At 71.7% G+C, this 227,768-nt stretch carries 218 protein-coding genes, 2 pseudogenes and 1 riboswitch (2 of these 221 running past the window's edge); of the genes and pseudogenes, 153 read left to right on the top strand and 67 right to left on the bottom strand.

All coding sequences use genetic code 11. The features are described 5' to 3' along the window. The 3 genes in view from ACSP50_RS32610 to ACSP50_RS42715 are tightly spaced (each overlapping or abutting the next) and all read left to right on the top strand, a layout consistent with a single transcriptional unit that may run on beyond the window. Nucleotides 1-726, top strand: partial view of a selenium-binding protein SBP56-related protein gene (locus ACSP50_RS32610; RefSeq protein ID WP_014693582.1) — the 3' portion only. 681 nt of this gene lie to the left of the window's left edge; 726 of the gene's 1,407 nt are visible here — the last part of the coding sequence; its start codon lies beyond the left edge, outside the window; it ends in the stop codon at nt 724-726. Continuing rightward, nucleotides 723-1,376, top strand: a complete 654-nt coding sequence (locus ACSP50_RS32605) for a hypothetical protein (protein ID WP_014693581.1) — start codon at nt 723-725, stop codon at nt 1,374-1,376. Before ACSP50_RS32610 ends, ACSP50_RS32605 begins: the two co-directional genes overlap by 4 nt. After that, nucleotides 1,376-1,579, top strand: coding sequence for a hypothetical protein (locus ACSP50_RS42715; protein WP_155123699.1), 204 nt, complete (start codon nt 1,376-1,378; stop codon nt 1,577-1,579). Before ACSP50_RS32605 ends, ACSP50_RS42715 begins: the two co-directional genes overlap by 1 nt. A gap of 25 nt (nt 1,580-1,604) precedes the next feature. Here the strand turns inward: ACSP50_RS42715 and ACSP50_RS32600 are convergent, their stop codons facing one another. Then, nucleotides 1,605-2,558, bottom strand: a complete 954-nt coding sequence (locus ACSP50_RS32600) for a DMT family transporter (RefSeq protein WP_014693579.1) — start codon at nt 2,556-2,558, stop codon at nt 1,605-1,607. 562 nt (nt 2,559-3,120) lie between these two features. Then, the gene (locus ACSP50_RS32595) at nt 3,121-3,726 is read right to left on the bottom strand and encodes a hypothetical protein (protein ID WP_085945664.1); all 606 of its coding nucleotides are present in this window, start codon (nt 3,724-3,726) and stop codon (nt 3,121-3,123) included. Between the two features lie 384 nt (nt 3,727-4,110). Here ACSP50_RS32595 and ACSP50_RS32590 point away from each other — a divergent pair, with 384 nt between their 5' ends. Further along, nucleotides 4,111-4,857: an alpha/beta hydrolase family protein gene (locus tag ACSP50_RS32590; RefSeq protein ID WP_043512629.1), complete on the top strand. Its 747-nt coding sequence runs from the start codon at nt 4,111-4,113 to the stop codon at nt 4,855-4,857. A gap of 45 nt (nt 4,858-4,902) precedes the next feature. Here the strand turns inward: ACSP50_RS32590 and ACSP50_RS32585 are convergent, their stop codons facing one another. Then, nucleotides 4,903-5,808, bottom strand: coding sequence for a proteasome assembly chaperone family protein (locus ACSP50_RS32585; protein WP_014693576.1), 906 nt, complete (start codon nt 5,806-5,808; stop codon nt 4,903-4,905). Between the two features lie 246 nt (nt 5,809-6,054). On the opposite strand from ACSP50_RS32585, the gene ACSP50_RS32580 reads away from it, so the two are divergent. The 4 genes from ACSP50_RS32580 to ACSP50_RS32565 are packed head-to-tail and all read left to right on the top strand — an operon-like array spanning nt 6,055 to nt 9,404. Further along, on the top strand, nt 6,055-6,648 hold the full coding sequence (locus tag ACSP50_RS32580; RefSeq protein WP_043512626.1) for a fibronectin type III domain-containing protein: 594 nt from the start codon (nt 6,055-6,057) through the stop codon (nt 6,646-6,648). Nucleotides 6,649-6,664: 16 nt separating this feature from the next. Next, nucleotides 6,665-8,239 carry a Na+/H+ antiporter gene (locus ACSP50_RS32575; protein WP_014693574.1) on the top strand — a complete coding sequence of 525 codons (1,575 nt, stop codon included), beginning with the start codon at nt 6,665-6,667 and terminating at the stop codon, nt 8,237-8,239. Beyond that, entirely contained in the window at nt 8,236-8,499 is a 264-nt protein-coding gene (locus ACSP50_RS32570; protein WP_014693573.1) for a UBP-type zinc finger domain-containing protein, read from the top strand. The genes ACSP50_RS32575 and ACSP50_RS32570 overlap by 4 nt, the downstream gene beginning before the upstream one ends. Next, complete coding sequence (locus ACSP50_RS32565) at nt 8,496-9,404, top strand: ketopantoate reductase family protein (protein ID WP_014693572.1); 909 nt, start codon at nt 8,496-8,498, stop codon at nt 9,402-9,404. Before ACSP50_RS32570 ends, ACSP50_RS32565 begins: the two co-directional genes overlap by 4 nt. 2 nt (nt 9,405-9,406) lie before the next feature. Here the strand turns inward: ACSP50_RS32565 and ACSP50_RS32560 are convergent, their stop codons facing one another. Continuing rightward, nucleotides 9,407-10,654, bottom strand: a complete 1,248-nt coding sequence (locus ACSP50_RS32560) for a glycosyltransferase family 4 protein (protein ID WP_014693571.1) — start codon at nt 10,652-10,654, stop codon at nt 9,407-9,409. Then, nucleotides 10,651-12,426, bottom strand: a complete 1,776-nt coding sequence (locus tag ACSP50_RS32555) for a glycogen debranching enzyme N-terminal domain-containing protein (RefSeq protein ID WP_043512623.1) — start codon at nt 12,424-12,426, stop codon at nt 10,651-10,653. The genes ACSP50_RS32560 and ACSP50_RS32555 overlap by 4 nt, the downstream gene beginning before the upstream one ends. A 210-nt stretch (nt 12,427-12,636) precedes the next feature. Here ACSP50_RS32555 and glgX point away from each other — a divergent pair, with 210 nt between their 5' ends. From glgX to ACSP50_RS44365, 8 genes are all read left to right on the top strand, one after another. After that, on the top strand, nt 12,637-14,748 hold the full coding sequence (gene glgX / locus ACSP50_RS32550; protein WP_014693569.1) for a glycogen debranching protein GlgX: 2,112 nt from the start codon (nt 12,637-12,639) through the stop codon (nt 14,746-14,748). Next, the gene (gene treY / locus ACSP50_RS32545; RefSeq protein WP_014693568.1) at nt 14,748-17,015 is read left to right on the top strand and encodes a malto-oligosyltrehalose synthase; all 2,268 of its coding nucleotides are present in this window, start codon (nt 14,748-14,750) and stop codon (nt 17,013-17,015) included. The genes glgX and treY overlap by 1 nt, the downstream gene beginning before the upstream one ends. After that, nucleotides 17,012-18,745, top strand: coding sequence for a malto-oligosyltrehalose trehalohydrolase (treZ, locus tag ACSP50_RS32540; RefSeq protein WP_014693567.1), 1,734 nt, complete (start codon nt 17,012-17,014; stop codon nt 18,743-18,745). The genes treY and treZ overlap by 4 nt, the downstream gene beginning before the upstream one ends. 136 nt (nt 18,746-18,881) lie before the next feature. After that, complete coding sequence (gene yidD, locus ACSP50_RS32535; protein WP_063714098.1) at nt 18,882-19,307, top strand: membrane protein insertion efficiency factor YidD; 426 nt, start codon at nt 18,882-18,884, stop codon at nt 19,305-19,307. Between the two features lie 275 nt (nt 19,308-19,582). Next, nucleotides 19,583-20,740: a transporter substrate-binding domain-containing protein gene (locus ACSP50_RS32530; protein ID WP_014693565.1), complete on the top strand. Its 1,158-nt coding sequence runs from the start codon at nt 19,583-19,585 to the stop codon at nt 20,738-20,740. Beyond that, on the top strand, nt 20,737-21,762 hold the full coding sequence (locus tag ACSP50_RS32525; RefSeq protein WP_014693564.1) for a hypothetical protein: 1,026 nt from the start codon (nt 20,737-20,739) through the stop codon (nt 21,760-21,762). The genes ACSP50_RS32530 and ACSP50_RS32525 overlap by 4 nt, the downstream gene beginning before the upstream one ends. 81 nt (nt 21,763-21,843) lie before the next feature. Next, nucleotides 21,844-22,566 carry a PP2C family serine/threonine-protein phosphatase gene (locus ACSP50_RS32520; RefSeq protein ID WP_014693563.1) on the top strand — a complete coding sequence of 241 codons (723 nt, stop codon included), beginning with the start codon at nt 21,844-21,846 and terminating at the stop codon, nt 22,564-22,566. Between the two features lie 187 nt (nt 22,567-22,753). After that, nucleotides 22,754-25,612 carry a bifunctional diguanylate cyclase/phosphodiesterase gene (locus ACSP50_RS44365; protein ID WP_304412700.1) on the top strand — a complete coding sequence of 953 codons (2,859 nt, stop codon included), beginning with the start codon at nt 22,754-22,756 and terminating at the stop codon, nt 25,610-25,612. A gap of 413 nt (nt 25,613-26,025) precedes the next feature. Here the strand turns inward: ACSP50_RS44365 and ACSP50_RS32510 are convergent, their stop codons facing one another. Continuing rightward, a complete protein-coding gene (locus ACSP50_RS32510; protein ID WP_014693561.1) occupies nt 26,026-26,799 on the bottom strand; it encodes a methyltransferase domain-containing protein in 774 nt (257 codons plus the stop codon). A gap of 229 nt (nt 26,800-27,028) precedes the next feature. Between ACSP50_RS32510 and ACSP50_RS44715 the strand changes: the two genes are divergently transcribed. After that, nucleotides 27,029-27,160, top strand: a complete 132-nt coding sequence (locus ACSP50_RS44715; RefSeq protein WP_255344713.1) for a hypothetical protein — start codon at nt 27,029-27,031, stop codon at nt 27,158-27,160. A gap of 82 nt (nt 27,161-27,242) precedes the next feature. Here ACSP50_RS44715 and hrpB read toward each other — a convergent pair whose 3' ends face one another. Next, the gene (gene hrpB, locus ACSP50_RS32505; protein WP_043515981.1) at nt 27,243-29,828 is read right to left on the bottom strand and encodes an ATP-dependent helicase HrpB; all 2,586 of its coding nucleotides are present in this window, start codon (nt 29,826-29,828) and stop codon (nt 27,243-27,245) included. A 235-nt stretch (nt 29,829-30,063) separates the two neighbouring features. Here hrpB and uraH point away from each other — a divergent pair, with 235 nt between their 5' ends. Both uraH and aceB read left to right on the top strand, forming a co-directional pair. Beyond that, nucleotides 30,064-30,426: a hydroxyisourate hydrolase gene (uraH, locus tag ACSP50_RS32500; RefSeq protein ID WP_014693559.1), complete on the top strand. Its 363-nt coding sequence runs from the start codon at nt 30,064-30,066 to the stop codon at nt 30,424-30,426. Between the two features lie 211 nt (nt 30,427-30,637). Further along, the gene (aceB, locus tag ACSP50_RS32495) at nt 30,638-32,173 is read left to right on the top strand and encodes a malate synthase A (protein ID WP_014693558.1); all 1,536 of its coding nucleotides are present in this window, start codon (nt 30,638-30,640) and stop codon (nt 32,171-32,173) included. Between the two features lie 332 nt (nt 32,174-32,505). Here aceB and ACSP50_RS44360 read toward each other — a convergent pair whose 3' ends face one another. Then, a complete protein-coding gene (locus ACSP50_RS44360) occupies nt 32,506-33,207 on the bottom strand; it encodes a glutaredoxin domain-containing protein (RefSeq protein ID WP_014693557.1) in 702 nt (233 codons plus the stop codon). Between the two features lie 16 nt (nt 33,208-33,223). Here ACSP50_RS44360 and ACSP50_RS32485 point away from each other — a divergent pair, with 16 nt between their 5' ends. Together ACSP50_RS32485 and ACSP50_RS32480 are read left to right on the top strand one after the other, a co-directional pair. Continuing rightward, on the top strand, nt 33,224-34,381 hold the full coding sequence (locus ACSP50_RS32485; RefSeq protein ID WP_014693556.1) for a phosphotransferase: 1,158 nt from the start codon (nt 33,224-33,226) through the stop codon (nt 34,379-34,381). A 29-nt stretch (nt 34,382-34,410) separates the two neighbouring features. Then, nucleotides 34,411-35,538: a protein-L-isoaspartate O-methyltransferase gene (locus ACSP50_RS32480; RefSeq protein ID WP_014693555.1), complete on the top strand. Its 1,128-nt coding sequence runs from the start codon at nt 34,411-34,413 to the stop codon at nt 35,536-35,538. A 163-nt stretch (nt 35,539-35,701) separates the two neighbouring features. Here ACSP50_RS32480 and ACSP50_RS32475 read toward each other — a convergent pair whose 3' ends face one another. The 3 genes from ACSP50_RS32475 to ACSP50_RS32465 all read right to left on the bottom strand — a co-directional run bounded on the left by ACSP50_RS32475 (nt 35,702) and on the right by ACSP50_RS32465 (nt 39,295). After that, a complete protein-coding gene (locus tag ACSP50_RS32475; RefSeq protein ID WP_043515973.1) occupies nt 35,702-36,361 on the bottom strand; it encodes a response regulator transcription factor in 660 nt (219 codons plus the stop codon). Continuing rightward, the gene (locus ACSP50_RS32470; RefSeq protein ID WP_231956766.1) at nt 36,358-37,632 is read right to left on the bottom strand and encodes a sensor histidine kinase; all 1,275 of its coding nucleotides are present in this window, start codon (nt 37,630-37,632) and stop codon (nt 36,358-36,360) included. Before ACSP50_RS32470 ends, ACSP50_RS32475 begins: the two co-directional genes overlap by 4 nt. Before the next feature lie 76 nt (nt 37,633-37,708). Then, complete coding sequence (locus ACSP50_RS32465) at nt 37,709-39,295, bottom strand: phospholipase D-like domain-containing protein (RefSeq protein WP_014693553.1); 1,587 nt, start codon at nt 39,293-39,295, stop codon at nt 37,709-37,711. Nucleotides 39,296-39,406: 111 nt separating this feature from the next. On the opposite strand from ACSP50_RS32465, the gene ACSP50_RS44710 reads away from it, so the two are divergent. Further along, nucleotides 39,407-39,532: a hypothetical protein gene (locus ACSP50_RS44710; RefSeq protein WP_014693552.1), complete on the top strand. Its 126-nt coding sequence runs from the start codon at nt 39,407-39,409 to the stop codon at nt 39,530-39,532. 7 nt (nt 39,533-39,539) lie between these two features. Here the strand turns inward: ACSP50_RS44710 and ACSP50_RS32460 are convergent, their stop codons facing one another. After that, nucleotides 39,540-40,739 (bottom strand): aminopeptidase, encoded by a 1,200-nt coding sequence (locus ACSP50_RS32460; RefSeq protein ID WP_014693551.1) that lies wholly within the window; start codon nt 40,737-40,739, stop codon nt 39,540-39,542. A gap of 72 nt (nt 40,740-40,811) precedes the next feature. Between ACSP50_RS32460 and ACSP50_RS32455 the strand changes: the two genes are divergently transcribed. The 3 genes and pseudogenes from ACSP50_RS32455 (at nt 40,812) to ACSP50_RS45245 (ending at nt 41,673) form a co-directional block, all read left to right on the top strand. Then, a complete protein-coding gene (locus tag ACSP50_RS32455) occupies nt 40,812-41,048 on the top strand; it encodes a hypothetical protein (protein ID WP_014693550.1) in 237 nt (78 codons plus the stop codon). A 1-nt stretch (nt 41,049) separates the two neighbouring features. Next, nucleotides 41,050-41,190, top strand: a pseudogene (locus ACSP50_RS45250) (Clp protease N-terminal domain-containing protein); the annotation flags it as partial. Between the two features lie 354 nt (nt 41,191-41,544). Beyond that, complete coding sequence (locus tag ACSP50_RS45245; protein ID WP_369793971.1) at nt 41,545-41,673, top strand: Clp protease N-terminal domain-containing protein; 129 nt, start codon at nt 41,545-41,547, stop codon at nt 41,671-41,673. Nucleotides 41,674-41,812: 139 nt separating this feature from the next. On the opposite strand, the gene ACSP50_RS32445 is transcribed toward ACSP50_RS45245, so the two are convergent. Continuing rightward, a complete protein-coding gene (locus ACSP50_RS32445) occupies nt 41,813-42,763 on the bottom strand; it encodes a pirin family protein (protein ID WP_014693548.1) in 951 nt (316 codons plus the stop codon). Between the two features lie 107 nt (nt 42,764-42,870). Further along, nucleotides 42,871-43,815: an inositol monophosphatase family protein gene (locus ACSP50_RS32440; protein ID WP_231956765.1), complete on the bottom strand. Its 945-nt coding sequence runs from the start codon at nt 43,813-43,815 to the stop codon at nt 42,871-42,873. Between ACSP50_RS32440 and ACSP50_RS32435 the strand changes: the two genes are divergently transcribed. From ACSP50_RS32435 to ACSP50_RS42700, 3 genes are all read left to right on the top strand, one after another. After that, nucleotides 43,807-43,959, top strand: coding sequence for a hypothetical protein (locus ACSP50_RS32435; RefSeq protein WP_231956764.1), 153 nt, complete (start codon nt 43,807-43,809; stop codon nt 43,957-43,959). The two genes, ACSP50_RS32440 and ACSP50_RS32435, sit on opposite strands and share 9 nt — an antisense overlap. A gap of 15 nt (nt 43,960-43,974) precedes the next feature. Continuing rightward, a complete protein-coding gene (locus ACSP50_RS32430) occupies nt 43,975-44,841 on the top strand; it encodes a phosphotransferase (RefSeq protein WP_014693544.1) in 867 nt (288 codons plus the stop codon). A 237-nt stretch (nt 44,842-45,078) separates the two neighbouring features. Then, a complete protein-coding gene (locus tag ACSP50_RS42700; protein ID WP_014693543.1) occupies nt 45,079-45,234 on the top strand; it encodes a hypothetical protein in 156 nt (51 codons plus the stop codon). A 48-nt stretch (nt 45,235-45,282) separates the two neighbouring features. Here ACSP50_RS42700 and ACSP50_RS32425 read toward each other — a convergent pair whose 3' ends face one another. The 4 genes from ACSP50_RS32425 to ACSP50_RS32410 all read right to left on the bottom strand — a co-directional run bounded on the left by ACSP50_RS32425 (nt 45,283) and on the right by ACSP50_RS32410 (nt 50,580). Continuing rightward, a complete protein-coding gene (locus ACSP50_RS32425; protein WP_014693542.1) occupies nt 45,283-46,458 on the bottom strand; it encodes an RCC1 domain-containing protein in 1,176 nt (391 codons plus the stop codon). 89 nt (nt 46,459-46,547) lie between these two features. Continuing rightward, entirely contained in the window at nt 46,548-46,997 is a 450-nt protein-coding gene (locus ACSP50_RS32420; protein ID WP_014693541.1) for a MarR family winged helix-turn-helix transcriptional regulator, read from the bottom strand. A gap of 485 nt (nt 46,998-47,482) precedes the next feature. Beyond that, nucleotides 47,483-48,208 (bottom strand): VOC family protein, encoded by a 726-nt coding sequence (locus ACSP50_RS32415; RefSeq protein ID WP_231956763.1) that lies wholly within the window; start codon nt 48,206-48,208, stop codon nt 47,483-47,485. A gap of 248 nt (nt 48,209-48,456) precedes the next feature. Beyond that, nucleotides 48,457-50,580: a SpoIIE family protein phosphatase gene (locus ACSP50_RS32410; protein WP_014693539.1), complete on the bottom strand. Its 2,124-nt coding sequence runs from the start codon at nt 50,578-50,580 to the stop codon at nt 48,457-48,459. Between the two features lie 154 nt (nt 50,581-50,734). Here ACSP50_RS32410 and ACSP50_RS32405 point away from each other — a divergent pair, with 154 nt between their 5' ends. After that, nucleotides 50,735-51,361 carry a cellulose binding domain-containing protein gene (locus ACSP50_RS32405; RefSeq protein WP_043512618.1) on the top strand — a complete coding sequence of 209 codons (627 nt, stop codon included), beginning with the start codon at nt 50,735-50,737 and terminating at the stop codon, nt 51,359-51,361. Between the two features lie 218 nt (nt 51,362-51,579). Here the strand turns inward: ACSP50_RS32405 and ACSP50_RS32400 are convergent, their stop codons facing one another. Next, nucleotides 51,580-51,936 (bottom strand): DUF6401 family natural product biosynthesis protein, encoded by a 357-nt coding sequence (locus tag ACSP50_RS32400; RefSeq protein ID WP_014693537.1) that lies wholly within the window; start codon nt 51,934-51,936, stop codon nt 51,580-51,582. 196 nt (nt 51,937-52,132) lie between these two features. On the opposite strand from ACSP50_RS32400, the gene ACSP50_RS32395 reads away from it, so the two are divergent. Beyond that, nucleotides 52,133-52,630, top strand: coding sequence for a hypothetical protein (locus tag ACSP50_RS32395; RefSeq protein ID WP_014693536.1), 498 nt, complete (start codon nt 52,133-52,135; stop codon nt 52,628-52,630). A gap of 67 nt (nt 52,631-52,697) precedes the next feature. On the opposite strand, the gene ACSP50_RS32390 is transcribed toward ACSP50_RS32395, so the two are convergent. After that, nucleotides 52,698-52,907, bottom strand: a complete 210-nt coding sequence (locus ACSP50_RS32390) for a hypothetical protein (protein ID WP_043512615.1) — start codon at nt 52,905-52,907, stop codon at nt 52,698-52,700. A gap of 202 nt (nt 52,908-53,109) precedes the next feature. Here ACSP50_RS32390 and ACSP50_RS32385 point away from each other — a divergent pair, with 202 nt between their 5' ends. After that, nucleotides 53,110-53,733 (top strand): hypothetical protein, encoded by a 624-nt coding sequence (locus ACSP50_RS32385; protein ID WP_014693534.1) that lies wholly within the window; start codon nt 53,110-53,112, stop codon nt 53,731-53,733. Between the two features lie 42 nt (nt 53,734-53,775). On the opposite strand, the gene ACSP50_RS32380 is transcribed toward ACSP50_RS32385, so the two are convergent. The 3 genes from ACSP50_RS32380 to ACSP50_RS32370 all read right to left on the bottom strand — a co-directional run bounded on the left by ACSP50_RS32380 (nt 53,776) and on the right by ACSP50_RS32370 (nt 54,981). Then, nucleotides 53,776-53,958: a hypothetical protein gene (locus ACSP50_RS32380; protein ID WP_014693533.1), complete on the bottom strand. Its 183-nt coding sequence runs from the start codon at nt 53,956-53,958 to the stop codon at nt 53,776-53,778. 163 nt (nt 53,959-54,121) lie between these two features. Continuing rightward, on the bottom strand, nt 54,122-54,586 hold the full coding sequence (locus ACSP50_RS32375; protein ID WP_014693532.1) for an SRPBCC family protein: 465 nt from the start codon (nt 54,584-54,586) through the stop codon (nt 54,122-54,124). Continuing rightward, nucleotides 54,583-54,981: a DUF2795 domain-containing protein gene (locus tag ACSP50_RS32370; protein ID WP_014693531.1), complete on the bottom strand. Its 399-nt coding sequence runs from the start codon at nt 54,979-54,981 to the stop codon at nt 54,583-54,585. The genes ACSP50_RS32375 and ACSP50_RS32370 overlap by 4 nt, the downstream gene beginning before the upstream one ends. Before the next feature lie 51 nt (nt 54,982-55,032). On the opposite strand from ACSP50_RS32370, the gene ACSP50_RS32365 reads away from it, so the two are divergent. Beyond that, entirely contained in the window at nt 55,033-56,622 is a 1,590-nt protein-coding gene (locus tag ACSP50_RS32365) for an NAD(P)/FAD-dependent oxidoreductase (protein ID WP_043512612.1), read from the top strand. Here the strand turns inward: ACSP50_RS32365 and ACSP50_RS32360 are convergent. After that, nucleotides 56,613-57,041 (bottom strand): SRPBCC family protein, encoded by a 429-nt coding sequence (locus ACSP50_RS32360; RefSeq protein WP_369793884.1) that lies wholly within the window; start codon nt 57,039-57,041, stop codon nt 56,613-56,615. The two genes, ACSP50_RS32365 and ACSP50_RS32360, sit on opposite strands and share 10 nt — an antisense overlap. A 137-nt stretch (nt 57,042-57,178) precedes the next feature. On the opposite strand from ACSP50_RS32360, the gene ACSP50_RS32355 reads away from it, so the two are divergent. The 5 genes from ACSP50_RS32355 to ACSP50_RS32335 all read left to right on the top strand — a co-directional run bounded on the left by ACSP50_RS32355 (nt 57,179) and on the right by ACSP50_RS32335 (nt 62,001). Further along, nucleotides 57,179-58,369, top strand: coding sequence for a glycosyltransferase (locus ACSP50_RS32355; RefSeq protein ID WP_014693528.1), 1,191 nt, complete (start codon nt 57,179-57,181; stop codon nt 58,367-58,369). Between the two features lie 88 nt (nt 58,370-58,457). Next, the gene (locus ACSP50_RS32350; protein ID WP_043515960.1) at nt 58,458-59,360 is read left to right on the top strand and encodes an ABC transporter ATP-binding protein; all 903 of its coding nucleotides are present in this window, start codon (nt 58,458-58,460) and stop codon (nt 59,358-59,360) included. 2 nt (nt 59,361-59,362) lie between these two features. Then, nucleotides 59,363-60,103, top strand: coding sequence for an ABC transporter permease (locus ACSP50_RS32345; protein ID WP_014693526.1), 741 nt, complete (start codon nt 59,363-59,365; stop codon nt 60,101-60,103). A 36-nt stretch (nt 60,104-60,139) separates the two neighbouring features. Next, complete coding sequence (locus ACSP50_RS32340) at nt 60,140-61,372, top strand: sensor histidine kinase (protein WP_014693525.1); 1,233 nt, start codon at nt 60,140-60,142, stop codon at nt 61,370-61,372. Continuing rightward, nucleotides 61,369-62,001: a response regulator transcription factor gene (locus ACSP50_RS32335; RefSeq protein ID WP_014693524.1), complete on the top strand. Its 633-nt coding sequence runs from the start codon at nt 61,369-61,371 to the stop codon at nt 61,999-62,001. The genes ACSP50_RS32340 and ACSP50_RS32335 overlap by 4 nt, the downstream gene beginning before the upstream one ends. On the opposite strand, the gene ACSP50_RS32330 is transcribed toward ACSP50_RS32335, so the two are convergent. Then, on the bottom strand, nt 61,998-63,107 hold the full coding sequence (locus tag ACSP50_RS32330; protein WP_014693523.1) for an FAD-dependent monooxygenase: 1,110 nt from the start codon (nt 63,105-63,107) through the stop codon (nt 61,998-62,000). The genes ACSP50_RS32335 and ACSP50_RS32330 overlap by 4 nt on opposite strands. A 35-nt stretch (nt 63,108-63,142) precedes the next feature. Here ACSP50_RS32330 and ACSP50_RS32325 point away from each other — a divergent pair, with 35 nt between their 5' ends. Beyond that, nucleotides 63,143-63,979, top strand: a complete 837-nt coding sequence (locus ACSP50_RS32325; protein ID WP_014693522.1) for a helix-turn-helix transcriptional regulator — start codon at nt 63,143-63,145, stop codon at nt 63,977-63,979. Next, nucleotides 63,972-64,373 (top strand): VOC family protein, encoded by a 402-nt coding sequence (locus ACSP50_RS32320; RefSeq protein WP_043512607.1) that lies wholly within the window; start codon nt 63,972-63,974, stop codon nt 64,371-64,373. Before ACSP50_RS32325 ends, ACSP50_RS32320 begins: the two co-directional genes overlap by 8 nt. A 22-nt stretch (nt 64,374-64,395) precedes the next feature. Here the strand turns inward: ACSP50_RS32320 and ACSP50_RS32315 are convergent, their stop codons facing one another. Beyond that, nucleotides 64,396-64,899 carry a hypothetical protein gene (locus ACSP50_RS32315; RefSeq protein WP_014693520.1) on the bottom strand — a complete coding sequence of 168 codons (504 nt, stop codon included), beginning with the start codon at nt 64,897-64,899 and terminating at the stop codon, nt 64,396-64,398. A gap of 107 nt (nt 64,900-65,006) precedes the next feature. Between ACSP50_RS32315 and ACSP50_RS32310 the strand changes: the two genes are divergently transcribed. Both ACSP50_RS32310 and ACSP50_RS32305 read left to right on the top strand, forming a co-directional pair. Further along, nucleotides 65,007-65,720 (top strand): MBL fold metallo-hydrolase, encoded by a 714-nt coding sequence (locus ACSP50_RS32310; protein ID WP_014693519.1) that lies wholly within the window; start codon nt 65,007-65,009, stop codon nt 65,718-65,720. 16 nt (nt 65,721-65,736) lie between these two features. Further along, nucleotides 65,737-65,982 (top strand): hypothetical protein, encoded by a 246-nt coding sequence (locus tag ACSP50_RS32305; protein ID WP_014693518.1) that lies wholly within the window; start codon nt 65,737-65,739, stop codon nt 65,980-65,982. 142 nt (nt 65,983-66,124) lie between these two features. Here the strand turns inward: ACSP50_RS32305 and ACSP50_RS32300 are convergent, their stop codons facing one another. Both ACSP50_RS32300 and ACSP50_RS44705 read right to left on the bottom strand, forming a co-directional pair. Continuing rightward, nucleotides 66,125-67,789, bottom strand: a complete 1,665-nt coding sequence (locus tag ACSP50_RS32300) for an ATP-dependent DNA helicase RecQ (protein ID WP_014693517.1) — start codon at nt 67,787-67,789, stop codon at nt 66,125-66,127. An 18-nt stretch (nt 67,790-67,807) separates the two neighbouring features. Then, nucleotides 67,808-67,936 carry a hypothetical protein gene (locus ACSP50_RS44705; protein WP_014693516.1) on the bottom strand — a complete coding sequence of 43 codons (129 nt, stop codon included), beginning with the start codon at nt 67,934-67,936 and terminating at the stop codon, nt 67,808-67,810. 144 nt (nt 67,937-68,080) lie between these two features. Here ACSP50_RS44705 and ACSP50_RS32295 point away from each other — a divergent pair, with 144 nt between their 5' ends. After that, nucleotides 68,081-69,610: a glycoside hydrolase family 3 protein gene (locus ACSP50_RS32295; RefSeq protein ID WP_014693515.1), complete on the top strand. Its 1,530-nt coding sequence runs from the start codon at nt 68,081-68,083 to the stop codon at nt 69,608-69,610. Nucleotides 69,611-69,619: 9 nt separating this feature from the next. Here the strand turns inward: ACSP50_RS32295 and ACSP50_RS32290 are convergent, their stop codons facing one another. Then, on the bottom strand, nt 69,620-69,907 hold the full coding sequence (locus ACSP50_RS32290; RefSeq protein ID WP_014693514.1) for a GNAT family N-acetyltransferase: 288 nt from the start codon (nt 69,905-69,907) through the stop codon (nt 69,620-69,622). A gap of 81 nt (nt 69,908-69,988) precedes the next feature. Between ACSP50_RS32290 and ACSP50_RS32285 the strand changes: the two genes are divergently transcribed. The 6 genes from ACSP50_RS32285 to ACSP50_RS32260 all read left to right on the top strand — a co-directional run bounded on the left by ACSP50_RS32285 (nt 69,989) and on the right by ACSP50_RS32260 (nt 73,723). After that, the gene (locus ACSP50_RS32285) at nt 69,989-70,813 is read left to right on the top strand and encodes a DUF1206 domain-containing protein (protein ID WP_014693513.1); all 825 of its coding nucleotides are present in this window, start codon (nt 69,989-69,991) and stop codon (nt 70,811-70,813) included. Between the two features lie 101 nt (nt 70,814-70,914). Beyond that, the gene (locus ACSP50_RS32280) at nt 70,915-72,084 is read left to right on the top strand and encodes a mechanosensitive ion channel family protein (protein WP_014693512.1); all 1,170 of its coding nucleotides are present in this window, start codon (nt 70,915-70,917) and stop codon (nt 72,082-72,084) included. A 59-nt stretch (nt 72,085-72,143) separates the two neighbouring features. After that, entirely contained in the window at nt 72,144-72,575 is a 432-nt protein-coding gene (locus ACSP50_RS32275) for a phage holin family protein (protein WP_014693511.1), read from the top strand. Then, nucleotides 72,572-72,883: a DUF3618 domain-containing protein gene (locus ACSP50_RS32270; protein ID WP_014693510.1), complete on the top strand. Its 312-nt coding sequence runs from the start codon at nt 72,572-72,574 to the stop codon at nt 72,881-72,883. The genes ACSP50_RS32275 and ACSP50_RS32270 overlap by 4 nt, the downstream gene beginning before the upstream one ends. Continuing rightward, nucleotides 72,883-73,155 (top strand): DUF4235 domain-containing protein, encoded by a 273-nt coding sequence (locus ACSP50_RS32265; protein ID WP_014693509.1) that lies wholly within the window; start codon nt 72,883-72,885, stop codon nt 73,153-73,155. Before ACSP50_RS32270 ends, ACSP50_RS32265 begins: the two co-directional genes overlap by 1 nt. Before the next feature lie 364 nt (nt 73,156-73,519). Then, nucleotides 73,520-73,723 carry a cold-shock protein gene (locus ACSP50_RS32260; protein ID WP_011905669.1) on the top strand — a complete coding sequence of 68 codons (204 nt, stop codon included), beginning with the start codon at nt 73,520-73,522 and terminating at the stop codon, nt 73,721-73,723. A 133-nt stretch (nt 73,724-73,856) separates the two neighbouring features. Here ACSP50_RS32260 and ACSP50_RS32255 read toward each other — a convergent pair whose 3' ends face one another. Further along, nucleotides 73,857-74,105 (bottom strand): hypothetical protein, encoded by a 249-nt coding sequence (locus ACSP50_RS32255; RefSeq protein WP_014693508.1) that lies wholly within the window; start codon nt 74,103-74,105, stop codon nt 73,857-73,859. Further along, nucleotides 74,099-75,076, bottom strand: a complete 978-nt coding sequence (locus tag ACSP50_RS32250) for an aldo/keto reductase (RefSeq protein ID WP_043512599.1) — start codon at nt 75,074-75,076, stop codon at nt 74,099-74,101. Before ACSP50_RS32250 ends, ACSP50_RS32255 begins: the two co-directional genes overlap by 7 nt. Before the next feature lie 68 nt (nt 75,077-75,144). On the opposite strand from ACSP50_RS32250, the gene ACSP50_RS32245 reads away from it, so the two are divergent. Continuing rightward, nucleotides 75,145-75,888, top strand: a complete 744-nt coding sequence (locus tag ACSP50_RS32245; protein WP_014693506.1) for a trans-aconitate 2-methyltransferase — start codon at nt 75,145-75,147, stop codon at nt 75,886-75,888. A 9-nt stretch (nt 75,889-75,897) separates the two neighbouring features. Next, a complete protein-coding gene (locus ACSP50_RS32240; protein WP_014693505.1) occupies nt 75,898-76,923 on the top strand; it encodes an adenosine deaminase in 1,026 nt (341 codons plus the stop codon). A gap of 165 nt (nt 76,924-77,088) precedes the next feature. Here ACSP50_RS32240 and ACSP50_RS43220 read toward each other — a convergent pair whose 3' ends face one another. The 4 genes from ACSP50_RS43220 to ACSP50_RS32225 all read right to left on the bottom strand — a co-directional run bounded on the left by ACSP50_RS43220 (nt 77,089) and on the right by ACSP50_RS32225 (nt 81,753). Further along, nucleotides 77,089-77,229 carry a hypothetical protein gene (locus tag ACSP50_RS43220; RefSeq protein ID WP_014693504.1) on the bottom strand — a complete coding sequence of 47 codons (141 nt, stop codon included), beginning with the start codon at nt 77,227-77,229 and terminating at the stop codon, nt 77,089-77,091. 19 nt (nt 77,230-77,248) lie between these two features. Continuing rightward, nucleotides 77,249-79,366 (bottom strand): RICIN domain-containing protein, encoded by a 2,118-nt coding sequence (locus ACSP50_RS32235; protein ID WP_014693503.1) that lies wholly within the window; start codon nt 79,364-79,366, stop codon nt 77,249-77,251. Nucleotides 79,367-79,666: 300 nt separating this feature from the next. After that, complete coding sequence (locus ACSP50_RS32230; RefSeq protein WP_080128262.1) at nt 79,667-81,061, bottom strand: HAMP domain-containing sensor histidine kinase; 1,395 nt, start codon at nt 81,059-81,061, stop codon at nt 79,667-79,669. 2 nt (nt 81,062-81,063) lie between these two features. Continuing rightward, nucleotides 81,064-81,753, bottom strand: coding sequence for a response regulator transcription factor (locus ACSP50_RS32225; protein WP_043512594.1), 690 nt, complete (start codon nt 81,751-81,753; stop codon nt 81,064-81,066). A gap of 96 nt (nt 81,754-81,849) precedes the next feature. On the opposite strand from ACSP50_RS32225, the gene ACSP50_RS32220 reads away from it, so the two are divergent. The 3 genes from ACSP50_RS32220 to ACSP50_RS32210 all read left to right on the top strand — a co-directional run bounded on the left by ACSP50_RS32220 (nt 81,850) and on the right by ACSP50_RS32210 (nt 85,440). Beyond that, nucleotides 81,850-82,761 carry an ADP-ribosylglycohydrolase family protein gene (locus ACSP50_RS32220; RefSeq protein ID WP_014693500.1) on the top strand — a complete coding sequence of 304 codons (912 nt, stop codon included), beginning with the start codon at nt 81,850-81,852 and terminating at the stop codon, nt 82,759-82,761. A 56-nt stretch (nt 82,762-82,817) separates the two neighbouring features. Beyond that, nucleotides 82,818-84,791: a threonine--tRNA ligase gene (gene thrS / locus ACSP50_RS32215; RefSeq protein WP_014693499.1), complete on the top strand. Its 1,974-nt coding sequence runs from the start codon at nt 82,818-82,820 to the stop codon at nt 84,789-84,791. A 139-nt stretch (nt 84,792-84,930) separates the two neighbouring features. Beyond that, nucleotides 84,931-85,440 carry an HIT domain-containing protein gene (locus tag ACSP50_RS32210; protein ID WP_014693498.1) on the top strand — a complete coding sequence of 170 codons (510 nt, stop codon included), beginning with the start codon at nt 84,931-84,933 and terminating at the stop codon, nt 85,438-85,440. Here the strand turns inward: ACSP50_RS32210 and ACSP50_RS32205 are convergent. Continuing rightward, nucleotides 85,409-85,978, bottom strand: a complete 570-nt coding sequence (locus ACSP50_RS32205; RefSeq protein ID WP_014693497.1) for a TetR/AcrR family transcriptional regulator — start codon at nt 85,976-85,978, stop codon at nt 85,409-85,411. The genes ACSP50_RS32210 and ACSP50_RS32205 overlap by 32 nt on opposite strands. A 55-nt stretch (nt 85,979-86,033) precedes the next feature. Between ACSP50_RS32205 and ACSP50_RS32200 the strand changes: the two genes are divergently transcribed. Beyond that, on the top strand, nt 86,034-87,203 hold the full coding sequence (locus ACSP50_RS32200) for an FAD-dependent monooxygenase (RefSeq protein WP_014693496.1): 1,170 nt from the start codon (nt 86,034-86,036) through the stop codon (nt 87,201-87,203). Here ACSP50_RS32200 and ACSP50_RS32195 read toward each other — a convergent pair. After that, entirely contained in the window at nt 87,196-89,355 is a 2,160-nt protein-coding gene (locus ACSP50_RS32195) for an elongation factor G-like protein EF-G2 (protein WP_014693495.1), read from the bottom strand. The two genes, ACSP50_RS32200 and ACSP50_RS32195, sit on opposite strands and share 8 nt — an antisense overlap. 179 nt (nt 89,356-89,534) lie before the next feature. Between ACSP50_RS32195 and pgsA the strand changes: the two genes are divergently transcribed. Genes pgsA through ACSP50_RS32175 form a run of 4 tightly spaced genes read left to right on the top strand, consistent with a single transcriptional unit; the run spans nt 89,535 to nt 92,743 of the window. Then, entirely contained in the window at nt 89,535-90,155 is a 621-nt protein-coding gene (gene pgsA / locus ACSP50_RS32190) for a phosphatidylinositol phosphate synthase (protein WP_014693494.1), read from the top strand. Further along, nucleotides 90,152-91,018 carry a phosphatidylinositol mannoside acyltransferase gene (locus tag ACSP50_RS32185; protein WP_014693493.1) on the top strand — a complete coding sequence of 289 codons (867 nt, stop codon included), beginning with the start codon at nt 90,152-90,154 and terminating at the stop codon, nt 91,016-91,018. The genes pgsA and ACSP50_RS32185 overlap by 4 nt, the downstream gene beginning before the upstream one ends. A 10-nt stretch (nt 91,019-91,028) precedes the next feature. Further along, complete coding sequence (locus ACSP50_RS32180; RefSeq protein ID WP_014693492.1) at nt 91,029-92,165, top strand: glycosyltransferase family 4 protein; 1,137 nt, start codon at nt 91,029-91,031, stop codon at nt 92,163-92,165. Nucleotides 92,166-92,218: 53 nt separating this feature from the next. After that, the gene (locus ACSP50_RS32175) at nt 92,219-92,743 is read left to right on the top strand and encodes a hypothetical protein (RefSeq protein WP_014693491.1); all 525 of its coding nucleotides are present in this window, start codon (nt 92,219-92,221) and stop codon (nt 92,741-92,743) included. Nucleotides 92,744-92,770: 27 nt separating this feature from the next. On the opposite strand, the gene pdxS is transcribed toward ACSP50_RS32175, so the two are convergent. Further along, on the bottom strand, nt 92,771-93,667 hold the full coding sequence (gene pdxS, locus ACSP50_RS32170) for a pyridoxal 5'-phosphate synthase lyase subunit PdxS (RefSeq protein ID WP_014693490.1): 897 nt from the start codon (nt 93,665-93,667) through the stop codon (nt 92,771-92,773). Between the two features lie 156 nt (nt 93,668-93,823). On the opposite strand from pdxS, the gene pdxT reads away from it, so the two are divergent. The 8 genes from pdxT to ACSP50_RS32140 all read left to right on the top strand — a co-directional run bounded on the left by pdxT (nt 93,824) and on the right by ACSP50_RS32140 (nt 99,168). After that, nucleotides 93,824-94,429: a pyridoxal 5'-phosphate synthase glutaminase subunit PdxT gene (pdxT, locus tag ACSP50_RS32165; protein ID WP_014693489.1), complete on the top strand. Its 606-nt coding sequence runs from the start codon at nt 93,824-93,826 to the stop codon at nt 94,427-94,429. Between the two features lie 15 nt (nt 94,430-94,444). Next, nucleotides 94,445-95,197, top strand: coding sequence for a YebC/PmpR family DNA-binding transcriptional regulator (locus ACSP50_RS32160; RefSeq protein WP_014693488.1), 753 nt, complete (start codon nt 94,445-94,447; stop codon nt 95,195-95,197). 115 nt (nt 95,198-95,312) lie between these two features. Next, on the top strand, nt 95,313-95,948 hold the full coding sequence (locus tag ACSP50_RS32155; protein ID WP_080128103.1) for a recombinase family protein: 636 nt from the start codon (nt 95,313-95,315) through the stop codon (nt 95,946-95,948). 646 nt (nt 95,949-96,594) lie between these two features. Continuing rightward, nucleotides 96,595-96,918, top strand: a complete 324-nt coding sequence (locus tag ACSP50_RS32150) for a hypothetical protein (RefSeq protein ID WP_014693487.1) — start codon at nt 96,595-96,597, stop codon at nt 96,916-96,918. Beyond that, nucleotides 96,915-97,247 carry a hypothetical protein gene (locus ACSP50_RS42690; RefSeq protein WP_014693486.1) on the top strand — a complete coding sequence of 111 codons (333 nt, stop codon included), beginning with the start codon at nt 96,915-96,917 and terminating at the stop codon, nt 97,245-97,247. Before ACSP50_RS32150 ends, ACSP50_RS42690 begins: the two co-directional genes overlap by 4 nt. A gap of 16 nt (nt 97,248-97,263) precedes the next feature. Continuing rightward, on the top strand, nt 97,264-97,992 hold the full coding sequence (locus tag ACSP50_RS42685) for a hypothetical protein (protein ID WP_155123696.1): 729 nt from the start codon (nt 97,264-97,266) through the stop codon (nt 97,990-97,992). Beyond that, on the top strand, nt 97,985-98,317 hold the full coding sequence (locus ACSP50_RS32145; RefSeq protein WP_155123695.1) for a hypothetical protein: 333 nt from the start codon (nt 97,985-97,987) through the stop codon (nt 98,315-98,317). The genes ACSP50_RS42685 and ACSP50_RS32145 overlap by 8 nt, the downstream gene beginning before the upstream one ends. Before the next feature lie 281 nt (nt 98,318-98,598). After that, complete coding sequence (locus ACSP50_RS32140; RefSeq protein ID WP_014693484.1) at nt 98,599-99,168, top strand: Uma2 family endonuclease; 570 nt, start codon at nt 98,599-98,601, stop codon at nt 99,166-99,168. Here ACSP50_RS32140 and ACSP50_RS32135 read toward each other — a convergent pair. Then, on the bottom strand, nt 99,165-99,704 hold the full coding sequence (locus ACSP50_RS32135) for a hypothetical protein (protein WP_014693483.1): 540 nt from the start codon (nt 99,702-99,704) through the stop codon (nt 99,165-99,167). The two genes, ACSP50_RS32140 and ACSP50_RS32135, sit on opposite strands and share 4 nt — an antisense overlap. 97 nt (nt 99,705-99,801) lie before the next feature. Here ACSP50_RS32135 and ruvC point away from each other — a divergent pair, with 97 nt between their 5' ends. The 8 genes from ruvC to ACSP50_RS32095 all read left to right on the top strand — a co-directional run bounded on the left by ruvC (nt 99,802) and on the right by ACSP50_RS32095 (nt 109,097). Then, the gene (ruvC, locus tag ACSP50_RS32130; RefSeq protein ID WP_014693482.1) at nt 99,802-100,329 is read left to right on the top strand and encodes a crossover junction endodeoxyribonuclease RuvC; all 528 of its coding nucleotides are present in this window, start codon (nt 99,802-99,804) and stop codon (nt 100,327-100,329) included. After that, on the top strand, nt 100,326-100,928 hold the full coding sequence (gene ruvA, locus ACSP50_RS32125; RefSeq protein WP_014693481.1) for a Holliday junction branch migration protein RuvA: 603 nt from the start codon (nt 100,326-100,328) through the stop codon (nt 100,926-100,928). The genes ruvC and ruvA overlap by 4 nt, the downstream gene beginning before the upstream one ends. After that, nucleotides 100,925-101,971, top strand: a complete 1,047-nt coding sequence (ruvB, locus tag ACSP50_RS32120) for a Holliday junction branch migration DNA helicase RuvB (protein WP_014693480.1) — start codon at nt 100,925-100,927, stop codon at nt 101,969-101,971. The genes ruvA and ruvB overlap by 4 nt, the downstream gene beginning before the upstream one ends. Before the next feature lie 146 nt (nt 101,972-102,117). After that, nucleotides 102,118-102,498, top strand: coding sequence for a preprotein translocase subunit YajC (gene yajC / locus ACSP50_RS32115; protein WP_043515950.1), 381 nt, complete (start codon nt 102,118-102,120; stop codon nt 102,496-102,498). A 168-nt stretch (nt 102,499-102,666) separates the two neighbouring features. After that, nucleotides 102,667-104,595 (top strand): protein translocase subunit SecD, encoded by a 1,929-nt coding sequence (secD, locus tag ACSP50_RS32110; protein WP_014693478.1) that lies wholly within the window; start codon nt 102,667-102,669, stop codon nt 104,593-104,595. A 1-nt stretch (nt 104,596) separates the two neighbouring features. Continuing rightward, a complete protein-coding gene (gene secF / locus ACSP50_RS32105; protein ID WP_014693477.1) occupies nt 104,597-105,766 on the top strand; it encodes a protein translocase subunit SecF in 1,170 nt (389 codons plus the stop codon). A gap of 160 nt (nt 105,767-105,926) precedes the next feature. Continuing rightward, nucleotides 105,927-106,490 carry an adenine phosphoribosyltransferase gene (locus ACSP50_RS32100; RefSeq protein WP_014693476.1) on the top strand — a complete coding sequence of 188 codons (564 nt, stop codon included), beginning with the start codon at nt 105,927-105,929 and terminating at the stop codon, nt 106,488-106,490. Nucleotides 106,491-106,664: 174 nt separating this feature from the next. Further along, complete coding sequence (locus tag ACSP50_RS32095) at nt 106,665-109,097, top strand: bifunctional (p)ppGpp synthetase/guanosine-3',5'-bis(diphosphate) 3'-pyrophosphohydrolase (RefSeq protein ID WP_014693475.1); 2,433 nt, start codon at nt 106,665-106,667, stop codon at nt 109,095-109,097. A gap of 112 nt (nt 109,098-109,209) precedes the next feature. Here ACSP50_RS32095 and ACSP50_RS32090 read toward each other — a convergent pair whose 3' ends face one another. Next, a complete protein-coding gene (locus ACSP50_RS32090; RefSeq protein WP_014693474.1) occupies nt 109,210-110,040 on the bottom strand; it encodes a peptidylprolyl isomerase in 831 nt (276 codons plus the stop codon). A gap of 29 nt (nt 110,041-110,069) precedes the next feature. Further along, nucleotides 110,070-110,939, bottom strand: a complete 870-nt coding sequence (locus ACSP50_RS32085) for a peptidylprolyl isomerase (protein ID WP_014693473.1) — start codon at nt 110,937-110,939, stop codon at nt 110,070-110,072. A 148-nt stretch (nt 110,940-111,087) separates the two neighbouring features. On the opposite strand from ACSP50_RS32085, the gene ACSP50_RS32080 reads away from it, so the two are divergent. Beyond that, entirely contained in the window at nt 111,088-111,786 is a 699-nt protein-coding gene (locus ACSP50_RS32080) for an MBL fold metallo-hydrolase (RefSeq protein ID WP_014693472.1), read from the top strand. A gap of 62 nt (nt 111,787-111,848) precedes the next feature. After that, the gene (gene hisS / locus ACSP50_RS32075; RefSeq protein WP_052311787.1) at nt 111,849-113,117 is read left to right on the top strand and encodes a histidine--tRNA ligase; all 1,269 of its coding nucleotides are present in this window, start codon (nt 111,849-111,851) and stop codon (nt 113,115-113,117) included. Between the two features lie 29 nt (nt 113,118-113,146). On the opposite strand, the gene ACSP50_RS32070 is transcribed toward hisS, so the two are convergent. Continuing rightward, nucleotides 113,147-113,668, bottom strand: a complete 522-nt coding sequence (locus tag ACSP50_RS32070) for a PaaI family thioesterase (RefSeq protein ID WP_014693470.1) — start codon at nt 113,666-113,668, stop codon at nt 113,147-113,149. Between the two features lie 56 nt (nt 113,669-113,724). On the opposite strand from ACSP50_RS32070, the gene ACSP50_RS32065 reads away from it, so the two are divergent. The 7 genes from ACSP50_RS32065 to ACSP50_RS32035 all read left to right on the top strand — a co-directional run bounded on the left by ACSP50_RS32065 (nt 113,725) and on the right by ACSP50_RS32035 (nt 123,008). After that, nucleotides 113,725-114,213, top strand: a complete 489-nt coding sequence (locus ACSP50_RS32065) for a helix-turn-helix domain-containing protein (protein ID WP_014693469.1) — start codon at nt 113,725-113,727, stop codon at nt 114,211-114,213. A gap of 154 nt (nt 114,214-114,367) precedes the next feature. Beyond that, on the top strand, nt 114,368-115,255 hold the full coding sequence (locus tag ACSP50_RS32060) for a cyanophycinase (RefSeq protein WP_014693468.1): 888 nt from the start codon (nt 114,368-114,370) through the stop codon (nt 115,253-115,255). Next, nucleotides 115,146-117,860, top strand: coding sequence for a cyanophycin synthetase (gene cphA / locus ACSP50_RS32055; RefSeq protein ID WP_080128102.1), 2,715 nt, complete (start codon nt 115,146-115,148; stop codon nt 117,858-117,860). The genes ACSP50_RS32060 and cphA overlap by 110 nt, the downstream gene beginning before the upstream one ends. Nucleotides 117,861-118,233: 373 nt before the next feature. Continuing rightward, on the top strand, nt 118,234-120,081 hold the full coding sequence (locus ACSP50_RS32050) for a serine/threonine-protein kinase (RefSeq protein WP_099343917.1): 1,848 nt from the start codon (nt 118,234-118,236) through the stop codon (nt 120,079-120,081). Nucleotides 120,082-120,413: 332 nt separating this feature from the next. After that, on the top strand, nt 120,414-120,665 hold the full coding sequence (locus tag ACSP50_RS32045) for a hypothetical protein (RefSeq protein WP_014693465.1): 252 nt from the start codon (nt 120,414-120,416) through the stop codon (nt 120,663-120,665). Nucleotides 120,666-120,880: 215 nt separating this feature from the next. Beyond that, entirely contained in the window at nt 120,881-121,783 is a 903-nt protein-coding gene (locus ACSP50_RS32040) for a sigma-70 family RNA polymerase sigma factor (protein WP_014693464.1), read from the top strand. Nucleotides 121,784-121,964: 181 nt separating this feature from the next. Continuing rightward, the gene (locus ACSP50_RS32035; protein WP_043515946.1) at nt 121,965-123,008 is read left to right on the top strand and encodes an alcohol dehydrogenase catalytic domain-containing protein; all 1,044 of its coding nucleotides are present in this window, start codon (nt 121,965-121,967) and stop codon (nt 123,006-123,008) included. 9 nt (nt 123,009-123,017) lie between these two features. Here the strand turns inward: ACSP50_RS32035 and ACSP50_RS32030 are convergent, their stop codons facing one another. From ACSP50_RS32030 to ACSP50_RS32000, 7 genes and pseudogenes are all read right to left on the bottom strand, one after another. Continuing rightward, nucleotides 123,018-124,586: an amidohydrolase family protein gene (locus ACSP50_RS32030; RefSeq protein ID WP_014693462.1), complete on the bottom strand. Its 1,569-nt coding sequence runs from the start codon at nt 124,584-124,586 to the stop codon at nt 123,018-123,020. 98 nt (nt 124,587-124,684) lie between these two features. Continuing rightward, nucleotides 124,685-124,990, bottom strand: a pseudogene (locus ACSP50_RS32025) (urease subunit beta); the annotation flags it as partial. Next, on the bottom strand, nt 124,987-125,289 hold the full coding sequence (locus ACSP50_RS32020) for an urease subunit gamma (RefSeq protein ID WP_014693460.1): 303 nt from the start codon (nt 125,287-125,289) through the stop codon (nt 124,987-124,989). The pseudogene ACSP50_RS32025 and the gene ACSP50_RS32020, both read right to left, overlap by 4 nt. Before the next feature lie 128 nt (nt 125,290-125,417). Further along, complete coding sequence (locus ACSP50_RS45240; RefSeq protein ID WP_014693459.1) at nt 125,418-127,634, bottom strand: serine/threonine-protein kinase; 2,217 nt, start codon at nt 127,632-127,634, stop codon at nt 125,418-125,420. Between the two features lie 494 nt (nt 127,635-128,128). Next, nucleotides 128,129-128,509, bottom strand: coding sequence for a RidA family protein (locus tag ACSP50_RS32010; RefSeq protein WP_014693458.1), 381 nt, complete (start codon nt 128,507-128,509; stop codon nt 128,129-128,131). Next, nucleotides 128,509-129,765, bottom strand: a complete 1,257-nt coding sequence (locus tag ACSP50_RS32005) for an amidohydrolase family protein (protein ID WP_014693457.1) — start codon at nt 129,763-129,765, stop codon at nt 128,509-128,511. The genes ACSP50_RS32010 and ACSP50_RS32005 overlap by 1 nt, the downstream gene beginning before the upstream one ends. Beyond that, nucleotides 129,762-131,099 (bottom strand): helix-turn-helix domain-containing protein, encoded by a 1,338-nt coding sequence (locus ACSP50_RS32000; protein ID WP_014693456.1) that lies wholly within the window; start codon nt 131,097-131,099, stop codon nt 129,762-129,764. The genes ACSP50_RS32005 and ACSP50_RS32000 overlap by 4 nt, the downstream gene beginning before the upstream one ends. Before the next feature lie 74 nt (nt 131,100-131,173). Between ACSP50_RS32000 and ACSP50_RS31995 the strand changes: the two genes are divergently transcribed. After that, entirely contained in the window at nt 131,174-132,802 is a 1,629-nt protein-coding gene (locus ACSP50_RS31995; RefSeq protein WP_014693455.1) for a beta-N-acetylhexosaminidase, read from the top strand. 23 nt (nt 132,803-132,825) lie between these two features. On the opposite strand, the gene ACSP50_RS31990 is transcribed toward ACSP50_RS31995, so the two are convergent. Then, nucleotides 132,826-133,743, bottom strand: a complete 918-nt coding sequence (locus ACSP50_RS31990) for an aminoglycoside phosphotransferase family protein (protein WP_014693454.1) — start codon at nt 133,741-133,743, stop codon at nt 132,826-132,828. 50 nt (nt 133,744-133,793) lie between these two features. Here ACSP50_RS31990 and ACSP50_RS31985 point away from each other — a divergent pair, with 50 nt between their 5' ends. Next, nucleotides 133,794-134,984 carry an alanine racemase gene (locus ACSP50_RS31985; RefSeq protein WP_014693453.1) on the top strand — a complete coding sequence of 397 codons (1,191 nt, stop codon included), beginning with the start codon at nt 133,794-133,796 and terminating at the stop codon, nt 134,982-134,984. 12 nt (nt 134,985-134,996) lie between these two features. Here ACSP50_RS31985 and ACSP50_RS31980 read toward each other — a convergent pair whose 3' ends face one another. Then, the gene (locus ACSP50_RS31980) at nt 134,997-135,557 is read right to left on the bottom strand and encodes a tetratricopeptide repeat protein (RefSeq protein WP_014693452.1); all 561 of its coding nucleotides are present in this window, start codon (nt 135,555-135,557) and stop codon (nt 134,997-134,999) included. Between the two features lie 115 nt (nt 135,558-135,672). Between ACSP50_RS31980 and ACSP50_RS31975 the strand changes: the two genes are divergently transcribed. From ACSP50_RS31975 to nusB, 24 genes are all read left to right on the top strand, one after another. Continuing rightward, the gene (locus tag ACSP50_RS31975) at nt 135,673-136,404 is read left to right on the top strand and encodes a phosphotransferase enzyme family protein (protein ID WP_014693451.1); all 732 of its coding nucleotides are present in this window, start codon (nt 135,673-135,675) and stop codon (nt 136,402-136,404) included. A 139-nt stretch (nt 136,405-136,543) separates the two neighbouring features. Next, nucleotides 136,544-136,888 carry a hypothetical protein gene (locus ACSP50_RS31970; protein WP_043512586.1) on the top strand — a complete coding sequence of 115 codons (345 nt, stop codon included), beginning with the start codon at nt 136,544-136,546 and terminating at the stop codon, nt 136,886-136,888. A 62-nt stretch (nt 136,889-136,950) separates the two neighbouring features. Beyond that, on the top strand, nt 136,951-137,850 hold the full coding sequence (locus ACSP50_RS31965; RefSeq protein ID WP_014693449.1) for a 2-phosphosulfolactate phosphatase: 900 nt from the start codon (nt 136,951-136,953) through the stop codon (nt 137,848-137,850). 1,251 nt (nt 137,851-139,101) lie between these two features. Then, on the top strand, nt 139,102-139,650 hold the full coding sequence (locus tag ACSP50_RS31960) for a hypothetical protein (RefSeq protein WP_014693448.1): 549 nt from the start codon (nt 139,102-139,104) through the stop codon (nt 139,648-139,650). A gap of 78 nt (nt 139,651-139,728) precedes the next feature. Next, nucleotides 139,729-141,531 carry an aspartate--tRNA ligase gene (aspS, locus tag ACSP50_RS31955; RefSeq protein WP_014693447.1) on the top strand — a complete coding sequence of 601 codons (1,803 nt, stop codon included), beginning with the start codon at nt 139,729-139,731 and terminating at the stop codon, nt 141,529-141,531. A gap of 78 nt (nt 141,532-141,609) precedes the next feature. Next, nucleotides 141,610-142,098, top strand: a complete 489-nt coding sequence (locus ACSP50_RS31950; RefSeq protein WP_043515936.1) for a GyrI-like domain-containing protein — start codon at nt 141,610-141,612, stop codon at nt 142,096-142,098. Between the two features lie 173 nt (nt 142,099-142,271). After that, on the top strand, nt 142,272-142,847 hold the full coding sequence (locus ACSP50_RS31945; RefSeq protein ID WP_014693445.1) for a helix-turn-helix domain-containing protein: 576 nt from the start codon (nt 142,272-142,274) through the stop codon (nt 142,845-142,847). After that, nucleotides 142,844-144,124: an MFS transporter gene (locus tag ACSP50_RS31940; protein WP_014693444.1), complete on the top strand. Its 1,281-nt coding sequence runs from the start codon at nt 142,844-142,846 to the stop codon at nt 144,122-144,124. The genes ACSP50_RS31945 and ACSP50_RS31940 overlap by 4 nt, the downstream gene beginning before the upstream one ends. Then, on the top strand, nt 144,124-144,339 hold the full coding sequence (locus tag ACSP50_RS31935; protein ID WP_014693443.1) for a hypothetical protein: 216 nt from the start codon (nt 144,124-144,126) through the stop codon (nt 144,337-144,339). The genes ACSP50_RS31940 and ACSP50_RS31935 overlap by 1 nt, the downstream gene beginning before the upstream one ends. Before the next feature lie 128 nt (nt 144,340-144,467). Beyond that, complete coding sequence (locus ACSP50_RS31930; RefSeq protein ID WP_014693442.1) at nt 144,468-146,252, top strand: AAA family ATPase; 1,785 nt, start codon at nt 144,468-144,470, stop codon at nt 146,250-146,252. Nucleotides 146,253-151,363: 5,111 nt separating this feature from the next. Then, nucleotides 151,364-152,065, top strand: a complete 702-nt coding sequence (locus ACSP50_RS42680; RefSeq protein WP_155123694.1) for a hypothetical protein — start codon at nt 151,364-151,366, stop codon at nt 152,063-152,065. Between the two features lie 80 nt (nt 152,066-152,145). Then, the gene (locus ACSP50_RS31920) at nt 152,146-152,595 is read left to right on the top strand and encodes a DUF948 domain-containing protein (RefSeq protein WP_014693439.1); all 450 of its coding nucleotides are present in this window, start codon (nt 152,146-152,148) and stop codon (nt 152,593-152,595) included. 26 nt (nt 152,596-152,621) lie between these two features. Continuing rightward, nucleotides 152,622-152,912 carry a hypothetical protein gene (locus ACSP50_RS31915; protein WP_014693438.1) on the top strand — a complete coding sequence of 97 codons (291 nt, stop codon included), beginning with the start codon at nt 152,622-152,624 and terminating at the stop codon, nt 152,910-152,912. Then, the gene (alaS, locus tag ACSP50_RS31910) at nt 152,909-155,590 is read left to right on the top strand and encodes an alanine--tRNA ligase (protein ID WP_014693437.1); all 2,682 of its coding nucleotides are present in this window, start codon (nt 152,909-152,911) and stop codon (nt 155,588-155,590) included. Before ACSP50_RS31915 ends, alaS begins: the two co-directional genes overlap by 4 nt. A gap of 225 nt (nt 155,591-155,815) precedes the next feature. Beyond that, nucleotides 155,816-156,277 carry a Holliday junction resolvase RuvX gene (ruvX, locus tag ACSP50_RS31905; RefSeq protein ID WP_014693436.1) on the top strand — a complete coding sequence of 154 codons (462 nt, stop codon included), beginning with the start codon at nt 155,816-155,818 and terminating at the stop codon, nt 156,275-156,277. After that, complete coding sequence (gene mltG / locus ACSP50_RS31900) at nt 156,278-157,459, top strand: endolytic transglycosylase MltG (RefSeq protein WP_014693435.1); 1,182 nt, start codon at nt 156,278-156,280, stop codon at nt 157,457-157,459. Between the two features lie 149 nt (nt 157,460-157,608). Beyond that, a complete protein-coding gene (gene mltG, locus ACSP50_RS31895; protein ID WP_014693434.1) occupies nt 157,609-158,796 on the top strand; it encodes an endolytic transglycosylase MltG in 1,188 nt (395 codons plus the stop codon). Between the two features lie 23 nt (nt 158,797-158,819). Next, nucleotides 158,820-159,680 (top strand): shikimate dehydrogenase, encoded by an 861-nt coding sequence (locus ACSP50_RS31890; RefSeq protein ID WP_014693433.1) that lies wholly within the window; start codon nt 158,820-158,822, stop codon nt 159,678-159,680. Between the two features lie 57 nt (nt 159,681-159,737). Further along, the gene (gene aroC, locus ACSP50_RS31885) at nt 159,738-160,916 is read left to right on the top strand and encodes a chorismate synthase (RefSeq protein WP_014693432.1); all 1,179 of its coding nucleotides are present in this window, start codon (nt 159,738-159,740) and stop codon (nt 160,914-160,916) included. Beyond that, nucleotides 160,916-161,419 carry a shikimate kinase gene (locus tag ACSP50_RS31880; RefSeq protein WP_014693431.1) on the top strand — a complete coding sequence of 168 codons (504 nt, stop codon included), beginning with the start codon at nt 160,916-160,918 and terminating at the stop codon, nt 161,417-161,419. Before aroC ends, ACSP50_RS31880 begins: the two co-directional genes overlap by 1 nt. A gap of 360 nt (nt 161,420-161,779) precedes the next feature. After that, nucleotides 161,780-162,844 carry a 3-dehydroquinate synthase gene (gene aroB, locus ACSP50_RS31875; RefSeq protein ID WP_014693430.1) on the top strand — a complete coding sequence of 355 codons (1,065 nt, stop codon included), beginning with the start codon at nt 161,780-161,782 and terminating at the stop codon, nt 162,842-162,844. Then, nucleotides 162,841-163,260 (top strand): type II 3-dehydroquinate dehydratase, encoded by a 420-nt coding sequence (gene aroQ, locus ACSP50_RS31870; protein ID WP_014693429.1) that lies wholly within the window; start codon nt 162,841-162,843, stop codon nt 163,258-163,260. Before aroB ends, aroQ begins: the two co-directional genes overlap by 4 nt. A gap of 75 nt (nt 163,261-163,335) precedes the next feature. Beyond that, entirely contained in the window at nt 163,336-163,893 is a 558-nt protein-coding gene (gene efp, locus ACSP50_RS31865; protein WP_014693428.1) for an elongation factor P, read from the top strand. Beyond that, complete coding sequence (gene nusB / locus ACSP50_RS31860) at nt 163,893-164,327, top strand: transcription antitermination factor NusB (protein ID WP_014693427.1); 435 nt, start codon at nt 163,893-163,895, stop codon at nt 164,325-164,327. The genes efp and nusB overlap by 1 nt, the downstream gene beginning before the upstream one ends. Before the next feature lie 113 nt (nt 164,328-164,440). On the opposite strand, the gene ACSP50_RS31855 is transcribed toward nusB, so the two are convergent. Next, on the bottom strand, nt 164,441-164,929 hold the full coding sequence (locus ACSP50_RS31855) for a transcriptional regulator (RefSeq protein ID WP_014446326.1): 489 nt from the start codon (nt 164,927-164,929) through the stop codon (nt 164,441-164,443). A 262-nt stretch (nt 164,930-165,191) separates the two neighbouring features. Between ACSP50_RS31855 and pyrR the strand changes: the two genes are divergently transcribed. The 19 genes from pyrR (at nt 165,192) to ACSP50_RS31760 (ending at nt 186,934) form a co-directional block, all read left to right on the top strand. Next, complete coding sequence (pyrR, locus tag ACSP50_RS31850) at nt 165,192-165,776, top strand: bifunctional pyr operon transcriptional regulator/uracil phosphoribosyltransferase PyrR (protein WP_369793882.1); 585 nt, start codon at nt 165,192-165,194, stop codon at nt 165,774-165,776. Continuing rightward, nucleotides 165,773-166,693, top strand: a complete 921-nt coding sequence (locus tag ACSP50_RS31845; RefSeq protein ID WP_014693425.1) for an aspartate carbamoyltransferase catalytic subunit — start codon at nt 165,773-165,775, stop codon at nt 166,691-166,693. The genes pyrR and ACSP50_RS31845 overlap by 4 nt, the downstream gene beginning before the upstream one ends. Further along, nucleotides 166,690-167,961, top strand: coding sequence for a dihydroorotase (locus tag ACSP50_RS31840; RefSeq protein WP_043512574.1), 1,272 nt, complete (start codon nt 166,690-166,692; stop codon nt 167,959-167,961). Before ACSP50_RS31845 ends, ACSP50_RS31840 begins: the two co-directional genes overlap by 4 nt. Next, nucleotides 167,958-169,064 carry a glutamine-hydrolyzing carbamoyl-phosphate synthase small subunit gene (gene carA, locus ACSP50_RS31835; protein ID WP_014693423.1) on the top strand — a complete coding sequence of 369 codons (1,107 nt, stop codon included), beginning with the start codon at nt 167,958-167,960 and terminating at the stop codon, nt 169,062-169,064. The genes ACSP50_RS31840 and carA overlap by 4 nt, the downstream gene beginning before the upstream one ends. A gap of 6 nt (nt 169,065-169,070) precedes the next feature. Beyond that, the gene (gene carB, locus ACSP50_RS31830) at nt 169,071-172,388 is read left to right on the top strand and encodes a carbamoyl-phosphate synthase large subunit (RefSeq protein WP_014693422.1); all 3,318 of its coding nucleotides are present in this window, start codon (nt 169,071-169,073) and stop codon (nt 172,386-172,388) included. After that, nucleotides 172,385-173,413, top strand: a complete 1,029-nt coding sequence (locus tag ACSP50_RS31825) for a quinone-dependent dihydroorotate dehydrogenase (protein ID WP_014693421.1) — start codon at nt 172,385-172,387, stop codon at nt 173,411-173,413. Before carB ends, ACSP50_RS31825 begins: the two co-directional genes overlap by 4 nt. Then, nucleotides 173,410-174,684, top strand: coding sequence for an adenosylmethionine--8-amino-7-oxononanoate transaminase (locus ACSP50_RS31820; RefSeq protein ID WP_014693420.1), 1,275 nt, complete (start codon nt 173,410-173,412; stop codon nt 174,682-174,684). Before ACSP50_RS31825 ends, ACSP50_RS31820 begins: the two co-directional genes overlap by 4 nt. Then, a complete protein-coding gene (gene pyrF / locus ACSP50_RS31815) occupies nt 174,685-175,515 on the top strand; it encodes an orotidine-5'-phosphate decarboxylase (protein WP_014693419.1) in 831 nt (276 codons plus the stop codon). A gap of 174 nt (nt 175,516-175,689) precedes the next feature. Beyond that, nucleotides 175,690-176,007 carry an integration host factor, actinobacterial type gene (gene mihF / locus ACSP50_RS31810; protein ID WP_014693418.1) on the top strand — a complete coding sequence of 106 codons (318 nt, stop codon included), beginning with the start codon at nt 175,690-175,692 and terminating at the stop codon, nt 176,005-176,007. A gap of 32 nt (nt 176,008-176,039) precedes the next feature. Beyond that, nucleotides 176,040-176,627: a guanylate kinase gene (gmk, locus tag ACSP50_RS31805; protein ID WP_014693417.1), complete on the top strand. Its 588-nt coding sequence runs from the start codon at nt 176,040-176,042 to the stop codon at nt 176,625-176,627. Between the two features lie 13 nt (nt 176,628-176,640). Further along, entirely contained in the window at nt 176,641-176,901 is a 261-nt protein-coding gene (gene rpoZ / locus ACSP50_RS31800; protein ID WP_014693416.1) for a DNA-directed RNA polymerase subunit omega, read from the top strand. A gap of 70 nt (nt 176,902-176,971) precedes the next feature. Then, nucleotides 176,972-178,183 (top strand): bifunctional phosphopantothenoylcysteine decarboxylase/phosphopantothenate--cysteine ligase CoaBC, encoded by a 1,212-nt coding sequence (coaBC, locus tag ACSP50_RS31795; protein ID WP_014693415.1) that lies wholly within the window; start codon nt 176,972-176,974, stop codon nt 178,181-178,183. A 42-nt stretch (nt 178,184-178,225) separates the two neighbouring features. Continuing rightward, nucleotides 178,226-179,416, top strand: a complete 1,191-nt coding sequence (metK, locus tag ACSP50_RS31790) for a methionine adenosyltransferase (RefSeq protein ID WP_014693414.1) — start codon at nt 178,226-178,228, stop codon at nt 179,414-179,416. 535 nt (nt 179,417-179,951) lie between these two features. After that, nucleotides 179,952-182,156: a primosomal protein N' gene (locus ACSP50_RS31785; protein ID WP_014693413.1), complete on the top strand. Its 2,205-nt coding sequence runs from the start codon at nt 179,952-179,954 to the stop codon at nt 182,154-182,156. A gap of 48 nt (nt 182,157-182,204) precedes the next feature. Further along, on the top strand, nt 182,205-182,762 hold the full coding sequence (def, locus tag ACSP50_RS31780) for a peptide deformylase (RefSeq protein WP_014693412.1): 558 nt from the start codon (nt 182,205-182,207) through the stop codon (nt 182,760-182,762). A gap of 4 nt (nt 182,763-182,766) precedes the next feature. Then, nucleotides 182,767-183,693, top strand: coding sequence for a methionyl-tRNA formyltransferase (gene fmt / locus ACSP50_RS31775; RefSeq protein WP_014693411.1), 927 nt, complete (start codon nt 182,767-182,769; stop codon nt 183,691-183,693). Between the two features lie 34 nt (nt 183,694-183,727). Beyond that, on the top strand, nt 183,728-185,197 hold the full coding sequence (locus ACSP50_RS31770; RefSeq protein ID WP_014693410.1) for an RsmB/NOP family class I SAM-dependent RNA methyltransferase: 1,470 nt from the start codon (nt 183,728-183,730) through the stop codon (nt 185,195-185,197). 52 nt (nt 185,198-185,249) lie between these two features. After that, a complete protein-coding gene (rpe, locus tag ACSP50_RS31765) occupies nt 185,250-185,930 on the top strand; it encodes a ribulose-phosphate 3-epimerase (protein ID WP_014693409.1) in 681 nt (226 codons plus the stop codon). Next, complete coding sequence (locus ACSP50_RS31760; RefSeq protein ID WP_052311784.1) at nt 185,927-186,934, top strand: response regulator; 1,008 nt, start codon at nt 185,927-185,929, stop codon at nt 186,932-186,934. Before rpe ends, ACSP50_RS31760 begins: the two co-directional genes overlap by 4 nt. A 170-nt stretch (nt 186,935-187,104) precedes the next feature. Here ACSP50_RS31760 and ACSP50_RS31755 read toward each other — a convergent pair whose 3' ends face one another. Both ACSP50_RS31755 and ACSP50_RS31750 read right to left on the bottom strand, forming a co-directional pair. Continuing rightward, nucleotides 187,105-187,743, bottom strand: coding sequence for a 1-acyl-sn-glycerol-3-phosphate acyltransferase (locus tag ACSP50_RS31755; RefSeq protein WP_043512572.1), 639 nt, complete (start codon nt 187,741-187,743; stop codon nt 187,105-187,107). A 38-nt stretch (nt 187,744-187,781) separates the two neighbouring features. After that, the gene (locus ACSP50_RS31750) at nt 187,782-188,378 is read right to left on the bottom strand and encodes a TetR/AcrR family transcriptional regulator (RefSeq protein ID WP_014693406.1); all 597 of its coding nucleotides are present in this window, start codon (nt 188,376-188,378) and stop codon (nt 187,782-187,784) included. A 76-nt stretch (nt 188,379-188,454) separates the two neighbouring features. Between ACSP50_RS31750 and ACSP50_RS31745 the strand changes: the two genes are divergently transcribed. The 5 genes from ACSP50_RS31745 (at nt 188,455) to ribH (ending at nt 193,659) form a co-directional block, all read left to right on the top strand. Further along, nucleotides 188,455-189,636 (top strand): aminotransferase class V-fold PLP-dependent enzyme, encoded by a 1,182-nt coding sequence (locus ACSP50_RS31745; protein WP_014693405.1) that lies wholly within the window; start codon nt 188,455-188,457, stop codon nt 189,634-189,636. Between the two features lie 61 nt (nt 189,637-189,697). Next, a riboswitch (FMN riboswitch) is annotated at nt 189,698-189,875 on the top strand. Between the two features lie 400 nt (nt 189,876-190,275). After that, nucleotides 190,276-191,331 carry a bifunctional diaminohydroxyphosphoribosylaminopyrimidine deaminase/5-amino-6-(5-phosphoribosylamino)uracil reductase RibD gene (gene ribD, locus ACSP50_RS31740; RefSeq protein ID WP_014693404.1) on the top strand — a complete coding sequence of 352 codons (1,056 nt, stop codon included), beginning with the start codon at nt 190,276-190,278 and terminating at the stop codon, nt 191,329-191,331. Between the two features lie 5 nt (nt 191,332-191,336). Then, nucleotides 191,337-191,936: a riboflavin synthase gene (locus ACSP50_RS31735; RefSeq protein WP_014693403.1), complete on the top strand. Its 600-nt coding sequence runs from the start codon at nt 191,337-191,339 to the stop codon at nt 191,934-191,936. Continuing rightward, entirely contained in the window at nt 191,929-193,137 is a 1,209-nt protein-coding gene (locus tag ACSP50_RS31730) for a bifunctional 3,4-dihydroxy-2-butanone-4-phosphate synthase/GTP cyclohydrolase II (RefSeq protein WP_014693402.1), read from the top strand. The genes ACSP50_RS31735 and ACSP50_RS31730 overlap by 8 nt, the downstream gene beginning before the upstream one ends. Nucleotides 193,138-193,182: 45 nt before the next feature. Further along, entirely contained in the window at nt 193,183-193,659 is a 477-nt protein-coding gene (ribH, locus tag ACSP50_RS31725) for a 6,7-dimethyl-8-ribityllumazine synthase (protein ID WP_014693401.1), read from the top strand. A gap of 4 nt (nt 193,660-193,663) precedes the next feature. Here ribH and ACSP50_RS31720 read toward each other — a convergent pair whose 3' ends face one another. From ACSP50_RS31720 to ACSP50_RS31710, 3 genes are read right to left on the bottom strand one after another with little or no spacing between them, the layout of a single operon-like run. Further along, a complete protein-coding gene (locus ACSP50_RS31720) occupies nt 193,664-194,404 on the bottom strand; it encodes an amino acid ABC transporter ATP-binding protein (RefSeq protein WP_014693400.1) in 741 nt (246 codons plus the stop codon). Nucleotide 194,405: 1 nt separating this feature from the next. Then, entirely contained in the window at nt 194,406-195,245 is an 840-nt protein-coding gene (locus ACSP50_RS31715) for an amino acid ABC transporter permease (RefSeq protein WP_014693399.1), read from the bottom strand. Next, nucleotides 195,242-196,114, bottom strand: coding sequence for an ABC transporter substrate-binding protein (locus tag ACSP50_RS31710; RefSeq protein ID WP_014693398.1), 873 nt, complete (start codon nt 196,112-196,114; stop codon nt 195,242-195,244). Before ACSP50_RS31710 ends, ACSP50_RS31715 begins: the two co-directional genes overlap by 4 nt. 78 nt (nt 196,115-196,192) lie before the next feature. Here ACSP50_RS31710 and ACSP50_RS31705 point away from each other — a divergent pair, with 78 nt between their 5' ends. The 9 genes from ACSP50_RS31705 to pheT all read left to right on the top strand — a co-directional run bounded on the left by ACSP50_RS31705 (nt 196,193) and on the right by pheT (nt 203,970). Next, nucleotides 196,193-196,456: a phosphoribosyl-ATP diphosphatase gene (locus ACSP50_RS31705; protein WP_014693397.1), complete on the top strand. Its 264-nt coding sequence runs from the start codon at nt 196,193-196,195 to the stop codon at nt 196,454-196,456. Nucleotides 196,457-196,499: 43 nt separating this feature from the next. Further along, the gene (hisG, locus tag ACSP50_RS31700) at nt 196,500-197,342 is read left to right on the top strand and encodes an ATP phosphoribosyltransferase (RefSeq protein ID WP_014693396.1); all 843 of its coding nucleotides are present in this window, start codon (nt 196,500-196,502) and stop codon (nt 197,340-197,342) included. Between the two features lie 2 nt (nt 197,343-197,344). Continuing rightward, complete coding sequence (locus ACSP50_RS31695; protein ID WP_014693395.1) at nt 197,345-197,803, top strand: PH domain-containing protein; 459 nt, start codon at nt 197,345-197,347, stop codon at nt 197,801-197,803. A 331-nt stretch (nt 197,804-198,134) separates the two neighbouring features. Continuing rightward, nucleotides 198,135-198,749 (top strand): translation initiation factor IF-3, encoded by a 615-nt coding sequence (gene infC, locus ACSP50_RS31690; protein ID WP_014693394.1) that lies wholly within the window; start codon nt 198,135-198,137, stop codon nt 198,747-198,749. Nucleotides 198,750-198,806: 57 nt separating this feature from the next. Beyond that, entirely contained in the window at nt 198,807-199,001 is a 195-nt protein-coding gene (rpmI, locus tag ACSP50_RS31685) for a 50S ribosomal protein L35 (protein ID WP_014693393.1), read from the top strand. A gap of 38 nt (nt 199,002-199,039) precedes the next feature. Next, nucleotides 199,040-199,432: a 50S ribosomal protein L20 gene (rplT, locus tag ACSP50_RS31680; protein WP_014693392.1), complete on the top strand. Its 393-nt coding sequence runs from the start codon at nt 199,040-199,042 to the stop codon at nt 199,430-199,432. Between the two features lie 63 nt (nt 199,433-199,495). Further along, a complete protein-coding gene (locus ACSP50_RS31675) occupies nt 199,496-200,269 on the top strand; it encodes an RNA methyltransferase (RefSeq protein WP_014693391.1) in 774 nt (257 codons plus the stop codon). 172 nt (nt 200,270-200,441) lie between these two features. Continuing rightward, nucleotides 200,442-201,503, top strand: a complete 1,062-nt coding sequence (locus ACSP50_RS31670) for a phenylalanine--tRNA ligase subunit alpha (RefSeq protein ID WP_014693390.1) — start codon at nt 200,442-200,444, stop codon at nt 201,501-201,503. Between the two features lie 4 nt (nt 201,504-201,507). Beyond that, nucleotides 201,508-203,970 carry a phenylalanine--tRNA ligase subunit beta gene (gene pheT / locus ACSP50_RS31665; protein ID WP_014693389.1) on the top strand — a complete coding sequence of 821 codons (2,463 nt, stop codon included), beginning with the start codon at nt 201,508-201,510 and terminating at the stop codon, nt 203,968-203,970. Nucleotides 203,971-204,393: 423 nt separating this feature from the next. On the opposite strand, the gene ACSP50_RS31660 is transcribed toward pheT, so the two are convergent. Further along, a complete protein-coding gene (locus tag ACSP50_RS31660) occupies nt 204,394-204,702 on the bottom strand; it encodes a hypothetical protein (protein ID WP_014693388.1) in 309 nt (102 codons plus the stop codon). 152 nt (nt 204,703-204,854) lie between these two features. Then, nucleotides 204,855-205,199, bottom strand: coding sequence for a hypothetical protein (locus tag ACSP50_RS31655; protein WP_014693387.1), 345 nt, complete (start codon nt 205,197-205,199; stop codon nt 204,855-204,857). A 134-nt stretch (nt 205,200-205,333) separates the two neighbouring features. Here ACSP50_RS31655 and ACSP50_RS31650 point away from each other — a divergent pair, with 134 nt between their 5' ends. Further along, complete coding sequence (locus ACSP50_RS31650; RefSeq protein WP_014693386.1) at nt 205,334-206,746, top strand: DUF4419 domain-containing protein; 1,413 nt, start codon at nt 205,334-205,336, stop codon at nt 206,744-206,746. Here ACSP50_RS31650 and ACSP50_RS31645 read toward each other — a convergent pair. The 3 genes from ACSP50_RS31645 to ACSP50_RS31635 all read right to left on the bottom strand — a co-directional run bounded on the left by ACSP50_RS31645 (nt 206,728) and on the right by ACSP50_RS31635 (nt 209,562). Beyond that, nucleotides 206,728-207,474, bottom strand: a complete 747-nt coding sequence (locus ACSP50_RS31645; protein ID WP_014693385.1) for a GNAT family N-acetyltransferase — start codon at nt 207,472-207,474, stop codon at nt 206,728-206,730. The two genes, ACSP50_RS31650 and ACSP50_RS31645, sit on opposite strands and share 19 nt — an antisense overlap. 126 nt (nt 207,475-207,600) lie before the next feature. Beyond that, on the bottom strand, nt 207,601-208,956 hold the full coding sequence (locus ACSP50_RS31640; RefSeq protein WP_014693384.1) for a M20/M25/M40 family metallo-hydrolase: 1,356 nt from the start codon (nt 208,954-208,956) through the stop codon (nt 207,601-207,603). A 48-nt stretch (nt 208,957-209,004) separates the two neighbouring features. After that, the gene (locus ACSP50_RS31635) at nt 209,005-209,562 is read right to left on the bottom strand and encodes a TetR/AcrR family transcriptional regulator (RefSeq protein WP_014693383.1); all 558 of its coding nucleotides are present in this window, start codon (nt 209,560-209,562) and stop codon (nt 209,005-209,007) included. A gap of 89 nt (nt 209,563-209,651) precedes the next feature. Here ACSP50_RS31635 and ACSP50_RS31630 point away from each other — a divergent pair, with 89 nt between their 5' ends. Continuing rightward, nucleotides 209,652-211,022, top strand: coding sequence for an FAD-dependent monooxygenase (locus tag ACSP50_RS31630; RefSeq protein ID WP_014693382.1), 1,371 nt, complete (start codon nt 209,652-209,654; stop codon nt 211,020-211,022). Nucleotides 211,023-211,029: 7 nt separating this feature from the next. Here ACSP50_RS31630 and ACSP50_RS31625 read toward each other — a convergent pair whose 3' ends face one another. Next, nucleotides 211,030-211,731: a vancomycin high temperature exclusion protein gene (locus ACSP50_RS31625; RefSeq protein ID WP_014693381.1), complete on the bottom strand. Its 702-nt coding sequence runs from the start codon at nt 211,729-211,731 to the stop codon at nt 211,030-211,032. Nucleotides 211,732-211,782: 51 nt separating this feature from the next. On the opposite strand from ACSP50_RS31625, the gene ACSP50_RS31620 reads away from it, so the two are divergent. Continuing rightward, nucleotides 211,783-212,481, top strand: coding sequence for a GNAT family N-acetyltransferase (locus ACSP50_RS31620; RefSeq protein WP_014693380.1), 699 nt, complete (start codon nt 211,783-211,785; stop codon nt 212,479-212,481). Between the two features lie 219 nt (nt 212,482-212,700). Here the strand turns inward: ACSP50_RS31620 and ACSP50_RS31615 are convergent, their stop codons facing one another. The 4 genes from ACSP50_RS31615 to ACSP50_RS31605 form a co-directional block, all read right to left on the bottom strand. Further along, complete coding sequence (locus tag ACSP50_RS31615) at nt 212,701-213,054, bottom strand: hypothetical protein (RefSeq protein WP_014693379.1); 354 nt, start codon at nt 213,052-213,054, stop codon at nt 212,701-212,703. A gap of 19 nt (nt 213,055-213,073) precedes the next feature. Continuing rightward, nucleotides 213,074-217,495 (bottom strand): polymorphic toxin-type HINT domain-containing protein, encoded by a 4,422-nt coding sequence (locus ACSP50_RS31610; protein WP_014693378.1) that lies wholly within the window; start codon nt 217,493-217,495, stop codon nt 213,074-213,076. Between the two features lie 354 nt (nt 217,496-217,849). Continuing rightward, nucleotides 217,850-217,981 (bottom strand): hypothetical protein, encoded by a 132-nt coding sequence (locus tag ACSP50_RS44700; RefSeq protein ID WP_014693377.1) that lies wholly within the window; start codon nt 217,979-217,981, stop codon nt 217,850-217,852. A 12-nt stretch (nt 217,982-217,993) separates the two neighbouring features. After that, nucleotides 217,994-220,240, bottom strand: a complete 2,247-nt coding sequence (locus ACSP50_RS31605) for a glycoside hydrolase family 3 N-terminal domain-containing protein (RefSeq protein ID WP_014693376.1) — start codon at nt 220,238-220,240, stop codon at nt 217,994-217,996. Nucleotides 220,241-220,513: 273 nt separating this feature from the next. Between ACSP50_RS31605 and egtA the strand changes: the two genes are divergently transcribed. From egtA to ACSP50_RS31565, 8 genes are all read left to right on the top strand, one after another. Then, nucleotides 220,514-221,695 carry an ergothioneine biosynthesis glutamate--cysteine ligase EgtA gene (gene egtA, locus ACSP50_RS31600; protein WP_014693375.1) on the top strand — a complete coding sequence of 394 codons (1,182 nt, stop codon included), beginning with the start codon at nt 220,514-220,516 and terminating at the stop codon, nt 221,693-221,695. Further along, entirely contained in the window at nt 221,692-222,984 is a 1,293-nt protein-coding gene (egtB, locus tag ACSP50_RS31595; protein ID WP_014693374.1) for an ergothioneine biosynthesis protein EgtB, read from the top strand. The genes egtA and egtB overlap by 4 nt, the downstream gene beginning before the upstream one ends. Continuing rightward, nucleotides 222,984-223,724 (top strand): ergothioneine biosynthesis protein EgtC, encoded by a 741-nt coding sequence (gene egtC / locus ACSP50_RS31590; RefSeq protein ID WP_014693373.1) that lies wholly within the window; start codon nt 222,984-222,986, stop codon nt 223,722-223,724. The genes egtB and egtC overlap by 1 nt, the downstream gene beginning before the upstream one ends. Then, nucleotides 223,721-224,692, top strand: a complete 972-nt coding sequence (gene egtD, locus ACSP50_RS31585) for an L-histidine N(alpha)-methyltransferase (protein WP_014693372.1) — start codon at nt 223,721-223,723, stop codon at nt 224,690-224,692. Before egtC ends, egtD begins: the two co-directional genes overlap by 4 nt. A 292-nt stretch (nt 224,693-224,984) precedes the next feature. Continuing rightward, nucleotides 224,985-225,581, top strand: a complete 597-nt coding sequence (locus ACSP50_RS31580) for a YdeI family protein (RefSeq protein ID WP_014693371.1) — start codon at nt 224,985-224,987, stop codon at nt 225,579-225,581. Between the two features lie 81 nt (nt 225,582-225,662). Further along, nucleotides 225,663-226,016 (top strand): SCO0607 family lipoprotein, encoded by a 354-nt coding sequence (locus ACSP50_RS31575; RefSeq protein WP_014693370.1) that lies wholly within the window; start codon nt 225,663-225,665, stop codon nt 226,014-226,016. Between the two features lie 235 nt (nt 226,017-226,251). Beyond that, complete coding sequence (locus tag ACSP50_RS31570; RefSeq protein ID WP_014693369.1) at nt 226,252-226,905, top strand: SigE family RNA polymerase sigma factor; 654 nt, start codon at nt 226,252-226,254, stop codon at nt 226,903-226,905. After that, nucleotides 226,902-227,768, top strand: partial view of a hypothetical protein gene (locus ACSP50_RS31565; RefSeq protein ID WP_014693368.1) — the 5' portion only. 381 nt of this gene lie beyond the right edge of the window; 867 of the gene's 1,248 nt are visible here — the first part of the coding sequence; the start codon lies at nt 226,902-226,904; the stop codon falls past the right edge of the window. Before ACSP50_RS31570 ends, ACSP50_RS31565 begins: the two co-directional genes overlap by 4 nt.

Raw genomic sequence — 227,768 nt, 5'->3', positions numbered from 1 at the left:
ATCCACTTCTGGGACCTGGCCAAGCGCACCCTGGTGCAGACCGTCGACCTCGGCGACCAGTACCAGATGACGCTGGAGCTGCGCCCGGCACATGACCCGGCCGCGACGTACGGCTTCGTCGGGGTGGTCGTCTCGGTCGAGGACCTTTCCGCGTCGATCTGGCTGTGGCACCGCTCCGGCGGGCAGTTCGAGGTCCGCAAGGTGATCGACATCCCGGCCGAGCCGGCCGACCCGGCCGACCTGCCGCCCGCCCTGCAACCGTTCTCGGCGGTGCCTCCGCTGGTCACCGACATCGACCTGTCGGTCGACGACAAGTTTTTGTACGTGTCCTGCTGGGGCACCGGTGAGCTGCGGCGCTACGACGTCAGCGACCCGTTCCACCCCGTCTTCGTCGACTCGGTGCACCTCGGCGGGATCGTGCGGCGCACCCCGCACCCGGCGTTCCCGGACGAGCCGCTGGCCGGCGGGCCGCAGATGGTCGAGGTGTCCCGGGACGGCAAGCGCGTCTACGTCACCAATTCGCTGTACGGCTCGTGGGACGACCAGTTCTACCCGGACGGGGTCGGTGCCTGGCTGGCCAAACTGGACGTGACCGACACGTCGTTCACGCTGGACGACCGGTTCTTCCCGCACGGCGACGAATTCCGCGGCCTGCGGGTGCACCAGACCCGGTTGCAGGGCGGCGACGCGTCCTCCGACTCGTACTGCTTCCCGTCCGCACCGTGACCTGGGAAACCTATGCCGCGCTGATCGCGCTCGGGGCCTTCCATGGGCTGAACCCGGCGATGGGCTGGCTGTTCGCGGTGGCCCGGGGCATGCAGGAACGCAGCCGCCGGGTGATGCTGCTGTCCCTGCCCCCGATCGCGGCCGGGCACCTCGCCTCGGTCGCGATCGTCGCGGCGATCATCTCGGCCACCCGGTCGGTGGTCGCCGCGAACGTGGTCGGCATCGCCGGCGGCGCGCTGCTGGTCGGCTTCGGCCTGTGGCGGCTGCTGTCCGAACGCCACTTCCGCTGGGCCGGGATGCGGCTGTCCTCGGCCCAGCTGGCCGGCTGGTCCTTCCTGATGTCGTCGGCGCACGGGGCCGGCCTGATGCTGCTCCCGGTCCTCACCACCACCCCGGTGCCGGGCGCGTCCCACGCCGGCCACGCGATGCCGGGCGCCGGCGCCGGCGGCTCCCCGCTGGCCGCCCTGACCGGCCTGGCGGCGGCCGGGGTGCACACCGTCGCGATGTTCACCGTGATGGCCGGCTGCGCCCTGCTCGTCTACGAATTCCTGGGCGTGAACATCCTGCGCCGGGCCTGGTTCAACGTGGACCGGTTGTGGGCGGGGGTGCTGGTCGCGGCCGGCGCGCTGACCATCGCCATCACCGCCTGATGCCGCCGCCCGGCGATCACCATGACTGGCGGAAGCCGCCGCCCGGCGATCGCCATGACCACCTGACGGCGCTGCCCGAAGATCGCCATGACGGCCTGACGCCGCCGCCCGAAGATTGCCATGACCGCCTGACGCCGCCGCCCGGCGATCGCCACCACCGCCCCGCCGTGACCGTGCCGATCCCGGCGCCGGCCTCTGTCTGAAGCCGGCGCCGGGCATGTTGCCGTCTCAGTCCGTGACGGGGACCGGCCGGCGCGATGCCGCGGGTGTGGTGCGGCGGCCGGCGCCCAGGTACAGGCCGGTCACCGCGCCGAGCATGAGCAGGCCGCCGACGATGGTGGGCAGCGCCAGCGGCTCACCGATCAGGACGACCGCCAGCCCGGCGGCGGTCAACGGTTCGAGCAGGGTGACGACCACGGCGACACTGCCGGTGGTGTGCCGCAACCCGGTGTAGAAGCACGCGTACGCCAGAGCCGTGGTGATCGCCCCCAGGTAGGCGAGCAGCACGATCGGCGTGACACCCGGCGTGAACGTCAGCCCCTGCACGATCGCGACCGGCGCTAGGGCGACCGCCCCGATCGCGCACGACAGCGTGGTCAGCACCAGTGGTGGAACCCCCTGCGTGGTGTGCCGGCTGAGTGCCGTCGACGCGGCGTACACCGTGCCGGACGCGATCGCCGCGAGCAGGCCCAGCCCGGTGCTCGACCCGGTCGATCCGGTCGTGCCCGAAATCAGCAGCAACCCGATGACCGCCGCCACCGAAGCGCCGGCCTGCGCGTTTTCGGGCCGCCGCCGGGTGCGGATCGTCTCCCACACGCTGAGCAGCACCGGAGCGAGCCCGAGGCTGACCACGGTCGCGATGCTCACCCCGCTGAGGCGCACCGCGAGAAAATAGAGCGCCTGGTACGCGGCGAGCCCCACCCCGGCCAGCACGACCGTCCCCGGCGCGGACCGGAGAGCCACCCCGATCTGCCGCCGCGCCCGCCCCCCGACCAGGAGCATGGTGGCGGCCGCGAACAGCAGCCGATAGAACCCGATGGCCACCGCGCCGAGTCCGGTCCGCCCGGCCACGACTTGAACGACGACGCCGGCGGTGCCCCAGAGGAGGCCGCCGATGGACAGTTGCAGAAGGCTGAGCCGAGGGTTCACCGCGGCCTCAGACGACGAGAAGAACGAAGACATGCGCGCACTCCGCAGAGGTGAGTCGGTTCCGGGACCGGCAGCGGAACGCAGCGCTACAACGCCGCCGAGCCGAGCTCAGGCAGCGACGACACCGGCTCCGCTCAGGAGCGCGGCGGCGAGAGACGCCCGGAGAACCCGTTCACACCCCCACGGTAACCCACCCGGGCCGCCTGCCCCGCGTGCACCGCAGCCCGTCCCGCCGGCCTGCCCGGCACGGGGCGTCGCCGGGCCTGAGCCGTTGCCCGGGCCTGAAGCGGCGCCAGGCCTGAGCCGTCGTCCGGGCCCGAAGCGTCGGCGACGCTTGAAGCGTCGCCCACGCCTGAAGCGGCCGTTCCCCGGCGCGGGCAGCGCGCCGGGGAACGGGCTCGGGGGAGGGCCGGCCGGTGACTGGCCGACCGAGCCACCACGGCGGGTCCGCCGTCGGTGGCGTTCCGCCCGGTGGCCTTGCGCCGGCGGGGAAGCGTCGGTGCTGGGCGAGGCCGGGCTGGCGGGGAAGCGTCGGTGCCGGCTCGGCTTCCGGTGGTCGGTACCGGGGCCGGGCCGGCGGCGGTGGTGGTGGCTGTCAGGCGGCGGGGGTGGACCAGATGGCGGTGAAGGCGGCGGCCTCGCCGGCCAGCCAGCTTTCGACGTCGGCGTGGCGGGTGGCGGGGTTGAGGCGGTGGGTGACGCCGCGGCGGAGGTCGACCAGGACCGGGTCGGCGTCCGGGAGGATCTGGTCCATGTGCCGGGCCATCAGGTGGAGCATGGCGGTGACCAGTTCCGGGGTGGGCGGCTCCTCGTCGAAGTGGATGCGGACCGCCTCGCGGTGGCCGTCGTCGAAGCGCAGGCCGAAGTGCGGGTTGATCTTCACAGCGAGGGGGCCGACGCTGGCCAGGGCATCGCGGGTCTGGATCAGCGTGACCGCCTCGGGGTCGCCGAGCGAGGCCAGGTAGGTGCGGGCGCCCGAGCGCAGCGACTCGTAGAGCGGCTTCCACCGGTCTTTCACCAGGTCGACGACGCCGGCGAGATAGCTGCCGCCGGTGCGGAAGGCGATGTCCGTCTTCAGCGCTTTGATCAGCTGGCTGTGCGGGTTGAAACCGCGGCGCCGCTCCCGCTGCTTGCGCAGCCCGCCGACGAACGTGGCCTTGGCGGGACCGGTGCGCGAGACATACCGCGTGAAGCCCAGCATCGTTGCGTACGGCGGGATGACGGGCACGGGGTTGGTCGAGATCGTGGACAGGGTGGACGTGGTCACGTCGGTCTCCTCACTCGCGCTGCAAGCCATCGAACAGGCGTTCGAAACCGTCCGAAGATCAGCAGCTCAGGGCCCCTCTTTCGTACACACATTCTAATCGACGGGTACGACATTCCCAACCGCACGGGCGGCCCGCCGGGCGTCGAGGAGGATCGATCTCGGACAGGCCGGGCCGTGCCGTGCCGCGGCCGCGGGGCCGCGGCGGAAAGGGGCGGCCGCGGCGGAAAAAGGCGGCCGCGGCGGAAGGGGCGGCCGCGGGTTCCACGAAGCGGGACGAGTGCCGCGCCCGTGCCGGTGCGATGGCCGAGAATGGGACGTGTGGCCCTGATCCGCTGTGACTTCGACTCCGAGGCGCTGGAACTGCGTACCTCGATGACGGTGATCCTGCCCGACGAAGACGCCGGCACCCCGCCGCCGGTGCTCTATCTGCTGCACGGGTTGACCGACGACAGCACCGCGTGGAGCCGGTTCACCTCGGTCGAGCGGTATGCGGCCGAGTACGGGCTCGCCGTGATCATGCCCGAGGTGCACCGGAGCTTCTACGCCAACGAGGCGTACGGGATGCGGTTCTGGGACTTCCTGTCGGCCGAGCTGCCGGAGACGGTGCGCAAGTTCTTCCGGGTGTCGGGGCGGCGCGAGGACACGTTCGTCGCCGGGCTGTCGATGGGCGGGTACGGCGCGATGAAGTGGGCGCTGCGCGAGCCGGAGCGGTTCGCGGCGGCGGCCACGCTCTCCGGGGCTCTGGACCTGGCGTACATCCAAGAACATGATCTTCGACCGCACATGCGCGCCCTGGTCGCACGGGTGTTCGCGGACCGGGTGGTGGCCGGCGGTGACGAGGATCTGCTGCATCTGCTGCGCACCGGGGATCCGGGCCGGCTGCCCCGGCTGATGCTGCGCTGCGGCACCGAGGATCATCTGCTCGCGCAGAACCGCCGCTTCGTCGCCGCGTGCAAGGCGCACGGGGTGGAGCTCGATGTGACCTTCAGCCCGGGCGGGCACGCCTGGGACTACTGGGACGCCCAGCTCCCGGCCGTGCTCAGGTGGATGCTGGACCACAAGTAGGCGACGGGCCGCCGGTAACCGCGGGCGGCCCGTCGAAGCGGGAGGTCAGTTCTCGTCCCGGGCCTGCTCGGCGAGGAAGCGTTCCAACTCCGCCCCGAGCTCCTCCGCGGTCGGCAGCGGCGTGTCCGAGTCGACCAGCAGGTTGTTGGCCCGCCCGCGCAAAAAGGCGTCGTACTGCGCCTCCAGGGAGGCGACCAGCCGGGCGGCCTGCTCGTCGTCGGCGATCTGCTTGTCGACCTCTTCGCGGACGAGTTTCGCCGATTCGCGCAGGCCGCCGGTGGGCAGCGCCAGCCCGGTGTTCTGCGAGACCGAGTCGAGCAGCAGTTCGGCGGCGGCCGGGTAGGCGGTCTGGGCCAGGTAGTGCGGGACGTGCGCGGCGTAGCCCAGCGCGGCATGCCCGTTCTGCCCGAGCCGGAATTCGAGCAGGTTGCCGACGCTGGCCGGCACCTGGACCCGCTGCAGCCACGACTCGTGTTCGCCGAGCAGACTCTTGTCGGTGGCGTGCGCGGTCATGCTGACCGGGCGGGTGTGGGGGACGGCCATCGGGATCGCGTTCAGCCCGATGGTGGCCTTGACCCCGAGGCGGTCGATCAGGCCGGTGAGGGCGGCGATGAAGCGCTCCCACTGCAGGTCCGGCTCGGGGCCGGTGAGCAGCAGGAACGGGATGCCGAGCTGGTCGCGGACGAGGTGCAGGGCGAGCACCGGGTCGTCGTAGCTCTCGAAGTGGTCGGCCACGAAGATCATCGGGGGCCGGCGGGACCGGTAGTCGAGCAGCTGGTCCAGGTCGAAGGTGGCGACGACCTCGCTCTCCAAATTTTCCAGAAGGCTTTCCCGGGCGAGCTGGATCGCGCTGCCCGCGTCGACGAACCCGGTCAGCGCCTGGATGAGCACCGGGCCGTCCAGGGCCGGCAACTCCCCGGCCACCTCGTAGAGCCCGTGTGGGTCGAGCACGCTGCGGACCTCCTCGAAGACGTCGCCCGCTCTCGCGGGCTTTCCGCTGCCAACAGCCGGGCCGCAGAGTTCATTCCGGCCTCTTCGCATCATTACGTACGACGGGGCCCGCCGGATGGGTGGGCGGCGCCCTGCCGGGTATCCGACCGTGCCGACGCTGTGACGATGGCCACCAAACGTCTCGCGACCGGCCTGCCATCGCGATCGGCGGCTAAGCCCCCGGCGGATCCGCCCGAACCTGAAGGCGTGCCGAGGATCCGGAAAGCCGTCGCCGTCGCCCTGCCCCTGCTCGCCGGCTCGCTGCTGCTGGCCGCCTGCGCCTCCGCCACGACCCCGCAGGCCGCCCCGTCGCCCACCGGGACGCCGTGGCTGCTGATGGCCACCGGCAGTGTCGCCCCGTCGCCGACCCGCAGCGTCTCGCCCGGCACCACCCCGGGCCTCGCCAGCCTGCCGCCGCTGCCCTCCGGGTCGGCGACCCCGCGGCCCAGCGGCAGCCCCGGCTGTGACCCGGCGGTCTTCAAGGGCGGCCAGATCAACGGCCTCGACGTCACCGCGGGCAGCACCACCGCCACCGTGAAATGGTTCAACCCGGGCGGAGACCAGCTGGTCGACTACCACATTCTGGCGGTCAGCCAGAAGCTGGTGGTCGGTGCGCAGCCGGAGACGCCGGGCTGGCTCACCGTGACGCCGACCGCCTGTGGCTGGATGACCGCCACGGTCACCGGGCTGATCCCGAAGACGCCGTACGTCTTCTCGGTGGACGGCATGTGGCTGCGGGCGGGCACGGACGGCACCTACACCCGCACGGTGGCGCGCTCGGGTGTGATCACCACGGCCTGACATAAGCTTTCCGGCCATGGAGAGCATCGTCGACACGGTCGTGCTCGTGGCGATCTCGGTGGTCGGCGCGGCGCTCGCCCGGCGACTCGGTTTCGTGGCGCCGCTGGTCCTGCTGGTGGCGGGTCTGGCGCTGTCGTACGTGCCGGGTTTCCCGCAGGCGCACCTGGAGCCGGAGTTCGTCCTGATCGGCATCCTGCCGCCGCTGTTGTACGTGGCGGCCCTGCAGACCTCGGTGCCCGCCTTCCGCAGCGCGTTACGCCCGATCCTGCTGCTCGCGGTCGGGTTGGTGCTGCTCAGCGCCTTCGTGATCGGTTTCGCGGTGCACTGGCTGCTGCCCGGCGCGCCGCTGGCCGCCTGTGTCGCGCTGGGCGCGATCGTCGCCCCGCCGGACGCGGTGTCGGCGACCGCGATCGCCCGCCGGGTCGGCCTGCCCCGGCACGTGGTCACCATCCTCGAGGGCGAGAGCCTGCTCAACGACGCGACCGCGCTGGTGATGGTGCGCATCTCGGTGAGCGCGCTGTCCGGGACCGCGGTCGGTTTCGGGGAGATCGGCCGGCAGGTCGCGCAGAAGGCCGGCGGCGGCATCGTGATCGGCATCGTCGCCGCGGTGGCCGCCGCGAAGCTGCACCGCTGGATCGAGGATCCGCTGCTCGACGACGCCGTGTCGTTGCTCACCCCGTTCGTCGTGGTGATCGTCGCCGAGGAGTTGGGCACCTCCAGCGTGGTGGCCGTGGTGATCACCGGCCTGTATCTGGGGCACCGGATCCCGTACCTGTTGTCGGCCACCTCCCGGCTGCAGACGGACGCGGTCTGGCGGCTCGTCACCTTCCTCCTCGAAGGCGTCGTCTTCCTGCTGGTGGGGTTGCAACTGCGGATGGTGGTGGACGGGATCGAGACCGGCGTGGCCACCACGGTCAGCGTCACGGCGCTGGTCTTCGGGCTGCTGGTGGCGGTCCGCTTCGTGTGGATGTATCCGGCGACGTATCTGGGGCGGCTCTTCCCCCGGGTGCGGGCGCGCGGCCCCCGGGTGCCGGTCAGCGTGCCGACCGTGGTGGCCTGGGCCGGCATGCGCGGCGTGGTGACGCTGGCCGCCGCGCAGACGCTGCCCCTGCCGGGGCTCAGGGACGTCCCGATGTATCCCCGGGACCTGTTCATCTTCGTGGCTTTCGCGACGATCGTGCTGACCCTGCTGCTGCAGGGGACCACGCTGCCGGGACTGGCGATCCGGCTGGGCGTGCGCGAGGACAACAGCGCCCAGGACGCGCTGGCCGAGGCCGGCATCCAGCACGCGGCGAGCCGGGCCGCCCTGGCCGCGCTGGAGGAGAACGCGGACGGCGCGCCCGCCTCGGTCGTCGACCGGCTGCGCGGGCTGGTCGAGAGCCGCTCCAACAACGCCTGGGAGCGGCTCGGCAGCCAGCAGCAGGAAACCCCCTCGGCCGCGTACGGGCGGCTGCGACGCGAGATGATCAGAGCCGAACGGCACGTCTTCAAGATCGCCCGGAACGAGGGCAGGATCCCCGAGGAGGTGCTGGTCCGCGCCCAGCGCGAGCTCGACCTGGAAGAGTCCCAGCTGCGACGGAGTGAAGAGTGATCTGCCAGCATCTCAAGGAGTCCGGCGAGCCGGCCCCGCTCAGCGCGTACGAGGACGGCTGCCCGCAGTGCGTCGCCGGTGGGTTCGACGACTGGGTGCACCTGCGTCTGTGCCTGTCGTGCGGCCTGGTCGCCTGCTGCGACTCGTCCCCGCGCCGCCACATGTCGGCCCACCACGCCGAGACCGGCCACCCGGTGATGCGCTCGTTCGAGCCGGGGGAGACCTGGCGCTGGTGTTTCGACGACGAGCAGCTCGGATGAGGATCCTCGTCGCCGGGGCCGGGGCCACCGGCGGCTTCTTCGGCGGCCGGCTGGCCGAGGCCGGACGGGATGTCACCTTCCTGGTCCGGGAGGGCCGGGCGACGGTGCTCGCCGAGCGCGGGCTGCGGATCAGGAGCCCGGGCGGTGAGACGCGGCTGACGCCCCGGGTGATCACCCGCGTCGACCGGCACTACGACCTGGTCGTCGTGGCGGTGAAGAGCTATGCCCTGGACGCGGTGGTGGCCGGCCTGGGCGCCGCGATCGGCCCGCGCACGGTGGTGGTGCCGCTGCTCAACGGGATGCGCCACGTCCCGACGCTGATCACGGCGTTCGGCGTGGAGCACGTCTGGGGCGGGCTCTGCATGATCCACGCGACGACCGACGAGCACGGCGACGTGGTGCAGATGACCGGGCTGGCCCGGTTGGTGTGCGGCCCGCTCGACGGCGGCCCGGACGACCGGATGGACGCGGTGGCCGCGGCGATCGGCGAGGCCGGTTTCGACGCGCGGACCTCCCGGCACATCCGCGCCGAGATGTGGGAGAAGTGGGTCCTGCTGGCCACGTTGGGTGCGGCGACCACGCTGATGCGGGGCTCGATCGGCGCGATCAACGCGGCGCCGGGCGGCCCGGAGGTCAACCGGGCGATCGCGGACGAGGCGATCGCGGTGGCCACCGCGGCCGGTTTCCCGCCCCGCCCGCAGGCCCGGGAGATCGTCCACACCACGATCGGCAGCAGCGAGCCGACCACCTCGTCGCTGTATCGCGATCTGGTCGCCGGCCGGCCGGTGGAGGGCGACGCGATCGTCGGTGACCTGGTCGCCGAGGGCCGCCGGCACGGCGTCCGGACGCCGCTGCTGGCCGCCGCCCACACCGGCCTCGCCGTCCATTCCGCCTCCGTAAGCTGACCTCACACCCTCATGGCGGAGTGGATCTCGCCGGACATCGCCCGCGCCGCCAGGATCTTCGAGGAGATCCGCGGCGCGGCGGCCACCGGATAGACCTGCGCGGTGCGCGCCGCGATGGACGGCCAGTTGAAGTCCTCGACCACCCGCGCCCGGGCCCGCGACGCCAGCCCCCGCGCGTACTCCTGGTCGCTGAGCACCCCGCTCACCGCCGCCGCCAGGCCGCCCGGGTCACCCGCCGGGAAGTGCACCCCGGTCACCCCGTGCTCGACGATCTCGGACAGTCCGCCGGTCGCCGCCACCGCCACCGGTGTCCCGGCCGCCGCCGCCTCCACCGCCACCATCCCGAACGGCTCATAGATGCTGGGCACGACGTAGCAGTCCGACGCCGCCATCAGCGCGGTCAGATCATGGCCGGTCAGGAATCCGGCGAAACTCACGGTCTCCCCCAGCTCGCGGCCGGCGAGTTCCAGTTCCCGCCGGTACGGGCCGTCGCCCGCGATGACCACCCGCAGTCCCGGAAAGCGTTCCCGCAGTTCCGGTACCGCCGCGAGCAGGTGCTGGACGCCCTTCTCGTAGACCAGCCGCCCGGCGAAGCTGATCAGCGGCCCGCCCGTCCCGGCATATTCGTCCCGGGCCGCCGCGACCGCCCGCGGCCGCGCCCGCCAGCGCAGCGCGTCCACCCCGTTGGGCACCACGTCGACCCGGCCGGCCGGCACTTCGAAGTGCCGGGTCACCTCGGCCCGCATGTACTCCGAGCAGACGATCACCCGGTTGGCCTCGTGGCACAGCCAGCGTTCGATGTCGTCGATGCTCCGGTTGTGCGCGGCCGGCAGCCATCCCTGGTGCCGGCCGGACTCGGTGGCGTGCACGGTCGCCACCAGCGGCACGTCCAGGTGGTCGCGCAGGGTGACGGCGGCGTGGGCGACCAGCCAGTCGTGGGCGTGCACCACGTCGAAGCGGCGGCCGCGCGCGGCACGCAGCGCGGCCCGGGTGAGCGTGTGGTTGAAGGCGAGCGCCCAGGCCAGCAGGTCACCGCCGGCCACCTCGAAGGCGGGCGGGTCCTCCGGGGCGCGGATCACGCGTACCCCGTCGCCGTGCTCCTCGACGAGGGCCCCGGGCGCGTGCCGGGTCACGACGGTGACCTCGTGGCCGGCCGCGGCGAGTGCCCCGGCCAGCGCGTGCACGTGCCGCCCGAGGCCGCCCACCAGCAGCGGTGGATACTCCCAGGAGAGCATCAGGATCCGCCTCATGGGGCGTACCTCGTCTCCACTCGTAGCATCTCGGCGACGGCCAGCGCGTCGAACGGCCGCCCGACCGCCGGGTGCGGCGCGTCCCCGTGCGCGGCCTCGCCGACCGACCCGAGGCCGGCTTCGGCGAGCTGCGCGGCCAGGCCGTCGAGCAACCCGTCGACCGGCCGGCCGGTGGCCGCGCAGGCGTCGGCGTACGGCCCGATCAGCCACGGCCGCACCCGGCCCTGGTCCGGTTGCGAGCCGTCGTAGCCGTATTCGTCCGGGGCGAGCGTGCGCAGCCCGGACGGGGTGAGCAGGGCCCGTCCCACGGCCCGGACCGGCCCGTCGCCACCGCCGCGCATCGGCCCGTGCGGCAGCGACCAGGCGAGCAGCTGGTACGGCCGCAGCGTCGGATCGTCATGCTGCGTCCCGGCGCCCAGCGGGTACGGCGCGGCCGGGCCTTCCACGATGTCGTGGAGCCAGCCCTCGGGGGCCGGGAAGCGTCGCAGGAACGAGGCGCGGGCGACCGCGTGCCGGCCGCGCGGCTCGGCGTCGTCGCGCCCGCCCTCGGCGAGCAGGTCGGCCAGGCCGGCCAGGGCGTTCACCCAGAGCGCGTTGAGCTCCACGAGTTTGCCGGCCCGGCCGCCGTCGGCGGGCAGGGTGAGCAGGCCGTCGTGCGGATCCAGCCGCATGCCGGGCGAGGCGGCCAGCGACTGGCGCAGCAGCCGGCCGAGCGGGACGGCCGACGCGCGGGCCAGGTCGCTGTCCCCGGTGCGGGTCACGTGCCGGTCGATCGCGTGCACCAGCCAGAGCGGGAAGTCGACCTCGCCGGACGGCTGCTCGACCAGGGCGGTGAGCAGCTCGCGGCCCTCGTCGGCGCGGCCGGTGTCGAGGAACAGGCCCTCGTAGGCGGCGAGCGGGGCCGGCCGGCCCGACCACGGGTAGCCGTCGGCCACCTGCGGGCCGTCGAGGATGAAGGTGTCGGCCGCCAGGGCCAGGGTTCCCGCGTACCCCTCCGCCTTGGCCGCGGTGACCAGCCGATGGGCCCGTTCCCGCGCCGCGGCCAGGACCACCGGCGGCGCCGGCGGGCGTACCGCCGGATCGCCGGCCCAGGCCGAGATCTCCAGGCTCTCGCCCGGTCCGACCTGCTTGCCGAAGGTCCCGGCCAGCCACAGGTCCTCGATCTGCTCGCCGGTGCGGGCGCCCAGATGCCACTGCCCGGCAGCCTGCCAACCGGTTCCGGCCAGCCGGTACGCGTCCTCGATGACCACCCCGTCGGCGGCCGGCTCGATCCGCAGCCCGGGTCCGTCGGCCCGCCGGCTGGTGGCCGCGGCGCGCCAGGTGCACATCGCGGCGACGGTCAGGGTGACCGGGCCGGGCGCGCTGAGCACGCGATGGATCACGGCGAGGCCGGGCCGCATCGCGAGTTCGCGCTCGATCACCACGTCGCCGATCCGCCAGCGCCAGCGGGGCAGTCCGCCGGCGAGGGTGAACGTCTCCAGGAGGCGGTAGCCGGCCGGATCGAGGCGCCCGGATTCCCACGCATGGGTGTAAAGCGGGACTTTGGTGCCCGTGGCGAGCGTCACGGTCAGATCGAGTGAGGCCAACGCCACGTGTGGCGTGCGTCCCGGTCCGCCGACGCACAGCAGGGCGTGTTCGGGTCGGGTGCGCAGGCCGCTCACGGTGCCCGAGGCCCACCCGCCGAGACCGTCGCTGACCAGCCATTCCCGTCCCGTTCCGGCGTCCGGTGCGGGGACGCCGCACACCTGCGGACCGAAGGTCAGGAGATCCATGCGCGGCACGTCGTCTCTATGCTCGTTTTCGAACACGCTAAACCCCCGTAAGGGGATAAATTAGCGCCTAATCGGACAGTCGGGCCGACCGTATCAGCCCGCTCCGGAAGAATTGCCGAAGACGCGGCCGGGCAGGATTAACCGACCCCGCGGATGGGCATGAACCGCGGGCCGGTCGCGACCGACGCAAGGCCGAGGGGGGTTCGACACATGCAGGTCTGGCCTGGTCACCGGTATCCACTGGGGGCGACCTACGACGGGACCGGTACCAACTTCGCGATCTTCTCCGAGGTGGCCGAGGCGGTCGAGCTCTGTCTCTTCGACGCCTCCGGGAACGAGCGCAAGGTGCTGCTGCACGAGCAGGACGCCTTCGTCTGGCACGCGTATCTGCCCGGTGTCGAGCCCGGCCAGCGGTACGGATACCGGGTCTACGGGCCCTACGAGCCGCACCGCGGGCTGCGCTGCAACCCGCACAAGCTGCTGCTCGACCCGTACGCGCGGGCGGTCGACTCGGACATCGACTGGCATCCCTCGCTGTACGCGTACGAGATGGGCAACCCCGACCAGATGTCGGACCTCGACTCGGCGCCGTACATGCCCAAGGGCGTGGTGGTGAACCCGTACTTCGACTGGGGCAACGACCGCCGGCCGGACATCCCCTACCACCACTCGGTGATCTACGAGACCCACGTGAAGGGGCTCACCCAGCGGCACCCGGAGATTCCCCGGGAGATGCGCGGGACGTACGCGGCGATCGGCCATCCGGCGATCATCGAGCACCTCAAGAGCCTCGGCGTGACCGCGGTCGAGTTGATGCCGGTGCACCAGTTCGTGCACGACAACCGGCTGCACGACCTGGGCCTGCGCAACTACTGGGGTTACAACACGCTGGGCTTCTTCGCGCCGTACCACGGTTATTCCGGGACCGGCACGCTCGGCCAGCAGACCCAGGAGTTCCGCGGCATGGTCAAGGCCCTGCACGCGGCCGGGATGGAGGTCATCCTGGACGTGGTCTACAACCACACCGCGGAGGGCAACCACCTCGGGCCCACCCTCTCGCTGAAGGGCATCGACAACCGCACCTATTACCGGCTGGTCGACGACCAGCCGCAGTTCTACATGGACTACACCGGCACCGGGAACAGCCTGAACGTGCGCAGCCCGCAGAGCCTGCAGCTGATCATGGACTCGCTGCGCTACTGGGTTACCGAGATGCACGTCGACGGCTTCCGCTTCGATCTCGCGTCGACGCTGGCCCGCGAGTTCTACGACGTGGACCGGCTCTCCACCTTCTTCGAGGTGGTCCAGCAGGACCCGATCGTCGGGCAGGTCAAGCTGATCGCCGAGCCGTGGGACGTCGGCCCGGGCGGCTACCAGGTCGGCAACTTCCCGCCGAACTGGACCGAGTGGAACGGCAAGTACCGGGACACGGTCCGCGACTTCTGGCGCGGCGAGCCGGCCACCCTGGCCGAGTTCGCCAGCCGGATCACCGGCTCGGCCGACCTCTACCAGGACGACGGGCGCAAGCCGTTCCACTCGATCAACTTCGTCACCGCGCACGACGGGTTCACCCTCAACGACCTGGTCGCGTACAACGACAAGCACAACGAGGCCAACGGCGAGGAGAACCGGGACGGCGAGAGCCACAACCGGTCCTGGAACTGCGGCATCGAGGGCCCCACCCAGGACGAGAAGGTGCTGGAGCTGCGCGCCAAGCAGCGCCGCAACTTCCTGGCGACGCTGATGCTCAGCCAGGGCGTGCCGATGATCTCGCACGGCGACGAGCTCGGCCGCACCCAGCAGGGCAACAACAACGCGTACTGCCAGGACGACGAGATCAGCTGGATCGACTGGGAGAACGCGGACGAGCAGCTGCTCGAGTTCGCCCGCAAGCTGACCGCGTTCCGGCACCGGCACCAGGTGTTCCAGCGTCGCCGCTTCTTCACCGGTCTGCCGGTGACCGCGCGCGGCGGCGGCGACCCGCTGCCCGACCTGGAGTGGTTCACCCCGGACGGGCGGCCGATGGCCGGCGACGACTGGGGCAACGACTTCGGCCGGGCGGTCGCGCTGTTCGTCAACGGCGAGGGCATCCGCGAGCGCGGCCAGTACGGCCAGCGGCACGTGGACAGCTCGTTCCTGCTGTTCTTCAACGCGCACGACGCCCCCATCGAGTTCGCCACGCCTCCCGCGGAGTACGGGGAGAAGTGGGAGAAGGTCATCGAAACCGCCGAACCGTCCCCGGATCGCCCCTCGGTCGTCGAGGCCGGCCACAAGATCCTGGTGCCGGACCGGTCCCTCATCGTGCTCGACAGGACGGTGTGATGCGCCCCAGCAGTACGTACCGAGTCCAAGTCCGTCCCGACTTCCCGCTGAAGGCCACCGCCGAGATCGCCGACTATCTGGCCGATCTGGGCGTGAGCCACCTCTACTCGGCCCCGTTGCTGACCGCCTCGCCCGGCTCCGAGCACGGGTACGACGTGGTCGACCACACCCAGGTCAGCCCGGAGCTGGGCGGCGCGGACGGCCTGCGGGCGCTGTCCGCGGCGCTGAAGAACGCCGGGCTCGGCCTGGTCGTCGACATCGTGCCGAACCACGCCGGGGTGGCCGTCGCCAAGGCCAACCCGACCTGGTGGGACGTGCTCAAGCGCGGTCGGGAATCGGCCTACGCCAAGTTCTACGACATCGACTGGGAGCGGGGGAAGATCCTGCTCCCGGTGCTGGCCGCCGACCCGGGCGCGCTCGACGAGCTCAAGGTCGAGGGCGACGAGCTGGTCTACTACGACAAGCGCTACCCGATCGCGGACGGGACCGGTGGCGGCACCCCGCGCGAGGTGCACGACCGGCAGCACTACGAGCTGGCCGACTGGACCCGTGGCGACTCCGAGATCAACTACCGCCGGTTCTTCGCGATCACCGAGCTGGCCGGGCTGCGGGTCGAGGACCCGGAGGTCTTCGAGGCCACCCACGCCGAGATCCTGCGCTGGGTCCGCGAGGGCCTGGTCGACGGCATCCGGGTCGACCACCCGGACGGCCTGCGCGACCCGGCGGGATACCTGCAGCGGCTGCACGACGCCGCTCCGGAGGCCTGGCTGGTGATCGAGAAGATCCTGGAGCCGGGCGAGCCGCTGCCCCGCTGGCCGGTCGCCGGCACCACCGGGTACGACGCGATGGCCGAGGTCAACGGCGTGTTCGTGGACACCGGCACGGAGGCCTTCTTCGATACGCTGGACCACCACCTGACCGGCGCCACCGTCACCTTCCAGAACCTGACGCACGACACCAAGCACCACGTCGCCACCCGGCTGCTCGCCGCCGAGCTCGCCCGGCTCGCCCGGCTGGTCCCCGAGGTCGAGGCGGCGCCGCGGGGCCTCGCGGAGCTGGCCGCCTGCTTCCCGGTCTACCGCTCCTACCTGCCGGGCGGTGCCCGGCATCTGGCGCAGGCGCGCGCCGAGGCCGGCCGTCGGCGTCCGCAGATGATCAGCACGCTGGACCGGCTCACCGGCCGGCTGCGCAACCCCGCCGACGAGCTCGCCATCCGCTTCCAGCAGTTCACCGGCGCGGTGATGGCCAAGGGCGTCGAGGACACCGGGTTCTACCGCTGGACCCGGTTCGTGGCCCGCAACGAGGTGGGCAACGACCCGACCCGGTTCGGCGTCTCGACCGACGAGTTCCACGAGTGCTCCGGCGCCCGCCAGCAGGACTGGCCGGACACGATGACCTCGCTGAGCACCCACGACACCAAGCGCGGCGAGGACGTCCGGGCCCGGCTGGCGGTCCTGTCCGAACTGCCCGGCGACTGGACCGAGGTGGTGCGCCGCTGGGTCCGGCTCGCTCCGCTCCCGGACCCCGCGCTGGCCCATCTGATCTGGCAGGTCACGGTCGGCGCGTGGCCGCTGTCCAAAGACCGATTACTGGCGTACGCCGTGAAGGCCGCCCGGGAGGCCGCGACCTCCACCACGTGGCAGCAGCCGGACGAACCGTTCGAGACCGCGCTGCGGGAGATGGTCGACCGGATCTACGACGACCCCGACCTGCACCGCGAGGTGACCGATTTCGCCGCCTCGATCACCCCGCCCGGCTGGTCCAACTCACTGGGCCAGAAACTCGTCCAGTTGACCATGCCCGGCGTCCCGGACGTCTACCAGGGCACCGAGCTCTGGGACTACTCGCTGGTCGACCCGGACAACCGGCGGCCGGTCGACTTCGCCGCCCGCCGCGAGTTGCTCGGCCGTCTCGACGACGGGTGGCAGCCGCCGGTCGACGAGACCGGCGCCGCCAAGCTGCTGGTGGTCAGCCGCACGCTGCGGCTGCTGCGCCGGCGGCCCGAGCTGTTCCGCTCCTACCGGCCGGTGTTCGCCGAGGGGCGCCTCGGTGAGCACGTGCTCGCCTTCGACCGCGGCGGCGTGGTGGCGGTCGCCACCCGCCTCCCGGTCGGATTGTCACGCCACGGCGGGTGGCACGACACCACCCTGTCACTCGACGGCCACAGTTGGACGGAAGTGTTCACGAATACCAGCTACGGTGGAAACCGCCTGGCCGTCGCCGATCTGCTGCAGACCTATCCCGTCGCTCTCCTGGTGAAAGAATGACAACCTTCGAGGTATGGGCGCCGGAGAAGTCGCCCAAGCTGCGCCTGGACGACCAGGAGCACGAGATGGAGCCGGGCGACGGCGGCTGGTGGCGCCTGGACGTGCCCACCGCCGGTCCCGGCACCGACTACGCGTACGTGTTGGAGGACGTCGCCGCCCCGGTCCCCGACCCGCGGTCGGCCTGGCAGCCGCAGGGTGTGCACGGGCCCAGCCGGGTCTACGACCACGCCGCCTTCACCTGGACCGACCAGCGCTGGCCCGGCCGGCAGCTGCCCGGCGCGGTGCTCTACGAGCTGCACATCGGCACGTTCACCCCGGCCGGCACGTTCGACGCCGCGATCGAGCGTCTCGACCACCTCGTCGACCTCGGTGTCGACCTGGTCGAACTGCTGCCGGTCAACGCGTTCAACGGCGAGCACAACTGGGGGTACGACGGCGTCTGCTGGTACGCCCCGCACGAGGCGTACGGCGGGCCGGACGGGCTGAAACGGTTCGTCGACGCGGCCCACGCCAAGGGCCTGGGCGTGGTGCTCGACGTCGTCTACAACCACTTCGGCCCCTCCGGGGCGTACGCGCCGATGTTCGCGCCCTACCTGAGCGCCGGGCAGAACACCTGGGGCAGCTCGCTCAACCTGGACGGCCCCGACTCCGGCGAGGTCCGGCGGTACATCGCCGACAGCGTGCTGATGTGGCTGCGTGACTACCACATCGACGGGCTGCGGCTCGACGCCGTGCACGCGCTGCACGACGAGGGCGCGGTGCACCTGCTGGAACAACTCGCGGTCGAGGTGGAGTCGCTGTCCACGGCGCTGCGCCGACCACTGACGCTGATCGCCGAGTCCGACCTCAACGATCCGAAACTGATCACCCCGCGCGAGGCCGGCGGGTACGGCCTGCACGCCCAGTGGGACGACGACGTGCACCACGCGCTGCACAGCCTGCTGACCGGGGAACGCCAGGGCTACTACGGCGACTTCGGCTCGCTGGACTGCCTGCGTACCGTGCTGGAGGGCGCGTTCTACCACGCCGGCACCTGGTCGTCGTTCCGCAACCGGCGGCACGGCCGACCGGTCGACCGGCAGCGCACCGCGGGCCACCGGTTCGTCGCCTTCCTGCAGAACCACGACCAGATCGGCAACCGGGCGATCGGCGACCGGCTCACCGCCACGCTGTCCCCGGGACTGCTCAAGGTCGGCGCGACGCTGCTGCTGACCTCGCCGTTCACGCCGATGCTCTTCATGGGCGAGGAGTGGGCGGCGAGCAGCCCGTGGCAGTTCTTCACCAGCCACCCCGAGCCGGAGCTGGCGGCCGCGGTGCAGACCGGACGCCGCCGCGAGTTCGCCCGGCACGGGTGGGCCGAGGCGGACGTGCCCGACCCGCAGGACCCGGCCACCTTCCAACGATCCAAGCTGGACTGGTCGGAGCTCGGCAAACCGGAGCACGCCGAGATGCTGGCCCTGTACAAGAAGCTGATCCGGCTGCGCCGTGAGGTGCCCGACCTGACCGATCCCTGGCTGTCCGAGGTCGAGGTGTGGCACGGCGACCAGTTCGTGGTGATCCGTCGCGGCCGGCACGCGGTCGCGGCGAACCTCGCCGAGACGCCGCAGACGGTGAGTCTGCGCGCCGTTCCCTCGGCGGTGCTGCTGGCCACCGCCGACGGCGTCATCCTGGAACGCGACCGGGTCGTGCTGCCCCCGGAAAGCGCCGTGGTCGTCCGCACCTCGCGCTGACGCCACCCGGCCACCCCCGTCGCCGATCGGCGCGGCGGGGGTGCTCACGGCGTACCGCTCAATGGTGTTTTGATCTTGGATCTTCTGGCGGTTCCGGGGATCGTGACCGGTGGAGCGGGTCCGGCACGATGTGGCCGTGACGAATGTGCCCGACGACCTTGTCGCCGCCGAGCCGGACGAGCCGGGGAAGCGGAACCGGTGGTATGACAACTGCGACTGCGGTCCCGGGTGCGATCTGCCGGATTGCGACGTTCCCGGCTGTGACTGCGATGGTCCCGGCTGCGATCTCTTCCGATTGAGCAGTCTGCTGACCGTTGTCGCGCTGCTCGGGCATCGATCGACCGAACGGCCCGCGGAACGCCTGGTGGTGGCCGCCATCCGGGGTTACCGGAAAGTGTCGCCCCGGCTGCCCACCCGGTGCCGATTCACGCCGACGTGCAGCGCCTATGCGTTGGCGGCGATACAAAAGTACGGTCTGGGCAGAGGGCTGCGGCTGGCCGCCGATCGACTGCGGCGGTGCGGGCCGCGGGTGCCGCTCGGGACCGGCGATCCGGTGCCGTGAGCCGATCGCGGCCGTCCGTTCGGCATGGTGCACGATGGCTCGATCGGGGTGTGGGGGGAGGGTCGATGGGGTCTGTGGGACAACCGCCGGAATCGGCGTCGGACAGCGGGGCTTCTCCGGGCACTACGCGGATTCCGGCTGCTCCGGGTGTTTCCGGGCCGCCGGGCGTCTCGGCTCCCGCTTCTTCGCCGGGCGGGTCGGGTGCTTCCTCGGCGGGCAGGGTGGGTGCTTCTTCCGCGGGCGGGTCGGGTGCTTCTTCCGCCGGCGGGTCGGGGGTGCGGGACTCCTTCCGCGGTGGGGCGCTGCTCGGTGACCTGGCCGGCGGGATTCCACCGCAGCTGCGCCGGGTGTGGAAGCTGCGGCGGCGGACCGTGGAGGACATCGCCGCGCGCGACATCGCGGTGCAGGAGGCGGTCGACGAGGGGCGGCTGCCACTGCCGGTGGAGCCCGGGACGCTGCCCGAGCCGGAGCCGCTGCCGGAGCGGGCCGACCGGTTCAACATGGCGGCGCTGCGACTGGCCGGGCTGGGGCTGGCGCTGGCGCTGGCGGTCGGGATGACCATGGTGCGGCTGCTGGTGGGCGGGCCGCCGTCGGTCGCCGATCTGCGGGCCCAGTCCGGCGTGGACGGCTGGCCGGTGCTGACCGTCGGCGTCAAGGACGATCAGTACGGGACGGCGTACTACAACGAGAAAACGAAGATCTGGTCGGGATTCGACATCGACATCGCGTACATGATCGCCGAAGATCTCGGTTTCCGTCGCAGCCAGGTGCACTTCTACGGCATGGAGTCCGAGGACCGGGCGCGGATGCAGGCGAACGACGAGAAAGGCAATCGCGTCCCGGTCAAGATGGTGATCGCGAGTTACAGCATCACACCGGACCGGATCGCCGCCGGAGTGACCTTCTCGCAGCCGTACCTTTACACCGAACAGTCGGTGATCACGCTGACCGGACACAGTCCGGTCGCCGCCCTGGAGGATCTGCGCGGGCAGAACGTCTGCACGCTGTCCACCTCGACCAGTGAGGCCGCGCCGTCGCGCGTCGGGGCCAACGTGGTCCGCAAGAACCGCGTCCGGGAATGCTTCGCCATGCTCGACAAGCACGAAGTGGACGCGGTCACCACGGACGCCGCCATCCTCGCCGGATGGAAAGCGGAATTCCCCGCGAAATACGCCCACTGGGACCTCGGACTGGACGCCACCGAGGCGTGGGGCGTGAACGTCGGCGACAACCCCGCCTTGAAGAAGCTGGTCGATCTGACGCTGTACCGCTCCTACGCCGATCCGCACGACGACCGGTGGGAGAATGCGTTCCGGAACAATCTGCAGGTCGAGGTGGCGGAGAACGGCAAGACGCCGATCGCGGTCGCCGAGCAGCCCCGGGTCACCCGGCCCGACGTCCGGCAGCTCCCGTGGGAGGACCCGCTGGGATGACCGACTACTACGCCAAAGGCCCGGTGATCGCGCCCCGCCGGCGGCGCGCCCAGCTCAACTGGCTGCTCACCGTCCTGCCGGCCTTCCCGCTGATGCTGCTCGTCCTGCGGGTCTGGTACCTGAGCCGCCAGGACCTGCCGACCATGCTGCTGATGGTCCAGTACATCAACCCGCTCGGCATGATCAGCGCCCTGTTCATCACGCTGAGCTGGGCGATCCCCGCGGTGATCCTGATCCTGCGGGTGCTCGGCGGAATCCTGCTGGTGAGCAACCCGGGCGACGCCGGACGGTCGCCGATCGCGGTCGCCGCGCTGCGGATGCCCGACTGGGTGGTGCTGATCGCCGTACTGATCGCCGGCTTCACCTGGCAGCTGCGCCTGCTGCCGGCGCTGGAGATGCTGGTGGTCGCGGTGCTCGGGCTGACCGCGGTGCAACGCCTGCGCGTCGGACGCCCGGTGATGGCCTGGAACACCCTGGTCGTGCCGATCCTGGTCGGCGTGCTCACCTGGATCTTCGTCTGGCCCGGGGTGGTCAGTGCGATCCGCGGTGGCGAACAGGGCACCGCGCTGATGCTCGCGGTGCCGCCGCTGCTCGGTCCGCTGCTCACCGGGCCGGTCCCGGCCCGCTGGGCGCGGCTGGTCACCCACTGGCCGGCCGTGGCCGCCGCCACCGCGCTGCCGATCGTCGTCGGCGTGGTCTTCCTCCGCGCGCCGGTGCTGCCGCGCAGCGCCATCGAGGTCGGGCCGCCGGACGGCCCGGTGCGCGAGGTGATCGTCGGGCAGCTGATCGCGGTCGACGACACCTCCACCACCATGCTGCTGTCGACGGGTGAGGTTACCTTCATTCCGAACGGGCAGATGCGATCCAAGATTCTCTGTCCGGAGCCGGTGCGGCCGCCGGAGAGCGCGGTGGCGGTCCGCGGCTGGCCGGTCGAGGAGACCGTACTGGAATGGATCGCGCCGACACGGAAGGTGACCGAAATCGATCCTCGATGCCTAGGACGGCCCCATGACCCGGCCTGAGTGTATTTTCGACTACGACATGTGCGACATGCCGCCCACCACGTGCAGACAGCCAGCCATCGACCTGGCAGGCTGCACGCCATGACCTTGCACCTGCGGTGGGCAGCCGTCACCGATCAAGGACACGTCCGGAGCAACAACGAGGACTGTCATTACGCCGGTGACCGGCTCCTCGTCGTCGCGGACGGCATGGGCGGCATGGCCGCCGGCGATCTGGCCAGCCGGATCACCGTGGAGTCCATGGTCTCGCTCGACGCCCCGATCGACACCGACAACCAGATGGACGCGCTGCATCGCGGGCTGGAACTGGCCAATCGGCGGATCGCCGAGACGGTCGTCGCCGACCCCTCACTCCAGGGCATGGGCACCACGCTGACCGCGGTGCTCTTCAACGGCGAGCGGGCGGCCATGGCGCACGTCGGCGACTCGCGGGCCTACCTGCTCCGCGACGGGCGGCTCAACCAGTTGACCAAGGACGACACGTACGTCCAGATGCTGGTCGATCAGGGCCTGATCAAGCCGGAGGAGGCGGCCGGGCATCCCCGCCGGGCGGTCGTCACCCGGGTGCTGCAGGGCGAGCCGGTCAGCCCCGCCTACGTGATCGTCGAGCCGCAGGCCGGCGACCGGTGGCTGCTCTGCAGTGACGGACTGACCGTCGTGGTGAACGATGTGACCATCGAAGAAGAGATGCGAACCGTTCCCGACCCCAAGGCGTGCGCGGAGAGGCTCATCGATCTGGCGTTGCGCGGCGGGGGACCGGACAACGTCACGGTGATCATCGCCGACGTGACCGACGGGGACTGAGCAGGTATTTTCATCCAGCCGTGGATCATGGCCGGTATCCCGCCGGTCGTGGCTCACAGCCGGGGCATCCCCTCCGGCCGTGGATCATGGCCGGGGCGTTCCTCCGGCCGTGACTCAGGGCCGGGCATGCCTCCGGCCGTGGATCATGCTCGCGGCCCGGACACTGGTGGTGATCACGACGGCGCGCTTGATCGGGACTGTGGCGCTCGCCCTCGCCGTGGTGGCGGTCGGCGAGTTCGTGGGCGCGCCCCGGCTCTACACCGACACCGCGCAGCTCGCCGCGGGCGCCATCGCGGCGTGGGCCTGCCTGGTCGTGGCGCGCCACCGGCTCGGCATCCCGCGCAGTTGGCGGCGGCTCGCGGCCGGCGGCCTGGCCGCCTGGACGGCGGTCCGCGTCTGGTGGGTGGTGCAGGACGCCGCCGGGCACGACCGGCTCGCCCACCCGACCCTCTTCGACGCCGGCTTCGTGGTGCTGCCCGCCTGCATGCTGATCGGTCTGCTCACGGCCACCCGCACCCGGCCCCGCCCGATACCCACCTCGCCGCGGCGCGACCAGGTGGCGCTGCTCATCGACAGCGTGCTGATCACCGGATCGGTGCTGGCCCTGGGCTGGTCGCTGATCCCGGCCCGGACACTGGACGTCATCGCCAGCTGGCAGACCCTCGGCTGGTGGGTGGCCGCCTACCCGATCGCCGACCTGGTGCTGGTCACCATGGTGGTGCTGCTGCTGACCACCCGGCCCGACTCGCCGGCCGGCCGGCGGCCGCTGATGCTGATCGGGGCCGGGCTGGTCGCGTTCGGGGTGGCCGACAGCGTACGCCTCCTCGGCCTCTGCCCCGCCTGGCTGGAAACCGCCGGCCACCTGCTCGGCCCGGGGTGCATCGCGCTGGCCGCGCTCAGCCCGGCCGCCCCGGCCCCGACCCCGGCCGACCGGACGACGACGCAACGGGACTGGTTCCACCTGCTGCTGCCCTACGTGCCGGTCCTGGTCACCGGCGTGGTGCTGCTGGCCCGCACGGCCACCGGGCATCCGCTGACATCGTTCCAGGCCTACCTCGGGTGGCTCGGCCTCGGCCTGGTCGTGACCCGGCAGATGATCACCATCCTGGACAACACGGTGCTGCTGCACCGGGTCGCGGAAACCCAACGGCGGCTGCACCACCAGGCGTACCACGATCCGCTGACCGGCCTGGCGAACCGTGCCCTGTTCCGCGAACGGCTGGTCCTGGCCCTCGACGCCAACCAGCACCTGGGTACTCCGGTGGCGGTCCTCTTCGCCGACCTGGACGACTTCAAACTGATCAACGACACCTACGGCCACGCGATGGGCGACCGGGTGCTGCACGCCATCGGTGAGCGGCTGCGCGCCTCGGTCCGTCCGCAAGATCTGGTGGCCCGTCTCGGCGGCGACGAATTCGCGGTGGTGTTGGACCAGAGCGACACGGTGCCGCCGACCGTACCGCGACCCCGCGGGGCGGTGTCGGCGCTGCGGCGGGCCATGGGACGGCGGCGGGGGTATGTGCTCTCGGCCGCCGGCATCCGCGTCTCCGCGGCGTCACGCGCGGCGTCCCGCCCGGACGGTGGCCGGCGGTCCGGCGACACCCGTCCCGCGCGCCGCCGCACCGACTTCCCGCCGGCGGCGTCCGGTTCGGAGTGGGCCGCTTTTCCCCTCGCTCCCGCAGGGTCTCCGAACCACGCCGATGATTCCGCCGGCTCCGCCCCCGCTGCTGCGGGTTCCGGGTCGGGGGCCGCTTCGCCTAACACCGGTGCGTCCTCAGGTTCGGTCGCCGTTCCCTCTGCTGCGGCCTCGGCTTCTGCTGTGCCCTCTGCTGCGGCCTCGGCTTCTGCTGTGCCCTCTGCTGCGGCCTCGGCTTCCGCTGCACCTTCCGCTGCGGCCTCGGCTTCCGCCGTGCCCTCCGCTGCCACTTCTGCTTCCGCTGCCGCCGGGCCGCGGGCGGCGGTGTCGTCGAACGGTGCGGCTTTCCCCGGTGCGGGGGCGTCGGTGAACGGCGCGGGTTCCGGCGGGGAGGGGTGGCCGTGGGTGGTGGAGGCGGAAGGGGTCGGCGAGCGGGTGCTGGCCGCCCTCCGCGAGCCGTACGTGATCGACGGCCGCTCCGTCACCGTCGGCGCCAGCATCGGTCTGGTCGCTGCCGAACCCGGCGACCGTCTCTCCGCCGACCTGCTGCTACGTCGCGCGGACGCCGCCATGTACGCGGTCAAACGCCGCGGCAAGGGCGCCATGATCCGCTACACCGGCCCGGTCCACGGCCCGAGCGCCGACCTGCCGCAACTGCTGGCCGGCGCACTCAGCGGCGGCAGCCCGGCCGCGGCCGGTTTCGAGGTCCACTACCAGCCGATCGTCCGGCTCAGCGACCGCGCCACCGTGGCCGTGGAGGCGCTGGCCCGCTGGACCGACCCGGTCGCCGGCCCGGTCCACCCCGACGTCTTCGTCACCATGGCCGAACGCACCGGCCTGGTCTCCGCCATCGACGACTTCGTGCTGGACCAGGCCTGCACCGACGCGCACGCCCTCGCCGAACGGTACGGCCGTCCGATCGCCGTCCACGTCAACGTCTCCGCCGGCCGCCTCGGCCAGCAAGGCCTGGAAGACGCCGTCGACGCCGCCCTGACCCGGCACGCGCTGCCGCCCGACCGCCTGGTCGTCGAGATCACCGAGACCCTGCGCATCCCCGACCTGCCGCGCGCCGCCGCGGTGGTCGAACGCCTGCGCGCCCGCGGCGTCCGGGTCGCCCTGGACGACTTCGGCAGCGGCTACAACGCCCTCGCCCAGCTGCACGGCCTGGCGGTCGACACGGTGAAGCTCGACTCGACGCTGACCGACGTCGACACCGCCCCGGAACGAGCCGGAACCCTCTGCCGCTCCGTCCTGGCCATCTGCGCGGACCTCGGCATCACCGTCGTCGGCGAAGGCATCGAGACCAACGAGCGCGCCGAGGCCCTGGCAGCGCTCGGCTGCCCGCTGGGCCAGGGATACCTCTTCGGCCCACCCCGACGTCTGTCCGAACTCGATCACCCCAACCGCTGACCTCCCGCCCCTCCATCGACCGTCCGGCTGATCTCCCTCACGGATGTACGTCCCGCGCCGACCGCGCCCGCCTCACCGCGCCCGCCTCACCGCGCCTGCCTCACCGCGCCGCCTGCCTCACCGCGCCTGCCTCACCGCGCCGCCTGCCTCACCGCGCCGCCTGCCTCACCGCGCCGCCTGCCTCACCGCGCCCGCCTCACCGCGCTGGCTCCCTCACCGCGCCGATCGCCTTACCGCGCTGGCCGCCTTACCGCGCTGGCCGCCCTCACCGCGCCGGCTGCCTTCATCGCGCCGGCCTTTTCAGCGATGAGGCCTGATCTCCCTCACCAACCTGCCTCACTTCCCGCTGCGCACCGTGATGTGTCGATGGGTGGCGGCCGGTCTGGTCAGCCGCTGACCGGCCGCCACCGCTGTCAGGGACGGCGGGCGAAGATGTGGGTCAAGGCCGCGACCCCGCGATAGGGATCCGTGGCACCGGCCCGGGTCTCGCAGTCGAGGATCCGCGCGAGTTCGTTGTCCGCCGGCAGCGGAGCGTCATCAGCGGCCGTGTCGGTGAAGACCCGGACGCCGTGCCAGGCGAAAACCTCAAGCCCCCGCCCGGCCAGCGCGGCGGTCAGATCGGACAGCCGATCGGCCCGGGCGCGGATGCCGAGACGATTGCCGTACGTCGTCGTGCCGAACGCCTCGCCTGCCATCGCCCAGTCGCCCAGCAGCGCCGGCCGCATCGCGAGCGCGTCGGCGTTACGGACCAGCAGGGACAGTGTGCCCCCGGGCGCCAGCATCCGGGCGAGGTCGGTCAGCAACGGGCCGGGATCCGCGAAGTACATCAACACGCCGTGGCAGAGCACCACGTCGAAGCAGCCCGGCGAGAAGGTTCCGGCGAGCCGGCTCGCATCGGCCCGGACCGCATGAACCCGGGAGCGCACCGCCGTGGACTCCTCGCTCAGCGCGCGACCCAGTGCCGCCGACATCTGCTCGGACGAGTCCAGGGCGGTGACGTCGTAGCCCTGCCGGGCCAGCCGGATCGCCTGCGTGCCCTGCCCACAGCCGACGTCGAGCACCCTGGGCGCGTCAGGTCTCAGGCGCTGCGCCAGTTGCCGTGCCACCACCTCCTGCCGCACCACTTGGCGCAGTGAGCCGAGCCGGGACAGCCAGGTCTTCTCCGCGGGGGTGAACGTGTTCGTCATCGTTACCTCTCCTCTCGAATCACTTGCGGTCAGCACGAGCGCCAATCGGTGACGCCCGCTCAGCGGGAACGCACTTCCACCGGCACCGCTTCAGGTCGCGGCCGAGACGGTGGCGCGGTCGGTAGGTGGATCGGGCGTGGAGCGCCGCCACCGGGTGGCGGCGATGGGGTCCGTTGAAGGCGGGCGAGTAGCCGGCGGGCAGAGGTGGCGATCGTGAACGGTGGAGCTGGTGGCATCGGTCGTGGGCGGTGCGGTCGTCGGCTTCGGTTGGTCAACGGCGTGGGTGGTGGGCGGTGCGGTCGCCGGCTTCGGTTGGTCAACGACGTGGGTGGTGGGCGGTGCGGTCGCCGGCTTCGGGTGATCGACGGCGTGGGTCGTCGGCGGGGCCGGTGGTGCGCGGGGTGGGAAGGACCGGCCGCCGTCGGTCAGCGTGGTTGCCGGTGTCATCGGGATCTCGGGTTGGCCCGGCGGGTGGGTGCCGCGGTCATCGGGTCCTCCGGCCAGGGATGGCGCGGATATCGGCCCCGCATCTCCGCGCGGACCTGCGGATAGCCCTGCACCCAGAAGGACGCGAGATCACGGGTCACCGCCACCGGCCGCCCGGCCGGGGAGAGCAGATGCAACAGCACCGGCACCCGCCCGTCGGCCAGCCGTGGGGCGTCCCGCCAGCCGAACGCCTCCTGCACCTTCACCGCGAGCACCGGCGCGCCCGGGTCGGAGTAGTCCAGCCGGATCTGCGAGCCGCTCGGCACCGGCAGCCGCTCGGGCGCGACCTCGTCCAGCCGGCCGGCGACCGACCACGGCATCAGCCGCCGCAGCGCCGCGGTGACGTCGATTTTGGCCAGGTCGGACCGGCGCCTGGCGGAGCCCGGATCGATCCAGTCGGCGGCGTGTTCGAGCAGCGCGGTGTCGGAAACGTCGGGCCACGGGTCGCCGAGCGCGGCGTGGGCGAAGGCCAGCCGGGCGCGGAGTTCGTCGGCGGAGCGGTTCCAGGTGAGCAGCCCGAGGCCCGTCTCGCGGAGGCCGGTCAGCAGGGCGGCCCGCACCGCGGCGGGATCGGGATCGGTCAGTCGTCTGCTGCTGAGGGTGATGGCGCCGAGCCGCCGCACCCGGCGGGCCACGACGTCGCCGTCGATCCAGCCGATCTCGTCATCCTCGGCGAACAGCGCCTCGGCGACCTCGCGCGCGGTCGTCTCGTCGAGCGGCGCGGCGCTGCGGATCCGCGCGGTGCGCGCCCCGGCGGCCCGGTCGGCGGCGGCGACCGCGAGCCACGGCGTGCCGGCGAGCGAGCTGTCGGGCGGCAGGTCCGCGGCGGTCCCGCCAGCCATCAGATAGGACGGGCCACCCGGCTCACGCGCCAGCGCCACCCGCTCGGGATAGGCCAAGCCGACCACCAAGCCCGTAGCCAGATCATCCGGAATCCGAGCCCCAGGCCCAGCTGCAGCCCCAGCGCCAGCCCCAGCCCCGGCCGCACCCGCACCGGCACTCGCTCCCGAGCCCGAACCGGCGGCCGCGGCCGCCGCTGCCGGCTCGGCGGCGGGGGCTGGCAGGTCGGTGGCCGCGGCGGAGGTCAATCGGCGTACCTCCGATCGCCAACCGGCATCACCCGCGGCCCGGGCCCGCCGCACCGCCGCCACCAGATCGTCTGTCGCGGATCGCGGATCGTCGAGCACCGCGATGATCTCCGCGGCCCGCCGCGCCCCGACCAGCGCCGCCCCGTCGAGCAACGCCCGGGCCAGCCGTGGGTGGAGCCCGGCCCCGGCCAGCGCCCGTCCCCGTGCGGTCACCCGTCCGTCGGTGTCCACCGCACCCAGGTCGCGCAGCGTGGCGACGGCCGCCCGCAGCGCCCCGGCCGGCGGCTGGTCGGGCAGCGCCAGACCGCTGCCGGACGGGTCGCCCCAGAGGGCCAGGTCGAGCGCGAAGCCGGTCAGGTCGGCGGCCGCGATCTCCGGCTCGGACTGCGCCGGGAGCCGCTCATGCTGCGCCTCGGCCCAGCACCGATAGGCCCGGCCCGGCGCCTCGCGCCCGGCCCGCCCGGCCCGCTGCACCGCCGATGACCGGGACACCGGGACGGTGACCAGTGCTCCCAGGCCGCGCGAGTGGTCCATTCTCGGCACCCGGCTGAGCCCGCAGTCGACCACCGCCCGCACCCCGGGCACGGTCAGGCTGCTCTCGGCGAGCGCTGTGGCCAGCACCACCCGGCGGCGCGGGCCCGCGCGCAGCGCGGCGTCCTGTGTCTCGCCGGACTGACGGCCGTGCAGTGGCAGCACGTCGGCGCCGACGCCGCGCAGCCGGGTGGCCACCAGCTCGATCTCCCGGGCGCCGGGCAGGAAGACCAGTACGTCGCCGTCGCCCTCGGCGAGTGCCCGCCGGGTGGTCGCCGCGACGTGGTCGAGGAGTTTGGGGTCGACGCGCAGCCCGTGCGGTGGTGCGACCGGGCCGGGTGGCGGGGACCAGATCACCTCGACCGGGTGGGTGCGCGCGTGCGCGGTGAGCACCGGCGCCGGGCTGCCGGGCTGGCCGAGCACCTCGGCCAGCCGGTCGGCGTCGGCGGTGGCCGAGGTCGCCAGCAGCCGCAGGCCGGGGCGGAGCACCGCGCGTGCCTCGACGAGGAACGCCAGGGCCAGGTCGGAGTCGAGGTGCCGCTCGTGGCACTCGTCGAGGACCACCGTCGAGGCACCGGACAGCTCGGGATCTTTTTGCAGCCGGCGGACCAGGAGGCCGGTGGTGACCACCTCGATCAGCGTGCGCCGGGAGACGCGCCGGTCGCCGCGCACCGCATAACCGACGCGCTCGCCGACCGGCTCGCCGAGCAGCGTGGCCATCCGGCGGGCGGCGGCGCGGGCGGCGACCCGGCGCGGCTCGGCGACGATGACCCGGCCGGCGTCGGCCAGGGCGAGCGGGACGAGCGTGGTCTTGCCGGTGCCGGGCGGGGCGACCAGCACCGCCGCCCCGGCTCCGGACAGCGTGGCGGTCACCTCCGGCAGCAGGTCGCGAACCGGTAGGTCGGGGAGGGCGTCGGCGCGAATCAGCACGCGGACAGTCTGGCCGATTCCACCGACAAGTTTTCGCGGCCTGTGGACAGCCGCCGGTTATCCACAGGCCCGGTTCCGGCGTGGCGAAAGGTGGCAGGGTGGCCGTGTTGCCTTTTCGGTCCGCCGGCGCACGCCGCGGGCCCGGCATGTTCGAGTGATCAATGGAGGGGTGCGGTGGGGATCTTCAGGCTTCGCGGGATCACCGGGTCGCGGCGGAGGCGAGTGCCCGGTGCCTGCTGACGACGGCACGGCCGCCGAGGCGCACGCCCGGATCTCGACGCACATCCTCGACACCGGCACCGGTGATCCGGCCGGAGACGTCTACGTGCGGCTGGAACGCCACGACGCGGACGGCTGGTCGACGGTCGCCGAGGGCCGCAGCGACGGCGACGGCCGGTTGCGCTTCCGGGTGCCGATGCGCGACTGGCAGGCCGGTGGCTATCGGCTGCTGTTCTACGTGGAGCCCTATCTCGGGCAGGACTGCTTCTTCCCGGAGATCATGGTGGCCTTCCACGTCCGTGACCCGGACCGGCAGTATCACGTGCCGCTGCTGCTCAACCGGTACGGCTACACCACCTATCGGGGAAGCTGAGTGCCGGATCGCGTGGAAACGGTCATTGCGGATGAAGTGGCCCGACCTGGGAGGCGTGGCGAGCGCACCGTCGCGTGCCGGATGCGGAACGTTAGGGATAGATGACGGTCATGTGCCAAGTGTGATCTTCTTGGCTCTCACGGCCGCTGACGTGAGGCGGCGTCACCACTACGCTACGCGGGAGTAACCACACCGAGAGGAGCCGTCAACGATGACCGAGATCCTGTCTGACGCGGCCGTGGCGTTCGTCGCCGATCTGAACCGGCGGTTCCGGCCGCGCCGCAACGAGCTCCTCCAGGCGCGTGCCGCCCGGCGGGCCGAGATCGCCGCGGGAGCCAGCCTGGGCTTCCTGGCGGAGACCGCGGACATCCGCGCCGCCGAGTGGTCCGCCCCGCCGGCCCCGGCCGACCTGCAGGACCGCCGCGTCGAGATCACCGGGCCGACCGAGCGCAAGATGACCATCAACGCCCTCAACTCGGGCGCCAAGGTGTGGCTGGCCGACCTGGAGGACGCCAACACCCCGCACTGGTCCAACGTGGTCGACGGTCAGCAGAACCTGTACGACGCGATCCGGCGCACGATCACGCTGGAGACCGACAAGAAGACGTACGAGCTGAACGGCGGTCCGTACCCGACCATCGTAATGCGCCCCCGCGGCTGGCACCTCGACGAGCGCCACCTGCCGGTGGACGGCGAGCCGGCCGTCGGCGCCCTGGTCGACTTCGGGCTCTACTTCTTCCACAACGCGAAGGAGCTGCTGGAGCGCGGCAGCGGACCCTACTTCTACCTGCCGAAGATGGAGTCGCACCGGGAAGCCGCGCTCTGGAACGACGTCTTCACCTATGCCCAGGAGCAGCTCGGCATCCCGGTCGGCACGATCCGCGCCACCGTGCTGATCGAGACCATCCCGGCCGCGTTCGAGATGGAGGAGATCCTCTACGCGCTGCGCCCGCACATCTCCGGACTCAACGCCGGCCGGTGGGACTACCTGTTCAGCATCATCAAGTACTTCCGGGACAACCCGCGGATGATCCTGCCGGACCGGGCCGCGGTGACGATGACCGCGCCGTTCATGCGGGCCTACTCGGAGCTGCTGGTCTCCACCTGTCACCGGCGGGGTGCGTTCGCGATGGGCGGGATGGCGGCGTTCATCCCGAGCCGGCGCGACCCGAAGGTCAACGAGATCGCGCTGGCCAAGGTCAACGAGGACAAGGAGCGCGAGGCCGGCGACGGTTTCGACGGTTCCTGGGTGGCCCACCCCGACCTGGTCCCGGTCTGCCAGGCGATCTTCGACCGGGTGCTCGGCGACAAGCCGAACCAGCTGTCGAAGCTGCGCCCCGACGTCGCCGTCGACGCCCGGGACCTGCTCGACGTCGCGGCGCTGGACGCCCAGGTCACCGAGGCCGGCCTGCGCAACAACGTCAACGTCGCGCTGCAATACCTGGAGGCGTGGCTGCGCGGGAACGGGGCGGTGGCGATCCACAACCTGATGGAGGACGCGGCCACCGCGGAGATCTCCCGCTCGCAGATCTGGCAGTGGATCCACAACGGGGTCAAGCTGCCCGACGGCACCCCGATCACCGCGGAACTGGTCACCCGGATCGAGGACGAGGAGCTCGCCAAGATCAAGGAGACGGCGGGGGAGGGCGGCCGGTTCGACGACGCCCGCAAGCTGTTCGAGCGGGTCGCTCTCGCCGACGACTTCGCCGACTTCCTGACCAGCGCGGCCTACGACTCGATCGACTGAGCCGACGAGCGCCGGGAGCGCCGCGTTCCTCCGGATTGGCTCCGGGGGAACGCGGCGTCTCGTCGAGGGACTGTTCATAACGTGATAGATCGGCGTTCGTCGAATCGGTGCGGACCTCGAACTCCGGCGGGCCGGATACGTATCACCGGATATGAGCCGGCGCGGGAAGCGCCGGTGGCGCCGGGAGGCGATCAAGGTGCGACACGAACCCGTACGAGTCTGGTATCGGCCCTGGAAGATCCGCTGTCGCTGCGGCTGCGAGTGGTATCCCTGCCCCGACGCGGCGACCGCCCCACCGCCCGCGGTGGCGCACAGCCTGCATCTGGACGAATCTAGAGCTGAACTTTCTCCCGGACCCACTGCGGATCCGGATTGACGAAACCCTCACCATTGATGACCACGGTCGGGACCGTCTCGTTGCCGTCGGCGAAACCGCGCACGATCGCCGCGGCCGCCGGGTCCGCCCAGATGTCGACCCAGGCGAAGCGGGCCGCGTCCGGACCCAGTCGGGCCCGCAGCCGCAGGCAGAACGGGCAGCCGGGCCGCCAGTAGATCACCGGGCGGCCGTTGGCGACGCCGGCCGGGCGCGGGAAGACCAGCGGTGACGTCACCACCGCCAGCACCAGGAAGACCGCCAGTAGAACCGCGGCACCGCCGGGTGAGGCACCCTGCGCGATCTTGACCGCGGCGATGATCACGCCGCAGACCGCGCTGAGCGCGGCGAGCCGCCACCTTCGCGTCATGCGCGGAAGGGTACGCCACAGGGTCGCCACCTTCCGCCCGGAGGGGTGCAGCACGTGGCAAGAGACCGCGGCGCCGATCCGCAACTCCGCGAAGCGCGGCGAGTCGATCCGGAACCCCGCGAAGCACGGCGAGTCGATCCGGAACTCCGCGAAGCACGGCGAGTCGATCCGGAACTCCGCGAAGCACGGCGAGTCGATCCGGAACTCCGCGAAGCGCGGCGCGTGGATCCGGAACCGCGGCGCGTGGATCGGAACCCAGCCAACCGCAGCGCGCCGATCCGGAACGTTCATGGGACAGAATGGGGCGGTGCCCCGAACCGTGACCCTGGTGCTGGTCGACCCGGCCGGTGACCTGCTCGGTGCGATGCCGCCGTTCTCCGTCGCCAGCCCCTGGTGGCAGGAGGTGGCCGAGGTGGTGGCGGCGGCCGGCGCCGAGGTCACCGTCCTGCGCCTGCTGCACGCCGACCGGCCGGCGCCGCCCGGCGGGCACGTCACCTACCTCGCCGAGACCCGGGCTCGGCCTGCCGGGCTGACCCCGCTCGGCGCCGACCTGGTGCCGCACGCCCTGCGCGCCCCGTGGGCCGAGCCGGGCGGCCCCGCCGTGACGCTGGCCTGGGCGGCCGGCGTCCTGGACCGGCTCGGGTTTCCCGGCCTGACCGCCGTCCAGCAGCGCACCTGGAACCTGTCGGCGATCTGGCGGATGGACGGCCCGGACGGCCCGGTCGCCTGGCTCAAGCAGGTGCCGCCGTTCCTCGCGCACGAGCCGGCCGTGCTCGGCCTGGTCGTCGAGGTCGCGCCGAGCCTGGTGCCCTACGTGCTGGCCGCCGGCAGTGCGGGGCGGATGCTGCTGGCACACGTGCCGGGGGAGGACCGGTACGGCGCCGGCGCCGACCTGTGCGCCCGGATCGCCGAGGCTTTCCACCCGGTGCAGGAGCACTACGCCGGCCGTGTCGGCGAACTGGCCGGTGTCCCCGACCGTCGGCTGGACGCCGCGCGGTTCGCCGCCGTCGCCGCGCCCTACCTGTCCGGCATCCCGGGCCTGACCGGCCTGATCGACGACCTGCCGCGCCGGCTGGCCGCCGTGGCCGCCTGCGGCCTGCCCGACACCCTCCTGCACGGGGACCTGCATCCCGGCAACGTCCGCACCGGGTCCGGCCCGGACAGCCTCGTGATCGTCGACTGGGGAGACGCGGCGATCGGCAACCCCGCGTTCGATCTGCTGCGTCTCGTCGACGGGCTGGCCGATCCGGAGCCGATCGTCGCGGCGTGGGCACGGCGATGGCGGGTGACGGTGCCGGGCAGCGATCCGGAGCGTGCTGTCGAGCTGTTGCGGCCGGTCGCCGGGTTGTGGAATGCCGCCACCTACGCCGGTTTCCTCGCCAACATCGAGCAGTCGGAATGGCCCTATCACGCCGGCGACGTGCCGGACTGCCTCGCCGCGGCGGTCGCCGCAGCCGGAGCGTGACGCCGGCATCGATGAGTACGGTGTGCTGCATGACGGATCTGCGGCGGCGCTATATCGATCTGATCCGGCAGGACGGCGTGTCCCTGTCGCCGGAGTTGGCCACGGCCTTCGGGTCGGTGCCCCGGGAGTTGTTCGTGACCGGTGGTTTCCACCGGCGTGACGGCAGCTGGATGGAGCCGGTCGACCCGGATTTCCTGCCCACTGTCTACAGCAACGACGTCCTGGTCACCAAGGTGGACGGCGACCGGCCGATCAGCTCGTCCAGCCAGCCCTCCCTGATGGCGATCATGTTGGCGGCCCTCGACGTCCGGCCGGGGATGCGGATCCTCGAGATCGGCGCCGGCACCGGTTACAACGCGGCGCTGCTGGCGACGCTCGGGGCGGAGGTGACCAGTGTGGAGGTGCAGGAGGACGTCGCCGCCCACGCGCGTGCCGCGCTGGCCCGGGCGGGGATCTCCCGGGCGCGGGTCGTCACCGGTGACGGTTATCCGGGATCTCCCGATGCCCGGTACGACCGGGTCATCGTCACGGTGGGTGTCGCCGGCCTCTCACCCCACTGGTTCGCCCAGCTGGACCCGGCTGGCTTCGTCGTCGCGCCGGTCGAGCACGCCGGCCACCATCCGGTGCTGACGGTAACCGGATCGGGCACCGGCCGGGTGGTCTGCTCGGCCGGTTTCATGGGCGCCGCCGGCCCGCTCGGCGCCCGCCACCCGGGCAGCCACCCGCCCCCGGCCGGCGTACTGCACGGCCTGACCGAAACCGCCCCGCCCCGCTGGGATCCGCCGTTGGACAGCACGGCCTATCGGGATCTCTGGTACGCGGCCGGCGCCTGGGACCGCCGGGTCACCCGCGCCACCCTTCCCGCGGGGGAGGTCGTCCGCCGGGATGCCCGGCATGCCTTCCGCAGCGGTGAGGACATCTACCTGACCCTGCTCGACGAGACCGGAACCGGTGGCGCGGTGCTCCTCCCGGACGGCTCGGTGCTGGCCGGTGGCGGTGACGCGGACCGGCGTACCGCCGACGCCGCCGCCCTGATCGACCGCTGGCATCGCCGGGGTCGTCCGCCGATGCGCGCCTGGCAGGTCGGCCTGACCCGGGCCGGCGACCCGGATGCCCCGATCCTGGTCCCCACGACGTGGCAGCCTGCCGACGACTAAGAGCGACGTGGCAGCCTGCCGACGACTAGGAGCGACGTGGCAGCCTGCCGGCGATCAAGAGCGACGTGGCAGCCGGCCGACGATCAGGAGCGACGTGGCAGCCGGCCGACGATCAAGAACGACGTGGCAGCCGGCCGACGATCAAGAAGGACATGGCGGCCGGTCAGGAGCGGGCGCCCAGGTAGGTCAGCACCGCCATGACCCGCCGGTTGGTGTCGTCCGTCGGGGGCAGACCGAGCTTGCCCAGGATGTTGCCGATGTGCTTGCCGACCGCGGTCTCGCTGACGAACAGCGCCGCCGCGATCGACGAGTTCGACCGCCCCTCGGCGATCAGCCCCAGCACTTCCCGTTCCCGCGGGGACAGCCCGGCCAGCGGATCCCGTGGCCGGTGCAGCAGGCGCCGCACCACCTCCGGGTCGACCACGGTCCCGCCGGCCAGGACGGTACGCAGCGCCGCCACGAAGTCCTCGATGTCGGCGACCCGGTCCTTCAGCAGATAGCCGACGCCGTCGCCGGTGCCGATCAGATCCGACGCGTACTCCTCCTGCACGTACTGACTCAGCACCACCACCGGCAGGCCGGGGCGGTTCCGCCGCAGCTCGACCGCCGCCCGCAGGCCCTCGTCGTGGAAGCCGGGCGGCATCTTGATGTCGGTGACCACCAGATCGGGCTGGTGCACGCCGACCGAGGCGATCAGGTGCTCGGCGTCGCCCACCGCGTCCACCACGGTGAAGCCGAACCGCCCGAGCACCCCGATCAGCCCCTCCCGCAGCAGCACCCCGTCCTCGGCCAGCACGACCCGGGCGGCGGCGCTTGCGTTCACCGCGGGCACGGCAGCTCCACCCGCAGCAGCGTGGGCCCGCCGGCCGGGCTGGCCAGCAGCAGCCGGCCCCCGGCGGCGGCCACCCGGTCCGCGAGTCCGGTCAGCCCGGTGCCGGCCGCCGGGTCGGCCCCGCCCCGCCCGTTGTCCTGGATCTCCAGATCGACGCGGGTGCCGTCGCCGGTCACCCGGACCCGGGCGGCGGTGGCCCGGGCATGTTTGGCGATGTTGGTGAGCGCCTCGGCGGCCACGAAGTACGCCGTGGTCTCGATCCCCTCGGGCGGCCGCGCCACGATGTCGGTCTCGACGGTGACCGGCACCGGCGAGGTGGCGGCCAGCTCGCGCAGCGCCGCCGGCAGCCCGAGATCGGTCAGCACCTGCGGCCGGATGCCGTGCACCAGGTCGCGCAGCACCACCATCAACTCCTTCGCCTGGGTGTGCGCCTGCCCGAGCGGGCCCGCGGCGGGCGAGTCCTCCGGCAGGTCGAGCCGGGCCATGCCGAGGTGCAGGGTGAGGCTGGTCAGCCGGTGCTGGGCGCCGTCGTGCAGGTCACGTTCGATCCGGCGGCGTTCGGCGTCGAACGCGTCGGCCAGCCGGGCCCGCGACTGGGCCACGTCGCTGAGCTGGTCGCGCAGCGGGTCACCGGCGCCGAGCAGCCGCCGGGCCAGCATCGCGTGCCCGGCCGCCAGGATCCCGGCCAGGTAGAGCGTGACCGGGGCCAGCAAGACGCCGAGCACGCTGAGCGGGATGCTGTGCGCTCCGCCGTGCACCTGCCAGTTGCCGAACTCCCAGGTGCCGATGCCGAACGGGCTGGCCACCATCAGCGCCTCGACGGACACCCAGAGGGAGGCGGCGAGGAAGACCGGCGGGGCGAGCAGGGCCAGCAGCACGGTGTAGAGCACCGCGCGCCAGGTCGCCTCGTCCCGGAGCGCGGCGGCCGGTCCGGCCGGCCGGGTGCCGCGCAGCGGGCGCGGGTCGACCAGGCGCAGCCGGCGGCGTTCCAGCGCGGCGACCGGCAGCGCGATCAGCGGGGCGGCGACGGCGAGCATCCCGGCGGCGATCACGACCAGGAAGACGACGGCCGGCCGGGGCGGGTGACCGTGCAGGATCTCGCGGCCGGCGACCAGCAGCGGGAGCAGCAGCACGGTCAGGCCGCAACTGAGCGGCGCGGCGACGACGGCGGTCACGGCCAGGTGGGTGACCGAGCGCCAGGGCCAGAGGGTGAGCAGATAGCGGCGGTCCCGGAGGGCCTCGCTCAGGGTGGTGGCGGACACGGTTTCACCGTAGGCAGCCAGCCGGTCGCGGCCCATCCCGCTGGCCCGAGTCCTGGGGTGTGGCTGGATATACCTTTCACCACCGGCCGGCCCGGCGATCGCGCCAGGGACGGCCGTCCGGGTCGTAGATCAGGCGGTACGCGGGGGTCGCCCAGGCGCGCTGGTACCACGGGAGGCGTTCGGTCTGGTGCGGGATCAGGTGCCCCGGCGGGCGCGGCCCGTGCCGGCCGTTGTCGCGCCAGTCGCGCAGCGCCGCGGCGGCCGCGTCCATCCTTCGTACGACCGCGATCGGATCGATGAGCTCGGCGGACCCGGCGCCGGCGGGGAGGCCCAGATGCTCGCGCGTCAGCGCGAGTCGCAGATCGCGGGGGAAACGCCGGGCGCCGTCACCCAGCCCGGCCGGGTCGGCCGGCTCGCGCTCGTCGGGCGTGTCGTCGAGGATCGCGCAGGACAGCTCGCTGTCGTGGGTCCATGACCGACGGTTGAAGTTGTCGCTGCCCACGCTGCACCAGATGTCGTCGATCACGCACACCTTGGCGTGCACGTAGATCGGCGTGCCCTCGGTGTTCTCCAGGTCGAACACGTGCACGCGATCGGGCGCGGCGTGCTTGCACAGTTCGATGGCCTGCTCCCGGCCGACCAGGTTGGGCGGCAGCGCGAAGCGGCCGTCCACGTCCGGGTGCCGTGGCACAACCGCGACCAGGTGCAGCTCGGGGTTGGTCTGCAGCGCCTCGGCGAACAGCTTGGCGACCTCGGCCGACCACAGATACTGATCCTCCAGGTAGATCAGTTTCCGGGCGCGGCGGATCGCCTTGGTGTAGCCGCGGGCGATGCTCTGCTCGCCGAGCGGCGCGAAGGAGTATTTCGGGCGCATCGCCGGGTACGTCCGCAGCACCTGCACGGTCAGCGGGCCACACTCCGGCGGGTCCGGCGGTTGCGGCGGCAGATGATCGGCGTCCAGATCGGCGTGATTCAGCAGGTCGATGGCGGTGGAGATCGGCCCGTGCTGATCGAGCGGGGCCGGGTCACGCCAGCGTTCCCGGAAAGTGAGATCGAGCGCGCCGACCACCGGACCGTGCAGCTCCAGCTGGATGTCGTGCCAGGGCGGGGTCGGCCCGTACGCCTTTGCCATCCGCACCGCCTGCGGATCCCCGTGATGATCGTCGTCGTCGCGACGGCTGTGGCACAGGTCGATGCCGCCGACGAACGCGACGTCGAGCGCCGGCTGCCCGGGATGCCGCAGGATCACGAGTTTCTGGTGGTGTGAGCCGCCGCGCCGGACCCGCTGGTCGAGCAGCACCTCGCCGCCGGCCTCCCGGATCTGGTCACCGAGGTTCCGGTTCTCCTCCTCCGAATACGCCAGCTTGTCGAGGTGGGAGCGCCACAGCAGGCCCTTGACGATCACCCCGCGGCGGGCGGCCGCGGCGAACAACTCGGCGATCGTCGGGCCGCCGTCGACCGCCAACTCGTCCGGGTCGCCGCGCCAGTCGGTGAAGAACAGGTGGTCACCCGCCTGGAGCTTCTCCACCCGCTCGGTCAGCCGGGCGAAGTACCTTTTTCCGTGAATCAGGGGTTCGGCGGTGTTTCCAGCGGACCACGTGGGTATGCCGGTGTGCGGGTTGCCGCGTTCGGCGGCGGTCAGAAGCCAGTCCTCCAATGGCACGGGCAACCCCTCTGAGGTCGATGATGCCCTCACCGTAAGCCCCCTGTCCGCCGCGCGCATGTCGCGATCACCCCCCGATCGTCGCGTTCCATCTGCGGAGGAAAACCCGTCATGAGCAGTGAGCCGCTGACCACCGACGTCGTACCCGAAGTCGCCGAATCCGCCGAGACCGGACTGCTCGTCACGATGCTGCTGCTGGTGCTTTTCGGCACCGCAGCGATGCTTTACCTCTTCTGAGAGCTCGTCAAACAAGGACCCACTCGTCGTCCCGGATGATCTCTACCGTCCCTCGCGGGCCGGTGCCGGTCACCGTGATGCCGGCGCCGCCCACCACCACGTCGGTGTGCACCCCGGAGGAGTTCAGCCCCAGCTCGGCACGCTGCTCCGGGGTCATCGCCACCCCGCCCGGCACGGCGAACGGGAAACTCTGCCCCCACGCCACGTGGCAAGCGGCGTTCTCGTCGAAGAGCATGTTGTGGAACAGCGTGCCGGTCCGCGCGATCCGGCTCTCCTTGTCGACCAGCGACACCTCGCCCAGATGACGCGCACCCGGGTCGGTCTCCAGCTGGGCCCGCACCACGTCGGCGCCCTCGTCCGCGGTGACCGCGGTGATCCGCCCGCCCGCGAAGGTCAGCCGCAGCCCGGTGACCACCCGCCCGCCGATCGCCACCGGCTTGGTGACCCGCAGCGTGCCGTCGGCGCGCCGCCGGTCGGGGCTGGTGAACACCTCTTCGGTGGGAATGTTCGCCAGGTAGGGGATGCCGGCGTCGTCGATCATGCCGCCCCCGGTCCAGTGGCAGCCGGGGATCAGGCCGACCGTGAGATCGGTGCCCTCCCCGACATAGCGCACCTCGGTCAGACCCAGCGCGTCCAGCGCCGTCCCGCGCTCGGCCAGCGTCGCCGAGCGCTGCCGCCACGCCTGCACCGGATCGTCCTCGTCGAGGCGCATCGCGATGCCGACGGCCTGCCACAGCCGCTCCAGGTCGGGCTCGCCGTAGACCTGGGTGGCCCAGCCGGGATTCGGCGCGCCGACCGCCGTCCAGCGCAGCTTGCCGATCATCGCGTCGCGCCGGGCGACCATCTCCCCGGTGCGGATCGCGGCGGCTTTCGCCGGATCGGCGCCGTCGAGCAGGTGCGGGTCGGCGTCGCCGATCAGGGTGATCCAGGCGGCGCCCTGGTCGGCCCACTCGCGGATGCGCTGCAGCGCCCACGGCCGGGAGGAGGTGAGGTCGGCCAGATCGGAGTGGTCGACCGCGGACCGGCGCATCGGCCCGTCACTCCACACCGGCTCGACCCAGGCCGCGCCGGCCGCGTAGGCCGCCTCGACCACCGCCCGGGCGACCTCCAGATGGGCGGTGTCGGTGTTGAGCACGACACCCTGTCCGGGTTGGATGTTGACCCCTGCCCGGACCACGACCTCGGCGAAACGCGGAATCCAGTCCATGGCCGAGAGCCTATGCCTGTGGAGCCGTCAACCGCGGTTGACATGTGGATGGCGTCAACGTAAGTTGACAGCATGACCGAGGCAACCGACCTCGCCGCCGCCGCGAGCAGCGCCGACCCCCGGGTCGGGCTGCGCGCCGTGGTGGCACTGCGCCGCCTGCTGGAGGGCCTGGAGCACCTGCAGGTGGCCAATGCGCGCAAAAGAGGCTGGTCCTGGCAGGAGATCGCCGACGTGCTCGAGGTGACCCGCCAGGGCGTACACAAGAAACATGCGCACCTGATGCCGATGACCGATCCACGGGAGGGCTGAGATGTTCGAGCGATTCACCAAGGAGGCCCGCACCGTCGTGGTCCGCGCCCAGATGGAGGCCCGCGAACTGGGCCACACGGTGATCGGCACCGAGCATGTGCTGCTCGGCCTGCTGGCTCAGGACAGCCGGGCCGCCGCGGTGCTGCACCGGGCCGGCATCGAGCGCGCCCGGGTCCGGGACGCCGTGGTGCGCGCCGTCGGCGACCGCACCGACGAGGCCGCCGTCACCGCCGACCAGGATGCCGAGGACGCGGCCGCGCTCAAGGCGATCGGCATCGACCTGGACGCCGTCCGGGCCGCCATCGAGGAGAATTTCGGGGCCGGCTCGCTGCGCCTGCCCCGCCCGGCGCCGAAGAAGAGGGGGATCTTCGGCAAATTCTCCGCCCCCACCACCGGCGGCCACATCCCGTTCTCCAAACGGAACAAGAAGGTGCTGGAGCTTGCCCTGCGCGAGGCGTTACGCCTCAAGCACAAGTTCATCGCACCCGAACACATCATGCTCGGCGTCATCCGCGAGGGTCAGGGCCTGGCCATGCGGATCCTCGCCGACCAGGGCACCGACTTCGACCGGCTCCGCGCCGACCTCGACCGCTCCCTCGAAGCCGGCGCCGCCAACCGTTCCTGAGCCGCATTCCGGGGACGGGGAACGATCAGCGGCATGCGCCGCCACCCCCTCACCCACTGACCGCGGCCGGTCCAGGCCGTCGATTGCGGCGGTACGTCGTGAGCACCACGCCGGTGCCCACGACGTACCGCCGGATCGATCAATCGGTGTGCGGCAGCCGGCTCGCCGGAATGACGCCCAGCCGACCCTTCTGAAAGTCCTCGAAGGCCTGCTGCAGCTCGGCTTTCGTGTTCATCACGAACGGGCCGTAGTGGACCACCGGCTCGCGGATCGGCCGGCCACCCATGATGAACAGGTCGAGCTCGCTCTTCGCCTCCACCCGGATCGCGTCGCCCGCCCCGAACGTGGCCAGCTGACCGAGTCTGATCGGCCGCATGTCGGTGCCCGCCCAGCCCTCGCCGGAGAGGGTGTAGACCAGCGCGTTGTAATCCGGCTGCCACGGCAGGTCCAGTCGCGCCCCGGGCTGCAGCGTCACATGCGTCAGGTTGATCGGCGTGAACGTCGACCCCGGCCCGGCGTGCCCGGCGACCTCACCCGCGATGATCCTGATCAGCCCCCCACCATCCGGCGTGGTGACCAGGGCCGACTCCCTACCGCGGATGTCCTGGTACTTCGGGTCGATCATCTTGGCCGCGGCCGGCAGGTTCACCCACAGCTGCAGACCGTGGAACAGCCCGCCGCTGGTGACCAGGTGCTCGGGCGGCGCCTCGATGTGCAGAATGCCGCTCGCCGCGGTCATCCACTGAGTGTCGCCGTTGGTGATCGAGCCGCCGCCGCCCAGCGAATCCTGGTGGTCCATGATCCCGTCGATCATGTACGTGACCGTTTCGAATCCCCGGTGCGGATGCCACGGGGTCCCCTTGGGTTCACCCGGCGCGTAGTCGATCTCACCCATCTGGTCCAGGTGGATGAACGGGTCGAGCTCGCTCAGCGGCACCCCGGCGAAGGCCCGGCGCACCGGGAAACCCTCACCCTCGTACCCCTGCGGCGCGGTCGTCAGGCGGCGAACCGGCCGAAACTCCGTCGCGACCGGGTCCAGCTTCGGCAGGCGCGGCAGAACGAGAACGTCATCGACGGTGATTGCAGGCATTTCGAGCCCTCCTGACTTCGAGGTCTCCAGCGTAGCTCCTTCAAATCTGAAATACCAGAGTTTCGCTTCAAATCTGAAGAACCCATGATGCGCGTCCGGGGTCGGGTCTACCTGTGGTCGCCGCCCGCAAGATCGAGGATGCCGCTGAGCAGCCCAGGGTTGGCGGCGATCGTCGCGGACGACGCGAAGCTGTGGGGCGAGCCGTCGCGGTCGGCGATCAGTGCGCCGGCCTCGCGCGCGATGACCACGCCGGCCGCGGTGTCCCACGGCTTGTTGGCCAGCATGACGACGGCGTCGACCCGACCGATGGCCAGCCACGCCAAATCGATGGCAGCTGATCCGTGCATCCGGACACGCTGCACGCTCGCGGCGAGCCGTTGCGTGACTGCGAACCTCGCCCGGTTCTTCTCGGCGGCGTCCTGCCCAACCGCGTAGTCGCCCAGCGCCACCACCGCATCGCTGATTCGCTGCGTCGTGCTGACCAGGATGGGCTGGCCGTCGGCATGGGCGCCGTTGCCCTCGGCCGCGGAGTAGCGGCTACCGAGAAAGGGCAAGTCGATGACGCCGAGAACGGAGCGGTTCTCGGTGATCAAGCCGAGCGAGACAGCGCACAGCGGGGAACCGTGAACGAAGTTGACGGTGCCGTCTACCGGGTCGAGCGCCCACACCAGCCTCTCCGTTGTCCCGCTGAGGCCGTTCTCCTCACCGAGAAAGCCGATCTCTGGAATGCGCTTGGCGAGGAAGGTCCGGACCTGGTCCTCGATCGCGTAGTCCACCTCACTCGCCATGTCGCGGTCGCCCTTGGCGGTCAGTGCACCCGGTTGCATCGTGCGCATGATCTTCCGTGCCAGGTCAACCGCCTGATGGGCGACGGGAAGGAGGTCTGTGTAGTCCGTCATCATCACCCCGACTTCGGCCGGCTGCTGCCCGACGGCCGGTCGTTCCGCGTCGTCCCGACCGAGCCGGTCGACATCGCCTGACACGTGTCGCTGCAACACGCCGAGCCGTATCTCGCCGCGGGCAAGCAGATCGCGGGAGGCTTCGTGCACCACGTACCGATCATCACCGAGGGCATGGCCGACGGCTCGGCCATGGGATACATGCTCCCGGCGTTGCAGGCCACCGGCTACTTCGTCGACCCCGAGTGCCGGGTCGGCGAGGCGAAGTCCTGTTGCCCGCCCCACCCGGGAATCTGAAAGGCCAACTGATCGATGCGCATTGACTGGACTGCACTGCCCGAGGCGGTCACGACGAAGGTAGCCGCCCGAATCGGCGGAACGCACGCCGTCCCCGCCGAGGCCGGCGACCACGCGGAGATAGCCGCAACCGTCAGCGGGACTGCCGGGAAGGTTTTCGTCAAGGCGGCCTGCACCGAGTTCGGCGTCCGGTCACTGCGCTACGAGCTGCGGGTGAGTGAGGCCGTGAAGGGGCCTCACTCGCCCGCGGTCGAATGGCACTTCGAGGCGGCCGGCTGGCTGGTCGTGGGCTTCGAGCACTGCGACGGCCCGCACGCCGACCTGTCACCGGGGAGCCCACACCTTGATCTTCTGGCTGAGGCGCTGACAGGGCTCGGCAAGACACTGGCGCCCGAGGTGCCGCTGTTCACGCCGACGGGCCGGCTCGGGTTCCCACATCCGGCGATGGACGGTGACGTTCTCGTCCACAGCGACCTCGCCCCGACCAACTTGATGGTGAGCTCCCGCGGCCTGTTCATCGTCGATTGGGCATTCGCCACCAGAGCGGCGCCCTGGGTGGAGCTGGCAATGCTGACACAGTGGTTGATCGGTAGCGGCCACACGCCCGAGCAGGCGGAACACTGGCTGGCGCGGTTTCCCGCATGGGCTGAGGTCAGCCCGGACGTCCTTGACGACTTCGCCTCGAAGAACGCAACGAAGTGGGCATCGAGAGCCAAGCCCGGCTCGCCGGCCTGGATGCACGACCTCGCGGACTGGACCGGGCAGTGGGCAAGTCACCGGCGTGCGGCGGAGGAGACCCGGATCGTGACGATCCCGCCCGGCCCGCGGCGGGCGGTCAAGGCGGATCCCGGTGCCGGTCTGGGGACCACGCCGCCGAGGTGATGCCGCTGCTCAAGTCGGTGAGCGTGCACGCCAGCCAGACGCAGCAGGCTTGTGGACTGCCGACGACCGGGCTGCCGCTGAACCCGGACGGGGAGCCCGGCGCGGCCGCCGACGACGCGGCACCGGCGGGGGCGGATCAGCAGGCCGAGGCCGAGCGGCAGGCGCAACAATGCCAGGAGTCGATGGACCCAGCTCAGTCAGACCCTGATCGCGACCCGTCAGGAGCGGGACTCCAGGATGACCGACCTCCTCGACCCGGAGAGCGACCTGTCCGGCACGCAGGCGGCCGTCGATGCGGCCAACGGGCAGCTGCACGAGATCATGGACCGGCAGACGGATCTGCAGCAGTCCGCCGAGTGCTCCGGCACCCACCTCGACCGTTGGTACTACTGATCCCGCACCGGGATGCCGGTGCGGGATCGGGAACCGCGCGGACCGGTGTCAGCTGGGCAGGGTGACCTGGCCCGGGGTGGTGCGCTGAGTGGTGGTGCCGTCGCCGAGCTGGCTGTTGGCGTTGTTGCCCCAGCACCACAGGCTCTGGTCGGCGCGGAATCCGCACGTCTGGTAGCCGGTGGCGTAGTCGCCGGTCCAGGTGGTGGTGGCGCCGACCTGGACCGGGGTGCCGCGGTTGACCGTGCTGCCGTCGCCGACCTGGCCGGTGGCGTTGTTGCCCCAGCAGGACAGGGTGCCGTCGGTCCGGGCGCCGCATGCGGTGTTGAAGCCGGCGTCCGCCCTGGTCCAGGTGGTGCCGCTGCCGACCTGGGCGGGCGCGGTCTGGTACGTGCCGCCCGCGCCGAGCTGACCGTAGCCGTTGTCGCCCCAGCACCACAGGGTGCCGTCGGTGCGGGTGGCGCAGTTGAAGGCGTAGCCGGCGGTCACCGTCGCCCAGTTGGTGGCGGTGCCGACCTGCGCCGGGGTGACCGACGGGGTCAGCACGCCGAGGCCGAGCTGGCCGTCGCCGTTGTCGCCCCAGCACCACAGGGTGCCGTCGGTGCGGGTGGCACAGGTGTGTGCGAAACCGGCCGAGACGGTCGACCAGGTGGTGGCGGTGCCGACCTGCAGCGGCGTGGTCGCGGTGTACACCGACATGCCGGTGCCGAGCTGGCCGAGCCGGTTGAAGCCCCAGCACCACAGGGTGCCGCCGGTGCGGACGCCGCAGGTGTGGCTGTCGCCGGTGGTGACGACCGCCCAGTCGCTGTCGGTGCCGACCCGGGTCGGCGTGTTCCGGCTGGTCGTGCTGCCGTCGCCGAGCTGGCCGCGGGTGTTGGCGCCCCAGCACCACAGGCTGTGGTCGGTGCGGACGCCGCAGGTGTAGCTGGTGCCGGCGTCGATGGCGGCCCAGTCGCCGGCGGTGCCGACCCGGGTCGGGCTGCCGTGGCTGACGGTACTGCCGTCGCCGAGCTGACCCTTGCTGTTGCCGCCCCAGCACCACAGGCTGTGGTCGGTGCGGATGGCGCAACTGTGCGCATATCCGGCGGCAATCCGGGAAAGGGCGGCCGTGGGGGCGGCGCCGGCTGGTCCGGCGGGCATGCCGAACAGGAAGGCGGCGGCCGTCGCCAGGGCGAAGGCTGCCCGTCGCCAGCGGGCCGGGGGCGGGGCGGCCTGCGTTTCGCTCATCTGCCGATCACTCCAAACGTTGTCGACGGTGGCAGTGGGAGCGCTCCCACACGTGTAACAAAGTTCATACCATCGACGATCGATATTGACTAGGAGCGATGCGCGTCGCTGATCTTGGCGAACGCCCGGCCGATCACCGCCAGCTCGTCGGGCTCCAGCCGGTCGATGAATCGCCGTCGAACCGTTTCGAGGTGCGCCGGGGCGGCCTCGCGCAGCGCGGTCAGCCCGGCATCGGTCAGGACCGCCTCGTAGCCGCGCTTGTCGTCCGGGCAGCTCTGCTTCTCGACGAGTCCGCGTTTGACCATCGAACTGATCTGGTAGGTGATCCGGCTCGGCGACAGCACCAGCCGGTTCGCCAGCTCGCCCATCCGAATCCGGCGGTCCGGAGCCTCGGCGAGCGCGACGAGCACGTGGTAGTCGTTCATGCTCAGGCCGGTCGCGGCGCGCAGCTCGTCCTCCAGTGCGGTGTGCAGCGCCCACGAGCTCTCGATGAACGCGCGCCAGTGCTGCATCTGGGTCTCGCTGAGCGGTTCGGCCATGGCGGGAACGATACTCCTTCAAATCTTAACTTAATAGTCAACATCATGGTGTACGTCGATGGCTGACGACCTCTCGTCCCCCGCCGGCGCCGCACGCTGCGCCGGCCGGCGGGCACGATCCGTCCGCGAGCCCCGCCGCACGCCGCGCCGGAAGCTGGCCGGAGGCGATGTCGCCGAATGGTCATCAATGATCGTGACTGTTCACGACTCTGCGCCGGCGAGCCGCGTATCCGGTAGTGGGCGCTGAAATCGGCGATTCGGGAAGTGGCGCGGTAAATCCGCGTAACCGGAGATTCGCTTACCGGAGAATCAGTTCTGACACCCGCGTACCGGAAAATGTGTGCCGGAAAACCGCGTACCGGGAAATCGGCGGGACCGTGAGTGGCCGCGACCGGAAGAAGCGGCAGGCGAAAGGCCGGCCCCGGAGGGCCGGCCTTTCCGCGATGATCGCCTCGGCGGGGAGCCCCGCCGTGCTGAGGAACCGGTTATGCGAAGCGCTGGAAAGCGGGCAGCGAGCCGAGCGAAACGGTCAGCTCGACCGGGTGGTGCACCAGCGCGGCGACCGTGAAACGGGCGCCGAACGGGTCGCGGAGCTCGGCGAATTCGGTCAGGCCGGCCTCGGCCGGCTCGGCGATCAGGGCCCCGCCGAGACGCTCGCAGCGTGCCGCGGCCTCCACGATGTCCTCCACCTCGAACGCCGCCCGCCACCAGGCGCCCCGGTAGCCCGGGGTGAGTCCGGCGATCGCGTCGTGCGCCTGGTTCAGCCATTCGCCGACGCCGAAGTCGTGGCGCAGCAGCCAGCCGAACGCGGACCCGTAGAACCGGGCGGCGGTGTGCGTGTCGTCAGTGATCAGTTCCGGCCAGGACATCGTGCCGGGCTCGCCGCCGGCCTGCGCCCCCGCGAAGTCGGACGGCTCCCACAGCCCGATGACCGCGCCGGCCGGGTCCGCCACGATCGCCCGGCGCCCTCCGTGCGCGTCGGCCGGGTGGCTCAGGCAGGTGCCGCCGGCCAGTGCCACCTGCTCCAGGGTCTCCTCCAGGTCGGGCGTGCTGAGATGCGTCAGCCACCCGTCCGGACGGTCGGACCCGCTGCGGGTCAGGCCGGCCACGGCCCGCCCGTTGAGCTTGAAGCGGTCACCGGCTGACTCCCAGCCGAACAACTCTCCGTAGAACTGCGCCGCTCGCGCAGGGTCCGCACTCGCCAACTCCACCCAACAGGGTGTCATCGGTGCATAGCCTCTGATCCGCATGTGCCGCTCCATGGTGGACTTCCCCAGTTGCTTGAGCACTCTACGGCACTGAATACGCATCGTCACTACCGCACGGTTCATTGTCCGGTTTAGAGCAGAAATGAACTACTGAGCGTAAGTGTGCGAGTGAATCAGGTGATCGTCGGCAAGCGAGTTAAGGCGGCGTTCATTTTCACCGTGCGTCACCTTTGCGGCGAGGGCGTGCGCTGTCACTCTCTGTTGAGCAGCATCTCGAACCAGACCGTCGAACCACGCACCGTGGGGTCGGTGCCCCACGAGTCGCTGAGATCCTCGATCAGGCCGAGCCCGCGGCCGCGGCTCGCGAGCGTGTCGGCCCGTGCCCGGATCACGCTGCCCCGGGTGCCGGTGTCGGCCACCGAGACCAGCAGACGCTCCAGATTCAGGTCGATGTGCACCTGCGCCGGGGTCCCGGCGTGCAGCAGCGCGTTGGTGGTGAGCTCGCTGGTGCACAGGATGGCCGCGCCGATCACCGGCTCCGGCACCTGCCACTCGCGCAGCCGGGCCGACATCCACTGCCGGACCCGGCTCGGCCCGGTCGGCTCGGCGGCCACATGCATCGTCGCCGACCGGCTCATGGCCAGCGCGTGCTCGACCGCGAGCACCGCCACGTCGTCGTCGGTGGTGCCCGCGACCGCGGCGGTGGCCAGCGAGCACATGTTGCGCGGATCGCCGCTGGCCGACCCGGCGGCGGCCGCGACCAGGGCGTCCAGGCCGGCGTTCAACGCGTGGCCGCGGCGCTCGACGACACCGTCGCTGTACATCAGGATGGTGTCGCCCGGCTCCAGCGTCAGCGTTCCGGTCTGCCAGCGGCCGCCCAGCCCGAGCGGGGCGCCCGGCGGCACCTTGACCAGCTCCGCGGTGGCCGGCCCGCCGCCGAGGCCGGCCCGGCGCAGCACCGGCGGCGGATGACCGGCGCTGGCCAGCGTCACCGACCCGTCCGCCGGATCGAGCACGCCGTAGACGACGGTCACGAAGATCTCCTCGTTCCGCGACTCGGCACCCAGCGAGCCGACCAGCCGGTCCAGCCCGGCCAGCACGCTCGGCGGGGCCGGATCGGTCAGCGCCAGCGCCCGCAGCGCCGCCCGGACCTGCCCCATCACCGCGGCGGCCCGCACATCGTGGCCGGCCACGTCGCCCAGCACCATCGCCAGCCGACCGTCGAGCAGGCGGAACGCGTCGTAGAAGTCGCCACCCGCGGCGTTGCCGTCGACGCCCACGTCATAGCGCGCGGCGATCCGGAACGTGTCCAGCTCGGGCAGATGCTCGGGCAGCATGCTGCGCTGCAGCAACTGGGCGGTGCCGTGCTGCGCCTCGAAGCGGCGGGCCCGCTCGGCGGCCTGCGCCACCAGCTCGGCAGCGGCGCGCAGCAGGGCACGCTCGGCCGGCAGCCAGGCATGGGCGCGGCGGAACCCCATGGTCAGCGCCCCGCGCACGGACGGGGTGCGCAACGGCAGGGCGGCCAGGGAGCGCACCCGCCGCTCGTGCCGGTCCTGCGCGACGGCCCGCAGCGGCTCGCCGTCGGCGACGAAGGTCGCCGCGCCGGTCTCCGCCGCCGCGACCAGAGGCGCGGCCTGGTCGGCGGCGATCCGGCGCCAGACCGGGGGGAGGCGCTCGTCGGCCTCGTCGAGCATCTCGCCGCGGATCCGGCGGACGAAACGGTAGGCCGTGCCGTCGTCGACGGCCAGGGCGCAATGATCAAGATCAAAGGACGCCATGGCGTACGTCAGGACGACCCGCGTGACATCGTCGATGGTGAGAGCGCCGGCCAGCCGTGCGGTCAGCTCACCCAGACTCTGCAGCCGGTGCACCACCTGGGTGGTCTCGGCGGCCACGGTCAGCACCCCGGCGATCGTCCCGTGCGAGTCGCGCACCACCGAATGCCCGCGGGTGTAGAAGGCCGGCTCCGCGCCACCCGGGCGCAGCGTGACCTGACTCTCCGGCTCCAGCACGGCGTGGCCGGTGCGGAACACCCGGCCGATCACGTCGCTCATCCCCGGCTGGTCCCAGGCCTCCCCGAACGCCTGCACGGCCGGCCGGCCCAGCGCCACCGGGTGCCGGCCGCCCAGCACCTCGGCGTAGGCGTCGTTGTAGAGCACCACGTAGTCGGCGCCGCAGACCAGCATCATCGCGACCGGTGACTCCAGCATAAGATCGACCGCCGTGCGCACCGCGTGATCCCACCGCTCGAGCGGGCCGAGCGAGGTGCGCGACCAGTCGAAGGCATGCACCAGGGCCGCGCAGCCCTTCGCACCGGCGGACTGCACGGGCAGCGTGGAGATCGCTGGCGGGCGTGCCGCTCCCGAGCCGACCATGCGGAAAGCCTATCCCGGCTAAGCCGTTTGTACGATGTCGCACCGGCCGACCGTCCGATTCTTGACGATCTGCGAGACAGTCGCCCCGCACTGCGTCACCGTGCGTGATCTGGCGTGTGACCTGCGTGTTCTCAGATCATTTATAGTCGCCGCCGTGACTGGTGACACCACGGGGGAGCCCGTCCCCGGCAGCGAGGCGCAGGCTCCCGTCGAGGGCGGGCTGGACGGGTGGTCCGCGTCGGCGGAGACGGCCGCGGTGCCGGCGCCGGCGCCGGCCGAGGAGATCCTCGGATTCGCCGCGACCTCGGAACCGTATCCGGTGGTACCGCGGCTGCGGCTCGTGGTCCCGCCGGCCTCCGCCACGCCCGGCGGTCCGCCCTCGGGCGTTGCGTCGGCCGCTGTCGCGATCGTGCGCGGCTGGCTGTCCCGGCGCCGGCCGGTGGTGGCGGCCGGCGGCGAGACGGCCGACACCGGGACGCCGGCGGTGCTGAGCGCGGTCTACCACTACGACGACGGCAGCCACCGGGGCTCGGTGCAGGTGGTCAACGCCGGTGGCGGGGAGGCGGCGGACTGGACCGTCACGCTCAGCGTGCCGGGCGGCGAGCCGGTCACGGTGACCTCCGGGGAGGTCGCGGTGGCACAGTCGGGGACGGTCGTCACGTTCCGGCCGGCCGGTGCGGCGCTGGGCGCCGGCGACACGGTCACCTTCGGCTTCGGGTTCGCGGCGGCGCCGACGAGCGCTCCCGTCGGATGTGCCGTGAACGGTTCCGCCCGCTCCTGACGTCGGCCGGCGCCGCTGAGGCCGGGGTATCGCGGAGCACGCGCAAGGCGGAAGGGCCGGCGCTGCGGAAGCCGGGGTGCCGCGGAGCGGGAGCACGCGGGAAAGGCGGAGGGGCCGGCACCGCCGGGGCGGTGCCGGCCCCGGGGCACGGCTGTTCCGATGATCAAGGCTGGCCGGGCGGCCCGGTGATCAGGCGGGCATGCCCCTGCGCGAAGGGGTCAGCGCGGGTTGGGCAGCGTGCGGGCGAGGCTGCAGACGGCGAGAAGGCGACGCAGGACCCAGTCGTTCTCGGACCAGTCGATCTCGCCCTCGGGGGCCACCCAGCCGTGCTGGAACGCGGCGTCGCGGACGCCCTCGGCGTAGGCGGCCAGCAGGATCGGGGTGAGCGGGCGGGTGTCGGCGTCGAGGCTGTCGCGGACGCCGGCCGCGTGCTGGTCGATGACGGACATCAGGCCCGGGTTGGCCTGGGCGGCGGCGAGACCGCTGACGCCGACGGCGGCGGTCAGGTCGGCGAGCGAGGCGTGCGCGGAGCGGAGGGCAGCGCGGGCGGCGGCGTTGCTGAAGAGTCCGTTCATGAGGGAAAAGTTAGAGACTGCGGGGTAGCCAACGGTTCTCCCTAACGGTGCAGGACGGTTGAACTCGTCGCGCGGTTCCCGGTGGGTCGGCGATGCGTCCGGATCGGCCGGTGGCGCGGCGTTCGCGGAGGCCCGGACCGGGGTACGACAGCCGCGTCCGGCGAGGCAGACGGCGAGGCAGGCGAGGGAGAACCCGATGACGGGTGGGAACGGGACGGCCGCGGAGGCGGCACGGGGGAACGGGACGGCCGCGGAGGCGGCCCGGGAGAGCGGACCGGATGCGGCGCATCGGCGGCCCGACGGCGTGGACGATGTGACCGTCGAAGCCCTGGGGAAGTTGAGCGAGGCGCTGGAGACCGTGGAGCGCGTCCGGGGGCACCTGTACTCGCTGCACCAGCTGATCGGGTCGGCGGACTTCAAGCTCGACGAGGCGGTGTCGCTGTTCATGCAGGGTGGGCAGACCGCGATCGCGGAGCGGATCGAGCGCGAGCTCATCGGGCGCAACGTCGTGCCGGGTCGGTGGACGTTTCAGCTCGTCGAAGAGTTCGATGACGGGTATTACAGCGAGTTCCGCCGGCTGGAGCGCGAGGCTCGGGAGGAACTCGTGGGCGGGCGGCGTCATCTCTACGAGGCGGAGCTGAAGGAACGCCGGCGAACTCACGGACGTCCCGGCCACGAGGCCCGGCCCCGCTGACGCCGATCGGCACGGCGGCCCTGCTCGCCCGGGAGCGGCCGGGCCGCGCGGTGCGGCGGCGGAGAGACTACTCCTGGTAGTTGGCCTGGCGGGGGCGGCGACGCTGCGCGTCGTCGGCGATGATGACCGTCGCGACCACCAGGGCCACCACGACGGCGAAGAACCAGGAGGCGTCAGCGATGAGCTTCGCCGCCAGGGGCGCCTGGAAGGCGGCCAGGAGGAAGCCGACCCACGCGAGGCGGCGCTGACGTTCAGACAGGAATCCGGCAGATCGCACCCGGAAATTCTGGCGCGATAAGTCCGGATCGCCGTCACCCGTTCGGCCGATTCTGCGTTGTCCGATGGTGCCCTCAGTGTTGCGTCGGAGCCGCTCAACCATTGCCGTGATCGGTGCGTCTGCCCTGGTCGGAGCGCTGTTTGCGGGATTCTTCCGGCGATCACCGCAGGTGGCGCAGCCGATACTACCAGTAACCGAGAGAGTGCAGGCGGGTCCGCTGCTGGATCGCACCGGGGCCTGGTTGACGGTGGGGGACCCGGCCAGCCGGGTCCGGGTGCAGACGGCGACCCTGCCGGGGCTGCTCTACCGGATCAGCGCGGCTTCCGACGCCGGGATCGTGCCGGTGGTGACCCGGCGCGGTGGGCGGGTGGCGGTGCGATTCCGGGCTACGCAGGGTGACGGTCTGGACGAGGTGCACATCGTGTTGAACCGGGATGTCCGGTGGGACATCCGGCTGCCGGCCGGGGGCGGCGAGCAGCAGCTGAACCTGGCGGACGGCCAGGTGAGCCGGGTGGAGCTGGGCGCGTCCGGGCTGGCCGAGGTGACGCTGCCGGACCCGGCCGGGACGGTGCCGGTGACGTTCACCGGTGGGGTGGGCACCGCGGTGCTGCGGGCCGGACCGGCGGCGGTGTTCCGGATCCGTCTGGAGGGCGGAGCCGGAGCGGTGGAGACACCCTGGGTGGTCAACAACGGGACGCCGTCCGGCGCGGTCCTGCAGGAGGCCGGGTGGCCCCGGGCCGCCGACCGGTACGCGGTCCGCGCGGTGGCCGGGATGGGCAGTGTGATCCTGCGCCGGAGCGGGCCGGACCCGCGGCCGACACCCTGACGGCACCGCCGGGGCCGGCCGGCCCCGGCGCGGACGCCGCGGTCACTGTGGTCCGGTCAGTCCCGTGGTGCTCGGCCGGGCGTCCCGGTCGTCGGGTTGCCGCCCGTACTCGTTGTCGCTCGGGTCGTCCTGCCCGTCGGTGTCCCAGGAGGCCATCGCCCGGGTCAGCTCGTCCACCGGCAGTTTCTTCTCGTCGCGCCAGGCGCCTTCGACGTGATCGGTCATGAGCTTCCACGTACCCGGTCCGGGTCCGGCGAAACGACACGACGGTGCGGAGGAACGGCCGCGAAACGACACGACGGTGCAGAGAAACGGCCGGGAAACGACACGACGGTGCGGAGAAACGGCCGCCCCCTTACCGAGGGGGCGGCCGTGCGAAGGGAGCGGATCAGATGCCGGGCCGGTCGATGTGGCCCCGCCAGCTGCCGGTGGTGATCCCGCCGCGGCTCTCGATGAACTCCTTGAACCGGTGCAGGTCGCCCTTGATCCGGCGGTCGACCAGCCCCAGCTTGTCGCCGGCGAGCTCGACCAGCCCCTGCGGGTCGAAGTCGAGCTGGACCGTCACCCGGGTGTGCGTGTCGTCCAGGCGGTGGAAGGTGACCACACCGGCCTGCTTCTCGCCGTCGGTGGCGGTCCATGCCACCCGCTCGTCGGGCAGCTGCTCGGTGATCTTCGCGTCGAACTCCCGGGTCACCCCGGCGATGGTGGTCTTCCAGTGCATGTGCGTGTCGTCCAGCTGCTGGATCTCCTCGACGCCCTCCATGAAGCGCGGGAACTCCTCGAACTGGGTCCACTGGTCGTAGCAGGTGCGGACCGGGACGTTGACGTCAACGAACTCGGTGACCGTGCTCACGCGTCTCCTCCTTCACTCGCATGCCAGGCTTCAGCGGTGTTCTGGAACGTCTGCCCCTCGGGCAGCGTTCCGATCCGGCGCAGCACGTCGTCCGGGGCGGACATGGCGCGCGCCGAGGCCTCCAGCGCGGCCCGGTCACCCGGGAAGGCGTTGCGGCCCAGGAAGCTGCCGAACCGGCTCAGGGCCTCACCCTGTGCGCTGCCGACGCCGTTCGGGACGCCGCGGCCGAAATCGCCGTTCGGGGCGATGGTGACCTCCGGCTGGTCCTCTCCGGCGGGCTCCGGTGTGTGCGACTCGTCGGCGCGTCCCCCGGCCGGACCCCGGAAGATGCCCCGGACCTCCGAGGCCATCTGGTCGTCCAGCACCGCGCCGTGCTTGCTGTTTCCCCGTTCCATGATTGCGGGGTGCCCTCGGCGAACGGGGCTAAACGTGGCTAACGTGCGGAGATGGACATGGTGGATGCGATCGTCGTCGGGGCCGGCCACAACGGATTGGTGGCCGCAAATCTGCTGGTGGACGCCGGTTGGTCGGTCCGGATGCTGGAGGCGGCCGGGGAGCCGGGCGGTGCCGTCCGCTCCGGCGAGTTGACCGCCCCCGGGTACCTTTCGGATCTGTTCAGCGCCTTCTACCCGCTGGGGTTCGCGTCGCCGGTGCTCCGGGACCTGCACCTGGAGCGGTACGGGCTCGCATGGACGCACGCCCCGAACGTTTTCAGTCACGTGCTGCCGGACGGGCGGGCCGCCACGATCAGCCGGGACCTCACCGCGACGATGGCCTCGATGGAGGCGTTCGCGCCCGGGGACGGCGAGCGGTGGAAACACGCGTACGACGACTGGGCGGACGTCTCGGACCGCATGCTCCCGGTGATCCTGCGGCCGTTCCCGCCGGTCCGGGACGGTCTGCGGCTGGCCGGCCGGCTCGGGTCGGTGGATTCCCTGCGCCTGGCCCGCCGCCTGATGCTCTCCGCCCGGGAACTGGGCTCGGAGCTGTTCAGCGGCGAGGGTGCCCAGGTGGCGCTGGCCGGTTGCGCGCTGCACACCGACCTGTCGCCGGAGGAGGCGGGTGGCGGGGTCTACGGCTGGCTGCTGTCCATGCTCGGCCAGGAGGTGGGCTGGCCGGTGCCGGTGGGCGGGGCCGGCCAGCTGACCGCCGCGCTGGTCCGGCGGCTGACCGAGCGGGGCGGCGAGATCGTCTGCGGGACCCGGGTGAGCCGGGTGCTGGTGGCGCGCGGCCGGGCGATGGGGGTGCGGACCGTGGACGGCCGGGACTGGCGGGCCGCCCGGGCCGTGGTCGCCGACGTGCCGGCGCCGGCGCTGTTCCTGGACCTGGTCGGTGAGCGGTGGCTGCCCGGTCGGATGGCCGAGGACCTGGCGCACTTCCGCTGGGACGGGGCCACGGTGAAGGTGGACTGGGCGCTGACCGGGAGGATCCCGTGGCGTACGGCCGAGGTGGCCGGCTCCGGCACGGTGCACCTGGGCGCCGACCTGAACGGGCTGACCCGGTACTCCGGCAAGATCGCCACCGGAGAGGTGCCGGAGCACCCGTTCCTGCTGCTCGGGCAGATGACCACGGCTGATCCGTCCCGGTCACCGGCGGGGACGGAGAGCGCCTGGGCGTACACTCACCTGCCGCACCGCGAGGACTGGCCGGCCGACGAGATCGCGGCGCACGTGGAGCGGATGGAGGGGGTCATCGAGGAACAGGCGCCGGGCTTCCGGAACCTGATCGCCGGGCGGCACGTCTTCGCCCCGGGCGATCTGGAGGCGGCGGATCCGTCGCTGGTCGGGGGCGCGCTGGGCGGCGGCACCTCGGCCGCGTTCCAGCAGCTGTTCCTCCGTCCGATCCCCAGCCTGGGCCGCGCCGACACGCCGGTCGACCGGCTCTATCTGAGCAGCTCGTCGGCGCATCCGGGGGGCGGCGTGCACGGCGCTCCCGGGGCGAACGCGGCCCGCGCGGCGTTGGCCCGGGACCGGGCGCTGACCGGGGGCGCCTACCGCGCCGTGATCAACGCCGGTCACCGAGCGATCTACGGGTGAGATTCGGCGATGTCGGCGAGCCGGCGCAGCGCCTCGACGTTGCGCTGGTGCAGCACCAGATCGTTGATCTTGTTGCGCATCCAGAGCAGCGGCCCGGACTGGAAGTCCTCGTGCATCACCACCCGGGTCGCGCCGTCGGACGCCGGCTCCAGCACGATGTCGACCACCGCCTCGCCCAGCGGCCACAGCCCGGCCCGGATCTTGAGCTCCCGGCCGGGCACGCACTCCAGCACGGTCGACGAGTCGTGCAGCGACAACGGCCACGGGCCGGCCTTGTGGTGCAGTTTCGAGCCGGTCGCCGGCCAGTCCTGCTCGACGTCGCGGATGTGGGAGGTGCCCACCACCCAGTCGCTGTAGGACCAGCCGTTGGCGAGCACGGCGAAGACGCGGTCGGGGGATGCCTGCACGGTACGAGTCACAGTGGCCACGATGTCGTTTTACCCTGCGTAGCTGCCGCATAACGACGTACCCGATGTTTACGCTGGAGGCAGCCGGGCAACGAAACCTGCCGTTGCCCCGGCGCACGTCGCCGCTCATGTCGCCCAGAGGAGACCCCGTGCGAATTGCGATGATCTCCGAGCACGCCAGCCCACTAGGCGTGGGCGACCAGCACGCCCACGTGGCCGAACTCTCCACCGCGCTGGCCGAGCTCGGCCACGAGGTGCGCGTCTACGTCCGTCGCACCGATCCGGCGGTGCCCGAGATCGTCCCGGTCGGGGCCGGCGTGCACGTCGTCCACATCCCGGCCGGCCCGCCCAGCCCGCTGCCGGACGAACAACTGCTGCCGCACATGGCGGAGTTCGCCGGCCGGCTCAACGAGCTGTGGCAGCGCGACGGCTGGACGCCGGACGTCGCGCACGCCCATTTCTGGACCAGCGGCCTGGCCGCGGTCACCGCCGCCCGGCAGGCCGGCATCCCGGTGGTGCAGTCGTTCCACGAGCTCGGCACGATTCAGCCGGCCGGCGCCGGCCCGTCCCGCACCGGCTACGAGCGGGCCCTCGGGCGGGCCGTCGACCGGGTGGTCGCGCAGACCCAGGACGAGGTGCAGGGCCTGGTCCGGATCGGGGTGCCACGGGCCCAGCTGACCGTCGTCCCGGCCGGCGTGGACAGCGAGCGGTTCACCCCGGACGGCCCGGTCGCCCCCCGCGACCCGGACCGCACCCGCATCCTCTCGGTCGGCAAACTCGTCGAGCACAAGGGGTTCGGCGACGTCATCCAGGCGATGCGCTACGTCCCCGGCGCCGAGGTGGTGGTGGTCGGCGGTCCGCCGGCCGACCAGCTCCCGGCCGACCCGGGCGCCAAGTCGCTGCGCGCGCTCGCCGAACGCTTCCAGGTCGCCGACCGGTTCCGGCTGATCGGCGCGGTCCCGCACCGGGACATGCCCAGCTGGTACCGCTCCGCCGACCTGCTGGTCGCGGCGCCCTGGCAGGAGCAGTTCGAACGCTCCGCGCTGGAGGCGATGGCCTGCGGCGTGCCGATCATCGGCACCGCGGTCGGGGGGTTGACCGAGACCGTCGTCGACGGGCTGACCGGCGACCTGGTCCCGGCCCGCGACCCACGGGCGCTCGGCGGGGCCCTGCGCCGGCTGGTCAACGACAAGGTGCGCCGGTTCACCTACGCGACCGCGGCCCTCGACCGGGCCCGGCAGGCGTACAGCTGGAAGCGGGTGGCCGCGCAGATCGGCTCGGTCTACTCCGCGGTCACCGGCCTGCGCCGCACCACCGCCGAGCCGGAAGTGGTGGCCTAGGCCTAATCCTCCCTCCACCGACCGGTGGATGGCGGAGATCGCTCACCGGTCGATTCGGGCACCCGGGTCGGTCCGTGACGCTGAGAGCATGACAGTCATCGAGGTCAGCAACCTCAGCAAGCGTTACGGGGACACGGTCGCGGTCCGCGACGTGTCGCTTGCCGTCGAGGACGGCGAGATCTTCGGCATCCTCGGCCCGAACGGGGCCGGCAAGACCACCACCGTCGAGTGCGTCGCCGGGCTTCGCGAGCCGGACGGCGGGACGATCACCGTGCTCGGCCGCGCACCGCGGGATCCGGCGCTGCGGCTCCAGGTCGGCGTGCAACTCCAGGAGAGCCGGCTGCAGGACAAATTGACGGTACGCGAGGCGCTGGAACTGTACAGCGCCTTCTATCCCGAGCCGGCGGACTGGCGGACGCTGGCCGGTGAACTCGGGCTCGAGGGCAAGCTGCGAACGTCGTACAGCAAACTGTCCGGAGGGTTGAAACAGCGACTCTCGATCGCGCTGGCCCTGATCGGCAACCCGCGGATCGCCATCCTCGACGAGCTGACCACCGGGCTCGACCCGGCCGCCCGCCGGGACACCTGGGACCTGATCGAGTCGGTCCGCGACCGCGGCGTCACCGTCGTGCTGGTCACCCACTTCATGGAGGAGGCCGAGCGACTCTGCGACCGGCTCGCGGTGATCGACAAGGGCGCGGTGATCGCCCTGGACACCCCGGCCGGCCTGGTGGCCCGCACCGAGACCGGGCAGACGATCCGGTTCCGCCCGTCCGCCCCGCTCGACGACGCCCTGCTCACCGCGCTGCCCGAGGTGCGCGGGGTGCGCCGGCTCGGCGACCGGGTCGAGGTGACCGGCACCGGCAACCTGCTCGGCGCGGTCAGCTCGATGCTCGCCGTCCACCAGATCGTCGCCAACGACCTGCGCCTGGAGCAGGCCAGCCTCGACGACGCCTTCGTCCGCCTGACCGGCGTCCCCACCCAGGAGTGACCATGAACGTCTTCGTCAAGCTCACCCGCACCGAACTGAAACTGCAGCTGCGCGAGCCGGTCACGGCCTTCTTCTCGCTGCTGTTCCCGACCATCCTGGTGATCATCCTGGGGAGCATCCCGGCGTTCCGGAAACCGTCGCCGGAGCTGCACGGGGGCCGGACCATCGACGTCTACGTCGGCATCGCGGTCGCGCTCAGCGTCGCCATGCTCGGCCTGCAGGTACTGCCGATGGTGCTGGCCGCCTACCGGGAGAGCGGCGTGCTGCGCCGGATCGCGACCACTCCGGTCCGGCCGATCACCCTGCTCGCCGCGCAGATGGCGGCGCTGATGGTGATGTCACTCGGCTCCGCGGCACTGACCATCGCGGTCGGATTCGTCGCCTTCGACGTGCCCCTCGCGGGCAACTTCGCCGGCTTCGTGCTCGCCTATCTGCTCTGCGCGGCCGGCGTCTTCGCGATCGGGCTGCTGATCGCCGCACTGGCGCCGACCGGCAAGGCCGGCAACGCGATCGGCACCCTGCTGTTCTTCCCGTCGATGTTCTTCGCCGGGCTGTGGACACCGCGCGAGTTCATGCCGGGCATCGTGCAGAAGATCGGCGACTACACCCCGATGGGCGCCGGCGAACGCGCCCTGCACGACGCGATGACCGGGCACTGGCCGAACGGGCTCTCGGCGGCCGTCCTGATCGGATATCTGGCCGTCTTCGGCCTCGGGGCCGCGCGGCTGTTCCGCTGGAACTGACACACTGGACACGGCTCACCGGGTAGGAGGACGTCGATGCAGGAACAGCATTCCCGCCGTCATTCGGGGGTGGCGGGCGCGTTGCTCGCCGGATCGACCGTCCTGGCGGTCATCGCGACCTGGACCGATCTACCCCAGGAGCCGCTTCCGCTGACCCTCGGCGTGGTCGGCGCCACCCTGGTCTGGATCCTGGCGTTCCGCGCTCTGCCGCCGACCCGGTATCAGCGGGCGCCGTCGATCGCCCTGTTCGTGGCTCTGATCGTGCTCAGCGCCCTGCTGGTCTGGTGCAACCCGCTGTTCGGCTTCTTCGTCTGGACCGGGTACCTGTTCACCGCGTACATGCTGCCCGGCTGGTGGGCGCTGGCCGGCGCGGCGGCGGTCGCGGTGGTCACCGCGACCGCCCAGATCGGCGGCCCCGCCCTGGTGCGCGGCGCCGGCGGGCTGCTTCTGTTCGGCACGCTGCTGGTGCTCAACGCGGGCATCTCGATGACCATGACCTGGAACGAGATCGGCAAACAGCGCACCAGCGAGCGACGGATCCGGACGATCGACGCGCTGGCCCAGGCCAACGCGAAACTGGAGGAGGCGCTCAAGGAGAACGCCGGCCTGCACGCCCAGCTCCTCGTCCAGGCGCACGAGGCGGGCGTGCTCGACGAGCGGCAGCGGATGGCCGGCGAGATCCACGACGTGCTCGCCCAGGGACTGACCGGCATCGTCACCCAGCTGGAGGCGGCCGAGGCGCAACCCGCCGACCGGGAGAGGCACCTGGCCACGGCGAAACGACTCGCCCGGGAGAGCCTCACCGAGGCCCGGCGTTCGGTGCAGGCGCTGCGGCCGCAGCGCCTCGACGGGGCGGCCCTGCCCGACGCGCTCGGTGAGGTCGTCGAGACCTGGGCCGGGATGCACGGCGTACGCGCCGATCTGATCCTGACCGGAACGGCCCGGCGGCTGCTCCCCGAGATCGAGACCACCCTGCTGCGCACCGCACAGGAGGCCCTGGCCAACGTGGCCCGGCACGCCAATGCCGGCCGGGTCGGGCTGACCCTGTCGTACATGGAGGACATGGTGACCCTGGACGTCCGCGACGACGGCGACGGCTTCGACCCGGCCCGGCCCCGGGAGGTCACCGCGGCCGGCGGCTTCGGCCTCGACGCGATGCGCGAGCGACTCGCCCGGATCGCCGGCACCCTGGAGGTCGAGTCAGAATCCGGCGGCGGTACGGCGTTGTCCGCGTGCGTCCCGGCCATCGCGATCGGGGCGGCCGCGTGATCGGGGTGCTGATCGTCGACGACCACCCGGTGGTCCGTGACGGGCTGCGCGGCATGTTCACCGCCGACGACCGGTTCACCGTGCTCGGCGAGGCCGGGGACGGCCGGGAAGCCCTCGCCGTCGCGGCGGCGGTCCAGCCCGACGTGATCCTGATGGATCTGCGGATGCCGGTGATGGACGGGGTGACCACCATCCGGTCGCTCCAGGAGAGCGGGTCGGTGGCCCGGGTGCTGGTGCTGACCACCTACGACACCGACAGCGACGTGCTGCCCGCGATCAAGGCGGGGGCGACCGGATATCTGCTCAAGGACGCGCCCCGGGAGGAGCTGTTCCGGGCGGTGGTGGCCGCCCACCGAGGGGAGTCGGTGCTGTCCCCGGCCGTGGCCGGGCGGCTGATGGGGCGCCTGCGGGCGCCGGCCGGCGAGAAGGAGCCGCTCAGCCAGCGGGAGCTCGAAGTGCTGACGCTGATCGCCCGGGGATGCAGCAACCGGGAGACCGCCGGGAGGCTGTTCATCAGTGAGGCGACGGTGAAGACCCACCTGCTGCACGCGTACGCCAAGCTGGGCGTCCGCGACCGCGCCGCGGCCGTCGCCACCGCCTTCGAGCGCGGCCTGCTCGGCCGGGATTAGACCTCCGGTGGGCGCCAGGTGAGGACCGGGTCCATCTGGCGCAGGATCAGGTCGGGGCCGAGGCGGCCGGCCAGCGTCATGCCGGTGTTGCGCAGCCAGGCGGCGACCGGGTTGGCCAGGCCGGCCATCCGGGCGATCCGGCGGGACGCGCGGGCCACCCCGGTGGTGCGGGGCAGACGCTCGGCGGTGTACCGCGCCAGGTCGCCGGGGTGGGCCGCGAGCACCGCGGCGTCCTCGATCGCCTGGCAGGCGCCCTGGCCCAGGTTCGGGACCATGGCGTGGGCGGCATCGCCGAGCAGGGCGACCCGGCCGCGGTGCAGGGCCGGCAGCGGCTGATCCAGGCAGCGGATGTCGGTGCGGGTGACGGTGTCGCCGGCGGCGGCGATCAGCGACGGGATCGGATCGTGCCAGGCGGCGAAGTGCCGGGGCAGCTCGTTGCCCCGGCCGCCGGGCGCGGCGGGGGCGGTGGCGAAGCAGTAGACCCGGCCGTCGCCGAGGACCACCGTGCCGAACACCTTGCCGGCGCCCCATGTCTCGGCCGGGATGATCGAGATGCCGGGGTGCGGGACGACGAAGCGCCAGCTGGACACGCCGGTGTAGACCGGGCCCGGGTGATCGGGGAAGAGCTGACCGCGTACGGCCGAATTGATGCCGTCGGCCGCGACCACCAGGTCGGCCGGCAGCGGCCCGCCGGCGGTGACCACCGTGCCGGTGTCCGGGTCGACCGCCGAGACGGTCTGGCCGAATCGGATCGTGCCTTCCGGGAGCGCCCCGGCGAGCAGATCGACGAGCGTCGCGCGGTGCACCGCGATCACCGGATCGCCGTATCGTTCGGTGGCCTCGTCGGCGTTGCTCCGGGCGATCCAGGTGCCGTCCGGGCGGCGGACACCGGCCGCGCCGGCGATGCCGGAGAGCCGGCGCAGCGGATCGCCGAGACCGAAAGTGTCCAGGGTCCGCAGGGCATTGGGCGCGACCGCGAGGCCGGCGCCGACCTGTTCCAGGCCGGCCGCCCGCTCCAGGACGGTGACCTTCCAGCCACGTTGCCGCAATGCCACGGCGGCGGTCAGGCCGCCGACCCCCGCCCCGATCACCGTCGCGCGTTCCATGTCCCCGATCGTGCCACGCCTCTACTGTGGTTTCTGTGATCGACGAGTATGCGCAGGCCCGGCCGGTGGCGCCGCTGCGACCGCACGTCGCCTTCTACACCGGGTACCGGCAGCGCGGCGTGCCGCCCGGCCGGCATCGGGGCCTCCCGTCGCCCTATCTGACGCTGATCCTCACCCTCGACGAGCCGCTCGTGATCACCTCGCATCCGGATCGCGGGCAGCCGCCCGGCGCCTATCCGGCGCTGCTCGGCGGGCTGCACCTGCGGCCGGCGTCGATCACCCACGACGGGCGGCAGTCCGGGGTGCAGGTGGCGCTGCACCCGCTCGGCTGCCGGGCGCTGCTCGGCCTGCCCGCCGCCGCACTCGCCCACCTCGACATCGATCCGGCGGACCTGCTCGGGGCGCGGTTCGTCGCCGAGGCCCGGGACCGTCTCGGCGCGGCGCCGGATTGGCCGGCCCGCTTCGCGGTCCTCGATCAGATGTTGATCTCTCGTCTCGCGGACCACGTTCCCGGCGATCCGTCGATGGCGTACGCGTGGAGCACCATCCGCCGCGGGCCGACCTCGATCGCCGATCTGGCCGGCCAGGTCGGGTGGAGCGGGCGGCACCTGACCAACCGGTTCCGGGCCGAGCTGGGCATCCGGCCCAAGGAAGCGGCCCGGATCGTCCGGTTCGACCGGGCCCGGCGGGCGCTGCGGCCCGGGGTGCGGCTGGCCGCGCTGGCCGCGGCGCACGGCTACGCGGACCAGTCGCACCTGGTCCGGGAATTCCAGGCGTTCGCCGGGTGCGCGCCGTCGCAATGGCTGGCCGACGAGTTCGGTTTCGTCCAAGCCGTCGCGGCCCTCGACGGCCACGATGGTGACCATGACTGATCACAGGAGTGCTCCGGCGCCGCAGGTGTGGCCGTCGCTGCGGGCCGAGGACTGTCGGGGGCTGATCCGGTTCCTGGTCACCGCGTTCGGCTTCGTCGAGAACGTGACCTACGGCGAGGGCGACCGGGTCGACCACGCCCAGCTGGACTGGCCGCCGGGCGGCGGGATCATGCTGGGTTCGGTCCGCGACGACGAGGTGTCGCTGCCGCCGGGCACCTTCGGGGCGTACGTGGTGACCGACGAGCCGGACGCGCTGTTCAAGCAGGCCCGTGCCGCCGGGGCGCAGGTGGTGCGGGAGCCGTTCGATACCGATTACGGGTCGCGGGACTTCGCCGTGCGGGACCCGGAGGGCAACATGTGGTTCTTCGGTACCTACCGCGGCGAGCCGCGGTAGGTACCGCTCACGGCGTCGTCGTTCAGGCGGCCAGCGCGCTGGCCAGGTGGTCGCGGAAGCTGCGCTCGTCCTCGGTGACCGTTTCGCCACCGATGCCGAGCAGACCACCGGTGGTGGCCGCGCCGACCACCGCGTCGGTGATCTCCAGCAGCCAGTGGCGGTACGTTTCGGCGTCGGCCACCGAGGCCTTCGCCGCGAGCAGGCTGGCCGCCTCGGACGCCCGGTCCAGCACGTCCTCGGCATAGCCGGCCGGGTCGGCCGGCTCGATCACCGGCGGCTCCTCGCCCAGCTCCGGGTCGCCGGCCTCGGCGACCGCGGCGCTGGCCACCGCGGTGACCAGGGTGCTGGCCGAGGCCCGGGCATCCGAGATCCGGCCCAGACCGGCCGCGCTCTCGGCCCGGGTCTTGCGGGCACTGTCAGGGGTGGCGGCGCTCGCCGCGGTGAGCACCGCATGCGGGAGGCCGACCAGCAGCCCCCACTCGGCGTCGGTGAAGCCCAGCTTGGCGTAGAGCGGTTCGTCCGTCACTCAGGAATCCTTTCGCGTTCGTCGGCGGCTCGCGTGTCGTCGGCGCTGACAGGGGCATTCTTGCGCACCGCCGGTCCGCCGTCGCTCCACACACCCTCTACCCGATCATGACCTTCTTCACCCCGTCCACCGGGTGCTGCGACAATCCCTGGGTGCGGGAAGTGGTCGACGGAATCTTCGAGATCCGATACGCGGGCGTCAACGTCCATCTGGTGGTCACCGACGACGGCGTGATCCTGGTCGACACCGGCTGGGCCGGGCAGACCGCGGTGATCGAGCGGGCGCTGCGCAAGCTCGGCCGTCCGCTCACCGAGGTTCGGGCGATCCTGCTCACCCACCACCACGCCGACCACGCCGGCGGCGCCGCCGACCTGCGTCAGCGCACCGGTGCCCGGCTGGTCGCGCACGCCGGCGAGGCCCCGCTGATCAACGGCGCGCTCCGCCCCGAGCTGCCGGCCCGCCGCCTGGCCCGGCTGCTGGCCCGCCCGCTCGCCCCGGTCCCCAGCACCAAGGTCGACCAGCTGGCCGGCGACGGTGCCGAGCCGGTCCCCGGTTTCACCGTCCTGCACACCCCGGGGCACGCCCGTGGTCACCTGTCGTTCCTGCTCGACCGGGCCGGCGGCGTGCTGTTCGCCGGCGACGCCGCGGCCAGCCGCCGCGGCCGGGTCACCGGCCCGAACGTGATGTTCACCGCCGAGCCGCCGCGGGCCGGCGAGAGCCTGGCCCGCCTCGCCGAACGCGACTTCGAGCACGCCGTCTTCGGCCACGGCCGCCCGATCGTCGGCGGCGCCGCCGCCCGCTTCCGCGAAGCGGTCGCCTGACCTACCCTCATGCGTCATGATCGATGGGCGCATCCTGCGGCGCTCCGCCGCCCGGCTGGTGCGCACCCTGGCCACCATCCTGTTCGCGGTCGGCGTGGCCGGCTCGGTGGTGTCCGCCGTGGTCCTGCTGATCGCCCTGACGGCGGCGGACCGGTTCACCCGCCCGGCAGCCGACGCCTTCATCACCTTCGGCCGGCTGCTCGCCGTCGCCGCGGTCCTCTACCTGGTCGGCCGCCTCCTGCGCCGGCGGGACCGGAGCTGACGGATCATGCGGCTGAGGCCGGCAACGACCACCGCGGGGAATCCCGTCCGGCTGAACGAGCCGCCGATGACCTGCCCCGGACGTGACATCGGGCAAGGCGCGTACGGCAAAGGGGTCTTCCGGAACCGGTGCTCCCGGGATCTCACTTCATCCGTTTCTCCGCGGCCGACGCCTCGCCGGTCAGCAGCTGTTGCTGGACGACGACGGGGACGGAGAGAGTCTTGTAACCGACGGTGTCGAACAGGACGGTCATCTTCTCCTCCTCGTAGCCCATCACCATGCCGGTGCCCCATTCGCCGTGGCGGACCTGGCTGTGGATCGGGAACGGGCCCTCCTCCTCGGCGGCGTTGACCGCCTCGGCGCTGCCGTCGGCGCAGTTGTCGCAGTGGTTGCAGGTGCGCCGGATCTCCTCGCCGAAGTAGGCGAGCAGGGTCTCGGTGCGGCACTGCCGGCTCTCGGCGAAGGCGCGCATCATGTCGGTCCGCGACTTGATCACCGCCTGCTGCCGCTCGAACTCGGCGACGGCGGCCTCGGCCGCCTTCGCCGGGAGCGGGGCGCCGGCCGGCACCCGCAGCTTGCTGTTCTTACCGGTGCGGACGGCGCCGGCCTGTTCCAGCAGGGCGAGGTACTGCCCGAGGCGGCGCGGGCCGAGCCCGGTCTCCTTCTGCAGCGCGGTCTTGGTGATCGGTCCCTTGTGCAGCACGCCGGCCAGCTCGCGGAGCTCGTCGGGGTCGGGGCCGCCGCCGTTGAAGAACCGCTGGATGGCCTCGTCCTCGGCGCGCCAGAGGAGCAGGACGCGGCCGGGTTCGCCGTCGCGGCCGGCGCGGCCGATCTCCTGGAAGTAGCTGTCCGGTGAATCGGGCAGGGCGGTGTGCGCCACCCAGCGGATGTTCGGCTTGTCGATGCCCATGCCGAACGCCGAGGTGGCCACCATGATGTCGACCTTGTCGTCGATGAAGTCCTCGTGGCGCTGCTGGCGCAGGCCGGCGGCCATCCCGCCGTGGTAGAACTCGGCGGGGTAGCCGGCGCCGGTGAGTTTCTCGGCGAGTTCCTCGGCGGCGCGCCGGGTGGGGACGTAGATGATGCCCGGCCGCTGCCCCTCGTCGAGCAGCGCGGTCAGCCGCCGCCACCGGTACGCCTCGTCGGGGCAGTGGGTGACCTCGAGGAACAGGTTGGGCCGGTCCAGCCCGGAGACGTGGATCTCCGGGTCGCGCAGTCGCAGCCGGGCGATGATGTCCTCGCGGACCGGCGGGGAGGCGGTGGCGGTCAGCGCCAGCACCGGCGGCCGGCCGAGCTGCTCGATCATGTCGCCGAGGGCCAGGAAGTCGGGCCGGAAGTCCGGGCCCCAGGCCGAGATGCAGTGCGCCTCGTCGATCGCGACCAGGCCCGGTTTCAGCGATTTCACCTCGGCCAGGCGTTCCGGGTTGGCCAGTTGCTCGGGGGTGATGAAGAGGAACTCGGCGCGGCCGGCGCGGAGCTCCTCGATCGCCTCCTGCTGCTCGCGCGGTGTCTCGGCGGAACTGACCCGCACGGCGCGGACCTTCGCGTCGGCGCGCTCGTTGAGCGCCGCGATCTGGTCCTGTTGCAGGGCGAGCAGCGGGGAGATCACCACGGTCGGCCCGGGCAGCAGCACGGCCGGGATCTGGTAGATCGCCGACTTGCCGGCGCCGGTGGGCAGCACCACCAGGGCGTCGCGGCGGCGCAGCACGGCGCGCATCGGCTTGAACTGTCCGGGGCGCAGCGACGGCCACCCGAAGTGGGTGCGAGCCACCTTCCGCAGGCGGGGGCCGTAAATGGGGAGTTTCATCGGGCGCCCTGTGTACCCCTACTTGCCGCCGAACATGCGCCGGATCGCCCACAGCAGGAACAGCAGGGCGAGCGCGACGCCGAGCAGCCGGACGGCGTGCACCTGGGACCAATCGACGGTGGCTTCCGCGAGGGGGGTGAGCGGCACGACCGTCACTCTACCGAGGATCCGGCGACAGTAATAGAAAGGTTTGTTGACTAAACGCCGCGCGTGGTGTGACCATTGGTCCCCGAACGGGCGCGAGAACGTTCACATACACGTTGATGCATGTAAACGGAGGTACGGGGGCTCATGTCGAAGCACGGCGATCTGCCCGAACTTGCCGCTGCGGTCCTTCAGCCGGGATTCGTCGGCACCTCCGCCCCGGACTGGGTCCGCCGATGGCTCGCCGGCGGCCTCGGCGGCGTCGCCCTCTTCGCCCGCAACGTCGAGTCACCGGCCCAGATCGCCGCGCTCACCGCGCAACTGCGCGCCGAGAACCCCGACGTGATCGTGGCCATCGACGAGGAGGCCGGCGACGTCACCCGCTTCGAGTCCCGGCTCGGCAGCTCCCGGCCCGGCAACCTGGCGCTCGGCGCGATCGACGACCCGCGGCTCACCGAGGCGGTCGCCCGCGATCTCAGCTGCCACCTGGCCGCCGCCGGGATCACCCTCGACTACGCCCCGGACGCCGACGTCAACAGCAACCCCGGCAACCCGGTCATCGGCGTCCGCGCGTTCGGCGCCGAACCACTGCTGGTGGCGCGGCACACGGCCGCTTTCGTCCGGGGACTGCAGACGTACGGCGTCGCCGCCTGCGCCAAGCACTTCCCCGGCCACGGTGACACCAGCGTCGACTCGCACCACGACGTGCCGCTCATCGAGCGGACCGCCGAGCAGCTCGAAGCCTGCGAGCTCGTCCCGTTCCGCGCGGCGATCGCGGCCGGCGCCCGGGTCGTGATGACCGGGCACCTGCTCGTCCCGGCCTACGACACCGACCTGCCGGCCACCCTGAGCCCGCGGATCCTGACCGGTCTGCTGCGCGAGGAGCTCGGCTTCGACGGGCTGATCGTGACCGACGGCATCGAGATGCAGGGTGTGCGCCGGCGCTTCGGGCTGGCGGGTGCCACGGTCCGCGCCCTGGCCGCCGGCGTCGACGCGATCTGCGTGGGCGGCGACCACGCCGACGAGCAGACCGCGATCCTGCTGCGGGACGCGATCGTCGCCGCGGTGCGCTCGGGTGAGCTGCCCGAGGAGCGCCTGCGGGACGCGGTGGCCCGGGTCCGGGCGCTCGGCGCGTGGACGACGCGTACGCAGCAGGAAGCCGGCGTGGTCCGCGGACCCCAACCGGAGTCGGAGATCGGCTACACCGCCGCCCGGCGGGCGGTCCGGGTCACCCGCACCGCGCACGCGCCGGAGCTCCCGGTGATCGGCGTGCCGCACGTGGTCGAGTTCGCGCCGCCGCGCAACATCGCCATCGGCGAGGAGACGCCGTGGGGGATCGGGGCGCCGCTGACCGACCTGCTGCCCGGCACCACCTCGATCCGGCTCGGCGCCGAGGACCTGAACGGCCTCTGCGATCCGGCGAGCCGGGTGCTGGACGGCGCGGCCGGCCGGCCGCTGGTGCTGGTCGTCCGGGACGTGCACCGGCACCGGTGGATCGAGGACACGCTGGCCGGGGTGCTGGCCGTGCGGCCGGACGCGATCGTGGTGGAGATGGGCATCCCGGTGACCGTGGTCGGCGGGGTGCACGTCGCGACCTTCGGGGCGACCCGGGCCTGTGGGCTGGCCGCGGCCGAGCTGATCGCCGGCGCGGTGGTGCCGGAGCCGATCGCGGCCTGACCGTGCGGGTCAGTGGGCGACCAGCTCCGCGTCCTCCGGGTGCCCACTGAGGTAGTGGGCGAAGAACGGGCAGGCCGGCACGATCCGCCAGCCCCGCTCGCGGATCTCGGCGAGCGTCCGGCGGGCCAGCTCGCCCGCCAGCCCGCGCCCCCGCATGTCCGGATGCGTCTCGGTGTGCAGCACCACCACCACGTCCTCGCCGCGCATCCGGTAGCTCGCCAGCGCGCCCACCGCGCCGTCGACCGCCAGCTCGAACCGGTGCGCCACGGTGTTGTCCCGGAACGGGTGGTCGCTCATGGAGGGCCTCCTCAGGAGATCGGGGTGGGCAGGATAGCGCGTGGAGTTTGACGGGGAGCGCGTTCGGTCACATTGAGGGACATGTCCTCCGCCACCTCGAACGTCAAATACCACGCGTCCCGCGCGGCGAACAGCAAGCCTCTGGAGTATCTGGCCCGGGGCGGCTTCGTCGGTTACGGCATCATCCACCTGCTCTTCGCCTGGATCGCGCTGCAGGTCGCGTTCGACGGTTCGGGCAAGGAGAGCGACCAGTCCGGCGCGCTGTCCGAGCTCGCCGCCAAGCCGTTCGGCAAGGCCCTGCTGGTGATCATCGCGATCGGGTTGTTCGCGATGGCGCTCTGGCAGCTGTTCGCCGCGATCGACGGGCAGAGCGGCGAGCAGAACCGGAGTGCGGTCGCCGAACGGGTGACGTCCGGCATCCGGGCGGTCCTCTACGTCTACCTCGGCTGGGTGGCGATCAAGGTGGTCCGGGGCGCGAACGCCTCGATGGGCGACAATTCGGAGAGCCGGTCGGCCGGGCTGATGCAGCACTCCGGCGGCCGCTGGCTGGTCGGGCTGGCCGGTCTGGTGGTGCTCGGCGTCGGGATCGGGATCTTCGTGTACGGCCTGCGGAAGAAGTTCACCAAGCGGCTCGACACGGCGAAGATGCCAGCTTCGGCCCGGCAGACCGTCATCCGGCTCGGGATGGCCGGTTACAGCGCCAAGGGGCTGGCGTACGCGATCGCCGGCGTCCTGTTCCTCACCGCCGCCGTCACCTACGACCCGGACAAGGCCCGTGGCCTGGACGCCGCGCTCAAGACGCTGGCCGGGCACCCGTGGGGGGTCTGGCTGCTGGCACTGATCGCGCTCGGCATCGCGGCCTTCGGGGTGTTCTGCTTCGCTCAGGCCAAATACCGCAAAATCTGACTGTGAGCTGGATCCGACATCCGTCATAGCGGGTGTCCGGCCGCCCGGGACCGGGCAAGTTGGGGCGCTGGCACAGCACTCGACCATGGAGAGGACTGTTCGTGTCCAGCGTTCTGACTGCCGTGCTCGGCATCACCGGGGCCGCCGTCGCGGCCATCGTGATCGTCGAAGCGTCCCACCGGGTGATGCTGCGCATCGGTCGCCGTTCGCCCCTGGCCGCCGACCTGGCCCGCACCATGCACCGGCCGTTCCTGGCCACGCTGACCCTGATCGCGGTGCAACAGGCGGTCCGGGTGTTCGGCGGCGACTTCCCGGGCCGGGCCGCCGTGGTGCACGCGCTCGTCATCGTCTGTATCGCCGCGTTCGCCTGGCTGGTGGCCGCGCTGCTGCTGGTGCTGGAGGACATGACGCTGGCCCGGTGGCGCACCGACGTCCCGGACAACCTGCGCCGACGCCGGATCAAGACCCAGGTGGTGATGCTGCGCCGGGTGACCGTCGCCTCGATCGTGGTGCTCACCGCCGGCGTGATGCTGATGACCTTCCCCGGGATCCGGGCGCTGGGCGCCAGCGTGCTCGCCTCGGCCGGGCTGGTCAGCGTGATCGCGGCGCTGGCCGCGCAGAGCACGCTCGGCAACGTGTTCGCCGGCATCCAGCTCGCCTTCAGCGACGCGATCCGGGTCGACGACGTGGTCGTCGTCGAGTCGGAGTGGGGCCGGATCGAGGAGATCACCCTGACCTACATCGCGGTGCAGATCTGGGACGACCGGCGGCTGATCCTGCCCACCTCGTACTTCACCACCAAGCCGTTCCAGAACTGGACCCGCAGCAGTTCCGCGGTGCTCGGCACCGCGGAGATCGACGTGGACTGGTCGACGCCGGTCGAGCCGCTGCGGGCCGAGTTGCGCCGGGTCTGCGAGGGCACCGAACTGTGGGACCGGCGGGTCTGCGTGTTGCAGGTGACCGAGGCGACCGGCGGTACGATCCGGCTGCGCGCGCTCGTCAGCGCGGCCGACGCGGGCGCTCTGTGGGATCTGCGCTGCCTGGTGCGGGAGCGCCTGGTCGGCTGGATGTGGGAGCACCAGCGCGGCGCGCTGCCGCGGACGCGCACCCAGCTCGACGAGGTGGACGACGGGGCGGCACCGATACGGCAGTCTCGGAGGGCGGCGGAGGCCTCGCCGGACGCCCGGGTGTTCAGTGGTGGCAACGACGGCGAGGCGCGGGGTGTGGCGTTCGGAGCGGCGGAAAACGACCCGGCGCCGGCCGCGCGGTGAAGGATTGAGTAACGAGTGATCAGGGCATACACCGGACACAGCGAAAAGGGGGGGACACGATGGCCGATGTGCTCAACGGCAGAGCCCGACCGTTGTCCGAACAGTCCACCGCGGAGTTGGTGCAACGGGCCAGCGAGCAGCTCAGCCGGCTGGTCAAGGATGAGCTGACGCTGGCCAAGGCCGAGCTCGCCGAGAAGGGCAGACACGCCGGGATCGGCGTCGGTCTCTTCAGTGGCGCCGGTGTCTTCGCGATGTACGGTGTCGGTGCCCTGATCGCGACCGCGATCATCGCGCTGGACCTGGTCTGGCCGCTCTGGCTGGCGAGCCTGGTGGTCACCGTGGCGATCTTCCTGGTCGCCGGTGTGCTGGCGCTGATCGGCCGGTCGCAGTTCCGTCGCGTGGCGCCGGCCGAGCCGGTGGCCGCGATCGAGGGTCTGAAGGCTGATGTCGACGAGGTCAGGCACGCGGTCAAGGAGCGAGGCCGGGGATGAGCGAGAGCAGCAACGGTACGACAGGCAAGCCCGACCTGGTGGCGCTGCGGGCCGAGATCAAGCAGACCCGGGCCGAGCTGGGCGAGACGGTGCAGGCGCTGGCCGCCCGGGCGGATGTCAAGGCGCGGGCCCGGGAGCAGGTGGCGCAGACCCGGCAGCGGCTGCTCGGCCAGGCCGCGGCGGCCGGTGATCGGCTGCAGGCGGTCTCGGCCGGGACGGTGCGCGCCAACCAGTTGCCGGTGGTGCTGATCGCGGCCGGGCTGGCCGCGGTCGTCGGAGTGATCCTGATCGTGCGGGGGAGGCGCTGATGGCGGGGAAACTGGGCAAGATCGCCCTCAAGCCGGTGAACGTGGTGGCGGGGATCGCCGCCGGCGCGGTCGCCGGGCTGCTTTTCAAGCAGGTGTGGAAGCTCGCCTCGGGCGACGACGACGCCCCGGACGCCGGCGACGAGGATCGTGGCTGGGGTGAGGTGCTGGCCGCCGCCGCGCTGCAGGGTGCGATCTTCGCGGTGGTGAAGGCGGCCGTCCATCGTGGTGGCGCGGTCGGCGCGAAGCGTCTGACCGGGCAGTGGCCGGACTAGACCGGTGCCCGTTGTCTAGATCAACACCGGTATAGACAGGGGTCTTGACGGCTCCCCACTTCGTAACCGCGAAGTGGGGAGCCTTTTCCATATCTGCCACGCTTTATTGGATTCCTTCGAGGGGCAGCTTTGCGGCCTGTTTTTCGGGTACAGTGTGGCCAGTTTTTGCGTACGTGGTTCGCTGCTTCCGCCAAGCGGAGCGACACCGGCCCCGTCCCGGCGGGTCACCAGGTGCCGCAAAGCTGAACGGAGGGGACGTCCTCTGAAAGGGCCGCCTCGCGGCGCCGCTGCTCGAAAACGGTCATCGGCCCCGCGCTCCGCTGCCGCGTAGGGCGGGCCGGCATTTTCAGAAGGAGAGTTCAGCATGGCGCAAGGAACCGTGAAGTGGTTCAACGCAGACAAGGGCTTCGGCTTCATCACCGTCGACGGCGGGGGTGCTGACGTGTTCGTCCACTTCTCGGCCATCCAGACGAGCGGTTACCGCACTCTGGAGGAGAACCAGCGGGTGGAGTTCGAGATCGCCCAGGGCCAGAAGGGCCCGCAGGCGGAGCAGGTTCGCCCGCTCTGAGACCAATCCGCCGGCCGCGAGGCCGGCATGCCGGCCGCCTGGCGGAGGCCGGCCTGACCGGTGGCCCCGCATCCTCATCGAGGTTGCGGGGCCTCTTTTGTACGCCCTATTGTTCCGCCATTTGTCGGACGGTTCAGGAAAGCGATCCGCCGGTCCGTCGGCGCATGCCGATTACCACGAGAGCCAGGCCGAGCACGATCACCACACCACCGGCCGCGGCCCACGCCGGCTGGTCGCTCATCAGTTCGTTCTCGAAGACGTCGAGACCCTGCAGGGTCCACACGGTGCCGAGCACGATGCCGAGCAGGCCCAGGGACATGCTCAGCCAGCCGCGCAACCGGGTGGGGTCGCCGGCGGTGGACTCGGTTTCATTGTTCACCATTTGTCGTGCACCTGGGGGCGAATCAACTCATCGTAGACCGCGTTGATCATTTCCCGGGTTTCCGGCGAAAGCGACGGGAGGTCCCCGGCGTGCGCGTTGGCGCGCGCCTGCTCGGGATTACGCGCACCCGGGATCACCACGGTGACGGCCGGCTGATCGATGATCCAGCGCAGCGCGAATTGCGCCATCGTGACGCCCTCCGGAACGAGCGGGCGGAGTCGGCGGACCGCCTCCAGGCCGGTCGCATAGTCCACTCCGGAGAACGTCTCGCCGACGTCGAAGGACTCGCCGTGCCGGTTGTAGTTGCGGTGGTCGTCCGCGGCGAACGTGGTGTGCTCGTCGTAGCGCCCGGAGAGCAGACCGCTGGCCAGCGGCACCCGGGCGATGATGCCGACACCGGCCTCGGCGGCGGCCGGCAGCACCCGCTCGAGCGGCTTGAGCCGGAACGCGTTGAGGATGATCTGGACGCTGGCGGTGCCCGGCCGGGCGATCGCGGCGAGCGCCTCCTCGACCTTCTCGACGCTCACCCCGTACGCCGCGATCCGCTTCTCCTGCACCAGCGTGTCGAGTGCGTCGAAGACCTCGTCGCTGTTGAACACCGGGGTCGGCGGGCAGTGCAGCTGGACCAGGTCGAGCGTGTCGACGCCGAGGTTGGCGCGGGAACGGTCGGTCCAGGCCCGGAAGTTGTCGATCGAGTAGTTCGCCGGGACCTGGGGGAGCCGGCGGCCCATCTTGGTGGCGACGGTGAGACCGGGTCGGTCCTTCACGAACGAGCCGACGATCTGCTCGCTGCGACCGTCGCCGTAGACGTCGGCGGTGTCGATGAAGGTGACCCCGGCGTCGACCGCGGCCTGCAGGGTCGCGTGCGCGTCGGCCTCACTGACGTCGCCCCAGTCGGCGCCGAGCTGCCAGGCGCCCAGGCCGATCACCGAGGCGTCGCGGCCCATTCGGCGAAAGCTTCGTTTTTCCACGGGAAGACCCTACCGCCAAGCTGCTATCTTCAAACAAGACGTACGTACGGTTTTGATCAGGAGGCGTCATGTGGGATCCGGCCGTGTACCAGCGCTACGGCACCGAACGGTCCCGGCCGTTCTTCGACCTGACCACCCGGATCGGGGCGCGGCGACCGCGCGAGGTCGTCGACCTCGGCTGCGGCTTCGGCGACCTCACCCGCACCCTGGCCGAGCGCTGGCCGGCCGCCCGGATCACCGGGATCGACTCGTCCCCCGAGATGATCGCCGCGGCGACCGGCGGCGACTTCCGGGTCGGCGACATCGCGGACTGGACGCCCGGGCCGGACACCGACGTCGTGGTCACCAACGCGGCGCTCCAGTGGGTCCCCGGCCACCAGCGGATGCTCACCCGCTGGGTGCGCGAACTGCCCGCCGGCGCCTGGCTGGCGATGCAGGTGCCGGGCAACTTCGGCGCGCCGTCGCACCGGCTGCTGCGCGAGGTCGCCGCCGGGCACGGCGTCGAGCGCGGCATCCGGGAGTCGCCGGTCGACGAGCCGACCGTGTACGCCGAGAGCCTGACCGCCGCGGGCGCCGCGGTGGACGCCTGGGAGACCACGTACGTGCACCTGCTGCCGGTCGACGGCCCCGACCACCCGGTGCTGCGCTGGATGGAGGGCACCGCCCTGCGCCCGGTGCGGGCCGCGCTGACCGCCGACGCGTGGACGTCGTTCCGGGCCGAGCTGGGCGCCCGCCTCGCCGAGGCCTATCCGACCGGACACGCGCACGTGGCGTTCCCCTTCCGCCGTATCTTCGTGGTGGCGTCAATCTAGGGAGATACCGTGTCCGACCTGACCGAGTTCATCACCGGCCTGCCCAAGGCCGAACTGCACGTGCACCACGTGGGTTCGGCCAGCCCGCGGATCGTCGCCGAGCTCGCCGCCCGCCACGAGGGCAGTTCGCCGGTGCCGGCCGACCCGGCCGCGCTCGCCGACTACTTCGAGTTCCGCGACTTCGCGCACTTCATCGAGATCTACCTGAGCGTGGTCGACCTGATCCGGGACGCCGCCGACGTGCGGCTGCTCACCTACGAGATCGGCCGGGAGCTGAGCCGCCAGCGGGTGCGGTACGCGGAGCTCACCGTGACGCCGTACTCCAGCGTGCGCCGCGGCATCCCGGCGCCGGCCTTCTGCGAGGCGATCGAGGACGCCCGGGCCGGCGCCCGCCGCGACTTCGGGGTCGAGCTGGCCTGGTGCTTCGACATCCCGGGCGAGGCCGGGCTGCCGGCGGCCGAGGAGACGCTGCGGATCGCGCTGGAGGAGAGGCCGGACGGTCTGATCAGTTTCGGTCTGGGTGGCCCGGAGATCGGGGTGCCGCGGCCGCAGTTCAAGCCGTACTTCGACAAGGCGCGGGCCGCCGGGCTGCACAGCGTGCCGCACGCCGGCGAGACCACCGGGCCGGAGACGATCTGGGACGCGATCCGCGACCTGGGTGCCGAACGCATCGGCCACGGCATCGCCGCCGCTCAGGACGAGCGGCTGATGGCCCACCTCGCCGAGCACGGGATCCCCCTGGAGGTGTGCCCCACCTCCAACCTGCGCACCCGCGCGGTCGCCGACCTGGCCCGGCACCCGATCACCACACTGGCCGCGGCCGGCGTCCCGTTCAGCGTCAACTCCGACGACCCGCCGATGTTCGGCACCTCCCTGGAGCGGGAGTACGCGGTCGCCGCCGAGCTGCTCGCCCTCGACCACGCCGGGGTGGCCGACCTGGCCCGCGCCGCCGTCCGCCACAGCTTCCTGTCCCCGCAGGGCAGGGCCACCCTGCTGGCCGAGATCGACGGCTACGCCGCGGGCTTCCCGGAGTAACGGCCACGCACGGCCCACGGGCCTCCCCCCGGTGGGTTTCGCGTTCCGGTCGCGCCAGCGGCCTGCGAAGCCCGCCGGGGTCTCGTCGGCGGCAGCGATCAGTTGCCGGCCGCAGCGCACGACCTCCGCCGGAATGACCGTGATCCCGGCTCGCCGGAGGGCGGGTCAGGGATAGAGCGGATCCTGCCAGAGGGCGAGCATCACCACCGTGCCGATGGTGAGGATGGTGAGCCAGCGGATCAGGCGCCGGCGGTTGAAGCGCGGCTCCTCCTCCTCGGTGTCCGGGTGGTTCAGCACGTCACGCATCGTCGTCTCCTTCGAAAAGTCAGCTCGGCACCGCGGTCCAGCTCTGGTGGCGCTGCCCGGTGTCCGGCTCCAGGGCCAGCACCCGGTGCCAGCCGAAGCGCTGGCCGCCGACGCCGACGGCCAGGTCGCCGGTTTCGCTGCGCAGCGTGAAGCCGAAGTCGGAGGCCTGCAGACGCCAGCGGGCGCCGGCGTTGGCGCAGTCGCCCTGGACCAGCGGGGCGCCGGCGACCGGGGTGCCGCCGAGCGGCATCAGGCATTTGCCGCTGGCCCGGGAGATCAGCGTGTAGCTGCCGCTGTCCGCGGCCGGGCTGAGCTGCCACTGCTGCTGGTTGCCGCCGTCGGCCGGGCCGAGAGTGGCCGGCGTGCCGTCGGCGGCGCGGGCCGCGTAGAGGTCGGCGGCGCCGCCGGTCAGCGAGTTGGTCAGGACGAACCAGGAATTCTGCACCGGGCGGGCGGCGGGGGCGGTGTGCGCACTGCCGGTCGCGTGGTACCTGTTCGTCCGGCTGCGGACCTCGACCTTGTACGCCGAGTCCGGCTTGAGGCCGATCAGCAGCGCCCGGGTCGCCTTGGTGGTGGCCACCGGCTTGCCACCGACCGACACCTCGTAGGTCGCGGTGTCCGACGCGGCGCTCCAGGTCAGCCGCACCGACATGCTGGTCGCGTCGCGGATCTCCAGGGCCGCCTGGACGTCGCCGGAACCGGCCGGGGTCCCGTCGGGCGCGCCCGCGTCCTGGTCGCCGGAGGAGTTCCCGGCGTGGTAGGCGGCCGGTTCGGCGTCGATGCCGTCCGGGCCGGCGCTGGCCCGGGGCAGCGGGGCGGCCGACGCGCTCGGGGAGCTGCCCGGCGTGGCCGGGACGGCGCTGCCACTCGGCTCGGGGAGTGCCGCGCTCGGCGACGGGCCGGGCGGGGCCGAGGCGGTGGCGGCCGGCGGCGCGGCGGCCTGGCCCGGGTCGGGGGTGACCGCGCCGGGTACGTCCGGGATGTCGTTGCCGCCGTCGCTGCGCAGCAGGAAGTCGCTGAGCGCGACGTTCCAGTGGGTGTCCAGGTAGCTGCCCGGCTTCGGGTTGGTGTTGAAGTAGTCGTCGTGGCCGCAGTCCAGGCGCACCTCGTGCGCCTTCGGGCAGGACGACCGCACCGCCCGGCCGGACCGGTCGGGGCCGCACAGCAGGTCGTAGTCGTCCAGGCAGCCGCCCGCGCCGGTGCCGTTCGGCGCGCCGTTGAGCACCGCGCCGAACGCGTGGGTCAGCTCGTGCGCGGCCATCACCGAACTCCAACAGCCGGAGTCGACCCGGGCGTAGGACGGGCCGGCGTTGTTGTTGTTGGTCCGGCCCGGCCGGTTGTCGTCGACGTAGGTGCCGATCCCGCAGTAGACGTTCGCGTCGGAGAACATCAGGTACTTGCGGTCGGTCCGGTTGTAGCCGAGGTTGCCGAGCGCCTTGACGGTCGCGGTGAACGAGTCCAGCGACCCGGCCGGCAGCTCCACCTCGGAGACCGCGACCGTGCACTCCGGCGTGGTCACATACCGCACGTGCCGGGAGCCGCCGGTCTCGCCGGCGCTCGCGTCGAAGATCGCGTCGACGCCGGCCGCCCAGGTGCGGAACGAGTTGACGTACCGGTTGTACCGGGTGGCGGTGCCCGCGGCGTACACGTAGAGCAGCTGCACCCGCTTGCCGTCCTGGCCGTCGCCGTCGCAGGCCACGCCGGCCGGGCCGAGCACGAAGTCGGCGTTGCCCGGGGCCGGGTCCGGGATCAGCGCCGGCGCGTCCGGGGTGAGCGCGCTGCCGCCCAGGTCGCGGGCGATCTCGGCGTCGGTCGGGACGACCACCGGGTGCATGGTGCGCACCGTGCCGGGCAGCCTGGTCGCGGCGGTGACCGGGGCGACGTCCTCGCGCACCGACAGGCCGGTGGGCGCCCGGTCCGGGCCGTGCGTGCAGGTGTCGTCGGCCAGCAGGTACGACCCGGCGCACAGCGCGCCGGCCGCGACCGGCTTCAGACCCTCGTAGACCAGGCCCTGGTCGGGGGCGTCCTTGGGGAGCGCGGTCAGCTGGAAGCGGCCCGGGTCCTTACGCGACGAGGCGCCGATCACGCTGGGACCGACGACGCCGCCGACCCCGAGCAGGGTCAGCCCGAGCGCCACCGGGAGGAGTCGAGAGGTTGCGGAGCGTGACGGCCGGCGGCGGCTGCCGGGTGAGCCAGGGAAGGCTGACCGGCGGTGCGCGGGCAAGGCATCTCCTCGACGTGCGGGTGGGCGGTGGGAGGGGACCATGGGGTGTCCGCCCCCCACCGCTCCGGGGCTCCGCCGGCCGCGGCGATGGGGATGTGCTGCGGTGAGCGAACCGGGGAGCCGGATGGGATCGGAGGGAACACTGCCAGCCCGGGCGAGCCAGGGGAACACTCTTAAAACAGATCTAAGCAACTTCTGGTCCGTCTGGGGGAATCAGGTGGCCCGCTGGCCGCGGCGGCCGCGACCACCGCGGCCGACCAGGCCGAAACGGCTGGGGGTTTTCGGGGTGGCGTCGGCGTCGGCGATCAGCATCACCACGCTGGCGCCGCCCAGCGTGGCCCGGTCCAGGCTGACCGAGCCGCCGGTCGACTGGGTCATCCGGCGGGCGATGTCCAGGCCGAGGCCGGTGGAGCCCTGCTGGCTCTGCCCGCGACGCAGTGCCTTCTCCGGGTCGGGGATGCCCGGGCCGGCGTCGTCGACGCGCAGCGCCACCCAGCCGTCCCGGCGGGAGAGCGCCACCTCGAAGGCGGTGCCCTGCGGGGTGTAGCGGAACACGTTGCCGAGCACCGCGTCCAGGGCGGCGGCCAGGTCGGCGCGGGGGACCGGCACCGGGATCCGCACGTGTGCGCCGGTCACCCGGTACTGCCGCTCCTGGTCGCCGGCGAGCGCCGACCAGAACGACATCCGTTCCCGGACCACCTCGCTGGCGTCACACAGGCCCTCCTCGGGGTTGGCCGCCACCTGTGCGGCGACCGTCTGGCGGGTAGTGTTGATCAGGGAGTTGACCTCGTCCTCCAGGGTGGCGATGGCCTGCCGGATGCGCCGGATGCCGCGCCGCCGGTCGACCTCGTCGGCGGTCAGGTCGATGATCTGCGTGTCGTCCGGGTCGAGTGCCTCGGCGTCCAGCCGCAGCGCGGTCAGCGGGGTGCGCAACCGGTGCGACAGGTCGGCGACCAGCTCCCGCTCGTCGGTGCGGGAGGTGACCAGGCGGTCGGCCATCCGGTTGAACGCGTAGCCGGCCTCGGCCAGCTCGCGCGGCCCGGACGGGTGGATCCGCACGCCGAGGTCGCCGTCGCCGACCGCGAGGGCCGCCTCGACCAGGTTGTTGGCCGAGTTGACCGCGCCCCGGGCGAGCCGGTCGACCACGATCACCGAGCCGCCGACCAGCACCACCGCCAGGCCGAGCAGGAGCCACCAGTCCCGCGCGGTGTTCTCGGTCAGCTCGGAGGCCGGCACGAACCCCTCGACCACCCAGGCCTTGCCGCCGGCGGTCACCGGCTGCAGCCGGATCACCCCGCCCGGCACCTCGATCACGCTGGCGTCCGGCCGGCTGGCGGCCTCGTCGATCTGCTTGCCGGTGGCCCGGCCGCCCGGGGTGGGCGCCAGGCCGGGCACGTGCACGACCGGATCGCCGGCCGTCGCCGCGGCGGCGGCCACGCCCTTGTCGCCCGCGCCGGCCAGCAGCGCGCCGGCCACCGTGGAGGTGGCCCGGGCGGCGCCGGCGAGTGCCTCCTCGCGGTGGTCGGAGCGCAGGCCCCAGCCCAGCGGGACGAGGAAGACCAGGGCGGCGACGGCGGTGGTGGCGGCGGTCGTGTACGCCAGCCGCAGCCTCAGTCCGGCGCCACCAACCGGAATCCGACCCCCCGCACGGTGCGCAGGTAACGGGGCTTCGCCGCGGACTCGCCCAGTTTCCGGCGTAGCCAGTACAAATGCACGTCGATGGTCTGGTCCTCGCCGACCGAGGGCTGCCGCCATACCTCCTCCAACAGCTCACGACGCGAGACCACTCGGCCCGGGCGGGCGGCGAGATAGGCCAGCAGGTCGAACTCCTTGCGGGTCAACGCCAGCGGCTGGTCGCCGAGGGTGGCGCTGCGCTCGCCCACGTCGACCCGTAATTCTCCCACCTCGTGGACGGCGGGCTGGGCGGCCCGGCTGGCCCGGCCGACCCGGCGCAGCACCGTGCCGATCCGCGCGTCCAGGTGGGCGCCGGTGAACGGTTTCACCATGTAGTCGTCGGCGCCGGCGCGCAGCAGCCGCACCACGGTCTGCTCGTCGTCGCGCGCGGTGGCGATGATGATCGGCACGTCGGTGATCCCGCGCAGCATCCGCAGCGCGTCCGACCCGTCCAGGTCGGGCAGCCCGAGGTCGAGCACCACCAGGTCGGGGGTCTCCGCGGCGACCCGCCGGAGGGCCTCCAGCGCGGTGCCGACGGCGTGCACGGCGTGCCCACGGTCGGCGAGCGAACGGAGCATGGCACCACGCACGACATGATCGTCTTCGACGAGCAACACCGTGGCCATGCGAAGACCGTACTGTCTCCGGCGGGGGAAACCTAAAGGCTCATGGAACGAGATGCTTTGATGACCCTCAGTGATGGAATACGATCCGAACCACCGATGACGTTCACCCTCTTCCCCGATACGCGCCGCGCGCTGGCCCTGGACAGCCTGGCCGGCCTGAGCGTCGGCGACGCCCTCGGCGCGCAGTATTTCGTGCCCGGCAACCGGCCCGCCGACCTGCTCGACGCCCGGGTGCCCGCGGGCGTCTGGGCCTGGACCGACGACACCGAGCAGGCCTGCTGCCTGGTGGCCGTCCTCGAGGAGGGCGACTTCGACCGGGACGCCTTCGCCCTCCTGCTCGGCGAGCACTGCGAACCCTATCGGGGGTACGGCCCGGGAGCCGTGGTGATGCTCCGGCAGATCCGCGAAGGGCTGCCCTGGCCGATCGCCGCCGCGGCCGCCTTCCACGGGCAGGGGTCGTGCGGCAACGGCGCGGCGATGCGGGCCGCCCCGCTCGGCGCCTGGCACGCCGACTCCCTCGCGCACGCCGCCGCGCAGGGCGCCCGGGCCGCCGAGGTGACCCACGCCCACCCGGAGGGCATCGCCGGCGGGGTGGCGGTCGCGGTGGCCGCCGCGTTCGCCGCCGCCGCCCGGCTCGACGGCTACCGGCCCGACCCGGGCCGGCTGCTGCGGGCCACCGCCGCGCACACCGCGCCGAGCGTGGTCCGCGACGGGTTGCTGCTGGCGCCCACCGGCGGCGTCGCCGAGGCGGCCGAGCGGCTGGGCAGCGGCGCCCAGGCGACCGCGCAGGACACCGTGCCGTTCGCGCTCTGGGTGGCGGACCGCTACCTGGACGACTATCCGGCCGCGGTGGCGGCGTGCGTGGTGGCCGGGGGCGACGTGGACACGACCGCGGCGATCGCCGGCGGGGTGGTCGCGGCTTACACCGGGGCCGGCGGGATACCCGGGGACTGGCTGGCGCGGCGGGAGCCGCTGCCGGGCTGGCTGGCCGCCGCGGACGGACGCTGATCCGCAGGCCGATAGCATCAGGGCGACGTTCTCTCCCTGCTGACTAGGAGCTCACCGTGTCCGACCCACTAGTCGTCCCGGCCGGCACCTCGGCGGCCGACGCGGTGTCCGCGGCCGGCCTGCCGAGCAGCGGCCCGAAAGCGATCGTGGTGGTCCGCGAGGCTGACGGCCGGTTGCGGGACCTCGCCTGGATTCCGGAGGCCGACGCCGAGGTGACGCCGGTGGCGATGGATGAGCCGGACGGGTTGAACGTGTTGCGGCATTCGGCGGCGCATGTGCTGGCGCAGGCGGTGCAGGAGGTGTTCCCGGAGGCGAAGCTGGGGATCGGGCCGCCGATCCGGGACGGTTTCTACTACGACTTCGATGTCGAGAAGCCGTTCCAGCCCGATGATCTGGCGAAGCTCGAGAAGCGGATGCAGGAGATCGTCAAGGCCGGTCAGACGTTCCACCGGCGGGAGTACGCGTCGCTGGACGAGGCGAAGGCGGAGCTGGCCGCGGAGCCGTTCAAGCTGGAGCTGGTCGACATCAAGGGTGAGGTGGACCCGGAGGCCGCGGCGGTCGGGGCGGGTGAGTTGACCCATTACGACAACCTCGACCGGGACGGCAAGCGGGTGTGGGGTGACCTGTGCCGGGGGCCGCACCTGCCGTCGACCCGGTTGATCCCGGCGTTCAAGCTGATGCGCTCGGCCGCCGCCTACTGGCGCGGCTCGGAGAAGAACCCGCAGCTGCAGCGCATCTACGGTACGGCGTGGCCGTCCCGCGATGAGCTGAAGGCGTACCTCCACCGTCTTGCCGAAGCCGAGCGCCGGGATCACCGCAAGCTCGGCACGGAGCTGGACCTGTTCTCCTTCCCGGATGAGATCGGGTCGGGTCTGGTGGTCTTCCACCCGAAGGGTGGGGTGATCAAGCGGGAGATGGAGGACTACGTCCGGGCCCGGCACATCGAGGAGGGCTTCCAGTATGTGGGGACCCCGCACATCACCAAGGAGAACGTCTTCGTGACCTCGGGGCATCTGCCCTACTACAAGGACACGATGTTCCCCCCGATGCAGTTGGAGGGGGCGGACTACTACCTCAAGGCGATGAACTGCCCGATGCACAACCTGATCTTCAGGTCGCGCGGGCGGTCGTATCGTGAGCTGCCGATGCGGCTGTTCGAGTTCGGCACCGTGTATCGCTACGAGAAGTCCGGCGTGGTGCACGGCCTGACCCGGGTGCGTGGCCTGACCCAGGACGACTCGCACTCCTACGTGACCGCCGAGCAGGCGCCCGGCGAGATCAAGCACCTGCTGAACTTCGTCCGCTCGCTGCTCGACGACTTCGGCCTGGACGACTACTACCTGGAGCTGTCCACCCGGGACCCGGGCAGCGACAAGTTCATCGGCACCGACGAGCAGTGGGAGAACGCCACCGGCGTCCTGGAGCAGGTGGCCAGGGAGTCCGGGCTGGACCTGGTGCTCGACCCGGGTGGGGCGGCCTTCTACGGTCCGAAGATCAGCGTGCAGGCCAAGGACGCGATCGGGCGGACCTGGCAGATGTCGACCATTCAGTACGACTTCAACATGCCGGCCCGGTTCGGCCTGGAGTACCAGGCGGCGGACGGCTCGCGTCAGGAGCCGGTGATGATCCACTCGGCGAAGTTCGGCTCGATCGAGCGGTTCTTCGGCGTGCTCACCGAGCACTACGCGGGTGCGTTCCCGGCCTGGCTGGCGCCGGTGCAGGTGGTCGGCATCCCGATCCGCGACGACCACGCCGACTACCTGTCGTCGTTCGTGGAGCGCCTGCGCCGGGAGGGCATCCGGGCCGAGGTCGACTACTCGTCGGACCGGATGCAGAAGAAGATCCGCACCGCCCAGCAGCAGAAGATCCCGTTCATGGCGATCGCCGGCGACGACGATGTGAACGGCGGCACCGTGTCGTTCCGCTACCGGGACGGCTCGCAGCGCAACGGCGTGACGCTCGACGAGGCCGTGGCGCACGTGGTGGAGATCGTTCGCTCCCGGATCAATACCGGGCCCTCGGCCGCCTGATCTCCGGCCGGGCCGGCACCGGACGACGGGGAGGGTCACGTCGCCGCGCCGCGCCGCGCCGCCCGGGCGGCGCGGCGGCGACCGGTTCCACCGGCACGAGGAGCTCGCACCGGCCGCGGCATAGGATGCGGTGGTGGTGATGGATGTGACCGGCGAGCCGGACGGCCTGGAGCGACTCTGGACGCCACACCGGATGGCCTACATCACCGGGGAGAACGCGCCCGCGGGCTGCCCGTTCTGCGTCGCACCCGGCCTGCCGGAGGGGGACAGCCTGGTGGTCGCGCGCGGCGAGCTGGTCTTCGCGGTGCTCAACCTGTATCCGTACAATCCGGGCCACCTGATGATCTGCCCCTATCGGCACGTCGCCGACTACACCGACCTGACCGAGGAGGAGACGGCCGAGGTCGCGGCGTACACCCGGACGGCGATGCGGGTGATCCGCGCGGTGAGCCGGCCGCACGGCTTCAACCTGGGGATGAACCAGGGCGCGGTGGCCGGTGCCGGGATCGCCGCGCACCTGCACCAGCACGTGGTGCCGCGGTGGGGTGGCGACGCGAACTTCATGCCGGTGATCGGGCGGACGAAGGTGCTGCCGCAGGTGCTCACCGACACCCGGGTCATGCTGGCGCGAGCGTGGCCAGCATCCTGACGCCGGCCACCACCTCCTCGGCCGACGGAGCGCTGGCCGGGTCGGTCAGCCACTGGGTGACCACGCCGGACATCAGCGCCATCTGCACCGCGCCGAGCGAGCGCACGGTCGCCTCGTCCAGCTGATCCTCGGCGATGCCGGTGAGCATCGCCGCCATCCCGGTGCGGCCGGCCGTGAGCCCGCCCGCGAGCTGCTCCTTGAGCTGCGGGTTGTGCTCGGCCTGCAGGGCCACCTCGATGCTGGCCAGCCAGAGCGGCCGGTCGGTCTGGATCGACCCGATCACCCGGCGCCAGAAGTCGAGCAGCGGGTCGGCGGTCGGGTCGGGGGCGGCCAGCGCCCGGCCGAGCGCGTTGCCCCAGTCCTCCATGGCGCTGAGCATCGCCGCGGTCATCAGCGCCTCGGTCGAGCCGTAGTGATAGCCGATCGAGGCCAGGTTGGTGCGCGACAACGCCACGATGTCCCGGGCCGTGGTGCGGGCATAGCCCTTCTCCAGCAGCGCCTTCTTGGCGCCCTTCAGCAGCTCTTCACGATGGCCCATGTTTTCAGATCCTAACCTCTATACATTCGTATAAGACACTTGTATGGTAAGTGGCATGACGAACTCACGGGTACTGATCTCCGGCGCCGGCATCGGTGGTCCGGCTCTGGCCTTCTGGCTGTTCCAGCGGGGCTTCGAGGTCACTGTCGTCGAGCGCGCGTCCACCGTCCGCGAGGGCGGCTACAAGGTCGACGTGCGGGGCTCGGCCACCGCCGTGCTGCGCAAGATGGGCCTGCTCGACGCGGCCAAGGCGGCCGACACCGGCATGCAGCAGATCACCTACGTCAAGCCGGACGGCAGCCCGATCGCCAAGCTCCCGGCCGACCTGCTGATGGGCCGCCGCGGCGACGACCTGGAGATCATGCGGTGGGACCTCAGCAAGATCCTCTACGAGGCCACCGAGGATCGGGTGGAGTACGTGTTCGGTGATGCGATCGCCTCCCTCGCCGACGGGCCGGACGGGGTCGACGTCACCTTCGAGCACGGCGCGCCCCGCCGGTTCGACTACGTGGTGGGCGCCGACGGGCTGCACTCGGCCACCCGCCGGCTGGTGCTGGGCGAGACCCCGCTGACCTTCCTGGGCGCCTACATCTCGATCTTCTCGGTCCCCAACGACCTGGGCGTCACCCGCGAGGAGGTGTTCTACTCGCGACCTGGTCGGCTGATCTTCGCCTACGCGATGGAGCCCGGCCAGCCGGCCCGCGTCGGTATGGTCTTCGCCTCCCCCGAGCGGCGCTACGACCACCGTGACCCGGCCGCGCAGAAGGCGATGGTCCGCGAGGCGTTCGCCGGGCAGGGTTGGCGCTCCGACGAGTTCCTGGCCGCCATGGAGACCGCGCCCGACTTCTACTTCGACTCGATGAGTCAGGTCGAGCTCCCGTCCTGGTCGTCCGGCCGGGTGGTGCTGCTCGGTGACGCCGCGCACTGCCCGTCCCCGGCCTCCGGCCAGGGCACCTCGCTCGCCCTGGTCGGGGCGTACGTGCTGGGCCGGCACCTGGGCGAGCCGGAGGGCCTCGCGGCGTACGAGCGGGAGATGCGCACCTACGTGGAGAAGAATCTGGCCTTCGGCCGCAAGATGGTCAAGGACATGGTCCCCGGTGGCCGCCTCACCATCGCCTTCCGGCACTACGGGATGCGCACCCTGAAATACCACCCGCAGAAGGAGAAGGTGATCAACAAGGTGCTGGCCCCGATGCACGAGGCGGCCAACGCGATCACTATCTGACGGCGTGCTCCTTCTTCACCGCCTCGACGAGGTGGGCCGGCATCGGCTCGTGCCGGACGTACGACCGGGAGAACGTGCCGGCTCCCGAGGAGAGGGCACGCAACTCCACCGCGTACCGGACCAGCTCCAGTGCCGGCACCTCGGCCCGGACCAGGCTGTGCCCGCCGTCCTCGGCGGTGTCGGTGCCCAGCGGGCGGCCGCGTCGGCCGGACAGGTCACTCATCACCGCGCCGACGTAGGTGTCCGGCACCCGGACCACCACCTCGTCCACCGGCTCCAGCAGGGTCACCTGCCCGGCCGCGGCCGCCTCGCGCAGGGCCAGCGCCCCGGCGGTCTGGAAGGCGGCGTCCGAGGAGTCCACGCTGTGCGCCTTGCCGTCGACCAGGGTCACCTTCAGGTCGACGACCGGGTAACCGGCGATGATGCCCTTCTCCAGCTGGGCGCGGACGCCCTTCTCCACCGACGGGATGTAGTTGTGCGGCACCGCGCCGCCGACCACCCGGTCGACGAACTGGAAACCGGAGCCGCGCGGCAGCGGTTCGATCTCGATGTCGCAGATCGCGTACTGCCCGTGGCCGCCGGACTGCTTGACGTGCCGCCCGTGTCCCTTGGACGCGGCGCCGAAGGTCTCCCGCAGCGACACCTTCACCGGCTCGGTGTCCAGCTCGACGCCGCCCGCCCGGAGCCGATCGAGCACCACGTCGGCGTGCGACTCGCCCATCGTCCAGAGCACCAGCTGGTGGGTGTCCGGATTGCGCTCCAGGCGCAGCGTCGGGTCGCCGGCGACCAGGCGGGCGAGGTTCTTGGCGAGGGCGTCCTCGTCCGAGCGGGTCTTGGCGACGACCGCGATCGGCAGCAGCGGCTCCGGCATCGACCAGGGCGACATCAGGATCGGGTCGTCCCTACCGGAGAGCGTGTCCCCGGTCTCCGCCGACCCGGACTTGGTGATCGCGCAGATGTCCCCGGCCACGCACCGACCCACCTCGCGCAGCGTGGCGCCGAGCGGGGTGTAGACGTGCGCCACCCGTTCGTCGGCGTCGTGGTCGGGGTGGCCGCGCTCGGCCATGCCGTGCCCGGACACGTGCAGCGTCTGGTCCGGTCGCAGGGTGCCGGAGAAGACCCGGACCAGGGACACCCGGCCGACGTGCCGGTCGATCGTGGTGCGCACCACCTCGGCCACCAGCGGGCCGTCCGGGTCGCAGACCAGCGGCGGGCGGGGCGCGCCGTCCACCCCGGTGACCACCGGCAGGTCGTGCTCCAGCGGTGACGGGGCGGCGCTGACCAGGCCGTCGAGCAGCGCGTCCAGGCCCACCCCGGTGGCCGCGCAGACCGGCACGACCGGATAGAAGTTGCCCCGGGCGACCGCCTTCTCCAGGTCCGGGATCAGCGCGTCGGTGGAGATCAGCTCACCGGCGATGTACCGGTCCATCAGGGTCTCGTCCTCGCTCTCCGCGATGATCCCCTCGATGAGCTGGTTGCGGTCGTCGGCGATCGGGTTGAGGTGGGCCTGCTCGGCCTCGCCGACCCGCGGCGGGTAACCGGCCGAGTAGTCCAGCACCCGCAGCGACACCAGGCCGATCAGGCCGGCCACCGACCGGCCGTCGTCGCCCAGCATCGGCTGGTAGATCGGCATCACGTTCTCGCCGAACGCCTCCTGGCAGTCCTGCAGCGCCTGCTCGTAGTCGGCGCGCGGATGGTCCAGGCGGGTGATCGCGACGGCCCGCGGCATGCCGACCGCGGCGCACTCCTCCCAGAGCGCGACCGTCGACTCGTCCACCCCGTCGACCGCGGAGACCACGAACAGTGCCGCGTCCGCCGCGCGCAGGCCGGCGCGCAACTCGCCGACGAAATCCGCGTACCCCGGGGTGTCCAGGAGGTTGACCTTGACGTCCTGATGGACGAGTGGCGCGCAGGACAGCGCCACCGAGCGTTGCTGCCGGACCGCCGCCGGATCGTGATCGGTGACCGTGGTGCCGTCCGCGACGGTCCCCGCGCGCGGGATCGTGCCGGTGGCCGCCAGCAGCGCCTCCACCAGCGTCGTCTTCCCGGCGCCGGAGTGACCCACCAGCACCACGTTACGAACTCTGCCGGGCTCGGTCACCACCGGCGCGGCGGCGCCGGCGAGCCCCTTCTCCGATGTCTTCTGCGCCATGCCGAGCGCTCCCTGTCGTTTCCGCGTCGTTTCGCCGCTGTTCTACAAATCCCACACCCGGGCAGGTCCCGGTCGCAAGGACCGGAAGCCACCAGAGGATGCCGGATGGTGACGATCCGGCCAACCGGGGGGGGCGAGCCGTACCGCGACCGGGCCCACGCCGATATGGTGGGACGGCCATGGCAAAGATCGTCCAAGTAACGGCCCGTGCCGTCGTCTCGTACGGCGTCAACCCGGTCGCACGTTCCCTGCTCAAGATCGGCGTCTCACCCGACGCCGTCACCGTCGCGGGCACTGTCGGGGTGCTGATCGGTTCGTACTTCGGTGCGCGCGGTCACCTCTTCTGGGGCACCTGGATCGTAACCGCCTGCGCCCTCACCGATGTGCTCGACGGCACAATGGCCCGGCTTCGGGGCAGTTCCGGCAGATTCGGCGCGCTTCTCGACTCGTCGATGGACCGGATCGCCGACGGCGCCGTGTTCGGCGCCGTCGTCTACTACCTGGCCACCCAGGGCAATCCGTACGGCGGTGTCCCCGCCGCGCTGATCTGCCTGGCCGCCGGTCAGGTGGTGTCGTACGTGAAGGCCCGCGCCCAGTCGCTGGGCCTGGACGCCGACGTCGGCGTCGCCGAGCGCCTCGAGCGTCTGATCATCGTCGGCATCGGCGGCCTGCTGGGCAGCGCCGGGCTGGCCTGGGGCCTGCCCGCCGCGCTCTGGGTGCTGGCCGCGCTCTCGCTGTTCACCGTCTTCCAGCGGCTGCTGCACGCCCGGCGCACCGAGCCCAAGGTCGCGGCCGAGTGAAGGACCGGCTGACCACGCTCGGCTACCTGGCCGGCTGGCGGCTGGTGCGGGCGCTGCCGCTCCCGGTCGCCCGGGCGCTGTTCACCACGGTCGCCGACCGCGCCTGGAAAGCCAACGGCAAGGGCACCCAGCGGCTGCGCCGCAACTACCGGCAGGTGGCCGGCCCGGACATGCCGGAGACCCTGGTCCGGGACGGGCTGCGGTCCTATGCCCGGTACTGGATGGAGGCGTTCCGGCTGCCGTCACAGACCCGGGAGCAGCACGTGGCCGGCTTCCACATGGAGGCCGCCAGCTATGACGAGATGAAGAGCGTCATCGCCGAGGGCAACGGCATCGTGCTGGCCCTGCCGCACATCGCCAACTGGGACGCGGCCGCGGCCTGGGTGGTGTCGCACGGCTGGCAGATGATCACCGTGCAGGAGCGGCTCAAGCCGGAGGCGCTGTTCCAGGCGTTCATGGACTACCGGGAGAGCCTCGGCATGCGGGTGCTGGCGCTGACCGGCGGTGAGCGGGCGCCGCTCGACGTGCTCGCCGAGCACCTGCGGCAGGGCTGGGTGGTCCCGCTGCTGGCCGACCGGGACATGTCCCGCAACGGCGTCGAGGTGGAGTTCTTCGGCGGGCGGACCCGGATGCCGGCCGGCCCGGCGATCCTCGCGGTGCGGTCCGGCGCCCCGATGTATGCCGTCGACATGTGGTACTCCGAGCATCGCGTCGAGGCCCGGCTGCGCAAGATCACCCCGCCGGTGGACGGGCCACTCGACGAGCGGGTGAAACGCACCACCCAGCTGATGGCCGACGCCTTCGCGGCCGGCATCGCCGAACACCCGCAGGACTGGCACATGCTCCAGAAACTCTGGCTCTAGGAGGTCGGGGTTGCGGATCGGGATCGTCTCGCCCTACTCGTTCGACGTGCCCGGCGGCGTGCAGAACCACATCATGGACCTCGCCGAGGCACTGATCGGTCTCGGACACCACGTGAGCGTGCTGGCCCCGGCCGACGAGGACGCCGAGCTGCCGCACTACCTGGTACCGGCCGGGCGGGCGCTGCCGCTGCCGTACAACGGGTCGGTGGCCCGGATCGCCTTCGGCCCGGTCTCCACCGCCCGGGTGCGCCGCTGGCTGGCCCGTGGCGAGTTCGACGTGCTGCACGTGCACGAGCCGCTGACCCCCAGCCTGTCGCTGCTCGCGGTGCTCTCCGCGCGCGGCCCGGTGGTGGCCACCTTCCACACCGCGATGACCCGCTCCCGGGCGCTCGCCGTCGCGCAGAACTTCCTGCAGCCGGTGCTGGAGAAGATCACCGCACGGATCGCGGTCAGCGAACTCGCCCGCAAGGTGCAGGTCGAACACCTCGGCGGCGGCGCGGTCGAGATCCCCAACGGCGTCGCGGTGGCGAAATTCGCCACCGCCGCCGCCCTGCCCGGATGGCCCGGCGAGGGCGGGACCCTCGGTTTCCTCGGCCGTTTCACCGAGCCTCGCAAGGGCTTCCCCCTGCTGCGTACGGCGTTTGTCACGCTCGCCCGGGAGCGTCCCGGCCTGCGCCTGCTGGTGGCCGGCCCGGGCGACCGCGACGAGCTGTTCGACCGGATCCCGGCCGAGCTGCACCCCCGGGTCGAGTTCCTCGGCCTGGTCAGCGAGGCGGACAAGGCCCGGATGCTGCGCAGCGTCGACATCTACGTGGCGCCGAACACCGGCGGCGAGAGCTTCGGCATGATCCTCACCGAGGCGATGGCGGCCGGCGCCACGATCGCCGCCAGCGACCTCGACGCGTTTCGTCGGGTATTGGACGGTGGCCGGGCCGGCGCGCTGTTCCCCAACGGTGACGCCGCCGCGCTCACCGCGCTGCTCAGCGCGCTGCTCGATGATCCGGTGCGGCGCGCTGACCTGGCAAGCTGCGCCCGCCAGGTGGTCGGTACGTTCGACTGGCCGAGTGTGGCCGCCCGGGTGCTGGAGGTCTACACCACGGCGATCGAGGCGACCGACGGTCGGGTCTTCGACGCCGACGAGGCCTGATCCCGTCGGGGCAGGTGACGGCCGGACACATTCCGGCACTACGATCCCACGTCATGTGGTGGGTGCTGGGTGCCGTCGTGCTGGGTGCGATCCTCTCGGCGTACCTCGGCTGGATCGCCCAGCGGGTCGAACGGGTGCACGCCCGCGCCCAGTCCGCCGAGCGGGCCCTCGACGCCCACCTGCTGCGCCGGGCCGCGGCGGCGGCCGTGGTCGCCGAGCGCACCGATGCGGTGGAGCTCTACGCGGCCGCCCGGCTGGCCCTCGACGCGGGCCCTGAGGAACGTGAGTCGGCGGAGAACGACCTGACCCGCCAGCTGCAGGGGATCGAGCTGGACCCGGCGGACACCGCGGCGCGCACGCTGATCGCCTCCAGCCGCCGGGTGGTGCTGGCCCGGCAGGTGCACACCGATCTGGTGCGCGACGCGCTGACCGCGCGGCGGCGCAAGGTGGTCCGGGTGCTGCGGCTGCCCGGGCGCTATCCGCGCCCCCGCTACTTCGACATCGTCGAGCCGGTCATGCCGCCGCTGCCGGTGTCCGCCGCCACGCACGAGGCGCCGCTGCCGGTCCAGGCGGTCTGAACCCCGGCGCGGCGCCCCGTGGCACGGTCACCAGCCGCGCTCGGCCAGGCGGTGCGGCTGCGGGATCTCGTCGACGTTGATGCCGACCATGGCCTCGCCCAGGCCGCGGGAGACCTTGGCGATCACGTCCGGGTCGTCGTGGAACGTGGTGGCCTTGACGATCGCGGCGGCACGCTGCGCGGGGTTGCCGGACTTGAAGATGCCCGAGCCGACGAACACGCCCTCGGCGCCCAGCTGCATCATCATGGCGGCGTCCGCCGGGGTGGCGATCCCGCCCGCGGTGAACAGCACCACCGGCAGCTTGCCCGCCTCGGCGACCTCCTTGACCAGCTCGTACGGCGCCTGCAACTCCTTGGCCGCGACGTACAGCTCGTCCTCCGGCAGGGTCTGCAGGCGGCGGATCTCGGCCCGGATCCGGCGCATGTGGGTGGTCGCGTTCGAGACGTCGCCGGTGCCGGCCTCGCCCTTGGAGCGGATCATCGCCGCGCCCTCGGTGATCCGGCGCAGCGCCTCGCCCAGGTTGGTGGCGCCACACACGAACGGGGCGGTGAACTGCCACTTGTCGATGTGGTTGGCGAAGTCGGCCGGGGTCAGCACCTCGGACTCGTCGATGTAGTCCACGCCCAGCGCCTGCAGCACCTGGGCCTCGACGAAGTGGCCGATCCGGGCCTTGGCCATCACCGGGATGGAGACGGCGTTGATGATGCCGTCGATCATGTCGGGGTCGGACATCCGGGACACGCCGCCCTGGGCGCGGATGTCGGCCGGGACCCGCTCCAGCGCCATCACCGCGACGGCGCCGGCGTCTTCGGCGATCTTCGCCTGGTCGGGGGTGACGACGTCCATGATCACGCCGCCCTTGAGCATCTCGGCCATGCCGCGCTTGACGCGGGCGGTTCCGACGGCCGGCTGGTTCTCAGACATACGACTCCTCGTGCGGGTTGACGCTGGCGATCGTGCGACGCTGCGGGCTTTGGTCTCGGCGATCGTACGAAGCGGGGGCGGGACGCCTCGATAGCCAATCGACCCCCCGGTGGCCTGCTTTAGCTCCTGGCCCGCGGCGGTCCTAGAGTTGACCGGGTGAACATCGGAGTGCTGGCCCTGCAGGGCGACGTGCGCGAACACCTGTCCGCTCTGGCCGAGTCGGACGTGCTGGCCCGACCGATCCGGCGGCCCGAGGAACTGGCCGACGTCGACGCGCTGGTGATCCCCGGTGGCGAGTCCACGACGATGAGCAACCTGGCGATCACTTTCGGACTGCTCGACCCGATCCGGAAACGGATCGCGGACGGCATGCCGGTGTACGGTTCCTGCGCCGGCATGATCATGCTGGCCACCACGGTCCTGGACGGGCGGCCCGACCAGGAGTCCTTCCAGGGCATCGAGATGACCGTCCGGCGCAACGCGTTCGGCCGGCAGATCGACTCGTTCGAGGGCGCCGTGGAGATCGAGGGCATCGAGGGCGGCGAGTTCCACGCCGTTTTCATCCGCGCGCCCTGGGTCGAGCAGGTCGGCCCCGACGTGCGGGTGCTGGGTCGCGTGGCCTCCGGGGACGCCGCCGGTAGGATTGTGGCCGTTCGGCAGGGGAACCTGCTCGCCACGGCTTTCCACCCGGAGCTGACCGGCGACCTTCGCGTCCACCGGTACTTCGTCGAGATGGTCCGCCAGGCCGCACCCGCACGGTAGACACGGAGGTTACGCATGTCCGGCCACTCCAAGTGGGCGACGACCAAGCACAAGAAGGCGGTCGTCGACGCCAAACGCGGCAAGATGTTCGCCAAGCTGATCAAGAACATCGAGGTCGCGGCGCGTACCGGGGGCGGCGACCCGTCCGGTAATCCCACCCTCTACGACGCCATCCAGAAGGCGAAGAAGTCCTCGGTCCCGAACGACAACATCGACCGGGCCGTCAAGCGCGGCTCCGGGCTCGAGGCCGGCGGCGCCGACTGGCAGACGATCATGTACGAGGGTTACGGGCCGAACGGCGTCGCCATCCTGATCGAGTGCCTCACCGACAACCGGAACCGCGCCGCCACCGAGGTGCGCACCCGGCTGACCCGCAACCACGGCACGTTCGCCGACGCGGGCAGCGTGTCGTACCTGTTCAACCGCAAGGGCGTGGTGATCGTCCCCAAGGGTGAGCTGACCGAGGACGACCTGATGCTGGCCGTCCTCGAGGCCGGCGCCGAGGAGATCAACGACCTGGGCGACTCGTTCGAGGTGGTCAGCGAGCCGACCGACCTGGTCGCGGTCCGCACCGCCCTGCAGAGCGCCGGCATCGACTACGACTCGGCCGAGTCGTCGCTGGTGCCGACCATGACGGTCGAGGTCGACGAGGACGCCGCGCGCAAGGTGTTCAAGCTGATCGACGCGCTCGAGGACTGCGACGACGTGCAGAACATCTACGGCAACTTCGATGTCTCGGATGAGACGCTAGCTCAAATCGAGGGCTAGTCTCGTGAGGTGCGCGTCCTTGGGGTGATCCGGCTCAGCCGGGTGACAGAAGACTCCCCCCTCGCCGCAGCGACAGCGGCAAGGGCTTGAGGCTTGGGCGACAGACCATGATCACGTGATCGTGGGATGGGCTGAGGACTTGGACGTCTCGGGTGACACGGCGCCTTGGGAACGACCGGACTTGGGTCGGTGGCTTGGAGACACGCCGCCGGCCCAGTTCGACATCATCGCCGGAATGAAGATCGACCGCCTGTCGCGGAACCTTCTTCACCTCGTCCGGCTGATCGATTGGGCGGCTGAGCGCGGCAAGTACGTTGCCGCGTACATGGACAGCGTCGACACGTCCGACAAGACCGGCGAACTGATCGCCAAGGTACTCGCACTCTTCGCTGAGTTCGAAGGTACGACGATCGCAGAGCGGTCAGCACAGTCCCGGGAACACCTTCGCCGGATAGGCCGCTGGCATGGCGGCACGGCGCCCTACGGTTACCGGCCCGTCCGGAACTCCAACCGTGCAGGTGGGGTGTTCGAGCATGACCCTGATACCTTGATCGTTTTCCGCGAGATCGTCGAACGGGTCAAGGATGGCAAGAGCATCCGTAGCGTTGCTCAGGATTTGAACGCTCGCGGTGTTCTATCCCCGCGGGACCATGCCGCGGACTCTCTTAGGTCTAGTCGGCGACCTGGAGGTCATGGAGAAGCGATTCATTCCCGGCGCGGACCATACGGAAGAACTCCGGAAAGTCGATAAGGCACTGGAGGCGTTGGAGAACGACCGCATGGCCGGCCTCTACTCCAGCGACCGCGGCGAGCAGTCCTACCGTCGCATGCATGGCAGTCTTTCCGCTGAATATGACCGCTTAGCGGCTCTACCTCAGGTCCCGGATCGCTGGGAAGAGATTCCTACCGGCAGGACGCTCCGGCAGTATTGGGACCGGGCCGAAGATGTTGGCGACCGCCGTGCCTTCCTCAAGAAGATGGGGATAGCGGTCAGGGTGCATGCCGAACCTCCGACCAGGATGCCGCTTCGGGTGGCATTTGGGCTACCTGTCCCGCCGGTAGATATGCCGCCCGTGGTATCTGACTCCAGATTTGAGCTCCTGCTTCCCCTCGATCTTGAGCCGCGTATCAAGGCGCACGCTGGATCACTGGCTAGGAAGCCGGAAGCCACTCCACCTATCGGCTAGTACTGCGTCTTCTGTCGTCAGCGGTTTGATGCCGGAGTCGGTGGCAATGGGTCAGGCGGCTTTCAGTGGACGCTCTGTCGCGGCCATCTTTCAGCTTGGCACCGCTGAGTCTGTCACACTTCCGACGGTTCAAGATCTAGAGAGCTTCGCCTGAACCATACGGGATCGCTAGGCGTTGATATGGTTGCGAGCCCATGCGAGGAGGTTGGTGTGTCAGTGCCGCGGGCCGTTGAGGCGCGAAGACTGGTTGGCAAATTCGTGTTGCTGGTGGCCGGCGTGTGGGCCATGGGTGCCGTGGCGTTCATCGCTACCGGGCTCCAAGGGTCTTGGCCGCCGTTGCTGAACCTGCTGGTGTACGTCGCTGCCGGTGTCGGCTTGGTTCTAGGGGCGTACTACTCCATCAAGCTGCACCTGACTGCCGACCGAAGCGAGGTAGATCGCCTTCTGTCGAAGGCTGTCGGATACGGACTTGCGGGTATTGCCGTCTTCGCGGTTGGCTTCTTTCTGATCTTTCATTTCGGAGGTTCGTCGTGACGTTCAGCGTTGAACCATCTGATGTGCGAGCGTACGCCGCAAAGCTCTCTGACTACTCAGATGATGCGGTCGAAGCTAAAGCTTATGCTCATCGGTATGGGGATCTGAGCGCAACAGAGGGCGGCATCCTCGGAGCCATCCTGACGAAGCATGCTCAATTCATGGGACGATTAGATCAAATGCTCGGCACACTTCAAACCCTCACGCAAGGCAACCATGAGGCCCTCAACCGGATTGCCAAGAAATATGAGTCGACAGATTTGAAGTCTGCCACTGAAATCGATCAGGCGTATCCGGCGACTCAGCGACCCATTGTGCACAGGGACTGAAGTCACAGGAGGACGCATGAGTACCGCAGTAAACCTTCTGGTTATCCCGGGGGAACCAGACGACAGCATGACAGAGGGCTTTCCCGACCCAGGAGACCTATTTAACTTTTTGTCACCATCAGCCTATATTTCTGCGGCAATCGAAAGTGTTACCGGATACGATGTTTTTGGGTCGGTGACGGATGCAATAGCCGGGGATTGGGCCTCGCTCTATCGCTTCGGCGATGCCCTGAAGAGCATGGCGGGCTTTCTGCAAGAGGTTGGTATCCAGATCCAGTCCGGATTTCTGGATCTCGATCGAACATGGTCAGGAAACGCCGACGATGCAGCTTTCGTCTACTTCAGCAATCTTGCCTCAGCGGTAAGTCGCCAACAGGATGCGTTGGCTCAAGCATCCAATGCTTACCATGAATCAGCCAAAGGTGCATACCAATTCTCTAAACAGCTCGGAAACATCCTCCAGGCTTTAGTTGATGCCGCGCTTCTCATGGCTGCTTCGGCGGCAATCGGCACCGCAACGGCTGAAACCGGATTCGGCGCTCTTGCCGGTTATGGGCTGGCGGCATATCAGGTTACGCGGGTGCTGGAGTTGGCCAATAAGGCGGCAATCGTCGTCTCAACGGCATGGACGGCCATCTTCGGTACCTTCGGGCTGATTGATGACCTTTCCAACCAGGGCGGGAATATTTCGGCTATTCCTCTCCCGGGGAACGTCTTCGCGCTTCCGGAGGCTAAGCGTGGCTGACCGTGTTAGTGAGCAACTCGAAGAAATGACGGATAATCCTCGAATTGTCCGAGCAATGCGGGACAGTCTTCAGCAGCTCAGCAAGGGTGCCGGTGGCCCCGAGCTAGCCGAGATGGCGGACGGTGTCCTGAAGGGAAACGTCAGGATCCGCGACATCGCACGTAGCTCAGCTTATGGTGGTGCGCTCACCACGGCCTTCCAGCGGTTCCGTGAGTGGGAGGCGAACCTTGATCCACCGGAGCGTCAACGTCTCGCAGAGCAGGCGCGCTCCATGCTCGAGGACGACCCCGAAGAACTTGAGCGGAAGAAGACTCGAAGGTCTTGAGAGATTGGTTGCCGCGGTGCCGGTTTGATCGCTGGTGGTCTTCTCTCCAAACGGCCGAGGGGCCGAAGGGCTGACACGGCCGCGGACACGGCGGCATTACTGTTGTGCATGGCGGAGACCTCTACCGTCCACGCTCGGGGGTGTTCCAGCGCCCGCCGGGGCATCCTCATATAGGAGAAGCCATGAGGACGGTTGTGATTCCGTCTCGTCTGAGGTGCCCGACGAGGTAATGGCGCTCATTGACGCGTGACGGGTAGTCGCGGGGCAAGTAGGCTGAAGGGGTGCTCCTGTTGAATGACCCGGTGCTGCACCTGTCAGCCCTCGAGGATCTGGACGTCGAGGACCTTGCCCACCTGCCCCGCGGCTATCGCTACGAACTGCACGACGGAAACCTCGTCATCATGACGCCCGCCTCCTACCGGCATCAGGACATGGCTGGGCGCATCTATGTCATGCTTCTCGCGGTCGGTGCCCGAGCATTTCTCGATCCTGGAGTGCGCGGGACTCGGGAGCGGGACTGTCGTCTGCCCGATGTCGGTGTCGTCGCCGCTCTGCCGCCGAACACCGCCGACTACGCGAACTTGCCAGGTTCGGCCATGAGCCTCGTGGTCGAGGTGATCTCGGAGAAGTCGCCGAACGGCGAATTCACCCACAAGGCCGACTGGTATGCCGAGCAGGGCATCGCGGAGTACTGGATCGTCGAGCGGGACGCCGAGAAGTCCCACGACGACGCCACGGTGCATATTCACCGGCTGGTGACCCATGGCGACAAGCCGGACTATTTCCGCGAGCGGACTCTGCCGCTCTCCCAGCTGGAGCGGGAGTATGCCGCGAAGCGGGCGGCAGGCTAGGAACCGGGGCCGGCGAGCCAGGACATGGTCTGGATCATGGTGGCGATCAGGAGCAGGCCGCCGATGATCAGCCGGAGGATCCGGCGGTGCTCGGAGCGGCGCCATGCGTGACACCAGGCCACGGCGGCGTCGGCGAGGGTCAGCAGCCCCGCTCGTGACGTACCGTCAATCAGCGAAGCCTTGCGGAGAGCGAGACTCGGCGCCGGACCGCCCACCGGGACCGGAAACGGCGCCGGGGTGCGCAGCACCCGGACCTCCACCTCGTAGACCTGATCCTCCCGCCATGCCCGGGTCCGCTTCAGGATGCGCTGGCGCAGGTAGTCACCGGGCACGTCGGTGCCGGTCACCCGGCTCCAGAACCGCAACCGACGCCAGTGGCCGGCCAGGTCGGTCAGCGCCTCCTCGTAGATCGCGTAACCCACCGGATCGCCGCCGGTCAGGCGCAGTGCCTCGCGCCGCAGCACCGGCTCGTGCGCCGCGATCACCTGGACGAACTCCGGTGGCGGATCGTCCTGCATCGGCGGGATGACGTTCATCGGGACCTCCCGTACCCATGGTCGAGGCGTGTCGGCGGCGGGCGCAAGAGAACCGCGTACTAGGGTGTCGAACACACGTACGTGAGGGGAGGCCGTGATGCGCGTGCTCGGCATCGATCCGGGTCTCACCCGGTGCGGCGTCGGCGTGGTCGAGGGGGTCCCCGGCCGCCCCGGCACGCTGATCGCGTACCACGTGGTCCGCAGCGAGCCGGACGAGGACATCGCGATGCGCCTGCTGCACCTCGACCGCAGCCTCGCCGAGCTGGTCGCCCTGCACCAGCCGGAGAGCGTCGCCGTCGAACGCGTGTTCTCCCAGCACAACGCGCGGACCGTGATGGGCACCGCGCAGGCCAGCGCGGTCGCGATCCTGGCCGGGTCGCGGGCCGGGCTGCCGGTGCAGACCTACACTCCCAGCGAGGTGAAGGCGGCGGTCACCGGCTCCGGCACCGCCGACAAGAAGCAGGTCACCGCGATGGTCACCCGGCTGCTGAGGCTCGACGCCCCGCCCCGACCGGCCGACGCGGCGGACGCCATCGCCATCGCCATCTGTCACATCTGGCGCGGGGGCACCCGCGCCCGGATCCAGGCCGCGGCCGTGGCCGCCGCCCGCAGGAGCGCCCGATGATCGCCAGTGTGCGCGGCCGAGTCGCCGCGATCCTCCATGACAGCACCGTGGTCGAGGTGGGCGGTGTCGGCATGCGGGTCTTCTGCACGCCGAACACGCTGGCCGCGCTGCGCACCGGCGCGGAGGCCCGGCTGGCCACCACGCTGATCGTCCGGGAGGACTCGCTCACCCTGTACGGCTTCGCCGACGACGACGAGCGGCAGCTGTTCGAGCTGCTGCTGACCGCGAACGGGGTGGGTCCGCGGATCGCCCAGGCGGTACTCGCGGTGCATCAGCCGGACGCGGTGCGCCGGGCCATCGGCGGCGGCGACATCGCGGCGCTCACCCAGGTGCCGGGGATCGGCAAGCGCGGCGCCGAGAAGATGATCGTCGAGCTGAAGGACAAGATCGGCCCGGTCGGCTTCGGCGATGCCGGCGGCACCGGCGTGCTGGCCGGTGCCTGGCAGGAGCAGGTCCGGCAGGGTGTGCTCGCACTCGGCTGGAGCGCCACCCAGGCCGATCAGGCGGTCGCCGCGATCGGCGAGACGATCGACGGTGAGGTCCCGCCGGTGCCGATTCTGCTGCGCCAGGCGATCCGGCTGCTGGGTAGGACCCGATGACCGACGACTTCCTGTCCCCGGAGGCGGGCGACGAGGAACTGGACGCGGAGGCCAGCGTCCGGCCTCGCCGGCTGGCCGACTTCATCGCCCAGCACCGCGTCCGCGACCAGCTGGAGCTGCTGCTGAAAGCGTCGATGGGCCGCGGCACCCCGCCCGATCACATCCTGCTGTCCGGGCCGCCCGGCCTCGGCAAGACCACCCTGGCGAACATCGTGGCGGCCGAGCTCGGGACCGGGATCCGGACCACCAGCGGTCCGGTGATCGAGCGTTCCGGCGACCTGGCCGCGATCCTGACCGGGCTGGGCCCCGGCGACGTGCTGTTCATCGACGAGATCCACCGCATCGCCAAGCCGGCCGAGGAGCTGCTGTACAGCGCGATGGAGGACTTCCGGGTCGACGTGGTGGTGGGCAAGGGGCCGGGCGCCACCGCGATCCCGCTGGACGTGGAGCCGTTCACGCTGGTCGGGGCGACCACCCGGGCCGGGCTGCTGAGCGGGCCGATGCGCGACCGGTTCGGGTTCGTCGCGCACCTCGATTTCTATTCCCCGGCCGACCTGGACGCGCTGCTGCACCGGTCGGCGCGGATCCTCGGGGTGCCGATCACCGCGGCGGGCGCCGCCGAGATCGCCGGCCGGTCCCGGGGCACGCCGCGGATCGCCAACCGGCTGCTGCGCCGGGTCCGTGACTACGCCGAGGTGCGCGGCGACGGGGTGGTCACCGAGGAGATCGCCCGGGCCGCGCTGCAGGTGTACGACGTCGACGCGCTCGGCCTGGACCGGCTGGACCGGGCGGTGCTGCGGGCGCTGATCGAGTCGTTCAAGGGGGGCCCGGTCGGCCTGTCCACCCTCGCCGTCGCGGTGGGGGAGCAGTCCGACACGGTGGAGGAGGTGTGCGAGCCGTTCCTGGTGCGGGCCGGGCTGCTGGCCCGCACGCCGCGCGGCCGGGTGGCCACCGAGGCCGGTTGGGCCCATCTGGGGAAGACTCCGCCCACCGACGGCAGGTCCGGGGTGTTTCAGGGTGACCTGTTCGCGCGAGATGCGTGAATATCCCTCGTGATGTGAACGTGACGTGTGCCGCATTCGTAGTCTCCAGGTTGACCGATTAGACTCGCCCCCGCTTCAACCCGGATGTTTTGACGCCCCGGCCCCGCCCCGCAGCGGTCCCGGTGGCCTACGGAAGGCTGTTTCTCGTGCACCTGGCCGCGTCCTCCAGCTCTAACCCGCTGGGGCTGTTCCTGCCGTTCGTCCTGATCCTCGGTGTGATGTATTTCCTGATGATCCGGCCCCAGCAGAAGCGGCGCCGTGAGGCGATGGAGATGCAGAACAAGCTCGGGGCGGGCGACGCGATCGTCACCATCGGCGGCCTGCACGGCACCGTGGTGACCGCCGAGGACGACGTGGTCCTGCTGGAGATCGCCGAGGGTGTACAGGTCACGTTCGCGCGCCCGGCGATCGCCCGGGTGGTCACCCGCGCCGGCGAGCCGGCCGAGGCCGCCGCGGAGCCGGTCGTCGCGGAGCCGATCGTCGCCGAGCCGGAGAGCCCCGTCGTCGACGTCCGCAAGCAGGACTGACAACCGCATCACCCCCGGACCGGCTCCCGGCGTCCCTGCCGGCGGGCCCGGTCCGCCCCGGCCGCCGTCCCTCCGTCGACGGCCGGCCACCGATCGAGAGCGCTGCGCGCGTCGCGCGGCCGGAACACAGGGAGACCTAACGCCGTGGCACGACCACCACAGGGACAGATGCATCCTGGACGCCAACTCGGCGTGCTCGGCCTGATCTTCGTCGTCCTGTATCTGTTCGTCTTCTTCGGCGGGCACGCCAAGGGCACCTTCACCGATCGCCTGAAGCCGAAGATGGGCCTCGATCTGGTCGGCGGCACGCAGGCCACGTACATCGCGACGCAGGCCGGTGGCGCACCGACCCCGGAGGCGATGGCGCAGGCCCGGGACATCATCGACAAGCGGGTGAACGCCCTCGGTGTCGCCGAGGCCGACGTCGTCATCCAGGGCAAGAACACCATCGTGGTCTCCCTGGCCGGTGAGGCGAAGGACCAGCTCAAAGACCTGGGCAAGGCCGCGAACATGCGGTTCCGCCTGCTCACCGGCACCACCATGGACGTGTCGAAGAACGCGCTGAACCCGGCCTCGCCGGCGCCCAGCGCGGCAGCGTCCGGTGCCCCGTCGGTCGCGCCGTCCGGTGCGGCCGTGCCGAAGAGCGGCGCCAGCGCCCCGGCCGCGGTCGTCAGCCCGTCGAAGGGCACCGGCGGCCAGGGCGGTGGCGAGGCGGTGCCGAGCGCCACCCCGTCGGCGCCGTCCGCGGCCCCGAGCACCGCGGCGTCGGCCCCGGCCGCGCCCGCCGGCCCGGCGGCCACCGAGGCTCCGGTCGCGGCGGACATCACCGCGCAGCGTGCCGCGATCGCGAAGAAGGTCGGCCCGGCGATCTGGGCGCAGGCCCAGCGGCTGACCGCACCGGTCGAGCTGAGCACCGACCCGAAGGCCGGCCTGCCCTACAAGCCGTTCAGCACGCTGAGCCCGGCCGAGGTGGCCGCGCTCAGCCCGCAGATGCAGTTCAACGTGCCGACGATCAGCTGCGACCAGCTGAACCAGCGGCCGAACGGCTCGATCGACGACCCGGCGCAGCCGGTGGTGGCCTGCTACAGCAGCCAGGCCAAGGTCATGCTGGACCCGGCGAAGGTGGTCGGTAACGACATCTCCAGCGCCAGCCCGCAGCTCGACCAGCAGAACGGTCAGTGGGTCGTCTCGCTGGACTTCAAGAGCGACGGCCAGAAGAAGTGGGCCGACCTCACCCGGGTGGCGTTCAACGCGACCTCCAGCGACCCGTGCTACACCGCGATCCAGTCGCTCTACGGCACGTCGGTCCAGCACTGCGCGGTCGCCGTCGTACTGGACAAGGAGATCCTGTCGGCGCCGCAGATCACCGCGGTGCTGACCGGCTCGTCGCAGATCACCGGCAGCTTCACCGCGGCGACCGCCAAGCAGCTGGCCGACCAGCTGAAGTTCGGCGCGATCCCGGTGACCTTCACCTCGGGCCCGGCGGAGACCATCTCGGCGTCCCTGGGTCTGCAGCAGCTGCAGGCCGGTCTGCTGGCCGCCGCGATCGGCATGGGCCTGGTGGCGATCTACGCGTTCTTCTACTACCGCCTGCTCGGCTCGGTCATCTTCCTCAGTCTGCTGCTCTCCGGTCTGCTCACCTTCGGTGCGCTGGTGTTCCTCGGCCGGACCATGGGCTATACGCTGTCCCTGGCGGGTATCGCCGGCTTCATCGTGTCACTGGGTGTGGCGGCCGACTCGTTCGTGATCTACTTCGAGCGACTCAAGGACGAGATCCACGAGGGCCGTACGCCACGCAGCGCGGTGCCGCGCGCCTGGCACCGGGCCCGGCGGACGATCATCTCGGCGAACACGATCACCATCATGTGTGCCGTGGTGCTCTACATCGTGTCGATCGGCGCGGTGCAGGGTTTCGCCTTCGCGATGGGTCTCTCCACCGTGCTCGACCTGGTCGTGGTGTTCCTCTTCCGGCACCCGATCATGACCATGTTCGCCAACACCAAGGCGTTCCTGTCGCCGCGGGTCAGCGGCCTCGGCCGGGTCCTGCGCCGCAACCCGACGGAGGAGCCCGGCTCCTCGCGTGTGAAGGAGGCCTGAGATGGCCCGTGAAGGACTCGCGTCCCGCCTCTACGCGGGTGAAGCGAACATCAACATCGTGGGCCGCCGGAAGATGTGGTTCACGATCGCGGCCGCGCTGGTGCTGATCTCGATCGGCAGCTTCGTGGTCCGTGGGTTCTCGCTCGGCATCGAGTTCGCCGGTGGCACCTCGTTCAGTGTCCCGGCCGAGATCAGCGGCAAGAGCCTGACCCAGAACGAGATCTCCGACGCGGTGGCGAAGGCGGTGCGGTCGGCCAACTCGGAGGCCACCGTCGGCTCGACCCAGAAGGTCGGCAACGGCCCGGGCGCCAGCTACACCGTGCGAGCCTCGGCGCTGTCCGCGGCCGAGTCGGAGTCGGCGAAGACCACCCTGGTCAAGGACCTGGGCGTGGACCCCGCCAAGATCAGTGACAACCAGGTGTCGGCGGCCTGGGGCGGTCAGGTCACCCAGCAGGCGGTGATCGGTCTGGTCATCTTCCTGGTGCTGGTGGTCGCCTACCTGATCGTCCGCTTCGAGTGGCGGATGGCGGTGGCCGCGCTCGCCTCGCTCGTCCTCGACCTCCTGCTGACCGCGGGCGTGTACTCGCTGGTCGGCTTCGAGGTGACGCCGTCCACGGTGATCGGCTTCCTGACGATCCTCGGTTACTCGCTGTACGACGTGGTCGTCGTCTTCGACAAGGTGCAGGAGAACACCCGCGGGATCACCGCGGGCAGTGTCCGCACCTACAGCGAGGCGACCAACCTGGCGGTCAACCAGACCCTGATGCGCTCGCTGAACACCGGCCTGGTGGCGCTGCTGCCGGTCGGTGGCCTGCTCTTCATCGGTGCCGGCCTGCTCGGCGCCGGCACGCTGAAGGACCTGGGCCTGGTGCTCTTCGTCGGCATGGGCTTCGGGGTGCTCTCCTCGATCCTGTTCGCCGCGCCGGTGCTGAGCGCGTTGAAGGACCAGGACCCGAAGATCCGGGCGCACAACGCCCGGGTGCTGACCCGGCGGGCCGGCCGCTCGGAGGACGTGGCCCGGGGCGAGCGCCGCCCGGGCAACGCCACCGACTCGGACGTCCCGGCGATGGCCGGTAGCACCACCCCGCGCCCGGGTGCCCGCCCGGCGGCCCGGCGTGGCGCCAACCGCGGCGGCACGGCCGGCAACCGGCCGGACGGCAAGCGGCGCTGACAACGCGGCCGGCGGCAGCCGGCAACGGTACGGAACACGGGACGGCCCGGCACCGCGTGAGCGGTGGCGGGCCGTTTCACGTCAGGTCGATCCGGGCAGCGGGCGCCGGTGCCCCGGCGGGGGCGCGGTCGCGCCGATCCGCTGGTCTAGGCTGTCCGCCGTGACTACCGAGATCCCCGCGGCGCCCGGCGACAGCGGCCCCGAGCTGGCCGCCCTGGTCGCGGGTGCCAGCATCGACGTGCCGGACTTCCCCAAGCCGGGCGTCGTCTTCAAGGACCTGATGCCGCTGTTCGCCGACGCGGTGGTGTTCCGCCGGGTGATCGACGGGATCGCGGCCCATCACGGGGCCGGCTCGTTCGACGTGGTGGCCGGGGTGGAGGCGCGTGGGTTCGTGGTGGCGGCCGCGCTGGCCTATGCCACCGGCACCGGCGTGGTCCCGATCCGCAAGGCCGGGAAGCTGCCGCGCAAGGCCCTGTCCGCCTCGTACGCGCTGGAGTACGGCGAGGCCACCCTGGAGGTGCACGAGGACGCGTTCGTCGCCGGACAGCGCGTCCTGGTGGTCGACGACGTGCTCGCCACCGGGGGCACCGCGGCCGCCGCGATGGACCTGGTGGAGCGGGCCGGCGGCACGGTGGCCGGCTTCACCGTGCTGATGGAGCTGGGTTTCCTGGGTGGCCGGGAGAGGCTCGCCCCCCGTACAGTGCACGCGCTGTTGACCGTTTGATCCGCCTTCGATGCATTTGACCCGGCCGGTCCTGCTGATTCAGAGGTTCGGCCGGGCCATTCGCGATGGTGGTGCGGGTAGGATGGTCGTTCCAGAGGGCTACCCCTGGATCCATTCGGACCTCGACGGCGCGGCACGCCCGGCGGGGTTCTGGCGAAGGTGATGAGGAGGCCGGTGTCCAGCGACGTCGTCCCTCCGGCGGAGGGCACGGTGCAACCGACCCAGGACCCGCGGACCGGCACGGGCGATGTCGCGCCCGCCGAGGCCCGCATCGATGACAAGACCGCCGGCGATCCGGAGACCACCCAGCCATTCACGCCGACCGGGGAGACCTCCGGCTTCGGGTTCGCCAGCGCGCCCACCGGGCGCCGGGTGCGGGCCCGGCTGGCCCGGTTCAACGCGCCCTGGCAGAGCACCCAGGTCAGCGAGGTGCTCGAGCCGCTGATCGCGACGCACCGGGCGAGCCACCCCAAGGGCGACGTCCGTCAGCTGCAGAAGGCGTTCGACGTCGCGGCCCGCTGGCACTCGGGGCAGTACCGCAAGTCCGGCGACCCGTACATCACCCATCCGCTGGCCGTCGCGACCATCCTGGCCAACCTGGGCATGGACACCACCACCCTGGTGGCGGCCCTGCTGCACGACACGATCGAGGACACCGACTACGGCCTGGAGCAGATGCGCAACGACTTCGGCGCCGAGGTGGCGCTGCTGGTCGACGGCGTCACCAAGCTCGACCGGGTCAAGCTCGGCGACGCGGCCAAGGCGGAGACGATCCGCAAGATGGTCGTCGCGATGGCCAAGGACCCGCGGGTCCTGGTGATCAAGCTGGCCGACCGGCTGCACAACATGCGCACCCTGACCTTCCTGCCCCGCGCCAAGCAGGAGCAGAAGGCCAAGGAGACGCTGGAGATCCTGGCCCCGCTGGCCCACCGCCTCGGGATGAACACGATCAAGTGGGAGCTGGAGGACCTCGCCTTCGGCACCCTGTTCCCGAAACGGTTCGAGGAGATCAACCGCCTGATCGGGGAGCACCAGCCGCAGCGGGAGGCGCTGCTGCGCCAGGTCACCAACCGGGTCAGCCTCGACCTCAAGTCGGCGAAGATCAAGGCCGAGACCACCGGCCGCCCCAAGCACCTCTACTCGATCTATCAGAAGATGATCGTCCGGGGCCGGGACTTCAACGACATCTACGACCTGGTCGGCGTCCGCATCCTGGTCGACACGGTCCGCGACTGCTATGCCGCGCTGGGTGTGATCCACGCGAACTGGCAGCCGGTGCCGGGCCGGTTCAAGGACTACATCGCGATGCCGAAATTCAACATGTACCAGTCGCTGCACACGACGGTGATCGGCCCGACCGGCAAGCCGGTCGAGATGCAGATCCGCACGTTCGCGATGCACCGCACGGCCGAGTTCGGCATCGCCGCGCACTGGAAGTACAAGGAGCAGAAGGGCGCGACGATCGTCGGCCCGCCGGCGCACATCGACGAGATGACCTGGCTGCGGCAGCTGCTCGACTGGCAGCGGGAGGCGAGCGACCCGTCCGAGTTCCTGGACGCGCTCCGCTTCGACCTCTCCAGCCAGGAGGTCTACGTCTTCACCCCCAAGGGGGACGTGATCCCGCTGCCGACCGGGTCCACGCCGGTCGACTTCGCCTACGCGGTGCACACCGAGGTCGGGCACAAGTGCATCGGCGCCCGGGTGAACGGCAAGCTGGTGCCGCTGGAGTCGACGCTCTCCAACGGCGACGTGATCGAGATCTTCACGTCCAAGTCCAGCACCGCCGGCCCCACCCAGGACTGGCTCGGCTTCGTCAAGAGCCCCCGGGCCCGGACCAAGATCCGCCAGTACTTCAACAAGGAGCGCCGTGAGGAGGCGATCGAGGACGGCAAGGACGCGATCGTCAAGGCGATGCGCAAGCAGGGCCTGCCCCTGCAGCGGATGCTGACCAGCGAGAATCTCACGACGATCGCGCGTGACCTGCACCTGCCCGACGTCTCCTCGCTCTACGCCGCGGTCGGCGAGAACACCGTCTCGGCGCAGTCGGTGGTCGCCAAACTGGTCGCCGGCTTCGGCGGCGAGGAGGGCGCGGTCGAGGACATCGCCGAGACCGCCGTCGCGACCCGCCCGCCCCGCAACCGCAGCACCGCGCAGGACCCGGGCGTGGTGGTCAAGGGCGTCTCGGACGTGTGGGTGAAACTGGCGCGCTGCTGCACCCCGGTGCCCGGCGACGAGGTGTTCGGCTTCGTCACCCGCTCCGGTGGGGTGAGCGTGCACCGGGCCGACTGCGCCAACGCTCAGGACCTGCGCGAGCAGGAGGAGCGGGTGGTCGAGGTCAGCTGGAAGCCGACGTCCGCGTCGACGTTCCTGGTGGCCATCCAGGTCGAGGCGCTCGACCGGCACAAGCTGCTGGCCGACGTGACCCGGGTGCTCTCCGAGGAGCGGGTGAACATCCTGTCCGCGACGGTCACCACCACGCGGGACCGGGTGGCGGTCAGCCGGTTCACCTTCGAGATGGCCGACCCGAAACACCTGGGCCACCTGGTGGCCGCGGTGCGCAAGGTCGACGGCGTCTTCGACGCGTACCGGGTCACTTCCGGAGCCTGAAAGACGCGTACCCGCTTACTTCCGCAGCATGAAAGACGCGTACCCGGTCACTTCCGCAACATGAAAAAAGGCGGCCCCCGCGGGGGCCGCCTTTTTCCGCGAATGCCGAGGGTCAGGAGACCGTCATCGTCTTGATGTCGAGTTCCTTCTTCGGGTGACCGCCGCCGGCCGACTGCGCGAACGCCCCGTCGTCACCGGCCTTCACCACGCTCTGCACCAGGTCGAGACCCTTGGTGATCTTGCCCAGCAGCGTGTACTGCGGCGGGAGCTGGGTGTTGTCCGCGCAGATGAAGAACTGGCTGCCGGTCGTGCCGGGCTGCTGCGTCTTCGCCATCGCGATCGAGCCCGCGGGATACGGGTTGTTCGTGTCGGTCGGCAGGTTCTCCTCGGCCATCATGTAGCCGGGGCCGCCCTGACCGTCGGTCTCGCGGTATCCCTTGCCGGTGGCGAACGGGTCGCCGCACTGCAGGACCTTGAAGCCGTCCTGGTTGACCAGGCGGTGGCACTTGGTGTTGTCGAGGAAGTTCTTCGACGCGAGGAACTTGTAGCTGGCGCCGGTGCACGGGGCCTTGCTGAGGTCGATCGTGGCCTCGATCGGGCCGAGGTTGGTGTCGAGGGTCAGCGTGCTGGTGCCGGTGTTCGGCACCGCGGTCGGCGGGGTGCCGACCTCCTTGACCTTGCCGCCGGTCGCGCCGGCCGGGGTCCAGGTGCAGGCGACGGTGCCGGCCGGGAGGGCGCTGGCGCCGGCGGTGGGCTTCTTGTCGTCCTTCTTCAGGTGGTTGACGAGCAGCACGGCGACACCGGCGATCACCACCACGGCGAGGGCGGAACCGATGATCGCCTGGCGGCGGCGTCGGTTCTTGGCGGCGGTGGCCCGCTCGGCCATCTCCTTCTCGAGCCGGGCCCGCGCCGCCGCGCGCTGCCGGTCCTTGATCGACGACACGTCGTTCCTCCTGCTGGTCTCTTCCGAACTCACGACTGCACGCTCGCCGAGGGTGCTGCCGCGACAGTGTCTGCGGCGACGGTCAGGCTCTTGATGGTGATCTTCTCCTTGGGAGTGACCTTGTCACCGGCGCTGTCGGCGACCGTGGGGATCTTGGCGATTTTCGCCAGCGTGTCCAGCCCACCGGTGACCTGACCCAGGATCGAGTAGGTCGGGGCGGCGGTCGGCGCGTAGTCCTTGAAGAAGATGAGGAACTGGCTGCCGTTGCTGCCGGCCGGGTTGCCGATCGTGGCGACGGTTCCCTTGGGGTAGAGCACGGTGGGTTTGGCCACCGTGCCCGCGCCGGCGGAGGCGCTGGGCGCCGGCCGGTCCGGGATGTTCTCGTCGTAGTAGCTGTACGTCGGGCCGCCCAGGCCGGTGCCGCTCGGGTCACCGCAGTGGACCGCGCCGATGTCGAGGACCTCGTGGCAGGGCGTGCCGTCGAAGAACTGCTTGCCGGCCAGGTACGAGAAGCTGGCCGCGGCGCACGGGGCGCTCGCGACGTCGAGCGTCGCGACGAGCGGCGCACCCAGGTCGGTGGTGACCGTCATCTGCTCGGTGCCGGTCTGCGGGACGTTCTTGGTGGGCGGGGTGCCCACCTCCTTGAGATTGGCGTTCTTCGACTTGTCGAACGGCGTCCAGATGCAGTCGTCCTGCGCCTCGGTGGTGGTCGACTTGCCCTTGCCGTCGAAGACGCCGCCGATCCACAGGCCGGCGGCGACCACCAGCACGACAGCGAGCGCGGTGCCGGCGCCGGCCAGCACGCGGCGGCGCTGACGCTCCCGAACGGCCCGGCGAGCCATCTGGCGATCGTATTTCGCGCGCGCGAGCTTGCGCTGCCGGTCCTTGCTGGGAGCCACTAACGCTGTCCTTCCCTGTGCATGTCAAGGGGTGCGGCACGCCACACGCCCGCAAGAGTGTACGGGTACCTCCTGAGAAAGTGGTGTGCGGCTGCCCCGCTACTCTCGTTACGATTCGCACCCGTTTTGCTGTGAGGGGGATCGGCTCGTGCTCGTCGCCAGCTTTCCGGCGCAGGCCTTCGGCACCAACTGCTATGTGGTGGCCGCCGGCCCGGGCGAGCAGTGCCTGATCGTCGACCCCGGCATCGGTGTGCTCGACCGGTTGGACGAGGTGCTGGCCCAGCACCGGCTGTCCCCGGCCGCGGTGCTGCTCACCCACGGCCACCTGGACCACACCTTCTCGGTCGCCCCGGTCTGCGGCGCCCGCGGCATCACCGCGTACGTGCACCCGGACGACCGGGAGATGCTGGCCGACCCGTCGAAGGGGCTGAGCACCGACCTGAGCTCGCTGTTCGGCGGCCGCCTGCAGTACTCCGAGCCGGACGACGTCGCCCCGCTGACCGACGGCGCGGTCCTCAGCCTCGCCGGGCTGCAGGTCACCGTCGACCACGCACCCGGCCATACCGGCGGGTCGGTGCTGTTCCGCCTGCCGGGCGCGGGCTCCTCCTGGGACGCGGAGGAGCTCTGTCTCTCCGGGGACGTGCTCTTCGCGGGCTCGATCGGACGCACCGACCTGCCGGGTGGCAGCACCCCGACGATGATGGCGTCGCTGCGGGACAAGATCCTGCCGCTCGCCGACGACACCGTCGTGCTGCCCGGCCACGGACCGGCCACGACCATCGGCCGTGAGCGCGCGTCGAACCCGTACCTGCGGGACCTGACCGCGGCGCCCGGCCGCTTCCTCTGATCCTTTCGTCAGGAGAGACAGTGCCTATTTCCGGCTTCCCTGAGTGGCTGCCGCCCCAGCGCATGATCGAGCAGTACGCGCTGGACAAGATCCGTTCCACCTTCGAGCTGTACGGTTTCGCCCCGCTGGAGACCCGCGCCGTCGAGCCGCTGGAGACGCTGCTCTCCAAGGGTGAGACGTCCAAAGAGGTCTATCTGCTGCACCGCCTGCAGGAGGACGAGTCCGGCAAGCGGGAGGACCAGCTCGGCCTGCACTTCGACCTGACCGTGCCGTTCGCCCGGTTCGTCGTGGAGAACCACGGCAAGTTGGTCTTCCCGTTCCGCCGTTACCAGATCCAGAAGGTGTGGCGCGGCGAGCGCCCGCAGGAGGGCCGCTACCGCGAGTTCCTGCAGGCCGACATCGACGTGGTCAACCGGGACACCCTGCCGTTCCACTTCGACACCGAGATGCCGCTGGTGATCGGCGACGTCTTCCGGTCGCTGCCGATCCCGCGGGCCACCATCCTGGTCAACAACCGGAAGGTCTGCGAGGGCTTCTACCGGGGTCTGGGGCTGGCGGACACCGCGCAGGTGCTGCGGACCGTCGACAAGCTCGACAAGATCGGCCCGGACAAGGTGGCGGCCGCGCTGGTCGAGACGGCCGGGGCCACCGACGCGCAGGCCGCGGCCTGTCTGAAGCTGGCCGGCATCTCGGCGGCGGACGCCTCGTTCGTGGACGCGGTCCGCGCGCTCGGCGTCAGCGACCCGCTGCTCGACGAGGGCCTGGCTGAGCTGGAGCAGGTGGTGGTGGCGGCCAACGAGCACGCGCCGGGCCTGATCCGGGCCGAGCTCAAGATCGCGCGCGGCCTGGATTACTACACCGGCACCGTCTACGAGACCCAATTGCAGGGGTACGAACGTTTCGGCTCGATCTGCTCGGGCGGCCGGTACGAGACGCTCGCGTCGGTCGGCAACACCCGTTTCCCGGGCGTGGGCATCTCGATCGGGGTGTCCCGGATGCTCGGCCTGCTGTTCGGACAGAACGCTGTGTCGGTGTCCCGCACCGTGCCGACGTGCGTGCTGATCGCGCTGCCCAGCGAGGAGCAGCGGAGCGTCTCGGAGCGGACCGCCGCGGCGCTGCGCCGGCGGGGCATCCCCACCGAGGTGGCGCCGACGGCGGCCAAGTTCGGCAAGCAGATCCAGTTCGCCGACCGGCGCGGCATCCCGTTCGTCTGGTTCCCCGGCGAGCCGGACACGGTCAAGGACATCCGGTCGGGGGAGCAGGTCGAGGCGGACACCGCGACCTGGACCCCGCCGGCCGCCGATCTGCACCCGGTGGTCACCGGAGCCTGACGCGGGCGGCCCGGGACCTGGGCGGCTTCTCAGGCCTTGGGCAGGTCGAAGATCAGGCAGCTCGAGGTCGCGTGGGCGACCAGGCGACCTCGGGCGTCGGTCAGGCGCGCCTCGGCCAGCGCGGTGCGGCGGCCGCTCTGCAGGACCGTGCCGGTGCAGCGAACCAGACCGGTGTTGACGGTGACCGCGCGCAGGAACTTCACGTTGAGGTCCATGCTGGTGTAGCCGATGCCGGCGGGCAGTGTGGTCTGTACCGAGCAGGCGGCCGCGGTGTCCAGCAGGGTGGCGATGATCCCGCCGTGCACGGTGCCGATCGGGTTGTAGTGGAACTCCTGCGGGTCCAGCGTGATCGTGACGCTGCCCGGTTCGACCTCCAGCCGGTTGCCGCCGATCAGCTGGAAGATCGGCGGGGGTGGCACCTCGCCGGCCGCCATCGCCTGGAGCACCTCCAGCCCGCTGCGCTCCACGAACAGCCGCGCGTGCTCGGCCGGGTCGGTCCAGGAGAAGGTGCGGGTCCGGCTCGCCACGAGCGATGCCTGAGTCTGGGTCATGGACGCAGGCTGGCACCCGCTTGCTGCATCTGTCAACGAGACCTAGCCTTCACGGCATGGTCAGCCACGTCACACCGCCGGAAGCCCTCGACTGGGACGTGGACAACTGCACCATCTCGCGAGCCATGGAGATCCTCGGCGAGAAGTGGACGATGCTGGTGCTCCGCGAGATCTTCTCCGGCATCCGACGCTTCGACGACATGCGGGTGCGTACCCGGATACCCCGACAGGTGCTCGCCAACCGGCTGACCGCCCTGGTCGCGGCCGGGGTGCTGCGCCGTGAGCCGTACCAGGAGCCGGGCGCCCGGGTCCGCCACGAGTACCGGCTCACCGAGAAGGGCTTCGACCTCTACCCGGTGCTGATCGCCCTGGCCGGCTGGGGCAACCGCTACCTGGCCGACCCGGCCGGCCCGCCGATCCAGTTCGTGCACCGCGAGTGCGCGGCCGAGGTGGATGTGGCGATCCGCTGCGCCGACGGCCACGACGTCACCGACCACCGCGACGTGCTGCCCCGCCCGGGTCCGGGCGCCCGGCGCCGGGGCTAGCGGGCCGAGCAGCGGGCGATCGCGCCGGCCGAGGATCGCCCTCGGTGCGGCCTCTCCTGCCGTCAGAGCATTCGGATTAGCCGGATGTTTCGGTTTTGTTCCGATTAACCTCAACAGTGGCCCTGTCGTCACGGGGCCCTGCTGAGGAGGCACGGTGGACGCCCGGCTACTGCTGATCGGGGGCGCCGCCGGGCCGGCACTGCTCATCCGCTTCGTCGAGCTGGCCGGGTCGGCGTCCGCCCGGATCGTGGTGATCGCCACCGCCAGCGCGGAGCCGGCCGTCGCCGAGGAGTCCTCCGTCGGTGCCTTCCGGCAGCTGGGCGCCGGATCGGTGCGCGCGCTGCGGCTGGCCAGCCGGGCCGACGCCAACGCCCCCGCGGCGGCCGCCGCGCTGCGCGAGGCCACCGGAATCTTCTTCACCGGCGGCGACCAGCGGCGGATCACCACGGTGCTGGGCGGCACCGCGACCGACTCGCTGCTGCAGGAGCTGGTGGCCGGCGGTACGACGGTGCTCGGCGGGACCAGCGCGGGCGCCGCGATGATGTCGGCCACCATGATCATCGGCGGCGACGGTCCCGGAGTGACCGCGGCCAGCGTGCAGACCGGTCCCGGTCTGGAATTCCTGCCCGGCGTCCTGATCGACCAGCACTTCGCCCAGCGCGGCCGGCTGAACCGGCTGCTCAGCGCCGTCGCGCTCTACCCGCACGAGCTCGGCCTCGGCATCGACGAGGACACCGCGATCCTCACCGACGGCGACCGGTTCGAGGTGCTCGGCAGCGGCGCGGTGACGGTCGTCGACGCCGGCGCCGCCACCGACATCCGGGTCCCGCCCAGCGGGCCGATCGCCCTGGCCGGAGTGCGCGTCCACGTGCTGCCGGCCGGCCACACCTTCCACCTGACCGGCCGTCGGCCGGGGATCGGGGACACCCCTCATGAAGATCGAGAGCCTGCGCCGCCTGCGCGGCCCCAACGTGTATCTGTCCCGGCCGGCGGTGGTGGCCCGGTTGCGCCTGGAGGAGCTGACCGGCCGGGAGACCTCTGACGTCACCGGCTTCACCGAACGCCTGCTGCGGGCGCTGCCCGGGCTGGCCGAGCACCACTGCGCGGCCGGCGCGCCGGGCGGGTTCGTCAGCCGGCTGCGCGGCGGCACCTACTTCGGGCACGTCACCGAGCACGTCTGCCTGGAGCTGTCCCAGCTGATCGGCCGGGACGTCAGCTTCGGGCGCACCGTGTCGGCCGGCGAGCCGGGCCTCTACGACGTGATCCTGGAGTGCCCGGTCGACGAGTCGCCCGAGTCCCGGGTGCCCGGCGAGCTGCTGGAGGCCGCGGTGGACCTGGTGCTGGCGGTGCAGGCCGGGCAGGCGGGGCAGCCGCCGCGCCTGGCCGAGCTGGCCGCCCTCGCCGAGCGGGAGGCGACCGGGCCGAGCACCCGGGCGATCATCGCGGCCGCCCGGCGGCGCGGCATCCCGGTCGAGCGGTTCGACGACCTGAGCCTGGTCCGGCTCGGCTGGGGCACCCGGCGGCGGATGGCCTGGGCCGCGATGACCGACCGGACCAGCGGCGTCGGCATCGACATCGCCGGCGACAAGCACGTCACCCGCTGCCTGCTCGGCGAGGCCGGCATCCCGGTGGCGGCCGGCGGCGCGGCGACCACCGTGGAGGAGGCGGTGCGGCTGCTGGACGAGCTCGGCGCTCCGGTCGTGGTCAAGCCCCGGCAGGGCCGTCAGGGCCGGCACGTGGTGCTCGGGCTGGGCACCCGGGAGGCGGTCGAGCGCGCGTTCGGCGAGGCCGGCGGCGACGTGGTGGTCGAACGGCAGCTCGCCGGCCGCGACTACCGGGTGCTGATGGTGGCCGGCGAGGTGGCGGCCGCGGCCGAGCGGATCGCCGCGCACGTGGTCGGCGACGGTACGACGACCCTGGCCGGGCTGGTCGAGCGGACCAACGCCGACCCGCGCCGCGGCCCCGGCCACTCCCGGGTGCTGACCCGGATCGCGCTGGACGAGGTGGCGCTGCGGGTGGCCGGGATCGGCCCGGACGACGTGCCGGCCGAGGGGGAGACGGTCTGGTTGCGCGAGTGCGCCAACCTGTCCACCGGCGGGACCAGCCGGGACGTCACCGACCAGGTGCACCCGGACGTGACCCGGCTGTGCCAGCGGGTGGTCGCCCTGGTCGGCCTGGACATCGCCGGGATCGACCTGCGCCTGCCGGACATCGGGGCGCCGCTCCCGCCGGCCGGGGAGACCGAGCCGGCCGGCGGGGTGATCGAGGTGAACGCGGTGCCCGGGCTGCGGATGCACCTGGCCCCGGTACGCGGCCGCTCGCGGGACGTGGGCGACGCGATCGTCCGGGCGATGTTCCCGGGCGGCTCCGACGGGCGGATCCCGACCGTCGCGGTGACCGGCACGAATGGCAAGACCACCGTCACCCGGTTGACCGCGCACCTGCTCGGCGGTGGCGGGCACCGGGTCGGCGCGGCCACCACCGACGGGGTGTTCGTCGACGGCCGGGCGGTGTACCTGGCCGACGCCACCGGGCCGCGCTCGGCACAGCAGGTGCTCGGCGACCCGCAGGTGGACATCGCGGTGCTGGAGACCGCGCGGGGCGGGCTGCTGCGCCGCGGGCTGGGCTACGACTGGTCGGACGTCGGGGTGATCACCAACATCACCGCGGACCACCTGGGTCAGGACGGGCTGGACTCGATCGAGGACCTGGCGCACGTCAAGGCGGTGGTGGCCGAACGGGTCCGGGACGGCGGCACGCTGGTGCTCAACGCCGACGACCCGTGGGTGCGCAGCCTGGCGTCCCGGCCCCGGGTGCGGGCCGACCGGAAACGACTGGTCTGGTTCGGGCTCGACCCGGGGAACCCGGTGCTGACCGAGCACCTGGGCCGGGGCGGGACCGCGTACCTGCTGCAGGACGGTTGGCTCGTGCAGGCCACCGGGGCCCGGCGCACGCCGCTGCTGCGGGTGGCCGAGGTGCCCGGGGCGTACGGCGGCGCCGCCCTGCACGGCGCGGCCAACGCGCTCGCCGCGATCGCGGCGGCCCGGGCCCTGGGTGCCCGCCCGGAGACCGTGGCGGCCCGGCTCAGCGAGTTCGACCCGGGCGTCGACAACCCGGGCCGGGGCACCCTGCTGCGGCTCGGCGACGTCTCGGTCTTCCTGGACTACGGGCACAACCCGGCCGCGCTCGCCGCCACCCTGCGTACCCTGCACCGGCTCTGGGGGGCGAACCGGTGCGTGGCCGCGGTGACGCTGCCGGGCGACCGGCGCGACGACCTGCTGGCCGCGTCCGCCCAGATTCTGGCGGACGGGCTGACCCGGGCCGTGCTCTACGACGACCAGGACCGGCGGGGACGCGCGCCGGGGGAGGTGCCGGCGCTGGTCGAGCGGGAGATGCGGGCCCGCCGGCCGAACCTGCGGGCGGTCCGCGCGAACGGGTTCCGGGAGGCGGTGACCACCGCGCTGGATCTGGCCGAGACGGGCGACGTGGTGCTGGTGATCTACGAGAAGTGGGGGCCGATGCGGGCCTTCCTGACCGAGCTGGGCGCCGGCCCGGCCGGTGCCCGGCCGATGACGCCGGTCACCGCCGCGGTGCGAGCCATCCCACAACTGGTGTCAAGCAGTGTGACAGATCATGGACATTTTTGATCTCTCTGCGTAGTGATTCATTGACCGATCGTGTCTGTCTCCACGATGGAGTGACCCGGTACTTGAAACAGCAAGTTCCGACGAAGCGGGCAATCCCTAGGTCCGCTCGTGGCGCTGCGTGAAGAGGCGTTCACGGAAAGCGCATTCCTGACCATTCGGATACCTCTACACGCCGCTCGGCTGATCCCACGCACGGTAATGATTGCCTGGTAGATCGCATGGCGGAGAGCTCGAACTGACAGCCGTACAGGGGCTAACATCCTCGCCGTCGATGGGGGATGCTCGGGATCCGACAGGTGAGCCCGGCTCGCCCGGCGTCAGGCGGCATGGCGGTGCGGCCCGGCGTTCCTTCCAAGCGCGCATGTGGGGGCACATGAGCACGGCGGACCTACCCGGTTCGGGACTGCTCGCCGGGCGATACCGGCTGGTCGAGCGGCTCGGTGCCGGCGGGATGTCAGTGGTGTGGCGAGGGTTCGACGAAGTGCTGGGCCGTCAGGTGGCGGTCAAGGTCCTCCCGCCGTCCACCAGCGCGGACCCGTCGTTCCGGCGCCGACTGCGCGCCGAGGCGCAGGCCGCGGCGCGGCTGAGCCACCCGCACATCACCAACGTCTACGACTACGGCGAGGCCAGCACGGTCGACGGCGAGCCCGTGCCGTACGTCGTGATGGAGCTCGTCGACGGCGAGTCGCTGGCCGCCGTCCTGGCCCGGGTCCGCACCCTGCCGTGGAACCAGGCCGTCCGGATCAGCGCCGACGTGGCCGCCGCCCTGGCCGCCGCGCACGCGCGCGGGATCGTGCACCGCGACGTCACCCCGGCCAACGTGATGCTCACCCCGGCCGGGGCGAAAGTGGTCGACTTCGGCATCTCCGCCCTGATCGGGGAGAACGACACCGACCCGGACGGCAGCCTGCTCGGCACCCCCGCCTACCTGGCCCCCGAGCGGCTGGAAGGCGGCCAGGTCAGCCCGGCCACCGACGTCTACGCGGTCGGCCTGCTGATCTACCGGATGCTGATCGGTCAGCTCCCGTGGGACGTCGGCACCACCACCGCGCTGCTGCGCGCCCACCAGTACGTGGAGCCCGACCCGCTGCCGCCGGTCGACGGCCTGCCCCGCGAGGTGGACGCCCTGGTCGGCCGCTGTCTGGAGAAACGGCCGGCCGACCGGCCGCCGACCGCCGAGGTGGCGCACCTGCTCGCCGGCGTCGCGGCCGGCGCCCAGGCCGCCGCGGCCACCGGCTTCCGGGGCGACTGGGAGGACAGCGGCGAGGACACCACGATCCTGCCCTCCGGCTACCCGTACGCGGGGATGGGCCCGGCCGCCGCGGCCACCGCGCCCCCGGCCCTGCGTCCCGGTGGCGCCGTGTCGCCGTCCGCCCCGGCCGACGACCGGTCCCCGGCCCCCGGCAGGCGGCAGGTGCGCACCCGGCGGGCCCTGGTGGTGGCCGGCACCATCGCGGTGATGAGCGCGCTCACCTACGGCTGGAGCCTGGCCGCGCCCGGTGCCGGGGACAAGCGCGCCGACGCGGTCACGCCCGGCCCGAGCGTGGTGCCCGCGGCCGGCAACTGCATCGTCAGCTACGCCGTCTGGTCGCAGGAGAAGGGGCGCTTCAAGGCCCAGGTGACCCTGGCCAACCGGGGCGACAAGCCGGTCGACGACTGGCAGCTGTGGTTCCTGATGCCCGGCGACCAGATCCTGTCCGGCCGGTCGCTGACCCAGGACCAGCGGGCGGTCACCGTGCACTCGGCGAGCACCCTCGCTCCCCAGCAGAACACCACGGTCGAGATCGCCGGGCGGTTCGCCAAGAGCAACGCCGCCCCGATGCTGTTCCAGCTCAACGGCAAGACCTGTCAGGCGTACGTGTCGAGTTCACCCGGCCAGCCCTCCCGGCCGGTCGAGCAGCTCTCCGACGGCTCCGTGCGGCTCGGCGACCCCGCGTCGGACAGCACGCCGGCGCCCGGCATCTCGATCGACCCGGTCGGCATCGTGCACATCACGCCGAGCACCCTGCCGGCGCGTCCGTCGACCATCCCGCTGCCCGGCAGCAGCTCCACCGCCACCGGGGGCGGCGGCAGCACCAAGCCGAGCGACGGGGCGTCGGACACCGTCCAGCCGGAGCCGGCCCAGTCGCCGACCAGCAAGGCGCCGGTGGAGCAGCCGTCCAACCCGCCACCGGGGCTGCCCGGCGCGTCGCTCGACGGCTGCGACAGCCAGGACTGCTGACCTTTTCCGCCCGGCCGGGATTGCCCGGCCGGGACCTGGGTACCAGGGCTGACGGCGTCGTGAGGTTCGGAAAAACCAGAAGCCGAATCCGGGACGACCGAGTTACGGTGAAACCGAGAACGACAGGCGCTCTGCTTCGATCCGCTCCGGGTCTCCCGACCGTCAGTTTTGGCCCGGATCGCGGTTATTTCGCACGGCGTGGCTGCCGACCGACAGGCCCCCCGCGGGGATGATGGGCGAGGACCGTGCCGATGTCACGCACGGTCACGTCTGCGCCGGCGTGGGTGCCCGCCGGACCATCAAGCAGGTCGTCGCAACGGGGAGTTCGACAAATGATCAGCATTGTGAAGGATCTGGCCGCCGAGGCGCTTTTCGTCTCCTGTCTGCAGCCGTCCGAGTACCCGACCCGCCGCGCGCTGGAGGACGCCATCACCAGCACCTTGCTGCAGTACGGCAGCGACGGCTGCGCCGCGGGGGTGGCCGCCGAGTTCGGTGACCACCCGGATATCGCGGTCCGCCGGATGCGCTGGGTGCAGGCCGAGCTCGCCGAGGTCATCACGTTCCGCGCCCCGGCTCTCCACTGAGGCGCACCACCCCATCAGGGACGACCCGCCCGGCTGTGGCCAGCGGGTCGTCGTCTTTTCCGCGCTAAACCTCAAGCGGGCAAGATCGCCTGAGGTTTTTCATGAAAAAACTCCACAAAAGCAACCGAGTTCGGCCGTCACTGCACCCGACGGCGACCACTGTTCTTCTCGTCAGCCGGTTTCATCAGCCGGTTAGTACAAGCGAGGAGGACTACGTGACCGCCACGACCGAACTCCCCGCCACCATCGGCGTCATCCACGACGCGCCCTCCGCGCGCGACATCGAGGACCTGATCCGCGAACACATGCCGATGGTTGGCCATCTGGTCCGGGAACTGCTCAACCGGGTGCCCGGCCACGTCCACGCAGATGACCTCTCATCAGCCGGTTTCGCGGCGTTGCTCGGAGCGGCCCGCTCCTTCGACGTGACCCGCGGCATCCCGTTCCACCGCTTCGCCGCGGTCCGGATCCGCGGCGCGCTGCTGGACGAGCTTCGGGGTCAGGACTGGGCCAGCCGATCGGTGCGGGCCCGGGCCCGGCGGGCGGCCACCGCCCGCCAGGAGCTCACCGCCGCCCTCGGCCGCACCCCCAGTGACGCCGAGGTCGCCGAGATGCTCGGCGTGGGGATCTCCGAACTGGCCAGCGTCGAGGACGACGTGCAGAAGGCGTCGCTGCTGAGCCTGCAGGGCTTCCCCACCGGGGCGGCCGAGGAGATGGTGCCGGAACTGTCCGAGGGCCCCGAGGACCTGCTGCTCAAACGGGAACGCCTCGGCTACCTGCACCAGGCCATCCAGGCGCTGCCCGAACGGCTTCGCCAGGTGGTCGAGGAGTCGTTCCTGCAGGAACAGCCGCTCAGCGAGGTGGCCGCGCGGCTCGGGGTGACCGAGTCCCGCATCTCCCAGCTGCGCACCGAAGCGCTGCGCCTGCTCCGCGAGGGGCTGAACAGCTCGCTCGCGCCGGAACTGCTCACCGTCGCGGCCGGTGGCCCGCGTACCCGCAAGGGCTGCCTGCAGCGGCGGCGCAGCGAGTATTTCGCGAAGGTGCAGCAGCAGGGGAACCTGCACACCCGGCTGGCGCTCACCGACAGTCACGGCGTACCGATCGCGGTCGCCGCGTAACGGAGGTTTTCGGAGGGCGGGCCGCTCGCGGTCCGCCTTTCCTGTCTCGGTCGCCCCGTACCCGGGGGGCTTCGGAGGGCGGGCCGCTCGCGGTCCGCCCGTCCTGCTGACCGTCGAGATCCGGCTTGGGTACGACGTGAGCACCGCCCCCGATCGCCACGCGGTGGGGCACGATGTGTCGGTGCGCGCCATCGTGATCGACTCCGCCCGTGCCCGGCCCGAGGTGCGGGAGGTGCCCGAGCCCACCGCCCCGCCCGGCGGCGTGGTCGTCCGGGTGATGGCGACCGGCCTGTGCCGCAGCGACTGGCACGGCTGGGCCGGGCACGACGACGACATCACCTTCCCGCACGTGCCGGGCCACGAACTGGCCGGCGAGGTGACCGCGGTGAGCCCGGGGGTGACCCGCTGGCAGCCCGGCGACCGGGTGACCGTGCCGTTCGTCTGCGGCTGCGGGCGCTGCGACTGGTGCCGGACGGGTCAGGCCCAGGTCTGTCCCGCGCAGCAGCAGCCGGGATTCACCCACGCGGGCTCGTTCGCCGAGTCGGTCGCCCTGCACGCCGCCGACACCAACCTGGTCGCCATCCCGGCCGGCGTCTCGTTCACCACCGCGGCGAGCCTGGGCTGCCGCTTCGCCACGGCGTACCGCGGGCTGGCCGGCCGCGCCCGGGTCACCGCGGGGGAGTGGGTGACCGTGGTCGGCGCCGGTGGCGTCGGCCTGAGCGCCGTGATGATCGCGCGGGCTCTGGGCGCCCGGGTGATCGCCGTCGACCGCAACCCGCGAGCCCTGGCCGCGGCCGCCGCGATCGGCGCCGGGCACACCGTGCTGACCGGAGCCGGCGTCGACGTCCCCGGCGCGGTGGCGGAGCTGACCGACGGCGGCAGCCACGTGTCGGTCGACGCCGTCGGCAGCGAGCAGACCTGCGCCGATGCGATCCTCGCGCTGCGCCGGCAAGGGCGGCACGTGCAGATCGGGCTGCTGCCCCCGGTCGGCGGGCACCCGCGGGTGCCGATGTCCCGGGTCATCGGATGGGAACTCGACGTGCTGGGCAGCCACGGGATGGCGGCCGCCGACTACCCGGCGATGATGGCCCTCATCGAGCAGGGCCGGCTGCGGCCCGACCGGCTGATCGAACGCACCGTCGGGCTCGGCGAGGCCGCGGCCCTGCTGCCCGGTTTCGATCAGGCCACCGTCGCCGGGATGACGATGATCGACCCGGCCCGCTGAGCCGGCTGCTCAGAACAGGAAGTACCGCTGCGCCAGCGGCATCTCGGTGACCGGCTGCGGCTGCACCACCTCGCCGTCGACCCGCACCTCGCCGCTGCCCGCGTGCACCTCGATCCGGGGCATCGCGTCGTTCAGCGGCAGATCCGCCTTGCCGGCCGCCCGGGTGTCGCCGACCGGGACCAGCGCGCGTCGCACCCCGATCCGGTCGCTGAGCAGGGCGTCGATCGCGGCCGGCGCGACGAACGCCAGCGAGGTGTGGGCCGGCACCACGCCATGGGCGCCGAACATCGGGCGGGGCATCGCCGGCTGCGGCGGCAGGGTCGACGCGGCTGCGTCACCCGTCTGCGCGTACGCGATCATGCCGCCTTTGAGCACCAGCACGGGACGGACACCGAAGAACGCCGGATCCCAGAGGACCAGGTCGGCGAGCTTTCCCGGCTCCACGGAACCGACCTGGGCGGCCATCCCGTGAGCGATGGCCGGGCAGATCGTGTACTTGGCGACGTACCGCCTGATCCGGTTGTTGTCCGACGAACCGTCACCGGCGAGCGGACCGCGCCACGCCTTCATCGCATGCGCTGTCCGCCAGGTCCGCAGGATCACCTCGCCGGGGCGGCCCGTCGCCCCCGACCCGATCATCGAGACGGCGCCGAGATCGTGGAGCAGATCCGTGGCCGGCGTCGCCGACCCGGCCGGATCCGCCGACGACGGCAGCACGTTGGGTTGCGCGGCCACCGTGATCATCGCCGCCGCGGCCCCGGCGTGGACCGGCCGTCCGCCGATCGCCCGCACCGTGTCGTCGACGGAACCGGCCTCGTTGCGCGTGCCGGCGTGGATCGCCGCCTGCACCCCGGACGCGTCACACACCCGCAGGCAGGCGTCGATCGCGGCCGGCGTGCAGCCCCCATCCTCGTGGAGCGCGAAGCCGCCGGCCCCGCCGCGCAACTGTTCCCACATCGCCTCCGGCGACACCGTGTCACCGCGGCCGAGCAGCAGCACGTTGACCGGGAAGGTGTCGATCGCCGCCAGCATCCGGGCCAGATGCCAGACGTTCGGGGTGACCGTGGCTCCCCTGGCACCCTCGGCCGGCCCGGTGCCGCCGCCGACGACCGTGGTGATCCCGGCCGCGACCGCGGCGTCCAGGACGGCCGGGCGGATCAGGTGCGCCCGGCTGTCGACCGCGCCGGCCGTCAGGATCCGGCCGTTCCCGGTGATGATCTCGGTGCTCGCCCCGATCACCAGGTCCGGATGGACACCGTCCATGATGTCCGGGTTGCCGGCCTTGCCGATCGCGGTGATCCGGCCGTCCCGGATGCCGACGTCCGCCTTCACGACACCCCAGTGGTCCAGCACCACCACCCCGGTGACCACCGTGTCCGGCGTCCCGTCGGCCCGCGCCGCCCGGGACTGCCCCACCGACTCGCGGATCACGCCGAGGACCGCCTCGTCCCCCGGCCGTGGGCCGGCACTGCGGTCCTCCTCCACCTCCAGCAGCAGGTCGGTGTCGGCCAGCCGGATCCGGTCACCGGCGGTCGGGCCGTACAGCGCCGCGTAGCGGCCGCGGTCCAGAGAGGTCACCGGGGGCTCCCGTTCGGCTGGGCCTCACCGGTGTCCTCGTCCAGGGACCCGGCGGGTTCGATGTCGGCCGGGTCCGGCTCGGCGGGCGGCGGCAGCGTGTCGAGCGGCCCGCCGGCCAGCCCGCGCAACCCCGGCACCACCCGGTTGCCGGCGAGCGGAATCAGCACCACCTCCCGAGCGGCCCCCGGATCGAAACACACCGAAGTCCCGGCCGGCACCGCCAGCCGATGCCCCCAGGCGGCCGCCCGATCGAACTCCAGGGCCGTGTTCACCTCGGCGAAATGAAAGTGCGATCCGACACTGACCGGCCGGTCACCGGTGTTGCGCACGGTCAGGTCCCGCGTCACCCGACCCGGGTTGATCACGATGTCGCCGTCCCCGGCCAGAACCTCGCCGGGGATCATGCGATCGGCCCGGGCACGGCGATCAGCCTCGGACCGTCCGGGAAGGTGGCTTCCACCCGCACCTCGGCGATCATCTCGGGCACGCCCGGCAGCACGTCGTCCCGGGTCAGCACCCGACCGCCCGCGGCCACCAGCTCGTCGACGCTCCGGCCGTCCCGGGCCCCTTCCAGAAGGAAGGCGGTGATGATCGCGGTAGCCTCGGGGTGATTCAGCTTGAGCCCCCGATCCCGCCGCTTCTGGGCGACGTCGGCCGCCACGTGGATGAGCAGACGCTCCTGCTCATGTCGGCTGAGGAACAAAGCACCCCCCTGATCACGCCACGAGATGGTCACCCGCGGAGATTTCCACCAGGCGACTCCGCTTGATCAAAACACGCCCGTCCGCCTCCGCCGGGCGGAAATGGCACCGATCAGCGGGGCCGGCGGCATCAGTTCTCGGTGTCGGAGCCGCTCTTTCCGCTTCCGGAATCGTTGTTGTCCTCCCCGCCACCGGTGCCGCCGCTGTCATCCTTGGACGTCTCCGTAGGCTGCGCCGTCGTCGGATCCTCTGCCGGCGCACTGGTCTCGCCTCCCGCGGTCTCCGTCGGGGTAGGTTTCCCGGTCGCCGCCCCGGTCGGCGCGGTGGCGTTCCCGCCCGGCAGAGCGGGCGCACTCGACCGCCGCGGCTGACTCGAATGCCCACCGCCGTTCTTCACCGCCCCGGTCGACGGCCGGTGCGAGACAACCGCCGACGGCTTCACCGCCCCACCCGGAGCCCCGCCCGACGGCTCATCCCCGAACCAGCCGAACGGATCGGCCAGCGCCACGACCGCCCCGAGTCCCAGCAGAACCAGAAGGACCACGCCGGCGACGACCAGCCCGCGCCTGGCCCCGCCAGCACCTGCCCCACCATCTGCCCGGCCGACCGTTGCCCCGCTTGCAGCTGCCCGGCCGGCTGTTTCGTATGCCGGCAAGGAGGCCTCGCCCTGGCTGGTCCCTGGGGCGTTGCCACCGGTGGCGAACCTCCCACCGGGGCGGCCCGCACCGCCGTTTGCGACCGCGCTCCCCGCAGCGGCACCCGCTGCCAGCGAAGTCGCCCCGATGCCAGCCCGCCGCGGCGCCACGACCGGTGAATCCACGTCGCTCCGTGGATCCACGTCGCTCCGCGGATTCGCTCCGCTCTGTGGAGCCGCTGTCGCTCCGGGCGCCGAAGCCACATCCAGCGCGGTGAAGCCCCCGTCAGCCATCGTGTGTCCATCACGCACCGGACCGACCGGCGGACGATCCTCATACCGAGGCGCTCCCACCATGGCCCGGGCGACGATTCCCGCCCCCGCCGCTGCCGCCACCGCCTGGGTCACGTCATCCCGTCCGCCTCCACCGGCCCCGGCCTCCGTGTTCCGGGCTTGGCCGGCGACGCCGGTCCTGGCGGCTGTGTTCTGGTTCTGCTCGGCGATGTCGGTTCTGGCGGCCGTGTTCTGGCCGCCGGTCCCGATCCCGGCGCTCTCGGCAGCGCTCCCGTCGCTGATCCCGGGTGTGGCGCTTGTCGTCTGACCGGGCCGGTCCGGCATGGTCCCAGAGCCTGCCGTCGCGTCGATTGCCGTCGCCGCTGCCGGGGTGCCGGGCGTCGAGCCTGGGGTGGCTGCGGCTGTCGGGGTGCCGGGCGTCGAGCCTGGGGTGGCTGCGGCTGTCGGGGTGCCGGGCGTCGAGCCTGGGGTGGCTGCGGCTGTCGGGGTGCCGGGTATCGAGCCTGAGGTGGCCGCCGCCGCGGGGAAGCCGGGCATCGAGCCCGGGGCGGCGGACAGCGCAGCGAGCGAAGCCCCGGTCCGCGCGGCGACGCCCCCGCCGGCAATCTCCTGAGCGGCGACCTCCGCGGCTGCGGCCATGGCGGCAGCGGACGGGAACCGTTCCGCCGGATCCTTCGCGAGCGCGGTCCCGACCAGGTCCCGCACCTGCCGTGGCACGTCCCGGGACAGTGGCAGCGGCTCGTCGGTGACGTGCTGCAGCGCCACAGCCAGCGGATTGTCACCGAGGAACGGCGGCCGCCCGGCAAGACAGTGATACGCCAACGCCCCCAGCGCGTAGATGTCCGCCGCCGGCCCCGTGGCCTGCTTGGACACCTGCTCCGGAGCGATGTACAGCGCCGTGCCCACCACCTCACGCGCGCCGGTCAGCGTCATCGAGTTCGCCGATCGGGCCACCCCGAAGTCGACCAGCACCACCGTCCCGTCCGGCTCGATGATCAGGTTCCCGGGCTTGACGTCCCGGTGGACGATCCCCGCTTCGTGCGCCGCCTGCAGGGCTCGCCCCGCCTGCGCCACGATCGACATGGTCTCGGCCACCGACAGATGTCCCCGGTCCGCGATCACCCGGTTCAGCGGCTGCCCGGCCACATGCGCCATGACCAGGTAGGCGCCGTCCCCGGTGTCCCCGAAGTCGTACACCGCCACGACACCCGGATGGCGCAGCGCGGCCATCGCCCGGGCTTCGTGCCGGAACCGATTCAGGAACCCGGGATCAGTCCCATGGTCACCGAGCAGCGTCTTGACCGCGACCGGCCGGCCCAGCACGGCATCGGTCGCCGCCCAGACCTCGCCCATGCCACCGGCCGCGATCCGGTCGTCCAGCCGATACCGTCCACCGAGCAACTCTCCGGGTGTAGGCATGGCTGTTCCTCTACCCAGGAGAGTCACGCCCTATCCGCACTCCCTCCCCACCGGATGCGAACACCCCTCCCATCGCTGCTCTGACCAGCCTCGTTCCCTCCCCCCGCAGCCGCATCCACTGAACGCAGGCCCGCGGCCCCCACGCCTCCACCGCAGGCCCGCCGCCCTCATGTCTCCACCGCAGGCCACCCGCCACCGGCCACACCACGCCAGCGTCTGCCCGGGCCCGCCCGGGCTCGCCCGCACCGCCCGGGCCCGCCCGCACCGCCCGGGCCCGCCCGCACCGCCCGGGCCCGCCCGCACCGCCCGGGCCCGCCCTTACCCGCCCGGGTCCGGCCGCGCGTTCCGCGCTCGCCCGCGACCTGTCTCTGCCTGCGGCTCGCGCCTTCCGCGCCCGTTTGCCGCCCGCGGCCCGCCGCCTTGCAGCCCTGCAGGGCCGTGCCGCCTGCTGCTCGCCGGCGGGATTCGCCGTCTGCGGCTTGCGTCGCCGTGGGTCAATCGCCGACGTAGAGGATGGCGTCGATCTCGATGTCGAAGCCGACCAGCGGGACCGGGAGAGTCGTCCGGACGGGACGGTGTTCGCCCTTGATGTACTGCTGGTAGATCTCGTTCATCTCGGCGAAGTCTCCGAAATCCCGCAGGTAGACCCCGACCCGCACGGCGTCGTCGAGGCTCGCTCCGGCGGCCTCGGCGACCGCGGCCAGGTTCCGGAAGGCGGCATGTGCCTGCTCGGCGAAAGTGCCGGTCACCCGGGTCCCATCGGGCAGCGCCGGGATGGCACCGGCCAGGTAGATGGTGTCGCCGGCGACGACGGCGTGCGAGTACGGGCCGCCGACCGGCGCCGCCTTGTCGGTCATCACAGCGCGCTTGGGCATCATGAACTCCTCGGTTGATCTCTCGGAAACTGTTCGGCCAGCCCGTCCACCCCGACCAAGGGTGTGGCGAGCAGGTCACGGATGTGGCGCGCCCGCTGGTCGAGGGCGGCGCGCTGAGCTTCGGTGAGCGGGATCCACGGTGCGGGTGGGGCCGGCAGCCGCGGCGGGAGCAGGGCGCCGCCGACGTAGGTGGCTTCGTTCACCAGGCGCACCGGCGAGATGCGGACCTCCCGGTGCGCGTCGACGACCGGGAACTCCTCGTCGCGTACCCGGAAGATCGCGAGGTCGGCGGGAGCGCCGATCGCGAGGGTGCCGCCAGGGAGTCCCAGCGCCCGGGCCGGGTGGACGGTGGCCGCGGCGATCACCTCGGGCAGCGGGACACCGACCGCCAGGAGTTTGGCCATCGTGGTGGGCAGATCGAAGACCGGCCCGTACAGCGACCGGGCGTGCAGGTCGGTGGAGACGGTGTGCGGCATCAGCCCCGCGTCGAGTTGCGCCTGGAGGACGTCGAAGGCGAACCCGCCGGAGCCGTGCCCGAGATCGAGGAGCACGCCACGTCCGGCTGCCGCGTGCACCGCCGGGCCGAGTGGGGCGGCGATGCCGCTGGCGCAGTGCGTCACGATGTCGCCCGGCCGTAGCAGGTCAAGCACCTCGTCCAGCCGGGGTGGGGCGGTGCCGATGTGGACCATCACCGGCACTCCGCAGGCCTCGGCCGCGGTCAGGCCCCGGCGCAGTGGCTCGATCCCGTTGTCGCCGACGGTGTCCCGGTCGATGCGCACCTTGACGCCGCGGATGAGTTCCCGGTGGGTCTGAATGGTGTCGATCGCCAGGGGGACGTCACAGGTGGCCAGGTCGCGGCTTTCCCCGGTGCGGCCGGCCAAGCCGATTGCCGAGATGTTGAGCAGGGCGGGCACCCGGACGGTGGCCGCGGCCGCGACCCGGCGCAGTCCGTCCAACGTGTACGCCCCGGCGGAGCCGGCGTCCACCCATGTGGTCACCCCGGAGTGCCACGCCACCGGGTCGGGGTCGATTCCCCAGTAGCCCGGTCCGACATGCGTGTGCAGGTCGATCAGGCCCGGGGTGACCAGTCGTCCGGAGACGTCCACCACGCGGTGGGCGTCGCGGGGCAGGGCCGGCCCGATCGCGGCGATGCGCCCGTCCCGGATCGCGACATCGCCGATGTTGCGCCGGACCCCGGCCGGCCCGGGGCCGGCCGGCAGCAGAGTGCCGCCGGTGAGCAGGATGTCGAACGTCATCCGGCACCGCCCGCCGTCAGCGCTGCCTGGATGGTCAGCCGGTAGAGGCGGGTGGGGCGCCCCTTGTGGTGCGGCTGGGCACTGCCCTCACCGGCGACCAGACCGGCCTCGCCGAGTTTGCGGATCAGCCGGCGCCCGCTCGGGTCGGTGATGCCGAGCGCCCGGGCCAGCTCGCCCGGTGTGATCGCCCGCCCGGCCAGGGAGCGTTCCAGAGCGGCCAGCCGGGACATCGTCGCCGCGCTCAGTCCGGCGCGCACCGCGAGCTCCTCCAGACCGCCGTGCTCACGATACGAATAGGCCAGGGGTGGATCGGCCGCACCGATCGGGCCGATCATCACGCCGTCCTCGGTGATCAGGTAGCCGGACGTGGACCCGGCGCGCTCGGCGCGATCCGCCGCCTGCTCGGCCAGCGCCACGCTGCTGCGGGCGGACGCGCCGATGCCGAACCCGACCGCCGGGCCGGCCGGATCCTCGACCGTGGCGTCCGGCTCCGCCGCCGGGGGCTCGCCGGGCTGTCCGTGGTCACGGCGACCTCGGTGGAAGCCGCCCGGCAGACTGACCCAATGGCTGGTGAGGGTCTCGAACACCCCGGCCGGGGCGAAGGCGATGACTGCGCGCGGCCCGTGCTCGTCGATCCAGGCGTCGGCCAGCTCGGGAAGCGCGGACAGGGCCTGTCGCAGGGCCTCCCGGGCACCGGGCGCGGGGGCGCGGAAGACGGCGGCGGCGAACCGTTGCCCGTCGGCCTGCTGACCGCGCACCCGGGAGACCAGGTCGTGCAGATCCGCCCGGACCGTGCCGGGCGTGGCCATCGCCTGCAGGACCGCTGTCCGTCCGTCCAACGCCGCGGCCACCCCGGTGCGGACGGTGATGACGTAGGGCGCGGCCGTGCGCGCCAGGTGCTCCTGGTGGAAGGCCACCACCTCGGCGATCGGCTGCTCGGGCCGGAACGGAAGGGTGGCGATGGCGGAACGGTCGAGGGCGAGCGCGTCGGCCACCTCGGTGACCGTCTCGTCGGGGAAGGTGTCGATGCTGACCGGGGTGGCGGGCCAGCCGTTGCCGCGGGCCCGGGCCCAGGCGAGGGCGAGGTCGAGCGCGGCCGCCCGGGTGATCGCGACGGGTAGACCGGGCGGCACCAGATCGCCGGCTCGGGCGTGCGGGACCGGCCCGAGCAGCAGACCGTCGAGCGGGCCGGCGGCCAGGAGCGTGGTGACCCGGTCCCGGATCTCCTCCTCCCGCTCGTAGACGGCCCAGGCGAAGGAGACGCCGGTCAGCGTGCGGGCCGCCTCGGTGAAGCGGCCCCGCTGACCCGAGTGGACCACGATCCCGATGATCATCGCGTCTCTTCTGGTGGTTCGTATGTGGCTCGTAGTAGCGTGCTGGAAAACGCTCCGCAGGTCAAGGAGGCAGGATGAACGAGCCACTTACGAGCATCGTGCCGCGACCGGCCCGGGTCACGTCCGGCGAGGGCGCCTTCCACCTCGGCCCCGGGACCGCGCTGGACGCCGGGCCCGCCCTGACCGGGGTGGCCGCCTGGTTGCGTGGCGCGCTGGGCCGGGTGATCGGCGGCCACCTTCTGCCCGGGCCGGACGGGATCCGGCTGCGGACAGTTCCGGAGCTTGCACCGGAGGCCTATCAGCTGGAGGTGCGCGATACCGGCATCGAGATCCGGGGCGGCTCACCGGCCGGCGTCTTCTACGGCGCGCAGACTCTCCGGCAGATGCTGCCCCCGGTCACGCTACGCCGCGCGCGCCTGACCGACGGCCCGTGGACGATTCCCGCCGGCCGGGTCGACGATGCGCCCCGCTTCCCCTGGCGCGGCGTGATGCTGGACGTCGCCCGCCACTTCATGCCGGTCGCCGACGTGCTCCGCCTGATCGACCTGATCGCCTTCCACAAGCTGAACGTGCTGCACCTGCACCTGACCGATGACCAGGGCTGGCGACTCGAGGTGCCCGGCCGCCCACGGCTCACCTCGATCGGCGCCTGGCGGCCGGCCACCATGCTAGGCTCCCGCCGGCACGAGCGGTTCGACGCCCGCCCGCACGGCGGCTTCTACTCCGACGACGACCTGCGCGAGATCGTGGCCTATGCCGCCGACCGGCACATCACCGTCGTCCCCGAGGTCGACATGCCGGGGCACATGCAGGCCGCCATCGCCGCCTATCCGGAGTTGGGCAACGGCTTCTCCGGCGACGTCCGGGCCGGCTGGGGCATCTCCCCGCACGTGCTCAACCTGGGACCGGAGGCGCTCGACTTCTGTCGCACCGTCCTCGATCACCTCTGTGACCTCTTCCCGAGCGAGCTCATCGGGATCGGCGGCGACGAGTGCCCCGCCGACGAGTGGCATGACAGTCCGGTCGCCCAGGCCCGCATCCGGGCCGAGGGTCTGGGCGGGCCGGATCGGCTGCAGCCCTGGTTCACCACCCGGATGGCCGGCCACCTCGCCACCCGGGGCCGGCGCGTGTTCGGCTGGGACGAGATCCTGGCCGGTGGCGCGCCGCCCGGAGCGGTGATCGCGGCCTGGCGTGGGCCCGGTCCCGCGGCGCACGCGGCCCGGGCGGGGCATCCGGTGGTGTCGTGTCCGGACATGTCGGTCTATCTGGACTATCGCCAGTCGGACGACCCCGGAGAGCCCACGCCGGTGGGCACCCGGCTGACCATCGAGGACGTCTTCGCGTTCGATCCGGTCCCGCCCGGTCTCACTCCGGCGGAGACCGCGCTGGTCCGCGGCGGTCAGGCCAACCTCTGGACCGAGCACATGGAGTCCGCCCGCCGCGTCGACTATCAGGCCTTTCCGCGCCTGTGCGCCTTCGCCGAGGCGGTCTGGGGGCCGGCCGAGCGAGACTTCACCGAGTTCATCAGACGCCTGCCGGCACACCTGGAACGCCTGGATGCCCTCGGTGTGAACTACCGGCCGCTGAGCGGGCCGCGACCGTGGGACGCGCGACCGGACGCGCCCGGCAATCCGCGTACGCGCAATGATCGTCTCGCGGAATTGCGGGAGATGACCGCGGACCTGGAGCGGGAGCGGTCATGACCACCGCAGGCGGGGTGGGTCGGTCATGGCAGGCGGGGCAGCAGCAGACTCGCCAGGCGCAACGGCCGCCCGGTGGCGATGCCGTCGCCGGTGGCGTTCCACACTTCGGACAGCACCGCTTGTACGAAACCCCAGGCGACCACCCGCTCGATCGGGATGTCGAGCCCGTCGGCGAGCTGCTCGATCCGCCCCGGCACCAGGCGCAGCACCGTGTCGTCGTCCATCGGGTAGGGGTTGTAGAGCATGGCGCCGATCTCGTAACCGGGATCGCCGGTCAGCCCGTGAGGATCGATCACCAGCCACGGCTCGCGGCCCGCGGCCAGCACGTTGTCGTGGTGCAGGTCACCGTGCAGCACGACGCGCTCGATCGCGGTCTCGCACAGTTCGGTGAGCAGCCGCCCGGCCCGCTCGACCAGGTGTCGCGGCAGCGGGCCGTCATCCGGGAAACGCCGCAGATGCTCGTCGAAGGTGGCGCGGCGGGCGGCCAGCTCGGGCAGGGCGATGCCGGGCGGCGCGGGGCGGTGCAGTCCGCGGATCACCCCGATCAGTGCGGCTGTCGCGTCCTCGTCCCGGTCCGGCACCAGCGATCGGGCCGGCCGGCCCGGGCGGACCTCCTCCAGCAGGATCGCGCCGCGTGCGGCATCGTGGGCGAGCATCGACACCGCGCCTCGCCCGGCGAAGAACTCCAGCGCCGCCGCCTCGTCCGACAGATGATCCGCGCCGGGGATGCCCATCTTCAGCACCGCGGCGGATCCGTCCGCCCGGCGCACCCGGGTCACCCAGTTCAGGCTCAGCGGACAGGGCCGGTCCAGGTGGAGATCCCAGTCGTGCAGCACCCGGGTGGCTATCTCCGGCAGATCAGCCAGCCAGCGGGTCCCCGGAGCGCCCCAGCACTGCGCGACGCGACGCGTGAACGAGTCCGGCAGCGCGATCTCCACCATCCGTGCAGTCTCGCAACCGGCGACGACACCGCGAGCGAAGGGAGCCGGAAGTGACGATCGACTGGCGGAGCAAAGGATTCTGGCTGCCGCACGGCGGCCGGACCGCCGAGCAGATCGCGTCCGAACGGCCGAGCATCTTCGGCGGCGGTTTCACCTGGCCGCTGCTGGTGATCCGGCAGGCCGCGGTCGAGGCGAACATCGCGACGATGGCCGCCTACTGCCGGCGGCACGGATGCGACTTCGCCCCGCACGCCAAGACGACGATGGCGCCCGGGCTGCTCGAGGCCCAGTTGCGTGCCGGGGCGTGGGGCCTGACCGTGGCCACGGCGAATCAGGCTCTGGTGCTGCGGCGGCTCGGGGTGCAGCGGGTGCTGATCGCCAACCAGGTGCTCGACCCGATCGCGCTGCGCTGGCTGGCCGGCGAGAGTGACGCCGGCTGGGAGGTGTATTTCCAGGTCGACTCACTGGCCGGGGTGCGCGCGGCGGCCGCGGCCGGACGGATCCGGGTCCTCGTCGAGCTGGGGCATCCGGGCGGCCGTACCGGTGTGCGGACGCTGGACGAACTGGACCGGGTGGCCCGGGCCGTTGCCGCCGCGCCGGGGGTCGAGCTGGCCGGACTGACCGGCTACGAGGGGCAGCTTGCCGACCTGGCGGAGGTCGACACCTATCTGGATCGGCTGGCCGCGGGGTTCGAGCAGCTGTCCGCTGCCGGGCTGCTCCCGGAGGAGCCGATCGTGTCGGCCGGCGGGAGCGCCTGGTTCGACCGGGTCACCGATCGTCTCAAGGCGCTTGCCCCGCGGGCGCGGCTGATCCTGCGCAGCGGGGCGTCGGTCACCCACGACGACGGGTTCTATCGGGAGCGGACGCCGTTCGTGCGCGTGCCCGGCGAAGGACCGCTCACCGCAGCCCTGGAAGTCTGGGCCCAGGTGCTGTCGGCGCCCGAGCCCGGGCTGGCGCTCGCCGGGATGGGCAAGCGGGACGCGCCGTTCGACGAGGGGCTACCGGTGCCGGGGGAGGTGCGGCGGCCGGACGGGACGACGGCGCCGGCCGACGGGCTCCGGGTGACCCGGCTCAACGACCACCACACCTATCTCCAGGTGGCCGACGGGACCGTAGTGGAGCCCGGTGACCTGGTGCGGTTCGGGATCTCGCACCCGTGCACGGCGTTCGACAAGTGGCGCGACATCCCGGTGGTCGACGAGCAGCGGCGCGTGGTGGACGTGCTCCATACGTACTTCTGAGCCGGGTTTTTGTCATACCTCGGCGGAAGGATCAGGGTGTGACGGCGAGAGGGTCCTCATCGGTGATTCTGGTTCTTCCTCGATGTCCGATTCGACGAGCAGACGGGCGTAATTGGCCATGGAGCGCTGGTATCGAGGCAGGTGGCGAGCGAGAGCACCGACCGCGATGGCGACGGCTTCGCGCTCGCGGCCCACATCGGTCAAAGCCAGGGCGAGCACGGTCTTCACCGCGTCGTCCAGATGATCCGACCCGGCGGCAAGCTCGACGGTGAGCAGCGCGACGCTTTCCGGCGAGCGGCCCAGGTTGCGCAGGGAACTGGCCATCTGGATGACGGCGCGGCGGCGGCGTTCGCCGGTCAGACCGGCGGCGAGGGCCCGCTCGTACAGGGGTATCGCAAGGTCGGAGCTGCCGGTGGAGTCGAACGCGGCAGCACGCTCGAAGGTGCCGTCGGGGTCGCCGTCCGGCAGTTCGGCGGTGACGTCGGTGATCGCTTGACGGAAGTCGGTGGCGTCGCGTTCGTCGATCGATGCCCAGACCGCGGCCAGCCGCGCTTCCCATTCCGGTGTCGTCATCCGGGGAGAATCGCACGGTTTGATCTGTGGCGCTGCGAGCGGGGGTGATGCTTCGGTCGTCCGCAGCCTGTTCGGGTGGGGAAAGTAGTGCGGAGTGGGCCGTAAAGTCCGGTCAATGGGGTGGGAGGGGCTGTGGCAGTGGGGTGATGATGTCGCTCGTCTCGAACCGCTTGCCGAGGGAGTGGCCAACGACGTGTGGACTGTGCGGGTCGGTGGTCGTGTCGCGGTCGGTCGGCTCGGAGTCAGGAGCGACGCCGATCTCGCCTGGGAAACCGGGTTGCTCGGCCATCTCCACCGTGCGGGACTGACCGTGCCGGTGCCGATTCCCACCGTGGACGGGCGGCTGTTCGCCGCCGGCCTGGTAGTGATGACGCATGTGGAGGGCGGGCCGCCCGAGACCCGGGACGACTGGCGTCGCGTGGCCGAAACGCTCCACAAGCTGCATCGGTTGACGCGGGACTGGCCGCAGCGTCCGGGGTGGCGATCGTCCGGCGATCTCCTGCACGCTGAAACCGGGACGAGGATCGACCTGCGGGCGATGCCACCGGAAGGGGTTGCGCGGTGCCGGGCGGCTTGGGCGCGGCTCGTCGGACGTCCGACCTGTGTCGTGCACGGCGATCTCAATCCGGGCAACGTTCGCATGACCGGGGAACGCGTCGCGCTGATCGACTGGGACGAGTCACGGGTCGACGTTCCGGAGCTCGACCTGGTGCTGCCGGACAACGCTGCCGGTCTGGACGATGGCCTGTACGACGTGGCCGCACAGGCTTCGGCGGCGTGGGAGGCCGCCGTGTGCTGGGAGGACGACTATGCGGTCAGGCGGCTTGCCGAGGTGCGAGCCCGCTGAGAGCGCCCTTCAGGGAAATTCCGTCGCCGCGACCAGGTGGTCGTTTGTGGTGCGGCGGGGAGGCCACGGTCCCGGGATCGCGGTCCCGGGGTGCGAAAAGCGGGTGACGGAAGATGTTGACCTTGGAACTCTGGGCGGCGTGATGGAGACGATGACGTTGTGGCGGCCGACGGGGCCGGAGGAATGGGAGCTGGTGCGGGCGTCGGGACGGAAGCGGTGGCCGGCGCGGCTGCCGGATCAGCCGATCTTCTATCCGGTGCTGAACGAGGACTACGCGGTGAAGATCGCTCGGGACTGGAATGTGGCGGCTTCCGGGGTGGGGTTCGTGACCAGGTTCGAGATCGATGCGGCGTTCGCGGCGCGGTATCCGGTGCGGCAGGCCGGGGGGAACACGATTCTGGAGCTCTGGGTGCCGGCGGAGGAGCTTGCGGAATTCAACGACCACATTGTCGGGACGATCGAGGTCGTGCACGAGTTTCGGTGACGTGTCCGCGATTCTTGCCGGCAGGGCACGGATCAGGAGCGGGTGCCGAGTGGGGGTGGGAAGTGACGGGGCGGGTGTTCGGGCAGGGTGCCTATCGGGGGCGGTTCGAGTGGGGGCTGTCGGGGGCGGAGGCCGTGACGCCGGGGGTGGCGGTGGTGGCGGTGGTGGATGTTCTGTCGTTCACGACGGCCCTCAGTGTGGCGGTGGAGAACGGGATCGCGGTGATGCCGTATCCGTGGCGGGACGGCACGGCGGCGGCGGTGGCGAGGCGGCATCGGGCCGAGCTGGCGGTTGGGCGGTCCGTGGCCGGTCCGGACGAGGTGAGTCTGTCGCCGGCGGTGATGCGGCGGGTGGCGTCGCGGCGGCGGATCGAGCGGCTGGTGTTGCCCTCACCCAATGGGTCGGCGATCTCGGCGCGGCTCGCGCGGCTTCAAGATCCCGACCTGGCGAGCTCCGGGTTGGTGGGGGCGAATTCGCAGCCGATGCGCACAGGCTTGGAGCCGGTGGGGGCGAACTCGCAGCCGATGCGGACAGGCTTGGAGTCGGTGGGGGCGCATCCGGAGGTCGTGCGGGGCAGCGGCGGGGTGACCGTTGTGGGGGTCGGGCTGCGGAACGCGGCGGCTGCGCGGGAGTGGGTGCGGCGGCGGGCCGAAGGGCGGGCCGTTGCGGTGGTGGCGGCGGGGGAGCGGTGGGTGGACGGTTCGCTCCGGCCGGCGGTGGAGGACCTCTGGGGAGCTGGGGCGTTCCTGGACGGGATGGATGGGCTGTCGCCGGAGGCCAGCGCGGCGGTGGCGGCATATCGAGCGGTGGCGGACCGGATCGGGGAAGCGCTGCAGGCGTGCGCGTCGGGGCGGGAACTGGCGGCCGCCGGGTTTGCTGAGGACGTCGCGGTGGCTGCTGAAGTCGATCAGGCGACTGCGGTGCCCGTGCTGCAGGACGGCTGGTACCGGCCGGGGAAGTGAGGCGCGTCCGGGTGAGGTCGGGGAGGCAGGGCGCGGAGGTGAGACCGGAATGAGAGACAGGAGGGCAGCCCGCGGCGGTCAGCCGCGGGGTGGTCGCCTTGCTGGGGGATGTTGCTGGGCGATCATGAGTCTTTAGCGTTTTGGGAGGTTTTTGCCACTCCGCCGCTGGAGACCTTTATGCCTGTCTTTCGTGCAGCCAGTCATGCCGGTCATACCGGTCGTGATGATCGCGGCCGGTGGGTCGCTTCCTCTGATGGTGATGGTGAGGGGGCCGGGCGACTTCCGGGCGCCGCCGAGAGAAGGCCTGGTCCGGCTGGTTCTGAGCCGGATGGGGAAGTGGCGGGTCCGGCAAAGAGCAGGGCAGCGGCGGTGCCGGTAAGGAGCCCGGCAGCGGCGGTGCCGGTAAGGGGCCCGGCAGCGGCGGAGCCGGTAAGGGGCCGGGACGCGGCGGCTCCGGCCAGAGGCGGGGAGGCGGCGATCCGGCCAGGGGGTTGGCTTGCCGGTGACGTGCGGGTGGTTTCAGCGCGCGCCACTGTGCCCGGGGCGCCGTCCGGGTTGACGGGTGAGGTGACCCAGGTCGATGCACGTCCTGCGGGGCGCGGCGCCTCGCGGACGCCGGACAGCGGTGCGTTCGCGGGGGGAGCTCACCCCTTGGACGTAGGGGAGGCCGGGGAACGGCTTGTCCCCGAGCCGGTGGGTATCCGGCATGTACGGGTGCCGGCAGCGGGATCCGAGACCGCAGCGCGGGTCACCGATGGCGGCGAAGGGCGGATCAGGCCCGCCGCCTTGCCGGAGCGTCCTGCTCAGCCTGTACCCGGCCGGCTACCTGAGCAGCGTTCCGGCTCCGATCAGCCGGCCGCCGACGAGCCGCGGTCAAGGACCGGCGGCACCGGAAACCCGCGATCAAGAGCCGTCGGCGGTGGTCAGCCGCAGCCCGGAACCGCCGGTGGCGCGGTGCCGCAACAGGGGTCGTCCGGCGACGCGACACCGCAACCAGGAACCGTCAGCGGCAGGGAGCAGCATGCAGGACTCGTCGACCACACGAAGCCGCAACCAGGACCCGTCAGCGGCGGGGAGCAGGCCGGGACCGTCAGCGGCAGGGAACAGGAAGCAGGAACTGCCGGCGGCGGGGAATCCGGGCCGGTCGTGACCGCGGCCAGCGGCGGCGGGCAAGCGCAGCCCGGCCCGGCCCCCGCTCACCCGCGACCGGGTGGCCGGAAGGGCGGCCGCGGGATCGCCGTCGTAGCCCTGGTGGTCAGCCTGTTGGCGTTGGCCGGCACCGGCACCCTCGGCTTCCTCGCCTATCGCGGCTTCGGGGCGCCCGCGACCGGCCCCGGCGCGGCGACCGGCCCCGGCGCGGCGACCGACCCCGGCACGGCGGCCGGGTCGGGCGCGGCGGACCGGCCCGTGACGTACGCCAAAGAGGCTCTGGACGTGCGCATCGGCTGCGCCGCGGTGGTCTACCTCGACCTGGACGAACCTCGCGCCGGGGTCGGGGCGCAGATCGGGGATCTGCGGTATGACAGCAGGTGCGGAAACGGCCCGGCCCGGCTGAGTCTGGGGGCGGGCGCGACCGCCGGCAGCAGTGTCGCCCGAACGGATCTCGACGATGACGGCTGTCTGCGGGCCATCCGGAACGGGCCGCTGGAGCCGGGGGCCGCGGTGAACGTCAGGGTGGGCACGGCCCTCTGCGTGCTGACGGCGGCCCAGCCGGCGAAGCTCGTGCTGGTGGAGATCGCCGGGGTGGGGGTGACCGGGAATCTGAGCCTGCGGGCGACGTCCTGGCTGGCGCCTGCTTGAGGGGTGAGGCGGGGGGAGAGCGGGAGGACTGACAGAATGTCGGGTGCGCCCCGCGAAACTCGGTGAGGAGACATTTCCGTGATCAGGACCCATGACGCCGGCAGTCTGCGTGCCACTGACGCCGGCACGACGGTGACGCTTGCCGGTTGGGTGGCCCGCCGGCGGGACCACGGCGGTGTCATCTTCGTCGACCTGCGGGATGCCTCCGGTGTGGTGCAGGTGGTCTTCCGGGAGGAGGACGCGCACGCACTGCGCAACGAGTTCTGTGTGAAGGTCGTGGGTGAGGTCAACGCCCGCCCGGCCGGCAACGAGAACCCGGATCTGGCCACCGGCGCCATCGAGGTGGTCGCCAGCGAGCTGACCGTGCTCTCCGAGGCGGCCCCGCTGCCGCTGCCGATCGATGACGCGGTCACCGCCTCGGACGACATCCGGCTCAAGTATCGCTATCTCGACCTGCGGCGTTCCGGCCCGGCGAAGGCGCTGCGCCTGCGCAGCCGGGCGAACCAGATCGCCCGTGAGGTGCTGCACGCGCACGACTTCAACGAGATCGAGACGCCGACCCTGACCCGGTCGACGCCGGAGGGCGCCCGCGACTTCCTGGTTCCGGTCCGTCTGCAGCCCGGTGCCTGGTATGCGCTGCCGCAGTCCCCGCAGCTGTTCAAGCAGCTGCTGATGGTGGCCGGGATGGAGCGTTACTACCAGATCGCCCGCTGCTACCGGGACGAGGACTTCCGCGCCGACCGGCAGCCGGAGTTCACCCAGCTCGACATCGAGATGTCGTTCGTGACCCAGGACGACATCATCGCGCTGGGCGAGGAGATCGTCGCCAAGCTGTGGAGCGAGCTCGCCGACTACCAGGTGCAGCTGCCGATTCCGCGGATCACCTGGACCGACGCGATGAACCGCTACGGTTCCGACAAACCCGATCTGCGGTACGGCGTGGAGCTCATCGAGCTCACCGACTACCTGCGTGGCACCGAGTTCCGGGTCTTCGCCGGCGCGATCGACGCGGGCGGCTACGTCGGCGCGGTCGTGATGCCGGGCGGCGCCTCGCAGACCCGCAAGGAGCTGGACGGCTGGCAGGACTGGGCGAAGGCGCGCGGCGCCCGTGGCCTGGCCTACGTGGTGCTGGACGCGGAGACCGGCGCCCCGCGCGGCCCGGTCGCGAAGAATCTGTCCGAGGCGCACCTGGCGGGGCTGGCCGACGCGGTCGGCGCGAAGCCGGGCGACGCGGTCTTCTTCGCCGCCGCCACCGAGCGCCGCGAGGCGCAGGAGCTGCTCGGCGCGGCCCGGATCGAGATCGCCAAGCGGGCCAAGCTGATCGACGAGAGTGCCTGGGCGTTCTGCTGGGTCGTCGACGCCCCGATGTTCGAAAAGACTGACGAGGGCGGCTGGACCGCGGTCCACCACCCCTTCACCTCGCCGAACGACGAGTGGCTGGACAACTTCGAGTCCGCCCCGGACAAGGCGCTGGCGTACGCGTACGACATCGTCGTGAACGGCAACGAGATCGGCGGCGGCAGTGTCCGTATCCACCGCGGCGACGTGCAGAGCCGGGTCTTCGACCTGCTCGGCATCACCCCGGAGGAGGCGCAGGACAAGTTCGGCTTCCTGCTGGAGGCGTTCAAGTACGGCCCGCCGCCGCACGCCGGCATCGCCCTGGGCTGGGACCGCACCTGCATGCTGCTCGGCGGGTTCGACTCGATCCGCGAGGTCATCTCGTTCCCGAAGAGCCGTGGCGGCTTCGACCCGCTGACCGGCGCGCCGACCCCGATCACCGCGCAGCAGCGGCTGGAGGCGGGCGTCGACGCCAAGCCGAAGGCGGCCGCGGGCACGCCGGGCACCGACGGCCAGGCCGCCCCGGTGGAGCGCTCCAACTAGACGCGGCACGCAGGCGGCCCCGCATCCGACGAAGCTCAGAGGATGCGGGGCCGCCGCTGTTTTGTGAGACTGGTCGGCGTGGAGCCGACCATCGTCCAGTGCGCCGAGCAGCCCTATGTCGGCCGTCGTGAGTCGATCACCATGACCGAGTTCGCGCGGGTCGCCGACCATCTGCCCACCATGTTCGCCGGCCTGGGGCGGCGCGGCGTCCGGGTCAGCGGCGCCCCGTTCTTCCGTTACCGGGTGATCGACATGGCCGCCGAGATGGTGGTCGAGGCGGGCATTCCGGTCACCGGTCCGGTCACCGTGGAGCCGCCGGATTTCATCGACACGCTGCCCGCCGGGCGCTATGCGACGGTCAGCCACGTCGGCCATCCGGACCAATTGATGGCGGTCACCGCGCGGCTGCTCGACTGGGCCCAGCGCAGGGGCCTGACCTGGGACATGACCCCGACGCCGACCGGTGAGCGCTGGGCCGCGCGGCTGGAGATGCTGATGACCAACCCGGCCGAGCAGCCCGACATGCACAAGTGGGAGACCGTCCTGCTGTTCAAGCTGGCGGATTGACAGGTCACACCACGATTGACGCCGTACGGGTGATCAACGCGCCGCCGGGGCCCCCGACGAGCTGCGTGGGGTGTGCCACGGGCTGGTGACTCCCGGTCTGCTTTCCTCGACCGCTGCTGACGACGTACCCAAGCGGCTTTGCATAAGTTCGTTGCACAGATATTGTGCATGGTATGGCGGACAAGCTCATCGAAGTGCGGCTCACCGGCCCGCAGATCCGCGCGTTGGCCCAGCCGCTGCGTCTGCGACTGCTCGGACGGCTGCGCCAGGCCGGTCCGGCGACGGCCACCCGCCTCGCCGCCGACCTGGACACCAACACCGGCGCCACCAGCTACCACCTGCGGCAGCTCGCCGAGGTCGGCCTGGTGATCGAGGAGGCGCGGCCGGGCTCCGGCCGGCAACGCTGGTGGCGTGCGGCGCACGACACGTCCCACTTCCGGCGCAGCTACTACGAGGACGATCCGGAGGCCACCGCGGCCGCCGAGTGGCTCGAGACGTATCAGGTCAGCCACTTCGCCCAGGCCGCGGAGAACTGGCGGCGCGCCCTGCCCGGCGAGCCGGAGAGCTGGCAGAACGCCGCCGGGATCTCCGACTACACGGTGCACCTGGACGCCGCCCGCACCGAGGCGATGATGCGCGAGATCGAGGCGGTGATCGAGCGCTACCGGCAGGCGGGCCAGGACGATCCGCGGCCCGGCACCCGCCCGGTGATGGTCGTCGCGGCCGCGCTGCCGAGGGTCGCATCATGAGCCTTCCGGCACGCCAGGTCCGCCTGCGCTACCTGATCCTGATCACGCTCCGCTGGCTCCCCGTCGGCCTGACCATCCCGGTGCTGGTGCTGCTCCCGCTGGAACGCGGACTCACCATCGCCCAGGCCGGCGTGGTCACCGCCGTCCAGGGCGTCACCGTCATGGTGCTGGAACTGCCGACCGGCGGATTCGCCGACGCGCTCGGCCGCCGCCCGGTGCTGTTGCTGGCCGGCGCGGTCAACCTGGTCTCGCTGAGTCTGTACTGCGTCGCCCACACGGTCGGGTTCTTCGCCGTGGCCTGGATGCTGCAGGGCGTCTTCCGGGCGCTGGACAGCGGCCCGCTGGACTCCTGGTTCGTCGACGAGTCGCTGGCGGCGGACCGGAACGCCGACATCGAGACCGGGCTCAGCCACGGTGAGGTGGTGCTCAGCCTCGGCATCGCCGGCGGCGCCCTGATCAGCGGCGGCCTGGTCTGGCTCGGGCCGATCGGGCCGGTCAGCGCGCTCACCGTGCCGGTGGCGCTGTCCATCCTGCTCAGTCTGCTCAGCACGGTGGCGATCGCGGTGCTCATGCACGAGGAGCGGCCCGCTCTCGGCCTGGCCGCACTGTCCGCCTCGATCCGCGGGGTGCCGATCGCGATCGGCTCGGCGCTTCGCCTGGCCCGCCGCTCCCGGGTGGTGCTCGCGCTGATCGCGGTGGAGATCCTGTGGAGCTTCGGGATGGTCTCCTTCGAGAAGCTGATGCCGATCCGGCTCAGCGAGGTGCTGGCCGACAAGGACGCCGCCGCCTCACTGATGGGACCGGTCAGCTCGGCCGCGTGGGGCGCGTCGGCCGCCGGCGCGGCCCTGATCCCCCTGCTCGTCCGGCGGATCGGCGCACCCCGGACCGGCTTCACGCTGCGCCTGCTGCAGGGCGCCACGGTGGTGGGGATGGGCGTCCTGGCCGGCCCGGCCGGGGTGGTCACCGGCTTCCTGCTCACCTATGCGGTGCACGGCGCGGCCAATCCGGTGCACAACGCGCTGATGCACCGGCAGGCCGAGGGCGAATACCGCACCAGTCTGCTGTCGCTCAGCTCGATGGCCAGCCAGCCCGGCTTCGCGATCGGCGCGATCCTGCTCACCGCGGTCGCGCAGAGTGTCAGCACCAGCGTCGCGATCGTGGCCGGGGCGATCGTGCTCGCGGCCGCCGCACCGCTCTATCTGGTGAAACCCAAGTTTCACGAACCCATCGACGGGGGTACCAGCCTGACATCGGCTCTCACCCCCGGAGGAACCTGATGCTCGCCATCGCCGCCGCCGTCGTCTTCGGCGTCTACTTTCTTTCTGACCTGCTGAACAACAACTTCGGCGTGCCCAACCTGATCAACTTCCCGACGATGGCGTCGCTGGGCCTGCTGCTGCTGTCGCTCTACCTCGCGGGTGTCGGCCGCGGCCCGGCGACCGGCTCCGGTTCCGGCCGCCGGTTCTACGGCCGCCGCCCCGGCCGGGGCTGACGCACCGGCTCCGAACCCGGCCCGCGCGCACCCACTGAAGTAACGGTGCGTAGCGGGCCGGGAGCTTATCCACAGGCGGCGCTTTCGCATTTCGGATCGCCCCCGAGAGGCCGGTACTGTCGGTTGCGATGGAAACGGACGGGCTTTTCTCCCTCGCGCAGCCGGACCTGCCGCCGCCGGCGCACACCGCTGCCGCCGCCGGCTTCGGCGCCCCGGCGGCCGACGCGCCGCTGCCCGTCCGGATGCGCCCGGCCAGCCTCGACGAGCTGGTCGGCCAGCAGCATCTGCTCGCCCCCGGTGCCCCGCTGCGGCAGCTGGTCACCGGCGCCAGCCCGATGTCGGTGATCCTCTGGGGGCCGCCCGGCACCGGCAAGACCACCATCGCGCACCTCGTCGCGCACGCCACCGACCGCAAGTTCGTGGCCATGTCCGCGCTCACCGCCGGGGTCAAGGACGTGCGCGCGGTGATCGACACGGCCCGTCGCGAGCGCCGCGCCGGCGGCCCGCCGACCGTGCTGTTCATCGACGAGGTGCACCGCTTCAGCAAGACCCAGCAGGACTCGCTGCTCGCCGCCGTCGAGGACCGCACGGTCACCCTGCTCGCCGCGACCACGGAAAACCCGTACTTCTCGGTCATCTCGCCCCTGCTCTCCCGCTGTGTGCTGCTCACCCTGCAGGCCCTCGAGGAGTCCGACGTGCGCGCCCTGATCCGGCGCGCGGTCACCGACCAGCGCGGCCTGGGTGGCGCGGTCACGCTTTCCCCCGAGGCAGAGGACCACGTGGTACGCCTTGCCTCGGGCGACGTCCGCAAAGCACTCACCGCCCTGGAAGCGGCCGCCGGTTCCGCGGTCGCCCAGGGCTCCGCCGAGATCGACCTGGCCACCGCCGAGCGCGCAGTCGACGTGGCAGCCGTCCGCTACGACCGGGACGGCGACGCGCACTACGACGTCATCAGCGCGTTCATCAAGAGCATGCGCGGCAGCGACCCGGACGCCGCGCTGCACTGGCTCGCCCGCATGATCGTCGCCGGCGAGGACCCGCGGTTCATCGCCCGGCGCATCGTGATCTTCGCGAGCGAGGACGTCGGGATGGCCGACCCGCAAGCCCTGCTCGTGGCCACCGCGGCCGCCCAGGCCGTGCAGCTCATCGGCATGCCCGAGGCCCAGCTCAACCTCGCCCAGGCCGTCGTGCACATGGCCACCGCCCCCAAATCCAACAGCGTCACCGCGGCGATCGGCGCGGCCATGACCGATGTCCGTGCCGGGCGGGGCGCAGCGGTGCCCACCCACCTGCGCGACGCCCACTACTCCGGCGCGCGCGGCCTCGGACACGGCCGCGGATACCGCTACCCACACGACGACCCGCGTGGCGTCGTCCGCCAGCAGTACGCCCCGGACGACCTCGTCGGCACCGACTACTATCGGCCGACCGAACACGGGGCCGAACGCGCCGTCGGGGAGCGGGTGCCGCGCCTGCGCCGAATCGTGCGGGGGCTGCCCCGTGCCGCTTCGGCGGACAGTGCGGACCGCGCGGCGGGTGGTGCAACGGCTCCGGATGCGTCACAGTCGTCGGCGGCCTCCTCACCGGAGGCCGGCGGGGCGGGAGGATCTGTGGCGGTTTCCGCCTCGGTGCCTGCTTCGTTGCCCGTTGCGGCGGGCGGCCCGGCCCCGGTGGCGGACGGTGGTGCGGATTCGGGTCCGGCGGCTGTCCTGGCGGACGGTGGTGCTCCGGGTGCGGGTTCGGACCTGGCGAGCGGTGGGGTTGCGGTGTCTGCCTCGGCGGGCACGGGTGGGACGGAAGGTTCCGCCGGCACGGCGACGGGATCGGGTACGGCGCAGGCCGGGCCGGATGCCGGCAGTGACGGGGAACGGTCAGACGAGCGCGGCGACGCCGCCGGGGAGGAACAGCCGTGACACCGCGGGGTGCCGAACGGCCCGACGACGACGCCGGACAGGGCGGCAAGAAGGGCCGCCGCTTCGGGCGTGGCCGTGCCGAACAGCCGGCCGAGCCGATCGAGATCCCGCGCGAGGAGACCGGCTGGCTCGACGACCTGCGCACCGCCAAGCAGCAGGGCGAGGCGATCGGCCCCGGCACGCTGCCCGGTGAGGCCCGGACGAGCAAGTCCGGTCGCAGGGCGCCCGGGCCGGACGAGACGCCCGACGACGGCGGGCCGGTCTTCGGCGGCTTCGACGTGGGCGACGACACGGACGGTGGCCCGGCCGCCGGTGCCGCCGCACCCGGATGGCAGGCCGCCTCCGGTGAATACGCGGCCGGTCGGCCGGGTGGGCAGGGGCCGCAGCAGCCCGGCGGACCTCAGGGCCGGAGGGCGCAGGCTTTTCCGGGTGGGCATCCGCAGCAGCCGGGGGGCGGTCAGCCCTATCCGGGTGGCGGGGCGCAGCCGCAGGGTGGACCGCAGCAGTATCAGGGTGGGCCGCAGCCCCAGGGTGGACCGCAGCAGGCCGGCGGTCGGCCGCCGGTGGGCGGGCAGATGCCCGGTGGGCCCGCGGTCGTGGCGGGTGCCGCTGTCGCCGGTGTGGTCGGGCCGGGGCAGCAGCCTCCGGTGCGGCGCAAGGGACCGGTCGCCGGGCAGGGGCCGGGCGTGGCGTCGGTCCACCCGGGGTCGAACGCGTCGGTTCCGCCCGGTCAACACCCCGGTGCGCCCGGTATGCCGGGTCAGGCTCCTGGCATGCCTGGGCAGCGCGGCGGCCCGATGCCCGGTGGGCAGCCCGCGCCGCAGGGCCAGGTGCCGCCGGGTGGGCGTCCCGGGCCTCAGGGCCAGGTGCCGCCTGGCGGGCGTCCCGGGCCGCAGGGGCAGATGCCGCTTGGCGGGCGTCCCGGGCCGCAGGGGCAGATGCCGCCTGGCGGGCCTTCCGGGCCGCAAGGGCAGATGCCGCCTGGCGTGTCGATGCCGCAGCCGGGTGGTCCGGTGCCCGGTGGCCAGCAGGATACTGGTCGGGCTGGGCCGCATCAGATGCCGCCTGGCCAGATGCCGTCCGGGGCGATGCCGCCGGCTCGTCGCGGCGGTCCGGGAGCGCCGGTGTCTCCGGGGGCGCGGTCCGGTGGGCCCGTTCCGCCCGGTGCGCGGGCCGGGGTTTCGCCGGAGCCGGGTGCCGGTCGGCGGCAGGTGGATCCCGGTCAGCCGGGATTCCCGGCACAGGCGGGACCGGCGGGGCAACCCGGATATCCCGACCCGTCGGTGTCACCGGCGATACCGCGTTCCGGTAACGCTCCGGAGATCCCCGGTGTCCAGGCCGGGGGGCCGGATCCGAGAGGCATGACTTCCGGCGTACGCCCGGTCTCGCCCGGCGTGCGACCGACCTCGCCGGCCGCCCCGGCGCGTGACCGGTTCCGTGCAGCGGCGGCCCCGGCGCCCGTGGACGTTCAGCCGTCCGGCCCGATCCCGCCCGCCGTCTATCAGACGGGGCCGATTCCGCCGGTCGGTGGCGGGTTCCCGCCCGACACCGTGCCGCCGAGCGTCTATCGGACCGACACGGTGCCGCCGAGCGTCTACCAGACCGGTCCGATTCCGGTCGGTCCCACGTCCGGTGGCCCCGGTGCGGACGATCCCGGTGGCCGAGCGCGGGGACGGAACCGGCGATCCCGCGCCGAGAGCGGTCCGAACGCTCCGGCCGAGGTTTACGGCGCCCGGCCGGCCGACGGTTTCCAGGGCCGCCCCGGCAGCGGTGCACAGGGGCCACACCATGCGCCGGACGGCGTCTACGGTGGCACCGGCCCGCAGCCGGTCTCCGGCGCGCCGGTCCCTCATGCGGCTCCCGACAGCTCGACCCCTGGCGCTCCGAACGGCCCGCGCGGCGGTGCGGCGCGGCCGACCTCAGGCTCGCACGCTGCCGGTCCCGACGGGACGCGTGGTGGTTCGGCACGTCCGGTTTCGGGTTCGCACGCTGCCGGCCCCGAGGGGACGCGTGGTGGTTCGGCGCGTCCGGTTTCGGGTTCGCATGCGGCTGGTCCGGAGGGGATGCGTGGTGGTTCGGCGCGTCCGGTTTCGGGTTCGCATGCGGCTGGTCCGGAGGGGATGCGTGGTGGTTCGGCGCGTCCGGTTTCGGGTTCGCATGCGGCTGGTCCGGAGGGGATGCGTGGTGGTTCGGCGCGTCCGGTTTCGGGTTCGCATGCGGCTGGTCCGGAGGGGATGCGTGGTGGTTCGGCGCGTCCGGTCTCGGGTTCCCACGCGGCTGATCCCGAGGGGATGCGTGGTGGTTCCGCTCGTCCCGTTTCCGGTGCGCACGCGCAGCCGGAGGATCGGTTCGGCCTGGCTGCCGGTGCCGCGGGTGGCCCCGCCGGCCGCCGTGCGGGTCGTGCGGCCGGTCCGGACCCCCGGGACCATGGCACCGGGCGACACGAGGCGGCGGGCACGGCCGGTTCCGACCCCCGCGACCAGCACCTCGGACGGCATGAGGCAGCCGGTGGACCCGGCATGGCCGGCGGACCGAGGGTGCCCGGTGGACCGGGGGGTGCCGGCGGACCCGGAATGCCGGGCAGGCCCGGGGCGGTCGGTGGACCTGAGGTGCCTGGCGGACCCGGAATGCCGGGCAGGCCCAGGGCCGCCGGTGGACCTGGGGCGCCCAACGGACCCGGAACGCCCAACGGCTTCGGAACGCCCAACGGACCCGGGGTGCCCAACGGACCCGGGGTGCCCAACGGACCCGGGGTGCCCGGGGTGCCCGGCGGGCCGGGAGTGGCCGGGGGACCGGGCCGGCCCGGAGTGGCTGGTGGGTCCGGCACGCCTGACGGCCCCGGGGGGCCTGGCGCGGCCGGCATGCCCGGAGCCGGTGTGCCCGGGCCCCGGCGGACCGGGCCCGGAGATGGGCGGCCGATTCGCGCGGCTGCGGCGGTGCCGCCGCCGGTGGTTCCGGGACGGCAGGGAAAGCGTTCTCCGGCCATGCCCGGACGGGCCGGCGCGATGGCGGAAAGCACCTCCGGAGTCATCCAGCCGCCCGCCCCGCGCGGCGGCAACGGTCAGCTGCAGCCGGACGAGGACGGCTTCACCACCGATCGGCGCAGCCAGACCGGCTCGATCATCCCCGGCCAGGGCAGCGTTTCCGTGCCGGGTCAGCCCGGCCCGGGGCGTCGCGGCCGCGGCGAGCCGCAGGACGCTCGCGTAACGGCCGACACCTCCGCGGGCATGGGCTCGCCCGAACGGAGCCAGGGTTTCCCGGCGGGTGCCGGTTCGCCCGAGCAGAGCCAGAGTTTCCCGGCGGGCATGGGCTCGCCCGAACGGAGCCAGGGTTTCCCGGCGGGTGCCGGTTCGCCGGAGCGGAGTCAGGGTTTTCCGGCGGGCATGGGCTCGCCGGAGCGGAGTCAGGGTTTCCCGGCGGGCATGGGTGGTCCTGAGCAGAGTCAGAGCTTCCGTGCCGGGCTGGGTGGGCCGGAACACGGGCAAGCGTTCCCCGGCGGGGCTGGGCCGGAGTCCAGTCAGGCCTTCCCGGCCGGTGCCGGTGGACCGGAGCCGACTTCGCGGGGTCGTCGTCGCCGGGCGGTGCCGGAGCAGGGTGCCGGGGACGGGCGTGGTCCGAGGCGAGACCAGGGCTCCCCGGCAGGCCGGCACGGGGCCGAGCCGGAGTATGGGCAGGACTTCCCGGGCGAGGCGCCGACCGGTCGCCACGGACAGGGGCCCGAGCAGAGTCAGGGTTTCCCGGCCGGTACCGGTACGCCGAGCGGGCCGGTCTCGCCGGCGCCCGGACCGCGTGGCGGCGGTCCGCGGCGCGGGGGCGGCGCTGCGACGGCGGGTGCCGCGGCCGCCGGTGCGATCCCGGGACTGGAGGGGCCGGGTAGCGCTTCGACGCGGATTCCGGGCAACGGCGCGCCCCGGAATGTTCCCGGTGGTCCGGGTCGTGGTGCGGCAGGCGTGCCCGGCACCGGCTCCGGCGGTCCAGGTCGTGGTGCGGCGAGTATGCCGGGTAACGGTCCCGGTGGTGTAACAGGCGTACCCGGTGGCGGCCCAGGTGGTCCGGGTCGTGCTGCGGCGGGTGTACCGGGCGGCGGCCCGGGTGGTCCGGGTCGTGGCGCGGCCGGTGTACCGGGCGGGCCTGGTGGTCCGGGTGGTCCGGGCACCGCGGGTCGTGGCGCGGCGAGCGCGCCGGGCACCGGCCCCGGTGGCCCGGGTCGCGGTACGGCGGGCGTGCCGGGCAGCGGGCCTGGTGGTTCCGGCGGGCCCGGCGGCCCGGGGGTTCCGAACGGTCCCGGCGGCGTGGGTGGTCCCGGCGATCTCCGCGGCCCGAACGGTCCGACCGGACCGGGTCGTGGCGCGGCAAGCGTGCCCCGGAACGGCCCGGGCGGCCCGAACCGGGGCGCGGCGTCGGTCGCTGTGCCGGGTCAGGGCGATCCGGTCGACCTCGAGGCGGGTGCTTCGAGCGGTCTGCCCGGGCGGGGCGCGGCTTCGGTGCCCGGGAACGGGCCGGAGGCCGGTGGTCCGAGCGGTCTGCCGCCGCGGGGTGCCGCGGGTGTGCCCGGGAACGGGCGCGAGCCCGGTGGTCCGGGTGGTCTGCCGCCGCGAGGTGCCGCCGGTGTGCCGGGGAACGGCGCGGACGCGACCGGTTCGGGCAACGCCCCGCGGGGAGCGGCCTCGGTCGCGATGCCCGGGAACGCGGGTGCGGCCGCTGTGGCACAGCGGGGTGCGGGATCGGCCTCGGTGCCGGGCGGCGCTCCGGTCCCCGCGACGGGCAAGGGGACGGGCAAGGCTTCGGTCCCAGGCCAGGGCCGGAACGACGGGTTCGGTCCGGGGAGCGGTGACGGGTTCGGTCCGGGGAGCGGCGACGGGTTCGGTCCGGGGAGCGGTGACGGGTTCGGCCCGGGGAACGGCGACGGGTTCGGGCCGGGGAGCGGTGACGGGTTCGGGCCGGGGAGCGGCGACGGGTTCGGGCCGGGGAGCGGCGACGGGTTCGAAGGCGGGGACGGGTCCGGGAGTGGGGACGGGGACGGTTTCCGGGACGAGGGTGGCAAGGGCACCGGCACCATCGCGGTTGCCCGCGCCGGGAGTGCTGCCGGCGTACCGCGCAATCGGACCGGAATGGACAGCGGGCCCGGCGGCGAACCGGAGCGTGGTCTGTCGGAGCTTCGGCAGAAGCTCCGGTCGCAGCGCCGCCTGCGGCTGATCACCCTGACCACGCTGGCCGCGGTCGTGTTGCTGGTGCTGCCCGCCTTCTTCGGGATCCGCGCGGTCAGCAGCGACCCGGTCTTCGCCTCGCTGGACGCGCTGAACGTGCCGTCCTGGGCCGATCAGAAGCCGGACGACAAGAACAGCGGCAGCCGCTGGTGTTTCGGCGACTGCCGGTTCCGGGAGCGCACGACCGAATCGCAGCGGCCGTTCAAGGAGACGACCGAGGCCTACAGCAAGGCGCTGACCGAGGCCGGTTGGTCGCCGTGGAAGGTGGCCGGCTGCCCGGAGTCGCCGATCAAGGCCGAGGAGGGCACCTACACCTGCTGGCGGCGTGATGAGTTCACTCTGGACCTGGCGGTCGGCCTCCCCGGTTGCGCGGTCGATCAGGTGGCCGCGGATGCGCTGCCGGATGCCGGGACCGACCAGGCGGAGGCCGGGACGAAGGGCGCGCAGAAGTGTGCGGACGGATCGACGGTCAGCATCAAGGTGCGTGACGAGATCACCGATGAGCGGGGCAAGGTGGATCAGCATCCGGGCCCGGTGGGCGCAACGCCGGATCCGGTTCTGAACCAGAACGATCCGCTCTTGCAGCCGACACCGCAGGCGTCGTGACGCGCGTGGTGGTCACGGACGGTAGGGTCTGCACGTTGTCCCCGCCGATTCCGTGACTGCCCGAAGAGGAGACGCGTTACATGAACGCCGGAGAAATCGCAGGTCTGATCGCGGCGGGCGCCTTCCTGATGCTCGTCGTCGTGCTCGCTTTCCCGCTGCTGAAGCTGGGGCGCACGATCGATGCCGCCACCCGGGGCATCAATGAGGTGGTCGATCGCACCGGTCCGTTGCTCGGCAACGTGAACACCACCGTGGAAAATGTGAACACCGCGCTCGGCCAGGTCCAGGTCTCCCTGGACGGGGTGAACCTGCAGCTGGCCAAGGTCGACACCATGACCGAGCACGTGCAGAACATCACCGCGAATGTCGCCAACCTGGTCACCGTGGTCTCCGCGGCCGCGGCGAATCCGCTGGTCAAGGTCGCCTCGTTCGGGTACGGCGTGCGTAAGGCCGCCCGGGCCCGCAGTGCCGCCGAGGAGGACCGTGAGGTCCGCACCGAGATCAAGCGCCGTCGCAAAGCCACCCGCTGAGCCGCCCGGAAAGAGGAAATGCTGCCATGAAACGCCTGCTCTGGCTGGGTGTCGGTCTCGCCGTCGGCGCGCTGGTGGTGCGCAAGCTCACGCGCAAGGCCGAGGAGTTCACCCCGACCGGGATCGCCACCTCGCTCTCGCAATCCGCTGGCGGGCTCGTCGAGTCGCTGCGTAGCTTCGTGGAGGACGTCCGCGACGGCATGGCCGAGCGGGAACAGCAGATCCACGAGGCGTTCGCCGAAGGGGTTCTGTACGAGGACAAGTTCGCCGAGCTGCGCGACGACACGCGGCCCGGTTCGCAGGAGGGGAATCGATGAAGACGGCGGAAGTCAAGCGGCGCTTCCTGGCGCATTTCGAGGCTAACGGGCACACGGTGGTCCCGAGTGCCCCGCTGCCGGCCATCGACGACCCGAACCTGCTGTTCATCAACGCCGGCATGGTGCAGTTCGTGCCGTTCTTCCTGGGTCAGCGCACCCCGCCGTACCAGCGGGCGGCGAGCGTGCAGAAGTGCATCCGCACCCCGGACATCGACGAGGTCGGCAAGACCAGCCGGCACGGCACGTTCTTCCAGATGAACGGCAACTTCTCGTTCGGCGACTACTTCAAGGCGGGCGCGATCCCCCTCGCCTGGGAGCTGTCGACGAAGCCGGTCGACCAGGGCGGGTTCGGTCTCGACCCGGAGAAGATCTGGGCGACCGTCTACCTCGACGACGACGAGGCGATCGAGATCTGGAAGCAGACCGGTCTGCCCGCCGAGCGGATCGTGCGCCGCGGCAACAAGGACAACTTCTGGTCGATGGGCATCCCCGGCCCGGCCGGCCCGTGTTCCGAGCTGTACTACGACCGTGGCCCGGCGTACGGCAAGGAGGGCGGCCCGGAGGTCGACGAGGACCGGTACCTGGAGTTCTGGAACCTGGTCTTCATGCAGCACGAGATCACCGACGTGCGCTCGAAGGAGCAGTTCACGATCGTCGGTGACCTGCCCAAGCGCAACATCGACACCGGCATGGGCCTGGAGCGCATCGCGTCGATCCTGCAGGGTGTCGACAACCTGTACGAGATCGACGAGGTCCGGCCGATCCTGGCCCGCGCCGCGGAGATGACCGGCAAGAAGTACGGCGCGCACTCCGGGCACGCGGCGAGCGAGAGCCACCCGGACGACGTGCGCCTGCGGGTGATCGCCGACCACGTGCGGACCGCGCTGATGCTGATCGGCGACGGCATCGTGCCGTCGAACGAGGGCCGCGGGTACGTGCTGCGCCGGATCATGCGCCGGGCGATCCGGTCGATCCGGCTGCTCGGCTGGCAGGGCCCGGCGTTCACCGAGCTGCTGCCGATCGCGCGGGACTGCATGTCGCCGTCGTACCCGGAGCTGGCCGAGGAGTTCGGGCGGATCTCGACGTACGCGTACGCGGAGGAGGACGCGTTCCTCTCCACGCTGAAGGCGGGCACCACGATCCTGGACACCGCGATCACCGAGACGCGCGCGGCCAACAAGACGCAGCTCTCCGGTGACCAGGCGTTCAAGCTGCACGACACGTACGGCTTCCCGATCGACCTGACCCTGGAGATCGCGCAGGAGCAGGGCCTGCAGGTCGACCAGGACGGTTTCCGCCGGCTGATGGCCGAGCAGCGGAAAGCGGCGAAGGCGGACGCGGCGGCGCGCAAGACCGGGCACGCGGACCTGTCGGCGTACCGGTCGGCGCTGGACGCCGGCGGCACCGTCGAGTTCACCGGTTACCAGGAGATCTCCCGCGAGTCCCGGGTCCGCGCGCTGATCGGCGCCAAGGGCCGGGTCGAGGTCGCCGGTGAGGGCGAGACCATCGAGCTGGTGCTGGACACCACCCCGTTCTACGCGGAGGGTGGCGGTCAGCAGTCGGACACCGGCCTGATCAAGGTCGGCGGCGGTCAGGTGGAGGTCTTCGACGTCCAGCAGCCGATTCCCGGGCTGATCGTGCACAAGGCGCGGGTCGTGCAGGGTGAGGTGCGCGCCGGTGAGTCCGGGCTCGCCGAGATCGACGTGACCCGCCGCAAGGCGATCTCCCGCTCGCACACCGCGACCCACCTGGTCCACCAGACGATGCGCAACTTCCTCGGCGAGTCGGCCACCCAGGCGGGATCGCTGAACGCGCCGGGCCGTCTGCGGTTCGACTTCCACACCCCGGGCGCGGTCAACCCGTCGGTGCTCTTCGACGTCGAGCAGCAGATCAACGAGGTGCTGCTGCGTGACCTGGAGGTCAACGCGTTCATCACCTCGCAGGAGGAGGCCCGCCGGCTCGGTGCGATGGCGCTGTTCGGTGAGAAATACGGCGATGAGGTACGGGTTGTCGAGGTCGGCGATTACGCCCGGGAGCTCTGTGGCGGCACGCACGTGGCGCGTTCCGGCCAGCTCGGCCTGGTGAAGATTCTCACCGAGTCGTCGATCGGCTCGGGGGTGCGCCGGGTCGAGGCGCTGGTCGGCATCGACGCGTTCGGCTTCCTGGCCAAGGAGCACCTGCTGGTGTCCCGCCTGGCCGACCTGTTCCGGGTGCCCGGCGACCAGGTCGCCGACCGGGTCGAGCAGACCGTCACGGCGCTGCGCGACGCGGAGAAGGAGCTGGAGAAGCTGCGCGCGCAGATGGTGCTGGCGGGTGCGGCCGGGCTGGTCGACCAGGCGAAGGAGCTGCGCGGGGTGGCGTTCGTCGGCACCGAGGCGCCGGAGGGCGCGGGCGGCAACGACGTGCGCACGCTGGCCCAGGACATCCGCGGCAAGTTCGATCCGGCCCGCCCGGCGGTGGTCGCGGTGACCGCGCGGTCAGGTGGCAAGGCGACGCTGATCGTGGCGATCAACGCGGCGGCGAAGGGTCGCGGCCTGTCCGCCGGCGAGCTGGTCAAGGGCGCGCTGTCCGGCCGGGGTGGCGGCAACGCCGACCTGGCGCAGGGCGGCGGCGTTCCGGCGGCCGAGGCGCCGAACCTGCTCGCCGCGGTGGAGAAGGCGCTCGCCGACGCGAACTGAGAATAGGTTGGTAATGGATCCGTCGCCCAGTGCGACGGATCCTTTCCTTTTCCTTGAGAATTCCCGGCGGGACTACAGGTGGCCGTTGTATCGGCGGGCGGAACGGTTAAGCTTTGCCCGCGATCGGGGGTTTTTATCGGCGTACGTCGATATTGACCCACGGTGGTCGAAGGTAGGGTTCGCAGGACTTGGAGACGCGGTTTTGCCGGTGTGCGGGGAGAGAGCGTGACGCACGGCTTCACCCGGGGCGTGCGCCTCGGGGTGGACGTCGGTCAGGTGCGGGTCGGGGTCGCCAAGTGCGATCCGGACGGCATCCTGGCCAGCCCGGTCGTGACCGTGGCGCGGGACCAGCAGGCCGGCGAGGACAAGCTCCCCACCGACCTGGCGGAGCTGGTCGCGCTGGTGGAGGAACACGAGGCCGTCGAGGTCGTCGTGGGTCTGCCGGTGGCGCTCAACGGGCGTGAGGGCGTGGCGGCCGGCCACGTCCGGGCGTATGCGCAGCGGCTCGGTGCGCTGGTCGCGCCGCGGCCCGTCGTGCTCTCCGACGAGCGGATGTCGACCGTCGTGGCCAGCCGTAGGCTGAGCGAACGGGGTGTCCGCGGGCGTCGGCAGCGGGCGGTCGTCGACCAGGCGGCCGCCGTGGAGATCCTGCAGGGCTGGCTGGACGCGCAGCGGAGGCAGACTTAATTGAGCGACAACGACCTGGATCCCATGTTCGAGGGAGCCGAGGACCCGGGCCGGTGGCGGCATCGCAAGAAGGAACGCGGCCGCGGGCGTACGATCATGGCCCTCACCCTGGTGCTCCTGCTGTTCGGTGCGCTGGGTGGCGTCGGCTACATCGGCTTCGGCAAGATCCGCAGCTTCTTCACGGTCGAGGACTACGACGGGCCGGGCACCGGTGAGGCCGTCGTCGAGGTGAAGTCCGGCAACACCGCCACCGACATCGCCAACACCCTGTTCAAGGCGGGTGTGGTGAAGAGTGCCGCGGCGTTCGTCGACGCGGCCAAGGACGACCCGAAGAGCAAGGACATCCAGGTCGGAACGTATCTCCTGAAGAAGGAGATGAAGGCCAAGGACGCCCTGGCCATGCTGCTCGACCTGAAGAACAAGAACGTCAACAAGGTCACCATCCCGGAGGGCCTGATCTCGCTGCAGATCTTCGACCGGCTGTCGAAGTCGACCGGCATCCCGGTCGACGACTTCAAGGCGGCCGCGAAGAACGTGCAGAAGCTGGGCGTGCCGTCGATGTGGTTCAAGCGGCGCGACGGCAAGAAGGTCGACCCGTCGAAGATCGAGGGCTTCCTCTACCCGGCGACCTACGAGTTCCCCAAGGACGCCAAGGCCGAGGACATTCTCAAGATCATCATCACGCACTTCAACGACGAGATGACCAAGCTCGACTTCGCCAACCAGGCGTCCAAGCTCAACATCTCGCCGTACGAGGCGCTGGTCGCCGCGTCGATCGCCCAGGTCGAGGCGCTGCTGCCGCAGGACATGGGCCCGGTCGCCCGGGTGCTCTACAACCGGGCTTACACCGGCGAGTTCCCGTGCAGCTGCATGCAGCTGGACAGCATGGTCAACTACTACCTGCGGATCAGCGGCAAGGACGCCAAGGCGTCGGAGAACCTGCTGCGCAAGGAGCTGCACGACCCGAAGAACCCGTACAACTATGACGCCAAGGGCCTGGCGATCACGCCGATCAGCAGCCCCGGCGAGGTCGCCCTGAAGGGTGCCGTCACCGCCCCGAAGAGCAATTACTTCTTCTTCGTGACGATCGACAAAAAGGGCACGATGGCGTACGGGCGGACCAACGACGAGCACCAGGCGAACATCCGAATCGCCTGCCAGAACGGTATTCCGATCTGCTGAGGCGGATCCCGGACACATCGACGGCCGGTCGGGGTTCCAACCCCGCCGGCCGTTGTTGTGGGGTAGCGCCGGAAGTCGATCCGTGACAGCCTTCGGCTCGTAGTTCCAGCCGGGGGCTTGACAAAGCTGGACATACAGCGGAGGCGGAAATGCTCGACGATCTGGATTCGGTGCTGGCGGAAGAACAGCAGCCACAGCCGGACGCGCCGCGCCACAAGCGGGGCCGGACCGGCCGGTCGGCGATCGCGTTCTTCCTCAGCCTCGTCCTGCTCGCCCTGCTGGCCGGCGGTGGCTGGCTGGTCTACAGCAAGGTGAAAGGCTTCTTCGTCGCCGACGACTACTCCGGGCCCGGCGGCGCCGAGACGATCGTGCAGGTGCAGAGCGGCCAGTCGGCCACGGACATCGGCAACACGCTGTACCAGGCCAAGGTGGTGGCCTCGGCGGAGGCGTTCGTCGACGCCGCCAAGGACAACAACCGCAGCAAGAACATCCAGGCCGGGTGGTACAGGCTCAAGGTGCAGATGAAGGCCGCCGACGCGCTGACCCTGATGCTCGACCCGAAGAGCCGCTGGGTCACCCGGGTCACCCTGCCCGAGGGCCTGTCGTACCAGCAGACCTTCCAGAAGCTGTCGGAGGCCACCAAGATCCCGGTGGCCGAGTTCACCAAGGCGGCGAAGGACCCGGTCGCGCTCGGCGTCGACCCGTCCTGGTTCACCCGCACCGACGGCAAGAAGGCCGACAAGACCGACATCGAGGGCTTCCTGTTCCCGTCGACCTACGAGCTGTCACCCAAGGCCGACGCCACCGACGTGCTCAAGACGATCATCGCGAACTTCAACACCCAGATGGACCAGCTGGAGTTCGTCTCCACGGTGCAGAAGACGCGCGGCGGGATCAGTCCGTACCAGGCACTGATCGTCGCCTCGATCGCCCAGGCCGAGGCACTCAAGGACGAGGACATGCCCAAGGTGTCCCGGGTCGTCTACAACCGGGCGTACGGCGATTTCGCCTGCCACTGCCTGGGCCTGGACAGCACGGTCAACTACTGGCTGCGGATCAGCGGCAAGGGCTCGAAGGCGTCGGAGAAGCTCACCAACGCCGACCTGCACGACCCGAAGGACCCGTACAACACGCACGACAAGCCGGGCCTGCCGCCCGGGCCGATCGGCAACCCGGGCCTGGGCGCGCTCAAGGGCGCGATGAGCCCGACCGAGAACTTCCCGTACTACTACTTCATCAGCGTCGACACCAAGGGCACGATGGCGTACGGCAAGACCGGCGACGACCACGAGCGCAACAGGCAGCTCGCCTGTCACAACGGCATCCCGCTGTGCTGAGCCCGGTTCCGTAGAATACGGCCGTGCAGACCACCAGTTCGCGCCGCGCGGCCGTGCTCGGCAAGCCGATCGCCCACTCGCTCTCCCCGGTGATCCACCGCGCCGGGTTCGCCGCGGCCGGCCTGACCGGCTGGACGTACGAGGCGATCGAGTGCGCCGAGGCGGAGCTGCCCGGCCTGGTGGCCGGCCTCGGCCCGGAGTGGGCCGGTCTGTCGCTGACCATGCCGCTCAAGGAGACCGCGCTCACCCTGGCCGCCTCGGCCACCCCGGCCGCGATCGCCGCCGGCGTGGCCAACACCCTGATCCGTCAGGACGACGGCGGGTGGCATGCCGACAACACCGACATCCCCGGCATGGTCCGGGTGCTGCGCGCGGCCGGCCTGGGCGCCGGGACGGGCCGACACGCGGCCAAGGAGGCGCCGCCCCGGATCACCGTCCTCGGCGGCGGCGGTACCGCCCGGGCCGCCCTGGCCGCCGCGGCCGAGCTCGGCGCCGAGGTGGTCACCGTGGTCACCCGCCGCCCCGAGGCCCGTGCCGAACTGGAGCCGGTGGCCGGCGCGCTCGGCGTCAAGCTGGACGGGGCCCCGTGGTCGGCCGCCGCCCTGGACGCCGACGCGGTGATCTCCACGGTGCCCAAGGGCGCCGCCGACGCGCTGGCCGCCGAGGTCACCTGGCGCTCCGGCGGCGTCTTCTTCGACGCGCTGTACGACCCGTGGCCCACCCCGCTGGCCGCCTCCGCGATCGCCGCGGGCGTCACCGTGGTGTCCGGGCTCGACCTGCTGCTGGCCCAGGCGCTGAGTCAGTTCGAGCAATTCACCGGGGTGGCCGAGGCCCCGGAGGAGGCGATGCGCGCCGCGCTCGACGAGGCGGCCCGCAACCGGTAGGTGGGACCGGCGGGCCCTCTCGTCGGATCGGTCCCCGCCGACACTAGGCTTCTTCCCATGCTGCGCTGGCTTACTGCAGGTGAATCGCACGGACCGGCGCTCGTCGCCATGCTCGAGGGTGTGCCCGCCGGGATCGAGGTGACGAGCGCCGACATCACCCGTGACCTCGTGCGCCGCCGCCTGGGCTACGGGCGTGGCGCCCGGATGAAGTTCGAGCAGGACGAGGTCGAGTTCATCGGCGGGGTCCGGCACGGGCTGACGCTGGGCAGCCCGGTCGCGATCCGGGTCGGCAACACCGAGTGGCCCAAGTGGGAGACGGTCATGTCGGCCGACCCGGTCGACCCGGACGTGCTGGCCGCCCAGTCGCGCAACGCCCCGCTGACCCGCCCGCGCCCCGGCCACGCCGACCTGGCCGGCATGCAGAAGTACGGGCACACCGACGCCCGGCCGATCCTGGAGCGGGCCAGCGCCCGGGAGACCGCCGCCCGGGTCGCCGTCGGCGTCGTCGCCAAGCAGCTGATCAGGCAGGCGCTCGGCATCGAGATCGTGTCGCATGTGATCGAGCTCGGCTCGGTCGCCGCGAAGACCGGCCTGATCCCCACCCTGGACGACTTCGACCGGATCGACGCCGACCCGCTGCGCTGCCTCGACCCGGAGGCCAGCGCCCGGATGGTGGCCGAGGTCGACGCGGCCAAGAGGGACGCGGACACGCTCGGCGGCATCGTCGAGGTCCTCGCCTACCACGTCCCACCGGGCCTCGGCTCACACGTGCAGTGGGACCGCAAGCTCGACGCCCGGCTGGCCACCGCCCTGATGTCGATCCAGTCGGTCAAGGGCGTCGAGATCGGCGACGGCTTCACCCAGGCCCGCTCCCGCGGCTCGGTCGCGCACGACGAGATCGTCCCGACGGCGGACGGCGTCCGGCGGGTCACCGACCGGGCCGGCGGCCTGGAGGGCGGCATCACCAACGGCGAGCCGCTGCGCGTCCGCGCCGCGCTGAAGCCCATCTCGTCCCTGAACCGGGCGCTGCAGACCATCGACATCACCACCGGCGAGCCGGCCACCGCGATCAACCAGCGCTCCGACGTCTGCGCGGTCCCGGCCGGCGCGGTCGTCGCCGAGGCGATGGTCGCCCTGGTCCTGGCCGAGGCGGCCACCGAGAAGTTCGGCGGCGACTCGGTCGCCGAGATCCGCCGCAACCTCGCCTCCTACCGGGACAACCTGGTGGTCCGCTGATGCCCCCGCGCGCGGTCCTGGTCGGCCCACCCGGCGCCGGCAAGACGACGATCGGCGAGGCGGTCGCCGCCACCCTCGGCCTGTCCTTCACCGACACCGACACGATCATCGAGCAGCGGGCCGGCAAGCCGATCCCGGACATCTTCGTCGAGGACGGCGAGCCCACCTTCCGCACCCTGGAACGCACGGTCGTCGCCGAGTCGTTGTCCTCCTTCGACGGCATCCTCTCCCTGGGCGGCGGCGCCATCCTGGACGAGACCACCCGCGCCCTGCTGAAGGACCACACGGTCGTCTTCCTCTCGGTGGAGCTGGCGGACGCCATCAAACGGGTCGGCCTCGGCGCCGGCCGCCCGCTGCTGGCGATGAACCCCCGGGCGACGATGAAGTTCCTGCTGGAACAGCGGCGGCCGCTCTACACCGAGGTCGCCACCCACACGGTGCTGACCGACGGCCGCGGGCCCGAGGAGATCGCCCCCGAGGTCGCCGCCCTCCTGCGGGCCTAGTCCGCAACGTGTGGTCCGAGCCGCCGGCTCATCACGTATTCGGTCACGCCGGGACGGTTGGGGTGTGGTTGACACTCAGCCGTCCTGCGGAAGCCGTGACACCGGTACAGACGCTCGGCCGCCGCATTGTCCTCCACCAACAGACCTGCCTCGGCCCACGAGCCGGTCATCGGGCCCGAGGCGGCGCAGTGCCGGAAGCATGTCATCGTCCTTTCGCGGGTTGCCGTGGACACTATGAGCGCGGAAAACCGGTGGGCAATGGATATTCGTCGACGGGGGCCGCCGGACGGAACCGCCCACCTGGCGGAACCGCGCCGAGCACAGCGGACAGAAGCGCGGCTCGCGGATAGGGTGACGGCCGTGGTGACGCGAATCCCGGTGCATGGTGACCGCCCGTACGACGTGATCGTCGGCCGCGGTCTGCACGACGAGCTTCTTCCGATGATCGACGGCGCCGCGCGGGTGGCGGTGGTTCATCCGGCGGCGCTGCGGGAGCGGGCCGAGGCGGTCGCCAAGGCAGTCGGTGGGTGCACGGTGGTGCCGATCGAGGTGCCGGACGCGGAGAAGGGGAAGACCGTCGAGGTCGCCGCCCGGTGCTGGGATGCGCTGGGTGCCGCCGGGTTCACCCGGACCGATGTGGTGGTCGGGGTCGGCGGGGGTGCCACCACCGATCTGGCCGGCTATGTCGCGGCGGCCTGGCTGCGCGGGGTGCGGTGGGTGCCGGTGTCGACCTCGGTCGCCGGGATGGTCGACGCCGCGGTCGGGGGGAAGACCGCGGTCAACATCGCGGCCGGCAAGAATCTGGTGGGGGCGTTCCACCCGCCGGCCGGGGTGATCTGTGACCTGGACGCGCTGGACACGCTGCCGGCCGAGGACATCGCGGCCGGGCTGGCCGAGGTGGTCAAGGGCGGGTTCATCGCCGACCCGCGGATCCTGGAGCTGATCGAGGCGGATCCGGACGCGGCGCTGGACCCGCGCGGCGAGGTGCTGCGGGAGCTGATCGAGCGGAAGATCCGGGTCAAGGCCGACGTGGTCGGGGTGGATCTCCAGGAGTCCGGACTGCGGGAGATCCTCAACTATGGGCACACGCTGGGGCACGCGATCGAGCGCCGGGAGCGGTACACCTGGAAGCACGGGCATGCCGTGGCGGTGGGCATGATCTTCGCGGCCGAGCTGGGGCGGCTGTCCGGGCGGCTGGACGACGCGACCGCGGGGCGCCACCGGGAGATCCTGGTGCGGCTGGGGCTGCCCACGTCGTACGACCGCCATGCCTTCGGTGAGCTGGAAGCCGGGATGCGCGTCGACAAGAAGACGCGGGCCGCCACCTTGCGCTTCGTGGTGCTGGACGGCCTGGCGAAGCCGGGCATCCTGACCGGGCCGGACGACGACCTGCTGCGGCGGGCGTACGCGGCGGTGGCGCGATGATCTACGTGTTGAACGGGCCGAACCTGAACCGGCTGGGCACCCGGGAACCGGACATCTACGGCACGACGACGTATCAGGACCTGGTCGACATGTGCCGGACCGTCGCCGATGATCTCGGCAGGGAGATCGCCGTCCGGCAGACCAACGCCGAGTACGAGATGCTCGGCTGGCTGCACGAGGCCGCCGACGAGGGCGCCGACGTGGTGCTCAACCCGGGCGCGTGGACGCATTACAACATCGCGATCCGGGACGCCTGCGCGATGCTGCGTGGCAAGCTGATCGAGGTGCACATCTCGAACGTGCACACGCGTGAGGAGTTCCGGCACCACTCGGTGATCTCGGCGGTGGCGACCGGGGTGATCGCCGGGCTCGGTATCGACGGGTACCGGCTGGCTTTGGAGCACATCTGCCGGTAGACCCGATTCGCCCTCACCAGCGAATCGCCGGTAAAGTGGTTCGGTCAACGATTCGAGTCAAGATCAAGGCAGGACATGGCTTCCACCAACGACCTGAAGAACGGCCTGGTTCTCAACCTCGACAAGGAGCTGTGGTCCGTCGTTGAGTTCCAGCACGTCAAGCCCGGTAAGGGTCCGGCCTTCGTGCGCACCACGCTGAAGCACGTGCTCTCCGGCAAGGTCGTCGACAAGACCTTCAACGCGGGCACCAAGGTCGAGACGGCGACCGTGGACAAGCGCACGATGCAGTATCTGTACCAGGACGGCGACGACTACGTCTTCATGGACCTGGACACCTACGAGCAGATCCACGTCCCCGGCGCCACGGTCGGTGACAACGCGAACTACCTGCTGCCCGAGGCGGAGGCCACGGTCGCGCTGCACGAGGGCGTCCCGCTCTACATCGAGCTGCCGACCAGCGTCTTCGTCGAGGTCACCTACACCGAGCCGGGCCTGCAGGGCGACCGCTCGACCGGTGGCACCAAGCCGGCGACGATCGAGACCGGCGCCACGGTTCAGGTTCCGCTGTTCATCACCACCGGTGAGAAGATCAAGGTCGACACCCGCGACGGCCGCTACCTCGGCCGCAGCTGATGGCGGAAGGTCCCAAGAAGGAACGGCTGGCGCGCCGCAAGGCGCGCAAGCGGGCGCTGGACGTCCTTTTCGAGGCCGACATGCGCGATCTGCCGCCGAGCCAGGTGCTGGTCACCTATCTCGACCGGATCGCGAAGCCGCACCCCGAGCACCTGGCGTACGCGATCACCCTGATCGAGGGTGTCGCCAAGAACATCGACCGGGTCGACGAGCTGATCGCCAGCTACGCCGAGGGCTGGACGATCGACCGGATGCCGGTCGTCGACCGCAACCTGGCCCGGATCGCCGTCTACGAGCTGCTCTTCGAGCCGGACGTGGACGACCCGGTGGCGATCACCGAGGCGGTGGAGCTGGCGCGGGAGATGTCGACCGACGACAGCCCGAGGTTCCTCAACGGTCTGCTGGACCGGATCGCCGCTTTCGCCACAAGGTAGAAAAACCGCAAAACGGCCTGGACCGCTCTTCGGTCCGGGCCGTTTTCATGTTTCGTACGTGGTGAGAACCCGCGCCGATCTTGGGGGGCCGACGCGGGCTCGGGGTGAGCGCGTCAGCTCGCGAAGAACGCCCGCGGGTCGGCCACCAGGACGCCCTGCTCGGTGAGCCGCTCGATCAAGCCGGACGGCGAGATGTCGTACACGATGGCGAGCGCGCGCAGGTCGTCGGCGCGGATCGAGAGGACCCGGCCGTTGTAGTCGCCACGCTGCTGCTGGATCGCCCGGGCGTACCGCGCCACGTAGGCGAGGTCCTCACCGGTGGTGTCGTACAGCTTCTCGAGGTCCAGCACGATCTTGTTGGTGGCCTCGAGGCGGATGCCGCTGCCGTCGGGCAGCAGCTCGGAGACGGGCACCCGGTAGAAGTCGGCCAACTCGGCCAGGCGCGAGACGGTCACGGCACGGTCGCCACGCTCGTACGAGCCGACCACGACGGCCTTCCAGCGGCCGTTGGACTTCTCTTCGACGCCCTGCAGGGACAGGCCCTGCTGCTGGCGAATGGAGCGCAGACGAGCGCCCAGTGACTTCGCGTACTCAGACGGCATTCGGACACTCCCAGTACTGTGCTGTGCCTTCCCGGAGGGTTCTTCCTCACGGATCGCTACGCTGCGTGACGGTACGGAGTTTGCGAGCGCCGGTCAAGTGTTGGTTACCGATGAGTCGTGCGGGCCGCAACCAAAGTCACCGGCGGTATCCCTACTTGCTCAATTTGTCCGTTTTGCGCGCCGGGTCAGGCAGGTCACCATGATCAAAGCCTGCGCCACTGGTAACGTAGCGTCAGCCAGACATCCTTTAACGACCCGTCCCGTGAGGCGGGGAAGGAGGTCCGCCGTGGCACAGCCACGCGCAGACGCGCCCAGCAAGATCATTTTAGCCGGGTCCGACCTGTCCCGGGTCGTCGACCGGATCGCGCACCAGATCCTGGAGAAGACGTCCGGCGCCACCGGCACCGTGCTTCTCGGCATCCCCACCCGCGGCGTCCCGCTCGCGCACCGCCTGGCCGCCCGGATCCACGCCTTCGAGGGCGTCGAGGTCCCGGTCGGCTCGCTGGACATCACGCTCTACCGCGACGACCTGCGCCTCAAGGCGACGCGCGCACTGGGCCGCACCGAGCTGCCGCCCGGCGGCATCGACGGCCTGCGGGTGATCCTGGTCGACGACGTGCTGTTCTCCGGCCGCTCGGTGCGCGCCGCCCTGGACGCCCTCAAGGACCTCGGCCGGCCCAGCTCGGTGCAGCTCGCGGTGCTGGTCGACCGCGGTCACCGGCAGTTGCCGATCCGCGCCGACTACGTCGGCAAGAACATCCCCACGGCGTTGAGCGAGAGCGTCAAGGTCGCTCTCACCGAGGTCGACGACGCCGATGAGGTACGCCTGATCGGAGGGCTGCAGTGATCAAACATCTGCGTTCGGCCGCGGACCTGGACGCCGCGACCGCCACCCTGATCCTGGACACCGCCGCCGAGATGGCCGCGCTCTCCGGCCGTGAGGTCAAGAAGCTGCCCGCGCTGCGCGGCCGCACCGTGGTGAACCTCTTCTACGAGGACTCCACCCGGACCCGGATCTCGTTCGAGGCGGCCGCCAAGCGCCTCTCCGCCGACGTGATCAACTTTTCGGCGAAGGGATCCAGCGTCTCCAAGGGCGAGAGCCTCAAGGACACCGCGCTGACCCTGCAGGCGATGGGTGCCGACGCCGTGGTGATCCGGCACGCGGCCAGCGGCGCCCCGCACCGGCTGGCGAACTGGGTGGAGGGCTCGGTGGTCAACGCCGGCGACGGCACCCACGAGCACCCGACCCAGGCGCTGCTCGACGCGTACACGATGCGCTCGCGCCTGGGCCGCCTCGACGGGCTGAACGTGGCGATCGTCGGCGACGTGCTGCACAGCCGGGTGGCCCGCTCCAACGTGCTGCTGCTGACCACGCTGGGCGCAAGAGTCACCCTGGTCGGCCCGCCGACCTTGATCCCGGTCGACATCGCCCCTGCCTTGTCCAAGGAGACCCGAGTCTCGTACGACCTGGACAGCGTCCTGCCGGACAGTGACGTGGTGATGATGCTGCGCGTGCAGACCGAGCGGATGCAGGACTCGTATTTCCCGTCCGCCCGGGAGTACAGCCGCCGCTACGGACTGGACATGACCCGGATGCGCAAACTGCCGGAGCACGCGATCGTGATGCACCCCGGCCCGATGAACCGCGGGATGGAGATCGCGCCCGAGGTGGCCGACTCGCCCCGATCCACCATCGTCGAACAGGTCGCCAACGGCGTCAGCGTCCGGATGGCCGTCCTCTACCTGCTCCTGGGAGGCAAGTGATGGCGTACCTGCTCAAGGGCGTCTCGATTCTCGGCGCCGCGCCGACGGATCTCTTCATCGACAACGGCGTCATCGCGGAACGCACCGCAGAAGCGGACCCGGTGGTCGTCGAGGCGGCCGGTCTCGTCGCCCTGCCCGGTCTCGTCGACGTGCACACCCACCTGCGCGAACCCGGCCGCGAGGACGCCGAGACGGTGGAGACCGGCTCCCGCGCCGCCGCCCTCGGCGGCTACACCGCGGTCTGCGCGATGGCCAACACGTCCCCGGTCGCCGACACCGCCGGCGTCGTCGAGCAGGTCTGGCGCCTGGGCCGGGAGGCCGGCCTGGTCGACGTCCAGCCGATCGGTGCGGTCACCGTCGGCCTGGCCGGCAAGCAGCTGGCCGAGCTCGGCGCGATGGCCACCTCGGCGGCCACCGTGCGGATCTTCTCCGACGACGGCTTCTGCGTCGCCGACCCGAAGCTGATGCGCCGCGCCCTGGAGTACGTGAAGGCGTTCGACGGCGTGATCGCCCAGCACGCCGAGGAACACCGGCTCACCGAGGGCGCCCAGATGCACGAGGGCGAGGTCAGCACCCGGCTCGGCCTGACCGGCTGGCCGGCGGTCGCCGAGGAGGCGATCATCGCCCGGGACGTGCTGCTGACCGAGCACGTCGGCAGCCGCCTGCACGTCTGCCACGTCTCGACGGCCGGCTCGGTCGAGGTGCTGCGCCAGGCCAAGGCCCGCGGCGTCCGGGTGACCGCCGAGGTCACCCCGCACCACCTGCTGCTCACCGACGAGCTCGCGGCGGGCTACGACCCGGTCTTCAAGGTCAACCCACCGCTGCGTACGGCGAAGGACGTCACCGCCCTGCGCCAGGCGCTGCTGGACGGCGTGATCGACGTGGTGGCCACCGACCACGCCCCGCACGCCGTGCAGGACAAGGAATGTGAGTGGTCGTACGCCCGGCCGGGCATGCTCGGCCTGGAGACCGCCCTGCCGATCCTGCTGAGCGTGTTCGGCGAGCAGTGGGACCTGATCGCCGACCGGATGTCGGTCGCCCCGGCCCGGATCGCCGGGCTGAGCGGGCACGGCGGCGACCTGACCGAACCGGGCACACCGGCGAACCTGACGCTGGTGGACCCGTCGGCGCGCTGGGTCGTGGACCCGGGCGCTCTGGCGAGCCGCAGCCGGAACACCCCGTACGCGGGAATGACCCTGCCGGGCCGCATCGTGGCGACCTTCCTGCGGGGCGAGGCAACCGTTCTCGACGGGAAGGCAGTCAAGTGACCAAGGCAATCCTCGTACTGGAAGATGGCCGGTCTTTCACCGGCACCGCATACGGCGCTGTGGGGGAGACCTTCGGCGAGGCGGTCTTCACCACCGGGATGACCGGTTACCAGGAGGTGCTGACCGACCCGTCGTTCCACCGGCAGGTCGTGGTGCAGACCGCGCCGCAGATCGGCAACACCGGCGTCAACGACGAGGACGACGAGTCGGACCGGATCTGGGTCGCCGGATACGTGGTCCGCGACCCGGCCCGCCGCCCGTCCAACTGGCGCGCGACCGGCGACCTGGGCGAGCGCCTGGCCGCCGAGGGCGTGGTCGGGATCAGCGGCATCGACACCCGCGCCCTGACCCGCCACCTGCGCGAGCGCGGCGCGATGCGGGTGGGCATCTCCTCGCTCGACCTGGACGTCCAAGCCCTGCGGGAACGGGTCAAGGCCCAGCCGCAGATGCTCGGCGCCGACCTGTCCGCCCAGGTCACCACCGGCGAGCGCTACACCGTGCCGGCCGAGGGCGAGCACCGGTACACGGTCGCCGCGCTGGACCTGGGGATCAAGCGCAACGTCTCCCGCCGGCTGGCCGCCCGCGGCGTGACCACGCACATCTTCCCGGCGAACTCCTCGATCGAGGATCTGCTGGCGGTCAGCCCCGACGCGGTGTTCTTCTCGCCCGGCCCGGGCGACCCGGCCACCGCCGACGGCCCGGTCGCGCTCGCCCGGGAGGTGATGAACCGCGAGGTGCCGCTGTTCGGCATCTGCTTCGGCAGCCAGATCCTCGGCCGGGCGCTCGGCTTCGGCACCTACAAGCTCGGCTACGGCCACCGCGGCATCAACCAGCCGGTGCTCGACCGGACCACCGGCAAGGTGGAGGTGACCAGCCACAACCACGGCTTCGCGGTCGACGCTCCGCTCGACGAGGTGCTCACCACCGACTTCGGCCGGGTCGAGGTCTCGCACGTCTGCCTCAACGACAACGTGGTCGAAGGGCTGCGCGGCATCGACGTGCCCGCGTTCACCGTCCAGTACCACCCCGAGGCCGCCGCCGGCCCGCATGACGCCGACTACCTGTTTGATCGGTTCGTCGAGCTCGTCGAGAAGAAGGGCTGACCACTGATGCCGAAGCGTGAAGATCTCAAGCATGTGATGGTGATCGGCTCCGGTCCGATCGTCATCGGCCAGGCCTGCGAGTTCGACTACTCCGGCACCCAGGCGTGCCGGGTGCTGCGCGCCGAGGGGCTGCGCGTCTCGCTGGTCAACTCGAACCCGGCCACGATCATGACCGACCCGGAGTTCGCCGACGCCACCTACGTCGAGCCGATCACCCCCGAGTTCGTCGAGCTGGTCATCGCCAAGGAGCGCCCGGACGCGATCCTGCCGACGCTGGGCGGGCAGACCGCGCTGAACACCGCGATCGCCCTGCACGAGAGCGGCGTGCTGGACAAGTACGGCGTCGAGCTGATCGGCGCCAACGTCGAGGCCATCCGCAAGGGTGAGGACCGGCAGCTGTTCAAGGACATCGTCGCCAAGGCCGGCGGCGAGACCCCGCGCTCGCGGGTCTGCCACTCGATGGACGAGGTGCGCGCCACGGTCGCCGAGATCGGCCTGCCGGTGGTCATCCGCCCGTCGTTCACCATGGGCGGCCTCGGCTCGGGCATGGCGCACAGCGACGCCGACCTGGAGATGATCGCCGGCGCCGGCCTGGCCGCCTCCCCGGTGCACGAGGTGCTGATCGAGGAGAGCGTGCTCGGCTGGAAGGAGTACGAGCTCGAACTGATGCGCGACCGGCACGACAACGTCGTGGTCGTGTGTTCGATCGAGAACGTCGACCCGATGGGCGTGCACACCGGCGACAGCGTCACCGTGGCGCCGGCCCTGACCCTCACCGACCGGGAGTACCAGAAGCTGCGCGACCTGGGCATCGCGGTGCTCCGCGAGGTCGGCGTCGACACCGGCGGCTGCAACATCCAGTTCGCGATCAACCCGGACGACGGCCGGATGATCGTGATCGAGATGAACCCGCGGGTGTCCCGCTCCTCGGCGCTGGCCTCCAAGGCGACCGGCTTCCCGATCGCGAAGATCGCCGCGAAGCTGGCCATCGGCTACACCCTGGACGAGATCCCGAACGACATCACGCTGCAGACCCCGGCCGCCTTCGAGCCGGCCCTGGACTACGTGGTCGTCAAGATCCCGCGGTTCGCGTTCGAGAAGTTCCCGGGCGCGGACAAGGAGCTCACCACCACGATGAAGTCGGTGGGCGAGGCGATGAGCCTGGGCCGCAACTTCGCCGAGGCACTGAACAAGGCGATGCGCTCGATGGAGACGTCGCAGGCGGGGTTCTGGACCTACGCTGACAAGACCGACGATCTGCAGGAGGTTCTGGAGGCGCTGAAGACGCCGCACGACGGCCGGCTCTACACCGTCGAGCACGCCTTCCGGCTGGGCGCGACCGTCGAGCAGGTGCACGCGGCCAGCGGCCGGATCGACCCGTGGTTCCTCGACGAGATCAAGGCGCTGGTCGACCTGCGCGCCGAGATCCTGGCCGCCCCGGTCCTCGACGAGGAACTGCTGCGCAAGGCCAAGCGGTCCGGCCTGTCCGACCGGCAGCTCGCCGCGCTGCGCCCGGAGCTGGCCGGCGAGGACGGGGTCCGCGCGCTGCGGCACCGGCTGGGGCTGCGCCCGGTCTACAAGACGGTGGACACCTGCGCGGCCGAGTTCGCCGCCAACACGCCGTACCACTACTCGTCGTACGACGAGGAGACCGAGGTCGCGCCGAGTGACCGGCCCAAGGTGATCATCCTGGGCTCCGGGCCGAACCGGATCGGGCAGGGTATCGAGTTCGACTACTCGTGCGTGCACGCCGTACAGGCGCTGCGCGGGGTCGATTTCGAAACCGTCATGGTCAACTGCAACCCGGAGACGGTCTCCACCGACTACGACACCGCCGACCGGCTCTACTTCGAGCCGCTCACCTTCGAGGACGTCCTCGAGGTGTTCCACGCCGAGGACTCCTCCGGCAAGGCGGCCGGCGGCCCCGGTGTGATCGGCGTGATCGTCCAGCTGGGTGGCCAGACCCCGCTCGGCCTGGCGAACCGGCTCAAGGCGGCCGGCATCCCGATCGTCGGCACCTCGCCCGAGTCGATCGATCTGGCCGAGGACCGCGGCCTGTTCGGCACGCTGCTCGCCGAGAACGGGCTGCGCTCGCCCGAGCACGGCACCGCCACCTCGTTCGAGGAGGCCAAGGCGATCGCCGACACGATCGGCTACCCGGTGCTGGTGCGCCCGTCGTACGTGCTGGGCGGCCGGGGCATGGAGATCGTCTACGACGAGCCCACGCTGAAGGGCTACATCGAGCGGGCCACCGAGATCTCCCCGGACCACCCGGTGCTGGTCGACCGGTTCCTGGACGACGCCGTGGAGATCGACGTGGACGCGCTCTGCGACGCCACCGGCGAGGTCTACCTGGGTGGCGTGATGGAACACATCGAGGAGGCCGGCATCCACTCCGGCGACTCGGCCTGCTCGCTGCCGCCGATCACCCTGGCCGCCTCGCACCTGGCCGAGGTGCGCCGCTACACCGAGGCGCTGGCCCGCGGGATCGGCGTGCGCGGCCTGATGAACGTCCAGTACGCCCTCAAGGACGAGCAGCTCTACGTCCTGGAGGCGAACCCGCGGGCGTCGCGCACCGTGCCGTTCGTCTCCAAGGCGACCGGCGTGCAGCTGGCCAAGGCGGCCGCCCGGGTCATGCTCGGCGCCACCATCGCCGAGCTGCGCGCCGAGGGCATGCTGGTGCCCGACCGCGACGGCGGCTCGGTGCCGGCCGGCGCGCCGATCGCGATCAAGGAGGCGGTGCTGCCCTTCAAGCGGTTCCGCACGCTCGCCGGCAACAACGTGGACAGCCTGCTCAGCCCGGAGATGAAGTCGACCGGTGAGGTGATGGGCATCGACGCCGGGTTCGGCCAGGCGTTCGCCAAGTCGCAGGCCGCGGCGTACGGGTCGCTGCCGACCAGTGGCAAGATCTTCGTCTCGGTGGCGAACCGGGACAAGCGGTCGATGATCTTCCCGGTCAAGCGGCTCGCCGACCTCGGCTTCGGCATCGTCACCACGGCCGGCACCGGTGAGGTGCTCTCCCGGTACGGCATCGACTGCGAGATCGTCCCGAAGCACTACGAGAGCCCGGGCACGAACGCCGTCGAGCTGATCCTGGCCGGTGAGATCGCCCTGATCATCAACACCCCGCAGGGCTCCGGCGCGAGCGCCCGCCAGGACGGGTACGAGATCCGCAGCGCCGCGGTCACCGCCGACATCCCGTGCGTGACCACGGTGCCGGGGGCGGCCGCCGCGGTGATGGGCATCGAGGCCCTGATGCGCGGCGACATGAGCGTGCGGCCGCTGCAGGACCTGCACCGGCTGCTCCGGAGCGACCTCTCATGAATCTGTTCCGCAACGCCGTCCGGCCGGTGCTGTTCCGGCTGGGCGGCGGCGACGCCGAGACCGCGCACGAGTGGACGCTGCACCGGCTCGCCTCGATGCCGCCGGCCGCCCGTGAGGTGATGCGCCGCCGGTACGCCTTCTCCGCCCCGGTGGAGGCGTTCGGCGTGCGGTTCCCGAACCGGGTCGGCCTGGCCGCCGGGATGGACAAGAACGGCCTGGCCCTGCCGGCCTGGCCGGCCCTCGGCTTCGGTTTCGTCGAGGTGGGCACGGTCACCGCCAAGCCGCAGCCGGGCAACGACCGGCCGCGCCTGTTCCGCCTGCGGGAGAGCGAGGCGATCATCAACCGGATGGGCTTCAACAACGCCGGCGCGGCCGCCCTGGCCGCGCGGCTGGAGGAGCTCGGGCCGATCGGTGTGCCGCTCGGCGTCTCGCTGGGCAAGTCCAAGGTCACCCCACTGGACGAGGCGGTCGAGGACTACCGGGAGTCGTACCGGCTGCTGCACCCGTACGCCGACTACATCGCGGTGAACGTCTCCTCGCCGAACACGCCGGGCCTGCGCAGCCTCCAGGATCGCGACGCGATCAAGGAGATCCTGAAAGCGCTCAGCGGTCCGGTCCCGGTGCTCGTCAAGATCGCCCCGGATCTGACCGAGCCGGCCATCGCCGAGCTTCTCGAGGTCTGCCTGGAGCACGGTGCGGCCGGCCTGATCGCCACCAACACCACCCTGGCCCGCGACGGCCTGGCCCCGGGCGATCGGCACCTGGCCGCCGAGGCCGGCGGGCTGTCCGGCCGGCCGCTGACCGAGCGGGCCCGCGAGGTGGTCCGCTTCGTGCACGAGGAGACCGGCGGCCGGCTGCCGATCGTCGGGGTCGGCGGGATCCTGTCGGCCGACGACGCCTCCCGGATGCTGGATGCCGGGGCGACGCTGGTGCAGCTCTACTCCGGGTTCATCTACAAGGGCCCGGATCTGGTCAAGGCGGTCGCTCAGGGTGCCCGCCCGGCCCGCGCGACGACGCCGCGATGAGCCCCGTCGAGCGCGAGCTGCTGGCGCTCGACCGGGCGCACGTGTGGCACCCGTACGGGCCGATGCCCGGCCGCAGCGATCCGTATCTGGTGGAGAGCGCGGCCGGGGTCCGGCTGCGACTGGCCGACGGGCGCGAGCTCGTCGACGGGATGTCCTCCTGGTGGGCGGCGGTCCACGGGTATCGCCACCCGGTGCTGGACGCGGCGCTCGCCGAGCAGGCCGGGCGGATGAGCCACGTGATGTTCGGCGGGCTCACCCACGAGCCGGCCATCACGCTGGCCCGTACGCTGGTCGAGCTCACCCCGCCCGGCCTGGAGCACGTCTTCCTCTGCGACTCCGGCTCGGTCGGGGTCGAGGTGGCGATCAAGATGGCGATCCAGGCCACTGGCCGCCGCCGGCTCGCCACCTGGCGCGGCGGGTATCACGGCGACACGTTCCACCCGATGAGCGTGTGCGATCCGGACGGCGGGATGCACTCGCTGTGGACCGGGGTGCTGCCGGCGCAGATCTTCGCCGCCGCGCCGCCCGCCGATTTCGACCAGGCCTATGCCGATTCCCTGCGGGACATGATTGCGGCGTACGCCACCGATCTGGCCGCCGTGATCGTCGAACCGGTGGTGCAGGGCGCCGGCGGGATGCGCTTCCACCATCCGGAGTATCTGCGCGTCCTGCGCGAGGCCACCGCCGAGCACGGCGTCCTGCTGATCTTCGACGAGATCGCCACCGGGTTCGGCCGCACCGGGCAGTTCTTCGCGGCCGGGCACGCCGGCGTGAGCCCGGACATCATGTGCCTGGGCAAGGCGCTCACCGGGGGATACCTGACGCTCGGCGCGACGCTGTGCACCACCGCGGTGGCCGAGGCGATCTCGGCGGGGCCGGGCGGCGCGCTGATGCACGGGCCGACCTTCATGGGCAATCCGCTGGCCTGCGCGGTGGCGAACGCCTCGCTGGGGCTGCTTCGCGACGGCGGGTGGGCGGACCGCGTACGCGTGATCGAAACCGGTCTTACCGAGGGTCTGGAGCCGTTGCGGGACGCGCCCGGGGTGGCCGACGTCCGGGTGCTCGGCGCGATCGGCGTGGTCCAGCTGGACCACGAGGTCGACGTGCCGCGGGCGACGGCGGCCGCGGTGGCCCAGGGGGTCTGGCTGCGCCCGTTCCGGGACCTGATCTACACGATGCCGCCGTACGTCGCCGACGAGGCCGACGTCGCCCGGATCACCGCGGGCATCACCGCGGCGGCGCTTTCTCACGAGCAGAGGGGTACACGCTAGATGGAAACCTTCGGGGAACGCCTCCACGCCGCGGTCGCCGAGCGCGGCCCACTGTGTGTCGGCATCGATCCGCATGCCGCTCTGCTCGCCCGCTGGGGGCTCTCCGACGATGTCGCCGGCCTGGAACGTTTCGCCCGTACGGTGGTCGACGCGCTGGCCGATCGGGTGGCGGTGCTGAAGCCGCAGTCGGCCTTTTTTGAGAGATTTGGGTCACGCGGCATCGCGATTCTTGAGTCAACTATCCGACAGTCCCGGGAGGCCGGCGCTCTTGTCCTGCTCGATGTGAAGCGCGGCGACATCGGCTCGACGATGGCCGCGTACGCCGCCGCGTACCTGGATCCAGCGAGTACTCTCCGCTCTGACGCGATTACTGTGAGTCCCTATCTCGGGGTCGGCTCGCTGCGCCCGGCATTCGATCTCGCGACCGCCACCGGCGCCGGAATTTTCGTTCTGGCGCTGACCTCCAACCCGGAGGGCGCTTCCGTCCAGCACGCCGTCGCGCCAGGTGGGAGCACTGTCGCGCAAACCGTGATCGACGAGATTTCCCAGCTCAACGCGGGTGTGAGCCCTCTCGGAAGTTTCGGCCTGGTGGTCGGCGCGACGATCGGCGACACCGGGCACGACCTGGCCGGCGTGAACGGGCCGCTGCTCGCGCCGGGCCTCGGAGCGCAGGGCGCGACGCCCGCCGACCTGCGTCGTGTCTTCGGCGAAAGCCTGCACAACGTGTTGCCGTCGTACTCACGCGAAGTTCTCTCCGCGGGCCCGGAGATCGCCGGTCTGCGGGCCGCCACCGACCGTGTTCTGGACGACTGCCGCGCCGCGCTCGGGTGATTACACCTGCGTAGCGCGGTGCGGGCCGGGGTACCCCGACGTTGCCGAACGCGCCGATGACCGCTAGTTTTCCCGGCGCCGGGAACCACATGCCCCTTTGGTTCCCTGGCACACCACGTTTCACAGATGCGCCGGTATGGAACTACCGCCGCGATAGGGACCTGAGGAGAACTGGTGCCGCTCCCGTCACTGAGCCCCGAGCAGCGCGCTGCCGCGCTGGAAAAGGCCGCGGAAGTTCGCAAGGCTCGGGCCGAGCTGAAGGAACAGCTCAAGTCCGGCAAGACCACCCTCGCCGCCGTGCTCGACCGCGCGGAGGCCGATGAGGTCGTCGGCAAGCTGAAGGTCTCGGCCGTGCTGCAGGCGCTGCCGGGCATCGGCAAGATCCGCGCGACCCAGATCATGGAGAAGCTGAAGATCGCCGAGAGCCGCCGGCTCCGGGGTCTCGGCGACCAGCAGCGCAAGGCCCTCCTGGGGGAGTTCGCTGCGAACTGACTCATCGGCTCGTGTAGGAATGAGCCGTGAGCATGGATGACGACGCGCGCCCGGCAGCCCGCCTCACCGTTCTTTCCGGCCCCTCCGGGGTCGGCAAGGACAGTGTGATCGAGCTGATCCGGGCGCGCTCGCCTTGGATCCGGTTGTCGGTGTCGGTCACGACACGCAAGAAACGCGACTACGAGACCGACGGCGAGCACTATCACTTCGTGACCCGGTCCGAGTTCCAGCGGCTGATCGACGGCGGACAGCTGCTGGAGTGGGCAGAATTTGCGGGGAACCTCTACGGCACCCCCCGCGCGCAGGTCGAGGGCTGGCTCCAGCAGGGCCGGCCCGTCCTGTTGAAGATCGACCTGCAGGGCGCCCGCCAGGTGCGGGCCGCCATGCCGGCGGCCCAGCTGGTCTTCCTGGCCCCACCGAGCGTCGACGAGCTCCAGCGCCGGCTGATCGGCCGGGGCACCGACGATCCGGAGACGATCAAGCGCCGACTGGCGCACGCCGACGAGGAGCTCGCCGCCGAGTCCGAGTTCGACGTCACCGTGGTGAACGACTTCGTCGAACGGGCCGCCGACGAGCTGGTAGGCTTGCTCGGTTCGTTATATCTAGCCCACGAGCATTAAGGACTTCACCACAGTGGGAACTGTCGCCAACCCCGAGGGCATCACCAACCCGCCGATCGACGAGTTGCTGGACAAGACCTCGTCGAAGTACTCGCTGGTGATCTTCGCGGCCAAGCGCGCCCGCCAGGTCAACGCCTACTACAGCCAGCTGGGCGAGGGTCTGCTCGAGTACGTCGGTCCGCTGGTCGAGACCACTCCGCAGGAGAAGCCGCTCTCCATCGCGATGCGGGAGATCAACGCCGGTCTCCTCACCGCCGAGCCGACCGACCACTAATCTTGCGTCTCATGCGATCCCGTGTCCCAGCTCTGGGCGCGGGATCGCCTGCTATCCGAGGTGGGGCCCGGTGACCGAGGTCGTTCTGGGGGTGTGCGGCGGCATCGCCGCGTACAAGGCGTGTGAGCTGCTGCGCCTGTTCACCGAGTCGGGTCACGGCGTGCGGGTGGTGCCCACCGCCGCGGCGCTGCAGTTCGTCGGCGCGCCCACCTGGGCCGCGCTCTCCGGCCGCCCGGTCGCCACGCAGGTGTGGGACGACGCCCACGAGGTCCCGCACGTGCGGATCGGCCGGGCCGCCGAGCTCGTCGTGGTCGCCCCGGCCACCGCCGACATCCTGGCCAAGGCGGCCCACGGGATCGCTGACGACCTGCTCACCAACACCCTGCTCACGGCCACCTGCCCGGTCGTCTACGCCCCCGCCATGCACACCGAGATGTGGGACAATCCGGCCACCCGGGCCAACGTCGCCACGCTGCGCTCGCGCGGCGCGCTGGTCATCGAGCCGGCGGTGGGCCGGCTCACCGGCCGGGACACCGGCAAAGGCCGGCTTCCGGAGCCTTCGGCCATCTTCGAGTACGCGGTGTCCGCCCTCCGCGGCCGTCCCGACCTGGCGGGCCGCCACGTGGTGGTCACCGCCGGCGGCACCCGCGAGCCGCTCGACCCGGTGCGCTTCCTGGGCAACCGGTCCTCCGGCAAGCAGGGGTACGCGCTGGCCCGTGCCGCCCTGGCCCGCGGCGCGAAAGTGACATTGATCGCGGCCAACGTGACGCTGCCCGACCCGGCCGGTGCCGATCTGGTGAGGGTGGGCACCACCGAGGAGTTGCGCCGGGCCACCGTCGAGGCGGCCGGCTCGGCGGACGTCGTGGTGATGGCCGCCGCCCCGGCCGATTTCCGCCCGGCCACCGTGGCCGACCAGAAGATCAAGAAGACCGACGACGGCCTCCCGGCCCCGATCGCCCTGGTGACGAACCCGGACATCGCGGCCGAGCTGGGCGCGGCCAAGCGGCCCGGGCAGTTGTTGGTGGCGTTCGCGGCCGAGACGCACGACGCCCTCGAACACGCCCGGGCGAAAATGATCCGAAAGCGGGCAGACCTCATCGTGGTCAACGAAGTCGGCGTCGACCGGGTCTTCGGCCAGGACCGCAACACGGTCACTGTGCTGGGCACGGACGGTTTCACCGAGGCACTCGACGAGCTCTCCAAAGACGATGTGGCGAATAGGATTTTCGACCACGTCGTGGACCGCCTGGATGCCCAGGTCGGCGGCGGTCGGCCGCTCTGACTACACTTCCGCGTTACCTGTATTCGACAACTGAGGAGCACCGTGGCACGCCGCCTGTTCACTTCCGAGTCGGTCACGGAAGGCCACCCGGACAAGATCGCTGACCAGATCAGCGACGGGATTCTCGACGCCCTGCTCGCGCAGGACCCGCGCAGCCGTGTCGCGGTCGAGACCCTGATCACCACCGGCCAGGTGCACGTAGCGGGCGAGGTCACCACCCAGGCCTACGCCGACATCCCCAGCATCGTGCGCGACACCATCCTGCGGATCGGTTACGACTCGTCGAAGAAGGGCTTCGACGGCGCGTCCTGCGGCGTGAGCGTCTCCATCGGCTCGCAGTCCCCGGACATCGCCCAGGGCGTCGACAGCGCCATCGAGCTGCGCGAGGGTGACTCCGAGCACGTCCTCGACCAGCAGGGCGCCGGCGACCAGGGCATGATGTTCGGCTTCGCCTGCTCGGAGACCCCCGAGCTGATGCCGCTGCCGATCGCCCTGGCCCACCGCCTGGCCCGCCGGCTCTCGGTCGCCCGCAAGGACGGCCTGATTCCGTACCTGCGCCCGGACGGCAAGACCCAGGTCACCATCGAGTACGACGGGCTGCGCCCGGTCCGCCTCGACACCGTGGTCGTCTCCTCGCAGCACGCCGCGGACATCTCGCTGGACTCCCTGCTCACCCCGGACGTCCGCGAGCACGTGATCAACCCGGAGCTGGAGGGCCTCGGCCTCGACACCGACGGCTACCGCCTGCTGGTCAACCCGACCGGCCGCTTCGAGATCGGCGGCCCGATGGGCGACGCCGGCCTGACCGGCCGCAAGATCATCGTGGACACGTACGGTGGCTACGCCCGCCACGGTGGCGGCGCCTTCTCCGGCAAGGACCCGTCCAAGGTCGACCGCTCCGCGGCGTACGCGATGCGCTGGGTCGCCAAGAACGTGGTCGCCGCCGGCCTCGCCGAGCGCTGCGAGACCCAGGTGGCGTACGCCATCGGCAAGGCTCAGCCGGTCAGCCTGTTCGTCGAGACCTTCGGCACCGAGAACGTGCCGGTCGAGCGGATCGAGAAGGCCATCAACGAGGTCTTCGACCTGCGCCCGGCCGCGATCATCCGCGACCTGGACCTGCTGCGCCCGATCTACCAGCAGACGGCCGCCTACGGTCACTTCGGGCGGGAGCTGCCCGACCTCAAGTGGGAGAGCACCGACCGCGCCCAGGACCTGAAGAACGCCGCGTCCTGACCACCTGAAGCGCACCGGAAAGCCGGCGCTCCCCGCGTGGGGTGCCGGCTTTCCCTTTGCCGCTTCCCGAGCCGCCTCGGTTTCGCACCCTTCACCACCTTCTGGCGCGATGTCTTTTCCGGCACGGGAGCGGACGGGGTGCTCATGACGTACCCCCGCAATCGACCGGGACGAGCGCAAACCGCAACCGGCGCCCGCAACCGCGACAGAAGCGCACGCCGCCGGCGACCACCGCGCCCGCAGTGCCCGGGCGGCCGCAGCGCTGATCGGGAGCGGGTGTGGCCTGGCGGCCAACCGTGCGCGGAGGGCGGCGTTGGGGCGGCGGCCGCAGCGGTGATCCGGAGCGGGTGTGGCCAGGCGACCAACCGTGCGCGGGGGGCGGCGTCGGGGCGGCGGCCGCAGCGGTGATCGGCAGCGGGTGCGGCCTGGCGGGCCCCACCCCCGATGCCCGGCATCGAGATTCCATCCTTCGACGCCGCCCCCAGCGTTGATCTTGTGAAGAAGTTGTCGGTGGGTGCGGGCAGAATGTTCGGCGATGGCGACCAAGAGTGTGCGAGCGGATCGGGAGCCGGCAGAGCACCTGCCGGTCGCCCGGGTGTGCGTCGACGTCCAGCTGCCGCACCTGGACCGCCCGTTCGACTACCTGATCTCCAGCGCCGACGACGCCGCCGCCCAGCCCGGGGTGCGGGTCAAGGTGCGTTTCGCCGGCCAGCTGGTCGGCGGCTTCCTGCTGTCCCGGGCTGAGGCCTCCGAGCATCAGGGCAAGCTGGCCTACCTGGAAAAGGTCGTCTCCGCCGAGCGGGTCCTCGACCCCGAGGTGGCCCGGGCCGCGCGGGCGGTCGCGGACCGTTACGCGGGCAGCCTCGCCGACGTGCTGCGCCTCGCCGTCCCCCCACGCCACGCCCGGGTGGAGTCCCAGCCCGTCCCCGGAAACGCCGGCGCCGGCCGATCCCTCGGCGAGGGCGACGGGTCGGTTCCGGAGGGCGGCCGGTCGGTTTCGGAGGGCGGCGGCGGGTCAGTTTCGGAGGGCGGCCGGTCGGTTTCGGAGGGCGGCGGGTCGGTTTCGGAGGGCGGCGGGTCGGTTTCGGAGGGCGGCGGGTCGGTTGCCGGAGGCGGCGGCGAGTCGTCGGTCCGGGAGGCCGGCCCGGCCGCAGGCGCTCGCCCGCCGGCTCCCGATCTCCCGGAGCCCGCGCCCGGCGGCTGGGATTCCTATCCGACCGGTCCCGCCTTTCTGGCCGCGCTGCGGGCGGGGCGTCCCGCGCGCGCGGTCTGGTCGGCGCTGCCCGGGGAGGAGTGGCCGCTGCGGATCGCCGAGGCCGCGGCCGCGACCGTGCGCGGTGGGCGTGGCGTCGTCATCGTCGTCGCCGACGGCCGGGATCTCGACCGGATGGACCGGGCGCTCACCACCGCCCTCGGACCGGACCGGCATGTCGCGCTGAATGCCGCGCTGGGCCCCGCCGAGCGGTATCGGCGGTTCCTGGCCGCCAGCCGGCATCAGGTTCCGGTGGTCGTCGGCACCCGGGCCGCCATGTGGGCGCCGGCCGCCGACCTGGGGCTGGTGGTGATCTGGGACGACGGCGACGATCTGCATGCCGAGCCGCGGTCGCCCTACCCGCATGCCCGGGAGGTGCTGCTGACCCGCGCGCAACTGGCCGGGTGTGCCGCCCTGGTCGGCGGGTTCGCGCGTACCGGGGAGGGGCAGTTGCTCCTGGAGACCGGATGGGCCAGGGAGATCGTCGCCGAGCGCGGGGTGCTGCGGCGGCGGCAGCCGGCGATCTCGCCGACCGGGGACGATCCGCAGCTGGCCCGGGACGCCGGTGCGGTGACCGCCCGGCTGCCCAGCGTGGCGTGGCAGGCGGCCAAGCAGGCCCTGCAGGCCGGGGCGCCGGTGCTGGTCCAGGTGCCGCGCCGGGGCTACCTGCCGTCGGTGGCCTGCGCCGAGTGCCGCACCCCGGCGCGGTGCCCGGAGTGCTCCGGTCCACTGGCCCTGCACGCCGCCCGGGACGTGCCGTTCTGCCGGTGGTGCGGGCGGAATTTCCCGGCCTACGAGTGCCCGGCGTGCGGCGAGCGGCGGCTGCGCGCCTCGGTGGTCGGGGCCAAGCGGACCGCGGAGGAGCTGGGGCGGGCGTTTCCGGGTGTGCCGGTGCGCACGTCCGGCCGCGACGAGATCTTGAACACGGTGCCGGGCACCCCGGCCGTGGTGGTGGCCACTCCCGGGTCGGAGCCGGTGGCCGACGGGGGGTACGGCGCGGTGCTGCTGCTGGACTCCTGGGCGCTGCTGAGCCGGGCCGATCTGCGGGCCGCCGAGGAGACCATGCGCCGCTGGCTGAACGCGTCGGCGCTGGCCCGGTCCGGCTCGGCCGGTGGCCGGGTGATCGTGGTGGCGGACGGTTCGCTGGCCCCCGTGCAGGCTCTGCTGCGCTGGGATCCGGGCTGGTTCGCCGCCCGTGAGCTGGCCGAACGCCGCGAGCTCGGCTTTCCGCCGGCGGCCCGGATGGCGTCGGTGACCGGTCCCGCCCCGGCGGTGGCCGAGCTGCTGAGCATCGCCGACCTGCCGGACGGGACGGAGCAGCTGGGCCCGGTCCCGGCCCGGGAGGAGCAGGAGCGGATGCTGCTGCGGGTGTCCCGGTCCCGGGCGGCCGGGCTGGCGCACGCCCTGCACGTGGCGGCCGGGGTGCGCAGCGCGCGCAAAGCGGCGGTCCCGGTGCGGATCCAGGTGGACCCGGCCGACCTCTTCTGACTCCGTAGACTGTTTCCAGCCGTTTTCAAGATTTAGGAGTTCCGCCGCGTGACCGTCCAGCCCATCCGTCTCTTCGGCGACCCGGTGCTGCGCACTGCGGCCGACCCGGTCGTCGACTTCGACAAGGAACTGCGCAAGCTGGTCAAGGATCTGACCGACACGATGCTCGACGAGGGCGGCGCCGGGCTGGCCGCCCCGCAGCTCGGGGTCGGGCTGCGCGTGTTCACCTTCGACGTGGACGACGTGGTCGGGCACATCGTCAATCCGGTGCTGTCCTTCCCTGACGAACAGGAGCAGGACGGTCCGGAGGGCTGCCTGTCGATTCCGGGCGTCTACATCGACACCAAGCGCCGGCAGAACGTGGTGGCCAACGGCTTCACCGAGTACGGCGACCCGGTGCAGGTGGTCGGCACCGGGCTGATGGCGCGCTGCGTGCAGCACGAGACCGACCACCTGGACGGGGTGCTGTTCCTGGACCGGCTGGACGCGGCCGCCCGCAAGGACGCGATGAAGCAGATCCGCTCCGCGGAGTGGTACGACGCGGCCAAGCCGCCGATGATCAAGGAGAGCCCGCACGGCCGGGGCATCTTCGGCGTGGGGCGGTGAGCTGATGCGTCTGGTCTTCGCCGGTACGCCGGAGGTGGCGCTGCCCAGCCTGGAGGCGATCGCCGCGTCCGGGCACGAGCTGCTGGCCGTGGTCACCCGGCCGGACGCCCCGGCGGGCCGCGGCCGTCGCCTGGTCCGCTCGCCGGCCGGCGCGTGGGCCGACGAGCACGGCATCGAGGTGCTCACCCCGGAGCGGCCGCGCGAGCCCGAGTTCCAGGCCCGGCTGCGGGAGCTGGCGCCCGACTGTGTGCCCGTCGTGGCGTACGGCGCGCTGGTTCCGCCCTCGGCCCTGGAGATTCCGAAACACGGCTGGATGAACCTGCACTTCTCGCTGCTGCCCGCCTGGCGGGGCGCGGCCCCCGTGCAGCACGCCGTCCTGCACGGCGACGAGGTGACCGGGGCGAGCGTCTTCGAGCTGGAGGCGGGGCTGGACACCGGCCCGGTCTACGGCACCGTCACCGACCAGATCCGGTTCAACGACACCTCCGGTGACCTGCTGACCCGGCTCGCGCACGAGGGCGCCGGGCTGCTGGTCGCGGTCCTCGACGCGATCGGGTCGGGCACCGCCCGGGCGCATCCGCAGCCGCGCGACGGGGTCAGCCTGGCCCCCAAACTGACCGCCGACGACGCGCGGGTCCGGTGGACCGACCCGGCGTTCGCGGTCGACCGGCGGATCCGGGCGTGCACGCCGGCGCCGGGCGCGTGGACGACGCTACGCGACGACCGGCTGAAGCTGGGCCCGGTCCGGCCGATCGCGAACGCACCGCATCTGCAGCCGGGGGAGCTGCGGGTGGAGCGCACCCAGGTGCTGGCCGGCACGGCGACGACGCCGGTGCAGCTGGGTGAGGTCCGCGCGGCCGGCAAGAAGCCGATGCCGGCCACCGACTGGGCGCGCGGTCTGCGTCTCGAACCAGGGGAGAAGCTGGCATGAGCTCCTCCATCGCAGCAACTTTAGGAGATTCCGCGTGACGGAACATCGGGCTTCCCGCCCGCACGGCGCCGGCCCCCGCCGGCCGGCCGGGCCCGGACACCCGCGCGATCAGCGCAGCGGCCGGGCTCCGCGGGCCGGGCGGCCGCCGTCCGACCCGGCGCGCCAGGCGGCCTATGAGGCGGTCGCCGCCGTGCACCGCGACGACGCGTACGCCAACCTGGTCCTCGGCGAGATCCTCGGCGGTATGGGCCTGCACGGGCGGGACGCGGCGTTCGCCACCGAGCTGACCTACGGCACGCTGCGCGCCCTCGGCACTCTCGATCTGATCATCGCCTCGGCGGCCGGCCGTGAGGTCGCCCGGATCGACCCGCCGGCCCGCGACGCGCTGCGCCTCGGGGCGTATCAGCTGCTCTACACCCGGGTGCCGACGCACGCCGCGGTCAACCAGACGGTCGACCTGGTGCGCTCGGTGGCGCCCGGCGCGTCCGGGTTCGCCAACGCGGTGATGCGGACGATCTCCGAGACGCCGCTGGAGACCTGGCTGGAGCGGCTCGCGCCGAACTACGCCGACGACCCGGTCGCCAACCTGTCGGTGCTGCACCACCATCCGCAGTGGATCGTGCGGGCGTTCGCCGAGGCGCTGGGCGGCGACCTGGAGGAGACCGCCCGGCTGCTGATCGAGGACAACCAGCCGCCGGCCGTGCACCTGTGCGCGCGCCCGGGCCGGGCCGACGCGGTGGAGCTGGCCGACGAGGTCAACGGTGTGCCGGGAGCCTTCTCGCCGTACGCGGTCTATCTCAACGGTGGCGCTCCGCGCGACCTGGCCGCCATCCGTGAGGGCCGTGCGCACGTGCAGGACGAGGGCTCGCAACTGGTCGCGGCGGCGCTGCTGGCCGCCCCGGTCGAGGGCCGGGACACCCGCTGGCTGGACCTGTGCGCCGGCCCGGGCGGCAAGACCGGCCTGATCGGCGCGATCGCGGCCGGCCGGGGCGCCGAGGTGACCGCGGTCGAGGTGGCCGAGCACCGGGCCCGGCTGGTCGAGCAGGCCACCGAGGGGATGCCGGTGACGGTCTTCCCGATGGACGGGCGGTCCGTGGGCCGTGATCCGGACCTGCCGGAGGAGGCGTTCGACCGGGTGCTGGTCGACGCGCCGTGCACCGGCCTGGGGTCGTTGCGCCGCCGCCCCGAGTCGCGCTGGCGCCGCCAGCCGGCCGACCTGCCGCCGCTCACCCGGCTGCAGCGGGAGCTGCTGGTGGCCGCGCTGCGCGCGGTTCGCCCGGGCGGCGTGGTCGCCTACGTGACGTGCTCCCCGCACATGGTGGAGACCCAGGTGACGGTCAGCGAGGGGGCCCGGCGCAGCGGCGTCGAGGTGGACTTCGTCGACGCCCGGCCGCTGCTGCCGCCGGGCATGCCGGGTCTGGGCGCCGGGCCGACGGTGCAGTTGTGGCCGCACCGGCACGGCACCGACGCGATGTTCCTGGCGGTCCTGCGCCGCACCGCCTGAGGGTTGTCCACAGGGCCGGGGACGGCTCGGCGCGAAGTCATACACTGCATCGGTGACGTCATCGCCGATCATCGCGCCGAGCATCCTCGCCTCCGACTTCTCCCGCCTCGCCGAGGAAGTGCACGCCATCGAGGGGGCGGCCGACTGGGCGCACGTGGATGTCATGGACAACCACTTCGTGCCGAACCTGACGATCGGCCTGCCGGTGGTCCAGGGGCTGCGCAAGGCGACGACGATCCCGTTCGACGTGCACCTGATGATCACCGACCCGGAGCGCTGGGCCCCCGGCTACGCCGAGGCCGGGGCCTACAACGTGACGTTCCACGCCGAGGCCTGCGACGACCCGGTCGGCCTGGCCAAGACGCTGCGCGCGGCCGGCGCCAAGGCCGGCCTGGCCATCGACCGGGACACCCCGGTGGAGCCCTACCTGGAGCTCCTGCCCCATCTGGACACCGTCCTGATCATGACGATCAAGGCCGGCTTCGGCGGGCAGAAATTCCTTCCCGAGATGCTCGACAAGGTGCGTGACGTCCGGCGCCGCGTCTCCCGGGGCAACCTGGACGTGCGCATCGAGGTGGACGGCGGGATCGCGGCCGACACCATCGAGCAGGCCGCCGAGGCCGGCGCCGACGCGTTCGTGGCGGGCACCGCCGTCTATGGGGCTGCCGATCCCGCCGAGGCGGTGCGTAAGCTTCGGGCACTGGCCGCCGATCGCATGGGGATCTCGAGGTGAGTACCGCTGAGCCGGGGCCCGTGGTCGACGACTTCGGGCTCGACGATGAAGAGCAGCGACCCGATCTCATCCTGGTCGTCGACGACGACCAGGACATCGCGAGTTTCGTCGAGTTCAACCTCCGGATGCAGGGCTTCGAGGTGATCCGCGCGCGCGACGGGCAGGAAGCGCTCGACCTGATGGAGACGCACCGTCCCGACCTGGCGATCGTCGACTGGATGATGCCCCGGATGGACGGTGTCGAGCTGATCCGCGCGCTGCGCGCCGACCCGCTCACCTCGGCCCTGCCGGTGATCATGCTGACCGCCCGCAGCATGACGGTGGACAAGGTGGTCGGCCTGACCACCGGCGCCGACGACTACCTGACCAAGCCGTTCGACACCGCCGAGCTGATCGCCCGGGTCTCCACCACGCTGCGCCGCAACAAGGAGTTCCGCGAGGTCTCCCCGCTGACCGGCCTGCCCGGCAACGCCCGGGTCCGCCGCGAGATCATCGACCGGATGCGGGCCGGCGGCGACTACTCGGTCGGCTACATCGACGTCGATCGCTTCAAGAGCGTCAACGACGTGTACGGTTTCGACCGCGGCGACGAGTTCATCACCGCCCTGGCGCGCAGTCTGCAGCGGGCCAGCGCCGCCACCGGCAAGCCGTCGATCTTCCTGGGTCACATCGGCGGCGACGACTTCGTCTTCATCTGCCACCCCGACCAGGTGCTCCCCCTGACGAAGAACATGGTGACCGACTTCGAGTCCGCCGCCGACCGTCTCTACGACCCGAGGGACGCCCAGCGCGGCTACATCGAGGTCCCCGACCGCCGCGGCAACAAGCACCGCGCCGCGCTGGTCACCCTGTCGATCGGCGTCGCGCAGGCCACATCGGGCGGCCGCCAGTTCGCTGACCCGCGGATGGTGATCGCGGTCGCCTCGGAGATGAAGAAGGTGGCGAAGTCCCAGCCGGGCTCGTATGTCGCGATCGACCGCCGCCGCTCCGACGCCGAGGACTGAGCTTCTCCGCCGGTTGCGTCCACCGGTTGTCGGGGCCTCGCCGGTAGCCGGGACGAGCCATGGTGTGCAGGGTGGCCGACCGCGCCCGGGCCGGCTGGGCTGATCACGCACGTCGTCGCGGACGCCTAAGGGCGGATCTCACCATGGGCTGTACCACAACCCCCTGGATCTCAGCGGCGTGCCGGGGCGTATGTGGGGACGTATTCCTGGCCGGTCAGGGATTGGATGGCGGCGATGACCCGGTCGGTGAGGCGGCGGGCATCGCGGGCCGAGTTGACCCGGATTTCGATGGCGGGGCCGAAGGTCAGGGTGATCGGCTGCGGACGCGGGAGGTGGCGGCCGGTGGGGCGGATGCGGTCGGTGCCGAGGATGCCGACCGGGACGATGGGGACGCCGGCCTGGCCGGCCAGGCGGACGGCGCCGGTGCGGCCGCGGTAGAGGCGGCCGTCGGGGGAGCGGGTGCCCTCCGGGAAGACGGCGACCAGGCCGCCGGCCTTGAGAATCGGGATGGCGGCGTCGAAGGCGGTCAGGACCGCGCGGCCGCCGGCGCGTTCGACCGGAATGGCGCCCATGCCGGTGACCACGTGGCGGGTGAGCGGGTTGCCGCGGAAGTATTCGGCTTTGGCCCAGAAGGCGATGTGCCGGGGGGTGGTGACGCCGAGGAAGATCTGGTCGGCGATGGCGTGGTGGTTGGCGCAGAGGATCGCGCCGGAGGATGGCAGATTTTCCAGGCCGGTGACGGTGGTCGGCCACAGGCCGCGCAGGAGCAGGCCGAGGCTGCCGCGGGCGGCGCGGTAGAGGGGCGGCATTCCGGGTTTCGAACGGTTGCGGGGCGGCGTTGCGGGCATCAAGCGCCTTCCGTGGTGCGACGTGGGCCTAGATGTGCGGTGAGGATGGCGTCGATCACCGAGGCGGGATCGGTTTCGCCGGTGGCCAGGGTGAGCGAGCCCCAGTTCGAGAGCTCGGCCAGGCCGTGCAGGGCGGACCAGAGGGCGGCCGCGGTGATCTCGGCGGGTGGGTCCGGGGTGGGGTGGACCGCGGTGACCAGCTCCACCAGAAGGGTGAACAGGGGGAGCGCGGCGTGCCGCAGGCCCAGCTCGCCGCCACTCTGCAGCAGGTCGTGGCGGAACATCAGGTCGAACATGGCGCGATCGGTGGCGGCGAAACGAACGTACAACCTCGCCAGTGTGGCCAACCGGCGGCGCGGATCCGGACCGGCCGCCTCGAGTGCCGCCTGCACCTGGGTTTTCAGGTCGGCGAAGCCGACGTGGGCGATCGCGGACAGCAGCGACAGGTGGGTGGGGAAGTAGCGGCGCGGTGCGCCGTGCGAGACGCCGGCGCGGCGGGCTATCTCACGCAGTGAGAGGGTGCCTGGACCTTCCGTGCGCAACAACTCCGCGCCGACTCGGACCAGGCGGTCGCGTAAGGCGTCGTCAGCGGGCATAGACAGTGTCTACCAGAGTGAGTAGACACTGTCTACGACAGGTGCGGGCGGGCGGCGGTTCTGACAATCTGCCGGTATGGACGTCGACGCACTCCGGGCCGGCACTCCGGGCTGCCGCCACCGGATTCATCTGAACAACGCGGGCGCCGCGCTGATGTCGCAGGCGACGCTGGACACCGTGGTCGCACACCTGCGGCTGGAGGCCGAGATCGGCGGGTACGAGGCGGCCGGCGCGGTCGCCGACCGGGTCGCCGCGGTCTACGCCGGTCTCGCCGAGCTGCTCGGCGGGCGGGCCGACGAGATCGCGCTGTTCGACAATGCGACGCACGCCTGGCAGGCGGCGTTCCACGCGGTGCCGCTGAAGGCCGGCGACCGGGTGCTGACCGGGCGCAACGAGTACGGCAGCAACGTGCTGGGCTACCTGCAGGCGGCCCGGCGGGTCGGCGCCGAGATCGTCGTGGTGCCGAACGACGAGCACGGGCAGATCGACACGGTCGCGCTCGCCGGGCTGATCGACGAGCGGGCGAAAGTGATCGGCCTGACCCACGTGCCGACGGCCGGTGGTCTGGTCAATCCGGCCGCCGAGGTGGGGCGGATCGCACGGGCCGCGGGGGTGCCCTATCTGCTGGACGCGACGCAGTCGGTGGGCCAGTTCCCGGTCGACGTCACCGAGATCGGATGCGACTTCCTGTGCGGTACGGGGCGCAAATTCCTGCGCGGGCCGCGCGGCACCGGGTTCCTCTGGGTCCGCGACGGCATCCTTGAGCAGCTCGAACCGCACGTGGTGGAGATCCAGTCGGCGGACTGGGACGGCGCGCGGGGCTTCGGCTGGGTGCCCGGGGCGCAGCGGTTCGCCACCTGGGAGCTGAACTACGCGGCGGTGCTCGGTCTGGGCGCGGCGGTCGACCAGGCGCTCAATCTGGGGCTCGGCGAGATCGGCAAGCGCAACGCGGAGCTCGGCGACCGGATGCGCGGGCTGCTGGAGGACACTCCCGGCGTGACCGTTTATGACCTCGGTCGCGAGCGGTGCGCGATCGTCACCGCGGAGGTGGCCGGGGTGGGCGCCGAGCAGGTGGTGGCGCGGCTCGCCGAGTCCGGGGTGAACGTGACCTCGACCGTGCCGGCGCACCAGCAGTTCGACACCGAGGACCGCGATCCGCCGCCGCTGGTCCGCTTCTCGCCGCACTACTACAACACCGAGGACGAGGTCGAGCACGCGGCGACCCTGGTCAGCGCCATGGTCACCAAGCCGTTGTGAGATCCACGACGCACGGGGTGGCAAATTCGCCAAGCCGTGCAAGACTCGGGGATAACCCACCACGCGCTGGCGGGACTCGGTGAAATTCCGAACCGGCGGTGATCCGTTGCCTTTGGCGGCGGTAAGCCCGCGACCCGGACGTCCGCACCACGGACGGCCGGTGGACCTGGTGAGACTCCGGGGCCGACGGTTGATCGGGCGCAGGCTCGGTCAGACAGTCCGGATGGGAGACAGCGCGCGGAATCGGACGGGTGTGCCCTGACACGGGGTGCACTCGGGTCGGGGCCCCCGCAGGGCCGTGGCCTCGCCGGGGTACGCGAAGCGTACCCCGAAGTGTCTGGTTCTTGGCGTTTTCTCCCTTCGCTCGTCGCGCGTGACAAGGCCGCGCGACGACCATCGCGCGCACGACACCGCGCGAGCCCTTCGCGCGGCCGAGGATGTCGCGCGAGCCCTTCGCGCGGCCGAGGATGTCGCGCGAGCCTTTCGCGCGGCCGAGGATGTCGCGCGAGCCTTTCGCGCGGCCGACGACACCGCGCGAGCCCTTCGCGCGGCCGAGGATGTCGCGCGAGCCTTTCGCGCGACGGATGACGGTGCGCGAGCCCCTCGCGCGGCCGATGAGAGCGCGGGAGGACGGGCGCGATGGTGACCGAGGACGAGGCGATGCGCCGCGCGATTGCGCTGGCCGCCCGGGGCCTCGGCACGACCAGCCCCAACCCGGTGGTCGGCTGCCTGCTGCTCGACGCCGCCGGCGAGGTGGTCGGCGAGGGCTTCCACGCGTACGCCGGCGGCCCGCACGCCGAGATCGTCGCGCTGGCCCAGGCCGGCGAGCGGGCCCGCGGCGGCACCTGCGTGGTGACCCTGGAGCCGTGCAACCACACCGGCCGCACCGGCCCGTGCTCGGACGCGCTGCTGCAGGCCGGCCTGCGCCGCGTGGTGATCGCCGTCGACGATCCGAACCCGGTCGCCTCGGGGGGCGCCGCCACCCTGCGCGCGGCCGGTGTCCAGGTGGAGACCGGGGTCCGCCGCGCCGAGGCGGAGCTCGGCAATCTCGCCTGGCTGACCGCGGTGCGCCGCGGCCGGCCGTTCGTCACCTGGAAGTTCGCCGCCACCCTGGACGGGCGCTCGGCCGCCGCCGACGGCACCAGCCAGTGGGTGAGTTCCGCCGAGTCCCGGTTCGACGTGCACCTGCTGCGCAGCACCGTCGACGCGATCGTGGCCGGGGTCGGCACCGTGCTCGCCGACGACCCGCAGCTGACCGTCCGCGATCTGCGGGACGGCTCGCTCGCCATCAGACAGCCGCTGCGCGTCGTCGTCGACTCGCACCGGCGAACGCCGGAGAACGCCCGGGTCCGGGACGCGGCGGCACCCACCTGGATCGTCACCGCCGACGAGGTCGGCGCCGGGCCGGACGGCCGCGTCGACCTGACCGCCGTGCTCACCGGCCTGTACGACCGCGGCATCCGCAACGTGCTGCTGGAGGGCGGCCCGACACTGGCCGGCGCGTTCCTGGCGGCCGGTCTGGTCGACCGGGTGATCGGCTACGTCGCGCCGAAACTGCTCGGCGCCGGCCGGGCCGCCCTGGTCGACGCCGGCGTCGGCACCATCGCCGACGCGCTCGAACTGGACTTCACCGACATCGCGCAGATCGGGGGCGACCTGCGCTTCACCGCCACGCTCCGCCACAAGGAGAACTGACGCTTATGTTCACTGGCATCGTCGAAGAACTGGGCGAGATCGTCCGGCTCACCGAGGGCTCCGAAGACTCGGCGGTCATCGCCGTACGCGGCCCACTGGTCACCTCGGACGCCCGCGACGGCGACTCGATCGCGGTCAACGGCGTCTGTCTCACCGTGATCGACAACGTCGACGGGGTGTTCACCGCCGACGTGATGGGCGAGACGCTGCGCCGCTCGTCGCTGGGCGCGCTCAAGGTCGGCAGCAGCGTGAACCTGGAGCGGGCCGCCGCGCTCGGCAGCCGCCTCGGCGGTCACCTGGTGCAGGGGCACGTGGACGGCGTGGCGACTCTGCAGAGCCGGGAGCCTGCCGATCAGTGGGAGGTGGTCACCTTCTCGCTCCCCGCCGAGCTGGCGAAATACGTGGTCGAGAAGGGCTCGATCACGGTGGACGGGGTGTCGCTGACCGTCATGGCGGTCACCGGCGACACGTTCTCGGTCGGGATGATCCCGGCCACCTCCAAGAACACCGTGCTGGGCAGCAAAGCCATCGGCGAACCGGTCAACCTCGAGGTCGACGTGATCGCCAAGTACGTCGAGAAGATGCTGGGGAGCCGCAATGTCTGAGAGCATCGAGCGCGCGATCGCCGAGATCAGGGCCGGCCGGCCGGTGATCGTGGTGGACGACGAGGACCGGGAGAACGAGGGCGACCTCATCTTCGCGGCCGAGCATGCCACCCCGGAGCTGGTCGCGTTCATGGTCCGCTACACCTCCGGGTACATCTGCGTGGCGATCACCGAGTCGGACGCCGACCGGCTGGAGCTGCCGCCGATGTACCACACCAACCAGGACAAGAAGGGTACGGCGTACGCGGTGGCCGTCGACGCCCGGCACGGCGTCAGCACCGGCATCTCGGCCGCCGACCGGGCCCGTACGATCAGCCTGCTCGGGGCGGCGAGCACCGAGCCGTCCGACCTCTCCCGGCCCGGCCACGTCGTCCCGCTGCGGGCCAAGGCGGGCGGCGTGCTGCGCCGGCCGGGGCACACCGAGGCGTCGATCGACCTGGCCGTGCTGGCCGGCTGCACCCCGGCCGGCGCGCTCTGCGAGATGGTCAACGACGACGGCACCATGCAGCGGATGCCCGACCTGGAGAAGTTCGCGGCCGAGCACGACCTGGTCCTGGTCACCATCGCCGACCTGGTCGCCTACCTGCGGGAGCGGGCGGACCGGAAGATCGAGCGGGTGGTCGAGACGGTGCTGCCGACCGAGCACGGCGTGTTCACCGCGGTCGGCTACCGCACCCAGGCGGACAACGGCGAGCACGTGGCGCTGGTCTACGGCGACCTGTCCGACGGTGAGGACGTGCTGGTCCGGGTGCACTCCGAGTGCCTGACCGGGGACGTGTTCGGCTCCCGGCGCTGCGACTGCGGCCCGCAGCTGGACGCCGCCCTGGAGCGGGTGGCGGCGGCCGGGCGCGGGGTGGTCCTCTACATGCGCGGGCACGAGGGCCGGGGCATCGGGCTGTTGCACAAGCTGCAGGCGTACCAGCTGCAGGACCGCGGTTTCGACACGGTCGACGCGAACCTGGAGCTCGGTCTGCCGGCCGATGCCCGGGACTACGGCACGGGCGCGCAGATCCTGTGCGACCTGGGCGTGCGATCGATGCGCCTGCTCACCAACAACCCGGCCAAGCGGGCCGGCCTGGAGGGCTACGGCCTGCGGGTCATCGGCCGCGAGGAACTGCCGGTCCGGCTGCACCCGGAGAACGTGCGGTACCTGCGCACCAAGCGGGACCGGATGGGCCACCTGTTCGAGGCGTTGGGCTGACCGCGGCCGTGAACGGGGCGATGATGACGAAAAAGGGGGACTGAGATGGCCGGCTTCGGTGATCCGCACATGCAGACCGTCGACGCGGCCGGGCTGCGGCTCGGCATCGTCGGCTCGCGCTGGCACAACGACCTGGTCGACCACATGATCGACCGGGCCCGGTCGGCCGCCGAGGCCTGCGGGGTGACCGAGGTGATCGTGACCCGGGTGGCCGGCTCGGTGGAGCTGCCGGTCGTCGCGCAGGCACTGGCCAAGCGCTGCGACGCGGTGGTCGCCCTCGGGGTGGTGATCAAGGGCGAGACCCAGCATTTCGAGTACGTCTGTGACGCCGTCACGGCCGGGCTGACCCGGGTGGCCCTGGACGAGCAGACCCCGGTGGCACACGGTGTGCTGACCGTGCACAGCCTCGGGCAGGCCCGCGACCGGGCCGGGCTGGAGGACTCGATCGAGGACAAGGGGTGGCAGAGCACGGTGGCCGTCCTGGACGCCGCGCTCGCCATCCGCGAGGTGGAGAAGTTCTGACCGGCTAGAGCCGACCGGCTTCGATGATCCGGGCCAGGAACTGCCTGGTCCGTGCCTCGACGGGGTCGCCGAGCACCTGCTCCGGCGGCCCCTGTTCGAGGACCCGGCCGGCGTCCAGGAAGGCCACCCGATCGGCGACCTGCTTGGCGAAACCCATCTCATGGGTGGCCAGGACCATGGTCATGCCCTCGCCCTTGAGGTCACGGATCATGGTGAGCACCTCGCCGACCAGTTCCGGGTCGAGCGCCGAGGTGACCTCGTCGAGCAGCAGCAGCCGCGGGCTGTTGACCAGGGCCCGGACGATCGCCACCCGCTGCTGCTGGCCGCCGGAGAGCCGGTCCGGATAACTGCCCGCCTTGTCGGCCAGCCCGACCCGCTCCAGCCACTCCAGTGCCTGGGCCCGGGCCTCGGCGGCCGGCCGGCCGTGCACCCGGGTCGGGGCCAGGGTGATGTTCTGCAGCACGGTCATGTGCGGGAACAGGTTGAACGACTGGAACACCAGCCCGATCCTGCGGCGCACCAGGTCCGGGTCGATCCGCGGGTCGGTGATCTCCTCGCCGTCCAGGCCGATCGTGCCGTCGTCGATCTCGGTGAGCAGGTTGACGCAGCGCAGCAGCGTCGACTTGCCCGAGCCGGAGGCGCCGATCAGGGCCACCACCTCGTGCTCGCCGACGTCCAGGCTGAGGTCGTCGAGGACGGTCCGCCCGTCGAACACCTTGCGCACGTTTCTGCAGGAGAGCACCACGTCAGGACCCCGCGTTCTGGCGGCGGGCGGCGCGCAGCGTCACCCAGTCGGTGACCGCGATCAGCGGCAGGGCGAGCAGGACGAAGAGCACCCCGGCCACGACGTACGGGGTGAAGTTGGCCGACTCGGCGGTGCCGATCTGGGCGGCCCGGATCGCGTCGATCGGCCCGGCCAGCGAGATCAGCCCGACGTCCTTCTGCAGCGCGACGATGTCGTTGAGCAGCGGCGGGGTGACCCGGCGGACCGCCTGCGGGAGCACCACGTGCCGCATCGTCCGGCGATAGCCGAGCCCCAGCGAGCGGGCCGCGGCGACCTGGCTGGGGTGCACCGACTCGATGCCGGCCCGGAACACCTCGGCCAGGTACGCCCCGTAGGTGACGATGATCGCTGCGGCGCCCAGCACCAGCACGTCCGGCGTGCCGCGCAGGCGCAGGCCGGGGATGCCGAACGCGAACAGGTACAGCACGATGATCAGCGGCAGGCCGCGGAGCGCGTACGTATATCCGGTGGCCAGGGCGCGCACCGGGAAGAACACCGCACCGCGGGTGGTCCGCAGGATCGCGATCAGCAGCCCCAGCAGCAGTGCGAGGACCGCGCACACCGAGAGCAGCTTCAGGTTGAGCCAGAGCCCGGTCAGGATGTCCGGCAGGTACTTGCGGGCCACCTCGGGGTCGAAGAACGACTGCTTGACCCGGGGCCAGCCGGGCGAGCCGGTGATCGCGACGCCGAGCAGCGTCCCGGCCACGGCGGTGGAGAGGGCGGCGAGCAGGACCGAGCGGATCGCCTGCCGGCGACGGTAGGCGAACCGCTCACGCTGCCGCTGACTCGGTGCGTAGGTCACTGGAGTTCGGGCGCTCCGCCGTCGGAGAGCCAGGTCTTCTCCAGCACCGCGAGGGTGCCGTCCTGGCGCAGCTGGTCGACCACCTTGCTGACGCAGCCGGTCAGCTTGGATCCCTTGTCGAGCACCAGGCCGAACTGCTCGGGCACGCCGACCTGCGGGAGCTGGCCGATGATGACGCCGTCCTTGAGCTCGGCGCCGGTCATGTAGAACGCGGTCGGCAGGTCCACCACGATGCCGTCGACGGTGCCGTTGACCAGCGCCGCCTTGGCGTCGTCGTTGCTGTTGAAGACCGACGGCTTGGCGGTCGGCTTGATCACGTCGGTGATCGCCTGGTAGCTGGTGGTGCCCACCTGGGCACCCAGCTTGGCGCCGGCCAGGTCGGCCAGGGACTTGGCGCCCGCGATCTTCGACTTCTTCGTCGTGATCACGGTCTGCCGCACGAGGTAGTACGGCGAGGAGAAGTCGACCGCCTGCCGGCGCTCGTCGGTGATGGAGAACTGGTTGATGTCGAAGTCGAACTTCTTGGGCCCGGGCGCGATCGCGTTGGTGAACGTCACCGACGTCCACGCGACCTGATCCTTGGAGTACCCGAGCCGCTCGGCGACCTGGTAGGCGACCGCGGACTCGAAGCCCTGCCCGTTGGCCGGCTTGTTGTCCTTGTACCACGGCTCGTAGGCCGGGGTGTCGGTGCCGATCGTGAGTTTGCCGGACGCGACCGTGGCGAGCGCGCCCGAGCGGCACGGGTCGGCGACCGACGAGGAGGGGGATGCGGTGGACGTGGTGTCGTCATCGACCGGGGAACAGGCCGTGACGGCGGCGAGCGCCAGCACGGCGCCGCCCATGAGGAGGGGGGTGAAACGGCTGACCATGCCGGGCAGCTTAGAAGACGTCCCACACGCTGGGGGCGTTCGTCGTCAGACCGTAATGAGCTGCAACAATCGTCTCCCGTGAAGACGTTCGAAGAACTGTTCGCCGAGTTGCAGCGCAAGGCGGCGGAGCAGACCCCCGGTTCGGGCACGGTCGCCGCGCTCGAACGCGGAGTCCACTTCATCGGGAAGAAGGTCGTCGAGGAGGCGGCCGAGTCCTGGATGGCCGCCGAGCACGAGGGCAAGGACCGGACCGCGGAGGAGCTTTCGCAGCTGTTCTACCAGGCACAAGTCCTGATGATCGCCAGTGGTCTCACCCTCGAGGACGTGTACCGACATCTCTGACGTGCGCCCCGATCCGTCCGAAGTCGAACGAAGGAGCACGTCAATGCTGCGCATCGCCATTCCGAACAAGGGGACCCTGTCCGCGCCGGCCAGCCAGATGCTGAGGGACGCGGGCTACCGTCAGCGCACCGACCCGAAGGACCTCGTCTGCCGTGACGAGGCCAACAATGTCGAGTTCTTCTACCTGCGGCCGCGCGACATCGCGACCTACGTCGGCTCGGGTGACCTGGATCTCGGCATCACCGGCCGGGATCTGCTCGTCGACTCCGGCGTGCCGGCCACCGAGCTGCTCGACCTGAACTTCGGCGGCGCCACGTTCCGCTGGGCCGCCCCGGCCGGCACGCTGACCTCGGTGGACCAGATCGGCGGCAAGCGGATCGCCACCGCCTTCCCCGGCCTGGTCGGCGCCTACCTGGTCGAGCACGAGCTGAAGGCCGAGGTGGTCCGCCTGGACGGCGCGGTCGAGAACGCGGTCCGGCTCGGGGTCGCCGACCTGATCGCCGACGTGGTGGAGACCGGCGCCACACTGCGCCAGGCCGGCCTGGTCACGCTCGGCGAGCCGCTGATCCGCTCGTCGGCCGTGCTGATCGGCCGCGACGTCCAGGCCCCGGCCGGCGCCGCGCAGCTGCTGCGCCGGCTCAACGGCGTGCTGGTCGCCCGCAACTTCGTGATGCTCGCCTACGACGTGCGGGCCGACCTGCTGGAGCAGGCCACCGGCCTGACCCCGGGGATCGAGTCGCCGACCGTCTCCCCGCTGCACCGGGAGGGCTGGGTCGCCGTGCAGGCGATGGTCCAGCGCAGCCAGGTGCACCGGGTGATGGATGAGCTGTACGACCTCGGCGCACGTGCCATTCTGGTGACCGACATCGCCAACTGCAGGTTGTGATCATGACTGACGTGGTTTTCCGGCCGAGAAGGATCCGCTGGGTGGCCGGCCCGATCGCGGCCGCCGTCGCGATCTTCTTCACCGTGCTCAGCTTCGGTCTGCACGGCCAGGGTGGTTTCGACCACTCCGGGCAGGTCGGGGTGGGCAGCTTCCAGCGCGGCGACCAGGTCGCGATGATCGGGCTGGGCATCCTGCTCGGGCTCGGCATCCTGACCTTCTGCCGGCCCCGGGTGGCCGCCGACGAGCAGGGCGTGCACGTGCGCAACGTGGTGGGCGGTTACGACCTGCCGTGGGACGTGGTGCGCGCGGTCCGGTTCGACCGGAACTCGCCGTGGGCGCAGCTGGAGCTCTTCGACGACGAGCAGGTGTCGATCCACGCGCTGCAGGCGGTGGACAAGGACTACGCGGTGGACGGGGTGCGCGCGCTGCGGGCCCTGCATTCGGCCTCTCACAAGGCCTGATAGACTAGCGGGCAGTCGACCACGTCCGGGGCCTGCCTCGGACGCGAAAGAGGAGCCCGCTGGTTCCCACCCGAGTCACTGACGTGGCTGGGTCCGGTCATCCGAACAGGGAATAATCCCTGCGCGGGGCGCGTCCTCCCTTTGGACGTCGATGACCGGTCGAGCGGGCCTCGGCATGCGCGCCTGATCCAGCTGGATCAGGAGATGCGCGCGCCGAGGTCTTCTGCTTTCCCGGCCGTCCCGGCTTGTCAGCGGGGCGGTGATTCGGGGCCGACCGACATTGGCAGAAGTAGGTACGTTCTGAGGAGGCCCCATCAGCGTCGAACCACGCGTGAACGAACAGATCCGGGCTCGAGAGGTCCGTCTGGTCGGTCCGGAGGGTGAGCAGGTCGGCATCGTGCCGGTCGAGCGTGCGCTCCAACTGGCCGCGGATGTCGATCTGGACCTGGTCGAGGTTGCTCCGATGGCCCGGCCGCCGGTGTGCAAGCTCATGGACTTCGGCAAGTTCAAGTACGAGAGCGCACTGAAGGCCCGCGAAGCGCGGCGCAACCAGCAGCAGACCGTCATCAAGGAAATGAAGCTTCGGCCGAAGATCGACCCGCACGACTACGAGACCAAAAAGGGTCACGTGGTGCGGTTCCTCAAGGCGGGCGACAAGGTCAAGGTGACGATCATGTTCCGCGGTCGTGAGCAGAGCCGGCCCGAACTGGGCTTCCGGCTGCTCCGTCGGCTCAGCGAGGAGATCTCCGAGCTGGGCTTCGTGGAGGCCAGTCCGAAGCAGGACGGTCGAAACATGATCATGGTGCTGGCACCGCACCGGGCCACCAAGGCCGCGGCGGTCGCCGCCACCGCGGCCGGAGTCAAGCCTGCCCGTGAGCCGCGCGAGGACGACGGCACCGAGGTTCCGTCGGCCGAGACTGCCGACAGCACAGCAGCAGCAGAGTAGTCAGCTTTTCCGCCGGTCCCCCGGGCTCGGCGGAAAGATCAGAAAGAGGCGTTCTAAGTGCCGAAGATGAAGAGCCACACCGGCATGGGTAAGCGGGTGAAGGTCACCGGCAAGGGCAAGATCGTGCGTGAGCTGACCGGCAAGCGCCACCTGCTCGAGCACAAGTCCTCCCACGTTACCCGCCGGATGACCGGCACTGTCGTGGTGGCGAAGGTCGACGTCCCGCGAGTGAAGAAGCTTCTGGGCCGCTGACGCGCGCCTGACACGTTCCCCTGTAAGGAGTACTTGAAATGGCACGCGTCAAGCGGGCGGTAAACGCCCAGAAGAAGCGCCGCACCCTGCTCGAGACCGCGAGCGGCTACCGCGGTCAGCGCTCCCGCCTGTACCGCAAGGCCAAGGAGCAGGTGCTGCACTCGATGCAGTACTCGTACCGTGACCGCCGTGACCGCAAGGGCGACTTCCGCCAGCTGTGGATCACCCGCATCAACGCGGCGGCCCGGGCCAACGGCATGACCTACAACCGCCTCATCCAGGGCCTGAAGCTGGCCGAGGTGGAGGTCGACCGCAAGATCCTGGCCGACCTCGCGGTCAACGACGCCACCGCGTTCGCGGCCATCGTCGAGGTCGCCCGCGCGGCCGTCGCGGCCGAGGGCACCGGCGGCGCCGCCGCCCAGGCTGCCTGAGTTCGTTCCCGGAACGCCCCCCGAGCGATCGGGGGGCGTTTCCCATTCCTCCAAGGACGGCCGATGTACACGCCGCGTACGCCCCGAATCGTGTCGGCCCGCCGCCTGCAGCGCCGCCGGGACCGCGACGCCGCCGGGCGGTTCCTCGCCGAGGGCCCGCAGGCCGTCCGCGAGGCGCTGGCCGCCGGCGCCGTGCTGGAGCTGTTCGGCACCCCGGCCGGGCTGGACCGGCACGCCGAACTGGCCGCCCAGGCCCCCGAGGTCTCCCCGGTCACCGACGACGCTCTGGCGGCGCTGGCCGAGACGGTGCAGCCGCAGGGCCTGGTCGCGCTCTGCGAGCAGGTCGACGTGCCGATCGGCGAGGCGCTCGCCAAGGGCCCGCAGCTGGTCGCGGTGCTCGCCGAGATCCGGGACCCGGGCAACGCCGGCACCATCCTGCGCACCGCCGACGCCGCCGGGGCGGGCACGGTGATCTTCGCAGGGGATGCCGTCGACCCGTACAACGGCAAGTGTGTCCGTGCCTCGGCCGGCTCGCTGTTCCACGTCGACGTGGTCCGCGCCCCGCTCGACGTGCTCGACCTGCTGCAGGATTCCGGCCTGCAGGTGCTCGCCACCAGCGGCACCGGCTCGGACGACGTGGACTCGCTGCTCGACGGCGGGCTGCTGGCCGCGCCGACCGCGTGGCTGTTCGGCTCGGAGGCGCACGGCCTGCCCGGTGAGCTGCTCGACGCGGCCGACCGACGGGTGCGGGTGCCGATCTACGGCGGGGCGGAGAGCCTCAACCTGGCCGCCGCGGCCGCCGTCTGCCTGTATGCGAGTGCTCGCGCCCAACGCTGAGAGGTAGACTGGCCGCCATGTCAGGTCCGAGGGAACTGTTTATCCGGCCCGCTGGTCGCGGGCGCCGGATCTGACCCATCTGCGCGACTCCCGATGACCGGCGGGCTGCGGCTCAGCCGTGCCTCCGTACACTGCCCGATGGCTCATCTGGTGTGAGGGAGTTCGCCCAGCCATGTCCTACCGTAACGATCCGTACGATCCGAAGCAGGCCGCCCTGCTCGACCCGTCGGCTCTCGAAGAATCGATCAAGGCCGCCGACGCCGCCTTCGCCGACGCCGCGTCGCTCGACGACCTGCGGGCGCTGAAGCCGGCGCACCTCGGCGACCGCTCGCCGGTGTCGCTGGCCCGCCGGGAGATCGGGTCGCTGCCGCCGGCCGCGAAATCCGACGCCGGCAAGCGGGTCAACGAGGCCCGGCAGGCGATCCAGGCGGCGTACGAGTCGCGCGAGGCCGAGCTGGAAGCCGACCGCGCCGCCCGGATCCTCGTCGAGGAGCGGGTCGACGTCACCCTGCCGTGGAACCGGCGCCCGCGCGGCGCCCGGCACCCGCTGACCACGCTGATGGAGACCATGGGGGACATGTTCCTCGGCATGGGCTACGACATCGTCGACGGTCCCCAGCTGGAGCTGGAGTGGGCCAACTTCGACGCGCTCAACATCGGCCCGGACAACCCGGTGCGCGGCGCCTCCGACACGTTCTTCGTCGACCTGCCCGGCCTGGTGATGCGCACCCACACGTCGCCCGGGCAGGTGCGCACCATGCTCACCCGCACCCCGCCGATCTACGTGGTCAGCCCGGGCCGGGCATACCGGACCGACGAGCTGGACGCCACCCACACCCCGGTCTTCCACCAGATCGAGGGCCTGGTCATCGACGAGGGCATCACCATGGCCCACCTGCGCGGCACCCTGGACCACTTCGCCCGGGCGATGTTCGGCCCGGACGCGCGGACCCGCTGGCGGCCGCACTACTTCCCGTTCACCGAGCCCTCCGCCGAGTTCGACGTCTGGTTCGCCCAGCACCGGGACGGCCCGCGCTGGGTCGAGTGGGGCGGCTGCGGCATGGTCAACCCCAAGGTGCTGACCGCCTGCGGCATCGACCCGGACCGGTACTCCGGGTTCGCCTTCGGCATGGGTGTCGAGCGGACCCTGATGTTCCGCAACGGCGTCAGCGACATGCACGACATGGTCGAGGGCGACGTGCGGTTCACCACGAACTTCGGAATGGAGCTCTGAAGCCGTGAAGACGTCACTGTCATGGCTGCGGGAATACGTCGACCTGCCGGCCGGCCTCACCGCCGAGCGGCTCGACCTGGCGCTGAACACCCTCGGCATGGAGGTCGAGTCCATCGTCGACCAGGCCGCCACCGTCCAGGGTGACCTGGTCGTCGGCCGGGTCCTCACGATCGAGGAGCTGACCGGTTTCAAGAAGCCGATCCGCTTCTGCACGGTCGACGTCGGCCGGGACGCGCCGCAGGAGATCGTCTGCGGCGCCCGCAACTTCGCCGAGGGCGACCTCGTCGTGGTGATCCTGCCCGGCGGCGAGCTGCCCGGCGGGTTCCGGATCGGGGCGCGCAAGACGTACGGGCGCAACTCGCACGGCATGATCTGCTCGGCCGCCGAGCTCGGACTCTCCGGTGACCACTCGGGCATCATCGTGCTGCCCGCGGGGACGCCCGGTGCCGACGCCCGGCCGGTGGTCGGACTGGACGACGTCCTGGTCGAGGTGGAGATCACCCCGGACCGGGGATACGAGATGAGCGTCCGCGGCATCGCCCGCGAGCTCGCCACCCATTTCGGGGTGGCCTACCGCGACCCGGCGGCGATCCCGGCCGCCGCCGCGACCGGCGACTCGCCGTGGCCGGTCACCGTCGAGGACACCGTCGGCTGCGACCGGTTCTCGGCGCGCGTCGTGCGCGGCATCGACCCGCAGGCGCAGTCCCCCGAGTGGATGCAGCGCCGGCTGATCCAGGCCGGTATCCGGGCCATCTCGCTGCCGGTCGACATCACCAACTACCTGATGCTGGAATTCGGCCAGCCGATGCACGTCTTCGACCTGCAGCGACTGCGCGGCGGGCTGACCGTGCGGCGTGCCCGGGCCGGCGAGAAGCTCACCACGCTGGACGGTGTCGCCCGGATCCTCGACGCCGAGGACATGGTGATCTGCGACGAGACCGGGCCGATCTCGCTGGCCGCGGTGATGGGCGGCGAGACCAGCGAGTGGCAGCCGGGCACGGTCGACGTGCTCCTCGAAGCCGCGCACTGGGATCCGGTGATGGTGGGGCGCACCGCCCGCCGGCACCGGCTGTTCAGCGAGGCCGCCAAGCGGTGGGAGCGCGGCGTCGACCCGCAGCTCACCCTGCCCGCGCTGGAGCGCGCGGTGGCGATCCTGCTGGAGCACGCCGGCGGGACCGCCGACGAGCGGATCCTCGACCTCGACCACGTGGCCCCGCCGGCCGCGATCCACCTGCCGGCCGAGCTCCCGTCGAAGGTCATCGGCCTGCCCTACCCGCCGGACCGGATCGCCGAGCTGCTCACCGCGGCCGGCTGCACGGTCGCCGGCAGCGACGTCGTCCCGCCCAGCTGGCGGCCCGACCTGCAGGCCCCGATCGACCTGGTCGAGGAGGTGGCCCGGCTCGGCGGCTACCACGACATCCCGAGTGTGCTGCCGCCGGCCGGGGCCAGCAACGGGCTCACCCCCGGGCAGCGCCGCCGCCGCTCGGTCGGCCGCGCGCTCGCCGAGAACGGGTACGTCGAGGTGCTGTCCTACCCGTTCGTCGCGCCCGGCGCCGCGGACCAGCTCGGGCTGCCGGCCGACGACCCGCGGCGCAGCGCGGTCCGGCTCACCAACCCGCTGTCCGAGGAGGAGCCGCTGCTGCGCACCAACCTGCTCGGCCCGCTGCTCGGCACGCTCAAGCGCAACCTGGGCCGCGGGCACCGGGACGTGGCGCTCTTCGAGACCGGCACGGTGTTCCTGCCGCGGCTGACCGCGGAGGCTCCGCCGGTCCTCGGCGTCGACCGGCGGCCGGACGCCGACGAGTGGGCGCGGGCCAACGCGATCGTCCCCGACCAGCCGTGGCACCTGGCCGCGGTCCTGACCGGCGACGCCGCCCCGGCCGGCTGGTGGGGTGAGGGCCGCCCGGCGAGCTGGGCGGACGCCATCGAGGCCGCCCGCATCGCGATCGCCGCCGCCGGGGTGCCCGCCGCCCGGGTCGGGGTCCGCGCCGCCGAGCAGGCCCCGTGGCACCCGGGCCGCTGCGCCGCGATCCTGGTCGACGGCGAGGTCGTCGGCCACGCCGGCGAGCTGCACCCGGCCGTCGTCTCCGCCCTCGAACTGCCGAAACGCACCAGCGCGATGGAGCTTTCGCTGGACGCGCTGCCGGACGCCCCGGTCGTCGACGCCCCGCTGATCTCCACGTTCCCGCCGGCGCTGATCGACGTGGCACTGGTCCTGGACCGCACGGTGCCGGCCGACGAGGTCCGCGCCGCCCTGGCCGAGGGCGCGGGTTCGCTGCTGGAATCGGTGGCACTGTTCGACGTGTACGAGTCGGCGCAGCTCGGCGAGGGGAAGCGGTCGCTGGCCTACAAGCTGACGTTCCGCGCGCCGGACCGGACGCTGACCTCCGACGAGACGATCGCCGCCCGCGACGCCGCGGTGGCGGTGACGACGGCGCGCTTCGGCGCGACCCTGCGCGGCGCCTGACCGGCGAGGTGGTCCGGAGCCGTCACGGCTCCGGACCGCTTCTCCCCGGCTGTTGCTTCGGTGCGGCACTGCGCGGGGCTCCAGGCGGCGGTTCTCTTACGCGCTGCGCGGGGCGTCGGGCTGCGGTTTCTGGCGGTGCGGGGCTTCGGGCTGCGGTTTCTGGCGGTGCGGGGCTTCGGGCTGCGGTTTCTGGCGGTGTGCGGGGCTTGGGGCCGTGGCTTTCTTGCGGTGCGCGGGGCTTCGGGCCGTGGCTTTCTTGCGGTGCGCGGGGCTTCGGGCCGTGGCTTTCTTGCGGTGCGCGGTCCTTCAGACCGCTGCGATTGCCGGCGTACGCCGTGAACCCCGCCCCTCGATGTCATCGTTCAGCGCCCGGCCCGATCCCAGGGCCGGCGCTGAACGGCGTTACCGAGCCGGCCCCTCCGGTCATGAGGGTGATCCTTTCGGGTGGGTACTTCGCCGGCGGTCCTCGTCGGCGGAGGTGTCGGCGGTGGAACCAGGACGATCCTCCTCACCGACGTGAGTACCGGCTGCGATCCCGGGACGGTTCTGGTCGTCGGTGGTGCCGAGGTGGTTTTCGTCGGCAGTGGTGCTGAGGCGGGACAGGGAGCGGTCGGCGACGATCAGGATCAGCAGCAGGGTGGCGGTGGCGAGCAGGAACCAGGCGAGCTCGTGCAGGCCCGTCGTTCCGGCGCCGTGGCGGAAGAAGGCGCCGTAGGCCGGTGCGGCGACCATCGCACCTGCCGGTGCACCGTACGCCACCAGCCGGCCGCGGCCGGCGCCGCGCTCATCCAGAGCAGCCCCTGCGCCGACTGCCAGTCGCCGCCGGCCGGGTCATCCGCCAGCGCCGGCCGGTCCTGCTTCCTCGGGAACGACATGCCCGCACGCTAGCCGCGGGGTCCGACACTTTTCAGGAGACGCCGCGCGTGGTCCCGCTCGGCCGGATCGATCCGCGCACAGCCGGACTCCACCAGCCGCCACGGCCCCCCGCTCAACGCGGTGTCGATCGCGGCCCGCACCGCGTCCACCCGGTCCGGCGCGACCGCGAAGAGGATCCGCAGGTGCAGGCCGTCCGCGCGGGCCTCGGCGCCGGTGTGGTGCGGTGCCACCGGGCACGGCCCGGCATGCCGGTGGGCGCCGCAGAGTGCGAGCGTGATCGCCGCCCCGGGTGCCCGGGGGTCGGCTGACGGGTCGAGGACGAGGGTCGCGTGGTGCGCGTAGGCCTGCCGCATACCCCCATTGTCAGTCGATGGTGTGCCCGCCGTTCACGGTGTTCCCTTCCCCGGTGATGAGCCGGGCCCCCGGCCCGCGCGAGGCTCCGGTGATCAGCGCTACCCGTTCTCCGTCACGCCTGTCACCATAGGCCGTGATCAACTTCCCGGTCGACGCCGTCCCACCGGCGATGGAACCGCTCCCGACCAGACCGCTGGGCTCCCTGTACCCGGACGCCCTGTGGACCGCCGGCGACCCCGCGCTCCCGGTGCTCGAGCCGGACGGCATCCACCCGCTGCTCGGCGCGGTCGCCCGCGCGTTCGCCGATCACCGTCCGCTCACCCTCTCGCCGGACGCCGTCTGGCTGACCATCCTGGAGGGCGTCGCCCGCCACATCCACCTGAACGCCGACGACCTGCGCGACCGCCTGGTCGGCCATCAGGGCCGTGATCTGCTGACGGTCGTCGTGCGCGGCGAACCGGTCTGGCCCGATGTGGTGGCCAAGCTCGCCGGGATGCTCCCGTCCCGCCTCGGCGCGAGCGACTGCGATTTCTCCACCAGCACCGAGGTCGACCGGATGGCCGGTCGCGTGGTGCTGATGGACGCCTATTCGCCGTACTTCGCCTATCGGGTTTCCGTCCTCTGCGGCATCCCGTCGATCTCTCTGACCGGGACGGCGGAGGACTGGCGGCGGATCCGCGCCCGCGTCGACGTGCTCGCCGGGGCAGGCCTCGGCCTGGAGAAGTGGTGCCGCTCGCTCGCCCCGATCGCCGATCACTTCGTCCGGGCGGCGGCCGGCGCCGCGGATCCGGAATTCTGGAAGCGGATCTACAATCCGATCGACGCGTACGGCGGTGACAAGTCCACCGGCTGGATCACGCGCCTGTACCCCTACGTGGGTGAGTCCGGCAGCCCGAATCCGCTGCTCGACCTCCCGCTCGGCGAGCCGCGGAACGCCACCGGGCCGGGCGTCTCGACCGATGCGGTCCGGGCCACTCTCGCCCGCGTGCGGATGCTGGTCGAGAACGCGATTACCGGCGAACAGACCACGGTCGCCCTGCATGCCGGCCTCACCGCGGTGGTCCAGGAGCCGGGCGGCTCGTTGCGCCCGATCTCCGGTTGTCATCTGACGGCGGCCGGCCCCGAACTCGACGACGTTCTCGATCGGCTGGACCACGAGGGCGAGATGGACCCACCCGGGCATCCGGCCCTGCTCGACCTGCCCGAGGTGGCCGCGCTGTATCGACGTTTCGGCTCCGGGGTCCTGTTCGGCGGCGCCTGGCGGCTGAGGGTGTCCGGCACTTTCGCGGAGTTCCAGGCCGACTGGTGGGTGGCGCCGGTCTTCGATCTGGCCGACGGACGGTCGGTGTGCGTGGTGAAACACTGGGAGTCCGCGTGGAGTTACTGGATCGCCGTGCCCTGGGCGAGCGACAGGACGATTGAGGACCCCGCCGATGTCCGGGTCTACGGGACCTCACTGGCCGCCCTGCTGGAGGGCGCCCTGGACACCGGCGGGGATCTCACTCACCTGGACAGCGGTTCGCTGTCTCAGTACTTGGCGATGTAGAGCCGCTGACCCGCCGGCCGGAAGCCGATCCGCTCGTAGACCCGCCACGAGTCCTCGCCGGAGGCCTCCAGCCAGGCCACGTCGGCCCCGCCGGCGAACAGCCGCTCGGCGATCGCCGCGGTGATCGCCCCGGCCAGCCCCCGGCGGCGGTACCGCCGGCGGACCGCGATCCCGCCGACTTCGCTGAGCCCGTCGTGTGGCGCCACCGCCGTGCCGCCACCGGCCGCCTCGCCGCCGGTGGTGTACGCGGCGACCAGCACCGCGCCCAGCGACCGGTTGCGCCGATACCGGGCCACCGAATCGGCCGCGGCCTCGAACGAGCCGCCGAACGCCTCGTTCTGTGCCGAGATCATCCCGGTCAACGCGGCGTCGGTCGCCGGTTCCAGGATCTCGAACCCGTCCGGGGCGCCCGCCGTCACCAGTGTCTCCGGTGTGCAGATCAGGTACTCGTTGCGGGACTCGACCGCGAAGCCGGCCTCGATCAGGAGGTCTTCGAGCTCCGGGGCACAGCTCACGACGTACTCCAGCCGGGGTGCCCGGCCACCGAATGCGGTGACCAGCGCCGCGACATCGTCCCGGGTGATCGTCGCGCCGGGAACCGGCGTGGCGTAGTTGATGTGCGGACTGTCGGTGCCGTGATCCAGGCCGAGCACGAACGGCCCGGACTCGGCCGCGTGCGGCCGGTTACGCAGATTGGCGACGACGGAGCGCTGAATGCGCAGATCCATGGTGGAGAAACCCTTCCGAGGGCGGGAAAGCGAAAAAGGGAAGCACGAAACCGCAGCCGGACACCGGGGCAATCATTGGCTTCACTCTTTCGAGCACTCGGGGATCAAACTCCGCGGATGAACCTATCAGGCCGACGGCTTCGGCGCAGCGGCCGGACTGCGGTGCCCGTCGCGGTCGACCGCGCGGACGCCGAACTGCACGTTGTCCTTGGAGATGTCGACGGTGGCGGTGCCGACCAGCCCGACCGCGTGCGCGCCGGTCCAGTCCGGTGCGGTGGTCTCCCGCCAGACGATCTCGTATCCGGCCAGGTCGGGCTCGGTGCCGAGGGTCCAGCGCAGGGTGGTGTCGTTGGTGAGCCGGGTGGTGTCGATCACCACGTCCTTCGGGGTGCCGGGTGCGGTCGCCAGGCTCCACAGGGTGGCGGCGTTGACCCGGGCCACCCGGGCGATGTACGCGAAGTCGCAGAATTCCACCAGGTCGCCGTACTGCACGCCGTCGACGACCCGGACGTCCTGGTGCTCGTGGGCGAAGTTCTCCCGAGGCTCGGTGAACCGGGCCGCCGGGTAGCCGCGCAGCAGGAACGAGACGTGGTCGCTGCCGCGCAGGTAGCGGTCGCGGCGCCAGACCACCCGGATGTCCATGCCGGTCTGCGGATTCGCCGCCACCTCGCGGGCGAAGCGGCCGAGCTGGCGGGACGGCCCGTCGTTCTCGCCGCCGACGCTGCGCCGCACACCCGCCTCGGCGGGGGTCTCCGCGGTGGGGACGCCCTCGACGAACAGCCGCACGGTGTGCGGCTCGGGCCGGCTGCCGTCGTGCGCGTCGCCGGTGCCGACGATGTCGTTGCTGAACATGGCCTCGATGTCGGCGCCGGCGTCCCGGAACGACTGGGCCAGGTGGTCGGAGCCGTACAGGCCCTGCTCCTCGCCGGCGACCGCGGCGAAGACGATGGTCGCCTCCGGGCTGTGCCGGGCCATCACCCGGGCCAGTTCCAGCACCACGGCCACCCCGGACGCGTCGTCGTCGGCGCCCGGCGCGTCACTGGTGTGGTCCAGAACGTCGGTCACCCGCGAGTCGTAGTGCCCGGTGACCACGTAGATCCGCTCGGGGCTGACGCTGCCGCGCAGGGTGGCGATCACGTTGGTGATGACCGTCGGGGTCGGCACGCGCGGTGAGACCGGCTGGGTGAACGACGGGGCCTCGACGGTCATCCGGCCGTCGGCGGCCTCCGCGTACGACCGCAATTGATCGTGGATCCAATCCCGCGCCGCGCCGATCCCGCGCCCCGGATCGGTCTGTGACGACAGCGTGTGCCGGGTGCCGAAGGCGGCGAGCCGCCGCACCGTCGCCTCGATCCGGACCGGGTCGATCGCGCGCAGGATCGCCCGCAGCTCGGCGTCCGGCGGCCGCCGGTGTGCCCCGGTGGCCGGTCCGGCCAGCGGCGCCGCCATCGCGGCGGACAGGAGGACTCGCCGTTTCGTCATGCCTGACACTCTGGTCCACAGCCGGCCGGATGTCGAGAAACATCGATGTCAGATGGTGTCGTGCAGGTAGCGCTGCACGACCGGGGCCAGCCAGGCGATCGCTTCGGCCTCGCTGAGCGCGGTGACCGGGGGCAGGCGCAGCACGAAGCGGCACAGGGCGAAGCCCAGGATCTGGGTGGCGATCAGCCCGGCGCGGGTGGGTGCGGAGGCCGGGTCGGGGGCCAGGCGGGCGGCGATCGGGCCGACCTGGGCCGCGAAGATCTCGCGCATCCGGCCGGCGGCGGCCTCGTGGCTGACGCCGGCCCGGATCAGGGCGAGCAGCGTCTCATCCTCGGACCAGCGGGTGAAGAAGTGCGCGACCAGGGCGCGGCCGTGCTCGCCGGGCGGCACCGCGGTGAGGTCGGGCAGCCGCAGGTCGAACTCGGCGGCGGCGGCGAACAGCTTCTCCTTGTTGCCGTAGTAGCGCATCACCAGGGACGGGTCGATCCGCGCGTCGGCGGCGATGGCGCGGATGGTGGCGCGCTCGAACCCGTCGGCGGCGAAGCGCTCGCGGGCTGCCGTGAGGATCGCGGCCCGGGTGCCGTCCGAGCGGCGCGGTGCGGTCATGTCGCCAACAGTAGGTCAACAAGTGTTGGCAAACAAGCGTTGACGGCCTAGTGTCAACAAGCGTTGGCAAACGAACGCGAGGAGGAGCCATGCACACCACCGTGGCGATCGTCGGCGCCGGCCCCACCGGCCTGCTGCTGGCCGGCGACCTGGCCCACGCCGGCGTCGACGTGACCGTTTTCGAGCGCCGGTCCGGCACGTCCAACCTGACCCGGGCGTTCGGCGTGCACGCCCGCACCCTGGAGGTCCTGGACGCCCGCGGCCTGGCCGACGAGCTGATCGCGACCGGCGCCAAGGTCGCCCGGCTGCGCCTGTTCCAGCAGATCCGGGTCGACCTGTCCGAGCTGCCGTCGCGCTTTCCGTTCCTGCTGATCACCCCGCAGTACAACGTCGAGCGCCTCCTCGAGGAGCGCGCGGTCAAGGCCGGCGCGCGGATCGTCCGCGGCGCCGAGCTGACCGGCCTCGACCAGGGCACGCTGACCTTCGGCACGCAGACCGTGACCGCCGACTGGGTGGTCGGCGCCGACGGCGTGCACAGCGCCGTCCGGCAGGCGGCCGGCCTGCCGTTTCCCGGGCGGTCGGTGCTCACCTCGATCATGCTGGCCGACGTGCGGCTGGCCACCCCGCCGGACGATGTGCTGGCGGTCAACGCGGTCGGTGACGCGTTCGCGTTCGTCGCCCCGTTCGGCGACGGCTGGCACCGGATCTTCGCGTGGGACCGCCACCACCAGGTCTCCGACCGCGAGCCGCTCACGCTCGACGAGGTCCGCGCGGTGACCCGACGGGCGCTGGGCACCGACTTCGGCATCGTCGAGAGCCGCTGGATGTCGCGCTTCCACAGCGACGAGCGGCAGGTCCCCAGCTACCGCGCCGGCCGGGTCCTCCTGGCCGGCGACGCGGCGCACGTCCACTCACCGGCCGGCGGGCAGGGCATGAACACCGGCCTGCAGGACGCCGCGAACCTGTCCTGGAAGCTCGCCGCCACCGTCCAGGGCTGGGCGCCGGCCGGCCTGCTCGACACCTACCAGGCCGAACGCCACCCGGTCGGCCGGCTGGTGCTGCGCAGCAGCGGCGCGCTGATCCGGCTCGCGATGATCCGCTCGGTGGCCGGCCGCTGGACCCGCAACACCGCCGGATCCGCGCTGATGGCACTGCCGCCGGTGATGCACCGCGCCGCCGGCGTCCTGTCCGGCGTCGGCATCGACTACCCGCACGCGCCACGCGCCGCCGACCAGGAACTCCGCGACGGCAGCCGGCTCTACGAGAGGCTGCGCGACGGACGGCACGTCCTTCTCACCGACGATCGGGTCCCCGCCGATTACGCCGTACGCCTGAATGTCGCACCGCCTCGCGATCCCTCCCCGGAAGCGACCCTGATCCGCCCCGACGGCCACGTGGCCTGGCACGGCCCCGCCACGGACCTCCCCGGCGCCCTGCGCACCCACCTCGGCTCCGTCTGAGGCGGACTCAGCCGTGGGCGACCGCGGTGTCCACGCCCGACTCGTGCGGGCCGAGGAAGACCGGGTCGCGACCGGTGCCGGTGTCCCAGGCGGCTTTGACGGCGGCGGCCCACTCGCGGGCCTGGCCGCGGGCCCACAGCGGCTTGTTGGCGCGCTGCGTGTCGTCGCCGACCCCGGTGGCGTCGATGCCGAGGGAGCGGCACAGGGCGACCGCCCGGGGCACGTGGAAGGACTGGCTGACCACGATCGCCTGCCGGACGCCGAAGATCCGGCCGGCGCGGGAACACGAGTCGTAGGTGTCGAAGCCGGCGTGGTCCATCACGATCCGGTCCGCCGGGACGCCGTGCGCGACCAGCCAGACCAGCATCGCGCCGGGTTCGTCGTACGACCAGTCGGCGTGGTCGCCGGAGACCAGGATCGCCTTCACCTTGCCGGCCTGATAGAGCCGGCGGGCCAGGTCCAGCCGGGCGGCCAGGAAGGCGGACGGCTCGCCGGGCGGGTCCACCTGGGCGCCGAGGACCAGCGCCACCGGGGCGCTCGGCACGTCGGCCACCGAGTAGACGTGGCCGGTGGACTCCTCGCGGACCCACAGGTTGCTGGCCGCGACCAGCGCGACGGAGAGGGCGGTGGCCAGCCCGCCCACGAGGAACAGCGAGGCGGGACGCAGCCGGGGGAGCTTCAGCACGCGCCCACTGTGACAGGCGGGCACCCGCGGCCGCCTACCGGATCCGTGCCGGGAACGTCCTGCCACCATGGTCGCGTGGATCTCTTCGTACGGTGGGCGGCCGCGGCCGACGGCGCCCGGATCTGGCAGCGTCCCGGCGCGACCGTGGTGGCCTGCGCCGGGCTGGCGCACTGGGATCGGCTGGTCGTGCACGGCGACCCGGAACCGCTCGCCGCCCTGGTCCGCGAGGTGCTGCCGGAGGTCGGGGTGACGTTCCGGCCGTTCGGCCCGGAGGACCTGGTCGCGGCGGTGGTGGCCCGCGCGCCGGAGCTGGCAGTCAGCGCGCGGTTCGCCTGGATGGAGATCACCGAGCCGATCGGGCGGCGCCCGCGCCACGATCCGCGGTGGCTGACCGAGGACGAGTGGCCGGAGGTGTCGGCGCTGCTCGCCGAGTCCTTCCCGGACTCGTACGCGGTGCCCGGCGGTCCCGGGGTACGGCGCTGGGCCGGGATCCGGGACGCCACCGGACGCCTGGTCGCGGTCGCGGCGGACGCCTGGTCGACCACCGAGACGGGTTTCCTGGCCGGGGTGACCACCCGGCCCGACTTGCGGGGGCGAGGGCTCGCCGCCGACCTGTGCGGGTTCGCCGCCGATGAGCTGCTGGCCGGCCGGGACGCAACGACCGGCCGGCGCCGGGTGGCGCTGCTGGCGGATTACCACAACACGGCGGCGGTCGCGACGTACACCGGATTGGGCTTCGCCATCCGCAAGGTGGCCGCGGCCCGGCAGCTCTGAGCGGCGCGGCGGGCCATCCCGAGCAGATACTCCCGTTCATCGCGCCACCGAGATCGAACCGGTGAGTCGGCGCTGCGCTCGGGTGCGGTGCGGCTGGCCGCTCGATCAGCACCGGCGAGATCGCGTACTCATCGCCCTCTACTTCACTGAAAAAGTCCAGTCAGAGTGCGGCGCCGTGGTCCGAGTTCACACCCGAGACCACGGCGCCCGTCCCAAAGGCTAGCTGACGGCCTGCTCGGCACCACCGCTACTGGCCGAGGTACCACCTCGGCCGCCGAAAATCACGGCCAGGACGTCGTTGGCGCGGAACATCACTCTCTGCTGTTCACTGATGTCCAGGCCTTGACGTTCGGAATTATGCAGGTGCGACAGCATGTAGTAGGGAATGAGCCATAATCTGCCCACCACTCTAGGCTCAAAACGAGCCGGATCCTCCGGGTCGACTGAATTCAGGACGCTCAGGAACCGTTCTGCGGCAAGCGGATCGAAGTGCCCGTACCGCAGCCCGTACAGGAATCCGCCGTCTGCGCTCCATTCGAACTGCAACTTGTCGGCAATGTCATCTGCATTCATGCGGGTCACCTCTCCCGGCCTAACCGGCCGGCCAATATCCCGTGATCGCATCGGCCGGGATAGTGCCGCGAATCAACAATTCACGGTCGCGCAATGCCGTCTCTCCGATTTCCATCCATTCGTAGCCCGGCGGCACACGCAGATTTCCGGCAGCATCAACCATCTCACTCGGAACCTTGGTGAGGTCGATCCTAACCACGCCGAGACCATTCTTCATGTACTTGCCGAAGGCAACCGCCGGATCCTTGGTCGTCGAGATCCACGGGGAGTCGCTAGGACTTGACAGAACGTGCTGCCAGGGCTCGACGTCACCATCGCCCCTGGCGAACAAACCCTTGGCCGGATCCTCGTCCTTCCGGACGGCTCGGTACACGGTGTTGGGCGCGAAATCTGTGGGAATCGGCTCGTCGACCCCACAGTTGTGCACGAGAACTGGAACATCGCCAGCCAGCACGTAATACGTATGCAGTGCCGCGACGGTGAGGTTGTGCATCTGCTGGCTGCCCTGGAAGCTGCGAACAGCGGCAACCTTGGCGATACCACCGTACGGCGTAGCAAGCGCGGACCCGGGCGCCAGCTGCCCGGCGTCCACCCAGGACTTGGTGTCGGAGCCCCAGAATGGGTGATGGGTAGTGGTGTGCAGAACAGCCGACTGCCCATCAGCCACCTGAACGGTCAGATCAGTGAACGTGGTGTCAGTATTGGTGATCAGGTTGGTGACGGGTTCCGCTGAGGTGTATCCCGTGGTGGCATCAGTCGCCAGCACCTGGTCGCCGATGCGGACGTCGGCGATGGCCTTGCTGGTGCCGTCCGCTAGCAGAACCCGCGTGTCGGGGGTGAAGCTGTTGCGCTTGAAGCAGCGCTCGATGAAGTCGCCGATCCCCTTTATCAGGGGGGTGTCTTTGAGGTTGCGGAGGAGGTTCTCCACCGCGTCGATGCCCTTGAGGCCGACTGCCTTGGACATCGCCGTGAGTTCATCGGCGTTGAAGGTGATCTTCAGCTTCCCGCCGAGGCTCTCGGCGAGTTCGATGAGCCGGGAGGTGGTGACCGCGCCGAGTTCCTTGATCGCGTTGACCAGCTTCTCGGTGCCGAACTTGACGACGCCGGCCGCCATGTCCTTGGCCGACAGCTTGGCGATGTCCCTGATCGCCTGCTTGGCGGTCTGCGCCACGCCGCTCTCAGCGATCTTGGTGATCAGCCCGGTGCCGTCGGTGACCAGGAAGAAGGCCCCGTCGAACAGGGTCTCGCCCAGCGCGTACTTCCAGTTCTTCTTCCAGTCGTCCCAGTGCAGCAGCTGCTTCGGGTCGCTCAGTAGGTCCTTGAAGCCCTTGACCAGCATGTTGCAGGACTTGTCCGAGTTCGGCAGGTAGCTGACCTCGGGCACCGTGTACTCGTCGGTGGCCGCGTCGGTGCCCAGGAACGTGCCGGTCACGCAGTTGCTGGTCTGGATGATCCCCTTGACCATGCCGGCCGCGCCGTCGATGAAGCCCTTCGTGACGTCCGACCCGCCGATGTGGTCGTTGAGCCACTTCGCCTTGTCGTCGATCCAGTCGTTGAGCTTCTTCTCCGCCGCCGCCTGCTCGGCGTTGTACGCCTGCCAGGCGATGTCCTGCAGGGTCTTGGCCATCCGGCCCATGTTCTGCGCGACCGCCCACATGCCGTCGGAGATCGACGTGATCGTGTCGCTGACCTGCTTGATCTTCTTCGACAGCGCTTCCGCGTTGTCCGCCGCCTGATCCGCCTTCTTCGCGAAACCGGCGGCGTTGTTCGCCGCCTGCTGCGCCGACCGGGCATCACTGCCCGCCTGCGCAGCCATGTCAGCGGCGCCCTTGGCCCACGACCCCGCTTCCTCGGCAGCGCTCGCAGCGTCGTTGGCGGCCGTAATGGCGCCCCTGGCCTCCTTGGCCGCGTCGCGGGCGGCGGCGATAGCCGCGTTACTCGCCTTGACGGCTCGGTTGGCCGCCTCGGCGGCCTTCTGCGCCGCCAGATAAGCCGGTTTAACCTGCGCGACGGCCTTGTCGGCCATCTCCTGCGCGTGAATTGCCGCCGCCGCCGCGTCGTCCGCGTGCTTCTGCGCCGCGGTGGCCTGCGCGTCACCGATCAGCATCGCGTTGGCGGCGATGTCGACCGCCATCGCCGCGTCGTTGTCCGTGGTGGCATACGCGGATGCGACATCGATCGCGGTTTCCGCCGGGTCGGCGATCCCGTCCGCCGACTCTCGCGCGTCCAACGCCGCCCGCCCGGACACTCGCGACTCGAAAGCCGCGATCGCCGACTGCCGCACCGCATCCTGCGCCGACCTGGCGGTCAGGTCCGCGTCGGCGCGCGCCGCGGTCGCCTTGTTGATCGCGGTCCGGGCGGTCTGCACCGCCGTCTGCGCGTCCGCGTTGGCCTTGTTCGCATCCTTGATCGCCCGGTTCGCCGCGGCTTTCGCGTCGGCAGCGTCCTGGCGCGCGAGACGGGCCTGGTTCGCGGCCGCTCGTGCATCCGCGGCAGCCGCGGCAGCCGCCGCAGCCGCCCGGCGGGCGTCGGCCGCCGCCGCGTCGGACTCGGCCTGGGCCGCGTCCGAGGCGGCCCGGGACTGGTCGGAGGCCTTCTTGGCGTCGTCCGCGACGGTCCGCATCCGGGTCGCGTCGTCGCGGATCTTCTGCATCTCCGCGGTGCCCGGGCACCCGTTCGGCGAGTCCGGGTACTTGCAGTTGGTCTCCGCGGCGATCTTGCGCGCCTCGGCGGCCTGCGCCTCGAACTCCTTGGACTTGGTGTTCTCGTTGTCCGCCGACGCCTTCTTGATCAGCGCCTGGGCCCGGTCCGCCTTGTCCTTGAACCGGCCAGCCGCCGCCAACGCCTCATCCTGCTTCTGCTTGGCCTCGGCTCCCTTACCAACCACGATGTTCTGCTGATCGATCGCCCGCTTGGCCGCAGAGTAGGCGTTCAGCGAATGCTGAATCGCCGCCGCGGTCGCCGCCCGGGCGATGTCGCGCTGCCGGCGGGCGTCCCGGTAGTAAGCGGCCGCGTTGTCAGCGTGTTCATGGGCGCTGGCCGCGTCCTTCTCGGCCCGCAGCCGCTGCGCCTTCGCGTCGGCCGCCGCAGCCTGCGCGGCAGCCGCCAGCTTCTCCGCCTTGTCCGCCAGCTTCTCCGCGGCGGCCTGCTCCCGCTCCGCCGCCTGCCGATACTTGACCGCGTTGTTCGCATCAACCGTCGCGTTGTGATCGGCGTCCAGCGTCTTGCCGGCGGCCTCGGTCGCAGTAACGGCATAGCACGCGGTCTCGGCGGCCAGCCTCGCAGCGGTCCCCGCGTCAGCCTGCGCCTGCGTCACCTCGGTCCACGCGATGCCCTGCGACAGCCCGGTCTTCTCCAACGTCTGCGCCGCCGTCGCCGCGACACCCGACTGCGCTGTCACCAGATCCGACTGGTGCGCCGCGATCGACGCGTCCTGACACGCCTGACCGCGCAGCGCGGACAGGTCGGCGGTATGGGTCGGCTGGCTTGCCTGACGCCGCGGCACATCCGCGGCGTAGATCGCGTCGGCTTGCTTGGCCTCCTTGTTCGCCAAGGCCATCGCGTTCGCCGCATCGGTCAACGCCTTCGTCGCCGCGACACTCGCCTCGATGATCTTCTTCTGCGCGTCGGCGGCCTGCTTGGCCCGCTGCGCCAGATCTAGAAGATCCGCGACCGCCTTCGACCGCGCCGCCAACGCGTCGGTGATCTGCTTCTGCGCGTCCGCGTCCTGCTGGCTGGCCACCTGGTAGCCGTTGAGATAGAAGTCCTCGATCACCGCCGGGTCTTCGCTGTCCAGCGCCGCCTGGCCCAGCTCCTGGACCTCGTAGCCGCCCTGCGCGACCATCTGCTCGACCCGGGCCTGGATCGTGCGGGCCTTGTCCGCCGCGCTCAGCGTGTCCTGTTTGTCGGCCAGGTCCGCCGCGGCCTGCCCGGTCGCCACGAATGCCGCGATCTTCGCGTCGCTGCCCGAGTCGAGTGCCGCCTGCGCGCCCTTGCGCACCAGCGGGCCCCCGGTCTCGGCCCACTCCTGGACCTGCGCCCGGTCCCGCTCGGCCTGATCCCGCTTGCGCTGGTCGGCCGCCTTGCGATAGACCGGCAGACCGTTGTCCAGGAAGTCCCGGATCTTCGCCGCGTCATCGGTGGCCAGCACCGCGGCCGCGGCCGCCCGGACCTCCGGGTCCGCGTCGTAGTCGGCCAGATCCTGGACCAGCATCCGGTCCAGCGCCGCATCGTCGATCGGGTTGTCGGTCGGCAATGCCTCCCGGGTCTGCCCGCCCAGCAACCGGTCCAGCGCCTGCTGCACCGTCAGCGGTGGCGCCGGCGCCACCGCCGGTGCCACCACGCGCGGCACCGCCGCCACCGCCGTCTGCGGCAGGGCCACCGCGGTGGCCACGCCCATCGCGACACCGGCGAGCAGCCGCCATCGTCGTGTCGAACCCATGAATCCATCCCCCGTACGGATGTAGACGTCTACTGCGAAAAAAGGGCAGCCGGCGCGCCTGTCGGCACGCCCGGCAAACCGTCGAAGAAAGCGGGCGTCACCCGCGCAGCGTCAGCCGACCGGCGGCACGGCGCCACCGGGCGCATGCCGTCGTATAGCCAATGTGGAACCCCCGTAGATCGCGCCATCGCCCCACCGGAGCCGATGTGATCGACACATTTCTACCAGGAGTATGTCGTTCTATCGATCCCCGGGGCCGCCGGGAGACAGCCGGGAGACCCCCGCCCCCCGCCCCCGCGGCCGCCGCGGTGCGCACACCCGGCAGGTCGGACGGCCACCCGGCCGCCCCTCCGGTCAATCCAGCTGTGCGGCGAGGAAGGCGAACGCCGCCGGAATCAACGTGCTCCAGTACGTGAAGTCGTGCCCGCCCGGCCCGAACGTCCCCACCGCCGGCTCGCGCGGCAGCACCGCCGTAAGCAACGACATCGGGTTGCGGTACTAGCTGATCCGGAATTTCGCCGACTGCAGGGCGGACGGGCGCGAGTTCGGCCCGACCAGCAGCTCGAAGTCGCCCGGCTCGACGACCCGGTCACCGTCGGCGGTGACCAGGGTGCAGTCGGCGGCCGGGATCTCGATCTCCACGGTGACGCTCTCGCCCGCCGGGACGACCACCTGGCGGTAGCCCTTCAGCTCGCGGTGTGCCCAGGTGACGCTGGTGACCAGGTCGCTCACGTACGCCTGGACGGTTTCCAGGGCCGGCCGGGTGCCGGTGTTGGAGAGTCGGACGGTGGCCCGCACCACGCCGTCGGCCGGGACCTCGGGCTCGCCGATGGCCAGGCCGTCGTACGTGATCGTGGTGTAGCTCAGGCCCTCGCCGAAGGCGAACAGCGGGTCCTGGGTGAGGTCGGCGTACCGGGTGCCGTGCTGGCCGCGCAGCTGGTTGTAGTACACCGGCTGCTGGCCGACGTGCCGGGCGGCGGAGATGGGCAGCCGGCCACTCGGCTCGATCAGGCCGAGGAGCAGCTCGGCGATCGCCTGCCCGCCGCGCATGCCGGGGTTGAACGCCTGCACGATCGCGGCCGCACCGAGTGCGGACGGGGGCAGCGCCAGCGGCTTCGAGTCGATCAGCACGACGATCGTCGGGGTGCCGGTCGCGGCGACCGCGTCGAGCAGCGCGATCTGGCCGCCGAGCAGGTCGAGGGTGGCGGTGGAGCAGCCCTCGCCGGTCAGGTTGACGGTGTCGCCGACCACCACGACCGCGTAGTCGGCGCCGGCGGCGAGCTCGGCCGCGGCGGCGATCCGGGCCGGGTCCACCGGGGCCGACTCGGAGATCGGCGGGCGGGGCTGCCCGTCCGGGAACGTCTCGCCCTCCGGGTCCGGCACCAGTCGCTCGATGTCGGCGCCGCGCTCGTGGACGATCTCCCAGCCGGCCGGCACGGTGGCGCGCAGGCCGTCCAGCACGGTGGCGGTCAGCTCCCGCGGGTGGCCGTCCGGCATCCAGCCGACCTGACCGGAGTTGCCGGCCCAGTCGCCGAGCTGGGCGGAGACGTCGTCGGCGTTCGGGCCGAGCACGGCGATCCGGCGGCTGGCCGCGGCCGGGTCGATCGGCAGCGTGCCGTCGTTGCGCAGCAGCACCAGCGAGCGCCGGGCCACCTCCAGGTTGAGCGCGGTGTGCTCCGGCGAGCCGATCACGGCGCCGATCCGCTCGGCGTCCGGGGTGCGCGGGTTCTCGAACAGGCCCAGTTCGAACTTCAGGCGCAGGATACGGCGTACGGCCGCATCGATGTCCGCCTCCGTCAGGAGGCCTCTCGCGACCGCCTCCTGTGCCCCGTCGAAGAAACCGGGAGTGGTCATCACCAGGTCGTTGCCGGCCTGCACGGCGAGTGCCGCGGCCTCGGCGTAGTCGGCGCAGACCTTCTGCTCCCAGACCATCCGGCCGACGTTGTCCCAGTCGGTGACCAGCGTGCCGGTGAAGCCCCATTCGCCCTTGAGCACGTCGTTGAGCAGCCATTTGTTGGCGGTGATCGGCACGCCGTCCATCGACTGGTAGCCGAGCATGAAGACCTGGCAGCCCTCCTTGGCGGCCCGCTCGAACGGCGGCAGGAACCAGGAGCGCAGCTTGCGGCGGCTGATGTCGGCCTCGCTGGCGTCCCGGCCGCCCTGCGTCTCGGAATAGCCCGCGAAGTGCTTGGCGGTGGCCAGGATGCCGGTCGGGTCGGTCAGGCCGGTGCCCTGGTATCCGCGGATCATGGCGGCGCCCAGGTCGGCGATCAGCAGCGGGTCCTCGCCGAAAGTCTCGTCGATCCGACCCCAGCGCAGATCCCGGGCGATGCACAGGACCGGGGAGAAGGTCTGGTGGATGCCGGTGGCCGAGACCTCGACCGCGGTGGCCCGGGCGACCCGTTCCAGCAGCGCCGGGTCCCACGAGGCGGCCATCGCCAGCTGGCTCGGGAAGATCGTGGCGCCCGGCCAGAACGAGTGGCCGTGGATGCAGTCTTCCGCGGTGAGCAGCGGAATTTTCAGCCGGGTGCGGGACAGCAGCTCGCTCGCCTCGATCAGCTTGGCCGGCGAGGTGTGCAGGATCGAACCGGCCAGTTTGTCCTGAATGATCTCGGCCAGGTCCTGCCGGGCGTCCAGCTGCAGCATCTGCCCGATCTTCTCGGCCAGCGTCATGCGGCTGAGCAGGTCGTCGACCCGCTGCTCCACGGGGAGCGCAGGGTCGAGGTAGGGGGTTTCCGCGGGCATGCGGGCCTCCGGTCGTCACGACCGCGAAGCACGGTCTGCCAAACACGAACGTGATGGAGTCTTCCAGTCCGGAACCGGTTCCGGCACCCCGGGTCGGTTCCGGAACTTTTAGAGTCACCGGACCGTGGGTTGACGATCGTGGAAACAGTCGATGCCCGAGTGGGCGGATCGGGCCGGATCCCGGTAGGGTCCAAAGGGTTCGCACGGATCGGAGCGCCTCGATCACCCTAGGTGATCTTCCGGCTCCGGTCTTCCGACGGCCCGAGGGGGAGCATGAGTTCGGCCGATCGAGTGCTGCGGGGAGCCGCGGAAGCGATCGAACACATCTCCGGCATCTGCTTCAAGACCGGCCCGCCACGCCATCTCGGCGTCGAGCTGGAATGGACCACACACCACGTGGATGACCCGGCCGTCCCGGTCCCGGCCGCGGACCTGCGTGACGCGTTGGGGGTGCACGCGCCGGCCGCCCTCGGCAATCCGCAACCGGTGCCGCTGCCCGGCGGCGGCACGGTCACCGCCGAACCCGGCGGTCAGTTGGAGATCTCGTCGGCGCCGGCCGATGCGCTGCCCGCCCTGCACGCGGCGGTCACCGCCGACCACGCCGCCCTGGCCGGGATGCTCGCCCGGGCCGGCCTGCGCCTCGGCGACCGGGGCATCGACGAGCACCGGGAACCCGCCCGGATCCTGGACACGCCGCGGTACGCCGCGATGGAACGCTCCTTCGACCGCGCTGGGCGCACCATGATGACCGGCACCGCGGGACTGCAGGTCTGCCTCGACGCCGGGGAGGCCCACCAGATCGCCGGCCGGTGGGCGGCGCTGCACGACTTCGGGCCGCCGCTGCTGGCGCTGTTCGCGAATTCGGCGGTGCACGCCGGGCGGGACACCGGCTGGGCGTCGGCCCGGATGGCCGCCTGGTACGGCATCGACCCCCGGCGCGCCGGCCCGGCCTTCCGGGAGTCCGGCTCCCCGGCCGAGGACTGGGCCCGGTACGCGCTCGACGCGCCACTGCTCTGCGTGCGGCGCGACGACGGGCGGTGGGACGCGCCGCCCGGGGTGACCTTCGCCGACTGGATCACCGACGGCACACCGACCGTGTCCGATCTGGAGTATCACCTCAGCACCCTGTTCCCGCCGGTGCGCCCGCGCGGCTACCTGGAGGTGCGCTACCTCGACACCCAGCCGGGGCCGGACTGGATCGCCCCGGCCGCGGTGCTGACCGCGCTGATGGCCGACGACGTGATCACCGCTCAGGGCCGGGAGATCGCGGCGCCGGTCGCGGGGCGGTGGCGGGCCGCGGCACGGGACGGGCTGCGGGATCCGGCGGTCCGCGCGGCGGCGGCCGGACTGGCCGAGCTCGCCTGCCGGCACTTCGACCGGACGGGGCTGGATGACGTCGTCCGAAAGCAGGTTTCCGATGTTGTTGACGCGCGCCTGAAGGGGAACGCTCGATGATCAACCCCGACAAGAACCTGATCGCCGCCGAATTGGAGCGATCGCGGGCCCGCACCGCCCTGCTGACCGACGCGGTCGACGACGACGACCTCGTCGCGCAGCACTCGCCGCTGATGTCGCCGCTGGTCTGGGACCTCGCGCACGTCGGCAACCAGGAGGAGCTCTGGCTGGTCCGGGACGTCGGCGGCCGCGAGCCGGTGCGTCAGGACATCGACGAGTTGTACGACGCGTTCCAGCACGCCCGCAGCGACCGCCCCGCCCTGCCGCTGCTCGACCCGGCCGAGGCGCGCCGATACATCGGCCAGGTGCGGGACAAGGCGCTCGACGTGCTCGACCGGGTGCGCCTGGACGAGCGGCCGCTGCTCGCCGGTGGCTTCGCGTTCGGCATGATCGTGCAACACGAGCAGCAGCACGACGAGACCATGCTCGCCACCCACCAGCTGCGCGGCGGCTCGCCGGTGCTCTCCGCCCCGCCGCCCCCGCCCGGGGACGCCCGGGTGCGCGGCGAGGTGCTGATCCCCGGCGGCCCGTTCACCATGGGCACCGACACCGACCCGTGGGCGCTGGACAACGAGCGGCCGGCGCACACCGTCGAGGTCCCGGCGTTCCTGATCGACGCCACCCCGGTGTCCAACAGTGACTACCTCGCCTTCATCGACGCCGGCGGCTACGACGACCCGCGCTGGTGGTCGGCGCGGGGCTGGACGCACCGGCACGAGGCCGGGCTGACCGCGCCGATGCACTGGCTGCGCGACGGTGACGCCTGGCTCTACCGGCGGTTCGGCCGGATCAGCCCGATCGCCGGCGACGAGCCGGTGGTGCACGTCGACTACTTCGAGGCCGAGGCGTACGCGGCCTGGGCCGGGAAACGGCTGCCCACCGAGGCCGAGTGGGAGAAGGCCGCCCGCTGGGACCCGGCGACCGGCCGCTCCCGCCGCTTCCCGTGGGGCGACGAGCCGCCCGGCCCGGAACACGCCAACCTCGGGCAGCGGCATCTCGCGCCGGCGCCGGCCGGGGCGTATCCGGCCGGCGCGTCGCCGCTGGGCGTGCACCAGCTGATCGGCGATGTCTGGGAATGGACATCGACCGACTGGCACGGCTATCCCGGATTCCGGGTGTTCCCGTACGCCGAGTACTCCGAGGTCTTCTTCGGCGGTGACTACAAGGTGCTGCGCGGCGGCTCGTTCGGCACCGACGCGGCCGCCTGCCGCGGCACGTTCCGCAACTGGGACCACCCGATCCGGCGGCAGATCTTCAGCGGCTTCCGGTGCGCGCGGGAGCTCGTCTGATGTGCCGCCACCTGGCCTACCTCGGGCCGCCCGAGCCACTGTCGGCGTGGGTGTTCGACCCGCCGCACGCGCTGTCGCACCAGGCCTGGGCACCACGTGACATGCGCGGCGGGGGCACCATCAACGCCGACGGGTTCGGCGTGGGGTGGTATCCGCCCGAGGGCGGGCCGCCGGTCCGGTATCGCAGCGCGATGCCGATCTGGAGCGATCCGACACTGCCCCGGCTCGCGGAGGTGACCAGGTCGGGGGCGGTGCTCGCGGCGGTCCGGTCGGCGACCGAGGGGATGCCGGTGATCGCGACGGCGACGGCGCCGCTCCAGGACGGGCGGTGGCTTTTCAGCCACAACGGGGTGGTCCGCGGTTTCCCCGGGACCCTCGCCGACCTGGCCGCCGCGCTTCCCGTCGAGGACCTGCTGACCCTCGACGCGCCGACCGATGCGGCCGCCCTGTTCGCTCTGGTACGCCATGGGCTGCGCGCCGGGAAGACCGCGGAGGAGGCACTCCTGTCCGTGGTCACCGCCGTGCTGCGGGTCGCGCCGGACTCCCGGCTGAACCTGCTGCTGACCGATGGTGATCGGATCCTGGCGACCACTGCCGGGCACGCGCTCGCCGTCCGGGCGACCGGCGACGCCGTGCTGGTCGCCTCCGAGCCCCTCGACGACCACCCCGCCTGGCGGCCGCTCCCGGACCGCCGGCTGTTGATCGCGACCCCCGCTGCGGTGGAATTAGGAGAGCTGTGACTTCGCTGGAGAAGCATCTCGACGAGCGTGACCTGGCCCGATCCCTGCGCGCCGACGTGCGCGACGGCCTGAGCGCCGACCCGAAACGGCTGCCGCCGAAATGGTTCTACGACGCCCGCGGCAGCCGGCTCTTCGAGGACATCACCCGGCTTCCGGAGTACTACCCGACCCGCACCGAACGCGCCATCCTGAGCGCGGCCGCCGCGGAGATCGCCCGGCTCACCGACGCGAAAACCCTCGTCGAACTCGGCTCCGGTTCATCGGAGAAGACCCGGCTGCTGCTCGACGCGATGCTGGGGCGGGGCACGCTCGGCTCCTTCATCCCGTTCGACGTGTCCCAGAGTGCCCTCGCTGAGGCCGTCGACGCGCTCAGCGTCACCTACCCCGGCCTGAGCATCACCGGCGTGGTCGGCGACTTCACCCGGCACCTGCGCCACCTGCCCGACGGCGACAGCCGCCTGGTCGCCTTCCTCGGCGGCACGATCGGCAACCTGATCCCGGCCGAGCGCTCCGCCTTCCTCGGCGACCTGCGCTCCGTGCTGCACGCGGGTGAGTGGCTGCTGCTCGGCACCGATCTGGTCAAGGACCCTGCCGTGCTGGTGCCCGCCTATGACGACGCGGCCGGCGTCACCGCGGAGTTCAACCGGAACGTGCTGCATGTCATCAACCGCGAGCTGCGGGCCGACTTTGAGCCACTCGCCTTCGAGCATGTGGCCGCCTGGGACCCGGATCGGGAATGGATCGAGATGCGGTTGCGGTCGGTGCGGGCGCAGACGGTGCGGATCGAGGATCTGGACCTGACCGTCTCGTATGCGGCGGGGGAGGAGATGCGGACCGAGATCTCGGCGAAGTTCCGGCGGGAGCGGCTTGCGGCGGAACTGGCGGCGGCGGGCTTCGCCCTCCGCCATTGGTGGTCCGACCCGCAGGACTGGTTCGGCGTCTCCCTGGCCCAGGCCGTCACTGATTGATCGGCCGTACGCCGTTGGCCGGCGGCCCTGAGCGCCGCCGGCCCGCGCGTGTTCTGAGCGCCGCCGGCCCGCGTGTGTTCTGAGCGCCGCCGGCCCGCGTGTGTTCTGAGCGCCGCCGGCCCGCGTGTGTTCTGAGCGCCGCCGGCCCGCGCGTGTTCTGAGCGCTGCCGACCCGCGCGTGCCCTGAGCGCCGCCGGCCCCCGCGTGCCCGCCCGTGTGCCGGCAGATCGCCCGGGCGTGGCCGCCGGGTCTGCCCGCCCCGGGTTCCCTCCGCCTGGCTAGCCTTTCCTCCATGGCCGACGTTGAACTGATCGTCACCGACGCCGAGGCGCTGCGCGCATGGCTGACCGACCACCATGCGACCTCACCCGGCGTGTGGCTGGCCCTCACCAGGAAGGGCGGCACGGCCACGACCCTGACGTGGCAGCAGGCGGTCGACGAAGCCCTGTGCTTCGGCTGGATCGACGGCCAGGCCCGCAAGGGCGACGACGCCCTGTCCTGGATCCGCTTCACCCCACGCCGGCCCCGCAGCGCCTGGTCCCAGCGCAACGTCGCGAACGTCACCCGCCTGGAGGCCGCCGGCCGGATGACCCCGGCCGGCCGTGCCGCGGTCGAGGCGGCCCAGGCCGACGGCCGCTGGGCCGCCGCCTACGCCCCGCCCTCGGAGGCCGAGGTCCCCGACGACCTGGCCGCCGCGATCGCCGCCGACCCGGCCGCCCAGGCCATGTTCGACGTGCTGACCAGAGGCAACCGCTTCGCCCTGATCTACCGGGTCAACGCGGTGAAACGCCCGGAGACCCGGGCCCGCAAGATCACCGAGATCGTCGCCATGCTCGCCCGCCACGAGACCTTCCACCCCCAGAAGGCGAAACCGGCGCCGCAGCCGTAGCCGAAGGGCGTCGGGTCGGGGCCACCGCGAGGATGGGCTCGCACATGGCACCATGATGGCCCCCGAGGAGAGGCGTCACCGATGCGACATGATCAGTGGGACCCGCGTGGCCCTGGCGGGCGCCTGCTCACCGTCGCGACGGTGGCGGCGATGACGCTGGCCTGCCTGGTCCTGAGCGGCTGCACGTTCCAGGATGCGGAGTGCAGCGACGGGGAGTATCCGGCGGCGCAGGTGGACGGCCCGGGAAGCTACTGCGTCCCCGATGGACAGGAGCCCGATCCGGGATTCGTCCGTTACCCGGCCGGCAGAGTGCCCCGGCACGTCGGGGACGAATGGGATGTCTACTGGCAGTCGCATCGGCTCGACGCACAGGGCAACGAGATCCCGGACGGTCCACGGCCGGCGGTGAGTGTCGCGGTCTCGCCGTCCCGCTGACGCGACGGCGGCGTCCGGGCAGGACAGGCCGGCACCCGCCAGATATGGGCAATCTCACATTGCTGGCCCCGTGGCCGCACGTTCCGCGTCAGGCAGTCGGCGGCAAGGGCCGCCGCGAAGCTCGGCAACGGGGGTGTGTGGTGCGTGGAAGTCCGGGATTTCGGAAGAAGCGGTCCGGTCGATCGGTCCGGCCGGCATGGTCGCGCTGACCGCGTCGTCGGTGACAGGAGGAGTGGTGGCTGTCTCCTCGGATGAGGAGTTCACCCGTTTCGTCGCGGCCCGGCTGCCTGCGTTGCGCCGTCTCGCCTACCACCTGTGCGGAGACATGCACCAGGCCGACGACCTGATCCAGGAGGCCGTCACCAAACTCTTCGTCCGCTGGCCCTTGCGGGACGTCGGCAACCTCGACGGATACCTGCGCACCATGCTGGTGCGGACCTTCATCGACGAGCGTCGGCGCGGGTGGTGGCGGATCCGGCTGTTCGCCCACCCCGGCGACGATTCCCTGCCCGGGGTCGTGCCGGCGTCCGGCGACGCCTTCCCGATCGCCGACCGGACCGACCTGCAGGCGGCTCTGGCCCGCCTGCCGCGGCGCCAGCAGGCGGTGCTGGTTCTCCGATTCCTGTACGACCAGCCGATCGACGTCGTCGCCACCATGCTCGGCTGCTCGAGCGGCACGGTGAAGAGTCAGACGGCCCGCGGACTGGCCGCGATGCGCACCTTGATCGGCGATCCGCCGGCCGGCACCGGTCCGGTCGGCGCCGGCTCGGCCGGCACTGGTTCGGCCGGCACTGGTTCGGCTGGCGCGGGTTCGGGCGGCACTGGTTCGGTCGGTACCGGTTCGGCCGGCACTGGTTCGGTCGACGCCGTGAGGGGAGCGCTGCGGTGAGCCGGAGTGGGTTCGATGAGCAGTACGGCCGGGATCTGCTGAGTCAGCTTCCGCCCATGCCGGACCTGCCCCCGCACGTCGACCTGTCGGCTGCGGTCACCGCGGGCAGGCGCCGTCGCCGGGCACGCCGGATCCGTACCACCGTCACGGCGGCCACCCTGACGGCCGCGCTCGTCGTAGCGGCGCCCCTGGCCGTCCGCATGCAACGACGCAGCGAGCCTCCCGCTGACCCGGCGCCGGCGGCGACGGCAGCTGCCCCGGTCGCCTGCACGGCGGCGTGGCTCCCGATGCCGGACGCCGGCACCGGTGCGCGCGTCCTGACCGCCGGCGATGCGACCGGCCGCTGGTACGCCGGCAGTTATCGCGCTCAACAGGGGAACGGTGACACCGTCATCCTGCTGTGGCATGACGGGCGGTTGGTCAGGACGGGCCGATTCCCCGGTGTGGGCCAGAAGATCAACGGCATCAATGCCGCCGGTACGGCCGTCGGTCAGACCATCGACGACCGGCGGTACCGGCCCTACGCGTATGTCGGTGCTCAGGCGGTGCGGCTGCCCGGTGTCACCGAGGGTACGGCCGTCGCCGTCAATGATGCCGGCGTGGTCGTCGGGTCCCGGATGGCCGGCGACCACCCGGTGCCGGTGCGCTGGCGATCGGTCAGCGAGGCGGCCGTGGACCTGCCCCTGCCCGCCGGGTACGGGACCGGCGAAGCCATCGGCATCGACAAGGACGGCACCGTCGTCGGCTCGATCGGTCCGCACGGTGGTGTTCCCGAGCAGCCCTACCTGTGGCACCCGGACGGGACCGGGGAACTGCTGCCGCTGCCGATCGTGCAGGGCCGGCCGGCCCGGGTTTTCGACCCG

The sequence above is a fragment of the Actinoplanes sp. SE50/110 genome (assembly GCF_900119315.1).
Taxonomy (GTDB): domain Bacteria; phylum Actinomycetota; class Actinomycetes; order Mycobacteriales; family Micromonosporaceae; genus Actinoplanes.
Note: the sequence above shows the minus strand (reverse complement) of the source record. Positions and strands in the feature narration are given on the sequence as shown.

Coding starts and splice junctions, on each gene's coding strand:
- ACSP50_RS31605 (WP_014693376.1), bottom strand. CDS start 220,240: ATGCCCGCGGAAACCCCCTACCTCGACCCTGCGCTCCCCGTGGAGCAG.
- ACSP50_RS31785 (WP_014693413.1), top strand. CDS start 179,952: ATGGCGACCAAGAGTGTGCGAGCGGATCGGGAGCCGGCAGAGCACCTG.
- ACSP50_RS44710 (WP_014693552.1), top strand. CDS start 39,407: ATGAGCAGTGAGCCGCTGACCACCGACGTCGTACCCGAAGTCGCCGAA.
- ACSP50_RS45245 (WP_369793971.1), top strand. CDS start 41,545: ATGCTCGGCGTCATCCGCGAGGGTCAGGGCCTGGCCATGCGGATCCTC.
- ACSP50_RS32210 (WP_014693498.1), top strand. CDS start 84,931: ATGGATGTGACCGGCGAGCCGGACGGCCTGGAGCGACTCTGGACGCCA.
- ACSP50_RS31915 (WP_014693438.1), top strand. CDS start 152,622: ATGAAACGCCTGCTCTGGCTGGGTGTCGGTCTCGCCGTCGGCGCGCTG.
- ACSP50_RS31635 (WP_014693383.1), bottom strand. CDS start 209,562: ATGACCGCACCGCGCCGCTCGGACGGCACCCGGGCCGCGATCCTCACG.
- ACSP50_RS31995 (WP_014693455.1), top strand. CDS start 131,174: ATGAACGAGCCACTTACGAGCATCGTGCCGCGACCGGCCCGGGTCACG.
- ACSP50_RS32455 (WP_014693550.1), top strand. CDS start 40,812: ATGACCGAGGCAACCGACCTCGCCGCCGCCGCGAGCAGCGCCGACCCC.
- mltG (WP_014693434.1), top strand. CDS start 157,609: ATGCTCGACGATCTGGATTCGGTGCTGGCGGAAGAACAGCAGCCACAG.
- ribD (WP_014693404.1), top strand. CDS start 190,276: ATGGTGACCGAGGACGAGGCGATGCGCCGCGCGATTGCGCTGGCCGCC.
- ACSP50_RS31645 (WP_014693385.1), bottom strand. CDS start 207,474: ATGGATCTGCGCATTCAGCGCTCCGTCGTCGCCAATCTGCGTAACCGG.
- treZ (WP_014693567.1), top strand. CDS start 17,012: ATGACAACCTTCGAGGTATGGGCGCCGGAGAAGTCGCCCAAGCTGCGC.
- ACSP50_RS32510 (WP_014693561.1), bottom strand. CDS start 26,799: ATGACGAACACGTTCACCCCCGCGGAGAAGACCTGGCTGTCCCGGCTC.
- ACSP50_RS32330 (WP_014693523.1), bottom strand. CDS start 63,107: ATGGAACGCGCGACGGTGATCGGGGCGGGGGTCGGCGGCCTGACCGCC.
- ACSP50_RS43220 (WP_014693504.1), bottom strand. CDS start 77,229: ATGCGTGACGTGCTGAACCACCCGGACACCGAGGAGGAGGAGCCGCGC.
- ACSP50_RS31710 (WP_014693398.1), bottom strand. CDS start 196,114: ATGGTCAGCCGTTTCACCCCCCTCCTCATGGGCGGCGCCGTGCTGGCG.
- ACSP50_RS31820 (WP_014693420.1), top strand. CDS start 173,410: ATGAGCCCCGTCGAGCGCGAGCTGCTGGCGCTCGACCGGGCGCACGTG.
- ACSP50_RS32460 (WP_014693551.1), bottom strand. CDS start 40,739: ATGGACTGGATTCCGCGTTTCGCCGAGGTCGTGGTCCGGGCAGGGGTC.
- ACSP50_RS32000 (WP_014693456.1), bottom strand. CDS start 131,099: ATGATCATCGGGATCGTGGTCCACTCGGGTCAGCGGGGCCGCTTCACC.
- ACSP50_RS32395 (WP_014693536.1), top strand. CDS start 52,133: ATGACGGGTGGGAACGGGACGGCCGCGGAGGCGGCACGGGGGAACGGG.
- egtC (WP_014693373.1), top strand. CDS start 222,984: ATGTGCCGCCACCTGGCCTACCTCGGGCCGCCCGAGCCACTGTCGGCG.
- aroQ (WP_014693429.1), top strand. CDS start 162,841: ATGATCTACGTGTTGAACGGGCCGAACCTGAACCGGCTGGGCACCCGG.
- ACSP50_RS32400 (WP_014693537.1), bottom strand. CDS start 51,936: ATGAACGGACTCTTCAGCAACGCCGCCGCCCGCGCTGCCCTCCGCTCC.
- ACSP50_RS31855 (WP_014446326.1), bottom strand. CDS start 164,929: ATGCCGTCTGAGTACGCGAAGTCACTGGGCGCTCGTCTGCGCTCCATT.
- ACSP50_RS44360 (WP_014693557.1), bottom strand. CDS start 33,207: ATGAACGTTCCGGATCGGCGCGCTGCGGTTGGCTGGGTTCCGATCCAC.
- ACSP50_RS32255 (WP_014693508.1), bottom strand. CDS start 74,105: ATGGTGAACAATGAAACCGAGTCCACCGCCGGCGACCCCACCCGGTTG.
- ACSP50_RS31825 (WP_014693421.1), top strand. CDS start 172,385: ATGAATCTGTTCCGCAACGCCGTCCGGCCGGTGCTGTTCCGGCTGGGC.
- pdxS (WP_014693490.1), bottom strand. CDS start 93,667: ATGTCTGAGAACCAGCCGGCCGTCGGAACCGCCCGCGTCAAGCGCGGC.
- ACSP50_RS31735 (WP_014693403.1), top strand. CDS start 191,337: ATGTTCACTGGCATCGTCGAAGAACTGGGCGAGATCGTCCGGCTCACC.
- ACSP50_RS31945 (WP_014693445.1), top strand. CDS start 142,272: ATGGCGGACAAGCTCATCGAAGTGCGGCTCACCGGCCCGCAGATCCGC.
- gmk (WP_014693417.1), top strand. CDS start 176,040: ATGGATGACGACGCGCGCCCGGCAGCCCGCCTCACCGTTCTTTCCGGC.
- ACSP50_RS31755 (WP_043512572.1), bottom strand. CDS start 187,743: ATGCCGCCCCTCTACCGCGCCGCCCGCGGCAGCCTCGGCCTGCTCCTG.
- ACSP50_RS32135 (WP_014693483.1), bottom strand. CDS start 99,704: ATGAACGTCATCCCGCCGATGCAGGACGATCCGCCACCGGAGTTCGTC.
- ACSP50_RS32345 (WP_014693526.1), top strand. CDS start 59,363: ATGAACGTCTTCGTCAAGCTCACCCGCACCGAACTGAAACTGCAGCTG.
- pgsA (WP_014693494.1), top strand. CDS start 89,535: ATGGCAAAGATCGTCCAAGTAACGGCCCGTGCCGTCGTCTCGTACGGC.
- aceB (WP_014693558.1), top strand. CDS start 30,638: ATGACCGAGATCCTGTCTGACGCGGCCGTGGCGTTCGTCGCCGATCTG.
- ACSP50_RS31630 (WP_014693382.1), top strand. CDS start 209,652: ATGCACACCACCGTGGCGATCGTCGGCGCCGGCCCCACCGGCCTGCTG.
- ACSP50_RS31730 (WP_014693402.1), top strand. CDS start 191,929: ATGTCTGAGAGCATCGAGCGCGCGATCGCCGAGATCAGGGCCGGCCGG.
- ACSP50_RS32595 (WP_085945664.1), bottom strand. CDS start 3,726: ATGCTGGGCTTCACGCGGTATGTCTCGCGCACCGGTCCCGCCAAGGCC.
- ACSP50_RS32245 (WP_014693506.1), top strand. CDS start 75,145: ATGTGGGATCCGGCCGTGTACCAGCGCTACGGCACCGAACGGTCCCGG.
- ACSP50_RS32320 (WP_043512607.1), top strand. CDS start 63,972: ATGACTGATCACAGGAGTGCTCCGGCGCCGCAGGTGTGGCCGTCGCTG.
- ACSP50_RS32575 (WP_014693574.1), top strand. CDS start 6,665: ATGGAGAGCATCGTCGACACGGTCGTGCTCGTGGCGATCTCGGTGGTC.
- ACSP50_RS31670 (WP_014693390.1), top strand. CDS start 200,442: ATGTCCTACCGTAACGATCCGTACGATCCGAAGCAGGCCGCCCTGCTC.
- treY (WP_014693568.1), top strand. CDS start 14,748: ATGCGCCCCAGCAGTACGTACCGAGTCCAAGTCCGTCCCGACTTCCCG.
- ACSP50_RS32520 (WP_014693563.1), top strand. CDS start 21,844: ATGACCTTGCACCTGCGGTGGGCAGCCGTCACCGATCAAGGACACGTC.
- hisG (WP_014693396.1), top strand. CDS start 196,500: ATGCTGCGCATCGCCATTCCGAACAAGGGGACCCTGTCCGCGCCGGCC.
- ACSP50_RS32565 (WP_014693572.1), top strand. CDS start 8,496: ATGAGGATCCTCGTCGCCGGGGCCGGGGCCACCGGCGGCTTCTTCGGC.
- ACSP50_RS31610 (WP_014693378.1), bottom strand. CDS start 217,495: ATGGGTTCGACACGACGATGGCGGCTGCTCGCCGGTGTCGCGATGGGC.
- ACSP50_RS32310 (WP_014693519.1), top strand. CDS start 65,007: ATGACCTTCTTCACCCCGTCCACCGGGTGCTGCGACAATCCCTGGGTG.
- ACSP50_RS32430 (WP_014693544.1), top strand. CDS start 43,975: ATGCGCATTGACTGGACTGCACTGCCCGAGGCGGTCACGACGAAGGTA.
- ruvB (WP_014693480.1), top strand. CDS start 100,925: ATGACCGACGACTTCCTGTCCCCGGAGGCGGGCGACGAGGAACTGGAC.
- ACSP50_RS32220 (WP_014693500.1), top strand. CDS start 81,850: ATGACGTTCACCCTCTTCCCCGATACGCGCCGCGCGCTGGCCCTGGAC.
- nusB (WP_014693427.1), top strand. CDS start 163,893: ATGGCGGAAGGTCCCAAGAAGGAACGGCTGGCGCGCCGCAAGGCGCGC.
- carB (WP_014693422.1), top strand. CDS start 169,071: ATGCCGAAGCGTGAAGATCTCAAGCATGTGATGGTGATCGGCTCCGGT.
- ACSP50_RS31920 (WP_014693439.1), top strand. CDS start 152,146: ATGAACGCCGGAGAAATCGCAGGTCTGATCGCGGCGGGCGCCTTCCTG.
- ACSP50_RS32410 (WP_014693539.1), bottom strand. CDS start 50,580: ATGGTCGGCTCGGGAGCGGCACGCCCGCCAGCGATCTCCACGCTGCCC.
- ACSP50_RS32560 (WP_014693571.1), bottom strand. CDS start 10,654: ATGAGGCGGATCCTGATGCTCTCCTGGGAGTATCCACCGCTGCTGGTG.
- ACSP50_RS31640 (WP_014693384.1), bottom strand. CDS start 208,956: ATGACGAAACGGCGAGTCCTCCTGTCCGCCGCGATGGCGGCGCCGCTG.
- ACSP50_RS32270 (WP_014693510.1), top strand. CDS start 72,572: ATGAGCGAGAGCAGCAACGGTACGACAGGCAAGCCCGACCTGGTGGCG.
- ACSP50_RS31980 (WP_014693452.1), bottom strand. CDS start 135,557: ATGACGACACCGGAATGGGAAGCGCGGCTGGCCGCGGTCTGGGCATCG.
- ACSP50_RS45240 (WP_014693459.1), bottom strand. CDS start 127,634: ATGCCTACACCCGGAGAGTTGCTCGGTGGACGGTATCGGCTGGACGAC.
- egtA (WP_014693375.1), top strand. CDS start 220,514: ATGAGTTCGGCCGATCGAGTGCTGCGGGGAGCCGCGGAAGCGATCGAA.
- ACSP50_RS32285 (WP_014693513.1), top strand. CDS start 69,989: ATGTCCTCCGCCACCTCGAACGTCAAATACCACGCGTCCCGCGCGGCG.
- ACSP50_RS31695 (WP_014693395.1), top strand. CDS start 197,345: ATGACTGACGTGGTTTTCCGGCCGAGAAGGATCCGCTGGGTGGCCGGC.
- ACSP50_RS32265 (WP_014693509.1), top strand. CDS start 72,883: ATGGCGGGGAAACTGGGCAAGATCGCCCTCAAGCCGGTGAACGTGGTG.
- secD (WP_014693478.1), top strand. CDS start 102,667: ATGCATCCTGGACGCCAACTCGGCGTGCTCGGCCTGATCTTCGTCGTC.
- ACSP50_RS32290 (WP_014693514.1), bottom strand. CDS start 69,907: ATGAGCGACCACCCGTTCCGGGACAACACCGTGGCGCACCGGTTCGAG.
- ACSP50_RS31750 (WP_014693406.1), bottom strand. CDS start 188,378: ATGCCCGCTGACGACGCCTTACGCGACCGCCTGGTCCGAGTCGGCGCG.
- ACSP50_RS31655 (WP_014693387.1), bottom strand. CDS start 205,199: ATGCGGCAGGCCTACGCGCACCACGCGACCCTCGTCCTCGACCCGTCA.
- ACSP50_RS32480 (WP_014693555.1), top strand. CDS start 34,411: ATGACGGATCTGCGGCGGCGCTATATCGATCTGATCCGGCAGGACGGC.
- ACSP50_RS32600 (WP_014693579.1), bottom strand. CDS start 2,558: ATGTCTTCGTTCTTCTCGTCGTCTGAGGCCGCGGTGAACCCTCGGCTC.
- ACSP50_RS31880 (WP_014693431.1), top strand. CDS start 160,916: ATGCCCCCGCGCGCGGTCCTGGTCGGCCCACCCGGCGCCGGCAAGACG.
- ACSP50_RS31580 (WP_014693371.1), top strand. CDS start 224,985: ATGGCCGACGTTGAACTGATCGTCACCGACGCCGAGGCGCTGCGCGCA.
- secF (WP_014693477.1), top strand. CDS start 104,597: ATGGCCCGTGAAGGACTCGCGTCCCGCCTCTACGCGGGTGAAGCGAAC.
- glgX (WP_014693569.1), top strand. CDS start 12,637: ATGCAGGTCTGGCCTGGTCACCGGTATCCACTGGGGGCGACCTACGAC.
- ACSP50_RS31930 (WP_014693442.1), top strand. CDS start 144,468: ATGGAAACGGACGGGCTTTTCTCCCTCGCGCAGCCGGACCTGCCGCCG.
- ACSP50_RS31675 (WP_014693391.1), top strand. CDS start 199,496: ATGTACACGCCGCGTACGCCCCGAATCGTGTCGGCCCGCCGCCTGCAG.
- ACSP50_RS32225 (WP_043512594.1), bottom strand. CDS start 81,753: ATGGCCACGGTGTTGCTCGTCGAAGACGATCATGTCGTGCGTGGTGCC.
- ACSP50_RS32420 (WP_014693541.1), bottom strand. CDS start 46,997: ATGGCCGAACCGCTCAGCGAGACCCAGATGCAGCACTGGCGCGCGTTC.
- ACSP50_RS31660 (WP_014693388.1), bottom strand. CDS start 204,702: ATGGTCGCCGCACCGGCCTACGGCGCCTTCTTCCGCCACGGCGCCGGA.
- ACSP50_RS32300 (WP_014693517.1), bottom strand. CDS start 67,789: ATGAAACTCCCCATTTACGGCCCCCGCCTGCGGAAGGTGGCTCGCACC.
- ACSP50_RS31990 (WP_014693454.1), bottom strand. CDS start 133,743: ATGGTGGAGATCGCGCTGCCGGACTCGTTCACGCGTCGCGTCGCGCAG.
- cphA (WP_080128102.1), top strand. CDS start 115,146: ATGAAGATCGAGAGCCTGCGCCGCCTGCGCGGCCCCAACGTGTATCTG.
- ACSP50_RS32195 (WP_014693495.1), bottom strand. CDS start 89,355: ATGGCGCAGAAGACATCGGAGAAGGGGCTCGCCGGCGCCGCCGCGCCG.
- ACSP50_RS42680 (WP_155123694.1), top strand. CDS start 151,364: ATGGACAGCGGGCCCGGCGGCGAACCGGAGCGTGGTCTGTCGGAGCTT.
- ACSP50_RS31575 (WP_014693370.1), top strand. CDS start 225,663: ATGCGACATGATCAGTGGGACCCGCGTGGCCCTGGCGGGCGCCTGCTC.
- ACSP50_RS32365 (WP_043512612.1), top strand. CDS start 55,033: ATGGACATGGTGGATGCGATCGTCGTCGGGGCCGGCCACAACGGATTG.
- fmt (WP_014693411.1), top strand. CDS start 182,767: ATGCGTCTGGTCTTCGCCGGTACGCCGGAGGTGGCGCTGCCCAGCCTG.
- ACSP50_RS31615 (WP_014693379.1), bottom strand. CDS start 213,054: ATGAATGCAGATGACATTGCCGACAAGTTGCAGTTCGAATGGAGCGCA.
- ACSP50_RS42715 (WP_155123699.1), top strand. CDS start 1,376: ATGCCGCCGCCCGGCGATCACCATGACTGGCGGAAGCCGCCGCCCGGC.
- rplT (WP_014693392.1), top strand. CDS start 199,040: ATGGCACGCGTCAAGCGGGCGGTAAACGCCCAGAAGAAGCGCCGCACC.
- ACSP50_RS31935 (WP_014693443.1), top strand. CDS start 144,124: ATGCTCGCCATCGCCGCCGCCGTCGTCTTCGGCGTCTACTTTCTTTCT.
- ACSP50_RS32070 (WP_014693470.1), bottom strand. CDS start 113,668: ATGACCCAGACTCAGGCATCGCTCGTGGCGAGCCGGACCCGCACCTTC.
- ACSP50_RS32200 (WP_014693496.1), top strand. CDS start 86,034: ATGACGAACTCACGGGTACTGATCTCCGGCGCCGGCATCGGTGGTCCG.
- ACSP50_RS31745 (WP_014693405.1), top strand. CDS start 188,455: ATGGACGTCGACGCACTCCGGGCCGGCACTCCGGGCTGCCGCCACCGG.
- ACSP50_RS32370 (WP_014693531.1), bottom strand. CDS start 54,981: ATGGAACGGGGAAACAGCAAGCACGGCGCGGTGCTGGACGACCAGATG.
- ACSP50_RS31940 (WP_014693444.1), top strand. CDS start 142,844: ATGAGCCTTCCGGCACGCCAGGTCCGCCTGCGCTACCTGATCCTGATC.
- ACSP50_RS42685 (WP_155123696.1), top strand. CDS start 97,264: ATGAGTACCGCAGTAAACCTTCTGGTTATCCCGGGGGAACCAGACGAC.
- efp (WP_014693428.1), top strand. CDS start 163,336: ATGGCTTCCACCAACGACCTGAAGAACGGCCTGGTTCTCAACCTCGAC.
- ACSP50_RS32350 (WP_043515960.1), top strand. CDS start 58,458: ATGACAGTCATCGAGGTCAGCAACCTCAGCAAGCGTTACGGGGACACG.
- ACSP50_RS32445 (WP_014693548.1), bottom strand. CDS start 42,763: ATGCCTGCAATCACCGTCGATGACGTTCTCGTTCTGCCGCGCCTGCCG.
- ACSP50_RS32425 (WP_014693542.1), bottom strand. CDS start 46,458: ATGAGCGAAACGCAGGCCGCCCCGCCCCCGGCCCGCTGGCGACGGGCA.
- ACSP50_RS32380 (WP_014693533.1), bottom strand. CDS start 53,958: ATGACCGATCACGTCGAAGGCGCCTGGCGCGACGAGAAGAAACTGCCG.
- pyrF (WP_014693419.1), top strand. CDS start 174,685: ATGGAAACCTTCGGGGAACGCCTCCACGCCGCGGTCGCCGAGCGCGGC.
- ACSP50_RS32305 (WP_014693518.1), top strand. CDS start 65,737: ATGATCGATGGGCGCATCCTGCGGCGCTCCGCCGCCCGGCTGGTGCGC.
- ACSP50_RS42700 (WP_014693543.1), top strand. CDS start 45,079: ATGACCGACCTCCTCGACCCGGAGAGCGACCTGTCCGGCACGCAGGCG.
- ACSP50_RS32260 (WP_011905669.1), top strand. CDS start 73,520: ATGGCGCAAGGAACCGTGAAGTGGTTCAACGCAGACAAGGGCTTCGGC.
- aroC (WP_014693432.1), top strand. CDS start 159,738: ATGCTGCGCTGGCTTACTGCAGGTGAATCGCACGGACCGGCGCTCGTC.
- ACSP50_RS32045 (WP_014693465.1), top strand. CDS start 120,414: ATGATCAGCATTGTGAAGGATCTGGCCGCCGAGGCGCTTTTCGTCTCC.
- ACSP50_RS32525 (WP_014693564.1), top strand. CDS start 20,737: ATGACCGACTACTACGCCAAAGGCCCGGTGATCGCGCCCCGCCGGCGG.
- egtB (WP_014693374.1), top strand. CDS start 221,692: ATGATCAACCCCGACAAGAACCTGATCGCCGCCGAATTGGAGCGATCG.
- alaS (WP_014693437.1), top strand. CDS start 152,909: ATGAAGACGGCGGAAGTCAAGCGGCGCTTCCTGGCGCATTTCGAGGCT.
- ACSP50_RS32160 (WP_014693488.1), top strand. CDS start 94,445: ATGTCCGGCCACTCCAAGTGGGCGACGACCAAGCACAAGAAGGCGGTC.
- ACSP50_RS32275 (WP_014693511.1), top strand. CDS start 72,144: ATGGCCGATGTGCTCAACGGCAGAGCCCGACCGTTGTCCGAACAGTCC.
- hisS (WP_052311787.1), top strand. CDS start 111,849: ATGATCGAGCAGTACGCGCTGGACAAGATCCGTTCCACCTTCGAGCTG.
- ACSP50_RS32295 (WP_014693515.1), top strand. CDS start 68,081: ATGTCGAAGCACGGCGATCTGCCCGAACTTGCCGCTGCGGTCCTTCAG.
- ruvA (WP_014693481.1), top strand. CDS start 100,326: ATGATCGCCAGTGTGCGCGGCCGAGTCGCCGCGATCCTCCATGACAGC.
- ACSP50_RS32005 (WP_014693457.1), bottom strand. CDS start 129,765: ATGACGTTCGACATCCTGCTCACCGGCGGCACTCTGCTGCCGGCCGGC.
- ACSP50_RS44700 (WP_014693377.1), bottom strand. CDS start 217,981: ATGTCGTTGCTTACGGCGGTGCTGCCGCGCGAGCCGGCGGTGGGGACG.
- ACSP50_RS32205 (WP_014693497.1), bottom strand. CDS start 85,978: ATGGGCCATCGTGAAGAGCTGCTGAAGGGCGCCAAGAAGGCGCTGCTG.
- ACSP50_RS32555 (WP_043512623.1), bottom strand. CDS start 12,426: ATGGATCTCCTGACCTTCGGTCCGCAGGTGTGCGGCGTCCCCGCACCG.
- ribH (WP_014693401.1), top strand. CDS start 193,183: ATGGCCGGCTTCGGTGATCCGCACATGCAGACCGTCGACGCGGCCGGG.
- ACSP50_RS32010 (WP_014693458.1), bottom strand. CDS start 128,509: ATGCCCAAGCGCGCTGTGATGACCGACAAGGCGGCGCCGGTCGGCGGC.
- ACSP50_RS32175 (WP_014693491.1), top strand. CDS start 92,219: ATGTGGTGGGTGCTGGGTGCCGTCGTGCTGGGTGCGATCCTCTCGGCG.
- ACSP50_RS32340 (WP_014693525.1), top strand. CDS start 60,140: ATGCAGGAACAGCATTCCCGCCGTCATTCGGGGGTGGCGGGCGCGTTG.
- ACSP50_RS31975 (WP_014693451.1), top strand. CDS start 135,673: ATGGGGTGGGAGGGGCTGTGGCAGTGGGGTGATGATGTCGCTCGTCTC.
- ACSP50_RS32065 (WP_014693469.1), top strand. CDS start 113,725: ATGGTCAGCCACGTCACACCGCCGGAAGCCCTCGACTGGGACGTGGAC.
- ACSP50_RS32050 (WP_099343917.1), top strand. CDS start 118,234: ATGAGCACGGCGGACCTACCCGGTTCGGGACTGCTCGCCGGGCGATAC.
- ruvC (WP_014693482.1), top strand. CDS start 99,802: ATGCGCGTGCTCGGCATCGATCCGGGTCTCACCCGGTGCGGCGTCGGC.